The sequence below is a fragment of the Streptomyces sp. DT190 genome (assembly GCF_049846985.1).
Classification (GTDB): Bacteria; Actinomycetota; Actinomycetes; order Streptomycetales; family Streptomycetaceae; genus Streptomyces.
In genome coordinates this window covers 1-196,015 of record NZ_JBNCNM010000011.1, presented here as the reverse complement: position 1 = coordinate 196,015, position 196,015 = coordinate 1, and the positions used below count along the sequence as shown (strand labels likewise).

Genomic DNA, 196,015 nt, shown 5'->3' with positions numbered 1-196,015 from the left:
TCCGCGGGGGGGCTGGGCCCCCGGGGGGCCCCCCCGCCCGGGGTGGGTTGGTGGGCACGGGGGCGTGTGGGGCCCGGGGGGGGGGCGGGGGGGCCCACCCCCCCCCCCGCCCGCCGTCGTACCGGCCCGGCCCCGGAGGGCCGGGCTCCGGTCTCATGCCGCCGAAGGCTGCCACGCCTCCTGGAACCGGCGGCGGGCCCGGAAGAGACGGGAGCGGACGGTGCCCACGGGCAGCGCGAGCACCTCGGCCATCTCCTCCTCGTTGAGCCCGTAGGCACGCAGGGTGAGGACCTGCCGGTGCGCCTGGGACAGACGCTCCAGCACGTCGCTGATGTGCACCGCGTCCAGGGGGTTGGTCTCCTCCTGCGAGTCCACCTCGGAGCAGCAGCTCTCCGAGCCGTAGCGCTTGGCGGTGCGCACGGCCTCGCGAACCGTCACCGAGCGCACCCAACCGTAGAACGCCGCCGGTTCGCGCAGGGAACCCAGGCCGCGGTAGACGGCGAGCAGTGCCTCCTGCGTGGCGTCGGCCCCGTCGTCGTGGGTGATGGACCTGCAGATGCGCGCCACGTACGGCGTGATGGCGGTCAGCAGATGGTTCATCGCGTGCTCGTCGCCCGCCTGGGCTCGGGGGAGCAGCGTCAGGGGAGAGGGGAGTTCGCTGACGGTCGTCATGACGGACTGAGGTTCCTTACACAGCCGGGCGGGCGGGGGGTGGGGGCGGACGGGCCGTGCTCAGCCGGTGGCGGCCCGGGCGGTCTCCGGTTCCGCCGCGTCCGCGAAGCGCAGCAGCCCGGCCCGCACGTCGTCGCGGAACTCCCGCATGAAGGACGGGCTGTAACAGGCGGTGTGGTGCGGGAACTCGATGGAGAGCCGGCCCTCGAAGGAGACGACGCACGCCATCACCGGGCTGCGTCCCGCCTGCGGGAAGTAGTGCTCGCGGGCCGGCACCAGCCGCACGTCGACCGCACGCAGCCCCTCCGGCAGCCGCGGGCCGGGGACCACGCCCATGTTGGTGGCGATCACCGTGGCCAGTTGCAGCAGGGGGTTGCGGGGGATCTCCGGCGTGATGCGCATCTCGTGGAAGTGGTCGCCGCGGGAGAGGAAGTCGCCCAGGCGGGCGTGCACGGCCCGGGCCAGCTCCAGCGGCTCCGAGGCCACGGACACGTCCAGGGTCTGCAGGTGCGTGGTGACCGCCGGGACCAGGGCGGACACGGGCACCGGCGGGGACAGCCGGGAGCGCAGGTCGACGGGGGAGAGACAGCCCAGGGTGCGCGCCCCTTCGTCCCCGGCCAGCCGCCGCCGGGCCGTGATCAGCAGCGTCGCGGCGATCAGGGCGTGCACGGAGACGCCCGAGGCGCGCGCCGTCCGGCGCAGTCGTGAGGTGAGCTCCGGTTCCAGGGTCAGCCTGCGCACCTCGATGTGCCCGTCCGGGCCGGTCGCGCCGTCGACGGCGGCGTCGTACGGGACGAGTTCCACCGGGTGCCGGCGTATCGCGTCCAGACGGCCGTCGAGGTACTTAGCCGTGTCGGCGTCGTCGGCCGGGGGCAGCAGCCGGCTCACCGGCTCGGGCCACTGCGGCAGGCCGTCCTCGGCGGCGCCGGCCGTGGACTCGCCGGCCGTGGACTCGCCGTCGACCAGGGCCCGGTAGCGGTCCCACAGTGCGTTGTGCAGGGCGATGCTGCTGTGGCCGTCGGTGATGGTGTGGTCCACCACCAGCACGAACAGGTGGCTCTGCCCGTCCGGAGCGCTGACCAGGACGGCACGGCTCAGCGGGCCCCCGACCGGCAGCGGCCTGTTCAGCTCCGCCGCGTAGGCCCCGTCGGGGTCGCCGGTACGGGTGAGCAGCCGGGGCCGCTCATCCGCACCGAGGACGCGCAGCACATGGCCCGCGCCGTCCTGCTCGATGCGGGAGCGCAGCGGCGGGTTCGCCTCCGTCGTGGCATCGAACGCGGCCGTCAGTGCCGCGACGTCCACGGGTCCGCGCAGGGTGCAGGACAGCACGGCCCTGCTTCTCTGGCCCACGTACAGTGTCTCGACCGGGCACAGCACACGGTGCATGCCGTCAGCCTTCTTTCCGTCGTTCGTTCCGGACGTCCACGGCCCCGGGACATCTCGGCCACCGCGGCGGTCCGCGGGGAGGTCGGGGCCTTTCGAGAGTGCACGGGCGACCGCGGCCGAATCCAGCCGAGAGCGCGGCACGCGGGAAAGTCGCGTGTTTTCCCTAGAAGTTGACGCGCGGCACACACTCCCCGGCCTCCTGAAATTCAGGGAAACCCTTGAATCTAAGCCCGCGAGCCCGGTTCACCTTGACTCCGCAGATCCCGGTGGACCACCGTGCTGTGCCGTGAAACCGGGGCAGGTGAGGTGATCCCCCTGCCCTCGGCGTGCGGCCTCCTTCCCCGCCCTGCGGGCTGGCCCGGCGCGTAGCCACCGGCCGCACGGGGACGGCCGCACCCGTCCGATCCGGCCGGGCCTTCGCCGTCCGGGACATTACGGCTTGCCACGTGAGGGTTGTGCTATGTCACTCCAGGAGGACGCACGTCGACCGCTGTCCGGGGCCCAGGAGGGCCTCTGGTACGCGGGACGGCTCGCACCGGACAGCGCCGCGTACAACACCGCGGAGGCCGTGGAGATCCACGGGCCCCTCGACATCGCCCTGTTCGAGACCGCGCTGCGGCGCACCGTCGCCGAGGCCGACACCTTCGCCCTGCGTTTCACCGACACCGACGACGGCCCCCGCTGCCACCCGGCGCCGGACGCGGACGACTGGCCCCTGCACCGGGTGGACGTCGGCGGCGCCCCCGACCCCGAGGCCGCCGCCTGGGCCCACGTCCGCGCCGAACTCGCCACCTCCGTGGACCTGGAGAAGGGCCCGCTGTTCGCGCACACCCTGCTGACCCTCGCCCCCGACCGGCACCTGTGGCTGCTGAGGGCCCATCACCTGCTGCTCGACGGCTACAGCTACAAGCTCCTCGGACGCCGCCTCGCCGAGACGTACAACGCCCTGGCCGAGGGACGGGAACCGGAGCCCTGCGGCTTCGCGCCCGTGAGCCGCCTCCAGGAGGAGGAGACGGCCTACCGCGCCTCCGAGCGGTACGCCCGCGACCGCGACCACTGGGCGCGGCGCCTGGCCGGTCTGCCGGAGCCCGCCCGGCTCACCTCCCGCACCGCGGCGCCCACCGCGCCCTTCCTGCGCCGCACCGCCGAGCTGACGCCCGCCGAGACCGACGCCCTCGACGCCGCCGCGGCCCGCCTCGGAGTCCGGCGCACCGACCTGCTGACCGCGGCCACCGCCGCCTACCTGCACCGCATGACCGGCGCCGGCGACCTGGTGCTGGGCCTGGCCACCATGAGCCGTCTCGGCGGTGCCGCCCTGCGCACCCCCGGCACCGCCTCCGACGTCCTGCCGCTGCGGGTGGCCGCCGACCCCGGCACCCCCGTCGCGGACCTGGCCGGGGCCGTCGCCGGTGAACTGGAGGCCCTGCGCCGCCACCAGCGCTACCGGGGCGAGTTCCTCCGGCGCGACCTGGGCCTGCTGGGCACCGGGCGCCGGCTGTACGGGCCGGTGCTCAACATCGTGCCGTTCGACGAGTCCCCCGTCTTCGGCGGGCACCCCACCACCTGGCACCACCTGTCCGGCGGGGCCGTCGACGACCTCCAGATCTCCGTGCGCCCCGGCGCCCGGCCGGGCGGACTGTGGCTCGCCTTCGACGCCAACCCCGCCCTGTACGAGGACGACGAACTCACCCTGCACCGCGACCGGTTCCTCGCCCTGCTGCGCCGCCTGACCGAGGCGGAGCCGACGACGCCGCTGGGCGATCTGGACCTCCTGCTGCCGGGCGAACACCCCCGCGACACGCCCGTGCGCACCTTCCCGGCCGAGCGGACCCTCACGGAACTGTTCGAGGAGCGGGCGGCGGCCGGGCCCGACCGGACCGCCGTCGGCTGCGGGGACGAACGGCTCACGTACGCCGAGCTCAACGCCGAGGCCAACCGGCTCGCCCGGCTGCTGACGACACACGGCGCGGGCCCCGGCCGGGTGGTGGCGCTCGCCCTGGAGCGGGGCATACGGCTGCTGCCCGCCCTGCTGGCCGTGCTCAAGACCGGCGCCGCCTACCTGCCCCTGGACCCGGGCCAGCCGGCCGAGCGGCTGCGGCTGGTCGTCGAGGACGCCGCCCCCGTCGTCCTCGTCACCGAGCGCGCCCACGCCCACCTCGCCCAGGACGCCGTCCCCGCCGTGCTGCTGGACGATCCGCAGGTGGCCGCGGACCTCGCCGGGCGCTCGGACGCCGACGTGACCGACGCCGAACGGCACGGCCCCGTCAGCCCGTCCGACACCGCGTACATCATCCACACCTCCGGCTCCACCGGCCGCCCCAAGGGCGTGCCCGTGCCGCACGCCAACGTCGTACGCCTCTTCGCCGCCGCGGCCGAGCACTTCGACTTCGGCGCCGACGACGTGTGGACGCTGTTCCACTCCTACGCCTTCGACTTCTCCGTGTGGGAGATCTGGGGCGCCCTGCTGCACGGCGGCCGGATCGTCGTCGTGCCGTACGCCGTCAGCCGCTCGCCGCGCGACTTCCTGCGCCTGCTGCACCACGAGGGCGTGACCGTCCTCAACCAGACACCCTCCGCGTTCGAGCAGCTCGTCGACGCCGACCTCGAACACGGCGGTGACACCGGCGCGTTGCGCTACGTCGTGTTCGGCGGGGAGGCCCTGCGCCCGGCCCGGCTGCGGCCCTGGGCCGACCGGCACGGCCTGGACCACCCGGCGCTGGTGAACATGTACGGCATCACCGAGACCACCGTGCACGTCACCCACCACCGCCTCACCCGGGCCGATCTGGACGACCCGCGCCGCGGCAGCGTCGTCGGCACCCCGCTCGCCGACCTCCGCGTCCACCTGCTGGACGCCGGAGGACGCCCGGTGCCGCCCGGCGCGACGGGGGAGATGTACGTCTCCGGCGCCGGCGTCGCCCCCGGATACCTGAACCGGCCCGAGCAGACCGCCGAACGCTTCGCCGACGACCCCTGGGGTCCGCCCGGCACCCGCATGTACCGCTCGGGTGACCTGGCCCGGCGCCGCCCCGACGGCACCCTGGACTACCTCGGCCGCGCCGACGCCCAGATACAGCTGCGCGGCTTCCGCGTCGAGCCCGGCGAGATCGAGGCCGTCCTCGCCGCCCACCCGGGCGTCGCCCGCGCCGCCGTCGTGCCCCGCCGCGCCGCGAACGGCGCCCTGCACCTCGTCGCCTACACCGTTCCCTCCGGCGACGCCCCGGCGGGCCCGGCCGACCTGCGCGCCCATGCCGCCGCGCACCTGCCCGAGCACATGGTCCCGGCCGCCTGCGTCCCCGTGGACGCCCTGCCGCTGACCGCCAACGGCAAGCTCGACGTGCAGGCCCTGCCCGACCCCGACTTCACCGCCGCCGCGTCCGGCACCCGCCCCACCACACCGCAACAGGCCCTGGTGTGCGCCCTGTTCGAGGACGTGCTGAAACTGCCGCGGGACACGGTGGGCGTGGACGCCGGCTTCTTCGACCTGGGCGGCGACTCCCTGCTCGCCACCCGGCTGCTGGCCCGCCTGCGGCACGAGACCGGCGCCGAGGTCCCCATCACCGCCCTGTTCGAGACGCCGACCCCGGCCGCCCTCGCGGAGCGGCTCGCCGTGCAGGCGGACGGCGCCCTGCCCCGGCCGGCCCTCGGGGCGGCCGAGCGCCCGCAGCGGGTTCCGCTGTCCTTCGCGCAGGAACGCATGTGGTTCCTGAACCGGCTCGACGAGGGCGCGGCCACCTACAACATCCCGCTCCTCGTCCCGGCCGGGACCGGCCTCGACACCGAGGCGCTCCGCGCCGCCCTCGGCGACCTGGCCGACCGCCACGAGAGCCTGCGGACGGTGATCGCCGAGCACGACGGGGTGCCGTACCAGCGGATCCTGGCGCCGGGGGAGCTGCGGCCGGTGCTGCGGCACGTCGAGTGCCCCGCCGCGGAGACCGCCGCGCATGTCACCACCGCGCTGCGGCACCGCTTCGACCTGACCGCCGAAAGCCCCCTCGCGGCCTGGCTGCTGGGCACCGGCACCGAGCGGGTCCTGCTGTTCGTCCTGCACCACAGCGCCGCCGACGGCTGGTCGCTCGGCCCCTTCGCCGCCGACCTGAGCGCCGCCTACGCCGCCCGCCGGGCCGGACGGGCACCCGACTGGACCCCGCTCGCGACGCAGTACGCCGACTACGCGCTGTGGCAGCGCGCCCTGCTGGCCCCCGGCCCGGACGGGCCGGGCCGGCTGGAGCGGCTCACCGCCCACTGGCGCACCGCGCTGGACGGCCTGCCCGAGGAGTGCACCCTGCCCGGCGACCGGCCGCGTCCCCGCGCGCCGCGCGGCGGTGGCGCGCACGTCGAGGCCACCGTCGACGCCGCCTTGCACCGCGACCTGCTGCGCCTGGCCGACCGCGAGGGCGCCAGCCTGTTCATGGTGCTGCACGCCGCCGTCAGCGCCCTGCTCACCCGCTGCGGCGCAGGCGAGGACATCGTCCTCGGCACCCCCGTCGCGGGCCGCACCGAACCCGGCCTCGACCCCCTGATCGGCCTGATCACCAACACGCTGGTGCTGCGCGCCGACACCTCGGGCGACCCCGCCTTCCGTGACCTCCTCGGCCGGCTGCGCACCGCCGACCTGGCCGCCCTCGACCACCAGGACCTGCCCTTCGACCGGCTGGTGGAGGACCTCAACCCGCCCCGCACGCCCGGTAGGCACCCCCTGTTCCAGGTGATGCTGGCCCTGCAGAACAACGCGCCCGCCGTCCTCGAACTCGACGGCGACCGCACCCCGTTGCGGCCCACTGCCACGGGCACCGCCAAGTTCGACCTCTTCGTGGACGTCCTGGAGAACCACGACCCCGAGGGCGTCCCCGACGGTCTGACCCTGCACGTCGAGTACGCCACCGACCTCTACGACGCGGGCACCGCCGAGGCGTTCGCCCGCGCGCTGCACGACGTCCTGCGCACCGTCGGCGCGAATCCCGCCGCCCGCCTCGGGGACCTGCCCGCGCTCCCGGAGCGCACCCCCGCCCCGGCCGCCACCGACCCGGCGGACCTGGCCGACGCGGCCCTGTCCGTGCCGGGCATCCGCGACGCCCACGCCCTGCCCGGCAGCGGTGACGCCCCGACGCGCCTGTACGTGGTGCCCGGGCGGCCGGACGCCGCCGAACGCGTCGAGGACCTCCTGGACCGCACGGGCCACGGCACCGTCCGCGTCACCGCGGTCAACGCACTGCCCCGAGCCGAGGACGGCACCGTCGACGCAACGGCGCTGCGCGCCCTGCCCGCCGTCGACCGTGCGGCCGCCGGACGGTGGCGGGAGCGGCTGGCCCAGGTGGCCGGCGTCACCACGGCCGAGGTGACCCTCGAGAACGCTCCCGAGGAGCTGGAGCGCCGCCACACCGGCCTGCCCGAGCGCACCACGGCGGCGGCCCCCGCCGCCCGCGCCGGATCGGCCTCCGCCGTCCCGGCCGTCAGCGAGGGCCCCGCCCTCACCGAACCGTCCGTGCCGAGCTGGGCCGAGGCGCTGCGCCGCGCCGCGGCACGGGACCGCGGTGACATCGTCCACGTCCACGCCGACGGCAGCGAACACCGGCGCACCTACGCCTCCCTGATCCCCGAGGCCTCCCGCGTCCTGGCCGGGCTGCGCCGGTCCGGCCTGCGCCCCGGCGACCAGGTCATCCTCCAGTGCGACGCCACCGAGGACTTCCTGGCCGTGCTGTGGGGCTGCGTCCTCGGCGGCTTCGTCGCCGTCCCGCTGACCGTGCCCGCCTCCTACGACACGCCCTCGGCGGCGCTGACCAAGCTGGAGGGCATCTGGCGGATGCTCGGCCGGCCCTGGATCGTGTGCTCCGCGGGCCGCGAGGCCGGGCTGCGCGCGGTCGCCGCCCGGCAGGACTGGCCCGGGCCGCGCATAACCACCGCCGACGCGCTGCGCGAGGCGCCCGAGGACCACGACTGGCACCCCGCCGGGCCCGACGACCTGATGCTGATGCTGATGACGTCCGGCAGCACCGGCCTGCCCAAGGCGGTGCGGCTCACCCACCGCAACGTGCTGACCCGCTCGGCGGCCACCGAGCAGATGAACGGGCTCGGCTCGGACGACGTCTCCCTGAACTGGATCCCGCTCGACCACGTCACCGGCGTGGTGATGTTCCACCTGCGCGACGTGTACCTGGGCTGCCGCCAGATCCACGCCCCCACCCCCTGGATCCTGCAGGACCCGCTGCGCTGGATGGACCTCGCCGACCGGCACCGGGTGACCGTCACCTGGGCGCCCAACTTCGCCTTCGGGCTCCTCGCCGAGCAGTCCCACCGCTTCACCGGCCGGGCCTGGGACCTGTCGCCGATGCGGCTGGTGATGAACGCCGGCGAGGTCGTCGTCGCCTCGGCCGCCCGCCGGTTCCTGCACACCCTCAAGCCCTTCGGCCTGCCCCAGGACGTGATGCACCCCGGCTGGGGCATGTCGGAGACCTGCTCCGTGGTCACCGACGCCGTCCTGCGCTGCGAACCCGTCCCGGACGAGGGGACGTTCGTGAGCTGCGGCCTGCCCTACCCGGGCTTCGCCATGCGGATCGTCGACGAGCAGGGCACGGTCCTCACCGAGGGCGAGGCGGGCCGCTTCCAGGTGCGCGGCACCTCGGTGACCGGCGGCTACCACGACAACCCGGCAGCCAACGCCGAGGCGTTCACCGACGACGGCTGGTTCGACACCGGCGACCTGGCGTTCCTGCGCGACGGCGAGCTGTACATCACCGGCCGCGCCAAGGACGTCATCATCGTCAACGGCGTCAACCACTACAGCCACGAGATCGAGGCCTGCGTCGAGGAACTGCCGTACGCGGAGCGGAGTTTCACCGCCGCCGTCGCCGTGCGCACCGACCCCTCCTCACCCACCGACGAACTCGCCCTGTTCCTGCACCTCACCCCGGAAGCCGCCGCCGACCCGGCCGCCGCCCTGCGCGAGATCGCCGGCAAGGTCACCCGGGAGATCGGCGTCAGCCCGGCCTTCCTCGTCCCCGTGGCGCAGGACGCCGTCCCCAAGACCGAGATCGGCAAGATCCAGCGCACCAAGCTGCGCAAGAGCTTCGAGGCGGGCGACTTCGACGACGAGGTGCGCCGCACCCAGATGCTGCTGGGCACCGCGGCCACCGTCCCCGACTGGTTCCTGCGACCGGTGTGGCAGCGGGCCGCACGCCCCGAGGCCCGCGCCGCCACGCCCGGCCGGCACACCCTCGTGCTGGCGGGCGGCGACCCCGGCACCGGCACCCTCGCGCAGCGGCTCGCCGACGCGCTGCGCTCCGCCGGAGGCCTGTGCACGGTGGTCGGCGAGGGAACCGCGTACACCCGGATCGACGCCGCGCACCACCGCGTACGGCCTACCGAGGAGTCCGACCACGCCGAGCTGCTGAGCCGGCTGGAGGAGGACCAGCGGCCCGTCGACGCCGTCCTGCACCTCGCTGGACTGCGCGGCACGGGCGGCGCACCGGCGGCGCCGGACGACACCACGGGCGCGGAGCAACTGCTCGCGTTCGCCCGGGCCCTGGCCGCCCGGCCCGGTCCGCGGCGCCCCGTCGACCTCGTGTACGTCACGGCGGGCGCCCAGGCCGTGCTCCCGGGCGAACACCCCGCCCCGGCCCACGCCATGGCGGGAGCCCTCCTGAAGTCGCTGGCCGAGGAGCTGGGCGGATTGCGCGGCACCCACCTCGACCTCCCCCCGGACGGCGGCACGGACCCGCTGGCCCTGCTGACGGCCGAGGCGACGGTCACCGCGGACGGCGTGGAGGTGGCCTACCGCGACGGACACCGGTACGTACGCCGCCTCGAAGCCCTGCCCGAGACCGCGTCCCGCGCCGGGCAGCCGGCACAGGACGGCTTCACGCTGCTCACCGGAGGACTCGGCGGCGTCGGCGCCGAGCTCGCCGCCCACCTGCTGCGCACCCCCGGCACCCGGCTGCTCGTCGTCGGACGCACACCGCAGGACGAGGCCGCCGCCCTGCCGCGGCTGCGCGAACGGGGCGAGGTCCGCTACGCCCGCGCCGACGTCACCGACGAAGCCGGGATGCGGGCCGCGGTCGAGGCCGCCACCGAGGCGTGGGGCGTGCCCCTGACGTCGGTGCTGCACCTGGCCGGGACGCTCGTGGAACGGCCCGTGGGCGAACTGGACGCCACCACCTGGCGCCGGGCGCTGGCGGCGAAGGCGCGCGGCGCGTGGACGCTGCACCGGCTCACCGCCGACCACCCGGTCGCCTCCTTCGTCACCTTCTCCTCGGTGAACGGCTTCTTCGGCGGCGCCATGAACGCCGCCTACGCCGCCGCCAACGCCTACCTGGACGCCCTCGCCGTGTACCGCCGCAGCCTCGGCCTGCCCGCGCAGTCGCTGGCCTGGAGCATGTGGCGCGAGCGCGGCATGAGCCGCGGCTACGGCCTCACCGCGCTCACCGAGGCCCGGGGCTACCGGCTGCTCGACACCCCGGCCGCACTGCGCTCGTTCGACCTGGCCCGCACCCTGGACGAGCCGCACCTGCTGATCGGCGCCGACCGCACCGCGCCCTGGGTCCGCAGCCACGTCACGGCCCCCGTGCGCCAGACCCGGCGCCTGGCCGCGCGCGTCGGCCTGGAGGACGGCACCGACCTGGGCGCCCTGTACCGGGTCGCGGCCGACAGTGCCCGCGCGGCCGGCCTGTCCGACGCCTGGACGCTGCGCTCGGCGGGCACGAGCACCCGCCCGGACGGGACGGAGGCGGAAGAGGACCGGCGGCGGCTGGAGAGCCGGCTCGCCGAGGTGTGGCGCGGCGTCCTGGACCGCGACCGGGTCGGCCGGGACGACAACTTCTTCGACCTGGGCGGCAACTCGCTGCTCCTGGTCACCGCGCAGACCGCCGTCAACCGGGCCTTCGGCACCGAGCTGTCGGTCGTCGACCTGTTCGCGCACCCCACCGTCCGGGACCTGGCCCGCCACCTCGCGCAGCGCGGCGCCACCACCCCCGCGGCGGCCACCGCGCCCTCGCCCGGCCAGGCACCGGCCGAACCGCCCCGCAGCGGCCTGGACCGTGCCAAGGAGCAGGCACAGCGCCAGCGCGCCGCCCGCGCCCGCCGTACCGCACGGCACGGAAAGGACCGGGGCCGTGCGTGACGGGACGGACACCACACGGCACACCACCGAACCGGGAGAGGACGAGGCACACGCCGTGCACGACACCACCGCACCCCACGACGAGGAGTTCGCCGAGTTCCCGGCCGTCGCCGTCATCGGCATGGCCGGCCGCTTCCCCGGCGCCGACGACCTCGACGCCTTCTGGGAGAACCTCGCGGCCGGCCGGGAGTCCGTCCGGCCCGTCGCCGACGAGGAGTTCCTCGCGGCGGGCGGCGACCCGCGCGACCTGGACGACCCGGCCCTGATCCGGATGGCGTCGGTCGTCGAGGGCATCGACCGCTTCGACTCCGGCTTCTTCGGCTACAGCCCCGCCGAGGCCGCCGTCGTCGACCCGCAGCAGCGGCTGCTGCTCGAAGTGGCCTACCACGCCCTGGAGGACGCCGGCTGCCTCGGCGGCGACCGGGCGGGCGAGGCGTTCGGCGTCTACGCGGGGGCGGGCGACAGCCGGTACTACCCGGCCCACGTCCACCCCCGCTACGCCGGGCAGCCCGGCTCGGTGGAACTCGTCCACGCGGCCACCGCCAACTCTTTGGGCACCCTCGCCACCCGCGTCTCCTACGAACTCGGCCTCACCGGCCCGAGCGTGTCCCTGCAGACGGCCTGCTCCACCGCCCTGGTCGCCGTGCACACCGCCTGCCAGGACCTGCTGGACCACCGCTGCGACACCGCGCTCGCCGCCGCCGTCTCCCTCAACCCCTCCGCCGTGCTCGGCTACCGGCACGTGCCCGACGGCCCGTTCTCGCCCGACGGCCACTGCCGTGCCTTCGCCGCCGACGCCGCCGGCACCTCCTCCGGCGACGGCGTGGGCGCCGTCGTGCTCAAACGGCTGGAGGACGCCCTCGCCGACGGCGACCGCATCCGCGCCGTCATCCGCGGCAGCGCCGTCAACAACGACGGCCGCCGCAAGGTCGGCTTCAGCGCGCCCAGCGCCGCCGGACAGACCGAGGTGATCCTCGCCGCCCAGGCCCAGGCGGAGGTCGACGCCGGCACGATCGGCCTGATCGAGGCGCACGGCACCGCCACCAAGCTCGGCGACCCGATCGAGGTGTCCGCCCTGACGGAGGCGTTCCGGCACAGCACCCCGCGGACCGGGTTCTGCGCGCTCGGCTCGGTCAAGACCAACATCGGCCACCTGGGTGCCGCCGCCGGCATCGCCGGGCTCATCAAGGCCGTCCTGGCCCTGGAACACCGGCAGATCCCGCCGAGCCTGCACTTCGACCGGCCCAACCCGCTGATCGACTTCGACAGCAGCCCCTTCCGCGTGCCCACCGCCCTGGAGGAGTGGCCCGAGGGGGAGCACCCGCGCCGGGCCGCCGTCAGCGCCTTCGGCATCGGCGGCACCAACGCCCACGTCATCCTGGAGGAGGCACCGCCCACCGCGCCCGCCGCACCGCGCCCGCCCGAGGACGAGCGCCGCCTGGTGCTGCCGCTGTCCGCCCGGACCGCCGGAGCCCTGCGCGGCCAGGCCGAGGCACTCGCCCGGCACCTCGAACGCCGGCCCGGCCTGCGCCTGGACGACGTGGCCCACTCCCTGCGCACCGACCGGCCCGCACTGCGCCACCGGCTCACCGTCACGGCCGCCTCCCGCGAGGAGGCCCTCGACGCGCTGCGCTCCGCGGCCCCCGCCACCCCGCCGGTCTCCGACGACCCGGCCCGCGTGGCGTTCCTGCTGCCCGGCGGCGGCACCCAGTACCCCGGCATGGGCGCGGAGCTGTACCGCGACCACCCCGGCTACCGCGACACCGTCGACGAGTGCGCCCGCATCCTGCGTCCCGTCCTCGGCACCGACCTGCGCACCGCCCTCTTCGAGGAGCGCCACCCCGACGACACCTCCGCGTTCCTCGGGCTCGTCGTCACCGAGTACGCCCTGGCCCGCACCCTCATGGAGTCCGGCGTCCGCCCCGACGCGCTGATCGGCCACTCGCTCGGCGAGTACACGGCCGCCTGCCTGGCCGGCGTCATCGACCTCGAGGACATGCTGCCCCTGGTCACCGAACGCATCCGGCTCATCAGCTCCGCCGGCGGCGCCACGGTCGGCGTCGCCGCCCCGGCCGAGGACGTCCGGCCGCTGCTCGGCGACGACCTGTCCCTGGCCGCCGTCAACGGCCCCGGCGCCTGCACGGTCGCCGGACACCTCGACGCCGTCACCCGCTTCGAGGCCGAACTCGCCCGCCGCGGCGTGCCGTTCCGGCGCCTGCGCATCCCCGTCGCCGCCCACTCGCACGTCCTCGACCCGGTCCTGCCGGCCTACGAGAGCCATCTGCGCCAGGTCACCCTGCGCCCGCCGCGCATCCCCTACGTCACCAACGTCACCGGCACCTGGATCACCGACGCCCAGGCCACCTCCGTGCGGCACTGGCTCGACCACACCCGCGAGACCGTACGGTTCGCCGACGGCATCACCGCCCTGTGGGACCGGCTGCACCCCGTCCTCGTGGAGATCGGGCCCGGCGACACCCTGACCAAGCTGGCCACCGGCCGGCTCACCGACGCCACGCCGGTGACGGTGACGACCATGCGGCACGCCAAGGCCGAGGCGTCCGACGGCTTCGTCCTCGCCGAGGCCCTGGGACGGCTGTGGAGCGCGGGCGTGGACCACGCCCTGCCCCCGGTGCCGGGAGCGCCGCGCCGGGTGCCGCTGCCTCCCTACGCCTTCGACCGCCGGCGCCACTGGATCGACGCGCCCGGCGCGCGGACGGACCCCGCCGCGCCCGACGACACCCCGGCCACGGCGGGCCCCGGCGCCGGCCTCGCCCCCCGGCCCCGGCTGACCACCGAGCACGTACCGCCCGGCACCGACCGCGAGCGGGAGGTCACCCGGCTCTGGGAGGAGACCCTCGGCATCGGCGGCATCGGCCTGCACGACAACTTCTTCGACCTCGGCGGCGACTCGATGCGGGCCGTGCTGCTGGTGGGCCGGCTGCGCCAGGCCGGTGTCCTCGACGTGCCGGCGGCGACCCTGCTGGCCGCCCCGACCGTGGCCGGGGTTCTCACGGCCGCCGACGAAGCGGAGGGGGGCACCCGGGGGGAGGCCACGACCGCTCTGGGCCCGCTGCTCCCGCTGCGCGCCGAGGGCAGCGCCACACCCCTGTTCTGCGTCCACCCCGGCGCGGGCGTGTCGTGGCGGTACACGGGCCTGCTGCCCCACCTCGGCGGCGACCAGCCCGTCCACGGCATCCAGGCGGCCGGCCTGGACGGCACCACCCCGCCCGCGCCGGACGCCGCCGCCATGGTCGCCCACTACCTCGACCTGGTGCGCCGGGTGCAGCCCCACGGCCCGTACCGCCTGCTCGGCTGGTCCTACGGCGGATTCGTCGCCCACGCCATGGCCTGTGCGCTCCAGCGCGACGGCGAGCAGGTCGAACTCCTCGCCATGCTCGACGCGCCCCAGCCGCACGGCACGGACCACGACCCGGCCGCGGCCGAACGGCAGGTGGCGGCCCTGCTGTCCCGGGTGGCCGGACTCCCCGTCGACCCCGGCACGGCACCCCCGGACGTGGACACCGTCCTGGACCGGATCGACGCCCAGGCCGCGGACGGGGCGGCCGGGTCCCCCGTCACCCGCGCCGAGGCCGCCGCCATCGCCACCGTCATGCGCAACAACCTGCGCATCGCCCCGCAGTTCGCCCCCGGCGTCTTCCACGGTGACGTGCTGTTCTTCAGCGCCGCCCAGGAGGAACCCGCCGGTTCCCCGGCCGACCTGGCGGTGCTGCCCGGCAAGGCCGACAGCTGGCGCCCCTACGTCGACGGCACGCTGCACGACCACCAGGTGCCCTGCGGGCACTACGAGATGACCGAGCCCGAGCCGATCGCCCGCATCGGCGAGGCGGTCGCCAAGGCCCTGCGCGGACTCGACGCCTGAGCCGCCGTCCCCTTCCCCTCCAGCACCCCCGAGCACGCGTTGAGGAGAGCCAGCGTGAGAGCGACCCAGGACCTGTACGAACTCGGCGACGCGCCCGAGATGGGCACCGCCCCGAAGAAGATGTACGCCTCGCTGATCCGCCAGGAGCGTTACGGACAGCCCGTCGACGCCTTCCGGACCGAGGTGGTCGACGTCCCGCCCGTCGGGCGCGGGCAGGTCCTGGTGAAGGTGATGGCCGCCGGGATCAACTACAACAACGTCTGGGCGGCGCTGGGTTCACCGCTCGACGTGATCGCCGCACGGCAGAAGGCGGGCGCCACCGAGGACTTCCACATCGGCGGCTCGGACCTGTCCGGGATCGTCTGGGCGGTCGGCGAGGACGTGCGCGGGGTGAAGCTCGGCGACGAGGTCGTCGTCCTCGCCAACCGCTGGGACGAGAAGGCCGAGGACATCCGCCTCGGCGGCGACCCCACCTGGTCCGCCAGCCAGCGGGTGTGGGGCTACGAGGAGAACTACGGCTCCTTCGCCCAGTTCGCGGTCGTCGACGACTACATGCTCCACCCCAAGCCCGCCCGGCTCTCCTGGGCGGAGGCCGCCTGCTACATGGCGACCGCCGCCACCGCCTACCGCCAGCTCTTCGGCTGGCCCCCGCACACGGTGCGCCCCGGCGACCCGGTGCTGATCTGGGGCGGCGCCGGCGGCCTCGGCTGCATCGCCATCCAGCTCGTCCGGCACGTCGGCGGCATCCCCGTCGCGGTCGTCTCCAGCGAGGAGCGCGGCGAGTTCTGCCTCAAGCTGGGCGCCGAGGGCTTCATCGACCGGCGGCGATTCGACCACTGGGGACGGCTGCCGGACACCTCCGACGAGGCTGCGATGGGCCGCTGGCTCTCGGGTGCCCGCGCCTTCGGGAGGGCCTTCTGGGAGGTGCTGGGGGAGCGGCGCAGCCCGCGCATCGTGCTGGAGCACTCCGGCGCCGACACCATCCCCACGTCGCTGTACCTGTGCGACAACGGCGGGATGGTCGTGCTGTGCGGCGGCACCACCGGCTACAACGGCGACGTCGACCTGCGCTTCCTGTGGATGCGGCAGAAGCGCCTGCAGGGTTCGCACGTCGCCACTGCTCGCGAGGCACGTGAAGTGACCCGCCTGATCGACCAGGGAATCATCGACCCCTGCCTGTCACGCACCTTCGATTTCGATGAAATCGGGCTCGCCCACCAGCTCATCCACGACAACCGGCACCCGGCCGGGAACATGGCCGCCCGCGTGGGCGATCTGGGGTGATTCATCCCCGCTGGGAGGGGTACCTGCGGCGGGGTACGACGTACCCGCACCTCCCGGAGGTACCCCCCATGGGCAAGCTGGGCGACATGATGAACAAGGCCAAGCAGATGGCCAAGGGCCACCCCGACCAGGCGGACAAGGGCGTCTCGGGCGCCGAGCGCATGGTCGACGAGCGGACGGGCGGCAAGTACGACGCCAAGACGGACAAGGCGTCCGACGCGGTGCGGCGTTCCTACCGGGACGACGGCCCGTCGCAGCGCTAGCGCCGACGTGCACGGCTTCCCGCCCCCGGCCTGCCGGGGGCGGGAAACGCCTGTGCAGAGGGTGTTCAGTCGCCGCCTGCGCAGCCGTGGTCGCCGGCCCGGCCGACGACGTGGCTGAACACGCCGGCGGCGCCGACGCGCTCCAGCCGTACCCGCACGGTGCGGGCGAGGCCGGCGCGCGCACCCACCCGCAGGTCGTCCCCGCAGGGTGACGCCCGCAGCTCCCGCAGACTCCGTGCCGGTCCGTCCCGGTGCTCGCCCTCCGCCGCGGCGAGGGCCTTCCACGCCGCCTCCTTGGCGGAGAACAACTCCGTCACCGACCAGGCCGCACCTCCACCGCACGCGTCCCCGTCGCCGCCGAGCAGCGCCTCCTCGTCCGCGTGCAGCACCAGTCGGGCGGCACCGCGGGGCAGGGGCCGCAGCTCCAGGTCGCAGCCGAGCGGCAGGTCCCGGCCGGGGCCGCGCGCCACCGCGACGGCGATCCCCTCGCTGTGCGTGATCGACGCGGCCCGGCCCGGCGGGAACACCGGCAGACGCCCCGCCCGGGGGATCTCCCCGCAGTCCAGACCGACCGCGCGCAGGGCCCGACGGGCGGCGCGCCGGCCGGCCAGGAACTCCAGCCGGCGCCGCGACGGCATCGAGGCCGCGGCGGCCGCCTCGGCGGGCCCCGCCGGTTCCGCACCCGGCTCGGAGACGACCGCGACGCCCAGCCCGAACCCGGCGGCGGCGAGCACCGGACGCAGCGCCGCCAGGTCGCGGACCACGGCCGCCAGGAGCTCGTCACCCGCGTGCACCCGTGATGCGGGCCCGCTGCCGCCGGCGTGGCGTCGCCGGGCCGAGGCCCCGTCCGTTCCGGTCGTCCGCACCGGCTCTCCCCTGTGTTGTCCGCGCGAGCTCTCCGCCGACGCGGAGTGACCCGGCCACGGCGGCCCGCAGCCGCCCGGAGGTGTCCGCCCCGGAGCGCTCCGGGCCGGCCACGGCGTCTGAAGTCGTGGCCGGCCCGGACCGGGTGGAGGCGGCGGGGCATCGCCGTCCGCCGCCGTGGACGCTCACTGCCGCAGCAGCTTCTTGACGATCTTCCCGGCGGGGTTGCGCGGCACCTGCTCGATGAACTCCACCCGCCGCGGCCGCTTGTACGGCGCGAGCAGCCCCGCGACATGCGCGAGCAGCTCGGCGGTGCCGGGCTGCGCACCCGCCTCCAGGGCGACGTAGGCCAGCGGCACCTCGCCGTAGTCCTCGTCGGGCATCCCGACGACCGCCGCGTCCCGGACCGCCGGGTGGGTCATCAGGGCGCGCTCGATCTCCGAGGGGTAGACGTTCTGGCCCGCGCGGATGATCACGTCCTTGGTGCGGTCCACCAGGCTGATGCGGCCCTCGTCGTCCATGAAGCCGAGGTCGCCCGTCCTGATCCAGCCGTCGAGGGTGATCTCACGGGTGGCCTCCGGGTCGTTCCAGTAGCCCTGCATGACGCCCGGCCCGCGCACCACGATCTCGCCGATCTCGCCGGGCGGGAGCTCCCGGCCGCTTCCGTCCACCGCGCGGGCGGACATGCCCGGCACGACCCGCCCGCACGGGATGCGGGCGGCGACGTCTCCCGGTGCGGGGTGCTCGTCGGGTCCGAGCGTGACGAACGGGCCGCCCACCTCGGTCATGCCGTACACCTGCCGGAAGCCGCAGCCGAGCCGTTCGACCGCCTCGGCGTAGACGTCCAGCGGCATGGGCGCGGCCCCGTAGAGGATCTCCCGCAGGGACGACAGGTCGGTGTGCCGGGACGCCTTGGCCTGCAGCATGAAACGCAGCATCTGCGGCACCAGCCACATGTGCGTGGCGCCGTGCCGCTCCACGGCCGACAGCGCCCGCTGCGGGGTGAAGCCGGGCATCAGCACGACCGTCGCGCCGGCCGCCAGGTAGGTGAGGGACACGACCATGCTGCCGTGGTACAGCGGGCAGCAGTTGACCATGACGATGCCGTCGGTGGGACGGGCCATCACCAGCCAGCCGAGGGCGATGGCCCGGAACGACGCGCTGTCGACGGTGACGCCCTTGGCCTGGCCGGTGGTCGCCGAGGTGTGCAGCACGGCGATCGGGTCGGTGTCGGCGACGTCCGGCAGGTCCCGCTCCGCGGCCAGGGTGCCCAGCGCCGCGAACGCGGGCTTGTCGAAGGCCACCCGGACGCGCACCGAGGACGGCAGGTCGGCGTGCCGGTCCAGCAGCTCCGCCTCACCGAGGACGGCCACCGCGCCCACGCGCTCGACGATCCCGGCGACCTCGGGCTCGGCCAGGCTGTGGTTCAGCGGCACGAACAGCGCGCCGAGCCGGGCCAGCGCGAAGTAGCTCTCCAGGACCTCGATCCGGTCCTTGGAGAGCACGGCGACCCGGTCACCCCGCTCGATGCCCAGCTCCGCCAGACCGTGAGCGAGTTCGATCGTGCGGTCGTGCAACTCCGCCCAGGTGACGCTGCGTTCCTCGTCCACCAGTGCGGTCCGGCCGGGCCGGCACTGGCGGTTGCGCTCCAGCAGCTGCGTCAGCCACATCACGCACCGCCGCTCGCGCCGGCGCCCGCGCGCTCGGCCACGAAACGCTCGTAGTCGCCGATGGTGCGCAGCTCCTCCATGTCCTCGGCGGTGATCTCGACGCCGAGCCGCTGCTCGACCAGGAGGACGAGGCGCACCAGGTCCCCGGAGTCGATGCCGCTGGCGGCCAGGTCGGCGTCGTCGCCGATCCGGTCGGCGTACTCGGTCGTGCCGGTGAGTTCGACCAGCAACTCCCTGATGGTGCTCATGCTTTCCCCTTTCGCCTCGGCGTGCCGGCCGCCGCGCGGTGTACGACTGTCACCCCCTCAAGAGGCGGCTGCGCCCGCTCCCACTCCCCGGGCCGACCCGTGAGCTTTGTCACGCGCCCGAACCTCGCACCCCGTGGATAGCCGGGCCGCACGCCCGGCCTCTTACCGCAACGAAGCAACCCGCTCCGCCCGGTCCGCCCGGGCGGTCCCGAGCGAAGGAGTGATGCGCGTGCCCAGGCAGCCGGTACGGGTCCGGGCCCCGGGACGGTGCCCGCAGCACGGCACCGCCACGTCGGTCGCCGGACGCCCGGGCGGTGCCCGGTGACCGCGCCGACCACCGCCACCGACGAGGACGAACTGCTCGCGCACTTCGACGCGCTCATCGCCGGCGGCGAGACGATCGAACCGCGCGACTGGATGCCCGACGGCTACCGCCGCATGCTGGTCCGCCAGATCGCCCAGCACGCCCACTCCGAGATCATCGGCATGCAGCCGGAGGGCGCCTGGCTGACCCGCGCCCCGTCCCTGCACCGCAAGACGGTCCTGCTCGCCAAGGTCCAGGACGAGGCCGGGCACGGCCTGTACCTGTACTCCGCCGCCGAGACGCTCGGCGTGGACCGCGCCGACCTGCTGGACGCCCTGCACCAGGGCCGGCAGCGCGCCTCGGCCACCTTCAACCACCCCGCGCTGACCTGGGCGGACACCGGAGCCATCGCCTGGCTGACGGACGGCGCCGCCGTCATCAACCAGGCACCCCTGTGCCGCACCTCCTACGGGCCCTACGCCCGGGCGATGCGCCGCGTCTGCCAGGAGGAGGCCTTCCACGTGCGGCAGGGCTACGACCTGATGCGCGCCCTGTGCGAAGGGACGCCGGAGCAGAAGGAGATGGCGCAGGACGCGGTGAACCGCTGGTGGCTGCCGGCGGTGGCGCTGATGTTCGGGCCGCCCGACACCGAGGCGGGCGGCGCCGACGCCCGGACCGCCGCGCTGGGAGCCGCCGTCTCCCGCCGCGCGATGGCCTGGGGCATCAAGCGCCACACCAACGACGAGCTGCGCCAGCGCTTCGTGGACACCTGCGTCCCGCAGGCCGAGCGGCTCGGCCTGACGCTGCCCGACCCGGCGATCCGCTGGAACGAGGAGCGCGGCCACTACGACTTCACGCCCGTCGACTGGGAGACCTACCGCGACGCCCTGGGCGACGACACCCACTGGGCGCGGCAGCGCATCGCGCACCGGCTGGCCGCGCACGAGGACGGCGCCTGGGTCAGGGAGGCCGCCGCCGCGTACGCGGCGCGCACGGACCGGACCGGGGGAGCGGCCGCATGAGCGGGACACAGGAGGGCGCACCGGCGTCCTGGGAGGTGTTCCTGCGGGCCCGCAGGGGCCTGGCCCACCAGCACGTGGGATCGGTGCGCGCCGCCGGACCGGACGCGGCACTGGCCGCCGCCCGCGACCTGTACACGCGCCGCGGCGAGCCCCTGTCGCTGTGGGTGGTCCGCTCCGACGCCGTGCACACGGCCTCCCCGGACGAACGCGACCCGTACTTCGCGGGCGCCCGCCACAAGCCGTACCGCTACCCCGAGCACTACGCGCCGCTGACCGAGAAAGGCCCCGAAGGTGAGCACCACGAGTGACGTCGCGGCGGTGCGCCCCGGCCCCCTGCCGGGCGAGCCGCCGTCGGCCGCCGACCCCGACCTGGCCCGGTACCTGTTGCGCCTGGGCGACGACGCGCTCGTGCTCGGGCAGCGGCTGTGCCAGTGGATCACCCGCGCGCCGACCATCGACGAGGACCTGGCCCTGTCCAACATCGCCCTCGACCTGATCGGCCACGCCCGCGCCCTGCTCACCCGCGCCGGCCTGCTCGACGGAACCGGCCGCACCGAGGACGACCTCGCCTACACGCGCTCGGAACGCGAGTTCACCAACGCCCTGCTGACCGAACTCCCCAACGGGGACTTCGCGGCGACCGTGGCCCGGCAACTGGCCTACACCCACTACGCCGTCCTCCACTACGAGACGCTCGCGCACTGCGCCGACCCCGAACTCGCCGCGTTCGGCGCCCGGGCCGCCAAGGAGGTGGCCTTCCACCGGCTGCACGCGGACCGCTGGACGGTGACGCTGGGCCGCGGCACGGCCGAGAGCGCCCGCCGGATGCAGCACGCCCTGGACCGGGTGTGGCCCTACACCGGCGAGCTCTTCGAGGAGGACGACGTGCTGCGCCGCCTGGCCGCGTCCGGCACCGTGCCCTCACCGGCCGCCCTGCACCCGGCCTGGCTCGACCGGGTCACCGGCGTCGTCACCGAGGCGGGACTGACCGTGCCCGGCCCCGCCTGGTCGGCCACGGGAGGCCGCTCGGGCCTGCACACCGAGGAGTTCGGCCCGCTCATCGCCGAACTGCAGTCGGTGCGGCGGCAGTTCCCCGGGGGCACCTGGTGAGCGGGGCCGCCCCTGCCACGGCCCGCGGCTCCGCCGAGGAGGTGCGCGAGCGGGTGGCCGCGCTGCCGGACCCGGAGCTGCCGGTGATCGGCCTCGGCGACCTCGGCGTGGTGGGCTCCGTCGCCCCGGGCCCCGACGGCGTGCTGGAGGTGGAGATCACCCCCACCTATCTGGGCTGCCCCGCGCTGCCCGAGATCACCGCCGCGATCCGGGACGTCCTGACCGCCTGCGGCCACCCCGACGGCCGTGTCCGGCAGGTCCTCACACCTCCCTGGACGACGGACCGCATCACGCCCGAAGGGCGGCGCGCACTCGCCGCCCACGGCATCGCCCCACCCGTGACCCCGGCCCCCGACAGCCCGGTCCCCGTCGAACTGGGCGCCGTGCCCTGCCCGCACTGCGGCTCACGGGCCACCCGCCCGCACAGCGACTTCGGGCCGTCCCGCTGCCAGTCGGTGCTGTGGTGCACGGCGTGCCGCGAGCCCTTCCCCCATCTGACCGCGCTGTGAGGCACACCGTGAACACCGCTGAGCCCGCCCTCCTCGACGAGGCGCCGGCCGGTCCGCCCCGCCGTACCGGCCGGCACGCGCTCGACGTCACCGAGGTCCGTCACCTGACCGCCGACACGGTGGCCGTCACCCTGCACGTGCCCGCCGCGCTGCGCGAGGTCTTCGCCCACCGCCCCGGCCAGCACGTCGTCGTCCGGCACCACCGCGACGACGGCACCGAACTGCGCCGCAGCTACTCGGTCTGCCCGCCACCGCACGCCCCCGCGGCGCTCCGCCTGGTGATCAGACGGAACGGCCCCGGCGGCTTCGGCGAACACGCCACCACGCGGCTCGCGCCGGGCGCCCGCCTGGAACTCTCCCCACCCACCGGCGCCTTCGCCCTGCCGGAGGTGCCGGGCGCCCACCACGTCCTCCTCGCGGGCGGCACCGGCATCACCCCGCTGGCCCCCATGGCCGCTCACGCGCTGCGCCGGGACCCGGCCTGCCGCGTCAGTCTCGTCCACTCGGTCCGCACCTCGGCCGACGCCGTGCTGGCCGATGAACTGGCCGAGCTGAAGGACGAGTTCGTCGACCGCTTCACCGTCCTGTACGTGCTGACCCGGGAGGACCGGGGCAGCGGCGGCGGCCCGCTCGCGGGGCGGCTGGACGCGTCCGGGGTGGACCGGCTGCTGGCGGCCGTGGACGCCCGTCCGGGGCCGGACACCACGTTCGCCCTGTGCGGCCCGCCCGGCCTGGTCGCCACCGTCCGGAGCGTCCTGGCCGCCCGGGGAACCGACCCGTCGCTCGTCCGCTGGGAGTTGTTCACCACCGACGGCACGCAGCCGGTGCCGCCGGAGCCGGCCGGACGGGCGGCGGGGGCGGGGGAGTACCGCGTCACCGCCCTGCTCGACGGGCGCCGCCGCGCCGCCACCGTCCTGCCGCACGACCCGGTCCTGCTCGACGCGCTCCTGCGCAGCCACCCCGACGTGCCGTACGCCTGCCGGGAGGGCGTGTGCGGCAGTTGCCGCGCCAAGGTCCTGTCCGGACAGGTGACGGCGGACCGCGAGCACGCCCTGGACGAACGGGACCGCGCCGCCGGCTACACCCTGGTCTGCCGCGCCCGGCCCCGCACCCCCGAGATCACCCTCGACTTCGACGCCTGACCCGCACGCCACGCCACCCCTGAGCGAAAGGAACCACGATGACCGCCACCGCCCGCCACGCCGGGAAGACCGCCCTGGTCACCGGAGGCAGCCGCGGCATCGGCAGAGCCATCAGCCGGCGTCTCGCCCGTGAGGGCGCCCTCGTGGCGGTCCACTACGGCCACGACCTGACGGCCGCCGAACGGACCGTCAAGGAGATCGAGGCCGACGGCGGCCGCGCCTTTCCCGTGCACGCCGAACTCGGCGTCCCCGGCGACGCCGACACCCTGTGGTCCGCCTTCGACGAGGCCCTCGCGCAGCACGACGCCCCGGCGGGCCTGGACATCCTCGTCAACAACGCGGGCATCACCGTCCCCCGCACGATCGCCCAGGTCACCGAGGCCGACTACGACCGCGTCTTCGCGATCAACACCAAGGCGCCGTTCTTCATCATCCAGCGCGGCCTGGACCGGCTGCGGGACGGCGGGAGGATCGTCAACATCTCCTCCGTCGCGACGCGCGTCGCCTTCCCCGCGATCGTCTCGTACACCATGACCAAGGCCGCCCTCGACTACCTGACCCTCTCCCTGGCCCAGGAGCTCGGCCCCCGGGGCATCACCGTCAACGCCGTGGCCCCCGGTTACACCGAGACGGAGATCAACCCCACCCTCGCCGTCCCGGAGATCCGCCGCCGCTACTCCGAGGCCTCCACCTTCGGCCGGCTCGGCGACCCCGTCGACATCGCCGACGTCGTCTCCTTCGTCGCGAGCGACGACGCCCGCTGGGTGACCGGCCAGTGGATCGACGCCTCCGGCGGCGCCCACCTCGGTGTGTGACCCGTCCGCACCCCTAGGAGATGCGATGAACGACCGCACGTCCGCCCTCGACGAGCCGGTGGCGGACGACGCCCTGACCCGGCCCTTCGCGGGCGCCAGCCCCTATGACACGTACGTGCACGCGTCCGTCCTCAACTCGCTGCAGCAGCCGCTCACCGAGGCCCCGGACGAGATGGGTTTCCTCGTCACCACCCAGGTGATGGAACTGTGGTTCACCCTGATCGTGCACGAGTGGCGCACCGCCCGGGTGGCCTTCGCCAAGGACGACCTGCCGGCGGCGATGGACGCGCTGACGCGCAGCCGCCGCGCGCTGACCGCGCTCGGCGGCGCCTGGGCGCCGATCGCCGCGCTGACGCCCGCCCAGTTCAACGGCTTCCGGGCCGCGTTCGGCCAGGCCTCGGGCTTCCAGTCCGCGATGTACCGGCACATGGAGTTCCTCCTCGGCGACAAGTCCGCCGGGCTGCTGCGCGCCCACCGGGGCGATGCGGCCGTCCACGAGGCGCTCGCCGAGACCTACCGCGAACCGTCCCTGTACGACGAGGTGCTGGCCTACCTCCACCGCCAGGGCCTGCCGGTCCCGCGCCACGTGCGCGAGCGGGACGTGACCAGCCCCTACACCGCCGACCCCGGTGTGGTGGAGACCTGGCGGCACGTCTACGGCGGACCTCAGCACCACCCCCACCTGGCGCTCGGCGAACTGCTCACCGACATCGCCGAACTCGTCACCCGCTGGCGGTTCGACCACGTCCTGGTGGTCCGCCGCGCCATGGGCGCCAAACCGGGCAGCGCCGGCTCCGCCGGGCTCGCCTGGCTGGAGCAGCGGGCGGCCCGGCCGGTCTTCCCCGAGCTGTGGGAGGTGCGCGGTGACGTCTAGGACGATCTCGGCCTTCGCGGCCGAGGAGGAGCAGCGGGTCCTGAGCCTGAAGCCGGTCCTGGCACCGGTGCACGGCCGCTACGGCGACCACCCCCACCAGTCCTACGACGCCTGGCCGTCCGAGGACGCCGACGCCCCGCTGGTGATCCTGCTGCACGGCGGCTACTGGCGCTACGACCGGATGCACCTCACCCCGTTCGCGGCCTACCTCGCCGAGCAGGGCTTCAGCGTCCTGCTCCCCGGCTTCCGCCGGTCCGGCGGCGCGGGCGGCTACCCCGAGACCTTCGACGACGTCGCCCGCATCGTGGACACCCTGCCCGAAGGGCGCCCGTACGTCCTCGCGGGGCACTGCTCCGGCGGCCACCTGGCCCTGTGGTGCGCCGCCCGGGGGCTGCTGCCGCCCGGCTCGCGCTGGCACACGCGCACCCTGCCGACGAGCGTGCTCGCCCTCGCGCCGATCACCGACCTCACCGCCACCCGCCGCGACGACCTCAGCAACGGCGCCGCGCTGCAACTGCTCGGCGGCGAGGAGCACTTCGCCCGGCGGCTGCCCGAGGTCGACCCCCTCACGCTGCTGCGCGACGCCGGCACCACCGGAGTCCCCACCGTGCTGCTGCACGGGGCCGCCGACGAGGAGGTCCCGCTCACCCAGTTCGGCGACTACGCGGCCGTGCACCGGGACCTCAGGACGGTCGTCCTGCCCGGCACCGGCCACTACACCCTGATCGAACCGGGAGCACCCGGCGCCCGCGCGGTCGCCGACACCCTCAGGGACATGGCGGCCGCCTTCTTCCCCGGGGACTCCGCACGCGCGGACGAGGAGGCCGCACACCGATGACCACCGCTCTCTCCGCGCCGGCGGACCTGCGCGAGCGGGCCGCACGGCTCGACGCCGAGGACCCCCTGGCCCCCTTGCGGGCACGCTTCCTGCTCCCGCCGGGCGTCGTGTACCTCGACGGCAACTCCCTGGGCCCGCTGCCCGCCGCCGTGCCGGAGGTCCTCGACGACGTCGTACGGCGCCAGTGGGCCGACGGCCTCATCGGCTCCTGGAACGCGTCCGGCTGGTGGGAGGCGCCCCTGCGGGTCGGGGACGCCGTCGGCGCGCTCATCGGGGCCGCGCCCGGGCAGACGATCGCGGGCGACTCCACCAGCGTGCAGCTGTTCACCGCGCTCGACGCCGCCGCCGCGCTCCGCCCCGACCGTCCGCTGCTGGTCACCGACCCCGGGCACTTCCCCACCGACCGCTACCTCGCCGCCGCCGTCGCCCGCCGCCGGGACCTGGAGGTACGGCACGTGCCGCCGGCGGACCTCCCGCACTTCCTGGCCACCCACGGCCGCCGGGTCGCCGTCGTCAGCTACTCGCCGGTCGACTTCCGCACCGGCGAGCTGTACGACATGGGGGCGCTGACCCGGGCCGCCCACGACGCCGGGGCCCTGGCGCTGTGGGACCTCTGTCACGCCGCCGGGGCGCTGCCCCTCGACGTCGACGCCCTGGGCGTGGATTTCGCCGTCGGCTGCGGCTACAAGTTCCTCTCCGGCGGCCCCGGCGCCCCCGCCTTCCTCTATGTGGCACAGCGCCACCACGCCGGGCTGGAGACGCCGTTGCCGGGCTGGACCGGCCACGCCGACCCGTTCGCCCTGGCCCGGGAGTACACGCCCGCCCCCGGCATCGCCCGGGCCCGCATCGGCACCCCGCCGATCCTGTCCCTGCTCGCCCTGGAAGCGGCCCTCACCGCCTTCGACGGTGTCGACCTGAACCAGGTCCGCGCCAAGAGCCTGTCCCTGACGGGCTTCCTCCTGCGCTGCGCGGACGAACTCCTGGCCCCTCTGGGCTTCACCTCCGTCACCCCGTCCGACCCCGCCCGCCGGGGCAGCCAGGTCACCCTCCGCCACCCGCACGCCCGAGGACTGGCCGTCGCCCTCGCCGAGCACGGCGTCATCGCCGACATGCGCGCGCCGGACCTGCTGCGCTTCGGCGTCAACGCCCTCTTCACCGGTTACCAGGACCTGCTCACCGCCGCGCTGCGCCTGCGTGACCTCACCCGGGACGCCGCCTACGACCCGGCGCCGCCCACCGCCGGGCCGGTGACCTGAACCGGACCGGAACAGGGCCCCGCCCTCGCGGCCGTGCCGGACACGGCTGCGAGGGCGGAGGCCTTCCTCAGCCGCGCCCGCTGCCCGCGTCCGTGAGGATCGCGGACGCGACCACGTCGAACAGCCGGTCGGCGCGCGGCGCGAGCGAGGGCTGATCACCGAGCCAGGCGAGCATGGCGACCAGCGCGAACAGATCGGCGCCGTCGAGGTCACCGCGTGCCGCACCCGCGGCCTGGGCCCGGGTGAGGAGCCGCGCGCCGGCCGCGCGCAGGGTGACGCACGAGGCGTGCAGGGCGGACTCGGTGTCCTCGATGGCGGCCGCCATCAGCACGGTCACCCCGTGGTACTCGGTGGTCCACACGACACAGTCGCGCAGCCACGTCACGAGGGCCCGTGCCGGCGAGCCGGACGTCTCCAGCTCGGCGGCCCGGGCCGTCAGTTCCTCGAAACCCGTGCGCAGCAGCGCGTCCAGCAGGGCCTCGCGCGTCGGGAAGTGCCGCAGCAGCGTGGCGAGTCCGACGTCGGCCCTGCGGGCGATGTCGCGCAGGGACACGTCGACGCCCTGCTCGGTGATGGCAGTGCCCGCTACCGCGAGCAGGTGGTCGCGGTTCTTCCTGGCGTCCGCCCGCATCTGCCCCCCTCTTGCTAACCGGATCAGTGGTCCATATATTCGGATCAGCGGTCCGTTTATGTGGATCGCCGATCCGGATAAGCGTATCCCCCAGTGGGGGCAGGAGAAGACGATGCCGACACACACGATGCGGGCGGTCCGGCTCCATGAGTACGGCGGCCCCGAGGTCCTGCGGTGCGAAGAGGTGCCGGTCCCGGAGCCGGGGCCGGGCGAGGTGCTCGTACGGGTGCACGCCGCCGGGTTCAACCCCCCTGACCGGTACCTGCGCGACGGGCTGACCACCCTGCCCGGGGAGACGGAGTCGAGGGTCCGCCTGCCGGTGATCCCCGGCACGGACGTCTCCGGCGTCGTCGCGGCCGTCGCCCCGGACGTGGACGGCCTGGAGGTGGGGGACGAGGTCTTCGGGCTGCTGCGGTTCCCGGGTTTCGACGGCAGCGCCTACGCCGAGTACGTGGCCGCGCCCGCGTCGGACCTCGCCCGCAAGCCGGCCGGCGTCGACCACGTGCACGCCGCCGGGGCGCCCATGGCCGGGCTGACGGCGTGGCAGTTCCTGATCGAGGTCGGGCACGACCACCCGTCGCCCTTCCAGGAGGCCCGGCACCGTCCGGCTGCGCTGGACGCCGGCTCGACGGTGCTGGTGAACGGCGCCGCCGGGGGAGTGGGGCACTTCGCTGTGCAGCTGGCGAAGTGGAAGGGCGCCCGGGTCATCGGGGTGGCCTCCGGAACCCATGAGACGTTCCTGAAGGAGCTGGGCGTCGACCGGTTCATCGACTACACCCGCAACCGTCCCGAGGAACTCGTGCACGGCGTCGACGTCGTGCTCGACACGGTCGGCGGCCCCGCCGCCCAGGCACTGCTGCCCATGCTCGCACGGGGCGGCTCACTCTTCCCGGTGCTCCCCGGGAAGTTCGACCCGGCGGAGACGGCCCGGCTGGGCGTCACGGTGTCGAGCGCCCAGGTCCGCTCGAACGGCGCGCAGCTCGCCGAACTGGGCCGCCTGCTCGACGCGGGTACGGTCCGCGTCGGGATCGACAGCACCTTCCCGCTCGCCGACGCCCGCGCGGCGCACGAACGGGCCGCCCGAGGGCACGTCCAGGGCAAGATCGTCCTCACCGTCGTATGAGGCCAGGCCAGGCCCGAGCCTCGCTGCGCCGACCGCACCGCACGTCCTCTGACCCGCACCTGCCACCGCCGGCCCGGTGCCGCACCGGGCCCGGCCGGAGGGCGAACGCCCACCCGGTGGTGCCCGCTCACTCCCCTGGCACGGGGCGCGCGCGAAGGGCCCGCTCCCATGAGACCTTGGCGACAGCCTTGCCCGGCAGACCTGACCAGGGATTCGTCCGGCGTAGCCGGGTACCCGGCGCCGGATCTCGGAGCACCTTACCGACGTGGCAGCACCGGCCGTGGCCGGTCCGAAACAGAGGAACGATAGCGATGAGCCAGCCCAACCCCATCAAGCGGGCGGCGGACAAGGTCACCGAAGCCATCCAGGGCGTCGGCGGGGGACCGGAGGAGGGCATCCCCGGCAAGCCGGCGCCGGAGTCGCCGAGCGTCGCGGAACCGACGGAGCCGCGCGAGCCCCTGCCCCCGAAGCCGGACCAGAGCGGGCCCGACACGATGTCGCCCACCGGGCAGGCGACCGGCGCGGCCCAGGCACGCAACGCCCAGTCGGGCGCCTATCTGACGGACGCGCAGGGCACCCGGCTGTACGACACCGACCACTCGCTCAAGGCGGGCCCGCGCGGCCCCGTGTTGCTGCAGGACCACCACCTGCGCGAGAAGGTCATGCACTTCGACCACGAGCGCATCCCGGAGCGGGTCGTGCACGCCCGCGGGGCGGCGGCGCACGGCGTCTTCAAGAGCTACGGCACCGCTGCCGCCGTGACGAAGGCGGCGTTCCTGGCGCCGGGCGCGGAGACGCCCGTGTTCGTGCGCTTCTCGACGGTGCTGGGGTCCCGCGGCTCCGCCGACACCGTGCGCGACACCCGGGGGTTCGCGACCAAGTTCTACACCGAAGAGGGCGTCTTCGACCTGGTCGGCAACAACATCCCGGTCTTCTTCATCCAGGACGCGATCAAGTTCCCGGACGTCATCCACGCCGGAAAGCCGCACCCGGACCGGGAGATCCCGCAGGCGCAGAGCGCGCACGACACCTTCTGGGACTTCGTCACCCTGCACACCGAGGCCACCCACCACACCCTGTGGAACATGTCCGACCGGGGCATCCCGCGCTCGTACCGGATGATGGAGGGCTTCGGCGTCCACACCTTCCGCCTGGTGGCCGCCGACGGCTCCACCACGCTGGTGAAGTTCCACTGGAAGCCGAAGCTGGGCGTGCACTCCCTGGTGTGGGAGGAGGCGCAGCTCGCGGGCGGTGTCGACCCCGACTTCCACCGCCGCGACCTCGCCGACGCCATCGAGGCCGGCGCCTACCCGGAGTGGGAGCTGGGCATCCAGACCTTCCCGGACACCCCCGACCAGACCTTCGAGGGCATCGACCTGCTCGACGCGACCAACCTGGTCCCCGAGGAGCTCGCCCCGGTACAGCCGATCGGGCTGCTGACCCTCAACCGCAACCCCTCCAACTACTTCGCCGAGACCGAGCAGGTCGCCTTCCACGTCGGCCACCTCGTCCCCGGCATCGACATCACGGACGATCCGCTGCTCGCGGGGCGGCTGTTCTCCTACCTGGACACCCAGATCACCCGGCTGGCCGGCCCGAACTTCGCGCAGATTCCCATCAACCGGCCGCACGCGCCGGTCAACGACATGCTGCGGGACGGCTTCCACCAGGACGCGGTGCACCGGGGCGTCGCGCCGTACCGGCCCAACTCGCTCGACGGCGGCTGCCCGTTCCTCGCGGGCGCCGACAACGGGGCGTACATCGAGACGCCGGTACGGGTGCCGGAGGCGACGAAGGTCCGGGAGGCTCCCGAGTCGTTCTCCGACCACTTCAGCCAGCCGCGCCGGTTCTGGCTGAGCATGAGCGCGGTGGAGCGGGAGCACATCATCGGCGCCTACACCTTCGAGCTCGGCAAGTGCTACGAACAGGCCGTCAAGGAGCGGGCGCTGCAGGTCCTGGCCAACATCGACGCCGAGCTGTGCGCGCGCGTCGCCGAGGGTCTCGGACTGCCCGCGCCCCAGCCGACCGTTCCGCCGGCCGATGTCGAACCGAGCCCCGCGCTGTCCCAGGTCGGGCAGTCCTGGCCCACCGACGGCCGCCTCGTCGGCATCGTCACCGGCCCGGACGGCGACCTGGAGGGTGTGCGCGCGGTGCGCGAGGCGGTGCTCGGGGCGGGCATGGTGCCGCTGGTCATCGGCCCCACGGGCGGCAAGCTGGGCGCGGGCGACGACGCCGTGACGGTGCAGCGGACCTTCGTGACCGCGCGGTCCATCGAGTTCGACGCGCTGCTGGTGGCCGGAGTGCCCGCGGCGGGCGGCGACGCGCAGGGTTCCCGCGACGCCAAGGCTCAGCCCGCCGTCACGCCGGGGTCCGTCGACCCGAGGGTCGGTCTGCTGCTGACGGAGGCGTTCCGCCACGGCAAGGCGATCGGGGCCTGGGCGGGCGGTGACGCGGCGCTGCAGGCGGTCGGGATCACCGCCGACGCGCCCGGCGTCGTGATCGGGGAGAACGGCACCTCCGTACTGGAGCAGACGCAGGAGCTGATGGCGGCGCACCGCGTCTGGGAGCGGTTCGCCACCACCGTGTGAGGCCGCGCGGCACTCCGGCCGTCCCGCCCGCGACCCCGCCTCATGGCCCGTGCGCCCCGCCCGTCCCGGCTGGACGGGCGGGGCGCACGGCACCGGGCCGACGGAGGTCAGCCGGTCGGGAAGTCGTCCGGGGTGCGGATCTGGTCCCTGATCCACGCCCCGGCCGGCTTCAGCTGCGCCGTACCGGTCCAGGGGCCGCCCGCGTAGCAGGTGCCCGGCTTGAACACGGCGCCGGAACGCTCGTCGTCGGAGAAGTTCCAGTTGACCCAGCTGATCTTCTTCGCCGCCATCAGATCGAGGTAGCGCTTGGTCATGGTGAAGTCGTTCGCGCCTTCACCGGCGGAGTTCTGCGAGCCGAACTCGGTGACGAACACGGGCAGTCGGTCGGCGGCGCGCGACAGGGTCTCCAGGTACTCCTCGCGGTGCGAGGCGGCGTAGAAGTGGAACGTGTACATGATGTTGCCGGCGTTGACGGGGTCGGCGGTGATCTCGTTCTCGTCACTGCCGTCGGAGACGCCGAGCGAGGACCAGGCGCGGGTGCCGACGAGGACGGGGGTCTCGGGATCCTGCTGCCGGATGACCGGGATCAGCTGGTCGGCGTAGGACTTGATCCGCGGCCAGCTCACGCCGTTGGGCTCGTTGGCGATCTCGTAGAGCAGGTTGGTCTTGCTCCCGTGGCGCTGGGCGATCTCGGTGAAGAACGTCCGGGCCCGGGCAAGGTTGTGGTGGGGGTCGCCCGGAGTGAGCTGGTGCCAGTCCACGATCACGTACAGGCCGCGGGCCGTGGCCTGCTCGATCAGACCGTGGACCAGGTCGGTGAAGCGCCGCGGGTCGCTCTCGTAGCCGCCTTCCTGGACGTACGTGGACACGCGCAGCACATCGGCCCGCCAGTCCCTGGCCAGAGCGTCGAGCGAGCCGCTGGTGAGGCACTGGCTGTACCACTGGGTGCCGTGGCTGCTCATGCCGCGCAGCTGGACGGGCTTGCCGTACCGGTTGCACAGCTTCGTTCCGCAGACCCGCAGCTGCCCGTTGACGCCGGCGGGGGTGTCCGCGGCCGGGCCGCCGGCGGTGTCCACGGAGACGTGGTCGACGTTCGGCCCGCCGTTGGAGGTGGTCGCGGTGGCCCTGATGGTGTTCGCCCCGGCCTTGAGGTTCACGTCGAGCGTGGTGGTGGTCCAGAAGGTCCACGCGCCGGTGCCCCGGAACGCTCTGCCGCCGGACACCACGGTGCCGTTCACCGCGATGTCCATGGGGCGGTCGGTGGCGGTGCCGTTGGCGAAGCGCAGGGTGAGGGCGGCGGGGCCGGCCTGCGCGGCGTCGACGGTCCACTGCACGTAACTGCCCTGCACGTTGTCGTAGTCGACGAAGCCCGTGCCGGTGAAGCCGGCGTGGTCGGACTCCGCCGCACCGCGCGAGATGGTGGCGGATTCCGCTTCGTGCACGGTCGCGGCGCGGGGCGCGGCGGCCGGGCCACCGGTCGGGGCGGCGGCCGCCGCGGGCAGGGCGGTGACCAGGGCCAGGGCCAGGGCCAGTGAGGCGGCGCCGGCTGCGCCGGAGCCGCGCGGCTTGGGAGGGGACGAGCGTAGCCAACTCATGGTCAGGACTCACTCCATCGGGGAGGGGGGCGGGAGCCGCGGCCGTCGCACGGGAGACGGCCGCGTTCCACCAGATGAAAGGAAACATTCCTAACGATTAAGAAGTAGCGTACGTCCCGCACCCCGGGCAAGAGGCCGGACTGTGTGTCATGTGCACGCACTGAGGGAGATCTGCCGGCGGCCCCGGACAGGCTCCGTCCGCCCCCGGGCACGCCCGAGCGGGCCCCGTCGGTCGTGCGTGACGGAGCCCGCTCGGTCGTGCTGTTGCGTGGTCAGGCGGTGTGCAGGGTCAGCCCGTAGCGGTTGAGGATCTCGTTCACGGGCTGGTGCCAGGTCTGGCCGCCGGTGCTGCAGTTGCCCCAGCCGCCGGAGGTGACGCCCTGGGCCTGGTCGCCGCTGATGAAGGAGCCTCCGGAGTCACCGGGTTCGGCGCAGACGCTCGTCTTGGTCATCTGCTGGACGGCGCCCTGGCTGTAGTTCACCGTCTCGTTCTTCGCCAGGACCGTGCCGCAGTGCCAGTGGGTGGTGGAGCCGGAGCGGCAGACGGAGGCCCCGACGGGGGCTTCGGCGGAGCCGCGCACGAGCTGGTCCGGAACGGTTCCCCAGCCGAGCACCACCGGCACGGTCCACCAGCCGCTGCCCACGTTCACCCAGGCGTAGTCGTTGCCGGGGAACGACGAGCCCTGGAAGTTGCCGACGTAGGAGCGGTCCCAGCCGTACACGGCCGAGCCCGCCGAGCCGCAGTGGCCGGCGGTGACGAAGCCGCCGTGCACGGAGAAGCCTATGGAGCAGCGGACGTTGCCGGTGTAGTACGGGTCGCCGCCCACGGTGCCGGCCGCGAACGTGCGCGGCGCGGCGGCGGTCTGGCGCACCGTCACGGGGCCGGCTTCGCGGGCGCGGGCCAGGAAGGCCCGGACATCGTTGTCGTCCCGCTGTGCGGCGACGACGTTCACGACGACGGTGTTGGCCTTGGGGTCCACGTGCCAACTGCCGATCCCGGCGGGCGCGGACAGGGCGTCGAGACGCTTCTTCGCCGCGTCGAGCCGGGCCGCGTTGTGGCGTACGAGGCGTACGTCCGCCCCGGTCGCGCGCACGGCGTCGGCCTGCGCGGCACGGGTGACGGCGACGGTGAGCCGGCCTCGGTCGGCGTCGAACCAGGAGCCGGCGTAGGCCGCACCGGCGGCGTCGCGGGCCTTGCGTTCGACGGCCGTCGCGGTCTTCTCGGCGGCCAGGCGGGTCTCCGCCTGCTCGCGGGTGAGGCCCAGGTCGCGCTGCATGGCGGCCAACAGGGCGGGGGAGGCCGGTGCCTCGGTCGAGGGGGAGGAGGCGTCCGCCGCTGAGGCAGGCAGGGCGCTCGCGGTCGCCCAGGTGCCGAGCATGAGGAGGGCGGACAGCCCGGTGCGCAGGATCGTGGTGCGTCTCAAGGGAATGACCCTTCGTTGTTCCAGCAGGGTGGGGGTGGAACAGCAGTGCTTGAGAGCGCTCTCGTGGTGCGGCCAGATCCTAGCCCGTGATCATGAAGGGGTCTATACCAACTTCGGCCGCGTTTTCCGGCCCGCGGTCACAGCTCCGTGGCCTCCCACTCCCAGGGGTTGGCGTGGATCTCCTGCAGCAGTCCGCCGAAGACGAAGCCGTCCAGCAGTGCCTCACCGGCGTCGGCGGGAAGCCGCTTGCCGTTGATCACCGCGGTGGGTGTACCCGGGCCCTCGGGCTCCGCCGCCCCTCCGGCCCGCTCGTACGCCTGCTGCGAAGCGGCGACGAAGGCGCGGTACTTCATGCCCTTCACGGCCGCCTCGAACTCCGGGCTGCGCAGCCCTTCCACCTGCTCCGCCAGCTCCAGCAGGTACGCGTCGGTGTAGCCGTCGACGCTCTCCTCGGGCTGGTTGAAGTAGAGCACCTCGTGGTACTCCACGAACTTGCCCTGCTCCAGCGCCGCGCGCAGGGCGTTGACCGCCTTCTTCGAACCGCTGCCGCCCACCCGGTCGTCGAGGAACGACGCCAGGGTGTACTGCGCCGTCGCGTGACGGGAGAGCATCGCCTTGCGCAGCTCGATGCCACCGCCGGAGGTCTCGAACTGCTCGCAGTAGGGGCAGCGCGGATCCACGTACAGGTGCACCTTCACCTTCGTGCCGGGATCGCCGACGGTGATGGTGGTGCCGTCCGCCTCGAGCCGCTCCGGCAGGTCCTCGGCCGCGGCGAACGCGGGCCGCTGCGCCGCCGGTGCCTCCGTACGCCCGCAGCCCGCCAGCGTCAGCACCGCGGCGGCGCACCACACCGCCCAAAGCCCGCCACGCACCACGCGTCGTCCCCCTCCTCGTACAGAGCGGGACGACTTTAGATCATGCGTGCGAGGCCCTTCGATCAGGGGGGCGTCCGGCAAAGGGGCTGCTCCCGCTGTCGCCAACCTGACCGCCGTGATGGTGGGCAGCGAGGAAACCAGGCTGGTCGTGGTGCGCGGCAACAGCGCCTCGGGCAAGTCGTCGATCGCGGCCGGCCTGCGCGAGCGGTTCGGGCGCGGACTGGCCGTGGTCGGTCAGGACAACCTCCGCCGCGTGGTGCTCCGCGAGCGGGACCGCCCCGGCGCGGCGAACATCGGCCTGATCGACCTGACCGCCCGCTACGCCCTCGACGCGGGGTTCCACGTCGTGGTCGAAGGCATCCTCCACGCCGACCGCTACGGCGACATGCTCGCGGGGCTGCGCGCCGATCACCGGGGTCCCACGTACGGCTACTACCTGGACGTGCCGTTCGACGAGACCGTCGCCCGGCACGCCACCAAGCCCATCGCCGCCGAGGTCGGCGAGGAGCAGTTGCGCGACTGGTACCGGCCGCGCGATCTCCTGCCCGGCGGCGTCGAGACGGTCATCGACGCCGGCAGCGCCCTGGCGGAGAGCGTGGAGAGGATCATGCGGGACACCGGACTGGCCCACCTGCCCGCGGTGGACCGCTGACCGGCGTCAGGACTGCGGGGAGAGGCGGAAGTTCTGGGCGGCGGAGCCGTCGCAGGGGCGCTGCACGAGTTGCGCGCCGTTGACCGAACCGCCGGTCGTGCTCAGGCACTTGCCGCTGTGGCGGGCGGCGAAGCGGTAACCGCCGCTGGCTTCCCGTACGGGCAGCCACTGCTGGTTGCCGCCCCCGCCGTAGGCCCACAGCTGCAGCGGGGCGTCGTCGGCGGTGGAGACACCGGTGACGTCGACGACCTGCTGGGGATTGCCGCGGTTCGCGATGCGCGTGTACCCGCCGTCGGTGGGCCGGAACTGGAACTGCTGGGCGAGCGTCCCGTTGCAGGTGTACTGCTGGATCGCCGTGCCGTTGGCCGTGGCCGCTCCCCGCGCGTCGACACAGGATCCGGCCGCACCGCTGGTCAGCGAGTACCACGTGGTGCCGGGGATCGGGTCGGTGGGTGCCGGGCCGTCCGGGGCGCCACCGAGCCACTTCAGCCCGTCGATGAGGAAGCGGTTCTGCGCGGCGCCGGCGAACGTGGAGGACAGCCTGGCGCCGGTCTCGTAGTTCATGGCGTTGTGGCCGAAGTTCGCGTACAGCATCCGGTACTGGGTGTTGGTCCACAGGATGGGGTAGTAGCCGCTGTACCAGGACTGGTTCGGGTCGGTGCCCAGCGGGAAGCTGCTCGGGTCGACGGACGCCAGTACCTTGATGGCGGAGTTGGTGCGCAGGTCGTTGGACCAGCTGTACCACTCGCTGACCGCCGAGGTGAACGTCGCGGGGAGCCCGGCGGTGGAGGGATGTGTGCGGTCCTCCGTCCGCAGGACCGCCGTGGTCGGCCCCCATGTGTTGGAGCGGAAGGCGCCGCTGCCCAGGAAGGTGTTGTAGTACCAGGGCCAGGCTCCGGCGTTCGTGGTGAACGCCGAGACGTGGAAGCCCATCCAGCCGCCACCGGCGCGCATGTACTGTTCGAAGCCCGCCCGTTGGGCAGCCGTCTGTGGCGCGTCGTCGAGGAACAGGACGACCTGGTAGTCGTTCACCCCGCCGTTGGCCAGCAGGTTCCAGTCGGTGGTGGCCCGGTAGGTGAAGCCGTTCTCCGCGGCGGCCCGGGGGAACCACTCGTTGGCTTCCTCGACGAAGTCGATGTGGGCGGCGTCCCACGTGCCGTTGTAGAAGGCGATGACCTTGAACGGAGTGGCGGCCCGGGGTGCGGCGGACGCGGTGGGGGCCGGGGCGGTGAGGGCCAGGACGAGGCCGAGCAGCGGCAGGATCCTCGCTGCGAGGCGTCTCACGAGTCGGGGCATGACTGCTCCTGCCGCCGCTGACGCGGCCAGAGACGGAGTCCCGTCGGCAGTCGGCGCACGGAGGCGTCCGTCGGCTGAGGAGGGGACGGCGGTGGGGGCAACAGGGTTACTTCACGGGATGATTTAAGATCTGACATGGCTCAGTCAAGGGCTTGGTTCAGTCTCATCAGGCCCCGTGGGGCGCCAGTTGAGCGGTGAAGGTCACAGGAGCATATCGGGCATTCAGGGCTTCGATCTTCACGGAAGGTGCACAAGTTGGCTAGGTTGACCACTGGCTGCACGACTTCCATCGATGGACCGGTGGTCTTGTGCACTCTCGGACGGAAGGAGCGCCCTCCCCCATGGCGCCGGTACGAACCTCACCCCCCGGAGCGACGGCCTTCCGGGACAAGGCCGACTCCGCTGCCCTCAGGACCCTCACGGCCGGGGCCCGCCTCTCCCGCTCCGCTGGTGCCCGCCGTGGCGACTGAGCACGAGGGGCCGAGCCCCGACGAGGTCCGCCGGTACGTCGACAGCCTCTACGACCGGGCCGAGAGCGACACCGGCACCTTCAACGCCACCCGCGCCGCCGCCATCCCGCGCCAGCGGGGCACGGACCCGCGCGGTCCGTCCCAGCAGGACACGGAACCCGCGATCACGGCCCTCGCCCGGCAGTGGTTCGACCTCGCCCGCGCCAAGCTCGGCCCGACCGTGCCGGTGGCGCAGCCCGACCGGCGGGTGCCGCCCCGTCCCGAGCGCACCCCCCGGGCGGCGCGTCCCGCCCGCGTGGTGGAACCCCCCGTGGCACCCCTTGCCCTGGAGGCGCCCAAGGCGAGCGGCGGCGTCGCGCGGGAACTGACCGGCGGGACCGCGCAGGAGCCGGCCACCGGTTCCCTGCCCCGGTTCCCCGGGCAGCGCGTCGCGCCGGGTGCGGCGGGGGAGTCCCGGCCGGACGCGGGGGAGTGGCCCACCGGTACGCAGTCCGTCCCCGGCGGCGACACGGCGGCGTGGCCGCCGTACGAGCCCGCACCGGCGTTCGCCCCGGATGCCGGCGCGCCGTCCGGCGCGCAGTCCCTCATGGCGCTGACCGCCGCCCCGGACCCGGCCGCGGGTACCGGCCGGTCGGACCTGCCGTCCGGCGGTACCGAGACCTACGGGAACACCCCGGTGACCGGCGCGACCGCCCCGTACGACACGGCTCTGCCGGTCCAGCCCACCGCTGCCCCCTTCACGGGTTCACCGGCCGACGTACTCACCGCGCCCTATGACGCCGTGGTGCCGGACCGCACGGGAACCGCCCTTGCGGCTCCCGCCCCTGCGTTCGTGATGCCCGCCCAGCCGGCCTTCGCGCCGGGCCCCGTCGAACCGGCCTTCGCGCCGGGCCCCGTCGAACCGGCCTTCGCGCCGGGCCCCGTCGAACCGGCCTTTGCGCCGGGCCCCGTTGAGCAGGCCTTCGTGCCCGCCTCCGTCGAGCAGGTCTACGCGCCCGCCCCGGTCGATCCGGCCTATGCGCCTTCCTCCGTCGAGCCGGCGTTCTCACCCACCCCGGTCGAACCGGCGTTCTCACCCACCCCGGTTGAGCCGGCGTTCTCGCCCACCCCGGTTGAGCCGGCGTTCTCGCCCACCCCGGTTGAGCCGGCGTTCTCGCCCACCCCGGTCGAACCGGGCTATGCGCCCACCCCGGTCGAGCCGGCCTTCGCGCCCGCCCCCGTCGAGCCGGCCTTCGCGCCCGCCCTCGCCGCTGCGGCCGCGACCGGTGGATCCCGGCCGTCGCCGGACGCCGGTCACCGCACCCAGGCCGAGCGGGTGCTCGCCTTCGCCCGGGCGCAGATCGGCCGCCCCTGCGTGTGGGGCGCGGTCGGGCCGGGTTCGTACGACGCCCCCGGACTCACCCAGGCCGCGTGGAAGGCCGCGGGCGTGACGCTGCCCCGGACCAGCCGGGCCCAGTGGGAAGCGGGGGTGCAGGTGCCGCTGGCCGACGTTCAGGTGGGAGACCTCGTCTTCTTCCACGACGACCTCGGCCACGTCGGCATCTGGAGCGGTGACGGCATGATGATCCACGCCCCGGGCCCCGGCGCACTCATCCGCGAGGAGTCGGTGTTCTTCGCCGGCCAGTCGGCGATCCAGGGCGCGGTCCGCCCGGCCTGACGCCGCCCGGCCGACCGCTCGCCACGGCGAGACGACCGCTCGCCACGGCGAGACGACCGCTCGCCACGGCGAGAAGTGAGATGGGGGATTCCGTCATGTCCCCACGGGGTCCGGGCACTTGAGGGCCCATGACACTGCCCGGACCCTTGAAGAACGCCCTGATCGTCGTCCTCACCTACGCCTGCGCCGTGCTGGTCCTGCGTTTCCGAAGAGACGGCATGGACTGGGGCCCGGCGCTGCTGATCGGGCTGGTCGTCACGCCGCTGTTCCTGCTGCTGTCGTGGGGCCGGGAGCGGCTCAACGGCAAGGCGGCACGGGCGGGGGAGCGGCTGCGGGCCCGCCGGCGGGGCGGTGCGGCCGGGTGACGCCGGGCCGCCGCCCCACCGTGCCACCGGTGGGGCGCGAGCCCGCGGTGCGTTCCGCCGCCGGAGGACGCGGCGTCAGCGGGTCGGTCGACGCTTTGAGGCCGTGACCAGTTCCGTGACGGTCGCGAGCTTGGTACGTGGTCTGCCGTCGCGGCCGCCGCGCAGACGCTCGGTCCGGTCGATGGACGCCATGCCCCGGGCGTCCACGAGATGCGGCGCGCGACGCCGTGCCAGACGCGCGAAAGCCTTCGCCGAGGGAGTGGGCGGGGGAAGAACGCCGTCGACGGCGTCGGCGAGCAGGCTCGTGACGGTTTCCGCTGCACACGCCCGGTTGGCGCCGATGCCTCCCGACGAACCCCGCTTGATCCACCCCACGACGTAGACACCCGGCAGCCCGGCCACCCGTCCCTTGTCGTGCGGAACGGTCCCGGTCGCCTCGTCGAACGGCAGCCCCGGCACCGGCGTGCCCCGGTAGCCGATGGCCCGCACCACCGTCGTGGCGGACAGCAGCGGGTCCTCGCCGCCCGCACCGGTGACGCGCACGGCCCGCACGGCGCCGTTCGCGCCGCCGACGATCTCCGTCGGAGCGGAGTGGAAGCGCAGCACGATCCGGCGGCCCGCGGCGGGCGGTTGCGACCAGTCGGCCTTCTCGCGCCGCACGTCCCGCAGCACCGCGGCGAGCTCATGCGGTCCGGCCGCGTCGATGGCGGCGCCGATGCGCGGATCATGGTCGTCGACCACCAGGTCCACGCCGTCCAGGTGGGTCAGGGCGAGCAGTTCGGGCCGGGTGCAGGCGGCGTTCTCCGGGCCGCGGCGGCCCAGGAGCACCACCTCGCGCACGGCGGAGCCGCGCAGGGCGCGCAGCGCGTGGTCGGCGATGTCGGTGCCGGCGAGCCGCTCCGGGTCCGACACCAGGATGCGGGCCACGTCCAGGGCGACGTTGCCGTTGCCGACGACGACGACACGCTCCGCGGACAGGTCGACCGCGTCGGGGGCGACGTCGGGATGGGCGTTGTACCAGGCGACGAACGTCGTGGCGGAGACGCTGCCCGCCAACTCCTCGCCGGGGACGCCGAGGCGGCGGTCGGCGGAGGCTCCCACGGCGTACACCACGGCGTCGTGGTGGGCGGCGATCTCCTGCGCCGACACGTGCTCTCCGACCTCCAGCCCCAGCAGCATCCGCACCCGGGGGTGGGTGTGGAAGCGGGAGAAGGTGTCGCCGATCTTCTTGGTCGTGGGATGGTCGGGCGCCACGCCGTACCGCACGAGCCCGCCCGTCACCGGCAGCCGGTCGATGAGGCTGATCTCGGCGTTGGTGTGCAGCAGCAGGTCCTGCGCGGTGTACATGCCGGCCGGTCCCGTGCCGACGACGGCGACGCGCAGGGGGCGGAAGTCGGCCGGCAGGGCACGGTCGAACGTGGGCCGGTCCCAGGCGTGGAAGTTCGGGCTGTCCGGGGCCGGTTCGGGAACCGGACTGCCGGCGAAGTAGGCGGCGTTGATCTCGGCGTACGCCTTCTGCGGGCCGGTCAGCCGGTCCACGGGGACGATGGCGTCCACCGGGCACGCGTCCGCGCAGGCGCCGCAGTCGATGCACGCCCTGGGGTCGACGTGGAGCATCTCGGTGCTGCCGAAGGCCCGCTCCTGCGGGGTGGGGTGGATGCAGTTGACCGGGCAGACGGCCACACAGGTGGCGTCGGCGCAGCAGGTCTGGGTGATGGCGTAGGTCATGGGGTCCGCTCTGCTCGGCAGCGCTGCCGGTGGGTCGGTCAGATCAGGTGGGCACGCTGGTAGAACGCCAGGGCCGGTTTGGTCAGCAGCCCGGCCGAGGCCAGGAACTCCATCAGGCCGGCGCAGCTGGAGCGCAGCATCGCCTTGTGGTGCTCGTTGGCGCGCGCCTCGGCCAGCGCCCGCTTCTCGTCCAGTCCGGCGTTGGCGTACACGGATTTGTTCACCATGCTCGTCACGATGACGTAGGCCGACACGGCGATCACGAACGCGTGGATGTGCCGGCGGACCGGTCCCGCCTTCGCCAGGTGCCGTCGCGTCTCCTCGCGGGCGAACTTCATGTGGCGGGACTCCTCGACCACATGGATGTTGTTGATGGTCCTGACGAACGGCACGACCCGCTCGTCCCGCATCCAGTCGCGCTGCATGACGTCGAGGACCTCCTCGGCGACGAGGATCGCCGCGTAGGCGGCCTCGCCGAACGCCAGGGTCTTGAAGGCCCGGCCCAGTTCGACCGCCACGCGGCGCGGCCGGTAGGCCGGCGCCTGCAGCTTCTTGGCGCCGCGGGCGAACATGATCGAGTGGCGGCACTCGTCCGCGATCTCGGTGAGCGCCCACTGGACCGACTCGTCGGTCGGGTCCTTGGCGTAGACGTCCCGCAGGATCAGCTGCTGGAGGATCATCTCGAACCAGATGCCGGTGCTGGCCACGGAGGCGGCTTCCTGCCGGGTCAGCTCCTTGCGCTGCGCCTCGGTGAGCTCGTTCCAGTACGAGGTCCCGTACAGGGTGCTCCATTCCGGGCTGGCGCCGTGGAAGTCCTTGTCCAGCGGCGTCTCCCAGTCCACCTCCGTCAGGGGGTCGTAGGAGAGTGTCGCGGCGGAATCGAGCAGTCGGCCGGCGACTTCACCGGCCTGCGTGTCGCGCTCGTCTCGCGGCCGGGCCGTGCTGCTTGCCATGCTCCCAACTCCTCAGGGTCGAGTGACGGACCGTCTCCGTCCGTGGCGCATGCGATCGCGGGGGGTGCGGCGGCATCCCGGAGCCCCTGGGGCTCCTGCCCTTGTTAACGGAATGTATAACAAGAGGGCGGGCTGAGCCTACCCCCGAGTAAGTAAGAGTTCGCGGGAGGTTCGGTGGGGGCGGCGTTGTCAGTGGTGGGTGCCATGCTGGCCTGCATGGACTGGGCGGAGATCATGCGGGGCCGGGTGTACGGCGCCGATCACGACGACGCCGGGCCCCGGCCGGACCGCGTCTATGCAGAGCTGGTCGGAGGCCCGCTGGACGGGCTGTTGCTGGACATCACGGACCGCCCCGAGCGGGACTTGCGGGCCGGGGTGGAACTGCCCACGGAGATAGGGGCCCACGGCCCGGGCGGCCGTGCGCGGTACGCGCTCCGGGCGGGGGGCGAGCGCCACCTGGACTGGCGGGGCGACCTTCCCTGACCGGGCGCGGCGGGCGGGGCCTCTCAAGGCTTCCGGCTGTCCGTGGGCGCCCGGGCCGTCCGGCTCGTGACCGGCCCCGGGCCGACGGTGAGCCGTCGGCGGTCGGCCGGGCGGCCTCGGCACGGCCGAGCTGTGCCTGAGCCCGTCCCCGCGGAGCGGCCGGAGGGCGGGCCGCCGCGAGGGGTCGGGGTTCCTGCCGCCGTCGGCCTCCCATACTGCGCTGCGACCTGATGTCGTGGGCGCCCTGTCGGGCCCGGGGCGCTCCCTGCCGGTCGTGGCGCCTCCTGCCCGGTCGGGGCGCCCCCTGCCGGGCCGTGGTGTGCCCTACCGGGACGTGGAGGACAGGATCGCGTCGAGCCCGAAGGCGAAGCGGTCCTCGAAGGAGTCCTGCCCCAGATGGGTCAGCGACCGGTGCAGCGCCGGGTGCGCGTCGGAGGTGACGGCACGGGCGAGGCGTTCGTCGCCCCGGTCGGGAGCCGCCTGTTCCTCCTGGGTCAGGCCCAGGGTGAAGTAGCTGACCGTCCACGCCGTCCAGGCCGCGCCCCGCTCGTCGGCTCCCCCGCGGAGGAGGGCGTCGACCAGGTGGTCGGCGAAGCGCAGGGTGTGGGGTTCGGCGGCGTAGGTGCCGGTCACCAGGGCGGCGCCGTCGCGGTGGGCGAGCAGTGCCCGCCGGTAGCGGCCGGCCAGTTCCCGTACGCGCGCGGCGGGTTCGCCGGGCAGGTCGTCGTACCGGATGCCGGCGAGGACGGCGTCGGCCATCAGTTCCAGCATGCGTGCCTTGGTCTTCACGTGCCACAGGACGGTGTTCATGCGGACCCCGAGGTGGTCGGCCACCGCCCGGGTCGACAGTCCGTCCAGTCCTCGTTCTTCCAGTACCCGCAGTGCTGCGTCGATCACGGCCGCTCGGGTGAGCTGCGCTGCGGACTCGTCCCTGACTTGCCTCTTGGTCACTGACCTAGTTTACTGCGGATCCCGTCTTGGTCGGTGACCAAGACCCTGAGGAGAGGGGAATCCCGTGGAGTACCAGGTTGTCGTCGCGGGCGGAGGCCCGGTCGGCCTGTGGCTGGCCGGCGAACTGCGCCGCGCCGGCGTCACCGTCGCCGTCATCGAGAGCCGCACGGAACGCGACGCGCGGTCCCGTGCCCTGACCGTGCACCCGCGCACCATCGAGACGTTCGCCTCCCGCGGCGCGCACGAGCCCTTCGTCCGCGAGGGCATACCCCTGCCCGGAGGCCACTTCGGCATACTGGAGTCCCGGCTGGACTTCCGCCGCCTGCCCAGCCCGTTCCCCCACACCCTCGCCCTGCCCCAGGAACGCACCGAGGCACTGCTGGAGCAGCAGGCCCTGGACCTCGGCGCGGTCATCCTGCGCGGACGGCGGGTCACCGGCTTCACCGAGGGCGAGGGCGCCGACCACGTCGCGGTGCACCTCACCGGCCCGCACGGCCCGCGCACCCTGAGGGCGGCCTACCTGGTCGGATGCGACGGCACCCGCAGCACGGTGCGCACCGCGGCCGGCATCGACCATCCCGGCACCCCCTCCACGGTGCTCGGCTGGCTCGCCGACGTCCACCTCGACGAGCCCCCCGCCCCCGGCTACAGCCGCTTCGGCCCGGAGGGCACGCTCATGGCGGTGCCGCTGCCCGGCGGTGTCCACCGCCTGGTCGGCATCACCCCGCGCGACCTCACCACCACCTGGCCCGGCGACCTCACCTGGGAGGAACTGCGTGAGAACGTCGTCGGCGTGGCCGGCACCGACTTCGGCATGCGCGATCCGCTCTGGCTCTCCCGCTACGGCAACGCCACCCGCCTGGCCGCGCGGTACCGCAAGAGCCGCGTCCTCCTCGCCGGTGACGCCGCCCACCAGCACTTCCCCGCCGGTGGCGTCGGCATGAACGTCGGCATCCAGGACGCCGCCAACCTGGGCTGGAAGCTCGCCGCCACCCTCAACGGCTGGGCTCCCGACGGTCTGCTGGACACCTACCACGCCGAACGCCACCCGGTCGGCGCCGACCTCGTCGAGACCAGCCGTGCCCAGGTGGCCCTGATGACCGCCTTCACCCCCGAGGGCCTGAGCCTGCGCGCTCTGCTCGCCCGGCTGATCACCACGCTGCCCGACCTCAACGACCGGCTCGCCGCCCAGGTCAGCTCACTGGCCGTCGCCTACCCGCCCACCGTCCCCCACGCGCACCCGCTCGTCGGGACCCGCGCCCCGGACCTCGACCTGGGCGGCGCGAATCTGTTCGCCCTGCTGCGTGCGGACAGCCACCTCCTGCTGGACCTCACACCCGGCGCGCGTCTCGACCGGTTCGCCCGGCCCGGACTGCGCGTGCACACCGGCACCCCCGGCCCGCCGCCCGCGGAGTGGACCGGCATACGCGCCGCCCTGGTCCGCCCCGACGGTCACGTCGCGTGGGCCGACACCCACGGCGACGACACCGCCCTCGCCGAGCGCCTCACCGCCGCGCTGGCCGGCACGCACCGGTAGGCCGGTCGGCACGGGAGGCGGCCGAGGCGGCCCCCGCCCCTCCGCGCACGGAAGAGCCGGTCTACGCCGCGCTGCCGTGGTCCGTGTCGTCCGCGTCCCACGGTCGCGTCGGGCCCTCGTCGTCCAGCGCCCTGCGCCCCGGCTCGGTCTCGTCCAGCTCCCAGTGATACCGGCACTCCTCGCAGCGGGGACCGTCCTTCCGCACGTCGAGCACCTCACCGTTCGGGCAGTCCGTGCCGTCCCCGCGACCGGCACACGCTTCCTCACCATCCCCCATGCGTTCGACCGTGAGCCGACCCGGGCCCGCCCGGGAGGGCGCCGAGGGGGCGCACAGGCGCTCAACCCCCGTACCGCGCCCCAGCACTCGACACCTGCACGCCTCGTGCTCTCCGGTGCCGCAACCCGCGGTGGCACGCTGTGGCCGCTCCTTATCACACGGGTCCCCGCCCGCATCGGCCGATCCGCCCGGTGCGCCGGGGGCGTCGTGTGGCGATGATGGGGAGGTGGGCCAGAGAAGTGGACAAGCGGGGGAGGCGCCGGGCGCACCGGCGCGCGGAACGGCGGGCGTCGCGGACGCTCCGGAGGGGACCGAGGGGGAGCCGGGCGGTTCCCTGCCGGTGGGGACCGGCAGGGGAGCAAGCTCCGGCCGCGCGCGACGGTCCGTGGCGGGCGCCACGCTGCTGGGCCGGCAGGCCGAGACCGCCCAGGTCCTCGACCTCGTGGACGGGGAACGCGGCGGTCAGCGGTCCCTGCTCCTGCTCGGCGACGCCGGCACGGGCAAGTCGAGGCTGCTGGCGGCCGCCGCCGAGCACGCCCGGGAGGGCGGCACGCTCGTCCTGGCGTCCCAGGGCATCGAGGCCGAGTCGCGCCATTCCTTCGCGTCCCTGCACCAGTTGCTGCTCCCCGTCCTCCCCGAGGCCGCCGCGCTGCCCGGCCATCTGCGCACGGCGCTGGAGACCGCGTTCGGCATCGCCGTCGACGAGGGGCCGCCCGACTCCATGCTGCTGCGCACGGCCGTCCTGACGCTGCTGGGCGCCGTCTCGGGCCGCCAGCGCGTCCTGGTGACCTGCGACGACGTCCAGCACATGGACCGGGACTCCCTCGACGTGCTCGGCTTCGTGATGCGCCGCATCACGGCACAGGACGTGCCGGTCCTGCTGACCGCACGCGGGCACACGGCCCCCGCCGGACTCCCGGCCGACCTGCCCGCCGTCCTGCTGGGACCTCTGACCGAACAGGCCGCCGCCGAGCTGCTGGACGCGCAGCCGCAGGCGCCCACCGGCCGGACCCGGATCGAACTGCTGCGGCAGGCCGGTGGGAATCCGCTGGCCATCATCGAACTGTGCCGCGCCGCCGGGACCGGCGGCGCGGGTGTCCTGCCCGGCGGCGGCCTGCCGCGCACCGAACGCATCCAGGAGCTGTACGCCGCCCGCCTGCGCGCCCTGCCGGAGACGACCCAGCGGCTGATCCTGTACGCCGCGGCGTCCCAGGGCGAGGACCTCGCCACCGTCATGACCGCCGCGGGTGCGCGGTCCGATCTGTCGGCGTGGGCCCCGGCCGAGGAGATCGGCCTCGTGGCCGTCATGGACGGGCAGGTCCACTTCCGGCATCCACTGGCCCGTACCGGCGCCTACCACGCGGCGCCCGCCCATGTGCGGCAGCGTGCGCACCGGGACCTGGCGGCCGCCCTCACCGCCGACCCGGCCCGCCGCGCCTGGCACCTGGCGGCAGCCTGCGTCGGCCAGGACGAATCCGTGGCGGAGGCCCTGGAGGACACCGCCGAGCTCGCCGAGCGGCGCGGCGGCTTCTACGCGGCGGGCCAGGCGCTGCAACGCGCCGCCGAGTGCAGCCCGGCCACGGCCGACCGGGCACGCCGGTACACCAAGGCCCTGCGGGCGGCCCAGAACGTCGGCGACCCGCTGTGGGTGTCCGAACTGTACGAGCAGGTCACCGCGCTCACCGAGGACCGGGATCTGCTGGGCATGGCGGCCTGCGGGGCAGGTATGGGCCTGTCCCTGTGCGGGCGGCAGCGGCAGGCGTTCCGGGTGGTGATGAGCGCGCTGGAGCCGGCCCCGCCCGGCAACGGCATGACCGTGATCGCCCTCACCAGCATCCTCGCCGCCATCGGCTACCAGTCGGGCCTGGCCGAGGTCAGGGACCCGGTGACGGCCGTGCTGGAGGGGGCGCGGACCGGCGGCCGGGAGACGCCCTACGCGGAACTGGCGACGAGCGACAGCTCCGACGCCGTACGGGCCGCTTCCCTGGCCGGCGCCGACCCCGCCCGGGCCGCCGAGCTGCTGCGGCGCATCCGGCCGGAGACGGCGGTGCGGGAACCGGCGGCCCACGTCGCCGAGATGACGCGGCTGCTGGGCCTGGGCGGACTCGCCTGGTACGCCGACGAGTCCGACCTGAGCATCGAGGCACACCGCCAGGGATACGCCATGCTCAGCGCCTTCGGCGCCATGGGCTCGGCCGCGCCCTCCCTCGCGGCGACGGGCGCGGCCCTGATCGACACCGGCCGCTGGACGGAGGCCGACGAGCACCTGGACCGGTCCGCCGCACTGGCTGCCGTGCACAAGTGGGCCCATCTGCAGAGCGACGTCGAAGCCCTGCGGGCGACCCTGCGCGCGCTGCGCGGCGAGAGCGCCGCCGGTCCGGCCGACTCCGCCTGGACGGCGGTCGGCCTGGAGGAGAACCGCGCCACCCACGCCCGCCTCCTGCGCGCCGCGGGTACGGCCGCCGCCGCGGCCGGCGACTTCGACGGTGCCTTCCGGCACTTCCGGTCCCTGTTCGCCGAGGACGGCACCCCTGTGCACTACTTCCTGTCCCCCCGGTCGATCGCGGATCTCGCCGCGGCCGCCCAGCGGACGGGCCGGGAGCGGGAGGCCGCGCCCGTCGTGGAGGCCACGCGCACCGCGGTGGGGCCGCAGCCGACGACGCGGATGACGCTGCTGCTGCACCACGCCGCCGCGTTGACCGGTGCCCCCAAGGACGCCGAGCACCACTTCCGGCTGGCCACCGTGAACCCGGTGGGCGACCAGTGGCCGCTGGCGCGGGCGCAGGCCAGGCTGCACTACGCGCAGTGGCTGCGCAGACGACGGCGCCCCCTGGACGCCCGTCCGCTCCTGGTCACGGCGCTGGAGTCGCTCACCCGGCTCGGCGCGACGGGCCTGGCCGACGAGGCCCGGGTGGAACTGCGGGCCAGCGGCATGGCCACCGGCACCGCCCCCGCCGAGGCCGACCCGCTGGCCGGACTGACCGCGCAGCAGCGGGAGATCGTCCGGCTCGCCGCGAAAGGGCTGCGCAACCGCGAGATCGCCGAGCAGCTGCTGCTGTCTCCCCGCACGGTCAGCTCCCACCTCTACAACGTGTATCCGAAGCTGGGCGTCAGCAGCCGCAACCAGCTCCGAGCCCTCCTCGAGGACCTGTGAGACCGCCGCGAGGAGCAGTAGGGTGGCCGCACTTCCGCGGCGTGGCCCCCCACCTCGCGGCCTCGCACGACGAGGCGCCGCACGCCGTGAGCCACCCGTGTGCGGCCGTGGAGCCACCACCCGTGACCGTGCAGGGAGCCGCGTGAACCCCGAACCCCCCGCCGACGACGGCGGGTGCGAGCCCCCGGCCGTCGTCCTCGACCCCCTCGTCCAGCGACTCGTCGACGCCTCGGCCGCACCCCCGTACCTGCACCAGATCGGCCCCGCCGACGGGCGCCAGGCACTACTGGAGATGCAGGGCCACGCCCTCGACGACTTCGCCGTGGACGCCGAGTTCAGCGTGGCACCCGTCGGCCCCTCCGGGCTCGTCGGCTTCTGGCTGTTCCGGCCCGCGCGGCCCCCCGGGCCCCTGCCCGTGGTCGTCTACCTCCACGGCGGCCGCTGGATGCTCGGCGACGCCCGGACCCACGCGCGGATGATCAGCGAGCTGGCGGCCCTCAGCGGCGCCGCCTTCGTGGTGCCCGAGTACACCCGCACGCCGGAGGCCCGCTACCCGGTCGCGCTGGAGGAGTCCTACGCCGTGCTGACCTGGCTGGCCGGGCAGGCGGCCGAACTGGACCTGGACGAGCGCAGGATCGCGGTGGCCGGCGACTGCGCCGGGGCGACCATCGCCACGAGCCTCACCATGCTGGCCAAACAGCGCGGCGGCCCCCGCATCCGCGCGCAGCTGCTCTACTACCCGCTGACCGACCCGGAGTGCGACACCGGGTCGGCGGACCGGTTCGCGCACGGCTACCTGCTGACGCGGGCGGCCGTCGAGTGGTACTGGCGGCAGTACGCCGACGACGAGCGGGAGCTGGCCGAGCCCACGGCAGCGCCGCTGCGGGCCACCCCCGAGGATCTCGCCGGGCTGCCTCCCGCGCTCATCGTGTCGGCGGAGGCGGACGTCGTACGGGACGAGGGCGAGCAGTACGCGCGACGGCTGCGCCAGGCGGGTGTGCCGGTGACCGCCGTGCGCTACCTGGGCACGGTGCACGACTTCGTCTCCCTGAACCCGCTGCGCGACAGCCCGCCCACGCGGGCCGCGATCAGGCAGGGCGGCCACTTCCTCGCGGACGCCCTGGCCGGCGGCCCCGGGAAACGACCGTCAACATACTGATGCCCGCGCGCGCGGAGCTTGCCAGTCTGAAGGCGTTCCGCTGTCGTCCGTGCCGCCGTGGAGAAGCCCCTATGACCAGCTCGACCCTGTCGTCGTCCGGGTGCGTCACGCTCGTTCCGGCCGTGCCGGACGAGGGGGAGGGCGGGGACGACGGATTCCTCTACCTCGGCGTGATCGACAGCCCTTCGGCGGCGATCACCCCGGACGGGATCAAGGTCGTCCTGCAGCCGCAGGACCTCGTCCTGTGCGATCCGGCCCGGCGCGACGTCCCGCGGTTCGACGACGACTGCCGGATGACGGTCTTCCGCATAGCCCGCCGCCCTCTCGGAGTGTCCGCGTCGGACCTGGACCGTGTCGTCGGGGCGATCGTGCCGGGCCGCGGGCACCCGGGCGCGCTGGTGTCGGACTGCCTCTCGGTGCTCGCCACCGAGGCCGGCTCCCCGAGGCCGGTGATCGGTGACCGGCTCGCCCGCGGCGCCGTGGACCTCGTGGCCGTCCTCGTCATGGAACTCCTGGAGGCGGAATCGGCACGGGAGGTGCCCCACGCGGAAGGAGCCGGCCGCGAGATGCTGTCCCGGATCCGGGCCCACATCGACCGGCGGCTGAGGGAGCCGGACCTGTCGCCCGGCTCGATCGCACGCGCCCACCACATCTCGGTGCGCTACCTGCACAAGCTCTTCCAGAGCGACGGCACCACCGTCGGCCAGTGGGTACGGCAGCGCAGACTCGACTCGTGCAGACGGGAGTTGAGCCGGGCCCGGAGCCGCGGTGTCACCGTGGCCGCCGTCGCCAACCGCTGGGGCTTCAGCAGCCCGGCCCACTTCAGCCGCACGTTCCGGGAGGCGTACGGCATGACCCCCAGCCAGTGGCAGGCACTGGCGGCCTCGGGCGCCGGCGCGCCGGCCGCCGGCTGACCGCCGTCCTCAGGTGGCGCCGGCCTGCTGGATGCTGTCGCCCCGGTTGTTGAGCGCGAGGGACGTGCCGATGCGGCGGAAGTCGTTGATCACCCCGAAGAGGCTCTTGTTCGTCGGCAGGAGGTTGCGCAGCACGGGCTCGTCCTCCAGCCGGGCGCGCAGCAGGTCCTTGTAGGCGTTGAAGACCCTGGCGGTGTTGCCGGGTTCCTTGGCCGCGTTCATCCGGTAGTCGTTGGTGATCGCGATGGACGCCAGGTCCATGAGGTAGCAGTCGAACAGGTCGGTGACGTCCGAGGCCTTCGCGCCCTCTTCCCCCGCCTGCGCCTGCCGGGCGAGCATCCGGGCCGTCTCCACGACGATCTCGCGGTAGATGCGGTGCCGCGTGCTGCTGGGGAAGGCCGCCATGATGTGGTCGGCCTGCCCGGCGCCCCGCGTGCTCATGGTCCGCGGGACGGCCAGATCTCCCAGTCCCGGCACCGGCAGCGGGATGTCCTGGAACATGGACTCCTCGTCGGGGATCCCCGTGTCGCGGGAGGCGAGGGGGTGCAGGCCGATCTCGTGGGCGAGCATGCCCATGATGTAGCCGGTGTCGTACTTCTCGAAGTAGTAGCTGGCGAGGTTGATGTCGACGCCGTCGGTGCCGCGGTCGATGACGTCCGCCGGGGTCTCGGTGGTGCGCACGTGCAGGGTGATCCGGACCGTCCGGTTGCCGACGTAGTCCCGGATCGTCGGGTGGTCCCCGAGCAGTTCGATGATCCGGACCGCCTTGTCGCGGTATCTCACGTCCGTGTGCTTGAGGTTGGTGAACTCGAAGTTGCCCGACTTGAACGGGACGGGGACCGGTGCCGGCGAAGGAGCGGCGGGGGCGTTGTGCCCGTCGCCCGTCTCCGACGGCATCCGGGCGGGCACCTCGGCGGTGTCGGTGACGTCCGGTCGCGGGGCGGGGAGCGAGACCGGGTCGATCCAGACGGATGCGCGGGGGGCGGGAGTGGTGGCCAGGCGTGCCGCGTCCCAGCTCGGCTCGGACGGGCGGCTCGGCGCGGGGTCGAGGTCGCCGATGAGGGCGTCCAGGAGACGCAGGTGCCGGTCGCGGAGGCCCGCGGTGGGCAGTGAGGTGTCCTCGGGGTCTTCGTCGAGGGCGCCGAGGAGGCTGCCGGGGATGTGGGGGCGGTGCGGGGCGTCGGCGTCGCGGTACTCGTCGCGCAGGCCGAGCTGGTGGGTGAGTTCGTGGGTCAGTTGGGCGGGGGTGGCGTCGGTCCACCAGGTGTTCTGGTCCATGGGCCGGTCCCGGCCGGTGAGGTCCACGGTCAGGTGCGGCGGCGCGGCGTCCGGGTCGGAGGGGTCGACGTGCTCGACGGTCACGTGCAGCCGGTCCCCGTTGGGCAGCCGGTAGGCGGGGTCGTTGAGGAGTTCGTCCACGCCCGCGCGCAGCCGGTCGAACACGGGGGACTGCTCGTCGTGCGGGCCGCGCAGGGCGACGCGGACGGTGAGGTCGGTGACGGGCTCGCCGTCATGGGTGAAGCGCCGGGCGTCGAAGCCCGAACGCACCACGAACCGGGGGCGGTCGTCACGCCGACCGGCCGGCCGTCCGGCGGTCGGCTGCGGCTGTCCGGAGCTGTCCTGGTCCGGCTGCTGGGGGAGCCGCGGGCGGGCCTCGATCGGGCCGAGGGGCCGCTGGATGCTGTCGCCGCGGTTGTTGGCCGCGATGCTGGTGGCGAGCTGGGCGAAGTCCCGGATGACGCCGAACCGGCCCTTGTCGGAGGGCAGCAGGGGGCGGACGGGGCTGTCCTCGGCGAGGCGTTCGGCGAACTGCGCCTTGTAGGCGTTGTAGACCTTGGCGGTGTTGCCGGGTTCCTTGGCCGCGTTCACCCGGTAGTCGCTGGTGATCGCGATGGAGGCCAGGTCCATCAGATAGGTGTCGATCAGGTCGGTGACGTCCTTCGGCTTGGCTCCCTCCACACCGGCTCGCGCGGCCTGTGCCAGCAGTTCGGCCATCTGCAGCACGATGTCGCGGTAGACGCGGTGCCGGATGGTGGGCGGGTGCGCCGCCATGACGTGGTCGGTTTGGCCCGCCCGGTCGGTGTCCATGGTGCGCGGCGGGTCGAGGTCGGTCAGGCCCGGCACCAGCAGGGGCCTGCCCTGGTACGCCTCTTCCTGTTCGGCGATCTCCGGATTGCGGGAGGCGAGGGGGTGCAGGCCGATCTCGTGGGCGAGCATGCCCATGATGTAGCCGATGTCGTACTTCTCGAAGTAGTAGCTGGCGAGGTTGATCTGCACGCCGTCGGGGCCCAGGTCGCGCACGTCCGCCGGTGTCTCGGTGGTGCGCACGTGCAGGGTGATCCGGACCGTCCGGTTGCCGACGTAGTCCCGGATCGTCGGGTGGTCCCCGAGCAGTTCGATGATGCGGACCGCCTTGTCGCGGTACCTCTCGTTCGTGTGCTTGAGGTTGGTGAACTCGAAGTTCCCCGAACGGAAGGGCGTCAGCGTCGGCTCCGGAGCGGCGGGCGCCGGATCCGCGCTGCCGGGCATGTGGGCGGGCACCTCGGTGCCCATCGTGCCGTCGGAGCCGTCGCCGGCTCCGGGCAGGGAGACGGGGTCCACCCAGACGGAGCTGCGCGGGACCGGCGTGGTGCCGGTGCGTGTCTCCTCCCAGGTCCGATCGGTGTCCTCGTCACCGGGTCGAGGCCGCGGTGGCACCTCCCCGATCAGAGCCGCCAGCAGGGCCAGGTGCCGGCCGCGCAGACCGGACGCGGCGAGTGAGGTGTCCTCGGGGTCTTCGTCGAGGGCGCCGAGGAGGCTGCCGGGGATGTGGGGGCGGTGCGGGGCGTCGGCGTCGCGGTACTCGTCGCGCAGGCCGAGCTGGTGGGTGAGTTCGTGGGTCAGTTGGGCGGGGGTGGCGTCGGTCCACCAGGTGTTCTGGTCCATGGGCCGGTCCCGGCCGGTGAGGTCCACGGTCAGGTGCGGCGGCGCGGCGTCCGGGTCGGAGGGGTCGACGTGTTCGACGGTCACGTGCAGCCGGTCTCCACCGGGGAGCAGGTGACCGGGAGCGTTGAGGAGCTCGTCCACGCCCGCGCGCAGCCGGTCGAACACGGGGGACTGCACGTCGTGCGGGCCGCGCAGGGCGACGCGGACGGTGAGGTCGGTGACGGGCTCGCCGTCGTAGGTGAAGCGCCGGGCGTCGAAGCCCGAGCGGACGACGAACCGGGGACGGTGGTCGCGTGGCCCCCGCGGCCGTGGCGCACCGGAGGCGGGGTGTGACGGCGCCGGGTCGCCGTCGGTGCCGGAGAGCCGCGGCCGGGACTCGTCCGCCGGCCGGCCGCTCGCCCCCGGTGCGGGGGCCTGGATGCTGTCGCCCTGGTTGTTGAAGGCGAAGCTGGCGCCGAGACCGACGAAGTTGTTGGTGACGTTGTACCAGCTCTTGTCCGGCGGCAGCAGCGGGCGTACCGGGCTGTCGGCGGACAGCCGCGCGGCGAACTGCTCCTTGTAGGCGTTGTAGACCTTCGCCGTGTAACGGGGCTCCCAGGCCGCGTCCCTGCGCCGGTCGTTGGTGACGGCGATCGTGGCCAGGTCCATGAGGTAGGTGTCGATGAGGTCCGTGACGTCCCTGGCCTTGGCACCTTCCTCGCCCGTGCGCGCTTCTTCCGCCAGGACGGCGGCCATCTCCAGGATGATGTCGCGGTAGATGCCGTGGCGCAGGGTGTGGGGGAAGGCGGCCATGATGTGGTCTTCCTGGCCGGCGCCCTCGGTGTTCATGAAGCGGGGGGTCTTGAGGGTTTCCAGGCCGGGGACCAGCAGGGGCATGCCGCGGTACAACTCTTCTTCCTCGGGGATCTTGCTGTTGCGGGAGGCGAGGGGGTGCAGGCCGATCTCATGGGCGAGCATGCCCATGATGTAGCCGGTGTCGTACTTCTCGAAGTAGTAGCTGGCGAGGTTGATGTCGACGCCGTCGGCGCCGCGGTCGATGACGTCCGCCGGGGTCTCGGTGGTGCGCACGTGCAGGGTGATCCGGACGGGACGGTCGTCGACGTACGCGCGGATCGTGTCGTGCTTGCGGAGCAGCTCGATGATGCGGATCGCCTTGTCGCGGTACCTCTCGTTCGTGTGCTTGAGGTTGGTGAACTGGAAGTTCCCCGACTTGAAGGGGACGAGGAGGACCTGTTCCGGCGCCGCGGGCGAGGATTCCGGGTCCTGCGGCATGCGGGGCGGGACGCCGCCGGCCGGTGTGCCGTCGGTGCCTGCCTGGGGAAGCCGGGGACGTGCCTCGCCGGTGGTCGGGGCCGTCGGAGTCGCGGCGGCGGGCTGCTGGATGCTGTCGCCCCGGTTGTTGGTGCCGACGCTGGTGGCGAGTTGGGCGAAGTCGCCCAGCACACCGAACCGGCCCTTGTCGGCGGGCAGCAGGGAACGGACGGGGCTGTCCTCGGCCAGCCGCTCGGCGAACTGCGCCTTGTAGGCGTTGTAGACCCGGGCCGTGTAGCCGGGGTCGAGGATCGCCTTGGCCCGGTGGTCGTTCGTCACCGCGATGGAGGCCAGGTCCATCAGGTAGGTGTCGATCAGATCGGTGACGTCCCGGGTCTTGGCCCCGGGCACGCCCACCCGGGCGCGCCGCTCCAGGACGGCGGCCATCTCCAGGACGATGTCGCGGTAGATGCCGTGGCGCAGGGTGTGGGGGAAGGCGGCCATGATGTGGTCTCCCTGGCCGGCGCCCTCGGTGTTCATGAAGCGGGGGGTCTTGAGGGTTTCCAGGCCGGGGACCAGCAGGGGCATGCCCCGGTACAGCTCCTCCTCCTCGGGGATCCTGGTGTTGCGGGAGGCGAGGGGGTGCAGGCCGATCTCGTGGGCGAGCATGCCCATGATGTAGCCGGTGTCGTACTTCTCGAAGTAGTAGCTGGCGAGGTTGATGTCGACGCCGTCGGTGCCGCGGTCGATGACGTCCGCCGGGGTCTCGGTGGTGCGCAGGTGCAGGGTGATCCGGACGGTGCGGTCGCCGATGTAGTTCTTGATGGTGGCGTGTTCGTCGAGCAGTTCGATGATGCGGACGGCCTTGTCGAGGTAGGCGTCCGTCTGGTTGAGGTTGGTGAACTCGAAGCTGCCCAGCTTGAAGGGACGCGGAGCCGTGGACGCCGTGTCCGTGTCCTGCGGCATGTGGGCCGGGACGCCGCCGCTCGTGGTGCCGTCGGCGGTCCGGGGCAGCGACACCGGGTCGACCCACACGGACTCGCGGGGCTCGCGAGCGGCGGCGCTCCGGGCCGCCGCCCAGCTCGGGTCGGACGACTCGCCCTGCGGCGCGGGCGTCCGGTCCACCTCGCCGATGAGGGCTCCGAGCAGGGCCAGGTGCCGGTCGCGCAGTCCGGCGGGAGCGAGCGAGGAGTCCTCGGGCGCCTCGTCGAGACCGCCGAGCAGGCTGCCGAGGACGTGGGGGCGGTGCGGGGCGTCGGCGTCGCGGTACTCGTCGCGCAGGCCGAGCTGGTGGGTGAGCTCGTGCACCAGTTGGACCGGCGCGGCGTCGGCCCACCAGGTCACCTGGTCCATCGCCCGGTCCCGGCCGGCCAGGTCCACGGTCAGGTGCGGCGGTTCGGCGTCCGGGTCGGTGGGGTCGACGTGTTCGACCGTGACGTGCAGCCGGTCGCCGTTGGGCAGCCGATAGGCCGGGTCGTTGAGGAACTCCCGCACGCCGCCCTGGAGTTGCCCGAAGACGTGGGCGGCTTGCTCGTCCGTACCACGCAGCGCGACGCGCACGGTGAGGTCGGTGACCGGCTCACCGGCGTAGGTGAAGCGCCGGGCGTCGAAGCCCGATCGGACGACGAACCGGGGACGGTGGTCGCGAGATCCCCGTGACGGCGCAGCGGAGGGCGACGGGAGCGGTGCCGTGCCGCTGTCGTTCCCGGGCAGCCGTGGGCGTGCCTCGCCCGTCCCGGGGGGCCGCTGGATGCTGTCACCGCGGTTGTTGGTCGCGATGCTCGTCGCGAGCTGGGTGAAGTTCCGTGCGACACCGAACAGGGTCTTGTTCGACGGCAGGAGACTGCGCAGCGCCGTGTTGTCGCCCAACTGGGCGCGCAGCTCCTCCTTGTAGGCGTTGTAGACCCGTGCCGTGTAGTTCGGCTCCTTGACCGCGTTGAGCCGGTAGTCGCTGGTGACCGCGATCGAGGCGAGGTCCATCAGATACGTGTCGAACAGGTCGGTCACGTCCTGGGACTTGGCGCCGGGCACGCCCACCCGGGCGCGCTGCGCGAGCACCTGGGCCATCTCGATGACGATGTCGCGGTAGAGGCGGTGCCGGATGGTGGCCGGATAGGCGGCCATGACGTGGTCGGCCTGCCCCGCCCGGTCGGTGCTCATGGTGCGCGGCGGATCGAGGTCGGTCAGGCCCGGCACGGTCAGGGGCATGCCCTGGTAGGCCTCTTCCTGCTCCGCGATCTCCGGGTTGCGGGAGGCGAGGGGGTGCAGGCCGATCTCGTGGGCGAGCATGCCCATGATGTAGCCGGTGTCGTACTTCTCGAAGTAGTAGCTGGCGAGGTTGATGTCGACGCCGTCGGTGCCGCGGTCGATGACGTCCGCCGGTGTCTCGGTGGTGCGCAGGTGCAGGGTGATCCGGACGGTGCGGTCGCCGATGTAGTTCTTGATGGTGGTGTGTTCGTCGAGCAGTTCGATGATGCGGACGGCCTTGTCGAGGTAGGCGTCCGTCTGGTTGAGGTTGGTGAACTCGAAGCTGCCCAGCTTGAAGGGACGCAGGGCCGGCTCCGAGGAGGTGGACGGCATGTCCGTACCGGTGCCGGACAGCGTGCTCAGCTCGTACGCCTCCTCTCCGTCCTGTTCCAGCAGGGGCGCGAGGCCGGTCGTCCCGAGGCCGGTCGTCTCCGTGGGAGGTGCCTCCCGTACCCGGACCGGCTCGGGCGCCGGGGTGCGGGACAGCAGCGGGACGACGTCACGGCCACGGCGTCGCAGCCGCAGGTGAGGGCTGTCCGCGGAGGGGCCGGCGTAGGTGTGGGCGGTGCCGTTCTCCTCGATCAGGGTGACGGTCGTGCCGGTCGCGGCGGCGGCCCACTCGGCCACCGCGCGGTCGGCCTCGGGACCCCACGGGGCCATGGACAGATGGCGGCGCAGATGTCCTTCGAGGGCCTCGGTACTCGGCGCGGGCGCGCCCGGGCGGAGCCGCAGTGGCGGCGGTGCGAACAGCGCGTCGCGCTCGGCCGCTGGGCCGGGAGGGCCGTTCAGCCGCATCAGCTGGGAGGGCGTCGCCCCGGCACGGGTACGCAGGCGTGCCGCCTCGCGGGAGGGCAGGCCGGGCCGGGCGGCCGCCTCACGCAGGGCCGTGGACAGAGCGCCGAAGAAGCCGTTGCCGCGGCCGGTGGGCGTGCCCTGGGTGTAGGTGGCGCCGTCGGGTGCGGTGAGCACCCCGTCCCGGTCGAGGCGGTAGCGCGGGCCGGAGGGCGCCGCGGGCGGCGACCAGGGCGGCGTGGCGTGACTGCGGTGGGGCAGGGGCTTGCCGGGCGTGCCGCGGGTGGGGTCCGCGGCCGTCGTGCCCGTGCCCGCGGCGTCCGTGGACACGATGGAGCCGGCGGGAGCGGGCAGCGCGGTGGCGACCGGGGGCGGGGTGCCGGGCGGGAGCGCGGCGTGGAAGAAGCCCCCGGCGGCGAAGAGGACCGGGTCGGTGGCCGGCCGCACACCGGCCGGGTCGGCACCGTGCGGAAGGAACAGCTGACTGCGGCCCTCGCCGGTGACCACGGTGAGCGGCGTGCCCAGGACCCGGGCGGCCAGGGCGGGCAGCAGATCGGCGCCGCCGTGGTCACCCGCGCGACGCTCCGGCGGGGCCTGCTCGTCGTCCGGGTCCGCTGCCGCGTCCGGGCGGGGCTCGCTCGCGAACGGACGGGACAGGGCGGTGACTGCCAGGGCCACCCGCTGGCCGGGAGTGGGCCAGAAGGTCTGCGGGAGGCGCCCGAAGGCGTCGAACTCGGCCTGCTGGGCCGCTGCGAACTCGACCCCGGCGGCGTCGAGTTCGTCCTGGGTGAAGGTGTCGGCCGCGTCCAGGGCGAGTGCGTCGAGCAGGTCCTCGTTGCCGTCCTCGCCCAGTTCCCAGGCGAGACGGTCGCGTGCGGCGCCGACGGCCTCCGCGGTGACCTCGGGGTCACCGGGGGCGGCGGCGAACCGGTCCGCGAGGTCGGTGCCCAGCAGATGGGGCAGCCGGCCCCGGTCCTGGGCGACGGCGAGCAGCGCGTGGAAGAACGAGGCGCCGTCGTGCGGCACGTCGTGCACCTCGCGCACCGTGGCGCCGTCCGGCGAGGTGAGGGTGCGGGGACCGGAACCGGCGGCGTCGGTGATGGCGTACGGCTCGGGGGCCTCGGAGCGCCACGCCGGCTCGGTGTACTCCTGCGGCTTCTCCGGCGCCGGGACCGCGGACGGGTCGCGGTGGTGGGCGGTGAGGCGGGTGGCGGCCAGGTGCAGACGGTGGTGCTCCGCGGCGGCGGCGTCGGTGCGCTGCTCCCAGAGGCGGACCTCCGCGCGGGCCGCCTGCCAGGCGTCGACGGCCGGTGACCGCTGTGCGGAGTCCGGGGCGAGGGGCTCGGAGGTGTCGTCGCCGAGGGCGGCCTGCTCCTGCGCAGTCAGGTCGAGCCAGGTGTCGCGGGCCCGGGCGCGGGCGTCGTAGTAGCGCTGCTCGGCCGTGGCCAGGTCCGCGGTCGCCTTCGCCAGGTCGTCCCAGGCCGAGCCGACCGCGTCGGGGAAGGAGGTGTCGTCGAGGAGGCCGTAGTCACGGGCGATGTCCTCGCGCAGCCAGACCAGGGCCGTCGTCCGGGCCTCCGCGGCACGCGGTCCGCGCTTGGCCTTGCCCAGGGCGTGCAGCGGGCGGCTGTCGGTGATCTGGTGGTGCGCCTCGGTGACCGACAGCCAGCTCACCGGCAGCGCGAAGAGCATGCTGCGGTCGGTGACGACCTTCACGTGGGTGCCCAGCGTGGTGTCCACCGAGCCCTTGAGGGCCGTCGTGTCGTTGGCCCCGCCGATCGGGACCGTGACGCCGGGGTTGAGCACGCCCGCGTTACTGGTGCCCGCCAGCGGAGCGGTGCCCACCGCGCCCTCGACGTTGTCGGTGATGCCGGACTCCAGCGCGTCGGAGGTCTTGCGGCGCTGCATGGCCTCCATACGGGGCTTGTTCTCCACGGCGAGCAGCCGGGCGCCGCTGCGGTGCATCTTCGCGTACAGACGGGAGTCGGCGGTGTGGGACTGGCCGAAGAGGCGGGCGGAGGACTGGGTGGGCAGCGGCGAGCCGTTCGGGCCCAGCGCCTCGCGGAAGCCGGCGGTCAGACCGCCCTGCGAGGTGGCCTCCGCCTGGGCCTGGGCGGGGGCCGTGCCGAGCCCGGTGAGCGGGGTGAGACGAGCCATGCGCACCCGTTCGGCGAGGCTCGTGCCGGTGTGCCGGCGCCCCAGGTCGCCGTCGCCGAAACCGTCCGCGCGGGCGGTGGCGAGGGTGAGCGCGTCCTGCACGTTGGCCGCGCCGAGGATGTCCACGGCGAGCATCCCGGAGCCGATGCGGTCGTCGAAGGGAAGGACGTCGGAGTCGGTCGCGCCCGGGGCGGTGGTGCCCGGGGCGGTGGCCTGCCGACGGGTGCTGTCCGTGCCGTCGGTGTCGCTGGTGCCGTCGGTGTCGCCGGTGGAGGTGCGCCAGGCCGCGATGCCCTCGGGTCGGGCCTGCTCGGCGGTGAGCAGCCTGACCGCGCGCTCCGGTTCGGGCACGTCCTGCTCGGTGAGCGCGCTGTCCGCACCGTCCCCGTCGGGGGTGAGCAGCGAGGCCGGCAGCATCTCGTTCAGGGTGCCGACCGAGGCGCCGACCCGGGGGGCGAGGGGCGTGCCGGTCACGTCGGTCATGGAGACGGTCAGCACATAGCTGGTGACGATCTCGGCGTGTGCCTGCGTGGTGGCGATGTTCGGCATCGCGGTGCTGCCGGTCGTCTCCGTCCGGGTGCTCGACCGCTGCTTGGCCGCGGTGCCCTGGAGCGAGGGGTTGGCGGTGAGGACGCCGCCGCTGTCCGCGGCGCGCTGGGTGACACTGAGCGTCACGTCGGCGCCGCGGTCCTGGGAGTCGGCGACGGCGTCGTCGCGGGCGATGGTCCGGTAGTCCTCCAGCTCGAAGCCGGTGCGCAGCTTCTCCACGGTGGTGGTGACCGGCGTCAGCTTGAAGTGGAGCTGTCCGGGACTGCCGCCGACCGGCAGGTGGTGCGGGCTCGACCAGGTGCGGTAACGCACCGGCAGGGTCATCCCGTCGGTGGTCAGTTCGTGCACGTGGGCGCGGAGGAAGTCAGGTGAGAGCCGCTGCAGGACCTGCTCGCGGTCGTGCGAGGGCACACCGATCTTCTCCAGCTGCCCCATGAGCTGACTGGCGGCTCGGCTCGCGTCGAGCTGGCCGCTGGGGTGGCTGGGGAAGCGCCGGCCGCGCACGAAGCCGGGCACCCGGTAGCCGCCGCCGAGGTTGTGCGGAGTGGTGGTGCCCAGCCCGTCCGGGGCGAGCCCGGCCTCGATGGCGTCCTGCATCGGCAGGTGGAACATCACCGCGTCGCGGATGCGCTGGAGCGCGGCGGCGGCCCGGCGGGGGGCCAGGCGGCGGCCGAGGTGCTCCGAGAGGCGCCCGGCCGCGGAGCTGATCCGGGCTCCGGCACGGGTGCCCACCATGCCCATCGCGGCCGTCCACCGGTCTCGCACCGCGATGGTCTCGGCGGCGTCGGCGACCACCAGGTACATGCGCCCGGCGAAGGTGAGGGTGGTGTTGCGGCCCCGCGTGAGGGTCTGCGCGACGCTGCGGCCCCGGCCCCAGGCGTACTGCAGGGCGGTCGCGTAGGTGCCGACCACCGCGGGCTGGCCGGGGGCCTGTTGCAGTGGCATGTCGGCACCCTGGACGCCGAGGGTGGCGTGCGCGACGGTGCTCGCGCTGCCGAGGACGCGGTGCTCGTTGCCGAGGGTGGCTTCCAGGCTGGCCGGCCTCGGGTCGCTTTTGACGCGCAGGTTGTGCAGTTCGCCGCGGATCGCGGCCTTGAGGTAGTGCGCCTGGAGCGGTCCGGCCCCGGTCAGTCCCGCGATGCGCGAGCCGAACGGGCCCAGGTACTGCCCCAGTTGGCCGGCCACGCTGAGGTTCGCCATGGCCCGGCGCAGCGCGGTACGGGCCGGTGCGCCGGGCGCGCCGACGTGCCAGGACGAGCCGGTGGCCCGGTCGGCGGTGTCCTGCGCGAGCTGCTGACGCCGCAGGCCGCCCTCGGTGCTGAGCACCACGTGCGGGGCCCTCAGCAGCCGCTGGATGAGCCGCCGGTCGGCCGGGTCCACCCGGTGCAACGGACGGGTGCCGTCGAGGAGTTGCTCGGCCTCGGTGGAGGACAGCCGCTGCGAGGTGGTCGCGGGGGCCGGGGCAGGCCCGCCGGCCGGCGGGTCGGCGGGGGCGTGGCGTTCGGAGCCGTGCGCGGCGGGCACGGCCAGCTCCACCCGGCCCATGGTCTCGGTGCCCCGAGTGAACAGGGGCCGCTCCTCGACCTTGCTGACGAAGACACCGGCACCGAGCACGCCGACCGAGGCGAGCCGGGCCCAGCCCCGCGGGCGGCGGTGCCCCTCGAACGTGGCGCCCAGCTCCACCCGGTAGCTGTACAGGTCGGCGCCGTTCTGGAACGTGAGGTGGTCGTGCGTGACCGCGACCGTGTTCCTGGTCGCCTTCTGGTCGGTCTTGGCGTAGCGGGCGCCGACGGTGATGTTGCCGGTCTGGCGCGGCAGCCCGGCCTCGGGCACCTTGTCGTGGTCCCGCGGCGAGATGCCCAGCTCGACGCCGCCGGACAGCGTGGTGGACGCCTGCTGCCCCTGGCCGGAGATCTCGGTGCCGATCACGGCGTTGCGCAGGGAGCGCTCGCTCATGGTGGTCTCGAACCGCCGGTCGCTCAGACGCGCCCTGAGGATCAGGGTGTGGTGGCCGCGGTGCACCTTGCCGTCCTCGGTGAGGGTGACCGGGACGCCGGTGGTGGTCAGGTCGTCCAGGCTCTGCGCCAGGCTCGGCCGGTTGAGCGCCTCGCGCACCTGACGGTCGTTGTGCAGCGCGGTCCGCATCCGCCCGTCGCCGTACCAGAACCTGGCCAGCCGCGGGTGGCGCAGCATCAGCGGCGGGACGAACAGCGACGGGTACGAGCGGTGCAGCGTGTCCAGCACGGCGTCGGCGAAGACACGCATCGGGTCCTGCGGCACCGGCTGCCCGGCCGGGTCCTGAGCGGGTGCCGGGGCCGGCGCGGGCGCAGGCGGGGCTGCCGGGGTCGGGGGCGGCGCGGGCGAGGGTGCCGGTGCCGGTGCGTGGGCCGGGGGCGGAACCTGCGGGCGGTCCTGCCCCTGAGGCCGAGGCCGGTCCTGGTCGTCGCGCACGGGGTCGTGGTGCGGGCGCTCGGGCCGGAAGGCCTCGGCCCGGACCTGACCGCCGAGGTGGACCGGGTCCTCGCGGGTGAGGTACCACGGCACGGGCGGCTCGGCGTCCGGGTTCGGCCCGGCCTGGCCGGGCGTACGGCTGTCCCAGCCCGCGAGGCGACGGGCGTCCTGGGTGGACATCCAGTCCAGGCTGACCACCCGGACCGGACGCGCCGCCGACGCCGGCTCACCGGGCTTCCGCACCATCAGGGTGCGCTCCACCCGGTAGAGCGCCACGGGGTGGTTGCGGACGCGGCCGGTGGTCTTGCGCGCCGCGTCCGCACCGAGGTAGTGGCCGCGCCCGCTGGTGAGGTCCGCGCGGACCAGCGGACCGCCCTGGACGCGTACGTCCGTCTCCGGGCCGACGAAGGTGTGATTCGGCCCGGCGGTGACCTGGATGCCGAAGCGGGTGTCACGGACGTGTCCGCGTTCGTTCTGGTACGTGGTCTGGGTGAGGTCGCGCAGCTCGGCCTTGACCGACTCGGTGACCAGGGTGGCCTGGGTCGGCACCGACCGCTCCACGATCAGGTGCCCCAGCGGGTGCCGGCTGCCGCCCCGGGTCAGCTCGGGCCCGGTGACAGGGTTGGTCATCCGTCCGAACAGCGCGAGCAGCCGCGTCGGGCGGACGTACGACACCATGGTGCGGTGGGCCGAACTGCCGGGCCGCGCGCCGGAGACGGCGAGGGCCAGGTCCTCCGGCGGGTCGGTCAGGTGCAGGCCGGTGACGTCGGTGACCCGCGGCTCGGCACCGTCCGGGAAGGTGAGCGTCCGGGGGGCGCGCCGGGGCCCCTTGAAGGGCACGGTGAGGTCGTCCGGCAGCCGCCAGCTGAGCCCGTCGCGCAGCGCGAAGTCCGCGGTGTGCACCTGGGTGCGCCGCCAGGCCGGTTGCGCAGCGGGCGCGTCGGACCGTGTGGTGGACCGGGGAGTCCCGCCGCCAGCGGGAGCCGAGGAGGGCTTCGGCCCCTCCGTGACGCGGTCCACCCGCACCCGGTAGTACACGTCGTCCAGGTGCAGGTGCGAGCCCTCGTGGGCACGCCACTCGGACTGGCTGTACGCCTGCGTGCCCTGGGTGTAGTCGGTCCTGCGGGTCCAGCCGAGGGAGACACCGATCTTCAGCAGCCAGTTGAGCGGGGGGCCCATGCTCAGCGCACCGGCGATCCGGCGCCCGAATCCGACGCTGCGCCCCCCGCCCGTACCGGCCTGGCCGCGCCGCATGGTGTCGACGCGTACGGTGCCGCCGTCGACGTCGGAGAAGCGCTCCCAGCGGTGGTACGGGACGGCTTCAACCGTCATCTCCAGACCGACGCCGGACTTCTCCCGTCCCACGAAGCGCGCACCGCGCGGGGCGGTGAAGGCACTGGGCTGATCGGTCAGCAGGCGCAGCACCTCCGCCTCGTCGAACCGGGAGCGCAGGTGCTTGGGCAGCTTGTCGAAGATCTCGCGGGCGACCAGCTCGGGGGAGCGCAGCGTGGTGACGCCGGGGCCGTTGAAGAGCCCGGTCGGGACGTTCCGCGCGGCGCCGTCCGTGCTGTTGCCCGGGGTGCCGTCACCGGGGTCGGCGTCGGGGCTGATCAGGACCGTGGGCAGGCGGCTGCCGTCCTCGAACGTCACCGTGCGCGGCGCCGGATCCGGCGGCGGTGCGTCCTGGCCGGTCAGCAGACGGGCCGGACGGTGCCGTTCCAACTGGGTCTCCAGCGGCACGGGTTCGCCCCGGTCGCCGGTGTCGGACTCCGGGTCGGCGGCCCGGGACTCCGGGGCGGTGCTCGGTCCCTGTGTGACGGGGCCGGGCCCGGGGGGATCCTGCGCGGGAGGGTCGGGGGAGACGGGGTCCTGCGCGGTGGCCGGGTCCGGTACGGGAGTGAGCGGGGCCGGGTCCGGTGCGGGGGTGAGCGAGGTCGGGGCCGGTACGGGGGCGGGCGGGGCCGGGTCCGGGACCAGGGCGTCGTAGTGGTCGGTGCCGTTGTAGGCCAGGTGCAGGGTGCCGCCGCTGCCCCCCGGGTGCAGCGAGGTGACGAGTGAACGGCCCGGCGAGGCCGTGTCGGGCCGTACGAGCCGCAGGTCCAGGTCCAGGGTGTGGGCCAGCGCCTCCGGGAGCAGGTCGGCGAAGGGGGACGCCCACAGCCCGGGACGCTCGGCGGCCGCCGCGAGCAGGGCGCCGGAACCGAGCCGCCGCGCCTGCGCCGGGGTGGGTGCCACGTCGGCCAGCTGAGGGTAGTCGCTGTCGCGCAGGAGCTGCCGCCACCGGGCGGGATCGCCGTCGGTGACCACCGCCTGCGCGATCCGGTTCCACTCCTCGGTGATCCGGCGGCTCTCGTCGCCGTCGCGCGCTCCCGCGAGGGCGCGCACGCGCAGGTCGTCCACCACGGCGAACACCGGGTCGGGGATCGCCGTGACCGCGGCGGTGCCCAGCTCGGTACCCGCGATCCGGTCGCGCAGCAGTCCGCGCAGACCCGCGACGTTCCGGGCCGCCCAGGCGGGCGGGACCGGCCGGCCGCGGGCGCTGTCGAGCAGCGCGCGGAAGAGGCAGTTGCCACCGCCGGGGGTGTCCAGGCGCGTGAAGGCGAGTCCGTCCGCGTGCACCGTGTCCGAGGAGCCGGGTGCGGCGGCGGCCTTGCTGAGCAGGGTGAGATCCTCGGCGGGGCTCTCCGGCCGGCTCGGCGCGGGGACCAGATCGGGCCTGCGGCGGGCGAGTTCCGCGGTGTCCTCGGGGCTGAGGGACAGCTCGGAGAGCGGCAGCGGGGTGTCGGAGAGGGACCAGGTGATCTGCGCGGAGGGCGCGTAGGCCAGTCCGCGCACGTCCTCGGGGGAGACCATGGTGGTCGGCGGGAGCGCGGGGGGTGGCGGCGGCAGCAGGGTGTCGAGCGTGGCGTCGGGACCCGCGGTGGTGCGCAGCCGGGCGGCCTCGCTCAGGAAGCGCGTGTACTGCTCGGGCGTGGGATCGGCAGCCGGATCGGTCGTGCCCCCCGTGGGGTCGGCCCAGTGGGTGACCATCCGGCGCAGCAGGCCAGGGGTCATACGGCCGTCGCCGTAACGGGCCGCGGTGTCCGGGCTGAGCCAGCGCAGGTTGTCGACCAGGGCGAGCCCGGGCAGCAACTCCCGCACCTCCGGACGCTGTTCGGCATCCGGGCCGAAGGTCTCGCGCAGGGTGCGGATATGCTGGAGGGTACGCGCGCGGGTGAAGGCGTCGGCGGGTTCCGGGCCCGCGTGCAGCCCCGCGTCACGGGCCAGATCGTCGAGGTCGGCTCCGACGGGCTCCGGGGTAAACAGCCGCCAGCGGCCCGGCCCGTCCGAACCCTCGGTGAGCACCGCGCGGACTTTGCCGTCGCGGTCCAGGGCCGTGCCGACCTCGGTGGTCGGCGCGTACACCGGCCGCCCGGTGCGGTTCGCCACGTGCTGGGCCACCGGCAGGCCCGCCACCTCCGGCTGCCGTCCGGTCTCGCAGGAGAACAGCACGAGGGGCCGGTCCGGACTCCCGTCCTCGGACCAGGACTTGAGCACCTCGCCGAACTGCACCCCGCTCACCTTCACGGTGGGGTGCGCGGCGTCGTCGGTGCCGAGCGTGACGGTACGGGAGGTGCCGTGCCCGGCGAAGTAATCGGCACCCTCCTGCGTACCGGAGCCGGGCAGCGCGCTCGGCGGGCCCGTGAAGAAGGCACGGGAGACGGCCGACGTGGTGCCGGTGTCCTCGGCGGCCGGGGGAGTGGATACGGTGCGCACGCCCCGGAACGTGTCCTGCCCGAGCAGCGCGCGACGCCCCTCGCTGTGCGCCGTGCCGTCCTCGGCCGGGCTCTGCGAGATGGTCAGTGTCCGGACCGTGCGCCCGGGTTGCGGCGTCGCGGCGGTGCCGGGCATCCAGCGCCGCAGCTGCGCGAGGGGCACGGTGTGGCCGGCGAGGGTGGTGACGACGGGCCCGCCCCCGGGGCGTGCCGCGCCGTCGTCGGCGTCGGCCGTGACGCCCGCAGGCCGCACGATGATCCGTCCCGGTGCCGCAGGCGCCACGGGTGACGTCCGGGCGGCGTCGTCCGGCGTGGTCGGCGCGCTCTGCGTGCCCGGTGTGTTCGGCGTGGGCGAGAGCGGAGGCGGGGGCGGGGTGGCCCCGTCGCCGGGCCCGCGTCCGCCGCCCCGGCCCGGGCCGTCCCCGCGACCGGTGGAGCCTTCGCCGTCGCCCGACTCCAGGTGCAGTTCGGTGGCGGTCTCGGTCCACGGGCGCGACAGGGTTGCGAGCTTGGCCGCGGCGGGCACGGTGACCGTGGTGTCCGGACCCGTCCCGATGCCCTGCGTCGCAGGCGTCACCCCCGACAGCGCCTTGGTGGACGACGCGTCCACGGTCAGGGGCGCCGACTCGGTACGGACCGGCTTCTCACTCGCTGAAGGCGAAGGCGACAGCGAGGGCACGGTCGGGGTCCGGGTGCCGTCGGCGGTCGGGCCGCTCTGGGTGACCGGCCGGGGAGCCGGCCCGGCGGCGGGCGGGCCGAAGGCGTCGGCCAGCGGCAGCAGGACGTCGGACCCGGGGAAGCCGGTACCGGCGGTGCCGTCCGGTGCCGTGGCGGGCGGCAGGCCGGTGAGGGGGCGCACCTCGACGGGGTGGCCCGGCCCTTCCCGGGTCAGCTCGACGGCCGCGCGCACCGGATGCCCCGACTCGTCCACCGAGGCCGGCGGCCCGAGCACCACGGCCCGGTCGGTTCCGGCCCCGTCCAGCAGCTCGGCCGCTTCGGGGGAACCCTGGCCCGGCGGCGGCAGCTCCGAGACGACGATGGTGAGCGGGGGCGCCTCGGACGGGGCGGAGCCGACCGTGGGGACGGGACCGGCCTTCGCCTCGCTCGCGCCGTTGTCCGTCGCGCCGCTGTCCCGCACGCTCGGCGCGTCGTTGCCGCCCTGCCCAGCGGGCAGGTCCGGAGCGACCTCTCCCTGCGCCGCCTCCGGCTGCGGCCCGGCGTGCTCGCCGTCCGCCGCGAACGGCACGCCGTCCGGTGTACGGGTGCCCTGCGACGGTGCGTTGGAGGGCGCTGAAGTCGCTGAGGTCCCTCCGGTGGAGACACTCCCGGGCCTGCCGCCGGACTGGGTACCGGGGGAGGCGGACGCGGCGGAGCCACTGCTGGTGACGGGTCCGGCCGCCGCGCCCTGACCCGGAGCCGTCTCCGCGCGGTCGCCGGTGACGGCGGCGTCGTCAGTGGAGACGGCGTCGTCAGTGGACACGGCGGCGTCCGTGGACACGGCGCCATCAGCGGGGACGCCGGCCGAAGACGAGAAGTTGGCGTCAGACGAGAAGTTGGCGTCAGACGAGACCGCGGCGTCAGACGAGAGCGAGGCATCGGCCGAGAGAGGGGTGCCGGTCGGGACGGGGGCATCACTCGCGACAGGCGTGTCAGTCGGCAGCGAGATGTCGCCGGACAGCGGCGCGTCCACCGTGACCGGCACGCCGAACGAGTCGAGCGCGCGGCGGACGCCGTCGGCGTCGATCTGCGCGGCCGGGCCGCTCCCCGTGGGCACCACCCGCACCTCGGGCAACTGCGACAGATTGCCGTGCAGCGTGTCGCGGACCCCGATCTCGGTGCCGCCGGGCGCCTGGGAGCCCCGCAGACCGGCGAGGTCGCGCAGCGCCTGCTCGCGTATCTCCGGCGGGCCGTTGTGGACCTGCTGCCACAGTGCGTTCTCGGCGGCCGTCACCGGCAACGGGCCGGGGGAGTAGGCCGGGGGGTCCACGGTCGTGTACGGCGGGGGCGGGCTCTGCGTGAGGTCGGTGGACGGCGACGGGCTGCCGGCGAAGTCGCCCGAGCCGGTGGACTGCCCGGTGACGGGCGGAGGTGAGGTGAGGGCGGGGCCGTTGCCGACCGCCCCGTCGCGCGAGGGGCCCCCGGCGCTGCCGGAGTTGCCGCCGTCACCGGAACGCGGCGCGTCGGTGGAGTCGCGGTCGCCGGAACCGGTGCCGGCGCCCGACACGGTGGGCGGCTGGAGGCGCAACTTGTCGATGGCGTGCCGGAGTTCGGCGCCGCTGTTCAGCGCGATGTCCGTGAGGGTCGCTTCGACCTGGCTGCTGATACCCGCGCCGACGAAGGTCGACCAGCTCGTGGACCAGTCGCCGTCGAACGCTCCCTTGATCAGGATCTCCGCGAGGGCCTCGCCGGAGCCGGCGGCGAGGAAGTCGGCGGTTCCCTTGAGACCGTAGTGGCCGGCCAGCGCGCCCGGCCGGTCGGCGTTGTGGCGCAGGAGCTGGTTGTTGCGCCACAGGTTGGTGTTGTTCCGGAAGGAGAGCGGGTCGTTCCGGAAGGTGGTCGGGGTGTCGCGGTGCGGGGTCGGGCCGTTCGGGGAAGGGTCCGGACCGGGGCGCCCGTTCGGGCTGTTGCCGCCGTTCGGGCCCGGGCTCGGCCTGAAGTCGAGATCGGGGTTGTCGCGTATCTTCGGCGGGTTCTTGAAGTCGAGGTCGGGACCGTTCTTGAGGAAGTTGTTGTCGTAGCTCCTGACGATGTTCCTGGCGATGTCGTCGAAGACGCTGGTGAGGAAGCCCGCCGCCGCGCCGAACGCGGCGGACTTGAGAATGTCGTTCCAGTCGAAGCCGTCCGGGCGGCGGCCGTCGGGGGCGAAGTTCATCATCGCCAGCCGCACCGCGAAGGTGGTGAACGCCTCCGCGAACGCCTCCGTCAGGGACGGTGCGAGGTGGAGCCGCTGCAGCAGATGGCTGAGCGTGGTGAGGATCAGGAACCGGCTGCGCAGCTTGGCCATCATGATCTGGCTGGCCGAGGCGCCACCGGTGAAGAAGGACATCGCCAGATAGATGGCGATCTCGATGAGCAGCCGGATGACCTCGGCGATGACCTGCCACTTGGACTCCATGATGTCCATGGAGGTCTTGCGCCGGCCCTCGGCAATCTTGTCGAGCTGCTCGGCGAACTCGCGCAGGTAGTTCTTGCCGCCGTCGTCGATGAGCATGCCCATCGCCTTGGCGTACGACTTGGACAGGTCGTCCGGCATGGACTCGGCGATGTCGTGGATCGACTTCTCGATCAGCGAGGAGAGCCGGTCGAGTTTGCGGCCCAGGCCGGAGTAGGGCTTGCGGCTGTCGTAGGCTAGGTCCTCGTCCGCGTCGATGAGCTTCTCCCCGGTGAGGATGAAGATCATCGCGTTGACCTCGGGCGATGCCTGCAAGCTCATCGGAGGCCGTCCTGGGGGGTGTGCGGGCAGCGCGCGGCCGCCGCTCCCGGGGCGGTGCGGGAGCGGCGGGCGGTGGTGCTCGGGTCAGCGGCGGCCATGCCCGGACGGGCCTCCGTCGCCGTTCAAGCCGTCGGTCTCGATCCGGCTGTTGCGCTGCTCGATGCCCTCGATGTTGCGGTCGCGGGTGTCCTTCATCATCCGGACCTGGCTGAGCGTGGCGTCGGTGATGCCCACCAGGGCGTCGCGGATGGACATCATCGTGTCCTTGGTGGTCTGCCGCTCCTTCTGCTCCTGCGGCTTGGCCTTCTCGGCGAACTCCCCTTCGGTGCCGGGCCAGCGGACCGTGGGCCCCAGCTCGTCGAGGAACTCCTCCGTCATGCTCCTGGCGAGGGAGCCGATCTCCTCCAACTGCCCGGCCAGGGCCTCGATGCGGTGCGGGTCGACGTAGTACCGCTGTCCCATCGTCAGTCCTCCCCGTCCTCGCCGAGCGCGTCCCGCCAGGCGGGGGCCTGCTCGTCGCCGCGTGCCGTGTCCTCGTCGTCGCGCAGCACCTCGGGGCCGAAGATCCGCTCCCAGTCGAGCTCGAAGCCCTTCAGCTCCGGCACGTTGCTGCTGGGCTCCGTGAAGGGGGCCATCGCCTTCATGACGTGCCGGTTCATCTTCACGCGTGCCGCACCGGCCGCCTCCAGGACACTGGCGGCCAGCTCCTGCGGTGACATGTCGCGGTACTTGCCGTCCAGGAACTCGATCCCGGTCAGCTCGCCCTGCGGGCCCACGGTCGCCCTGACCGCACGGTCGGAGGAGAGCACCGCGAACGACGCCTGCCGCAGCTCGCGTTCGGTCCGCGCCACCGCCTCCTGGGCGGCCTGGAGCTCGGCCATCGCCTTCTCCAGGCGCTTCTCCAGCGGTTCCGTCATGCTCGCCCCTCCTCTCTCCGTAGGTCTGTCCGTGCGGCCGGAGACCCGGCCCTCACCCCGGCCCGGCTCTTCCGGACCGGTCAACTGCCCTGCTGATCTTGCCTGGTGGTGACCCCGGCGCGAAAGCCGGGGTCCCGCGGCGTGCCCGACGCGCGCCGCTCACCGCCCGATGACGGCCGGTGCGCCGCCCTCGTCGGTGCCCCACACGTCCGCGTCCTCCTCCAGGTAGTCGGCGGAACTGGTGGGCCTGCGACCCGGTTCCGTCTCCTCCTGGGGGGCCTCCCCACCGGTGGTCGTCACCCGGGAGGCGGGGGCGAGGAACGTGTCGTCGTCCTCCTGGCGGTTCCACGGGCTGCGCCGCCGGCGGTTGCGCCGCTCGCTCTCCTCGGCCGCGTCGACGAGGACGGCACGCACCCGCTCGCCGTTGCCGCGTTCCCCGCCCGCGCCCATGCCGCCCATACCGCCGCCCATGGGCATGCCGGGACTGCCGGGCATGCCGGGGGCGCCCGGTGCGCCGGCCATCGCGGCGGGAGCGAGCGGTGCGGCCGCGCTCTCCGAGAGCGGGGCGACGCCCGAGCCGTCCGCGGAGAGGGACTCGCCCGGGGAGAGACCGCCACCGGGCAGCGCGCTGCTCGCGGTCGCTCCGCCGCCGCCACCCAGTCCCAGTTCGGACAGCGGAACGTCCCGGGAGATCGTGGAGCCGCCCCCGCCGACCCCGTTCAGGTCGCCCAGACCGTCGAGGAGGTCGGAACGGTCGTTGTCCGAAGGCGGGTTCAGGTCGTGCAGGTCGACCGTCTCGGTGCGGCCCTGCGGGTCGGTGACCGTGGCGATGCCCGTGTCCGGGTCGATGACCTGGGTGCTGCCGTCCGGGAAGGTCGTGGTCAGCATGCCGTTGTCCAGGACGGTGGTGGAGCCGTCCGGATTGGTGACCTTCGCCCCGTGGGTGAGGTCGGTGGTCGTGGTGGTGCCGTCCGGGCGGGTGGTGGTGAGCATCCCGTCGTCGGGGTCGAAGACGCTCTCGCTGCCGTCCCGGAACGTGGTGGTGAAGTCGCCGTCGCCGTCGAGCGAGGTGTGCCCACCGGTCGGCGTCTCCAGGCCGGACCGGTCGGTGTTCAGACCGCCGAGGCCGCCGAGGTCCCCGATCGACTCGGTCGTCACGTCGGGGTTGATGTCCCCGAGGTCGCCCAGATCGCCGAACCCGTTCTGGCCGTTGAGGTTCCCCAGGTTCCCGAGGCTCTCGGTGGTGGTCGTGCCGTCCGGACGGGTGGTGGTCGTCTGGCCGGTGGTGGGGTCGACGGTCTGGGTGGTGCCGTCGGGGAAGGTCGTGGTCAGCTTCCCGTCGTCGCCCAGGGTGGTCGTGGAGCCGTCCGGGTTGGTCACGGTGGCGCCGTTGCCCAGGTCCGCGGTGGTGACGGAGCCGTCCGGGAGCGTGGTGGTCAGCACCCCGGTGTCCGGGTCGAAGGAGGTGCGGCCCCCTTCGGGGAAGTCGGTGGTGAGGTCGCCGCCGCTGGTGAGCTGCGTGCTGCCTCCGGTCGGGGTGTCGAGCACCCCGTCGCCGCCGTTGATGCCGTCGAGGCTGCCCAGATCCGTCGTGGTGGTGGTGCCGTCCGGGTGGGTGGTGGTCGCCTGGCCGGTGGTGGGGTCGACGGTCTGGCTGGTGCCGTCGGGGAAGGTCGTCGTCAGCTTGCCGTCGTCGCCCAGGGACGTGACCGAGCCGTCGGGGTTGGTCACCTTGGTGCCGTTGCCCAGATCGGTGGTGGTGACGGAGCCGTCCGGGTGGGTGGTGGTGAGCACCCCGGTGTCCGGGTCGAAGGAGGTGCTGCTGCCGTCCGGGAAACCGGTGGTGAGCTTGCCGTCGCCGAGTTGGGTGGTGCCTCCGGTCGGGGTGCGCAGCGCGGCGCCGGGGCCGTTGTTCAGCCCGCCGAGGTTGCCCAGACTCTGGGTGACCGCGTTGTTGGCCGCGTCGTCGTTCGTCCCGCCGGGACCGTTGCCCAGAGCGCCGAGACTGCCCAGGTTCGTGGTGACCGGGGGGGCCTCACCCGCCGGACCCTGCGTGCCGTCGCCCGTGCCATCGCCCGTGCCGTTCAAGTCGCCTAGGCTCTCGGTGACGGGGATGTTCTGGTTCAGCAGTTCGTCGAGGTTGCCGAGGTTCTGCTCCCGGAGCGCGTTGGGATCGTTGAGACCGCCCAGGCTCTCCTCCATCTCCTTGCGCTGCTCCTCGGCCTCGCGCTTGGCCTCCTCCTGCTCGCGCCGCTGCTCCTCACGCAGCTCGTCGGCGTACTTCTTGTCCTCCTCGCGCTGCTGGTTCTGCTCGTTGCGCAGCTCGTCCTGGTACTTCCTGGCCTCCTCCTGCTCGCGCTGCTGCTCCGCGCGCAGTTCCTCCTGGTACTTCTTGTCCTCCTCGCGTTGCCGGTTCTGCTCGTTGCGCAGCTCCTCCTGGTATTTGCGGTCCTCCTCGCGCTGGCGCTCCTGCTCGGCGCGCAGCTCGTCCTGGTACTTGCGGTTCTCCTCGTTCTGCCGCTTGATCTCCGCCTTCTCCTCGTCCAGCTTCCTCTTCTCGTAGTCGTCCGCGGCCGTGGTGGTCGACTTCGGCTCGGGCAGGTTCTCCGAGAAGTCCTTGCCCAGGTCGAGGAAGTGGTTGTTGAGGCTCGACTGCACCTGGGCGGCGGGCTTGCCCAGGTACTCGTCGACGCCCTGGCTCCAGATCTTGACCGCCTTGTCGCCGACCTTCGCCCAGTTGGCGATGTCGGTGAGGTCGCCGTACTCCGGATGCTCCTGGAGGAAGCCGGCCTTGGGGGAGTGGTAGGTGGAGCTGCTGTAGCGCGAGTACGTGACCTTGATGTCGGTCATGGCGACGTTGTTGGTGTCCACCCACTGGGCGAGGTCGTCCAGGACGTAGCGCAGCACCTGGTGGGGGTCGTAGTAGGGCGACTTGGCCCAGTCCAGCCACGCCTTGAGCAGGGTGTCGGCGGCGTCCTCCAGGTACTTGCGGCCCAGGGACAGGGCGCGGGAGTACACCGTGTTGCCGGTGCCGGTCTCGCCGCCGGAGCCGGCGGTGGAGTTGAAGGTCTCGACGTAGTTGTCGTAGTTCTCGCGGATCTTCTTCAGCAGGCTGCGGAAGACCTCGGCGGCCTCGCCCTTCCAGCTCGCGTCGTCCCGGCCGAAGCGGTCCTCCCAGTCCTTCAGCACCACCGCGTGGTCCTTGAAGAACTTGGCCGCGTAGTCGAAGGACTCGCCGGTGGTGTCGAAGGAGTTGAGGTCGACCACATCGCCGCCGCCCACGCCCAGGTTGCTGAAGCGGGCGTCCTGGGTGGAGCCGCCGAGCAGGGCGAGGAGCGCCGCCCGCGGCCCGTTCATGTACCGGGCGAGCGGGATCGTGCTCATCTTGTCCTTGTTGTAGTCCGTGAACTCGTTGCCCTCACGGACCTGGGCGTCGTGCACGTTGTCGGAACCGGGGCTGGCGAAGATGATCTCGTCACCGGCCTTCACCCGGCCCTCGAAGACGATCCGGGCCTGCTTGATCTGGGTCTTCTTGCCCCGGTCGAAGAACCAGATGTCGTAGTCCTCGCCGGTGTTCGTCAGGAAGCCGGAGTCCTTGACGAGCAGGCTGAGACTGCGGTCCTTGATGTCCATCCGGAACAGCTTGCCGCCGTGGTCGGAGCGCAGGGTGTCGAAGATCGTGCTGCGGTCGGGGACCGGGTAGCCGGTGATGTGGGTGACCAGGGTGGCCCAGGTGTCGGACGAGGGGTCGCTGGCGTTGTCGAACTTGTCGATGTTCGCAACGGAGTTGGGGTCGTACCGATCGGCCACCGGGCGCCCTTTCTGGTCGGTGCCTGTCATCCGTGCCGGTGCACGGCGTCCTCATGCCGGTGCGCATGCGGGCGTGCCGTACCCGGACCGGACCGGCACGCACGGCGCGCTGTCAGTCGTCGTCGCTGGTCCCGCCGGAGCTGCCGGTGGTGAGGGAGTCGACCTCCTCGAAGGTCATCAGCAGCGTCTGCGCGTCGATCGCGCCGAGGTTCTTGTCCTTGGTCTTGTTGGCCTCGTCGATGGTGTCGCTGAGGGCCTCCTTGAGCTCCTTGAAGAGCTCCATCTGGTCACCGAGCAGCTTGTCGATCGACTCGGCCGCCGCGCGGATGTCCTCGATCAGCTTCGGCCCCGAGACCAGCGGTTCGGTGACCATCTTGCCGATGCGCAGCAGCTGCTGCTTCTGGTCCAGGTTGCCCGGGGTGGTGTGCCCGTCGATGAGCTGGCCCAGCGGGCGGATGTGGGACCCGTCGCCTTCCTCGCGGTGCTTCTTCGCGGCGGTGTACACCGGCTGCACCTCGTTGTCCCGGAAGTTCTCCATCTGCTTGAGGTCAAAATGCTTGACGTCGGCCTTCTCACCGGCCATGGGACGTCCTCCTGCGGCTTGGTACCGGACGGGTGGTGAGCGGCACCGGTACGGCCGGCCGCCGCCCGGGGCGCGGACGGCCGTACCGATGGAGGGCCGGCCCGGTGCTGACGGGCGGCGGCACCGGTGCTGCTAACGGGCCCGGACGTTGCCCCAGTTGTCGGCGCTGCGGCGCTCGTCGCGGGAGTGGTTGTCGTGGATGCTCTGGATCAGCTCACCGCTGTCGCCGAGCAGCATGGCCATGTTCTTGGTGGCCTGGTCCCACTCCGCCTGGACCTGGATGTACATCTGCTGGTCGGAACCCTCCCAGGAGCTGACGAGCGGCTTCAGCTCGTCCTCCAGGTTGTTGAGGGTGTTGATGATCTGCTGGGTCTGGTCCCTCAGGTCCTCGATGGCCCGCTGAACCACGGGGTACTGCACGTCGATGATGCCGTCGGCCATGACGTCTCCTCTCGGGTGGCCGGGCGCCACGGCCCGGGAAGCTCACGGGGTCCGGCCTCGTCCGGGAGGGCCGACGCCGGTGGGGAAGTCAACGCAGTGCTTCGAAGACGCCCTGGGTGGTCTTGCTGTTGAGGACCTCGGTCAGGTCCTGGTTCTCCTGCGCCAGACGGTTGGCGGAGGTCACGTTCTCCTGGAGCGCGTCGATCATCTTGCTGATCTGGACGACGACCTTCTGCGCCTCGGCGTTCCAGCTGCGGAACAGCTTCAGCAGGGCCTGGCCCTCGTCGCCGCCGACGCCCGAACGCGAGGCCAGCTCGGCCACGTTGTTCTGGATCTTCTCGACCTGGGTCCGGGCCGACTCCAGGGACGAGACGCCCCCCAAGCCCTTGGCGTAATCCGCTTTCCTCGCGGCACTGTCCGCCATGTCGCGCTCCCTTCGTTCGAGCCAGTCTGATCGCCATGTGGCTCGCTGAGGCTAAAGAGAACCCCGGGTTCCGCGCAACGCGAGCGGGGTCGATTTTGAGCTTCGGTTCACTTCCCCAAGCACCTTACATACCAGTCGAGTTGCGGGGAGGTTTCACGGGGATGAAGGGAACTTCCGCGCCGGTCGACAAGCAACCGGTCGTCATTACGCCGGGGTGGCGTGATGCGGGCAAGAAACGGGCATGCGGGGTCGCAAACGGTCATCGCGGCGGCTCTTTCCCGAAATGTCCGCGCGGCCGGCGGTGAATCCATGGAACGGCTCACCGTTATTCTCTGAGCTTTTCTTGAGGTTTCTTCTCGGGCTCGGGCATTCCTGCGCCGGCTATCGGCGGGCGGGGGTCCGGCCGCGGGCGATTTCCCCCGGCCCGACCTCGCGCCGGACCGCGCCGACTACGCGCCACCGCGGCTCAGTTCGGCTGGAATTCGCCCCCGCAGTCGACCCCTTCCTCCGCGTTCGGTGCGTACGCGTTCCTCGTTCGGCTCACTCGGCCGCGCCGACTGTGCCGGCCTTGTCCGGCTCGCCGTCCGCCGCGCGCCCGCCCGACTGCCGCTCGGTGCCGCACGCGGGGGCCGTCACCCTGGTCCGCGCGGCGCCCGAGGCCGCCGCCGGGTCCAGGTCCGCGCCCGTCGGGAAGGCGGCGAGCAGCGGAGCCGGCACCGAGTCGATGTCCCCGGTCCCGTACCCGAGCGCCGAGAGGGAGTCCTTGGAGGGCAGCCGGTACTTCACACCGTTGTCCGCCACCAGGTAGGTGGTGCCGGCGTGAGCGGCGCCGCTGGCGTTCAGCGCCCGGACCAGTGCCCCGTGCCCGGGCCGCACGACCGCCGCGTCCGGCGGCGCGCAGGCGGGCTCCAGCGGCTGGTCGGTGCCCTCCGGCACCGCCACGGGGCCCAGCCGGGACAACGGGACCAGCACCGAGCTGATCCGGACCCCGCCGTCGTCGCCGTCGACCTTCGCGCACAGCGCGGTACCCCGCGGCGCGGACTGCGGCGCGGGCGGCGCGTCCGGCAACTCGGCGGAGCCGGCCGGGGCCGCGTCCTTCGCGCGGTGCTCGCGCAGGGTGTCCGCGCCGACCGTGCGCACCTCGGGCGACTTCCCCTGGTAGGCGTCCTCCTGGGTGGCCGGATCACCCAGCACCAGGGCGGCGCCGAGCCGGGTCAGCGGCACCAGGCCGTCCCGCTGGAGCAGGTGGTACGTGCTTCCGCCGCCGGGCACGCTCACCTTGAACAGCTGGCCGACCCGGCTCGCCTCGCCGCCCAGCGCGGGACCCTCCTCGCCACGCCCCGGCACCTCGGGCGGGCTCAGGGCGGGACCGGGGGCCAGCGCGTCCAGGAACGCCGCGGAGACCGGCATCGGCCGTTCCGAGCCGTAGCCGAGGGCGTTGCGGGCGTCGGAGGCCCGGTCCAGCGGCAGCCTGCTGCCCCGCCACACCAGGTACTCGGTGCGGTCCGGGCCGCGCACCAGCACCGCTCCGTCGGCCGCCACCCCGCGGGATTCCACGGGCGCCCCGGCGACGACGGTGGTGGCGCCCGGCTTGTTCACCCCGGTGTCCGTCGCGGCCGCGGAGGTGCTGGGCAGCGCCCCCTCCGGGCCGGTGACGCACATGTGCCACGCCCCGTCGTCGAGTTGACCGGCCTCGGGCACGGTGTCCGGGGCGCCGGGGATGCCGACCGGGGCGCCCACCGGGGTGTCCCGCAGCGAAGCCGTGCCCACGTCGCTCGTCGCCAGGTCGGAGCCGCCGATCAGCCGCGCCGAGGCGTAGTTGCGCACCGGGTGCAGCACGCCGTCGGTGCCCGTCCACAGGTAGCGGGCACCGGTGTCGCGGTTGATCACCAGGTGCTCGCCGTCGCGCCAGCCGTCGTTGCCGCCGGGGCGCAGCAGGCCGTAGACGGTGGCTCCCGCGCCGATCAGGACGGTGAACAGCACACCGAAGACCACGCCGCGGGTGGTGCGCCCCAGCGGGCTCTCCGGGGCGTCCGGGTCGGCCGTCAGCAGGCCCGAGCTGAGCCTGCCCATCATGAAAGCGTGGGCCTGCACCTGGTCGCGTTTGGACTGCACAGCCTCTCCTCAACTCGTACTCGATGAAACGGCGTTCGCAGATCTCAGCCGAACAGGCCGCGCAGCCACCCGAACAGGCCCGCCACCCACAGGCTCAGCGGCAGCAACGCCACCGCGAGGCCGGTGTGCGCCAGCTCCGCCGCCCGGCCCCAGTACGGCAGCATCCGGCGGCCGGGCACCACCCAGGCGGCCACCACCAGGGCCGCGGCGGCGGCCAGCAGGACCGCGGAGACCACCGTGCGTCCGTCATGGCCGCTGTCGACCGCCCAGGCGCGGGCCAGCAGCAGCAGACCCCACACCCCGGGCACCGCGAGGGCCAGCCGCTGGGCGATGTGCACCAGGCCGCGGCCGTGCAGGAGCAGCAGCAGGCTCAGCGCGAGGGCGGTCAGCACCTCGGGCAGGTTCGGGTGCTCGGCGAGGACGACCAGCGCGGCCGCGGAGACCACCCCGGTGGCGGCGAACAGGGCGGTGACCCACCGCCCGGCCAGCTCGGTCCGCTCGGCGACCTCGCTGCCCGCGTAGGGCTCGATGCCCTCCTGGAGCTGCCCGGCGGACGACGGCAGCGCGGGCATCCGCATCCCGGCCAGCTTGAAGGCGAAGGGCGCCACCGCTCCGGCGCCGAGCGCGACCACCGTCGCGACCAGCGCCACCGTCGCCGGCACGTCCAGGCCGCTGTAGCCGATCAGGGCCCCCGACACCGCGGTGGCCACCGCGACCACGGCGGTGGCCACGAGCGCCGGGGCGCCGACCGCGGTGGCGGCCAGCGCGAGCACGGCCCCGCCCGCCCCCGCGGCACCCGCCGCGAGCAGCCGCGCCCCGACGACCCGCGCGGCGTCCGGGCCGGTCAGGTCGCCGCCGGGCAGCACCCAGCCGGCCAGCGCCAGGCAGGGGGCGACGAGCAGGCCGAGCGCACTGGCCGAGAGCCGGTCGCCGACCGCGCGGCTGGCCGTGCCCGCGCCCGCCAGCAGCAGCAGTCCGGTCACCCCCGCGTAGGCGGGCCGCACCGACGGGCTCACCCCGGGCCAGAACACCAGCAGCAGGGCGGTCACCACGGTGGCGACCGCGGTCGCCACCAGCAGGCCGCGCGCCGCGCCCGGGTGCCAGTCGTGCAGCCGCCGGCCGGTGGTGTCGGCTATCCCGTCCACGAGGTCGTCGAGGCGGGCCTCGGGCAGCGCCTCGGTGTGGGGGCGCAGATACAGCACGTCGCCGTCGGTGAGCCCGGAACGGGCGAGCGTGGTCTCCTCGTCGAGCGGGGCGTCACCGAGGCGCTGGAGCACCCAGCCGGCGTGGTCGAGACCGGCCTCCTCGGCCTCCTCGCCGACATAGCGCAGGAGCGTGGGCAGCAGGTCGGCGACCGGCACGTCGGCGGGCACCGCCAGATCGACGGAGACGCTCGGCGCGCGTACGGTCAGGCGGCACAGTTCGGCCACCGCGCTGTCGGTCATCAGCTGAACTCTCGTCTTCCGTGGGGGGCTTGGCAGGGAGACGTCCCCCGGGAAAGGGGAACGGGTGCAGAGTACGTAAGGTATATGCGGCCGAGAACACAGGGTCGGTGCCCGGGAATTGGGTCCGGACGTCCGGTAACCGCCCCTCCCGCGTGGACAGGTCGCGTTCGGTGAATGCAGACTACTGCCGACGCCCGCCGGATTGTGCTGCGGACCGGACCTGCGTCCGGTACGGAGCCGAGCGGCGCGGAGTTGCCCGCCCCACTCCCCGCCCGGAACACGCACCCCGATTTCGCCGTTGCCCGGGAACCGCACGCATGAGCACGGTGCGACACTTTCCCGCTACCGCGCGTAGCGGTATTCGGTGCGGGCCGGAAAGCCCAGCGAACCCGGAGGTTCTGTCCCTTGAGCGTGGTGCTGTTTCGCCGGCCTGCCCGCAGGCGCGGACCGGAGATGCCCGAAGGGCAATTGACCCTCCAGGAACCGCCGGTGCTGTCCGAGACGGTTCCGGACACCTCGGCGATATGGACTTATTTGCCGATGGCGCTGATGTCGGTGTCGATGATGCTGATGTTCCTGCGCCCCGGCGGCGGCAACGGCGTCTTCATCTACCTGGCGATGGGTGTGATGGCGCTCTCCGCGGGCGCCATGCTGCTGGGCCAGCTGATGCGCCGCTCCAGCGAGCGCAAGCAGCGCCTGCGCGGTGAACGCCGCGACTACCTCCGCTACCTGGCACAGATCCGCAAGCGGGTCCGGGCCACCATCGTGGAGCAGCAGCGGGCGCTCGCCTGGCGCCACCCGGAACCCGCCTCGCTGCGCTCACTGGCCCGCACCTCGCGACTGTGGGAACGCCGCCCCGCCGACGAGGACTTCGGCGAGGTGCGGCTCGCGGTCGGTGAGCAGCAGCTCGCGCTCACCCTGCAGCCCGTCTCCACCCGCCCCGTGGAGGACCTCGAACCGCTCTGCGCACATGCCCTGCGCCGCTTCATCCGCGCCTACTCCACCATCCCGGAGCAGCCCCTGGGCCTCTACCTGCGCTCCTCGGCCCGGATCCTGCTGCGCCCCGAGGAGGACTCCGGGACGTTGGCCGAGCCGGGCACGACGGCCCGAGCGGCCGCCGCCCGGGCCGGCCGCGCACCGGCCGGGGACGGAGGCGACGACGCCGTACGCTCCCTGGTGCGGGCCGCGCTCGGCCAGCTCGCGGTCTTCCACGCCCCCGAGGAACTGTGGCTCGCGGTCTGCGTGAGCGACGAACGCCGGCCCGACTGGGAGTGGGTCAAGTGGCTGCCGCACGCCCTGCACCCGCACGAGGAGGACGGCGCCGGCCAGGTCCGCCGCATCACCGCCGACCTCACCGAGCTGGACGACCTGCTCGGCGCCGAGTTCGCCGAACGGCCCGGCTTCGACCCGGACGCCCGCCCCGGCCGCGACGAGCCCTACACCGTCGTCGTCCTGGACGGCGTCACCGTCCCCGAGGGACACCGCTGGGAGGGGCACGGCTACCGCAACGCGGTCGTCCTCGACGTCTCCGGTGCCCTGCGCTGGCGGCCCGGCCGCAACACGCTGCGCATGACCGTCGGACCCGACCGGGTGAGCCTGGTGCGCACCGACCGCAGCCGCAAGGAGCGCTCCGTGCCGCTCGGCCGCCCCGACCGGCTCGGCCCGCTCGGCGCGGAGTCGCTGGCCCGGCTGCTCACCGCCCGCCGCATCAGCCTCGGCACCGACATCGCGCAGCCCCTGGACACCGACGTCGAACTGACCACCCTGCTCGGCATCACCGACCTGCACCGGCACGACCCGCAGACCCTCTTCGCCCGGCACACCGGCTCCGCCCGGCTCCGGGTGCCCGTCGCGGTCGGCGTCGACGGCCGCCCGGTGGAGCTCGACATCAAGGAGTCCGCGCAGGGCGGCATGGGCCCGCACGGCATGCTCATCGGCGCCACCGGCTCCGGCAAGAGCGAGCTGCTGCGCACCCTCGTCCTCGGCCTGGCCCTGACCAACTCCTCCGAGACGCTCAACTTCGTCCTGGTCGACTTCAAGGGCGGCGCCACCTTCCTCGGCCTGGAGGAACTCCCGCACACCTCCGCCGTCATCACCAACCTCGCCGACGAAGTCGCCCTCGTCGAACGCATGCAGGACGCCCTGCACGGTGAACTCATGCGCCGCCAGGAACTGCTGCGCGCCGCCGGCAACTACACCTCCGCCCTGGAGTACGAACGTGCCCGCGCCGCCGGTGCCGACCTGACCCCGCTGCCCAGCCTGTTCGTCGTCGTCGACGAGTTCAGCGAACTGCTGTCGGCACACCGTGAGTTCATGGACCTGTTCGTCATGATCGGCCGCCTCGGCCGCTCCCTCGGGGTGCACCTGCTGCTCGCCTCGCAGCGCCTGGACGAAGGCCGTATGCACCAGCTGGAGAGCCACCTGTCGTACCGCATCGGCCTGCGGACCTTCTCCGCCATGGAGAGCCGCGGCGTGCTCGGCGTCCCGGACGCCTACCAGCTTCCCGCCCAGCCCGGCAGCGGCTACCTGAAGTCCGGTGTCGAGGCTCTGACGCGGTTCCGCGCGGCCTACTCCTCCGGCACCTACCGCCGTCGCACCGGCGCGGTGGTGCAGGCCCGGGTGGCCAGCCAGGTCGTGCCCTGGACCAGCGGCTGGGTCGTGCCCCGCACCCTGGAGGCGGCGCCCGAACCCGAGCCGGAGACCAAGGAGACCGGCGACGAGGAGACCCTCCTCGACGTGGCCCTGGACCGGCTGCGCGACTCCGGCCCCGCCGCCCACCAGGTGTGGCTGCCGCCGCTGGACGAGCCCTCCCCGCTGGACGCCCTGCTGCCCGGCATCACCCCCCACCCCGAGCGCGGCCTCACCGCCACCGGCTGGCCCGGCACCGGCAAGCTGCGCGTCCCCGTCGGCCTGGTCGACAAGCCCTTCGAGCAGCGCCGCGACCCGCTGATCGTGGACCTGTCCGGGGCCGGCGGCCATGTCGCCATCGCCGGCGGCTCGCAGAGCGGCAAGTCCACCCTCGCCCGCACCCTGATCAGCGCCCTCGCCCTCACCCACACCCCCGCCGAGATCCAGTTCTTCTGCCTCGACTTCGGCGGCGGCGGCCTCTCCCAGCTCGCCGGTCTGCCGCACGTCGGCGGCGTCGCGGCGCGGCTCAACCCGGAGCGGGTGCACCGGGCCGTCGCCGAGGTGATGACGCTGCTCGCCCGCCGCGAGCAGTTCTTCGTCGACCACACCCTGGACTCGATGCAGTCCTACCGGCGCCGCCGGGCCGCCGGGGAGTTCCCCGACGAGCCCTTCGGCGACGTCTTCATGGTGGTCGACGGCTGGTCCACGGTCCGCCAGGACTACGACGACCTGATCCCGAAGTTCAACGAACTCGCCGCCCGCGGCCTCAACTACGGCATCCACCTGCTCATCACCACCACCCGCTGGGTGGAGCTGTCCGCCCAGGTCCGCGACCAGGCCGCCACCCGCCTGGAGCTGCGGATGGGTGACCCGATGGACTCCGAGGTCGACACCCGCAAGGCCCGCTCGGTGCCGCGCAGCGGCGGCCGCGGCATCACCGCCGACACCAAGATGCACTTCCTGGCCGGCCTGCCCCGCCTCGACGGCAGCGGCTCCCTCGACGACCTCGGCGACGGTGTCGCCCACCTCGTCGCCGAGATCTCGCGGCACTGGTCCGGCGCGTCCGCCCCGCAGATCCGGATGCTGCCCCACCGGCTGCCGCTGGCGGAACTGCCCGCGCCCGAGGCCACCGAGGGCGGCGGCATGCGCCTGCCGCTCGGCATCGACCAGGACGCCCTGGAGCCGGTCTGGCACGACTTCAGCCGCACCCCGCACCTGATCGTGGTCGGTGACACCGAGAGCGGCAAGACCAACCTGCTGCGCCGCGTCGCCGAGGGCATCACCACCCGCTACGCCCCCAACGAGGCGAAGATCATCGTGGTGGACTACCGGCGCACCCTGGTGGACACCGTCCCCGAGGAGTACCGCATCGGGCACGTGATCTCCCTGGACAACCTCAAGGAGACCGTCGAGGGCGCCGCCCGCGCCATGAAGACCCGCATCCCCGGCGCTGACATCGCCCCCGCGCGGATGCGCCAGTGCGACTGGTGGACCGGCCCGCGCCTGTTCATCCTCGTCGACGACTACGACATGGTCTCCGGCAACTCCTTCCAGAGCCCCTTCGAGCCGCTCTTCGAACACCTCACCCTGGGCTTCGAGATGGGCCTGCACCTGGTCGTCGCCCGCAGTGCCATGGGAGCCGGCCGCGGTCTGAGCGACGGCCTGCTGCGCCGTCTGGACGAGGCCAACAACCCCGCCGTCCTGCTGTCCTGCCCGCCCACCGAGGGCCGGCTGTTCGGCAACGCCAAGCCGCGCAACCTCCCCCCGGGCCGTGCCCTGCACATCGCCCGCCGCCGCGAGCGGCTGATGCAGACGGCACTGGTGGAGGGGACCGCGGCACAGCAGGCCTGAGACGGCCCGGACAGCGGGAGCACCACGGCCCGGACATCGGGAGAACACACGAAGAGCGGGGGCCACCACAGGTGGCCCCCGCTCGGGGTTCAGCGCCCGACTGGGCGGCTCACCGGCCGCCCGCCCCGCGCGGACCCGCCGCAGCGCGCCAGCCGCGCGCCCGGGCCCTGGGAAGGGCGAACACCGCCCACAGGACGGACAGCACGGCGGCGCCGCCCAGGAGGACGAAGAGCGCGGCGCGGTCGGAGGCGCGATCGGCGGCGGAGGTGTCGCGCAGGGTCACGGGGCCCGTGCCGCGGTCGCCGGGTGCGGACCCGGGGGAGTCGCCGAGGACGGCCGTGACGGCGGCGTAGGGATCCAGTTGGGGGAGGTCGGCGGGGTAGGCGGTGGCGGTCAGACGGCGGGTGACGGCGGCGGGGGAGGCGTCGGGGTGCGTGGCGCGCACGACCGCCGCGGTGCCGGCGGCGTAGGCGGTGGCCACCGAGGCACCGCCGCCGAGGTAGTGGCCGTCGCCGCGCGGACCGCCCGAGACCACGCCGGCACCGGGTGCGGCCAGGTCGATGCCGCCGGTGCGCAGCGCGCCGTCGGGGCGGGCCCCGTCGGGCAGCATGTCGGCGACCGACAGGACCCCGGGTTCACCTGCGGGCCAGTAGGTGCGGGCCGGGATGTCGTCGCCCGCGCCCCGGGACGGCGGGTCCGGCGTGGCGGCCGCGAGCACCACCGCGCCCGCGCGGCGGGCGTCGGCCACCGCGCGGGTCAGCTCGGCGTCGCGGCGGGGCAGGGCGACCGCGACGGCGATCACCCCGGCGTCCGCCCGGGTGGCGTCGCGCACGGCGGCCGCGACCAGGTCCGCGTCCGCCTGACCGCGTTCGTCGGTACCGCGCAGGGCGAGGATCCTCGCACCCGGGGCGACGCCGGCGAGGCCCGGTGTGTCCCCGCCGGTTCCGGCGATCAGCCCGGCCAGGAAGGTGCCGTGCCCCACGCAGTCGGCGCCGGCCGCGCCCTGGGCGGTGACCCGGCCGTCGAGCCCGGCGGCGCCGGCCACCACCCCGGTGTCGATCAGGGCGACCGTCACGCCCGCGCCGGTGCCGTGCTTGTGCAGCCGGTCCAGATCCAGCCGCTGCCGCGACCAGTCCTGCTTCTCGGCCCGCTCGCCGGAGGCGGGGGTGCAGGCCGCCTGACCGGCGTCCGGGTCGAGCCGGGAGGGCATGCCGGGCAGTTGCTGGCCCTTGCCGTCGGCCGCGGGCAGCAGGGACGGCGGCACGGCGTGCGCCGGGCCGGCCAGGGGCAGCAGCAGGGCGGCGGTGAGGCCGGCTCCGGACAGCAGGCGGGCGGTCCCGCGGACGGACGGCTTCATCGGGGTGCCGCCTTCGAAGCCGCGGCCGTGACGTCCTCGGGCAGGAGGATGCGCAGGTCGTCCAGGGTGGGCGCGGCCAGCGAGCTGAGCCGTCCGGCCTGCCGGGTGACCATCGACTCGACCACCTGGCGGGCCAGACGGGCGTTGCCGAAGGAGCGGTCCCGGGGCAGCGCGTCGAAGTACTCCTTGAGCAGCGGCCCGGTGCCCGGACCGCACTCGTAGCCCATGCTCGCGGCCTGGGTGCGCACGATGGTGACCAGTTCCTCGGAGGAGTAGTCGGCGAAGGCGATCCGGCGCGGGAAGCGCGAGGACAGACCGGGGTTGGAGGCGAGGAAGCGTTCCATCTCGTCGGTGTAGCCGGCGACGATGACGACCACCTCGTCGCGGTGGTCCTCCATCAGCTTCAGCAGGGTGTCCACCGCCTCCTGCCCGAAGTCGGCGCCGCCCTCGCGCGGCGTGAGCGTGTAGGCCTCGTCGATGAACAGCACGCCGCCCCGGGCCCGTTCGAAGACCTCGCGGGTCAGCTGCGCGGTGTGGCCGATGTAGCGGCCCACCAGGTCGGCGCGGGCCGCCTCGACCAGCTGGCCCCGTTCGAGGATGCCGAGCTGGGACAGGATCTCCCCGTAGAGCCGGGCGACGGTGGTCTTGCCGGTGCCGGGCGGGCCGGTGAACACCAGATGGTGGCTGAGCGAGGGCACCGGCAGTCCGGCGGCCGCGCGGTGGCGGGCCGTGGTGATGAGGTTGACCAGGTCCGCGACGTCCCGCTTGACCTCGGCCAGGCCCACCATGTCGCCGAGCCGCGTCAGCGGGTCGTCCTCGGCCGTGGTGGTCCCGGTGGTCTGCGCGGCGGCGGTGGCGGAGACGTCCTCCGGCAGCAGCAGCCGCAGGTCGTGCTCGCCGACCTGCGGCAGGGAGGCCAGCCGGACCGCCTGACGGTCCACCATCTCCTCGAACACCCCGCGCGCGGCACGGCCGTTGCCGAAGCCCGCGTCCCGGGGCATCGTCTCGAAGTGCGCGGCCAGCGCCTCCGCCGTGCCCTCACCCAGCTCGTACTGGTGCTGGGCGCACATGTTCTCCATGATCGCGACCAGTTCGGGCACCGAGTAGTTCTCGAACTCCACCGTGCGCGAGAACCGCGAGGCCAGACCCGGGTTGGAGCTCAGGAAGGACTCCATCTCGCGGGAGTAGCCGGCGGCGACCACCACCACGTCGTCGCGGTGGTCCTCCATCAGCTTGAGCAGGGTGTCCACGGCCTCACGGCCGAAGTCGGCGCCGCCGTTGCCGCTGTCGGAGGTCAGCGTGTACGCCTCGTCGATGAACAGCACGCCCCCGAGAGCCCGTTGGAAGGTCTCGGTGGTCTTGATGGCGGTCCCGCCGACGACCTGGGCGACCAGGTCCGCGCGGGAGACCTCCACCAGGTGCCCGCTGCGCAGCGACCCCAGCTCGGCCAGGATCGAACCGTACAGCCGCGCCACGGTGGTCTTGCCGGTGCCGGGCGGCCCGGCGAAGACGAGATGGCGGCTCATCGGCGGGGCCGCCATGCCGAGTTGCTCACGCCGCTGGGCGAGCTGCGTCAGGTTGACCAGGGTGCGCACCTGCTGCTTGACGTTCTCCAGGCCGATCAGCGCGTTGAGGGCGCCCAGCGGGCCGTCGGCACGGTCGGCCGGGGGAGCGTCCGCCGCACCGGAACCGGCCGGGTCGGTGTTCTCCGCGCTGCCGCTGCCCCAGGCGTCCCGCTTGCCGTTGCCGGTGCTGGTCAGGCCCTCCACGGCGAGCCGTTCCCCGGGGGCGGTCTGCACCAGGCCGCCGCCCTCGTTCTCCCGGGCCAGGCAGTTGACCAGCGAGACGGGCGCGGTGGACTCCACCCGGAACCCGTCCTGGGCGCCGCCGGTGACCTCGCACCCGCTGAGCGAGGCCAGCGCGCCCTCGCGCAGCAGGAAACCGTGTCCCTGGGGGGCGTGCACCGCCGTGCGGTTGGCGGTCAGCTCACCGCCGGCGGCGACCACCACCCCTTCCTCGCCACAGATCTCGATGCGGAAGTCGCGGACGGTGACGTTCCCGCCGTCCTCGACGACCAGGCCGCTGGTGGCGGTGTCGGACACCCCGCCACCGGCCAGGTAGAGGGTGCTGCCGGAGGCGACCCGCACGCCGGCGCCCTTCGGCCGGACGACCTCGCAGTCCTCGGCGCGCCCGCGGGCGTCCTTGGTGGCCGCCAGGCCGTCCCCGGAGGGCTCCACGAGCCGGGCCCGGCGCAGCAGCGGGTTGGCGCCGCCGCGCACCAGGACCGCCGGCGCGCCGCCGATCACTTCGAGGCGGTCCAGTTCCGGCGCCGAGTCCTCCTCCAGGAGCAGCCCGGTCTGGTCGCAGTCGCGGACCGTGAAGCCGGTGAGCGCCGGGGAGGAGGCCCCGGCGACTCTCAGGGCCGCGCCCTGCGCGCCGTCCACCCAGCAGTCCTCGAAGGTGCCCCGGGCCCGGTCGGTGACCAGCACGGCGTGGCCGCGGGTGCGGGAGACGCGGCAGCGGCGCAGCACCGGGTCGGTGCCGGCGGCCAGCGTGATCCCGTTCCCGGAGGCCCCCGTGACGCGCACGTCCTCCAGCGTCGTACGGCCCGCGCTGCTCAGGTGCACCCCGGTGCTGGTGTCGTGCACCACGGTGCGGATCACCGACAGGGAGCTGTTCTGCTCCAGGGCGAGGGACGGCTTGTCGGTGGAGGACAGGTCGCAGTCCTCGACGGTGCCGCGGGACTCGCCGTTGGCCAGCAGGCCGTTGCCGCGGGCGTCGCGCACGGTGCAGCCCCGGATGCGTGCCTCGCCCTGTTCGGCGAGGACCACCCCGCTGGTGCCCAGGTGCTCGAAGGTGCAGGACTCCAGGGTGGTGGGCGTGGTCGAGGTGACGACGACTCCCGCCCCCTGCGCGTTGCTCACCCGGCAGTCCCGCAGCGCGAGCGAGCCGGTGCCCCCGGCCAGCATCGCGGTCCAGGCGGCGCCGACGACCTCGCAGCCGTCCAGCGCGGCCTGCCCGCGCCGCACGTCCACGGCCGGCTGCTCGGCGTCGCCGCCGCGCAGGGTCAGTTCGGAGAGCATCACGGCGTCGGCGCGCAGCGCGAGCACGGTGCCCGAGCGCGGCCTGATCTCCACGGTGCCCCGCCCCTCGGCGGCGGTGAGGGTGACCCGGGTGTGGATCACCAGATTCTCCGCGTACGTCCCCGGCCGGACGCTGATGAGCGCGCCGGTGCGGGCAGCCGAGAGTGCCTCACCGATCGTCCGGTAGCGGTCCCGGTCTCCCGGACCGACCGTCAGTACCTGGCGCGACACGCACCAACCTCCTTGCTACGGCGTCGTCTTCAGCATGCGCCCCGCTCGACCGGGGGCGTGTGTCGGCGAGCCTACGGTGCCCTCATGTCTCGCCCCGGGGCGGGCGGGTGCCGGGAGGGGTGCTCCCGGCCCGGAGGCGTCCGGTCAGACGCTCCACTTCTGGTTGTCGGTGCCGGCGCAGGTCCACAGTTGCAGCCCGGCCCCGTTGCCCCGGTTGTTGTCCTTGATGTCGACGCACTTGCCGACCACGGTGTTGACCAGGTCGTGGCTGCCGTTCAGCGTGAACTTCTGGGCGGCGTTGCCGCTGCACCAGGCGATCTGGATCGGAGTGCCGTCGTTGTAGTTCGCGCCCGCCACGTCCAGGCACTTGCCTCCGATGCGCACGGTGCCGTCCGAGGCGAACTGCCACTTCTGCGCGGGGCTGTTGTTGCAGTCCCACACCCACAGCTGCTTGCCGTCGCTGAAGTCGCCGTCCGGGACGTCGACGCAGCGGCCCGACAGATGACTGCGGAAGGACACCGGGGCGCTGAGTGTCACCCCCGAACCGGCGTTGGCGGGCCGGTCGTTGCCGCTGTCCGGCTTGCCGCCACCGCTCGCCGCGTCCTGCCGGTCGGGCGCGGACGACTTCGGCTTGTCCTCGGTGCGGGTGTCCTTCTTCGGCGCGTCCTCGCCCTTGTCCCGGTCCGCGGCCGGCCCGGGAGTGTTCCGTACGGGCTTCTCGGGCTTGCCGGAGGCCTTGTCCGTCCTGGCGGAGGGGCTGCCGTCGGGTGAGGCCACCACGAACTCGCCCGGCGCCTCCTGGCCGTCCTCACCGAGCACGGTTCCGGCGCCGACCGACTTCTTGCGGTCGTCGCCGTCGTCGTTCCCGCCCAGCACCAGGAACGGCACCGACACCAGTAGCGCGCCCGCGACGGCCGCTCCGGCCAGGACGGCCTTGCCGGGCCGCCCGACCGGAGCAGCCTGCTGCCGGGGCCGGTCGATCGCCGTCTCGGTCATGGTCCGGACGAGGGCGGGCAACCTGCTCTTGGCCGCCGCGGCGGCACCGGGGTCGGCCTCGCCCTCGGACCGCGCGGAGGCGGCAGCCCCGGTCGCGGCACCGTCACCGGCCTCGCGGTCGGAACGGGCAGCGGTGGCCGCCCCGGCCCCGGGGTCGCTCGCGGCGGGCTCGGAGGGCTCGGCGGTCTCGGCGGGCGCGGCCTGCGCGGCCTCCTGGGCCGCGGCTGCCGCCTTGCCGGCCTCGGCCGTCGCCTCACCGGAACCGGAACGAGAACCGGAGGTGGCCGCGGTCTCCGTCCGCGCCTCCGGTCCGCTCCTCGTCCCGGTGGGTCCGCCGTCGGACCCGGGGGAGAGGGCGGCGGCGGGCGTCGCCTCGCCCTCGGGGCCGGACTCCGTGCGCGCTCCCGGGGAAGTGGAGGGCTGCTGGGCGGATCGCGTCACGGGGTTCTCCCTGTGGTGTGGGGCCAGGGTTGTTCGAGTAAGCCGCCGCTCCCGGCCGCGGCAGGGTCCGCGGCCTCGGCAGCGGCAGGGTCCGCTGCCCCGGGGCCGAGGAGACCGGCTGCCGGGACGAGCAGTGGAGCCGCCGCTGCTGCGTTGACCATCAGCAGGGTGTCGGAACCGTCCAGCGAACGGACCAACTCCCGCACGGGAATGGTGTCGTGATGGAGTGCCGGGGACATGAACTCATGGGCCGGTGAGGTGAACAACAGCACCACGGGCGCCCCGTCGCGCCCGGGGGCGGTGAGTGGACCACCGTCCGGCCCGCGCACCACGGTGACCTCGGCCTCGGCGAGCGCCGCCAGTGCCTCGTCCGTCGAGCCGTAACCGGTGGCGGCGCGCTGGGCCGCGGCGTCCACGGGATCGGTGGGCTCGGGCCAGCCGAGCATCCGGGCCGAAGGTCGGTAGACCGGGTTGGCACGGAACTCCGTGACCTCACCGCTGTCGTCGGACTGCCATTCACCCAGCACGGCCCACTCGGGCGGTGTCCGTTCGCCCTCCCACTCGGGGTCCACCACGCCGATCCAGTGACCCGGCGCCTGCCGGGCGGCCGCCCGTACGGCGTCGGGTATCTCGGGGACGTCGGCGGCCTCGGCCGTACCGGGGGCGGAGGGCTCGGGAGCGGAGGCCGGGCCGGAGGACTCGGGGGGCACGGGCAGGGCGTCCTGCCCGGCCTCTTGCCGTTCTCGGGGCCGCATCTCCACCTGAACTCTTCGGTGCCTTCGCCTGCTTGGGGGGTGCCGAACGGCATGTCCACACGCCGACACTGATCAGTCGGGGGCCAACAGGATGCCACACGAACCCGGTCCGTGGGCGCCCGGGCCGGCTCCGTTCGGCCCGCTGGCGTGCCCGTTTGCCGCCCGGGTGGAGAACGTTCCGGGAGCAGCGAGGCGTCGGCGGACAAAGCGACGGCGGAGGTGGGGACGGCGGCGAGACCGTCGTCCTCGAGACGGGCTAAGTTGGCCCAGTCGTCGAACTCGTGGACGTACAGTGCCTCCGGCCGGACGTCCGGGCCCGGGTCGTACGGCGGACCGGGCGAGACGGGAAGGCGACCGATCGGCTGCCGGGCACCGCTCGGGCCCGGTCCTGCGGACCATGACGACCCGGACGGGCCGCAGGCTCACCTTGGCGCACCACCCGCCGAACGCCCGCCGGACGCCGTGGCGTTCGTCCGGCCGGGCCGCCGCGCGGGTCCCCTGCACACCACCGAGAGCTCCGCCACCGAGGAGGAGTAACCGCATGTCCCCCCAGCACCACACCCCTGGCGCGAAAGCGGAGAGGGCCGCCGACCCCGGTGCGGAGGAGGCCGGGGCCTCACCCGACCCCTCCGCACCCACCGCGCGGGAACCCGGCCCGGCCACCGCTCCCGAGCCGGGTGCCGTACCGGCGGGGAAGCCCACGACCCCCGCGGCCACGTCGCCGGAGACCTCCGCCGAGCCGGACGAGACCGAAGAGCCGGAGCCGTTCGCTGCCCCCAAGTCACCGGCCACGCCGGAGACAGCGACCGATCCCGAGGCAGCCACGGATCCCGAGGCAGCGACGGATCCCGAGGCAGCCACGGCACCCGGGACGTCCACGGCTCCAGGGACATCCGCGTCGCCTGAGGCATCCGCGGGCCCGGAGGCGGCCGCGGCGCCCCAGTCGGCCGCCGCGCGCCCGGCCGTGGCGGCTGCCGTCGCCGCGACCCCTCCGAATGTCAGGTCCGACACCGGCGTCGGCACCGGTCTGCCCCGCAAGCCGGTCCTGGCGGGAGCCGCACTCGTCGGCGCCGTTCTCGTCGCCGTACCGCTGCTGCTGGCAGGCGGTGGCCGTGACGACGACCGCAACCCCTCGGACACGGTGGCCGCGAAGGACTCCGACACCGTCCTGACCCACGAATCGGCCCCCGCCGCGCTGGACGACTACGTGGCCGAGAAGCCCAGCGCGTCCCCGAGCAGGAAGAAGCCGCCGAAGAGCGAGGCGCCGGTGGTCGCCGCGCCCCAGCCGGTGCAGGCCGCGCCGAAGCCGAGCAGCTCACCCAGCAAGACGGCCAAGCCGAAGCCGAAGCCGAAACCCAAGCCTAAGCCGAAGGCGACCCCGAAGCCGAACTGGAGCACCGAGACCGTCTCGGCGACCAGCGTCCTCGAGGTCAACCAGGCGTGGACCACCAACCGCATCCGCATGGTCATGCAGACCGACGGCAACCTCGTCGTCTACAACGAGAAGGGCAAGCCCATCTGGGCGTCCATGACCTTCGGTGAGAACCACCGGGCGATCTTCCAGGGCGACGGGAACCTCGTCATCCACAACGGCGCCGACCGGCCCATCTGGGCGTCCAAGAGCCACGGTCACGCCGGTGCGCAACTGGTCCTGCGGGCGGACGCCAAGGTGGTCATCGTGTACAACGGCGCGGTCATCTGGTCGACCTGACACCAGGCTGCTGCCCGGCCGGCCTCCCGTGGCCGGCCGCTGCCGCCGTGCCCCGGGCCGGTCTCCCGTGCCCCGGGCCGATGTCGCCGAGCCCCGGACCGGCCTCGTGCGACGGGCCCGCCGGCTCGTCGCGCGCTCCGGCAACCCCCGCGCACCCGCCTTGCCGCCTCGCCGGGGCGCCGGGGAACCGGGGCGCCGAGGGCGACTTCAGGCGATGGACGCGGAAATGACGGCGGAGACCGCGAGGTTGCAGGACGCAGTCACCCAGACCGCGGGATGAGGCTCCGCCTCGACCAGCGTCGCTCCCAGCCGTCCCGGCGTGATCAGGTCCACCACCAGGAACGCCACGGCCATCATCACCAGCCCGAGCAGCCCGAACGCCGCGGTCGAGACCAGTCCCTTGCCGAAGTCCTCGTACGTCGTCCAGATGGACGTGAAGACGACGGCTCCGATGCCGAGCAGCGCGGAGCTGAGCACGACCGCCGCGTTGCGGTTGCGCTCCTCCCAGATCTGCCGGCCGAGCTTTCCTGGCGTCAGCACGTCGACCAGGACGATGCCGAGGACCAGGAGGATCAGTCCCAGGCCGCCGTAGGCGGTCGCCCGCCCGAGTCCGTTGACGATGTCGCTCATGGGGTTGCCGGCTCCGATGTGTGAGGGATCGTGAATGATCGCGGTCAAGGAGAGGCAAAAGGTAGCGCACGCGTTCGGGCCGCTGACCGGCGCCCGGGCCTTCGCGAGCCCGCCGCCGGACCTCGGTCCACCCAGTCCCGATCTTCTTCGAGTGTCCTGGTCGGATAATCGGCGGCCGACGGGGTAGAACGGTGGGCGGGTGCTTCCGGCTTCGGGAGCCCCTCCCACAGAGCAGCCGGGACCTCTCGGCAATATCGAAGGACAAGCAGCATGGCCAGCGGCACCGTTAAGTGGTTCAACGCCGAAAAGGGTTTCGGGTTCATCGCGCAGGACGGCGGTGGCCCCGACGTCTTCGCCCACTACTCCAACATCGCCGGCAACGGCTACCGGGAACTGGTCGAGGGCGAAGCGGTCACCTTCGACGTGACCCAGGGCCAGAAGGGCCCCCAGGCCGAGAACATCGTGCGCGGCTGACCGAGGCCATGCGCACCGCCCGGCGCCTGGCCGTAGTGCGGGCAGCCGGACGGTAACGGCAACGAGAACGAGGGGCCCGGCCCGCCGGGCCCCTCTTCACGTCACCCCCGGCTGTAGTAGGCGATCTTGTCGTCGAGGACCGTCATGGCCCGGCGCAGCGCCGCCACCCGCTGTTCCAGTTCCCCGCGTCGCTCGCGCAGGAAGGCGACCCGGTCCTGCGGGGAGTGCTCCGCACGCAGGATGGCGACGAAACCCCGCAGATCCGCGATGCCCAGCCCGGCGTCCCGGAAGCACGTGACCAGGCCGATCCAGAAGATGTCGTCCTCGGTGTACGCCCGGCGCCCGCCGGCCGTGCGCCGGATCGGGCCGATCAGCCCTTCGCGTTCGTAGTAGCGCAGCGTGTCGATGGAGACGCCCGTGCGGTCGGCGGCCGCCGCGGGGGTGATGCCGGTCATGCCTACTCCTTCGTTACCGCCGATGGCCGACGCCGACGGCGCATCGTCCCCTGCCGCACTGCGACCCCTACCGCGCATCGGCCCCTACCGCACTGCGACCTCCGCAGCGCTGCTCCGCCCCTACCGGGCTGCGGTGAAGCGCGCGAGATGCTCGTCGGCGAGCCGCACACCGCGCGCGGCGAGTGCCTCCTCGACCTGCTCCACCCGGCTCGCACCGACGATGGGGTCGATGCCCTGCCGCATCAGCCATGCGAGGACGACCTGGTTCGGTGTGGCCGAGAGCTCGCCGGCGACCTCCTTCAGGACCGCGAGCACCCGGGTGGTCCCGGGGTGATCATAGGTTTCCGGCAGCGGCTTGTCCGCACGTACATACGAACCCCACAGCAGCGAGCTGTACGTCCACACCGAGAGCCCTTCCGACCGCGCGAGGTCCAGGTCCTCGGCCGCGAGCATCCGGTGACCGGACTCCGCCAGCGGGGTGAGCGGACGCGGCAGGAGCAGCGAGTGCCGCAACTGCAGGGCGGTCCACGGCTCCACGCCCTGCTCCCGCGCGAGCGACCGGGCACGCTCGACGCGCCAGGAGGCATGGTTGGCCGCTCCGGTCCGCAGGGCCACTCCCTTGGCGACCAGCTCACCGAAGGCGCCGACGGTCTCCTCCAACGGCACGGAGCGGTCCTCGGCGTGGGCCCAGAGCAGGTCCACGTGATCGACGCCGAGCCGCTCCAGACTCTCCTCCACGCCGGCCCGGACGGCGGGGGCGGACAACCCCTCGGCGCTGTCCGGCCAGGCGTGCGGCACCAGCGGGTTGTGCCGGACCTTGGTGGCGATCCGCACCGCCTCGCGCGCGCCCGGGCGGGCCCGCAGCCAGGCGCCGATGACGCGCTCGCTGGCGCCGCCGACACCGCCGGGGTCGGTCCAGAAGGAGTAGCAGTTGGCGGTGTCGAGCCAGACACCGCCACCGGCGACGAAGGAGTCGAGGATCGCGAAGGCACGGTCGGTCTCGACGCGCGTGCCGAAGTCCATCGTGCCGAGCACGACGTGGGAGTCGGTGGTGTTCATGCCCTCCATGCTCGGATCTGGAGCGCGCTCCAGATCAAGCGCCGCGGAGCACTTCTTCCCGGGACACGGTGCACGGAGCCGGGCCGCTCGGCACCGCCGGGCCGCCCGGCGTTGTGCAAGCGGCGGATGTCTGGGTACTTGCGTTCGGCGGACCCGTCGACGGCGGGCGCCCGAGCGGTGCGAGTGTGCGGAGTGGGGAGATCGTGGTGGGACTGCACGAGGTGCGAGGCGCTGCCTTGCGGGGATGCGCCCGGATTCTGGCGGGCCGCTACCGCGTGGACGCCCTGATCGGTTCGGGTGGCGCGGCCGACGTGTACCGCGGACTCGACCTGCGGATGCGGCGTCCGGTGGCGGTGAAGGTCTTCCGCTCCGGTACCGGCTTCGACACCGAGGAGGCCTTCCGCAGCGAGGCGGTCATCCTGGCCCGGCTGCAGCATCCCGGCCTGGTGACCGCCTTCGACGCCGGGCACCACGACGGCGACGCCTTCCTGGTGATGCAGCTGATCGACGGGCCCACCCTCAAGTCCCGCATCGCCGAGGGCCCCCTGACGTGCGAGGCCGCGGCCGCACTCGGCGCGGCCCTGGCCGATGCCCTGGCGCACGCCCACGAGGCGGGGATCGTCCACCGGGACGTCAAACCGTCCAACATCATCCTGGACTCCGCCGGCCGGCCCCACCTGACCGACTTCGGTATCTCCCGGCTGCTGGACGCCACCACCCGCTCCGCCACCGGCAGTCTCACCGGCACGGCGGCCTATCTCTCCCCGGAACAGGTGCTGGGCCGGCCCGTCGGCCTGCCCGCCGACGTCTACGCGCTCGGCCTGGTCCTCCTCGAGAGCCTCACGGGCCGACTCGAGTACGACGGCGGCCCCCTGGAGTCCGCCATCGCACGCCTGCACCGCCCGCCCGCCCTGCCGGACTTCCTGCCCGACGGCCTCGCCGCCCTTCTGCGGGACATGACCAGCCTGGAAGAGCAGGACCGCCCCACGGCATCCGACTGCGCCGAGACCCTGACCCGCCTCGCCGGACCGCGCACGGCGCTGCCCACCGCCTCCGCCACGCGTGTCGCTCTCAGCGCGGTACCTCACACCCCCGCGCAGCACGCCGACACCACACACCGGCGCTCCTCGCCCCCGAAGGCACCGTGGCCGACGGGCCCCTCGACCGGCCTGCCCGACAGGACGCACCGGCCGGCCTCTCCCCGCGGCCGTATGCGAACCCGGGGAGCCGCAGCCGCGCTGGCCGCCTTCGCCGCCGCAGGGATCCTGCTCACCGAGAGCTTCGCGGACCGCGACGCGTCCGGGGAATCGACCCCGGAAGCGGCCCCCTCCGTGCCCGACCGGCCCGGCCCGTCCACACCCTCGGACGTGCCCACCCGCGCCGAAGGCGCGCCCTCGGCCTCGGCGACCTCGCCCTCGCGCGGCCCTTCCTCCGTCGCCACCCACCGTCCGAGCGACTCCGTCCCCGCCCACGATGTCCGCCGGCCCGCGGACACGTCAGGGCACGCCGCTCAATCCGCTCAGCGCGGTACCTCGGAGCGCGCGGCGGCCGACGCGGCGGGGAAAGGCGCTGCGAAGGCCCCCGGCCGACCGCCCGGTCAAGCGCGCAAGGACCAGGCGACGGGCAAGAAGGCGGCACGGGCCAGGTAAGGAGCGGCACGGGCCAGGTAAGCAACGCCAAGCGCCGAAAGGACGGGCGGAGCCGCCGCCCGCCGCCACGTCCCGCGGGCTCAATCGGTGTTGACCTGTCCGGAGGCCGGGGAGTCGCCGCACGCGGAGGCGGTGACGGCGGGCGTGCGGATCAGGTCGAGCAGGCCTTGCAGGTCGGACAGCCGGTCGGGGCCGAGCGCGCCGAAGGCATGCTGCAGGGCTTGGCGGCCCGCCTGTTCGGCGGCCGCGAGCGCCGCCTGCCCCTTCTCCGTCAGGGTGACGGCCTTGCGGCGCCGGTCGGCAGGGTCGATCGCCCGGGTGAGCAGGCCGAGGCGTTCGAGAGCTTCGACGCTCTGAGTGACCGAGCGAGGCGCCTGACCGAGCGCCTCCGCCAGTTCCGCCTGGTGCATGGCGCCGTCGCGTGCCAGCAAACGGAGCAGCTTGGTGCGGGACAGGGACAGCCCGGCGGCGGTCATGTGCTGGTCCACCGCGCTTCTCGTCCGATAGGCGACGCTCAGGAAGCGGAGTCCCACCTCGGCCGGGTCGGTGCTGCTCGATGCCGTGTCGCTCTCGTTCATGACGTCGAGTATCGTCGCACACAAAGACCATGAGGTACCTCACGAATGGAGTGGCGATGAACCGGCCTACTGCGGTGGTCACTGGTGCGACATCAGGGCTGGGCAGGATCACCGCCCTGGAACTGGCACGCCGCGGCTACCGGCTGGGTGTCGTGGCACGCTCCGAGGCGAGGGCGGCGGCGCTGCTGCGGGACCTGAAGGAGGTGGCGGGGGACGCTCAAGTCGACGTCTTCCTGGCCGACCTCGCCCTGATGGCACAGGCCCGCCGGGTGGGCAGGGAGATCACCGCGAAGCTCGGGCGGCTGGACGTGCTGGTCAACAACGCGGGGCTGCACGCCTTCTCCCAGCGCGTCACGCCCGAGGGGCTGGCCGAGATGACCGCGGTGAACCACCTCGGCCCGTTCGCCCTGACCCAGGAGCTGACGGGCGCGCTCCTGGCGACGGGCAGCGCGCGGATCGTGAACGTCGCCTCCGAGGCGTCCCGGCAGGCCGGCAGCATCACCCCGGCGACGGACCTGCGGGACACCGCCCCCTACACGCGCCGCGAGTCCATGGCCCTGTACGGACGGACCAAGCTGATGACCATCATGTGGACCCGGGAACTCGCGCGGCGCCTGGATCCCGCACGCGTCACGGTCAACTGCTGCGATCCCGGGTTCAACGCCACCGGACTGGGGCGGGACCTGCCCGGCTCCGCCGTACTGCGGCGCGTGCTGGAGCTGCTCGGGATCGGTGATCCACGCCGGGGCGCCGGAATCATCGTGCGCCTGGCGACCGACCCGGCGTTCGCCTCCATCACCGGGGGCTACTTCTCGGTGCGTGACGCCGAGCCACTGCCCTGCCCCGAGACGTGCCGCGACGAGTGGATCCAGCGAGAGCTGTGGACACAGTCCGAGTCCCTGCTCGCGGAGTTGACGCAACGGCCCTGACGCCGAGGCCGCCGGGCGCGGACGACCCCGACCACAAGGGCCGGGCCTCCCTCCGGAACTGCCGGCTTGGTCGGGGCGGACGGGCGGGGCGATGAAGACGGCGGTGGCGGGCGAGTCAGGACCCCTTGGAGACTCCGCGGGGCAGCTCGACCGGACGCGCGGGCGTCGCGCCGACGCCCTTCGCCGCACCCACCCCACCCCCCTCAGGACGACTCACGCACCACCAGCTCCGTCGGCAGCGTCACCTGCTGCCGCGGCGCGCCGTTCTGCGTGATGTCCGTGAGGATGCGCGCCATGGTCCGCCCCAGTTCCTCCACCGGCTGACGCACCGTCGTCAGGGGCGGGTTGGTGTGGCGGGCGAGGATGGAGTCCTCGAAACCGACCACGGCGACATCACCGGGCACCTGGCGCCGCCACCGGCGCAATTCGGCCAGGGCGCCCACCGCCATGAGGTCGGAGGCGGCGAAGACCGCGTCCAGGTCCGGGGCGCGTTCAAGAAGCAAACGCATGGCGCGGGCGCCGCCCTCCTCGGTGAAGTCGCCCGTCTCGACCATGAGTTCAGGTGCCGGGACGCCCGCTTCCGCGTGCGCTGCGCGCCACCCGGCGAGCCGGCTGCGGCCGACGTCCATGTCCAGCGGGCCGGTGATCGTGGCCACCCGCCGCCGTCCGCGCTCCAGCAGATGTCGGACCGCGGCGGCCGCTCCGCCGGCGTTGTCGGAGTTGACGTAGCTCAGCCGCTCGCCCGCGTCGCGGCGGCCGGCCAGCACGGTGGGCAGCCCCATCTCCTCCAGCATGCCCGGCAGGCGGTCCTCGGCGTGCACGGAGACCAGCAGCACACCGTCCACGCGGCGGGTCGCCACCGACTCGGTCAGCTGGTCCCGTTCGGCCTGGTCACGGACGAGCATCAGCTGCAGCTGCGTGCGGCTCCCCGTGAACGCGCCGCTGACACCGCGGATGAGCGCGGCGAAGAACGGCTCCGAACCGAGCCGGCTCTCCGACTCGGGGATCACCAGGGCGACGGCGTCGGTGCGGTTGGTCACCAGGCCGCGCGCGACCGAGTTGGGGACGTAGTTGAGTTCCTTGATCGCCGCGAGGACCCGGGCACGCGCGTCGGCACTGACCAGTTCCGAACCGTTGACGACGCGGGAGACCGTGGTGCGGCCGACGCCGGCGCGGGCGGCGACCGTTTTGATCGTGGGACGGCGGTTGCCGCTCATGTGCTCCCCCCTCGGCGCCGCGGAGGCTGTCCCTGCCGCGGAGGTGACCTGCGGCAATTCTTGCAGATCCGGCCGTCGGCCCAGCACTCCGGGAGCTGTCGGCCCAGCGCTCCGGGAGCCGTCGCCCAGCACTCCGGGAGCCGGTGCCGGCCGGGCGGGGCCATGGTGCCCCGAAGACGAGTTGCGTTCAAGTCATTGACAGATGCGTCCGCTCCCACGAGTCTTCGATGCGCCGGTGGGAACGTGCCCACCCAAGAGTGGGCACGTTCCCACCCTCTTAAAGCCATACAAATGTCATCGCTGTAGTCATCGCAGTAGTCAGCGCAGAACTCGTCACTCCGATGTGTCAGCGCCGTCGCTAGGAGGAGATCCATGAGCAGTCTCGGTTCGTTGCGCGGAAAGGCGGTGGCGACGGCCGCGACCGTCGGCGCACTGGCGCTCGTCGTCGGCTGCGGCGGCAGCGACGGCTCCGCCACCGGCGGCGGGAAAAAGGACGGCAAGGTCACCATCACCATGGGCCTGTACGGGGTGATGGGCATCAAGGAGACGGGGCTCCTGGAGCAGTACGAGAAGGAGAACCCCGAGGTCGACATCAAGGCCGAGATCGCCGGTGACGAGCAGACCTACTACACCGCGCTGCAGACCCGGCTCGCCGCTGGCAAGGGCCTGAAGGACATCCAGGGCATCGAGATCGGGCGGGCCAAGGAGATCACCGACACCCAGGCGGACAAGTTCGCCGACTTCGGCGACGTGTCCGGCACCGACCACTTCCTGCCGTGGAAGCAGTCGCAGATCAGCACCGGCGACGGCAAGGTGCTCGGCCTGGGCACCGACATCGGCCCGATGGCCGTCTGCTACCGCAAGGACTACTTCGAGAAGGCCGGCCTGCCCACCGACCGCGAGGAGGTCGCCAAGCTCTGGGAGGGCGACTGGAACAAGTACGTCGAGGTGGGCCGCACCTTCAAGAAGGACTTCAAGGGTGACGGCGTCGCCTACATGGACGCGGCCAGCGGCCTGTTCAACGCCATGATCTACGGCCACCCGGAGCAGTTCTACGACGAGAAGGGCGAGCTGATCTACGCCGACAACCCCGTCGTCGAGGACGCCTGGAGCCTCGCCGCCGACGCGGCGGAGGACGGGCTGACGGCCAAGCTCCGCCAGTTCCAGCCCGGTTGGGACCCCGGCCTGGCCAACGGCACGTTCGCCACGGCGGTGTGCCCGGCGTGGATGCTGAGCCACATCAGCGAGAAGGCCGGCCCGGCCAACAAGGGCAAGTGGGACGTGGCCAAGGCCCCCAAGGGTGCCAACTGGGGCGGGTCCTTCCTCGGCGTGGTCGAGCAGAGCCCGGTCAAGGAGGAGGCCAAGAAGCTCGTCGCCTGGCTGACCGCTCCGGAGCAGCAGGCCCACATCTTCAAGGAGATCGGCAACATCCCCTCCTCCCGTGAGGCGCTGAACAGCGCCGAGGTGAAGGGCGCCAAGTCGGAGTACTTCGCCGGTGCGCCGATCGGCCAGATCTTCGGTGCGGCCGCCCAGGAGATACCGGACAAGCAGGTCCTCGGCCGCAAGGACGGCACGATCAAGGACACCTTCTCCCAGGGACTGACCCTGATCGAGCAGCAGGGCACCGCCCGTGACAAGGCGTGGGAGACCACCGCGGAGCGCATCGAGAAGGCGGTCGGCTGACCCCTGGCCCCCGCGGCCGTCCGTGCCCGCCGGCTCCGCGCCGGTGGGCACGGACGGCCGGCTCACCCGTCCGCTCTCAGGAAGGAAATCCGGTGGCCACCTCCACCACCAAGGCCGTGACCGGGGCGGAGCCCCCGGTGCCGTCCCCGGACGACGGCACCGCCCGGCGGCGCGGTGCGCTGCTGCACCGGCTCGACATCAAGGGCGCCCCGTACGTGTTCGTCGCGCCGTTCTTCGTGGTCTTCGCCGCGTTCAGCTTCTACCCCCTCGTCTACACGTCGTGGATCTCCCTGCACGACGTGGAACTGGCCACGCTCGACGTCATGGAGTGGGTGGCGTTCGACAACTACGTCGAGCTGTGGGGCGACTCCCGCTTCTGGAACGCGCTGCAGAACACGATCACGATCGGTGTCATCTCCACGGTCCCGCAGCTGCTGATGGCCCTGGGGCTGGCGCACCTGCTCAACTACCGCATGCGCGCCTCGCTGTTCTTCCGCGTCGCCTCGCTCGTGCCGTACGCCACCTCCGTCGCCGCGGCCGCCCTCGTCTTCACGATGATCTTCGAGCGGGACTTCGGGATGATCAACTGGGCGCTCGGTGTGGTCGGCATCGACCCCGTGGACTGGGAGGCCGACAAGTGGCCCGCCCAGGTCGCCATCTCCACCATCGTCATCTGGCGCTGGACCGGCTACAACGCGCTGCTCTACCTGGCGGCCATGCAGGCCATCCCCGCCGACCGCTACGAGGCGGCCTCCCTCGACGGCGCCTCCCGGTGGCAGCAGTTCACCCACGTCACCGTCCCCGGCATCCGCTCCACCATCGTCTTCACGATCGTGCTGTCCACCATCGGCGCCACCCAGCTGTTCGGTGAGCCGCTGATCTTCGGCCAGGGCCCCAACGGGGTGAGCGGCGGCGCGGACAACCAGTACCAGACGCTGGGACTGCTGCTGTACGAGGAGGGCTGGAAGAACTACCAGATGGGCCGCTCGGCGACCGTGGCCTGGGCGATGTTCCTGCTGCTCGTTCTCGTCTTCCTCGTGCAGCGCCTCGTCAAGCGCGCACGCTCCCGTACGGCCTGACCTGGAGTCACCATGACCACCAACAGCCTCCCGGTCCGGACGGACACCCCGGCCCGGACCCCCGCGGGGAAGCCGGCCGCCCCCGCCGGCCGCCGGCTGCTGCGCCAGCGCGCCGGCCGCCAGCACCACGCCGGCCCCCTCTCCTACGTCCTGCTCGGCATCATGGCGGTGCTGTCGATCTTCCCGCTGTACTGGACGATGGTGGCCGCCTCCACCGACAACACCCGGGTCAGCCAGACCCCGCCGCCCTTCCTGCCCGGCCCGAACCTGTTCAGCAACCTCGCCCGGGCCTGGGACGAGGCCGCGATGGGCAAGGCCATGATCAACAGCCTGATCGTGGCCGGGGTGATCGCCCTGTCCACGGTGATGTTCGCGACGCTCGCCGGGTTCGCCTTCGCCAAGCTGCGGTTCAAGGGCCGCAACGCCCTGCTCATGCTGGTCATCGGCACCATGCTGGTGCCGCCGCAACTCGGCGTCGTACCGCTGTTCATGATGATGGCCGAGCTGGGCTGGTCGCAGCAGCTGCCCGCCGTCATCTTCCCGACGCTGGTGAGCGCGGTGGGCGTCTTCTTCATGCGGCAGTACCTGTCGGAGGCGCTGCCGGACGAACTGGTCGAGGCCGGACGCGTGGACGGGGCCCACTCGCTGCGGATCTTCTGGAGCATCGTGCTGCCCGTCGCCCGGCCCGCGATGGCCGTCCTGTTCATGATCACGTTCGTGCACGCCTGGAACGACTTCTTCTGGCCCTTCGTGGTCCTCGACATGACCAACCCGACGGTTCCGGTCGCCCTCACCCAGCTCAGCGCGGGGTATGTCCGCGACCAGTCGCTGATCATGGCCGGCGCCCTGCTCGGCACGCTGCCGCTGCTGGCGATGTTCATCGTCTTCGGCCGTCAGATCGTCAGCGGCATCATGGCGGGCGCCGTCAAGGGCTGAGCCGCCGTGCCCGGACCATCCGCACACCGACCCCCGTCAGGCCTCCGCCTGTGAACTCCAGCTCCCCGAAAGGACTTACGTGGTCACCGCACAGCAGACCGCATCCGCCCCGGACGCCGCCCGCACCTTCCCCAAGGGTTTCCTCTGGGGTTCCGCGACGGCCGCCTACCAGATCGAGGGCGCCGCGGCGGAGGACGGTCGCACGCCGTCCATCTGGGACACCTACGCCCGCACCCCCGGCCGGGTCCGCAACGGCGACACCGGTGACATCGCCACCGACCACTACCACCGCCGCAGCGAGGACGTCGCCCTCATGGCCGAACTCGGCCTGGGCGCCTACCGTTTCTCCCTCGCCTGGCCGCGCGTCCAGCCCACCGGCCGCGGCCCCGCCGTGCAGAAGGGCCTGGACTTCTACCGGCGCCTGGTCGACGAGCTCCTGGAGAAGGGCATCCAGCCCGTCGCCACCCTCTACCACTGGGACCTGCCGCAGGAGCTGGAGGACGCCGGCGGCTGGCCGGAGCGTGCCACGGCCGAGCGGTTCGCCGAGTACGCGGCCCTCGCGGCGGACGCCCTCGGCGACCGGGTGAAGACCTGGACCACGCTCAACGAGCCCTGGTGCAGCGCCTTCCTCGGCTACGGCTCCGGCGTGCACGCCCCCGGCCGCACCGACCCGGTCGCCGCCCTGCGTGCCGCCCACCACCTCAACCTGGGGCACGGTCTGGCCGTCCGGGCGCTGCGCGAGCGGCTCCGCGCCGACGCGCAGGTCTCCGTCACCCTCAACATCCACCACGTACGCCCGCTCACCGCGACGGACGGCGACGCCGACGCGGTCCGCCGGATCGACGCCCTGGCCAACCGCGTCTTCACCGGCCCGATGCTCAACGGCGCCTACCCGGAGGACCTGTTCAAGGACACCGCCGAGCTGACCGACTGGTCCTTCGTCCAGGACGGTGACCTGCAACTCATCCACCAGCCGCTGGACTTCCTCGGCGTCAACTACTACAGCCCCACCCTGGTTTCTGAGGCGGACGGCAGCGGCACCCACACCTCCGACGGACACGGCAACAGCGCCCACAGCCCGTGGCCGGGAGCCGACCGGGTCGCCTTCCACCAGCCGCCCGGTGACACCACCGCGATGGGCTGGGCCATCGACCCCGGCGGCCTGTACGAACTGCTGCGCCGGCTCGCCTCCGACTTCCCGCGGCTGCCGCTGGTGATCACCGAGAACGGCGCCGCCTTCGACGACTACGCCGACCCCTCCGGCCAGGTCAACGACCCGGCCCGGATCGCCTACGTACGCGGCCACCTGGCCGCCGTCCACCAGGCGATCCTGGACGGCGCGGACGTACGCGGCTACTTCCTGTGGTCCCTGCTGGACAACTTCGAGTGGGCCCACGGCTACAGCAAGCGCTTCGGCGCCGTGTACGTCGACTACCCGACCGGCACGCGCATCCCCAAGGCCAGCGCCCGCTGGTACTCCCGGGTCGCCCGTACCGGTGTCCTCCCCGAGGCCTGACCGGGCCGGTGCGGCACACGCGGCTTCCGGCGTAGTGCCGCACCGACGATCCGCCCCCGTCCGGGCCTACCGGGCGGGGGCCGGTGCGTTGCGGTGCCGCACGAAGACCGCGGTGGGGATCGCGATGACCAGCAGGGTGCCGCCGCCGATGAGCAGCCCGAGGTGGACGGCGTCGGTGAAGGCCCGCGCGGCGGACGCGGTGACGGTGTGGGCCAGCGCGGCCGGCATCTCCACGCCGCTGTCGCCGTGCAGGGCACCGGCGCTGATACGGGCGGCGTCCGGGCCCGGCACGCCGGCGGACACCAGCCGGTCCTCCAGGTAGTGGGGGAAGCGGGTGGTGACGACGGTGCCGAGGACGCTGGGGCCGAGGACGGACCCGATCTGGCGGAACATGTTGACCGTCGCGCTGGCCATGCCCGCCTGCAGCCGCGGCACGCTGTTGACGGCGGCGGCGGTCGACGGCGCCGTGAGCATCGCCGATCCGACACCCGCGACGAGCAGCCCCGGCCACAGCGCGCCGTAGCCGGTGAAGGGGCCGGCGGCCAGCAGCGCGAGCGCCCCGGCGCCCATGACCACGAGGCCCGCGGTCAGCATGAGGGCGAAGCCGACTTTCTGGACGAGACGTCCGGCGAGCGCGCTGACCACGATGTAGGTGGCGAACATGGCCAGCAGCCGCACGCCGGTGGCCAGCGCGGACAGGTGCTGCACCCGTTCCATGTAGAGGACGGCGAGCAGGGAGATGCCGACGAAGCCGAACATGGACGCCGCCGCGACACCCATCACCGCGGTGTACGAGGGGTTGCGGAACAGCCGCAGGTCCAGCATCGGGTCGTGGTGGCGGGCCTCGACGACGAGGAACAGGGCCAGGGAGACGGCGAAGACGACGTACATGGAGATGATGCGCCCGGAGCCGTAGCCGGCCGAGCCGCCCTCGATGATCGCGTAGGTCGCGGAGGCGATCGTGACGGTCCCGAGCAGGACGCCGGCGAGGTCGGGACGTCTGGTCGGGTGCTTGGACTCGCTCACCAGGAACGGCGTCAGGACCACGGCGAGCGCGCCGATGACGACGTCGATCAGGTACACCGAGTGCCACGAGAAGTGGCCGATGAGCAGCCCGGCGCCGAGCGGCCCGACGGCCAGGCCGAGGCCGGAGCAACTGGCCCAGACGCCGATCGCCTTCGTCCGCTGGTGCGGGTCGGCGAACGAGTGGCTGACGATCGACAGGCTGGCGGGGAGCACGGCCGCGCCACCGAGGCCCATGACCGCCTGGGCGGTGATCAGCAGCCCCGTGCCGTCGGCGGTGAAGGCGAGCGCGCTGCCCGCGGTGAAGACCACCGCGCCGCCGAGGAAGACCGCGCGGCGCCCGACCAGGTCGGCGAGGGTGCCGGCGGACATCACCAGGGTGGCGACGACGAGGGAGTAGGCGCTGGTCACCCAGACCAGCGCGCTGGCCGAGGGACGCAGGTCCTGCTGGATGGCCCCGAGCGCGCCGATGGTGGACGAGACGTTGACGAACGCCAACATCACGCCGAGACACACCGTGAGCACACCCCGCCAGGGATGGGCGGGCAGCACGGTGTGCCCGGCTGCTGCCGAGGCCGGGGGAGTGATGGCGGCCGGGGCGAGCGCACCCGAGCCGCCCGCCACGGAAGGCTGACTTGTGTTTGGCATAGCCAGGAACGTAACACCCTGACTGCGCAAAATGCTAGCCAGGTTAGAATGGCGGCATGGAACGCGTTGACCTGCAGGGCGAAGACACGGTGTTCACGCGCACGGGCGAGTTCGCCGACCGGGACGCCTTCACGGCGGCCGGCTGGTGCGCCATGGAGCGGTCGCTGGAGGTGGTCGGTACGCGCTCGGCGATGATGCTGGTGCGGGAGGCGTTCTACGGCGGGCGCCGCTTCGACGACCTGGTCCGGCGTACCGGTCTCGCGGAGACGGTGGCCTCCAAGCGGCTGCGGCAGCTGGTCGCCGACGGCCTGATGGAGCGCCGGCCCTACCGGGTGCCGGGGTCGCGCACCCGCCACGAGTACGTCCTGACCGACCGGGGCCGGGCCCTGTTCCCGCTGTTCGTCGCGTTGATGCGGTGGGGACAGGCGGTGGACGGCGAGAAGGGTGGTGTCGAGCTCGTGCACGCGGGCTGCGACGCCCCGCTCGTACCGGCCGTACGGTGCGAGGCCGGACACGACGTCCCCATCGAGGAGACGGAGGCACGGCTGGCGTCCCGTTAGGGGCGGCGGAGCCGCGCGGTGATCGCTTCGTCGCGGGCGACTCGCAGGTGGCGGGCCCGGCCGGTCGACCGGAGCGTCGTGACGCCGCCCCGGGCGTCGTCGGCAGGGCCGCCGAGCGTGCCTCGACATCAAGATCACGGCGGCCGGACGCCCGGAAGTCGTCAGCGCACGGATGCGGCGCGGATCGCCTCACGCCGACTGCCGGGTGGCCGGGTCGGCGCGCCACGCGGCTCCCGCGCCGCGCCACCGGTCCGCTCAGTGACTGCCGGTGAGTTCCCCGGTGAGCTTGCCGCGCAGGTCAGCGCTGGCGTCGTTGCGGCCGGTGATCTCGACGATCTTGGGCCGCCGCCGACCGGATCGGCCGGCTGCGCGTGCAGCTCGCCCGCGCCGAGGGGTTCGCCGCTACCCTGGACAGCCGCCTGAACCGGGCCGACCCCCCGGCCCGCCCCTGAAGCGCATCCAGTCGTACCGCAGCCTCCCCGCCACGATCCTCGGCAGCAGCTTCGCAGCTCGCCCGGCAGCGACTCCGGCCCCCGGCCAGGGCGTCTCCTCAGCCACTCCGAAGCCACCGCGCGACCACTCCCGGCCGTCCTGGGCCCGTGTGGGCATCGCGCCATCCACTCGGCCCGCACTTTCTGAGACAGTGTCATCACTATGGGCAGTCAACATCGCAGCGGGACGGCTCCGGCGGACGCTCCCGAGCCGGTCCTCGACTCCGTACCGGGTCCCGTTCCCGAGCCGCTGACCGTCGGGATCGAGGAGGAGCTCCTCCTGATCGACCCGGCCACCCGAACCCCCGGCCCGCACGGCCCCCGGCTGGTCGAGGAAGCCGCCGGCGCACTCGGTGACCGGATCGGCACCGAGCTGACCCGCTACCAGGTCGAACTGCGCACCGACCCGCACACCTGCCTGAAGGAGGCCGACGACCAGATCCGCTCGATGCGGGCGACAGCGGCCCGTGCCGCCGCCCGGCTCGGTCTGCGCATCGCCTCCACCGGCACTCCGGTCCACGGCCAGGCCGCCCCCGTCCCCCTGACGCCCGGCGCGCGCTACGCACAGAGCGCGGCCCACTTCCGCGCCCTGGACGACGAGCAGATCGTGTGCGCCTGCCACGTCCACGTCGGCCTTCCCGACCCCGGTGACGCCGTCTACGTCAGCAATCACCTGCGGCCCTGGCTGCCGACGCTGATCGCGCTGACGGCGAACTCCCCGTTCTGGGCGGGCCGGGACACCGGGTACGCTAGCTGGCGCACCACCACCTGGGGACGCTGGCCCGTGGCCGGACCACCCCCCTATTTCGAATCCCCCGCCCACTTCGACGACCTCGTCCACCGCCTGCTCGAAGCGGAGGCACTCATCGACCGCGGCGGGCTGTACTGGGACGTGCGCCCCTCCCACCACCTGCCCACCATCGAGATCCGTGTCGCCGACGCCGCCCTGACCCCCGACGACACCCTCCTGCTCACCGCCGTGGTCCGCGCGCTGACCGCCACCGCCCTCGCCGCCGTCCGGGACGGCAGAGCGGCTCCGCGCCCGGCACCGGAGCTCCTGCGCGCCGCGTGCTGGCGAGCGGCCCGCGACGGACTGTCCGGCAGCGGCATCGATCCGCTCACCGGTGACCTGGTGACCCACACCGTCCTGGTCGAACGGCTGCTGGACACCATCGCCCCGGCGCTCCGCCGGCACGACGACCTGGACCTGGTGCGCGAGCAGTGGCGGCGGCTGCGCACCGAGGGCAACGGCGCCGACCGCCAGCGTGCCGCCCACCGGCGGCGCTCCAGCGCGCACGACGTCGTCGACTACATCGTCTCGGCCACCTGCCGGTCCTAGGGAGAATCCCCGCCACCGGTGCGGGAGGACGCGGGGAGAAATCCGTGAAATACCCGGAAACCGCAGTGTTCCGGACACGGGCCCCCTCCCTTTAGCATGGGACGCGCAACCTCTGCCGGGCCTGCGGCAGTGCCCTGCCGCAGCCACTGTGCCGGCCCGGCCGGCACATGCGGAGGTGTGCCATGCCCGATGACCGCTGGACCCGTCACCGCCCTCTCGACGCCGAGACGGCCGAGACGGCCGAGACCCTGGCCACCGCTCGCGGATGGCTGCGGGAGGCCGCCTGCGTCGGCGAGGACCCCGAACTCTTCTTCCCGCTGGTGGAGCGGGAGTCCGACGACCAGGTCGCCCGGGCCCGCGCGGTGTGCCGTCGCTGCCGGGTCCTGCTCGACTGCCGTTCCTGGGCCGTCGAACAGGGCGAGGACGCGGGTATCTGGGGCGCGACCACCGCGCGGCAGCGCCGCGCCATCAGCCGCGAGACGCACGGCGGCATCGGCGAGCGGTCAGTGCCGTGAGCCCGGTCCGCACGTGGGGAGCCCCCGGACCGGGCACCGGCACGGACGGCATCCGTACGGCCGTTCCGGACGGGCGAGCGGGGGCCTGCGGTGGTTGTCTGACCCCGAGGACGCGTTCTTCCCGCCGGCAGGAGAAAGGTACGGCCGTGGCTTCTGAGCCCTCCCTCCAGTACACCGTTCCGGGCATGTCCGCCGAGGACAGCTCCGCCATCATCGAGCTGCTCCAGCGGCGGCTGCACTCGCTGAACGATCTGCACCTGACGCTGAAGCACATCCACTGGAACGTCGTGGGGCCGCACTTCATCGCGGTGCACGAGATGCTCGACCCGCAGGTCGAACAGGTCAGGTCCATGACCGACGACCTCGCCGAGCGCATCTCCACGCTCGGCGGCGTCCCCCAGGGCACGCCCGGGGCCCTGGTCGCCGACCGCACCTGGGACGACTACTCCATCGGCAGGGCGGAGGCCATCGAGCACCTGGGCGCTCTCGACGTGGTGTACACGCGGCTCATCGAGGACCACCGTGAGGCCATGGAGGCGACCGAGACCTCCGACCCGGTCACCCAGGACATCCTCATCGAGCAACTGCGCGGACTGGAACTGTTCCAGTGGTTCGTCCGCGCCCACCTGGAGAGCAGCGGCGGGCATCTGAGCACCGCCGACGCCAAGACGGAACACGCGGCCGCCGACCAGGCCGCCGAACAGGCCCGCAACCAGCCCTGACCGCCAGGGCCGGTCGAACGAACCGCTCGCCCGCAGCCGTCGACGGTCCGTCACCCGAGGCCTGCAGCGCCGGCTGCACGCTTGTGGCAACCCAGCGCGGGCTGTCGACGCCGGAGGTCTCCAGCGCGGCGGTGACGGCGAAGCGGACGGTGCGGGTGCCGTCGTCGGCGAAATCGACCCGGGCGGTGCCCGTGAGCTGCAGCGTCGTGCCGGTGGCCCAGTCGGGGAAGAGCAGGCCCGCCCGGGGGTCCGCGACGAGGTTTCCCAGGGTGAGCAACATGGCGTTGCCCGCGTAGTCCGGCCAGGACACCTCGTGGGGCGAGTCGACCCGGACGAACCCGGGGTCGCCGCCGCGGTGGCTGACGTCGGCGCCACTACCGTGATCCGCGCACTCCCGCCTTCGCCGAGTGGTGCGACCACCTCGCCCGCACCCCGTGCCGGCCCGACGACCCGCGGCCGCTCGGCTACTTTTCCTCGTCGACGTGCCCTGCTGGGACCGGCATCCCACGGGTGCGGGCTTGCCTCCCGAAGAGCTTGCGGGCTTTCCTCCCGAAGAGCTGCCGGAGATCGCCGACGCCTACTGCCGCGTCGCCACGGAGGCGATCCGGCGGCACGACCCGCACCGCCTCGTCCTGGGCGACCGCTACGGCACCCGCACCGGCGTGCCCGACGCGGTGCTCGACGCCATGGCCCCCCACGTCGACGTGCTGTCGGTGCAGACCTTCCCCGGCCCCGACCCGGCCCGCCTGGAGGCCGCCCTGCACCTGATCGACCGGTGGCAGGCGCGGACGGCCCGCCCCGTCCTGATCGCCGACACCGGCAACTGGTGTCCCACGGTCATGAGTCCCCGGTTGCTGTCCCGGCTGGGGGCCGGCGGCACCGGGGCCGGCTGACGAGGGTGTGCGCGGTCGCCGAGCGGCCGGGTCCGCGACACACCGCGGACGCCCCTCCCGCATGCGCCTCGGAACGGCGGTGGATCTGGTTGGGTTCGGTGCGAGCTGCCGTGCTCGTGTCGTTCTGATCGGATACCGACCTCAGCCGGGAGGGGGCCGTCGATGCCCGCGCCGTTGGTGAACCGTGTCGAGGCCGTGCCTCTGCACCGGGTGCTCGGGCTGCTGGCGCGACGCGGCCCTCTGGGCCTGGTGGAAGAGGTCGGCCGGAGGGCGCAGGGTGCGGTGGTCCGGCTGGAACTCGGGCCGTTCCGGCCCCTGCTGGTCACACACCCCGAGCATCTGCGGCACGTCCTGCGGGACGGCGCGGGCACCTACGCCCGCGGGGCGGCGATGTGGGACGCGCTCGGCAGGCTGACCGGCCGGGGCATCGCCGGCGAGGGGCCGGGGTGGCTGGCCAGCCGGGAGATCCTGAGCAAGGGCATGTCGGGCGGACTCCTGCGACAGTCGGCGGAGGGCATCGCCGCCTCGATCGACGGGGCGGTGGAGGAACTCGCCGCGCGGGCGCGGGGCCGGCCGGTGGACGCGGTGACGCACATGACCCGGCTGGTGCACCGGGTCATCAACCCCGTCTTCTTCGGCTCCAGGATCAGCGACGAACAGTGCGACCGGCTGGGCGCGGAGGTGACCACCGCGCTGGGCTCACTGCTGTGGCGCATGGCGATGCCGTTCGTGCCGCTCGGGGTGCCGATGCCGGGGGACCGGGCGTTCCTGCGCGCCACCCGTGCCGTCAACGAGACGCTGCTGCCCGTCATCGACCGGGCCCGCCGCGAGGGCACCGACGGCACGGACCTGATGAGCGGCCTGCTGCGCGGGACCGGACCGGACGGTGCGCCGCTGAGTGACGAACACGTCAGCCAGGACATCGTCGCCCTGTTCGTGGCCGGTTCGGAGTCCAGCGCGCTCACCCTGACCTGGGCCTGGACGGTACTGGCGCGGCACCCGGAGATCGCGGCCCGGGTGCGCGAGGAGGCCGATCGCGTGCTGGCGGGCGGGCCGCCCGGGCCCGAGCACGTGCGGGAACTGGTCTACACCCGGCAGGTGATGGCCGAGGTGATGCGCCTGTACGCGATGGCCTGGGCCGTGCCCCGGGTCGCCACGGCGGACGACGTGGTCGGGGGAGTGCCGGTACCGGCCGGCACCACGCTCGTCGTCTCCCCGTACCTCACCCACCGCCTCGCCGCGTTCTGGCCCGACCCGCTGCGGTTCGACCCCCACCGGTTCGACAAGCAGGCCGTACGCGCGCGGCACCCGATGGCGTACCTGCCCTTCGGCGACGGCGGGCACCAGTGCGTGGGCCAGGCGTTCTTCGCCATGGAGTCGGTGCTCGTCCTCGCCACCGTACTGAGCCGCTACGACGTGCGGATCACCGGCGATCCCCGCCCGCGCCTGGCCGTGGCCCTGCCACCCGACGGCGGCGTCGGCCTCGTCCTGACCCCGCGCCGCACGCGGGAACCTCACGGCACACGACCCCGCCCCGCTGGGCGGAGCACGGCGTGAGCCGGCGTGGCGGTGCTCACCAGCCCCACGGCCGACCAGGCCGGTGTCAGGAGATGCGGCCCGCCCGGCCTGCCGCGATGGTGGAAAGGTCGAGACCCGCCCCCAGGACATGACGGGAACGTGGACGTGGACAAGTCGCAGCTCACCGAGATGACCGTGCGCCGTGCCGCCGACGGCCCCGACGGCACGCCCCTGTCGGCCGACGACATCGGCAAGGTCCTCGACCTGCTGTTCGGCACCGTGGAGCGAGCGGGAACCATCGCCGAGGCACTCAAGGCCGGCGAGACGGTCACCCTCGGCAGCTTCGGGGGGTTCCAGGCCGCTGACGGTGTCGCCTCGTTCCGGGCGGGCACGGCCCTCACCGAGTTCCTGCGCGACCAGACCCGATGAGCGGTACGTGGATCACCCGGCGTCCCTCGCGGAGACCGGGGGCGCCATGGGGCACCTGACCCTCCACGCGGCCGGTCCGGCGGCCCCGGAGACGGTCTGGCAGCGCTACGCCTGCCTGGACGAGTGGGCCTCCTGGTCCCCGCAGATCAGGAGCGTCCAGGCCGCCGAACGCCGGCTGCGTGCCGGGCTGCGCGGCACGGTCACCTCGCTCGGGGGTGTCCGCGCCGCGTTCGTCGTCGACGCGGTCGACCCCGGCCGCCGCACCTGGGCCTGGCGCGTCCGGCTGGGCCCGGTCTCACTCCGGCTGCTCCACGAGCTGCGCGCCCGCGAGGACGGCAGCGCCACGAGGCTCACGATGCACGGCCCGAGACTCGCCCTCCTGGCCTACGCCCCTCTCGCGCGCCTGGCCCTCCGCCGCCTCGTCCGGCCCTGAGACGCCGTTCCCCTGAGACGCCCTCACCACCCGCACCGGCCCCGGCGATTGGGAGCGCTCCCTTCCGATTCCTTTGGTACAGACCTTGACCTGTGGCTCCGGGCGCAGTTCCATCACGTCTTGAACTAAGACCTGAGTGCACCGCGGGCAGCTCCCGACCGAAGGAGTGACAGGCGTGAGATTCGCGAAGACGTCCACACGGGCCGGCTCAAGGCCCGTCCGCAAGGCGGCAGTTCTGCTCAGCGCGCTGGCGCTCGCGGCCGGCGCCCTCCAACTGGGCGCGGCCGGGCCGGCGGAGTCGGCGCCGGCCACCGCGCAGGTGTGGGTCACCACCGCCGACGGGACCCGCAAGCTGTCCTCCGGCGGAACCGTGGCCTTCGACGCCTCTCCGCAGGCCATCGACCTCCGCATCGACGCCACCCGTCGCGAGCAGCGCTTCACCGGAGCGGGCGCGTCGGTCACCGAAGCCTCCGCGCACCTGATCCAGCAGCTGCCGACGACACAGCGCACCGCGCTGATGACGTCCCTGTTCTCCACACAGGGCGACGGCATCGGCCTGAACTACCTGCGCCAGCCGCTGGGCAGCACCGACTTCAACGCCGGACCCTTCTACACCTACGAGGACACACGAGGGCAGTTCAGCATCGCCCGCGACCAGCAGGAGATCATCCCGGTCCTGCGCCAGGCCCTCGCCGTCAACCCCGCGATCCGGTTCATGGGCAGCCCCTGGTCCCCACCGGCCTGGATGAAGACCGGCGGCTCCCTCAACGGCGGCAGCCTGCTCCCCGAGCGCTACCAGGACTACGCCGACTACCTGGTCCGCGCCATCCGGGCGTACGCGCAGCAGGGCATCACCCTCACCGACCTGACCGTGCAGAACGAGCCGGAGTTCGCGACCAGCTACCCCTCGACGTCCATGACGGCCACGCAACAGGCCGACTTCATCCGCGTACTGGACCGCACCCTCACAGCGGCGGGACTGCCCACCAACCTGCTCGCCTACGACCACAACTGGGACCATCCGCAGTACCCGTTGACCGTGTTCACCGGCACCTCGGGCATCGGCAGGGTCATCGGCGCCGCGTTCCACTGCTACGGCGGCGATCCCGCCAACCAGGCCCAGATCCGCCAGGCCGGCAAGCGGGTCTTCTTCACCGAGTGCTCGGGCACGGACTCCACGAATCCGGCCCAGACGTTCTCCGACACCCTGCGCTGGCACGCCGAGAACCTCGTCGTCGCCAACCTGCGCAACGGCGGCGAGACCGTGCTCAACTGGAACCTCGCCCTCGACCAGAACGGCGGACCGCACCAGGGCCACTGCGCGAACCGCTGCAACGGCATCGTCGAGATCAACGGCGGCACGGTCACCCGCTCCGCGGAGTACTACGTCCTCGGGCACCTCGCGAAGTTCGTCGAGCCCGGCGCCGTCCGCATCGGCTCCACCAGCCAGGGCGCTGGCGGAGTGCAGAACGTGGCCTTCGAGAACCCCGACGGTTCCCGAGCCGCGTACGTGGTCAACACCGCCTCCGCCGCCCGGACGTTCTCCCTCACCGACGGCGGACGCTCCCTCTCCTACACCCTCCCCGCCGGGTCCGTCGCCACGTTCGTCTGGGAGGACGGCGGCACCACCCCGCCGACCGGGAGCATCGACCCCTCCCGCTGGTACCAGGTCGTCAACACCAACAGCGGCAAGTGCCTGGACGCCACCGGAGGCGCCACCGCCAACGGCACGGCCGTGCAGCAGTGGGCCTGCGCGGCCGGGAACACCAACCAGCTCTGGCAGTTCCAGCCCACCACGGGCGACCACGTACGGGCGGTCAGCCGCAACGCCGGCACCGTCGCCTGGGACGTCACCGGAGGCACCGGCGCCACCCAGGACGGCGCCACCCTCCAGCTGTGGGCCTACGGCGGTGCCGACAACCAGCAGTGGCGGCCCGTCCACCGCGGCGACGGCATCTGGGAGTTCACCGCACGGCACAGCGGCAAGTGCCTCGACGTCACCGGCCTCTCCACGGCCGACGGAGCCCGCCTGCAGCAGTGGACCTGCACCCACGGCCCCGCCCAGACCTTCCGGCTCGTACCCGCGTGAACCGGGGCCACCGGCCCTGCGAGGAACACTCGCCGTCCGGGCGGTGACGAGCGGGCGGGTCACCTCGTCAGGTGACCGACCACCGAGCGCATCGCCCGCCGCATGGCGGGACGCGTCTCCTCCGGGGCGTCGAGGGTCTCGAACCCGTGATGCCCCCGGGGGACGTCGACCACTTCGAGCCGGGCCGCGCTGTCGTGCGCCGCGGACACGAACGCGCCGACGGTCGCGGCGATCTCGGGAGTCTCCCGCCCGGCGCGGAGCAGGACGACGGGCAGGTTCCCCGCCCGGGTGACCGCCCGGGCGGGGTGGAAGCGGCTGCCGGACATCCCCCAGGCGGGCAGAGGAGCCAGGACCGGGTAGGCGGCGGCCAGGCAGCGCAGCCAGGCGGGGGGCTCCGCCAGCCAGTCGGTGGCGAGCAGGCCCCCGCCGGAGAAGAACCACAGGGCGATCCGGTCGCCGTCCACGCGGGGATCGGCCCGCAGCCGCTCCACACCGGCGGCGACGTCCGCGGCGGCGCGCTCGTAGTCCGCCACGTCGTGCAGGCGGTGTTCGAGGGTGGCGCCCACGACGCCCTCGGCGGCGGCCAGGCGGGCGTAGCCCACCAGGGTCGGCCAGTCGCGCGGGCGCGGCCGCGCGCCCGCGGGTACCGGCCCGCCGTGCACGAAGACCACGGCGGGCCGGGGGCCCTCACCGCCGGGGACGTACAGATCGACCTCGCCTCGGCGGTCGCGCGGCGGCTCGGGCACGTCGAACGGGAACGGGCGCAGGTGCGCGGGTACCGGCGCGCCGTCGCCGGGCGCCCGCAGACGGTGTCCCGCACCGGCCGCGGCCCGCAGCAGGACACCCGCCAGCTCGGCGGGGCAGGACAGCATCGGCCAGTGCCCGGTGGGGAGTTCGAAGAAGCGGACCTGAGGTTCGGTCAGGGCGGCGAGCGCGGGATCGCCGAAGTCGACGAGCCGCTGCACCGAGTCGATGCCGGCGCCGTTGCGGGTGCACAGCACGCCGGTGACGGGCACCGCGGCCACCGCACCGCTCAGCCGCAGCGGCTGGAGCAGCGTGCCCAGCGGCTGCGGCGCCGCCAGGGCGGTCAGCCGCCGCAACGCCGCCTCGCCGACGCCGACGGTACTGCCCCAACGCTGCCACTCGCCGATCGCCGGCGGGGCCAGCACCCCCTCCCGCCCTCCTGCCCCGACACGTTCGGCCAGCTGCGCGCGCAGCGCCTGGTCCGGCACGGCGGCCAGCGCCGGGACACCGTTGCGCGGCATCCCGCAGTCCAGGTACACGACGCGAGCGACGCGCTCCGCCCGCCGGTCGGCTGCGCCGAGCACCGGGTGGATGCCGTAGTCGTGCCCGACGAGCACGATCTCCCGTCCGGACGTCCCGTCCACCGCGTCGATCGCCGCCAGCACGTCCTCGATGTGCGTCTCCAGATCGACCGGCGCCGACGCGGCGGGCCGGGCCGCGTCCACTCCGGTCAGCGGCACCGCGTGTGCCTCGCCGCCCGCGGCGACCAGCTCCGCCGCCGTCTCCTCCCACACCTGGGCGCCGGTGAACACACCTGCCACCAGGATGAACACATGCACGACAAACCCCTCCCCGTCCTCGGCACACGGCGCCGCGCGGGTCGCGAACGCCGGGGGCGCGGCCCGGGCCTGTCGCCCGGACCACGTGCCGGTACCGTAGGAACTCCCCTTGAGGGAGGTTCAACTGTCCACGCCACATGAGCCGTTCTGGAGCATCGGGGAACTCGCCGAGCGCGCCGGTGCCACGGTGAAGACCGTCCGGTTCTACTCCGACCGGGGCCTGCTGCCCGAAGCCGCCCGCAGCAGTGGCGGACACCGCCGCTACGGCCCACAGGCGCTTCAGCGACTGCGGCTGATCCGCTCCCTGCGCGGTCTCGACCTGTCCCTGCCCGACATCCGCAGGGTCCTGGAGGACGAGGACGCGACGGGCGACGTCCTGGAGAGCGCCGTGGACAGCCGACTGCGCGAGCTCGGCGACGAGCTGCGGACCTTGCGCTGGCGGGAAGCGGCACTGGAACTGGTACGGGACTGCCCACCGGACCGGCGCGCCGGCCGGCTCAGGTTGCTCGGCGCGCTGAGCACCCCTCCGAGCACCGCGCCCCTGGCCGGTTTCTGGCGCACCTGGCTGCCGCCGCGGATGCCGCCCCGGGCGACCGCGGCGTTCCTGGAGGTCGCCGTCCCGCAGCCGCCCGAGGCACCGCACCCCGCGCAGGTCCTCGCCTTCGCCCGGCTGCACGCGATGACGACGGCCCCCTGCCCGGGCGGTCGCCGGCCCCAGCCGGACGTGCACCGCGTGGCCGGGGCCCGGGGCGCGGCCCTGCTGTACGCCGGGCTCGCCGAGGCCTTCGACCTCGCGGCCGCACATCTGCGCCGGGCACGGGACCCCCGTCCGGGCGAGGCCCTGGACGCCTACGTCGCCGCGTACGCCGGCGCCTACCGCAGCCGCGACACCCGCGACTTCCGCCGGCTGCTCGCCGACCGGCTCGCGGCCGATCCGCGCCTGGACCGGTACTGGCGTCTCGTGGCCGTCGTCCGGAGCGAGCCGGGCGGCCCCGCGCAGCCCACCCCGGGCGCCGCGGACGACTGGCTGCGCGCGGCACTGCGGCAGGACAACGCCGCAGCGGCGTAGCCCGGGTCACCCGAGTCCTTCCGCGCGGCATCCGCCGGCGGTCCAAGACAAGGAGGTACAGCCGGTCCCGCCCGGACGCGTCCGGATCACGCGGCGGCGAGAAGCTTCTGCGACAGCTCCCACAGCCGTCGCGGGCCCACCGGGTCGGCGGCGCGGCGAGCGACGCCGCGCCCGACCCGGTGACTTCCTCCAGCTCACCGGCGCGCTCTGGCGCGCCGCGTCCAGCCCCGAGGACCGGGCGCCCCGTATGCTCGCGCTCATCCTGGACGGACTCCGCACGCAGCGGTAGACGAACCCTCCGCCCGGGTCGGCGCCCGGCGCGTGCCGTTCGGCCGCGCCGAGGACGGCGTCGTCGGGCCGACCCCGGGGCGTGGTGATCGGAAGGGGCCCGAAGTCCGCCCTTACCTGGGCAGATAGGGTTAGGGCCGCGACGAGGGGTAACACGCGTGCATATTTGTGTGTGTGGACGGCCCGAGGGGTGGCCGTGCGAGGGGCGGGATCGCGTGGAGCAATCGAACGTGGCCGAGCAGCGTCCGGGGCCGGCGGCAGCCGGCGGTGACGTGTTCGCCGCCGACCGCGAAGTGGGCGGCGACCTCGCCCGGGTGGACTGGGCGTCCACGCCGCTCGGCCCGCCGGGGGAGTGGCCGCAGAGCCTGCAGACAGCCGTCAGCATCCTGCTGTCCTCCCGCTTCCCCATGTGGATGGCCTGGGGCGAGCAGCTCACCTTCTTCTGCAACGCCGCCTACCGGCGCGACACACTGGGCCGCAAGTACCCGTGGGCGCTGGGACGGCCCGCCAACGAGGTCTGGGCGGAGATCTGGGACGACATCGGCCCCCGCATCGAGACGGTGCTGCGGACCGGAGAGGCCACCTGGGACGAGGGCCTGCTGCTCTTCCTGGAGCGTTCCGGCTACAGCGAGGAGACCTATCACACCTTCTCCTACAGCCCGCTGCGCGACGACTCCGGAGCCGTGGTGGGCATGCTGTGCGTCGTCAGCGAGGACACCGACCGGGTGATCGGCGAGCGGCGGATGGCCACGCTGCGGGACCTGGGCTCGGACCCGAGCGTGATCCGCACCGAGCAGGAGGTGCTGGCGTTCACCGGCCGCCAGCTGGACCGCAACCACAAGGACCTGCCCTTCACCCTGACCTACCTCTTCGACGAGGGCACCGCCCGGCTGTCCGCGGCCACCGGCATCCCCCCGGGCCACCCGGCGGCGCCCGCCGCACTCCCGGTCGACGACCCGGACGGGGTGTGGCCCGCCGCGGCGCCGGCCCGGGGCGAGACGGTCCTGGTGCCGCTGACCGGCGGCGCCTTCGCCGAGCTGCCCGCCGGTGCCTGGCCGAGACCGCCCCGGCAGGCGCTCGTCGTCCCGCTCGTGCAACAGGGCAGCGCCCCCTACGGATTCTGTGTCGCGGCGCTGAACCGCTACCGCGAGCTCGACGAGGGCTACCGCGGGTTCATCGAGCTGACAGCCGGCTACATCGCCTCCGGCATCGGCAGCGCCCGGAGCTACCAGGCCCAGCAGCGGCGGGCCGAGGAACTCGCGGAGCTGGACCGGGCCAAGACGACCTTCTTCTCCAACATCAGCCACGAGTTCCGGACCCCGCTGACGCTGATCATGGGCCCCGTCGAGGAACTCCGCGCGCGGTTCGCCGACGCCGAGGACGACATCCGGCAGGAACTGGACGTCGTGCACCGCAACGGACTGCGGCTGGGCAAGCTGGTCAACACGCTGCTGGACTTCTCCCGCATCGAGGCCGGCCGCATGCAGGCCCGCCACGAGCCGGTCGACCTCGCTGTGGTGACCGCCGAACTGGCCAGCGTCTTCCGCTCGGCCGTGGAGAAGGCCGGACTGGCCTTCGAGGTGGACTGCCCGCCCCTGGACGAGCCGGTGTACGTCGACCGCGGCATGTGGGAGAAGGTGGTGCTCAACCTGCTGAGCAACGCCCTGAAGTTCACCTTCGACGGCGAGGTCCGCGTACGCGTGCGCCGGTCGGACACCCACGCCGTCCTCACCGTCTCCGACACCGGGATCGGCGTGCCCGAGGCGGAGATGCCCCGCCTCTTCGAGCGCTTCCACCGCATCGAGAACGCCCGCTCCCGCTCGAACGAGGGCAGCGGCATCGGACTCGCCCTGGTGCGGGAACTGGTCGGCCTGCACGGCGGTTCGATCGACGCGCGCAGCGGCGAGGACGAGGGCACCACCTTCACCATCCGGATCCCGTTCGGGACGGCCCACCTGCCGCCCGGCTCCGTGGTGCCCGAGTCGAGCAGGACCACCGTCTCCGCGACCGCCGACCCCTACGTCCAGGAAGCACTGCGCTGGCTGCCGGAATCGAGCGGCGGCGCCCCGGACGGCGGCATGGCCGTGCCCGGCGACGTGCGCCCGGCCCTGGAACCGGGGCAGCAACCCGCGGTCAGCGGCCGCGTGCTGGTGGCCGACGACAACGCCGACATGCGCGAGTACCTCTCCCGCACCCTCGCCGGAGCCGGCTACGAGGTGACCGCCGTCGCCGACGGCGTCGAAGCCCTGCACGCCGTCCGCCGGGACGTGCCCGACCTCGTCGTCAGCGACGTCATGATGCCCCGGCTCGACGGGCTGGGCGTCGTCGCGAGACTGCGCGCGGACACGCGCACGGCCGCCGTGCCCGTCGTGCTGCTGTCGGCCCGGGCCGGACAGGAGTCGTCGATCGAGGGCCTGCAGGCCGGCGCCGACGACTACCTGGTCAAGCCCTTCGCCGCCGCCGAACTGCTCGCCCGCGTCCGGGCCAACATCGAACTGGCCCGGCTGCGCAGCCACCACCTGCGGTGGCGCACCGCCCTCGTCGACTCGCTCCAGGAGGCCTTCTTCGTCTGCGACGAGTCCGGAGCCGTCGTGGAGATCAACGCCGCCTTCACCGGCATCCTCGGCCACGGCCCCGAGAATCTGCCGTACCGGCCGGTCCACCCCTGGTGGCCCGACGCCGCCGCCGATCCCGAGGCGCACCGCCAGGTCCGCACGGCCTTCACCGACCTGCTCGAACGCGAGCAGGGCTCGACCACCGTGCCCGTCACCCACCGGGACGGGCACCGCCTGTGGGTCGTCGTCACCTGGAACAAGGCCCAGGACCCGGACACCGGGCGCCGCGTCACGGTCGGCACGTTCCGCGACGTCACGGCCGAGCACTACGCCGTCCAGCGCACGACGGCACTGGCCGCGCTGAACACCGCGCTGTCCCAGGCCACCAGCCTGCCCGAGGCCCTGACCAGCGCGCTGGGCGAACTGAAGGACCTGTGGCGAGCGCGGTGCGTGCTGGCCGTCGTCTTCGGGCCCGGCGGCGTGCCCGCCCTCACGGCCACGGACCCGTCCGCGACCTGGGACGGCCTCTCCCCGGACTGCCGCGACGTCCTCGGCGAGCTGCGCCGGCGCCCGCCGCTCACCCCGGTCGCCGACGACACCGGTGCGGGCGTGCTGCTGGAACACCCCGACGGACCGCTGGCCCTCTGGATCGACCTGGGCGAACACCGCCCGTTCACCGCCGAGGACCAGTTGCTGCTCTCGCTGCTGGCCGGGCGCCTCGCCCAAGGCCTGGTGCGCGCGCACCAGATCGACCAGCAACGCGAGACCGCCATCGCGCTGCAGCGCGCCATCCTGGGCCCGGCACGGCTCCCGGACGGCTTCGCCGTACGGTACGAGCCCGCCACGCCGCCGCTGGAGGTGGGAGGCGACTGGTACGACACCGTCACCCTGCCGGACGGGCGGATCGGCATCGTCGTGGGCGACTGCGTCGGACGAGGCCTGGAGGCGGCCAGCGTCATGGGGCAACTGCGCAGCGCCTGCCGGGCGTTGATGCTGCAGGAGCCCAGCCCCGCCCGGACACTGATGGCACTCGACCAGTTCGCCGCGAGCGTCCCCGGCGCGCTGTGCACGACCGTGTTCTGCGGTGTCTTCGACCCGGACACCGGAGAGCTGACCTACTCGACGGCCGGACACCCGCCGGGGATCGTCGCCCATGCCGACGGCTCCGTGCAGCTGCTGGAGGAGGGACGCTCCCTGCCCCTGGCCGTCCGCCCGGGCAGCCGGCGCCCGGAGGCACGGTGCACGCTGGCCGCACGGGCCACGCTGCTGCTCTACACCGACGGCCTGGTGGAACGTCGCCGGCGCCCGCTCAGCGCGGGCATCGAGGAGGCCGGCGCAGCCGTCCAGGAGGGCCGTGAGCTGCCCGTCGACGATCTCGCCACCGAGGTGATGACCCGGCTCGCACCCCCCGGCGGCTACGACGACGACGTGGCGCTGCTGCTCTACCGCCACCCGGCACCCCTCGACGTGACCTTCCCGGCCGAGGCGTCCCAGCTCGCGCCGGTCCGCAACGCGCTGCGCGCCTGGCTCGCCCGGTGCGACCTGACCCGGATCGAGGTGCAGAACGTCCTCGTCGCCGCGGGCGAGGCCTGCGCCAACGCGATCGAGCACGGACACCGGCACGCACCGGGGGAGGCGGTGCGGCTGAGCGCCGAGGCCTTCGCGGACCGGCTGCGCCTGAGGGTCGCCGACTCCGGCCGCTGGAAGGACCCCACACCCGAGCCCCACGCCAACCGCGGCCGGGGCGTGGCCCTGATGCGGGCCACCATGGAGCAGGTGACCATCACCCCCGGCCCGGCCGGCACCACCGTCGACCTGCAGATGAGGATCGCCCGATGACCACTCCGCTCACCCTCCGCACCGGTCGGCGTGCGGACGGCACCCCGCAGCTCTCGGTCAGCGGCGAGATCGACATGAGCAACGCCTCGGCCCTCGCCGAGGCCCTCGGCACCGGCACCGGCCGTCTCGTCGTGGACCTGACCGCGGTGGAGTACCTGGACAGCGCCGGTCTGAGCGTGCTCTTCGCCCACGCCGAACGGCTGGAGCTGATCGTCACGCCCCTGCTGGAGCCGGTCCTCGCCGTTTCCGGTCTCGCCGAACTGGCCACCGTCCACGGCCCCGGCGCCGACGGCGCGACGGAGCCCTGACCGGTGCCCGGCACCGCAGTCCCCGAAGTGTCCCAGCCCCGCCAGGAGTGATGACCGACGTGTCAGACGCGCTCGACATGACCGTCCACCACATCAGCGACCGCATCGCGGTCGTCGCCGTAGCCGGAGACGTGGACCTGCACACGGCGGTCTCGCTGCGCGCGTACGTCTCGGTGCTGCTGGACCAGGGCGCGCGGCATCTGGTGCTGGACCTCGCCGGAGTGGACTACGTCGACTCCAGCGGCCTCAGCACCTTCATCACGCTCCTGCACACCGCCCAGCGGGACGGCGGTGCCCTCCACCTCGCCGACGTACCCGACCGGCTGGTGCGCATGCTGACCATGACCGGCATCGACGAGTTGCTGCCGGTGCACCCGACGGTCGCCGACGCGGTGGCCGCCGGTGAGGCCGGCTCCGAGCCCTCGCCCGGCTGACGGGCTCCGGCCGACCCGGAAGGAAGGTGACCTGGGGCGCGCCCGTGCGCACGGCGAGGTCAGCGGTGCCGGCTGTGGCGCGTGGCACCGCGTGGATCAACCACCCTGCCCGGTGAACAGGTCGGTCAGATGACGGGCCGTGTTGTCGGGCGAGTCGATCCACGGCATCACGTCGGGGGCGGTCTCGGTGCCGCGGCCGAACATGGCCTGCTCGTACGCGGCCAGCGCCGTCTCGACGTCCCCCGGGTGGGCGGCGAGGGCCTGGCCGAGTTCGGCGCCGTCGAGCATGGCGAGGTTGGCGCCCTCACCGTTGGGCGCGGCGAGGTGGGCGGCGTCGCCGAGCAGGGTCACACCCGGCGTACGGTCCCACCGGTGCCCGGCCGGCAGGGCGTGGAGGGGGCGCAGGACCGGCGGGACGTCGCTGCCGGTGATCAGCGCGGTGAGCTCGGGCGCCCAGCCGTCGAACTCCTGTGCGATCCGCGCGGTGGCCGCGGCGGTGTCGGTGAAGTCGATCGCGGCGAACCAGTCCTGCGGCTCGGCCAGCCCTGTGTAGGCGTGCAGGGTGCCGTTCTTCTCCCGGTGGGCGAAGAGCTCCCGGCCGGGGGAGGGAACGATCAGCATGCCGCCGCCGACCAGGTCGGCGGTGGCCGGGTGCCGTTCGTCGGCGTCGAACAGGTAGGTCTCGACCACCGACTTGCCGATGTAGCGGGGCCTGGCGGGGGACAGCAGCGGCCGGACGCGTGACCAGGCGCCGTCCGCGCCGACCAGCAGGCCGGTGACGAGAGTGGAGCCGTCGGCGAACGTCACCTCGTGACGCCCCTCGCCCAGGGCGCGGGCGCCGGTGACCTTGTGCCCCCACCGCACGGTGCCGGCCGGGAGCGAGTCGAGCAGGAGCTGCCGCAGGTCGCCGCGCTGCACCTCGGGGCGACCGCCAGTGCCGTCGTCGGGCTGGTCGAACAGGACGGTCCCGTCCGGTTCCACGATCCGCAGGGCCTGGCGGCCGTGCAGGACGACGGCGTGGAACTCGTCCATCAGCTCGGCCGCCTTGAGGGCGAGCTGCCCGTTGTAGTCGTGGATGTCGAGCAGTCCGCCCTGGGCGCGTGCCGTGGGGGAGGTCTCCGCCTCGTGGACGGTGACCGGGATGTCGTGGAGGTGCAGGACGCGGGCGAGGGTGAGTCCGCCGAGTCCGGCGCCGATGATCGTGACGGGGCTGTGCATGAGGCTCCTCCGGGACCGGGCCGCCGGGGGTTCCGGTCGGCGCTTCGCCCAAGGTGTCAACCTGGGCCTACGGCTCACCGACAGAGCACGGACAGCACCGACAGAACGCCGACACGAGGATGGCCCGGTGGAGCCCACTGGTCGTGCCGGAACCCGGCGGGGCGGTGCCGGCCTCGCGGGCCCCGCCGGATCGTGCCGCCGGTCAGGCCCGCGCGGCCTGGGTCCGGGTCCGCGCGGGGGTGGGTTCGAGGCGGACGACGAGGCCCTTCGACGTCGGCTGGTTGCTGATGTCCGCGACGCTGTCCAGCGGCACCAGCACGTTGGTCTCCGGATAGTAGGCGGCCGCCGAGCCCTTGGCGGCCGGATAGGACACCACCTCGAAGTCCTCGGCCCGGCGCTCGGTGCCGTCCGCCGACACGCTCACCAGGTCGACGTGATCACCCTGGGCGAGACCCAGTTCCGTCAGGTCGGCCGGGTTGACGAGCACCACGTGACGGCTGCCGTGGATGCCGCGGTAGCGGTCGTCGTTGGTGTACGGCACGGTGTTCCACTGGTCGTGCGAGCGCAGCGTCTGCAGCAGCAGATGCCCCTCGGGTGCCCGGGGGACCACGCGCTCGTTGCAGGTGAACAGGGCCTTGCCGACCTTGTTGTTGAACACGCCCTCGTTGACCGGGTTGGGCAGCTGGAAGCCACCGGGGCGGGTCACGCGGGCGTTGAAGTCGTGGAAGCCCGGCACGACCCGGGAGATGCGGTCGCGGATGGTGCCGTAGTCGCCCTCGAACGTGTCCCAGGGGATGTCCGGCTTGCCGTCCAGGGTGCGGCGGGCGAGCCGGCACAGGATGGCGACTTCGCTGAGCAGCAGCGGGGAGGCCGGTTCGAGGCGCCCCCGGGAGGTGTGCACCTCGCTCATCGAGTTCTCGACGGTGACGAACTGCTCGCCGTCCGCCTGGACGTCACGCTCGGTGCGCCCGAGGGTCGGCAGGATCAGCGCGGTGTCGCCGCAGACGGTGTGCGAGCGGTTGAGCTTGGTGGAGATGTGGGCGGTCAGCCGGCAGGAACGCATCGCCTCCTCGGTGACCTCGCTGTCGGGGGCGGCCCGGACGAAGTTCCCGGCCAGGGCCAGGAAGACCTCGGCGCGGCCCTCGCGCATCGCCCTGATCGAGTTGACCGAGTCCAGGCCGTGCGCGCGCGGCGGGTCGAAGCCGAACTCCCGCTGCAAAGCGTCGAGGAAGGTGTCCGGCATCCGCTCCCAGATGCCCATGGTGCGGTCGCCCTGGACGTTGCTGTGGCCGCGCACCGGGCAGGCACCGGTGCCGGCGCGCCCCAGGTTGCCGCGCAGCATCAGGAAGTTGACGATCTCCCGGACGGTGGGCACGCCGTGCTTGTGCTGGGTGATGCCCATGGCCCAGCAGACGATGACGCGGTCGCTCTTGAGGACCTCGTCGCGGACCTTCTCGATCTCCTCGCGGGTCAGTCCGGTCGCGGCGCGCACATCGTCCCAGTCGACGGCGCGGGCGTGCTCGGCGAACTCCTCGAACCCGGTGGTGTGGGCGTTGATGAAGTCGTGGTCCAGGACGGTGCCGGGCCGGGCGTCCTCGGCCTCCAGCAGCAGGCGGTTGAGGGCCTGGAACAGGGCCAGGTCGCCGCCGGGCTTGATGTGCAGGAAGCGGTCGGCGATCTGGGTGCCGCGTCCGACGATCCCGCGCGGCGTCTGCGGGTTCTTGAAGCGCCGCAGTCCCGCCTCCGGCAGCGGGTTGACCGCCACGATCCGGCCGCCGTTGCGCTTGGCCTCCTCCAGGGCGGTCAGCTGGCGCGGGTGGTTGCTGCCCGGGTTCTGCCCGACCAGGAAGATCAGGTCGGCGTGGTGGAGGTCGTCGAGGCTGACGGTGCCCTTGCCGGTGCCGAGGGTCTCGCTCAGCGCGAAGCCGCTCGACTCGTGGCACATGTTGCTGCAGTCGGGCAGGTTGTTGGTGCCGAAGGCGCGGGCGAAGAGCTGCAGGACGAAGGCGGCCTCGTTGCTGGCGCGGCCGGAGGTGTAGAAGACGGCCTCGTCTGGGGAGGACAGGCTTCTCAGTTCCTGCGCGAGGACGCCCAGGGCGTCGTTCCAGCCGATCGGCTCGTAGTGGTCGGAGCCGGGCCGTTTGATCATCGGCTCGGTGAGTCGGCCCTGCTGGTTGAGCCACATGTCGGAGCGGGCGGCGAGGTCCGAGACGCTGTGCTCACGGAAGAAGTCGGCGGTGACGCGGCGCGTGGTGGCCTCGTCGTTGATGTGCTTGGCGCCGTTCTCGCAGTACTCGTTGCGATGGCGTCGGCCCGGGGCCGGGTCCGCCCAGGCGCAGCCCGGGCAGTCGATCCCGCCCACCTGGTTCATGGTCAGCAGGTCCACTCCGGTCCTGCCCGGGGAGGTCTGCTCCAGGGAGTACTCCAGCGCGTGCACGACAGCGGGGACCCCGGCCGCCCACTTCTTCGGCGGTGTCACGGAGAGGGTGGTCTCCGGCTCCTCGCCGGGCGGGTTCTGCATCGCTTCGCCTTTCTCTTGCCGTGTCCGGTACGCGGGTCAGCCGACGGGCCACTGGGCCACGCGGCTCCTGGGCGGTTCCGGGTGGTCGTGCTGCACGCGGCCGTTGCGGATGGTGCCGCGCCAGGCCCCGCCCTCCTGCCCCAGCCCTTCGATGAACCGCTTGAAGTTCACGAGCTCGCCGCGCACCAGCCGCGCGGCGACTCGCGCGGCCCGCGACGAACCGGTGAGGAGCCTTGCGGCCCCCTGCGGCTCCAGGAGCATCCGGACGGTGATCGCGGTGCCGCCGGACCCCGTCGGCCGGAACTCGACCTCACCCTGGTGGGACGGGTTCTGCTCCAGACCGCGCCAGGCCAGGTAGGCGTCGGGGTCCTGCTCCACGATCTCGACCGCGAAGCGGCGGCGCAGGGGCCCGTAACCGAGGGTCCAGGCGGTCACGGTCGGCCTGACCTGCTCGACGCCGTGCACCACGGACGAGAAACGAGGGAAGGTCTTGAACTGCGTCCACTGGTTGTACGCCGTCCGCACCGGCACCGCGACCTCGACCGTCTCCTCGACGTGCCGCTTCCGCAGCGGCCGGCGCCGCGTGACACCGTCGCCACCGGCGCGCACTCCCGAGGCATCCGGTGTGGCCTGCCGGGCGTCGTCTTCGTCCACCATCGCGGTCTCTCCTCCGGTGCGGCAGCCGGGGCCGGGGCACCCGACCGCCCCTGCTGAATCAGGGCCTCTCTTCCGGTTCCCCCATCGAGTCCTTTCGAGTCGCCCCGGCGGGTCTGCGGCTGGGGCGGCCGGTCATCGGCGTGCATACGGACGGTGCGGCGCGGAAAGCCACCGCACGTCCGCCGACGATCACGCCGCCGAGACCGGCCAGGCCACCCGGCACGCCGTCCGTCATGAGGTCGGGGATGTGGTGGTCGGGGTCGGGCGGGAGGGTGCCGCCCAGCGGCCGAGCGGTGGGTCCCGGCTGATGGTCACGCCGGCCGGCGTCGTCTGCGGCGGTGCTGTCACCTCCAGCTTCGTCCCCTGCGCGTGGACCCGCCACTCACTCTGACCCGGCGGTGGTGCGACGATCGGGCCGAGGCCCCGAGGGGTGCCGGCGCCTTCGCGGCCACCCGGCCGGCACTTCTCCGCCTCGGCGAGGGCGCCGGGGGAGTTCCCCCGCGGTGACGGCGCATCTCGGCTGATCCGCGTAAGGGGGCCTACGACCGGGGCCGGGCGCCGGGGCCCAGCCGGGCGGTCACCTGTGCGGGTGTGAGGGTCGAGTGTCCTTCGGAGCACTCGACGACGACACGGACCGGAGCGTCGCAGTCGGTGTGGCGCACGTCCAGCACCGGGCCCTCGGAGCCGAGGGCGTACGTCTCGCCCCACTGGCTCAGCGCCATGAGGACGGGCCACAGGTCCCAGCCCTTGCGGGTCAGGCGGTATTCGTTGCGGGAGCGGCTGCCCGGCTCCCGGTACGGGACGGTCTTCAGGATGCCGGCTGCGATCAGCTTGCGGAGCCGGTCGCTGAGGACGGCCTCGGACAGGCCGATGTGGCGGTGGAAGTCGTCGAACCGGCGGACCCCGTTGACGGCGTCCCGCAGGATCAGCAGCGTCCACTTCTCGCCGACCACGTCGAGCGTGCGCTGGACGGGGCAGTTCTCCGTGCTCGCCTCAAGCCACTCCATCCCGCCATCGTAGGAGCTTGGCTTCGTCATTGACAGTCAGCTGAGCGTGAAGCTAGCTTCACATGAAGAAGCCAGAGGGAAGGTGCCGGGCCGTGGGACGAACGCGTACGTATCAGTGGGACGACCCCGCGATCCTGGCGGAAGCCGCCGGACGCATGGCGGGCATCGACTTCCTGCGCGAGTTGCAGGGCGGACACCTGCCGCGCCCGCCCGTCAACCACACCATCGACTTCACCCTGGACGAGGTGGAGCCCGGCAGGGCGGTCTTCTCCATGACTCCCGGCGAGGAGCACTACAACCCCATCGGCAGCGTGCACGGCGGCATCTTCGCCACCCTGCTCGACTCGGCGGCGGGCTGCGCCGTCCAGAGCACCCTCCCGCAGGGCATGGCGTACACCTCCCTCGACCTGGCGGTGAAGTTCCTCCGGAGGATCACGGTCGAGACGGGCACGGTGCGCGCCGTCGGCAGGCTGGTGAACAAGGGCCGCCAGACGGCCCTGGCCGAGGCGCAGCTGCTCGACACGAAGGACCGTCTGCTCGCCCACGCCACCAGCAGCTGCCTGCTCTTCCCGGTGCCTCCGCCCCGGGGGTGAGCCCCGGGTGCCGCGCCAGGGCGGCGAAGCCGACGTGACCACCGGCGTCGCGCCCGGACGGGGAAGCCGACATGACCACGGGTGCCGGTGAGGACATGTCGCCGCCGAGCCGCCCTCGTCAGCGCTTCAGGCTGTCCGCCAGGCTCACGGCGTCCTCGGTCTTGGGGTGGGTGCTGCCGAGTTGGCCGCGCAGGATGTCCGCGCCCCGGTCCGCGGGTTCCCATGCGGCCGGGTCGTTCAGCGCATGAAGGACCCGGGCCTTGAACAGCAGGGCGTAACCGATGTACAGGTGGTCCGGCGCGTAGTGGGCCTCGCGGATCCGCAGGGCCCGCTCGATGTGCGGCAGGGCTGTCGCCGCGTCGCCGAGGTCGAAGTGGACCGTCGCCAGGGCGATCAGGTCGAAACTCACGAAGGGGTCGTCCGGCCCGTGCGCGGCCTCGTCGATCCGCAACGCCCGCTCGGCCAGGGGCAGCGCGGCCTGATGCTCGTCGAGAAGGCACAGGGTCCGGGCGAGGGTCGCCAGGTCCGTGGCGATGGCCGGGCTGTCGGCGGGCAGGCAGGACTCGTGCAGGCGCAGTGCTCGCTCCGCCAGGGGGCGTGCCGTCTCCGGCGCACCGAGGTCCCGGTGGATCTGCGCCAGTGTGATCAGGTCGAAGCCGACCTCCGCGTCCCGGTCGTCCAGTGCCTCGTCGAGTGCGAGGGCGCGCTCGCACAGGGGGAGCGCCAGCGTCCGGTCGCCGATCGCGAGGAGGAACTCGGAGGCCAGCCGCAGCAGGAGGGCCGCCTCCGGCGCGTACCGGGCCGCCGGGTCGTCCTTGGTGACGGCCAGCACATGGGGGAGCAGCGTGTGCCAGCGGGGCCGGGCGTTCGCGTCGCCGTGCACGTCGTGCGGCACGGCCTCCAGCAGCGCACGACACAGCCGGGCCCGGGCCGTCGTGAGCGACTCGGGCGTCATCGAGGCTCGGACGGCCGCCTGCACCAGCCGGTGCAGCACCAGCGCGGAGTCCTCGCGCCGCGCCAGGCCGAGGCCGGCCAGCGAGCCGACCGTCGTGTCCCACGCGAGTGGGTCACCGGCCGCCGCGATCACGGGAGTGGGGCCGCCGGTGAAGAGGGTCAGCGGGATGGGCTCCGGGGCGAGCAGGGCGCACAGCTGCAACAGCTCGACCGCTTGCGGTTGTTGCTCCCGCAGTCGGCGCACACTCAGTTGCCACAGGGTGGCGACGACCACCGCGGGCCGGTCGGCCAGCTCACCTCGCGCGATCATGTCCTCCAGGCGTGTCGTCAGCAGCGCCAGGTACTCGTCGGGAGCCGTCTGGTGGAAGGTCATGTAGCCCGCGGCCTGCTCCAACGCCAGCGGCAGATCGCCCAGTTGCTCCGCGATCCGGTCTGCCGTCCCGGCGCTCGTGCCGGGTACCCGCTGCCTGAGCAGGCCGACGGACTCCTGTCGCGAGAACACCTGCAGATCCATGACATCGGCCGTGCCCGACCACGAGCTCGTGCGGGTCGTGACGAGGACGTGGCCGTTCTTCGCCAGGTCGCCCGAAGGCAGCGCGTGCAGCAGCGCCCCCGGCTTCTCGGCATTGTCGAAGATGATCAGCCACGGCCTGCGGTCCCGCAGCGAGGCGTACACCCCATGGACGACCTGCCCCGAACCGGCGTCCGCCAGACCCAACTCCCGGGCCAGCGAGGTGAACTGCGGTGTCAGGAGGTCGGGATCCTCCGCGTCGACGAACGCGACGAACCGGTACTTCGACAGATAGCGGTACGCGTACTCGACCGCGAGCTGCGTCTTGCCCACACCGCCCAGCCCGTGCACGGCCACCGTGGTGACGTCGCCCGCCGAACCGAGCTGCCGCCGCAGTTCCCCCAGTGCGGAGTCACGGCCGGTGAAGTGGGTGTTGCGGGGCGGCAGACGGTACGTCGTCGGTGCGGCGGGACGGGGCGTACGGTCGCTGCGGGACTCGGGCCGCAGCCCCAGCCACGCGAGGGGGAGCAGCAACAGAAGCACCACCCACGGGTGGAGACGCACGAAGTCCAGCGGGCCCGGCCACCGGCTCTGCCCCGAGGCGGCGTTGAAGGCGAGACTGCCGACGAACAGCACCAGCAGACCAGCCACCGTCCCGACCAGCCTGCGCCACATGGGCTTCCTCCCCGGTCGCAACGACGACGGCCGACGTGATCCTAACCGGGGACCGCCTCATCGATGCGCGCGAGTCGGTCCCCTTTCCCTCTCGGTGCAGGCCGGTCTGTCGGCGGATGAGCGTGCGGGGTGCGGATCCAGGGGGATCAGCGCGTCACGCGTCCGCCAGCAGGGGGTCGTAGGGAGTGGTGCGCCGGCGGCCGGACATGAAGGACAGGAACTGGTTGACGAACGTGCTGCGGCTGTACGTGTCGTCGGAGCTGTCGGTGTCGCGGTGGAAGGCGGTGCGGAACAGGGCTCGGTGCTCGTCGGCGTCGATGCGCTCGTTGCCGTCCGTGTCGGTGACGTCGAAGAGGACTTCGGCGACCCTGATGAGCGCGGGACCGGCCAGACGGCCGGTCGCGACGGCGTACTCGCGGGCGCTGATACGGCCGTCGCCGTCGGTGTCGAGGGCCGTCTGGAGTTCACGCCACCAGTCGGCGAAGGCGTTGTAGAGCCGGGTCTCCTCGGGTTCGTCCAGGTCGAGGCGGCCGGAGAGTTCGCGTGCCATCGCGGCGAGGTCGGGCCAGTCCAGGTAGCCGTCGCCCGTCTGGTCGAGGACCTCGGCGAAGAACTCCTCCGCGCTGCGCTGTGCAGTGGCGGCCGTGGTAGCCGTGGTGGGTTCCTGTTCCGGAGGCAGGGGGGTGATCAGGCGGAAGAGGGCGCCCGCCTGCTGCATCCGCTCCCGCAGGGCGGTGAGGCTCCGTGCGCGGGGGTCGTCGCTGTGCGGGGAGAGCGTCAGCAACTCGGTGACGTTCTCGGCCTGGATCCAGCCGCCGGGCAGGAAGCGGGCCAGACCGGCGGCGAGGTAGGCGCCCTGCATCAAAGTCTGGGCTCCGACGATCTCGGGCAGTCCGGCCCGCCGGCGGAACGGTTCCGGCAAGGAGGCCACGGTGATCGCCCCGATGACCGGGCCGGTCAGGGCGCGGCCGGTGGCCCACAGCGCGGGGAATCCGTGGAGCGCGGGCGGAGCGGGGAGGTGGTCGAAGAGCTTGTAGAGGATGATCCGCATCGCCTCCGTGTTCTCCAGTTCCTCTGCGACCATCCGGTCGAAGTAGGGCCAGAACTCGGCCAGGGTGTGCGGCAGATGACCGGCTTCGTCTCCCATCGCGGCCAGGAACGCCTGGAATTCTCCGTACAGCCGCTCCATGGCTCGCTGTTCGAGGGGCTGCCCGCTGAGCCGGCACATCGTGACGGCGCTGTCGAACAGGGTCGCCACGACCCACGCGCGGACACCGGGGTCCATCGCGTCGTAGGGCCTGTCGTGCGCGTCGGTGCCGTTCAGCCGGGCGTGCATGCGGTTGAGCCGGGCGGCCTCCCGGTGCCGCACGTGCTCGTCGGCACCGAACATGCGCTGCATGCTGACGAAGGTGTTCCGCAGCCTCCGCCAGGGGTGGGCGACGAACGTGGAGTTGTCCAGCAGAGCCGCGCCGATCTGCGGGTGTGCCGCTTCCAGGACGGTCGCCCGGACCATGGCGGGTGCCCAGCGCGGGTCGTTGAACAGCGCGTGGAACTCGGAGCCGGGACCGAACAACGGCTCCTCACAGGTTTCGGCGTCGGCGGCAGCGGCGCCGGGGTCGTCCGTGGAGGTCACGATCGGGGCTTTCCCTTCTCATTCGTCGGCACGGCGCCGAAGCGGCGCTCGCGTTGCCGATACGTGTGCAGACAGGCGAGGAAGTCAGGTGCGCGGAAGTCGGGCCACAGCACCGGCGGGAACATCCACTCGGCGTAGGCGACCTGCCAGAGCATGAAGTTGGAGATGCGCTGTTCACCGGAGGTGCGGATGACCAGGTCCACGTCCGGGGTGTCGGGGATGGGGAGGTGAGCGGCGAAGGTCTCCTCCGTCAAGGTCTCGGCCGGCACGCCACTGCGGAGCAACGAGCGTGCGGCTTCGACGATGTCCCTGCGCCCTCCGTGGTCGAACGCGACCGTCAGCGTCATGCCGCGGTTCCGGGAGGTCAGCGTCGTCAGGTCCGCGATGTCCTGGCCCAGCCCTGGCGGGATCCGGGGATCCGTCGCGCCGAGGAAGCGGCAGCGGATGCCCCGGGCGTGCAGCAGCGGGGCGTGTTTGCGCACGACCCGGCGCACCAGGTGCATGAGGAACTCGACCTCACTGTCAGGGCGGCGCCAGTTCTCGGTGGAGAACGCGAACAGGCTCAGCCAACCCACCCCGGACGCGCGCGCTGCCTCGATGACGTCGATCACCGTCGTCTCCGCCGCGCGGTGACCCGCCGTGCGCGGCAGCGACCGCTGCGCCGCCCACCGGCCGTTGCCGTCCATGACGCACGCGACGTGGCGCGGCACCTCGCGCAACGTCACCCGGCCGGCCCCGTGCGAGGGACCTGGCAGCGAAGGGGGCCCGATGCCCGTGGACTGCTGAACTGTCACACCCGCCCCTCAGCGTGCCCGACGGCATGCCACCGCCATACGATCTTCAGCAGCACACTGACAGCGTCGACCCGCGCACAAGGTGCACACCTCGCAACTTCACTCTTGGTACTGGTGTCCGGGGCAGCGGTAGGGGAGCGGAGCGGGGCATCGCGCGGGACTCCCGCCTTTCTGTCCCGCCGCCGGGCAGGAGCAGGGCGAACTGTCCCCGCGGCGTTCAAGGACGCAGACACCCCCGTCGCCGACACCACCGGGGCCGCCGACGCCCCCGGTCGCACCACCCCGCGCACGGCGCATAGGCGAAACTGATCCGAGCCGCTGCTCACCAGCCCGCGATTCCGCTCCGGAAGAGGACATGACCAGCACCGCGCCCACGGGCTCGACGTCCCCCATATCCGACCCTGCCCGGGCCCAGCGCCACACGCTGCGCGTCCTGGTCGCCTCCCAGATCCTCAGCGGCGCGGGACTCGCCGCGGGCGTCACCGTCGGTGCCCTCCTCGCCCAGGACATGCTCGGTTCCACCAGCCTCGCCGGGCTGCCCAGTGCCCTGTTCACCGCCGGATCCGCGCTCGCCGCCGTCGCCGTCGGCCGCATCTCCCAAGCACACGGACGCCGCCCCGGCCTCGCTGCCGGCTACCTCGCCGGCGCCATCGGCTCCGCCGGTGTCATCGTCGCCGCCGTCCTGGACAACCCCGTCCTGCTGTTCATCGCCCTGTTCGTCTACGGCGCGGGCACGGCGACCAACCTCCAGGCCCGTTACGCCGGAGCCGACCTCGCCGCGCCCGGCCATCGGGCCCGCGCCGTCTCGACCGTCCTGGTCGCCACGACCCTCGGCGGTGTCGCCGGACCCAACCTCGCCGCCCCCACCGGCGCCTTCGCCGAGCACCTCGGCATCCCCGAACTGGCCGGACCCTTCATCCTCTCCGGCGCCGCGTACGCACTGGCCGCGCTCGTCCTCACCCTCCGGCTGCGGCCCGACCCACTGCTGCTGGCCCGTGCCGTCGCCCAGGCCGAGGAAGCCGAGATCACGACCGGCCAGACCGCGGCCGGCACCGGCGCTACCACCGGCACCAGCGCTACCACCGATGTTGGCGCTGCCACCGATACGAGCGCTGCCACCGATGCCGGCGCTGCCACAGATATCACCGCTGCCGCCGACCCCGGCGACACCGCCGACCCCGGCGAAGGCCGCGGCGGAGTGGTCCTCGGCGCCCTGGTCATGGTCCTCACGCAGCTCGTCATGGTCGCGGTCATGACGATGACGCCGGTGCACATGCACGACCACGGCCACGGGACCGCAGCCTCCGGGCTCGTCATCGCCCTCCACATCGGTGCCATGTACCTGCCCTCGCCGCTCACCGGCTGGCTCGTCGACCGCCACGGCAGCATGAAGATCGCCGCCGCCTCCGGCGTCACCCTGCTGGCCGCGGGCATCCTGGCCGGTGTCGCGCCCGGCGACTCCGTCGCCCTGCTCGCCCTCGCCCTCGCCCTGCTGGGGCTCGGCTGGAACTTCGGCCTCGTCGCCGGCACCGCGATCATCACCGACACCGTGCCGCTCGCCACCCGGGCGAAGACGCAGGGGCTGGTCGACGTCTCGATCGCCCTCGCCGGCGCCACCGGCGGTATGGCCTCCGGCCTGATGGTCGCCGCCACCAGCTATCCCGCCCTCGCCCTGACCGGCGGCATCCTCTCCCTCGCCCTCCTGCCCGCCGTCGCCGTCACGGCCTACCGGCGCTGAAACGGCCGGGCCTCGCGGGCCGGCCCGCCCCTCCCCGGGCCCGCACCACGACGGCGTGCTCCGCAAGGTCCGTCCGCCCGGTACGAGAGTGCCGGCCGCAGTCGATCGCCTCGCTGCCCGGACCGTGCCGTACGCGTCTTGTTATGACCGCCGTCATGATGGATGCTGCCCTTCGACGTTCGCCGCAGCCGAGCAGGACGAGCCGGGAGGACCAGGACATGAACGAAAACGTCGCACGGGCGATGTGGGAGAGGTTCGAGCCGGTCCACCAACTGGTCTACTTCACCCCCGAGGTGCGCGAGATCGCGGACGGGCTCGGACTGCGCGGCTACTGGACGAGCTACTTCGCCCTGCGCGCCGCACCTCTCGGCCCGGTCCCCGCATCCGTCGTCACCAGCTCCTTCTACGTCTTCCACCCGGACCGGGCGGCCGGCGCGCTGCCGGGCGCGTGGGCTCTCGCATCCCCGGAGCGGGTGATCGAGGCTCGCGAGCAGGCCATGGACGCCGCGATGACACGCTTCTTCGGCCCGGAGACCATCGCCTCCACCGAGCTGGCCGAGGCTGCCGACCTCGCCTGGGAGGCCGCCCAGGCCGCGGACACGGCGGGCCGGGTGCTCGGCGCCGCCAACCAGGTCCTGCCCCGCCCGGCCCAGCCCCACGTCAGGCTCTGGCAGGCTGTGACGACCTTGCGCGAACACCGCGGCGACGGCCATGTCGCCGTACTCGTGGGCCGCCGCCTGGGGCCGGTCGAGGCCCTGGTGCTCAAGAGCGCCACAGGGGAGACGGACGCCGAGTTCCAGCAGCGCATCAGACGGTGGGACGTCGAGCAATGGCGTTCGGCGCGGGCGGAGTTGCGTGAGCGCGGCTGGGTCGACGAGGAGGGGAGCCTCACCCCGGCCGGTGCGGCCGCCCACGAGGAGATGGAGGCGGACACGGACGCGGCGGCGGGGGCGCCGTGGCGGGCACTGGGCGCAGAGGCCACCACCCGCCTCGCCCATCTGCTCGAACCACTCGCACGACGAGTCCTCGACTCGGGAGTCATCCCGACGGGCAACCCGGTCGGGCTCACCGAAGGCACGTGGACGTCGACGAGTTGACCTCCTCGCCCGGTGCTCCCCCGAGGGTGGCCGTCAACCCGGGGTGGGGGCAATGGACTTCGACAACCGCCTGGTCAGCGGCCCGCGGCGCGAAGAGGCCGACCGTACGCAGCGGATATCGTCCAGGCATGACACATGAGTTCGATCTTGTCGCGTCGCTCGGCAGGGGCATCGAGGACCGCGCCGGCGCGTGGACCTTCGTCCAGGGTTTCGCGGCCCACTGGCTCGGGGCCGCCCTGGGGCGCGACGACGGCTGGACGGAAGCCGATCTCGAAGCCGCGGAGGAGAGGCTGGGGCTCCGGCTGCCGACGGCGTTGCGCGAGGCGTACCTGCTGTTCGGCCGCCGGGGAGATCTCACCAGCAATCACGATGTGCTGCTCGCCCCCGCGGAGTTGTATGTCGACGATGCCGAGGAGGCCCTGGTCTTCCGTCACGAGAACCAGGGAGCCGCTTCCTGGGGCATCCCGCTCGGCAGCCTCCAGGACGACGATCCCGCCGTGCTCGTCCGGCTCGACCTCGCCGACAAGAGCGCGGAGCGGTGGGACGGCTGGTTGCAGCGCGTGTCCCTGTGCTTCGTCGAGGTCGTCCTGTCGGAGTCCCTGCACGCCGACGAAGAACTCTGCGACTTCCTCGACCCGGATGACGACAGCCTCGAACTGCTGGAGGCGCACTCCGTCCGACTCCCCTTCCCGGCCTGCCCCGTCGGTGAGGAGACGCGATGGTTCCTCGGCCGGGACGTCCTCCTGCGCGACGACGACGGCACGGCGGTCCTGGCGCGCGGCCGTACGGCAGCCGACCTCGACCGCGTGCGCGAGCTGATCCCCGGCGACTGGCTCGGCGACTGCCGCTGACAGCCTCCGCGGTGCCTGCCGGGCGGGGGCGGTCCGCATCCGGCTCATCCCCGCCACCCAACAGCGATCGACCTTAATGCAAGTCAAAAGAAAAGCCATGCAGGAACCTTGACCACGTGTCACCCGACGGGCATCGTCGGGAGAGCGCTCTCCCCCCTTCCCCTGTTCTCAAGGAGCCTCCCCATGCCCGCTGTCGGCATACCCCCGGCTGCGCCGGTGCGCCCCAGACCGGGTCGTCGCGGACTCGTCGGCGTCCTGGTCACCGCCCTCGCCGCCGCCCTGCTGGCCGTCGTCCCCGCCGGGCAGGCCCAGGCCGCGCCCGTACTGCTGTCCCAGGGCAAGCCGGTCACCGCCTCCAGCCAGGAGCACTACGGCACCCCGGCGACCGCGGCCGTCGACGGCGACAACGGAACCCGCTGGTCGAGCGCGGCCTCCGACCCGCAGTGGATCCGCGTCGACCTCGGCGCCACCGCCTCGCTCAGCCAGGTCGAACTGCGCTGGGAGACCGCCTACGCCAAGTCCTACCGGATCGAGACGTCCCAGAACGGCACGGACTGGTCGACGGCGTACTCCACCACGACCGGCGCCGGCGGCACGGAAACCGTGAACCTCTCCGGCACCGCCCGCTACGTGCGCATGCTCGGCACCGTCCGCGCCACCGGATACGGCTACTCCCTCTGGGAGTTCAAGGTGTACGGCACTCCCGGCGACGACCCCGGCCCGCAGATACCGGGCGGCGGCGACCTCGGCCCGAACGTGCATGTCTTCGACCCGTCCACGCCCGGCATCCAGGCCAAGCTGGACCAGGTCTTCAAGGAGCAGGAATCCGCCCAGTTCGGCTCCGGCCGGCACGCCTTCCTCTTCAAGCCGGGCACCTACAACGGCCTCAACGCCCAGATCGGCTTCTACACCCAGATCGCCGGCCTCGGCCTGAGCCCCGACGACACGACGATCAACGGTGACATCACCGTCGACGCCGGCTGGTTCAACGGCAACGCCACCCAGAACTTCTGGCGCGGCGCGGAGAACCTCGCCGTGAAGCCCGTCAACGGCACCAACCGGTGGGCGGTCTCGCAGGCCGCGTCCTTCCGCCGGATGCACGTCAAGGGCGGCCTCAACCTCGCGCCCAACGGCTACGGGTGGGCCAGCGGCGGCTACATCGCCGACAGCAGGATCGACGGGCAGATCGGCAACTACTCGCAGCAGCAGTGGTACACCCGTGACAGCTCCATCGGCGGCTGGTCCAACAGCGTCTGGAACCAGGTCTTCTCCGGTGTCGAGGGCGCTCCCGGCACCAGCTTCCCCGAGCCCCGCTACACCACGCTCGACACGACGCCGATCTCCCGCGAGAAGCCCTTCCTCTACCTCGACGGCAACGAGTACAAGGTCTTCGCGCCCGCCAAGCGGACCAACGCGCGCGGCACCACCTGGGGCAACGGCACCCCGCAGGGCGAGTCGATCCCGCTGAGCAGGTTCTACGTCGTCAAGCCCGGCGCCACCGCCGCCACCATCAACGCGGCCGTCGACCAGGGTCTGCACCTGCTGTTCACCCCCGGCGTCTACCACGTCGACCGGACGATCGACATCGACCGGGCGAACACCATCGTGCTCGGCCTCGGCCTCGCCACGATCATTCCGGACAACGGGGTGACCGCCATGAAGGTCGCCGACGTCGACGGCGTACGCCTCGCCGGCTTCCTCATCGACGCCGGTCCCGTCAACTCCCCCACCCTGCTGGAGATCGGCCCGCAGGGCGCGTCCACCGACCACGCGGCCAACCCGACCACCGTGCAGGACGTATACATCCGCATCGGCGGCGCGGGCGCCGGCAAGGCGACCACCAGCATGGTGGTCAACAGCCACGACACGATCATCGACCACACCTGGGTGTGGCGGGCCGACCACGGCGAGGGCGTCGGCTGGGAGACCAACCGGGCCGACTACGGCGTCCGCGTCAACGGCGACGACGTCCTGGCGACCGGCCTGTTCGTCGAGCACTTCAACAAGTACGACGTCGAGTGGTACGGCGAACGCGGCCGGACGATCTTCTACCAGAACGAGAAGGCCTACGACGCGCCGAACCAGGCCGCCATCCAGAACGGCACGACGAAGGGGTACGCCGCCTACCGGGTCGACGACTCGGTCGACACCCACGAGGCCTGGGGCCTGGGCAGCTACTGCAACTACAACGTCGACCCGAACATCCGCCAGGACCACGGCTTCAAGACCCCCGTCAAGCCAGGGGTGAAGTTCCACAGCCTCCTGGTGGTCTCCCTCGGCGGCATGGGTCACTACAACCACGTCATCAACGACACCGGCGCCTCCACGGTCCCGGCCGGTACCTCGACCGTGCCGTCCACCGTCGTGTCCTTCCCCTGACCGGGCCGCCCGCCGGCCACAACTCCCCTCCGGGCCGGGTGACATCCCCGCGCCCCGGCCCGGAGGGGCCCCTCACGCGGTGCTCCCGCACCCCCAGCGCCGTCGGCACTCCCCACACCGTCAGGAGCAGAAGTGTCCCTCTTGCCTCCGCCCCGCAGGCCCGCGGCCCGACGCACCGTCCCCCTGCTCGCCCTCGGCGCACTCATGGCGTCCCCACTCGCCCTCGCCGCGCCGCCCGCCCACGCGGCGGAGACCCTGCTCTCCCAGGGCCGGCCCGCCACCGCCTCCTCCCAGGAGGGCGACGCCTACGCCCCCGCGGCCGCCGTCGACGGCAATCTCACCGGCACCCGCTGGGCCAGCCAGTGGAGCGACCCGCAGTGGTTCCAGGTCGACCTGGGACAGCGGGCCGACCTGAGCCGCACCGTCCTGACCTGGGAGGGCGCCTACGGCAGGAGTTATGAGATCCAGGCATCCGACAACGGCACGGACTGGCGCACCCTGAAGAGCGTGACCGGCGGCGACGGCGGCACGGACGAGATCGCCGTCTCCGGCTCCGGCCGCTACGTGCGCATGCTGGGCACGGAGCGTTCCGGCGGCTACGGCTACTCCCTGTGGGAGTTCCAGGTGTACGGGACCACGGACGGCACCCCGCCCGGCGGGGGAGGGGCGGTCGAGGTGGCCGGCTCGCAAGGGAACTGGCACCTGACCGTCGGCGGCCAGCCGTACACCGTCAAGGGTCTCACCTGGGGTCCCGCGATCGCCGACGCCCCGAAGTACCTGCCGGACGTGAAGTCCATGGGCGTCAACACCATCCGCACCTGGGGCACCGACGGCGGCACCAAGCCGCTGCTCGACTCCGCCGCCGCGCACGGCATCCGCGTCGTCAACGGCTTCTGGCTGCAGCCCGGCGGCGGTCCCGGCTCCGGCGGCTGCGTCGACTACATCACCGACACGACGTACAAGAACGCCATGCTCACCGAGTTCGCCAAGTGGGTGGAGACGTACCGGAGTCACCCGGCGACGCTCATGTGGAACGTCGGCAACGAGTCGGTCCTCGGCCTGCAGAACTGCTACAGCGGCGCGGCCCTGGAGGCGCAGCGCAACGCCTACACCGGCTTCGTCAACGACGTCGCCAGGAAGATCCACAGCATCGACCCCGACCACCCGGTCACCTCGACCGACGCCTGGACCGGGGCGTGGCCCTACTACAAGCGCAACGCGCCCGACCTCGACCTGTACTCGATGAACTCCTACGGCGACATCTGCGGCGTCCGCGAGGACTGGGAGCAGGGCGGCTACACCAAGCCGTACCTCATCACCGAGGGCGGACCGGCCGGGGAGTGGGAGGTGCCCGACGACGCCAACGGCGTCCCCGACGAGCCGACCGACGTGCAGAAGGCCGAGGGCTACACCAGGGCCTGGGACTGCGTCACCGGCCACCGGGGCGTCGCCCTCGGCGCCACGCTCTTCCACTACGGCGTCGAACACGACTTCGGCGGCGTCTGGTTCAACCTCGTCCCCGACGGACTGAAGCGACTGTCCTACTACGCGGTCAAGAGGGCCTACACCGGAACAGCCGGCGGCGACAACACCCCGCCCGTCATCAGCGACATGACCGTCAGCCCCGCCTCCTCCGCGCCGGCCGGGGGCGAGTTCACCGTCCGCGCGGGCGTCCGTGACCCCGACGGCGACCCGATCACGTACAAGGTCTTCCTCAGCGGCAACTACGCGAGCGGCGACAAGCGCCTGGTCGAGGCGGAGTGGCGGTCCACCGGCAACGGGACCTTCGCCGTGACGGCCCCCGGGAAGCTCGGCGTGTGGAAGGTGTACCTGCGCGCCGAGGACGGCCGCGGCAACGCCGGCATCGAGACGAAGTCGGTCAAGGTCGTCGCACCGCCGGTCGCCGGCACGAACGTGGCGCTGAACAAGCCCACCACCGCCTCCTCCTTCCAGCCCTCGTACGGCGACTGCCCGTGCGAGCCCGCCAAGGCGACGGACGGCAGGAACGACACACGGTGGGCCAGCGACTGGAGCGACCCGCAGTGGATCCAGGTCGACCTCGGCGCCGCCACCCCCGTCCGCAAGCTCCAGCTCGTGTGGGACCCCGCCTACGCCAAGGCCTACGAGGTCCAGGTCTCGGACAACGGAACCGCCTGGCGCACGCTCCACACGACGACCACCGGCAACGGAGACGTCGACACCATCGACGTCGCGACGACCGCCCGGCACGTACGACTGCACCTGACAGCGCGTGGCACCGGCTGGGGCTACTCGCTGCACGAGTTCGGCGTCTACAGCTGACCACGGCGCGGGGCGCCCGGCGTCGCCCCGCCCACCACCTGCACGTGTCACCCCGTGTCACCTCAGCGGGCAAGGAGGCCCCATGAGATCGCGTTCGAAGCTCCCCGCGCTGTTACTCGGCAGCGCACTCCTCGCGAGTGTGCTCGGCGTCGGCACGGTCGCCACGGCGGCCGGCCCCGACGGCACCCCGGCCGCCTCGGCCGCCCGGCACGCCGGGCACACGACGGCGGTGTCGACCCGGGCGTCCGCCGACGACCCCGACGGCGACGGTTACATCCCGGCCCTACCCCCCGTCACCGGCGTGACCCCGTCCGAGGCCACCCCGCCGCCGCGCTACCACAAGGAGTTCCAGGCCAACTGCGCCGTCACGCACACCGCGCCGGACGACCCGATCGTGTACCCGGGTCAGCCCGGCAGGTCCCACGACCACACCTTCATGGGCAACACGTCGACGCACGCCGGCAGCACGACCGCGAGCCTCTACGGAGGGAACACCACCTGCCTGGCGCCGGCCGACGCCTCCGCGTACTGGATGCCCTCCCTGTACAAGGGCGACAGGAAGATCCTCCCCGTCGGTCCGCAGGTCATCTACTACAAGGCCGGCGTCACCGACTACACGAGCGTGCGGCCCTTCCCCAAGGGGCTGCGGTTCGTCGTCGGCGACCCGATGCAGAGCGCCCAGGAGTTCCGCGGCCACAAGGGCTTCGTCGAGGGCTGGGAATGCGGGGACAGCTTCTTCAACGTCGACTTTCCGGCCACCTGCCCAAGCCGCCCCGACGTACAGCTCAACATCCGTTTCCAGGCGCCCAGTTGCTGGGACGGCAAGTACCTGGACACCCCCGACCACAAGAGCCACATGTCCTACCCGGTCGTCAGACCCGGCACGAACGACAACATGTGCCCGGCCTCCCACCCGGTCGCCCTGCCGATGATCGAGTTCAAGATGGCCTTCCCGGTCAACGGCGACATGAGCCAGGTCCGCCTGGCCAGTGGCCGCGGGTACTCCTTCCACTACGACTTCTTCAACGCCTGGGAGGAACGGACCCTCAAGGCACTGGTCGACCACTGCATCGTGGGCGGCCTCCAGTGCGACACGCGCGGCTACGACCAGAACCACCCGGAACGCGGCGCGGTCCTGAACGCGGACCACCGGCTGCCCTGACCCGGCTCCGGTGACAAGGGCCCGGCCACCCGCGCGACAGGGGTGCCGCCGGGCCCTTCCCACCGGGTCAGGCGGACGCGCGTACGACCAACTCGGGCGCGAAGACCAGGGTGCGGGGTTCGGTGCAAATGCCTTGGACCTGTTCGTCCAGCATCCTGGCCATGGCCGCCGCCATGTCCTCCACCGGCTGGCGCACGGTGGTCAGCGGCGGCCGGCAGGTCACGGCGACGGACGAGTCGTCGAATCCGACGACGGCGACGTCGTCGGGGATGCGCCGGCCCCGTTCCCGCAGGACCTGGCAGGCGCCCTGGGCCATCAGGTCGTTGGCCGCGAACACGCCGTCCACCGTGGGATGGTCCTGCAGCAGCGCGGTCATGGCCGCAGCGCCGCTGTCCAGGGTGAAGGTGCCCTCGGCCGTCGGAGCGCTCGCGTGCCCGGCGCGGGCCAGGGCGTCGCGGAACCCGGCGAGGCGTGCTCGGCCGGCTCCGAGCTCCCGCGGGGCGCCGAGCGCCGCTGTGCGACGGCAGCCGCGCGCCAGCAGATGCTCGGCGGCCAGGCGTCCCCCCGCGTAGTGGTCCAGGTCGACGCAGCTGACCGGTGTCTCCCGGGCGGGACGCGCGAACAACACCGTGGGGACGCGGGCGGACAGGAGCATGCCCGGCAGAGGGTCGTCCGGGTGCACGGAGACCACCAGGGCGCCGTCCGCACTGCCCTGCCCCACGTAGTCGACCACCTGACTCCTGGCAGCCTCGGACTCGGCGAACAGCAGCACCGGTTGCATCGTGCGTGCCCGCAGATAGCCCATGACGCCGTCGACGACGCGGCCGAAGAACGGGTCGGTGAACACGCGGCCGGCGAAGGCGTCGCCCGCGCCGGAGATGATGAGGGCCACGGTTCCGGTGCGACGGGTCACCAGCGCCCTCGCCGCGCGGTTCGGCGTGTACCCCGTCCGCTCGATCGCGCTGCGCACCAGGTCCTGGATGGCGGGATCGACGTTGCGCACGCCGTTCACGACCCGCGACACGGTGGCCCGGGAGACCCCCGCCTCCCGGGCGACGTCCTCCAGCGTCGGGGCCTGCCTGTTCATGAGGGGAACTCCAACTCCGGGCACGTGGAGGGGCACAGGACGTCAGGCCCGGACCCGCTCCTGGTGAGAGCGGCCCGGGCCCGACGGTGTGGCTGCGGTGGTGCGTTCAGAACGCGGAGATCACACCCGGGTGAGGCGCACGGCGACCGTCTCGCCGACCGTGACGGGCTGGTCGTAGTCGGGATCCGTCGCCGTGGCGCGGCCCTCGACCTCGACGTCGCCCTTCTGGAAGGGGACCGAACCGGTGGGTACGGCCGTCCCGGTCCAGGCGACCGGGGCGCCCGGCGTGCAGGACACCGAAGTGGAGAAGGAACCGCGGATGAGGTCCCGCTTCTTCACCTGCGTGACGTCACCCTCCACCGTCACCCGCACCGGCTTGTTGCAGCTGACCGTGCCGTGCAGGGTGGCCTTGCCGTTGAGCGAACTCGCCGTGCCGTCCAGGGCGATGCCGAGTCCGAGGCCGAGTTCGGCGGGCGGAGCCGGGTTCTCGATGTGGACCTCGCCGCGCGCGGCCGAGGTGCCGCCCTCGCAGTGCTGCTCGAAGGTGGCGTCGAGCTTCCGCACGTAGCCCTGGGGGCCGAACTCCACCGCGGAGACGGTGAAGGTGCCGGTGAGCCGGTTGCAGCCGCGGCCGTTGCCGCTGAGCGACAGGCCCGGCTCGGTTGCCTCGTTGAAGGGGTAGCGGGTGGCTCCCGTGTAGGTACCGGGCGCCAGGGCCTCGCCGGACGGCGCCGCGAGGTTCAGGGTCCACCAGTCGCCGTTCGCTCCGTCCACGGAGACGGTGACCACGCTGTTGTCGGTGTTGCCGGAGACGTTCAGACGGTCCTGGGACGCCGTCGCGTAGGCGTAGGCCTGACCGCCGCTGATGTAGTCGTCCGCGTCCCCGCTGAAGCTGAAGGAGCCGTCGGTGACCGGCAGGGCGTGCGCTTCGGCGCCGGAGAGCAGGCCGGTGGTGCCGGTGGCCATGGCGAGTGCCAGCGCGAGGGTGGCGGTGGCCCGGGCCAGGACGCGTCTGGGCAGGTTGAGCTGCAAGGATGTTCCCCCCATGAAGAGTTGGGACAAGCCCCGTACGCCGACGGGACGCTTCCGCTGCGTGAGCGCACGCATGTTCGCGTCTGCCGCCGGCGAGGCGAGTCTGCCAACCTGAGGGACAGGCGACAACTGAGTTTCTGCTGTGGTGAGTTGAGGTTTCGGCCAACTTCTGGTGTGCGCGCCGCGCAGCCGGCTCGGCCCGCCGTCCGCGACCGGGCGAGCGGGGGCGTGTGCCACCGAGCCGCCCGGCCTGCTCGGCGCCTCGCGGTCAGCGCAGTCGGCGTACCCGCAGCACCAGGTCGTCGGTGTGGTGGGCGCCGGCGCCGCCGTCGGGGACCACGCGCGGCCGCTGCTCGTCCACCTCCACCTCCCAGTCGTCGTCGAGGAGATCGGCGACCATCGCCGGCCAGACGTAGTCGGCCGGGTCGAAGCCGCTCTCGTGGTCCTGCCGGGTGTCCATTCCCGCGTGGTGCACGAGCAGCAGCACGCCGCCGGGCGCGACGGCCGCGAGCAGCGCCCGCTCGGCCGCGGCGTCCGGGGTGCGCAGCAGGGCCGGGTACTGCGCGGACACCAGGTCGAAGGAGGCCGGGGGAAGCGCCGCCTCGGTGAGGGCCGCGTGGACCCAGTGCACGGTGACGCCGGCGTCCCGTGCGTGCCCGGCGGCCCGCTCCAGCGCCACGCCCGAGACGTCGAGCGCGGTCACGTCCCAGCCCCCGCGCGCGAGCCAGATGGCGTCCGCGCCCTCCCCGCAGCCGACGTCGAGCACTCGCCCGGGCGTGAGCCCGGCGGCCTCGGCCACGAGCGCGCCGTTGGGCCGGCCGCTCCACAACTGTTGTCGATCGGAGTAGCGGGTGTCCCACTCCGCCCGCACCTCGGGGTCCCCGACGTATGCGTCGGGAGGCGAGGGGACGCCGGATTCTGCCGTTCCTGCTGCGATGTCGTCGGTCACGGTCCCACGGTCGCCCAAGGCCTCCGGGCATCGCCACTTCTGTTGCCGGGACGGCAAACGGGCGTGAAACGGCGGGCCCGAACTCCCTCGGACAAGGCCCGACGCGTAACCGATGGGTTACGCTTCCGGTGTGGACGAACTCAGCGAAGTGGCCGAGGCCGTCGCCGATCCCGTGCGCCGGGACATCCTGCTCATGCTGCGTGACGCCCCGCTGACGGCGGGGGAGATCGCGGCCCGGTTCCCCATCAGCCGGCCCGCCGTGAGTCGCCACCTGCGGGTGCTCCGCGAGGCCGGTCTGGTCCGGGACGAGCAGGTGGGACGCCATCGCCGGTACTCGCTCGTGCGCGACCGGCTGGACCACCTCACCGCGTGGCTCGCTCTGTTCGAGACCCGGCAGCATGGCTGGACGCAGCGGCTCGCGGCGCTGGAGACCGAGGTCCACCGGACGCGCAGGGACCGGAAACGGGCCGAGCGCGACCACGCATCGCCCTCCGCGCCACCTGCCAGAGAGGACACGGCATGACCCCCGACCCCACGGGACGACTCGTACCGACGCCGTCCGGACACGACCTCGTCCTCACCCGCACCTACCCGGCCCCCGCCGACGACGTCTGGGCGAGCCTCACCGAGCCGGAGCGCACCGCCCGGTGGTTCGGCCCCTGGCGCGGCGAGGCCGGGGCGGGCCGCACCATCGAGGTGCAGATGGCGTTCGAGGAATCGGCCCCCTGGTGCCCGATGCGGATCGAAGCCTGTGAGCCGCCCCGCCGGCTCGCGGTCTCGATGGAGGACGTCTCTCGCCTGAGGCACTCCCGTCCCCGGTCCGGTCGGTCCCGGCGCATGATCGGATCGGTTCGCGACGATCGGGTGCGGCCGGGGTGCCCGCTGTCAGGGTGGAGCCGAAAGGGAGGCCTCGTGATCTCGGCACTCAACAGACTCATCGATCTCGTCGAGGAGCACCTCGCGGAGGAGCTCGACGTCAGCGGCTTGGCGGGCGAGCTCGGCACGACCGAATACCACCTGCGCCGGATGTTCTCGTCGCTGGCCGGCATGCCGCTGTCGGAGTACGTACGCCGGCGGCGCATGACGGTGGCTGCCGCCGATGTCGTCCAGGGTGGGAGCGATCTGCTGAGCATCGCCGTCCGGTACGGCTACGGCTCCAGTGAGGCGTTCGGACGTGCGTTCCGAGCGGTGCACGGCGCCGGGCCCGGTGACGTGCGCCGCGACGGAGGCCCCCTGCGTACACAACCGCAGCTCAGGTTCCGCCTGACCGTCGAAGGGAGTACCCCCATGGACACCCGCCTCGTCGACCGGCCCGCATTCCGGCTGGTCGGACACGCCGCCCGGGTCCCACTCATCCACCGCGGCGTCAATCCGCACATCCAGGAGCACGTCCAGTCACTGCCGCCCGAGGCACATCAGCGGCTGAAGGCTCTCGGCGACACCGAGCCGGGAGGCCTGCTCCAGGTCTCCCACGACGTCGATCCCGACGGCAGGGAGGGCACCGAGCTGACCTACCTGCACGGAGTCGCCGTCACGTGGGACACGCCGGTCCCGGACGACCTCGACGCCATCGAGGTGGATGCCGGGAGGTGGGCGGTCTTCCGTACCAGCGGGCCGTTTCCGCAGACCCTGCAGACGACCTGGGCGGCGACCGCGACCGAGTGGTTCCCCTCCAATCCGTGGCGGCTGCGATCCGGCCCCTCGCTCGTGGCGATCCTCGATCGTGCGGACGACTTCAGCACCGCGACCAGCGAGCTGTGGCTGCCTGTCGAGCCGGCCTGAGCGACGGGTGACCGTCCGGCCCTTCCGAGGGCGCTGACGGCCTCTCTCCGCCCGCTCAGTTCATGAGTGTGAACAATATGCACATGGGTGTACTTGTTGGTCGTGGCATGCCAATCTCGTGACAACTGCTCGTCAAGCGTCACGAGTTGGGGGTCGCACTCATGTCCGGCATCAGCAGACGCGCACTGCTCGGCAGTGCCGCAGCCGTGGCCACCGGCGCCGGCGCGGGAAGCGGTACGGCGTTCGCCGCTTCCCGCGAGTCCGGGCAAGTGCCGGAACTGTGGCGCGAGTTCACGCGCGATCCGTTCCGGCATCCCCAGGTGCCGTTCGTCGGACGGGCGGGGTTCCGCTGCGGAGCGGCGCGGCTGCCCGACCGGCCGGTCCGCGCCGACGTACGTGATTTCGGCGCCGTCGCGGACGGCCGCACGGACTGCGCTCCGGCGATCAACCGCGCCATCGCCGCCGTCGGCAAGGCCGGCGGCGGCACGGTCCTCGTCCCGCCCGGCCTCTTCCGCATCGACGGCCTGATCCTCCTCGGGCATTCCCATGTCGTCCTGCGCGGCGCCGGAAGCGACCGGACGACGCTGTACGCCACCAGGAACCTGACCGGCCTGATCGGCCCGTACGGCTCCCGTTACGGCGGCGACAAGTCGTCCTGGTCGTGGGCGGGCGGGCTCATCTGGCTGGCGCCCGAGGCCCGTTGGACCGCTCTCACCGAAGCGATCAGGGCCAGGGCGTGGCCGTTCGAGGGCTGGACCGGGAACCGGCGCGACGAATGGCGCACGCTCACCGCCGTGGCAGCCGCCCGCAGAGGCGATCGGACCGTGACGGTGACCGACCCGGCCGGACTGCGGCCCGGCGCCCTGGTCCTGCTCCGTCTCGCCGACGATGCCGGGCACGGCCTGCTCAGGCACATGGCGGGTGACGGACCCGGCCCCGATGCCTACACCTGGAGCGACAAGAGCAAGCTGCTCTCCTACGTCCCCTACGAGTGGCCCGTCCGCGTCACCCGGGTCAGCGGCCGGCAGGTGACCCTGGAACGTCCCCTCCCGCTGGACACGCGCCCCGAATGGGATCCGCGGTTCACCACCCACGTACCGGAGCTGACCGGCGCGGGCGTCGAAGGTCTGACCCTGGAGGCGGTGGAGACCCCGCAGCAGCCTCACCTCCTCGACCTGGGACACAACGGTGTCGTGCTCCAGTGCGCCTACGACTGCTGGGTGGACGACGTGACGGTCCGGCACACCGACAACGGCTTCGGCCTCGTCGCCGCGTCCGCGTGCACCCTGCGCCGCACCCGGGTCGCGGGCCGCGGCACCCACCACCCGTACTTCTGCCGCGAGGGATCGCACGACAACCTCATCGAGGACTTCACCATCGAGGAGCGCACGACTCCCGCCCCCGCGGGCACCCAGCTGCACGGCATCAACGTCGAGGGCCTCTCCTCCCACAACGTCTGGTCGCGCGGGGTCATGCGGATGGGAACCTTCGACAGCCACCGCGGCATGCCCTTCGCCAACGTCCGCACGGACATCACCGTGCACAACGACGGCCGCCACGGCGGCGACGCCACCGCCGGGCCCCTCTTCGGCGCCCGCTTCACCCACTGGAACATCCGTGTCACCAACGGACGCGCCGGCCTGATGAAGATCGACGGCCTGGCCCCGTTCTCCGCGACCGTGGGCATCAACGAGGTGCGCGAGTTCGACCAGATCGACACCCCCGACTTCGAGGGTGACCTGCACAGCCGTCTCGAGCTCTACGGCACGACCGACGCGGTGCGCCCGCGCAACCTGTACGAGGCGCAGCGCGCCCATGGGGACGGAACCGGCCGGTGAGTCAGGTCGTCGCGGGCTCCTCGGCCAGGAACTTCTCCACGAACTCCCGTGCCCTGCGGTCGAAATCGGCGTACTGCGCTGCCCGTTCGGCGCCCGCGACCGCCTCGCCGACCGTGAGGTTGCCCTCGGCGTCGACGCGCTGCGGACGCTCCTCGGCGTCGGTGAGCAGGCCCACGGCGGAGTGGGAGAAGCCGCAGTAGTAGGCGATGCCGTCGCTCAGATTGGTCTCGAGGAGGGTCTGCATGCCCTCCACGACCGGGTCGTCGGAGGTGGCGCCGGCCAGGCCCAGCCACAGGATGCGCTTGCCGGCGAGGCGGGGCCTGCTGCGGCCGTAGGCGAAGCCGTAGTTCCACACGCGGTCGATCCAGCCCTTGAGGAGGGCGGGCACGTGCTGCCAGTACACCGGGAAGACGGCGACGACGGCATCGGCGTCGAGGACGCGCTGCATATGGGCGTGCGCCTCGTCCGAGTACCGCTTGTCCCGGTCGCCCCAGTCCGGCTGGTCCGCCTCGTTCATCCGCGGATCGAACCCCTCGGCGTGCAGGTCGAGCAGGTCGACGCGGTAGCCGGCGGCTTCGAGCCGGGCGGCGGCACGGCGGGCCGTGTGCGCGGTGAGGGAATCGGTGCGGTGGTGGGCGACGACGACGAGGGCTGTCCTGGCATGGCCGACCTGCTGCGTCACGATGTCTCCTGGCTGGTCTCGGTCAGTGCGACGAGTCCAGTACAGCCCTGCCGCCGTAGATCATCCATGGGAGAAACGCTCCAGAACATAGGAGAGCGTCTACGGTGTCTGCTGTGGATCCCCTGAGTTCGCTGCTGAGCGGTATCCGGGCCGAGGGCTCGGTCGTCACCCATGCGGTGCTGACGAAGCCCTGGACCATCCGTTTCGCCGACGCCGCCCCGCTCATCATGATCAGCGTGCTGCGCGGGGGCGGCACGCTGCTGCTGCCCGACGGCACCGCACGCGTCGTCGGCGCGGGCGACACGGCGATCGTGCGCGGCCCCGAACCGTTCCACCTCGCGGACCACCCCGCCACCGTGCACGGCCCGCACGAGGCCTACGAGATCGCCTGCTTCACCGCGGACACCGCATGCACCGAGCAGGAACTCGGCGGTATCCACTGGGGCACCGACTCGCAGGAGGCGACCGCGCTGATCGTGGGCGCCTACCGCGCCTCGGGCCACCGCCACGAACGACTCCTGCGTGCCCTGCCGCCCGTCCTCGTGGTCGAGGAGGACGCCGACGTCTGCGCCTGGCTGGAGACGGCAGCCGCCGACGCCGCCCGGCAGTCGGCCGGTTCACAGGCGCTGATGGACCGGCTCCTCGACTGGGCGCTGGTGTGCACGCTGCGCAGCTGGTTCGACAAGGCGGGCGCCGACGCGCCCAGTTGGTACCGGGGCCTCGCCGACCCGGTCCTCGCCCCCGCTCTGCAGGCCTTCCACGACCAGCCCGCCCGAGCGTGGACGGTGGCCTCCCTGGCCGCCCGTTCCGGCGTCTCCCGGGCGCTGTTCGCCAAGCGCTTCACCCAGCTGATGGGCCGTCCGCCCCTCGCCTACCTCACGGAATGCCGCTTGGACGAGGCCGCGGCGCTCCTCACCGACACCGACCTCGGCATCGCCCAGATCGCCAGGTCCGTCGGCTACGCCGACGCTTTCGGCTTCAGCGCCGCGTTCAAACGCCACAAGGGCCTGAGCCCGAGCAGGTTCCGCGCTTCGGCGGGTTCGGCCGGGTCCGGGACCTCGCGCGTCGAGGCGGCCGGTGGCACGGGCGGAGCTGTTCCGTGAGCCAGGCACGGCGGACCCGCCGGCCGGACCCGGCGAACCCGCCGTTTCGGGCCGGTGAGGTGCCCGGAAGGACGGGATCACGAGCGCGAGCAGGCGACACCAGGTGTCCGGGACAGTGTCGCCGGCGAAGGTGACGCGACCACCATGATCCACCGCTCGCGGACCGTCGTCACCACCGCTGCCCGGGCCCGACGACCGTGAGCCCCACCTGCTCGGCGAGCCAGTGCGCGTACGGCTCCCGCACCTCGCGGCCGTCCACGTTCACGCTGCGGACGTGGACCAGGACGGTGTGGTCGTCGGCGGGCTCGTCGAGCTCGCGGGTGGGCGAGTTGAGGAGGAGCGTCACCTCGGCGTGCTTGGACTCGCCGGCGAAGCCCACCTCGGGCGCGTCCGGCCAGCACAGCGCCTCCCAGGTGATCCAGCCCCTGTTCGGGCCGACGGCCGCAGTGAAGGCGTCCTCGATGCCGCCGACCGGGAGGTCGTCCAGTTCGCACCCCACCGGCAGCCGTCCTTCGAACGCGGCGGGGTCGAGCGGCAGGTCCCGCCCTCGGACGCCGACGACCAGCGCGGGCTGAACTTCGAACGGCACCCCGTCGAACGCCCCGTCGTCCTCCCGGCTCCTGAACCACGCCTCGGGCAGCTCCTTCGCCACCCGCCGCACCTCGGCGACGGAGGGGAGCTCGGTGTACACGCAGACGTCGGAGTGCTCCGACCGGCCGAACTCCATGAGGCGGCGCGCAGTGCGCAGGGCGAGCGCGGGATCGGGAGTGCGGAAGACCGGGAATGCGATGTCGTTCGACATGCGCTGACTGTGTCATGGCGCGTCGTCGAAGGTCACCGTCATTACGGCCCACTCGGTCCTTCGCGCGGTCAGGAGGGCCATCGCACGCGGCGAGGTCCCGTCGGCAGCCGGGACCACCCGGCGCGGGCACGGCGGTGTCAGTGTGCCTGAGTTGTCTGTTCCAGTGGCGGCGGGGGAGTGGGGGCACCCGCGGGCGGCGCGATCCTGGCGTATCGACTCGGGGCGGTGCCCTCCGCGGTGGCGGTCGGCGTGCTGCGCCGGCTCTGTGGTGGGACGGCGGCCGCGGCGGTGCCGCCCGGGACCCAGCCGGCGTCGACGACACGGACCTGCATGAGCCACGCACCGCCCAGGAGCAGCACGCCGAGAGCGAGCATGCCGATGAGTCCGGCGGCGCCGTCGAGTTCGGCGACGTGGCCGAGCAAGGTACCGAACCATCCGAAGTCGGCGTCGCCGAACGTGGTGTTGGCGTCGCCGAAACTGCCCAGGACGCGCAGCAGCAGGGCGGGCAGGAAGGTGATCAGGACGCCGTTGAGGAAGGAACCCGCGATGGCGCCGCGGCGGCCGCCGGTGGCGTTGCCGTAGACGCCGGCCGCTCCGCCGGTGAAGAAGTGGGGGACGAGCCCGGGCAGGACGAGGGCCAGGCCGAACGCGGGGTTGAGGATCCAGATGAGGGCGGCCAGCGCGGTGAGGCCGCCGAGAAAGCTGAAGATGAACCCGACGAGTACGGCGTTCTGGGCGTAGGGGAAGACGATGGGGGCGTCGAGTGCCGGCTTGGCGCCGGGGACGACGCGCTGGGCGATGCCCTGGAAGGCCGGGACGAGCTCGCCGAGGATGGTGCGGACACCGAAGAGGATGACGGCCACGGCGATGCCGAACTGCAGGCCCTGCATGAGGGACTGCATGAGGTAGTCGCCGAGTCCTGAGGCGGCGGTGCCGAAGGCCTTGAAGGCGGTGGCGCGACCGGCCTTGGCGAGGAAGAGCAGGCTCATCACCAGGTAGATGAGAACCATCGACAGAGCGGTGGCCACCATCGAGTCGCGCAGGAAACGCAGCCCTTCGGGCAGGCGCATGTCCTCGGTGCTGCGGCTCGGCTTGCCGATCCTGTTGACGAACTGGCCGGTGGCGCCCGCGGTGATGTAGCCGGCGGTGCCGAAGTGGCCGATGGCCACGCTGTCGTCACCGGTCACCTTCTTCGTCCAGGGGTGGGCGAGCGCGGGCAGGGAGACCAGAAGGATGCCCAGCAGTACGCCTCCGCCGAGGACGACGGCGAGGGAGGACTGTCCGGCGGTGGCCATGACGATGGTGAGCAGGGTCGCCATGAACAGCATGTGGTGGCCGGTGAGGAAGACGTAGCGCAGCGGCGTGAAGCGGGCCAGCAGCAGGCTGACGAGGAAGCCGGTGATCATCAGCCAGGCGACGCGGGCTCCGTACTCGTTCTGGGCTATGCCCGCGATGGCCTCGTTGGTGGGGATGACGCCGTGCGCGCCGGTGCTGCCCTGGATCATCTTGCCCAGGGGGTCGAGGGCGGCGGTGACCAGTCCCGCTCCGGCGCCGACGAGGAGGAGCCCGAGGGTGGCCTTGATGGCCCCGCCGGCGATCTGCCCGGCGCTCTTCTTGAGGGCGATCAGGCCGACGGCGGTGATGAGGCCGATGAGGTAGGCGGGTTGGCTGAGGATCTCGTTGACGAGGAACGTGGCGAGGGCGATGAGCCAGTCCATGGAAGGGCGTCCTTTCCCGGTCAGACGCTGTAGGTGTCGCGCAGCACGGTGTCGACCTCGGCGGTGCTGGTGAAGTCCTTGACGATCTTCACGGGCACCCCGACGTCGCCGAGCGTGCGGGCGATCTCGCGGGAGGTGAGGATGGCGACCGCCTCGGAGGCCTTGCCCTTGGCGGAGATGGTGTCGGTGGCTTCCACACTGACGTGCCGGGACCAGCCCCAGCGGTCGAGCACCTGCTCCAGGGTGTTCTTCAGGAACAGGCTCGTGCCGACGCCGTTGCCGCACACGGTGAGGATCTTGTGGTGGGACGCCGTCTCGACGGCCGGTGCGGCTCGGTCCGCCGGCGCCGCGTCGCCGTCCAGCAGGGCGAGAACCTCCGATGCGCTGCGGGCCCGTTCCAGGGCGGTGGCCGTGGCGGGGTCGGACAGGGAGCGGGCGAGGGCTGCCATGGCCTCGGAGTGGGCCGATGAGTCGGTGGCCGCCAGTGCCACGACCAGGGAGACGGGGTCGTTGGTGTCATGGCCGAAGCGGACGGGCTCGTGCAGACGTATCCATGACATGCCGGTCCTGAGCACGGCGGGGGACGGCCGGGCGTGCGCGAAGGCCAGCCCGGGAGCGATGACGATGTACGGGCCGTTCTCCTCCACGTTGACGATCATCTGCCTGGTGTAGTCGGCGGTGCTCACGCCGTCGTCGACCAGGGCCTGCCCCGCGGCGCGGATCGCCGCGCGCCAGTCGGGGGAGTGGACGCCGAGTCGCACGGCGGTGGGGGACAGCAGTGTGGTGAGCGTCGTCATGATCACAGTCGTTCCCCGGCCGAAGCGGAGGCAGTACTGCTGCCGCGAAACCCGATCGGTTCTGGACGCGACCCGGTCATCGAGGGCGCGTTCGGCGTCGTCGCGCTGCAACGCGCGCGCCAGGGCTTCGGGGCCGCCGGAGAGACTCCGACGACGACGTGTCACAGGCGAATGATGACCAGCACCGTGTCGTCGATGGTGTCGGCGGGTGGCAGGAGGTCGGCCAGGAGGGCGTCGGCCAGGGCCTCGGGGCCGGCCCGGCCGTGCCGGACGAGGGAGTCGGCGAGGCGGGACAGGCCGACGTCGATGTCCTCGTCGCGGCGTTCGATCAGGCCGTCCGAGTAGAGGACCAGAGTGGCGCCCTCGTCGAAGGCGACACGGGCCTCGGGCCGCGGAACGTGTTCGGGTCGCGCGCCGAGAGGCGGGTCGGTCGCCCGGTCGAGGAACGCCACCGTGCCGTCGGGGTGGAGCAGGGCGGGGGGCGGGTGTCCCGCGCTGCTGTAGGTGAGGGTGCGGGTGTCCCAGTCGACGTAGATCTTCACCACCGTCGTGGATTCCGCCCCCGCGACATGACGGGAGTACAGCCCGAGGGCTTCCAGCGCCCGGGCCGGACCGTCGGCGACGCGGGCGGCCGCGCTCAGTGCGCTGCGCAACTGCCCCATGACACCGGCGGCTTCCAGACCGTGGCCCACGACATCGCCGACAGCGACCGCGATGCGGTCGCCGGGCAGGTCGACCAGGTCGTACCAGTCGCCGCACACGTTCAGGGTGCCGACGGCGGGCCGGTAGCGGACGGCTGCCCTGTGGTGCCCGACCGGCATGGGGGCGGGCAGCATCGCCGCTTGCAGGGACAGGGCGACCTCGCGTTCCCGGGCGTGGGCCAGACGCAGGCGCTCGTTGGCCTCCTTCAGTTCGCGGGAGCGGGTGTACAGCTCGGCCTCCAGGACGCGGGCCCGGGTGCTGTCGCTGTCCGCCTCGCCACGGGCGCGGATGAGCTCGGTGACCTCCTCCACCCGGTGCACGATCAGCGCCACCCGCCCGTCCGGGCCCAGCACGGGTGCGTTGACCGGGCTCCAGAAGTGCTCCACCCAGTGCCCGGGCCGCTCGCGGTCCTCGATGTCGTAGCGCAGCAGCGCCATGGTGTCGCGCTCACCGGTCGCCACCACGCGCAGCATCGACTCCCGGGTCTCGCGCATCCCGGCCGCGGCCGGCTCGGCGGGGTTCTCGGGGAAGACATCGAAGATGTAGCGGCCCAGCAGTTGCTCGCGCGTGCGCCCGGCCAGCCGGAGGAAGTCCTCGGTGGCGTCGGCGTACACCAGCTCGGGGGTGAGGAGCGCCACCATGCCGGGCAGGGCGTGGAAGACCGCCGCGTAGTCGATCCGTGGTTCCCTCATGCGCTGCCCGCCTAGGCGCCGACGTCACTGTGCCGCTCCACCATAGGAGTGGACGCGCCACGTCGTCGGGCACTGCTCCCCTCGGGCTCGGCACGTCACCTGGGCGGCCCCGCCGTGAGGGTGACGTCGACAGAAGCCGGTCACCGGCGTGCCGCCGAGGACGTTGTCCGGCGCCGCGCTCCTTCGAGACCTCGCCCGGGCCGGTCTGGGCCCGGGCGGCCCCGCGTCACACGCTCACAGGAGGGGCAGGCTGTCACCGCCGAGGAGCTGCCATCCGGACGCGGGGAGTCCGAACTGCGAGGTGGTGAACATCTTGCTGCCGGTCCCGGAGGGGCGGGTGGTACCGCCGGGCAGGACCCAGGCGGCGCCGGCGTAGTTGTTCTCCCCGTGCGCGGTGACGACGAGTTCGGGACGCCCGTCGCGGTTCACGTCGCCCGCCGAGACGGTGGTGGCGAAGTGGTCGCCCCTCTCACTGCCACCGGGGACGCCCGTGGTGTCCTGGCTGTAGGAATACGCGCCGGAGCCCAAGGCGCCGGTGCGCTTGCCGGGGATGACCGTCACCGTGCCGGCACCTGCGACGGTGCCGGTCTTCTCGCCGGGCGTGCCCACCGCGATGTCGCCGACACCGTCGCGGTCGAAGTCCGCGACCGCGACGGATGCACCGAAGTCGTCGCCCTTCTCTGCGGACCCCGGGACGCCGCTGGTGTCCTGGGAGACGACGACGGGCCTGGCGTTGGTCGGCACGCCCGCAGAACTCCCGTACCAGATCAGGATGCGCCCGCCGAGCTCTCCGTCGACTCCGCGCTGTTCCGGCTCGTCGGGGTCTCCGGCGACGATGTCGCCGTATCCGTCGCCGTTGACGTCGCCGACGGTGGCCACCAGGGCGTCGCCGTGGGTCAGGGGGACACTCCACTGCGGTTCGCTCTCGGCGTTGACGTGGATCCGGCCGCCGGTGTACCCGCCCGCACGTCCCGTCACCGCCACCGTGTCGGCGCGGCCGTCGCGGTCGAGGCCGCCCGCTGCGACCGAACCGAACCACTCGCCCAGCCCCAGTCCCGCGGAGGCGGGCCCGCCCGACCGGGTGAAGGGACCTCGGAAGGTCTGGGTGTAGTTCCAGCCACCGACCGTCACCAGACTGGTGGACGAGGACCCCTTGCCGGCGGCCGCCACGTCCCGGCCGACGCGGTCGAAGTCCTCGGGAGCGGAGGGAGTCGGCAGGGCCCGCCCGGACACCAGGCCGGAGCGTCCGCCCCACAGGACCGTGACCATGCCCTTGTTCATGCCCTGCGGGAGGTCCTCGTAGGGCGCGCCGACGACCAGGTCGGCGTACCCGTCCCGGTCGAGGTCGGCGGCGGCGGTGGACGCACCGAAGTGGTCGCCCTGCTCGGCGCTGCCGGGCACGCCGGGGGAGTTCTGGGTGATCAGGGCGCGGGACTTCGCGGAGAGCCCGGACGCGGAGCCGTACAGGACGATCACGGCGCCCGCGTCCTCACGTCCGGCGACGTCGGCGGCGGGCACCCGCAGCACGGCGTCGCGGTAGCCGTCGCCGTTGAAGTCCGCGGGGACGGTGTCCCCGGCAGCGTGTGCGCTCGGGACGTGCACGGTGCCGAGCAGCCCGGCGAGCAGAACGGTGGCGATGGCCAGCGATCTGCTGCCGTGGCCGTCTTTCCTGGTCATGTGAGTCTCCCCCACGTCAGAGATACGGCTCGGCGTCCTGCGGTTGTCGGCGGTGCCGCCGACGAGAGCGGCGCGGAAGCCGACTCGGTGGGCGAACGACTCCGCGCCGGACGCACGGATACCGTGACGGTGCCGACGGCCGGCCGGCCATGCGACACGGCGGCCGCGCCGGCGTCTGAATCCCCCTCGACGACCTGTGGTCGCACAAGTGAGCGGATGTTATCAGCGAGTTGACGGCGTGCTCCAACCGCTGCCGTCCTGTGCCGCGCCGGCCACCGCCGGGGCGCCGCTCCGGGCCCCCGGACCTCCTCCCCTGCGCGGGGCAGTTCGGTGCCCCGAAGCGTCCTGCTCGTGAGAAGCAGCCCGGGGAGTCAAGATCCGTGCGGGCCTCGTGCAGCTGCCCGTTCCACAGCCGCAGCATCCCCGTGCGAGGAGACCGTCCAGCTGCCGCGGGGTGTCCCGTCGCCCGGTGTCCGGCAGGTGGGCGAGGGAACGCATGCCCTGTGCGTTGTCGCCGGAGATGCCCGCAGGACGGTGCGGAACGTGGGATACCGGGCGCGGCTGCCTGCCGGACCTCCCGCAGCGGGGCCGCACCGGCTGAGCGCCCTCAGCGTGGCAGCCCCGCTCGAAGCCGGCGAAGGCTTCCGTCAAAGTGCTGACAGGCGGCCGGGGACCGTGCAGGAGCCCATGAGCCGGCCGAGCCCTCCGCTCGCGACGACGACCTGCGGACGGGGCGGACTCCTGTCAGACGGGAGGCCAGTTCCGCAACGCCGCGTCGGCGACCTGCTGGAGTTCGGAACGGCCGGCGCCGCCGGCGGCCTGGACGGCGATGCCGTTCGCCACGGTCATGAGGTAGCGGGCGAGCAGTTCCGGGTCCGCGTCCGACGGCAGATCACCCTCGTCGACGGCCTGCTGGAACCGCCGGCGGAGGCGGGTACGGCCGTCCTCACGCCAGGCGATCAGGGCGTCCTGGGCGACCCGTCCGGAGTCGCCTGCGGCAAGCGAGCCCTGCACACCCAGGCACCCGGCGGGGCAATCGGGACGGGTGGTCGTGTCGACCGAGCCGGCGAGGAACGCCGTGGCCACCTCCCGGGCGCTCGGCTTCTCCATGGCGCGGTCCGCGTAGGAGGCGGGGCCTTCGGTGTAGCGCTCCAAAGCCTTGCGGAACAGTGCCTCCTTGTTGCCGAAGGCCGCGTACATGCTCTTGCGGGTGATGCCCATGGCGCTGGTCAGGTCGGTGAGGCTGGCGCCTTCGTAGCCCCGCTCCCAGAAGACGAGCATCGCCCGCTCCAGGGCCTCGTCGGCGTCGAAGCCTCGCGGTCGGCCGATCGGCGCTTTCCGGGTGTTCTCCACGGAACCATCCTACCTCCTCGATACCGATCGGTGCAGAAGTGCTACGGTCTACTTCTGCACCGACCGGTATCTAAATGTGAGGAGCTCACGTCATGGGACAGCTGCAGGACAAGACCGCCGTCGTCACCGGCGGCAGCACGGGGATCGGCCTGGCCACCGCCGCGCGGCTGGTGTCCGAGGGGGCCCACGTGTTCATCACGGGCCGTCGCAAGGACGCGCTCGACAGGGCCGTCGAGTCGATCGGTTCCGCGGTCACCGCGGTGCCGGGCGACGTGGCGGAGCCGGCCGATCTGGACCGCCTGTACGAAGCCGTCCGTGAACGGGGCCGTGGTCTCGACGTGTTGTTCGCCAACGCGGGCACGGCCGCACTCGCACCGCTGGCGGAGGCCACCCAGGAAGAGTTCGACCAGACGTTCGGCGTCAACGTCCGGGGCACATGGCTCACCGTGCAGAAGGCGTTGCCGCTGCTCAACGACGGCGCATCGGTGATCTTCACCGACTCCATCCGCGCCGACGACGGCCGGGAGAACTTCGGCCTGTACGCGGCGTCGAAGGCCGCGATCCGGTCCCTCGCGCGCACCTGGGCCAACGAGCTGAAGGGCAGGGGCATCCGCGTCAACACGGTCGCGCCGGGCGCGATCGACACCCCCGGAGTCGACATCGCCATCGGCGACAAGAACGCGGCGGCGGTCAAGGCGGAACTCGCCGCGGGAGTGCCGATCGGCCGCTGGGGCCGCCCGGAGGAGGTCGCCGCAGCCGTGGCCTTCCTCGCCTCCCCGGACAGCAGCTTCGTGCTGGGCACCACCCTGCATGTCAACGGCGGTGAGAACCAGTTCTGACTCGGCGGGGGCGTCCCGGCCTTTCGGCGGCACGTACCCTTTGCCGGGGACGGCGCGGCGGAGGCGTGCGCCGCGGGCTACATCCCTGGGGAGCTGATGCCCTGAGCGCCGGCCCGGGTCTGCACCTGGGCCGGGCTCGGCATCGAGGAACGCCGGGCGTCGAACGGTCGTGGCGGTGAAAAGGCTCGCCGCGATCCTGCCCGATCGTCAGCTCTCCGCCGGCTCTGCCCTGGGGACGTACTGGAGGTGTGGGAGCAACTCGCCTTCCCGGACTGGCATCTACATGCTGCCGGGCGGGATGGGCGTGGCCTGGTGGTAGTACATCTGCCACGTTGCGGCCGCTCCCTGCTTGCGCCAGAGCGAACTGCGCCGTGCCCGGTTTCCATCGAACGTGGTCTCGTACGTGAGGTGCACCAGCCCGGGGGCCAGCAAGACCCCGGTGAACTCCGAGGGTTCATAGCGCGGACCGCTCTCCACCGCACCGTCCAGCTCGGGCAGTGCGGCGAGCATCTCGTCATACGTCCACCGCCGCCCCGAAGCGCCGACCTCCACGAAGTCCGGGTCCAGTAGCTGGCGGGCCAGCGAGCGTGACATACGCACGCTGGGGTCCATAAGGCGTATCTCGGCCTCGATCGCTGCGCGCACGTCGTCCGTCTCTCGGCTCATGAGGGCATCCTCGCCCCGGTGGCCAAGCCCATCGCAACCGGGTTACCACGTCGAGCATGGCTCGGCTGCAAGGGTGGCTGGGTCGCCTCCTGATGAGGCGATCTTCCGCGCCGGTCAGCACACCCGCCCGCACTCTCCGCCGCTCGCGCGTCACTCTTCTGACGGCACTCGTCGCCACCGTGGGACGCGCCGCGTGCGGTACCGAGAGGGCCGACGCTGAGAGGGACCCGTTCCTGCCGGGCTGGCGGAGGCAGTCCGGAGCTCCGGTCCGGTCCTGAGCTCCGGACCCTGCCCCCTGCCGATGAGTTTCCGATGGTCGCGCAGTCCACCCCTCGACACGAAGGGAGCGCACCATGCGCAAGATCATCGTTTGCACGTTCCTGTCGCTGGACGGCGTCATGCAGGCACCGGGCGGTCCGGACGAGGACCCCGAGAGCGGCTTCGAACACGGTGGCTGGCAGAAGCCGGTCTCCGACGACGAGGTCGGGGCGGCCATCGCCGGCTGGTACGAGCCCGCGGACGCGATGCTGCTCGGCCGCAAGACGTACGACATCTTCGCGGCGTACTGGCCGACCGCCGATCCGGGCAACCCGTTCACCGAGCGCATGAACGGCATGCGCAAGTACGTGGCGTCCCGGACCCTGACCTCTCTGGAATGGGAGAACTCCACGCTGCTGCAGGGCGACGTCGCCGACGCCGTGCGCGAGCTGAAGGCGTCCGACGGCGGCGACATCAACGTCGTCGGCAGCGGCGACCTCGCCCAGACGCTCATGCGGCACGACCTGGTCGACGAGTACCGGCTGACCATCCATCCGGTGATCATCGGCACCGGCAAGCGACTCTTCGCCGACGGAGCGGTCCCCACCGCTCTGGAGCCGGTCAGCGTCTCGACGACGAAGAGCGGCACGATCGTCGGCGTCTACCGCCCGACCGGCAAACCCGGCTACGACAGCTACTAGTCGGCGGGCGAATGCCGCGCCACTGATCGCTGCGCGCCGGAATCTCACTGGGCGGTCTCGTCATCGGCCAGTACCGTGCGGCGTGGACGCGAGGGGGATGAGCCGTGCGCCCGGTGCTGTTGGGCGACCACCTGGGAAGAGGAAGCCAACGCCTTCATCGGGCCGATCCCGGGCCTGCCCGACCTGCCTGGTGAGGGAACACCACGACGGTCCCGCCCTGCTGCACCGGGTCGATCCCCGGCGCGGCCTCGCCACGGCCGACTTCGCCGCGCTGACGGCCTGGGCGGCCGGTCTCGGCTGACCCACCGCTGCCGGACAAGCACCGGCGACAACGGGACGGCGACAACGGGACGGCGAGAACGGCGGCGAGAACGGCGGCGAGAACGGCGGCGAGAACGGCGGTGAGAAAAAGGGAAGGCGCGCGGCAACCGTTCGTTGGCAGGATGTCCGGGCTCCGCACCCCACGGGAAAGGACCCCACGACCATGGCTCGTGCCGTCACTCTGATCCGTTCCGACGCCCTGTCCGACGTCGCCGAGTACGCCTACGCGGCCACGGCGCCCGCCGACTCCCGCCTGATCTTCCTCGCCGGGGCGTGCCCCCTGAACGACGACGGCTCGACGGCGGCGATCGGCGACTACGCCGGTCAGGCGTCGAAGGCCGTCGAGAACATGCGGACCGCTCTCGAGGCGGCCGGCGCGTCTGTCCAGGACGTCATCAGCACAAGGGTTCTTGTCGCATCGTCCCGGCGGGAGGATCTGGTCGCCGCCTGGGCGGTGGTCCGGGACTCGTTCGCCGACCACGACGTCCCCAGCACCCTGATGGGCGTCACGGTCCTGGGATACACGGACCAGCTCGTCGAGATCGAGGCCGTCGCCGCCGTGGTCGACCGCTGAGGCCGAGTCGGCGCAAGGCGGCGGCCGAGGCCGGAGACGGCCGCGGGGCGTCCGGCGGCCCTAGGAGAACGTGCGCTCGCCCGACCCCATGTCCTGGGTACCGATGACCGCCAGCAGTTCCAGCTGGGCGGCGTCTTCCGTGCCCGGCGGGGCACTGAACCACAGCAGCCGCTGGCGTCCGTCCTCGCTGAACAGGGTGTGGCAGTCGAGCGAGATGACTCCCAGCACGGGATGGGCGATGCGCTTGTGGTCGGTCCGCCGCAGGGCGACCTCGTGCGCGTCCCACAGCGCGGCGAACTCCTCGCTGCGCCGCCGCAGGCCGGCCACCATCCCGGCGACCTCCCGGTCCCGGCCGCGCCGGGCGGCGACCGCCCGCAGGTCGGCGACGAAGGCCCGGGAGTGCTGCGGGTGGTCCTCGGCGGGATACAGCGCGCGGGAGGCGGGGTCGGTGAACCACCGGTGGACGAAGCTCGCCTCCGGGCCGCGCCGCTCGGGCGCACGCCCGACCAGCGCGGCAGCGAGTTCGTTCTGGACGAGGGTCTCGTGCAGGTCGGTGATGATCTGCGCGGGCGTCGTGCTGAGCCGGTCGAGCAGGCCCAGGAGGGCCGGCTGGGCGTGGGCGTTCGGGCCGTGGGCCGCCGAGGGTACGGGGCGGTCGGCGAGGTGGAACAGATGGTCGCGTTCGTCCCCGCCCAGACGCAGGGCCCGGGCGAGCGCGGCCAGCACCTGCGCCGAGGGCTGGACGCCGGCTCCGCGTTCGAGCTCGGTGTAGTAGTCCGCCGACAGACCGGCCAGCTGGGCCACCTCCTCGCGTCGCAGGCCGGGGACCCGGCGGCGCGGTCCGGTGGGCAGTCCCACGTCGGCGGGCCGCACGCGATCGCGCCGGGACCGCAGGAACGCGGCGAGCTCGGGAAGGTTCACGCGGACATCATCGCGCGCACCGCGAACGCCGAGCCAGGGGATGCCGACCCCAGGGTGCGCACAGCCCTGGCTGTCTCGCCCGCACCGGACGACTGTGGTGTGCACGGCGGCGGACCCGGCCGACGGCTCCGAGCCGGGGGCCGCCCCCACCCGTCGCACCCGTTCCCCTCGCACCACCACCGATCTGTTCATCACCGGCAAGGACGAGGAGACGGTGGCCCGGCTCGCCGCGCAGCGCTCGTCGGAACGGCTCGGCACCTCCGCCGACATCGCCGAGACCGTCGCGTGCCTGGTGTACCCGGGCCGGTCGCTGGGTCAACGGCCAGGTCGTCCGGGCCGACGGCGGCGTCGTCTGACCGCCCGCCGGCCTTCCCGCGTCATCCCACCCCGAGAGAGAGCACTCATGCCGTTCGCGAACTTCAAGGTCCCCGCAGACACCCTCACCGAGGAGCAGAAGGAGCAGATCATCACCCGCGCCACCGAGCTGTACGTCGACATCTACGGCGAACGCGCCCGCGCGACCACCCTCGTCCTGGTGGAGGAGGTCACCGACGGAGGCTGGGGAATCGGCGGCGAGGTACTGACCCTGGCGAAGCTCCGGCAGACGCCGGAGAACTGAGGGACCCCGAACCCACGTGCCGGGCGACTGGCAGAGGGCGTCCGCCTCAGGTGCCGCCCGTTCGAGGACGCGGCTGCCTGTGGGCCTGCGGATGTGTGTAGGCCCGCGCTACCCGGGACGCGGGCGTCAAGCGAAGATCGCGTGGACCTGGTCAACCGCTTCGGGCCCGTAGCCGACCACACCCACGGGAACCGCGCCGTCGATCGCCTCGATGATGCGCCCGGCCCACACCGGTCCGAACCCACCGCAGAGTTCGATGAGTTGCACCCCTTCGGCCACCATCCGTCGCGCGACCTCGACGCCTTCCTCGGGCTTCGCCACCCCGACGAAGACGGTCCGGCACGCGCCCGAGTCCACGACGTTCACCTCGCCACCGGACGCGCTGCCGTCCGCCGTGTAGATGAAGGCCCAGTGCCTGAGCGCCATGCGAATCATCCTCCCCTTGGTCATGACTGACAGCACCAGCCAAGCAGGTGGAGACCGGGCGACGGACCGGACCGGATTGTTCCGGTGAGTGATCTGTGCCGCACCGTGCGCGACGTCTGCTCGCCCCGTGCGGGGCACGTGGAGCCGCGAGGCGGGTGACGCGTTCGTGAGGGCCCTGTCAGGCGGCCCCGGCCCGCCACCGTTGCTCGGCGCGCCCGTCCGCGGACTCCAGGGACAACCCGTCCCCGGCTCCGCCTTCGGGGGTGACGGCCGTCTCGGACTCGCTCGGGGTGCACAGCCGGGCGTAGGCGAGGACGTGTGGATGGTGACGGGCCCGGAGTTCCTGAAGGGCCGGGTACGCGGTGGCCGTGTCCGCGCGCAGCAGCTCGGTGAGCCGTCCGTCGGACGCTCCCGCAGGCGCTGCGGCGTGGGCCTCGGCACCGGGGCGCGCCCCATCACGATCTCTGCCGCCGTCGGCCCGAGCCATCCCGCCGCCTCCTCCTCGCACCCTTGCGACCCGCACGAAGAGCTGACCTACCGGCGGGTACGACGGCTCATAGTGATGGAAGTGGGGCCGCGGGGAAGGGGTTTCTGTGGGTAACCACGAGTCGCCGACGAGAAGCATCTCGATCACGGAATGAGCGGCAGCGGGACGAAGAGCGCACTGACCATCACCGTGATGCGGCCGACGGTGATGGCGCGGGCAGCGACCGTATTCACTGCAGACCTTCCCCTCCAGGCCGTCGTACGTGCGTTTGATACGGCGAATAGGGGTCATCCGCATGCCAAGCCTGTCTCCCCGTAGGGCAGCACGGACAGGATCATCCGGAACACGACGCGGGCAACGAGAGGTGAACGCGATGACCGTCGCGACACAGCAGGGTGGCGGGGGCGGTTCCAGCGGCCTCTACGACGTTCTTGAACTCATCCTCGATCGCGGGCTGGTGATCGACGCCTTCGTGCGGGTCTCCCTGGTCGGCATCGAGATCCTCAAGATCGACATACGGATCGTGGTGGCCAGCGTGGACACCTACCTGCGCTTCGCCGAGGCGTGCAACCGTCTCGATCTGGAGGCGGGACCGCGTAAGCCGGCCGGACTCACCGAGCTCGCGGGGAAGGTCACCGAGTCCGGGGCCCGCGGCAAGACGAAAGGGGTCCTGTCCGGCGCCGCTGAAACCATCGCCGACGCCTTCCAGCAGACCCGGAACGAAGGCCGGGAACGTGAGGCGGGACGCGGACGCTCGTAGGGCAGGCGGGGCTGCCCGCGCGGACTCCGACGCGGTGATCGCAGCAGCCACGGTTGGGACCCCGGCATCGTGCCCGTGGAGCCGGCCCGGGCTCGGACCTGGGTGGATCGGCTATGTCAGCCCGAAGCCGTACTGTGCATACCCGCGTCGCGCCCGTGCGCCGAAGGCGGCCTGTGCCTCCTGCGCAGGAAAGCCCCCGAAACCCGCTCGGGCGGCGCCCGCGCGTCGAGCGTGGGCGCCGCCCGGAGCGACGGAGGAGGCGAGGAAAGCGGAAGAACTTGCTGCAGGAAAGGGATTGAGAAGGAAGTCCCTCCATGGCCTCGCCGACGCCAACGCTAGCACTCAGTCCGGTATCAGGTCGCGCAGATTTTCGAGGGTGACGACCCGGGAGCCCGCGGCGAGCCCTTCAGGGCGTTCCAGCCCGATGTACGTGACCGGCTCGCTCGGGGCAGTCGTCTTGTCGTCCCACAGCTCCACGGCCGTGGCGGCGTCGGACATCAGGCCGACCAGGTAGCGCACCGTCAGGTACTCGCGCTCCACGAGGGCACGCACCACCTTGGACACCGACATCTGGTTCTCCTCCACCTGGTTGGCCGACGACAGGCCTCGCAGGTACAGGTGCAGCCACTTCGCGCGCCACCGGCCGTCGTCCTCGCGCCGGAACACCAGCGGCAGTGCCACCCGGCCCACCCCGCGCAGCTCCGACTTCATCCGCACCGTGCGCGGCTCGAAGGGCCGGCCCTTCTGCTCACCGTCGCGCAGCATGAAACCGAAGAACGACTCCTCGGTCTCGTCGAAGCCCTCGCCGGCGTAGATGTTGACCTGCGGGACGATGAAGGTGCTGCGCACCCGGTCCAGGGACAGGTTGATGAACTCCGAGGCCCCGTCGGGCGCCTCGGTGACATCACCCGAGTGCTTGCCTCCGACAGCCTTCAGGGAGGTGTAGGAGAGCCAGGAGTCGGTGCTGTAGTCGCGGTGGAGAAGCAGGGCCGAGAGATCGTAGTCGGTCCGCTTCCCGGCCTGCTTCCAGTACACGAAGAAGCGCAGCTGCTCGCCGTCGACCGCCGAGGTCGAACCGCGCGGCAGGACCCCGAGACCGGCCGCGGTCGCCCTGCCGCTGAGCGGGAGCGCCACGTCGAGGACCTCGGGGTCGAGCAGCAGCCGGCCCGGTGCCGGGAGTCTGCGGCGCATCTCGGCGTCGAGGGCGGTGACCAGGCGGTCGCGGTCGGCGGCGGGCACCGGCGGCCGGGCGTCGGGAGTGACCCAGCCGCGGCCTCGGCGGTTGACGAAGATCCGGGGCTGGGCGCTCGCCCGCTCCCGGTTCTGGAAGTGTTCGCGGACGGACAGCACGACTCGTCCGGAGACCTCGGGAGCCACTTCCACCGCGGCGGCCAGCACCGCGTCGCGCTCCTCCTGGTCGGCGGCGAGGCGCAGCAGACGGTCCAGCGCGCGGAACAGCTTCCCCGGAGCCGACTTCAGCAACGCCACGGCACCGAGGACGTCGGCCGCGTCGAGCAGCTGCTCGACGCGGCTGTCGAACGACCGTGCCTCTTTCTCGCCCCGCGCCACGGCGAACACATCGGCCGCGTACGGCCACTGCGGATACTCGTGCGGGTGCAGTCGCTCTCCGAGTCGCTTGAACGGCTCGCGGTAGGTGTGTACGTCGGCCAGCTTGCCGGGGTTCGCCGCGACCACGGCGTCCAGGCCCCCGAGCAGCTGCCGGCGCACCGGCCGGCGGAAACCGCGGAACCGGGTCGGTTCTTGCAGCGTCACGTCGCCGCCCGCGAGAGCGCAGGCCAACCGCAGCACATCGACGACGGTGTCCAGCATGGGGTCCGCGCCCACCGCGAGACGTGCCTCGTTGACGATCGCGCGGTTCTCCCTGACCGGGATCGACTCCGGCTGGGGCCCGAGGGCGCACCGTTCGGCGAGGATCCTGAGATCGCCCAGGTGGTCGTCGCCCAGTGGCGTCGTACTGCCCGCCAAGGCCAGGTACAGGTCCGTCAGTTCGTCGTCCAGGTCGCGTCCGAGGTGGAGGACGGTCACCCGATCGCCGGCCGCGGCGATCAGCTCGTCCTGCGCCGCGAGCATCTCCTCGTAGGTGTGCTGGTAGCGGCCGTACGTGGGCAGGCTGAGCAGGTCCAGCACTCCGTGCGCCAGCTGCGTCAGCACGTTCCCGCGCGACGCGTCGTCCGCGAGCGCCTTGGTCACGCACCGCATCCAGAACTCTTCGGTGTCCGGCACGTTCGCCGGGAAGTCGATGAAGTACGAGTTGTGCCGGACGTGGTCGCCGACCATCTCGCTCACCGTGCGCAGCGTCCGCTTGGCGGTGTGCACGACGGCGGCCTCCGACAGCCCGGACAGCCGTTCCAGCGCCTCCGCCGAGAGCTTGAAGCCGACGGAGGCCAGCGTCGCGTCGAACTGCCGCGCGGCGGTGGCGCCTTCTCCGGCGGAGCCCTTGGGGGAGGGGATGCGGTGGGTGTGTCGGATGACCAGTGCTTCGAGACCGTGCGCCATTCGGGGATGATCGCAGATCTGTGCGAATCCACGCACGGCATTTCCTCGCCGCGCGCCGCACCGTCTGTCCCGTTGCGCGGCTGGTCGGCCGGCTGGCCGGCGGGTCGGCGTCAGGCGAACGGCTCGTAGCAGTCGTAGTTGCGCTGGGCGACGATTCTGCCGTCCCGGAATTCGAGGAAGGCCGCGATGTGCGCGCGCATGACGTGCCCGGCGGGCAGGCGACCGAAACCGGTGGCCAGCGTGCCGGACCACTTGACCTCCAGTGCGACCTGGTCGCCGGACGCCACCGCGTTGACCACTTCGTAGTGCTGGGCGGTGAGCAACGTGCGCGCTTGTGAGGAAGCGGCGAGGGTCTCCGCGAGATCGCGGTCGGCGCCCGCGGGAAACAGAGCGTTGGGCAACTGGGAGTGGGTCATGTCCGGGTGCAGGAACTCCCTGAGTTCCTCCGGCGCTGCCAGGCGGGCCACGGCCTCGTGGTAGCGGAGTGCGAGGCGGACGTGGGGATGTTCGTCGAGCTTCACCATGTGCACAACCATAGTTGCACAACCAAGGTTGTCAAATGGATCCTGGGGCCATGCGCGAACCAGTTGATCCCGTCGGCCTCGACCTGGGCAGTCTCGCCTTGTTCGTCGGCTTCGCGGCCAGCAGTGCGGTCCAGGCCGACCTCGCCTCGATGGGCTTCGGTGACCTGCGGATGTCCCACGGATACGTGTTCCAGCACCTGATCGACGCGCAGCCGACCGTGAGCGACCTCGCGGCGAAGCTCGACATGACCCAGCAGGGGGCCTCCAAGGTCGTGGCGGAACTGGAACGACTCGGCTACGTCGAACGCCGGCCGAGCCCTCGTGACGCCCGCGTCCGCCACGTCACCCTGACCTCCAAGGGCGGGGAAGCCGTCACGGCCGCTCGACGGGCGCGGGAGCGCCTCGAAGCGCGCCTGAGGGAGCGCTGCGATCCGGCGGCGTTCGATGTGGCGCGGACGGTACTCGTCGATCTCCTGGACGAACTGGGTGGCACGGAGGCGGTGCACCGGCGCGACGTCAGGCCGCCGCGCTGATCGGCCGGATGCCGGAGCGACCGGGCGGGGCGGTCGCCGCTGGGCGGCGAACGTGGATGCAGGGCGCCGGTCGGGCGCTCACGGCCGGAACCGCGTGCGCTAGACCCGGCTCGGGCCACGTCGGCGCCGCCTCACTGAAGCCGGTGCTGCGGGTGCCCCGAAGGTGAGCCCGTCCTCTTCATGGACGGCGAGCTCTCGGACGGCCGTCATCTGACAGGAGAAGTGGCTGGTTCCAGGTGGTCTCCTGTGGGTCAGGCTGGGACGATGCGGGGATGTCGAGCGAATCGGGGGAGCCGTCAGCCGCGGAGTTGGCAGAGGGCATGCGCTCCGCGCTCATACGGGCTCAGTGGGATCCGGAAGGCGATCCGGCGGTAGCCGTTGGTGTGCTGGCCGCCTTGGTCGAGGGCGTATGTGGTCCGGTCGCTACGGTCGCCGCCGGAAGGCTCGTATTCGACTCGGAGGCGATGGGGAAGGCGTACCTGTTCTGCGCTTCCGTGAACAAATCCATTGACCGTAATCACCGGGCACGGGCGCCTGATCACCGAGGCCTGCCCGCCGCCGAGCATCTCGCTCTCTTGCGGCCCTTGTTGTCCGGATTCCATCGGCAGCAGCAGGAAGTGCTACGGCTTCTGGACCAGGAGTTTCCACCCTGCAACTGATCAGCGCGAGCGCGCGGAGCGGGGAGTCTCGTCGCAAGAGCACCAAGGGCTGCCGCGCGCCAGTCGTCACTGTGCGCGCCCGGCCCGGCCCCGCCTCCTGGTGGACGGTTCGCCGGAGGATTAACCGCAGTTGGGCGGGGGCCTGTTGCGGCCTTCGCGCTCTACGCTCCTGTTATGACCACTTGGTACGTCCTCGTGGAAGAGGACACACGGGAGACCAAGAACGCCGAGGGCTCGGAACTGCGGCTTTATCGCTGGAAGTTGGTGGCCACCCGGGGCGGCGGTCCGACAGCTGAGGAGGCAGCTGCGGAAGCGGAGCGGCTCGCTCTGCAGCATGTGCCGGCCGTGATCGCCAGGCACGCCAAGCCTGGAGATGAGCCTGCCAGGGAGGCTTATCGCACTCCTGATGGTGCATGGGTGGTGTCCGTCAGGCAGCGGGGCCGGGAAGCCCACATGAGAGTGAGTGTCGCCGAACTCGTCCACAAACAGAGCGAGTCCGAGGCTCCGAAGGAGCCTTCTGCGAGCTGGAGGGAGAAGCTGCGCGACATCTTCTGACGCCCAGCCGACAACGGGTGCCGGGTGCTCGCTTCCCGGCGCCGGCTGCGTCGCCTTGCGCCTTCGCTGCCGACGCCGGTCGGCCACTCTGGCGGCAGACAGGCCGAACCCGTACGGTCGCCGTCGTGTCAGGCGTGGCGGCCAGCCTCCCCGTGGCTACTCGGCGGGCTCGGCGATCAGCGCCGTGGCCACAGTACGGAAGCCGAGCCGGGCATAGAGCCGGGCGACGTCGTCGTCGCCCGCGGACAAGAAGATGGTCCGGATGCCCCGTGACCGTGCGTCGGCCACCAGTGCTGCGGTGACCGCACGTCCAAGACCCCGACGGCGTGCGGACGGCAGGGTCCCCACCCCGACGATCTCGGTGACCGCTCCGACCGGCTGGTGCTGACCGGCGCACAGCGCCGTGCCGTCCTCCACCGCGGCGGCGACGCACGTCAGACCGGCCAGGATGCGTGCCGCCATGCGTTCCACCGATCCGTCACCGGCGCGGTCACGCACCGCCTCACCCAGTTCCGCCAAACCAGCCGCACCGACACCGGTGCCGGGCTCGGCGAAGGCCAGATGAGGCACGGCCAGCGCGCTCGGCAGCAAGGGGTCGTCCGGCCCGATGGTGCGGATCGGCACGCCGTCGGCGACTTCCGGCGCTGCGGGAGTCGGGGCGTCCGGGTCGAGCACCATCAGGGGGTGCTCGTGCACCGCAAGCCCTGCCTGCTCGGCCGCGGCTCGTAGCGCGGGCGTGGTCTCGGCGACCCACTCGAAGCTCTCCGGGATGCCCAGTTCCCGCTGCCGGGCGCGAACTCGGTTCACATCGGCGGCACTCACCGCTTCGGAGCATCCCAGGGTCGGACGGGCGTAGAAGGGCCAGCCCCGCCCCTCTCGTACGAACACGCTCAGCGGTCCGAAGGCTTCGACTCGGGCGTCGGAGCGGGGAACCGCGTCGTAGTACTGCTCAAGCCGGTCCAGCAGCTCACGGCGCTCCATCAGTTCCGCAGACGTCACGCCGAGCATCCAAACAGAAGCCCGGGAGCCGCTGCCACCGGATTTGGCAGGGCGCCGCGATCGTCGCTGTGCCGTTGGGCGGCAGCATCCTGAGGCGCGTCGTGGTGGGGGCGGAACGAGCCGTCCCGCCATCGCCTTCCCGGCGGTCCCCGACGTCGGGCCTGACACCGGGACGTCGCCCGAGTCGGCGCCATTGGGATTCCAGGCACTGGTGGGGTGTCAGGTCGGTCACCGACGTGACGGTCACCGGGAGGCATTGGCCGCGATCCTGTCCGAGTGGACGAAGGCCAGGGTCTGGGCCAAGCTCCACCGCCGGGTCCTCGACACAATCGGATCCTGCGACCCGTGGCGACCTCGGGTTGCACAGGGCAGCAGTTGCCCGTGGCGTCGTTCGTGCCGTCAGGCATCTCAGGCGCCAACCTCCATTCAGGGCACTGGCCATGGCCAGACCTCGGCCCTTCCGGTCATAGCGGCCACGCACGAGATCTTGAGGCCGCGAGTAGCTCGTGGCAGGCTCGTGCCGCATGATTGATGAATTCGCGAAGGACAACCTGCACGGGAGACTGCGGCGGGACCGCGAAGCGCTGCTCTGGAAGCTCGACGGCTTGTCCGAATACGACGCCCGCCGACCGTTGACAGTGACCGGGAGCAATCTCCTCGGTCTGGTCAAACACGTGGCCAGTGTCGAGGCCAGGTACTTCGGCGAGGTCTTCGACCGCCCTTCCCCGGAAGCGCTGCCCCGGTGGCAGGACCACGACGGCAGTGATCTGTGGGCGGCTGAGGACGAGACCCGCGATCAGATCATCGAGTTCTACCGGCGCACGTGGGAACACTCGGACGCGACGATCAACGAGCTTTCCCTCGATGCTCCCGGCCTCGTGCCCTGGTGGCCGGCTCCTCATGCCAATACGAACCTGTTCGCCGTCATGGTCCACGTCCTCGGCGAGACCAACCGGCATGCGGGGCACGCCGACATCCTGCGCGAAACCATCGACGGCCGAACCGGGATGCGCCCCGAACATGAGATGCAGATCGATGAGGAAGCCCGCGCCGCCTCCTACGCGAAGATCGAGCAGGCCGCCAGGTCGGCCGCATCGGCCAGAACATAGAAGGCTGTGCCTCGTGACTTGAGGCTCGAGCGGCATGATGGCGGCCGTGCGGGCTCATCTGTCGAACCGTCTGATTTCCGATGAGGTCCGGGAGCTGACACCGTCGGTTCAGCGTGTGGGGCGAGGCAGTGGTGTGGCGCAGACTGCACCTCGGTGCCACGGTGGCGACGACGGCGAGCACCCGCACCGAGGAGCTGGTCAGGAGCCTCGGCGCCGACATCGTCGTCGACTACACCAAGGAGGACGGTCGACGAGGATCTGCCAGGCCGCCAGAGCCACCAGCGGCACCGCGGCCGCCTCGTGGAGGGTCAGGGACCGCGGCTTCGGCGAGACGTCGGCCTGGTCGATCGCGATGAACTCGGCGAAGCCTCCGATCCGCAGGTCGCGGGGACGTGCGTAGACCTCGTCGCCGACGGCCAGGTCGCGCACGGCGGACCCGACCTGCGTCACGACGCCGGCGACGTCGTGGCCGAGCACGAAGGGCAGCTTGTACTTCTGGAGTCGTTTGAACTCCCCGTGGGCGACGGCGTCGCCGAGCGAGCACGGCCGCCGGCCGTCGCCCCGTCACGGCCCCGGCGTCGGCTCTACGTCCTGGACCGGGACCTGCGGCTCTACGCCGCCTGCGCCCCCCTTGGACCGCCACTCACCCGTGACGAGGCGTCAAAGCCCGATGTGAGGGCCATAATTCAATGAGTGGGGAGTCGCGCAGTGGAGGGGAGGCACGGGTGAGTTTCGTGAGCAGAGACCTGACGAAGGTCGAGGTGAGGCTTCGGTGGGATCCGAGTTCGCTGGGCGAGGCGCCTCGTCACCTCGACATCATCGCCGGGACCTATGCCGAGGCTGACCCCTGGGGGCGGCCTGTGTACCTCACCCACTACGACAGCCGGTCACCGGACGGCACCATCACGATGAACCGCCACAGCCAGACCGGTCAGGGGTTCGGCTACGTCGAGGTGATGGTCCTGGAGCTCGATCGGCTGGCGGCGGACTACAAACGCGTCGTCGTCGGGGTGGCGATCCACCAGAAGGAGGTCCCGCGCACCTTCGCCGACATGTCCAACGTCGGCGTCATGGTGGTCGAGGGCTATCGGGAACTGCTCACGGACGACTTCACAACCGTCGCCGACTCCACCGCGGCAACGGTGGCGGAGTTCGTCCGCGGTGAGACCGGAGCCTGGGCGATGCGCGCGATGATCCGCGGATTCGACAGCGATCCGGCGACCTTCGCCACCGAAATGGGCGGCACGCGAGAGTAACTGCGGATCCCATGGACGGGGGAGCAGGATCACGGGGACGCAGACCCCCGCCTCGCCAGGTCCACCGCCGTGCGGACGCCGGTGGCGTACTCCGACGGGCGCTCCCAGGCCGCGAAGTGACCGCCGGCGGGCTCCTCCGTCCAGGAGCGGACGTCGAAGAAGCGTGCCGCGAACTCGCGGGGCGCGTTGACGAGGTCCTTCGGGAAGATCGTGAAAGCCGTGGGGACGTCGATGCGCCCGGCCGGCTTCGACGCGCTCTCGGCGTAGGGGGTGAAGGAGGTGCCGATGGCACCACTGACCCAGTAGGCGGTGATCCATGTGAGCAACTCGTCCCGGGTGAACACCCTTTCCACATCTCCGCCGCAGTCGGTCCACGACCGCAGCTTCTCCAGGATCCAGGCGGCCAGGCCGGCGGGCGAGTCACCGAGTGCCACCGACAACGTGTGCGGTTTGGTGGCCTGTTCGTGCATGTAGCCGCCCTCCGTGGCCTGCCAGTGATGACCGTGCCGGATGTACGCCCGCTCCGCGTCGGACAGGTCCGTCGGCGGGTCCACCAGGAAGCGGTACTGCGAGACGTCCGTCAGGTGCAGGGCGGCGACGCGGTCGGGGTGAGCGGCGGCCAGTGCCTCGGCGACGTCGCAGCCCACATCGCCGGCGGACACGACGTAGCGCTCGTAGCCGAGCTCGGCCACCGCGTTCGCGACCGCTTCGGCCATGTCCCCGGACGACATGCCGCGGCGGGCGACCGGTGCGGCGAACGGGAAGCCGGGCAGGGCCGGGACGACCACGTGGAGGTCGGACAGCAGGGGCCAGACCCTCTCGAACCGCAGGACGGAGTCGGGCCACCCGTGCAGGAGCACCACCGCCACCGCGTCGGTGCGCGCCGCCCGCAGATGGATCGCCCGCACCGGTGCGTCGCCCCGGCCGGCGAGGACCCAGGGCAGGGCGCGCAGCCGGGCTTCGTGCTCGCGCCAGTCGTAGGAGTGGGCCCAGTAGGAGATGAGGTCCGCGAGGTAGTCGACGTCGACACCGCGCGACCAACCGAACCCGGTGGGGACGTCCACCCGGCGGTATCCGCGCAGACGCACGCGCAGGTCGTCGAGCACCGACTGCTCCACGGCGGGGGCGGCGGCCTGTTCCGTGCTGGTCATGGTCGGTCGTCCTCTCGTTCGTCTCAAGCGTGGCCCAAGTCCACATCCCGGTGATGCTCGGAACGCACTCTGAGTGCCGCCGATCCTCACCCTGTGCCCCCATCCGGCTGGCACCAGTGGCCCGCTGCGATGGTCTTCACCGAGGGCCCTGGCCGGTACGTCGACCCGGGCGCTATCCCGGGCGAGGGCCCTTCGCTTCCGGGAACCTGGGCTTCACCCAGGGCGCGGACCTGAACCGCTGGCCGTGTTTCAGGTAACGGGTGGTTCTTGGGCGGATAGGTCTTCAGCCAGTTCCCTGCAGCGCAGGCGGGCCGGGGAGAAGTCGTAGGGCATCTTGCCGGCGGCTTCGAGCACGCTCATGGAGTCAGTCAGCCTCCTGCTGCCGGAGCTGAGGTCGGGCCTCGTCCTCGCCGTCATCGGCGGTGGCAGGGGGCAAAGTGTCCCAGGCGTCGAAGAGGGCATCGTCGTCCAGGGCGATCCCGGCGTCTGCCATCTTGCGAATCCACAGCAGTCGGATCATGTCCTGGTACCCGTAGCGGCGGCGGTCGTCGCCGCCCCGCTCAGGCTCGGGGAGCAGGCCGATCTCGTGGTAGTGGCGGATCGCCTGCGGCGTGGTGCCGGCGAAGGCCGCCGCCTCACCGACCTTGACCTGGCGAGCGGCGGCCCGGTCCGCGGTCGCCGAAGATCTTGGCCAGCGTGCGCGTCCGGAACAGCACCACCTGGGTGATCACCTGCAACCCGATCCAGGACGCGGCGTACAGGACTCCGTCCAGGGCGGGCACGGTGTCGACGGGCAGGCTGTACGCCATCACCACGCGCAGCAGGGCGTCGCACAGCAGACCCACGCCCCACAGGACCGTCAGCCCGCGCCACACCCGCCGGAAGGCCGCGTCCGTCTCCCACAGCCTCTCCAGCACCGCCGTCCGCCCGGGCAGCAGCGTGCGCAGGGCCTGGTAGGTGAACGGCCGGGCGGTGCACAGCGTCACCAGCAGCCAGACGCCGGCGAGCGCCGTGAACAAGCCGTTGCGCGCCAGCGCGATACGCGGGTCGGACGTCATCAGTGACGCGACGGCGCTCACCAGGAGCAGGGTCGTGGTGAAGACGCCGATGGCGTCCAGCTTCCGTTGGCCGATCGCGGAGTAGAGCGTGTGCAGGGCCGGCGCGGAGCCGCTCAGCAGCAGGGCGGTGATCTCGCTCGTACCGGCGGCGCGCAGCACGTAGTAGAGCCCGACCGGCAGCACGATGTCGCACAGGATGGTGAGGGCGAATTCCCAGCGGGGGGAGGGTGTCTCCGGTGTCTCCGGTGTCTCCGGCGTTTCCGGTGTCTCGGCGGACGGGCCGGGAGGGCCGTCGGTGGGGGAGGCCGTGGGGCCGGGGCGGGGTGTGGGGGAGGTCATGAACGGTGCTCCTGTGGTCGAGCCGGCGGCCGGACGGCTCGGGGGAGGGGTGGGGGGACGCTAGGTCGGCCGGGTACAGCGATCGAAGATGTCCGCCAACTCCCGTGCCACGTCCTGGAGTTGCGTGCGCTGACCGCACAGGTGGTGGCGGAGTACGCTGTCGGTGGCGCCGCGTACGGCCAGAGCCATGGTGCGGCAGTCGAACGTGCCGAACTCGCCCGCCTCACGGCCCTGCTGGAGAAGTGTCACGAGGCACTCCACCGACGTGACGGTGTGCTCGATGTCGTCCAGACCGCTGATCCGCCCGTCCCGGACCATGCGGACGATCTCCATGAGCGCCCGTGCCTGGAGGGGGTGGCGGGCGACGAAGTCGAAGCTGGAGGTGATGTATGCGGTCAATCTCCCCCGGTGGGTCGTCTCCTCGGCGATCCGTGCGGCCGTCAATTCCCGCGCCTGCCCGATGACCGTGTGGGCGACCTCGGCGAACAGTTCCGGCTTTCCGGAGAAATGATAGGAGATCATCCCCGTGCTGCTGAGTTTCGCCTGCTGCGAGATCCTGGTGAACGACGCCTTCGCGTAGCCGCTTTCCGCGAGGGCTTCGATAGCCGCCTGGACTATCTGCGCTCGCCGTGCCTTCTGTGTGAATGTGCGAGTTTTCGCCTGAGCTACGTTGGCCATCATGATGTCAAATTAGCATGATCAGGTTTGGGTTTATCCCCATGAATTTCCGGCCTGCTTGGTCGCGCGTTCAATCGACCGAAAAGCGTCGCGCCGTGGCGCGCACGGCGTCCACCAGCTCCATCGCCGCGATCGCCTCCGCACGGACCTCGCTCTCCGCGACCCGGGCCCCGCCCTCGCGCACCTGCCGGGCGAACGCCTCCAGCAGCGACTGCAGTTGGTCCGCCGCGGGCAGCCGCAGATGCTCCTCGCGGTCCTGCTCCTCCACCACCACCAGTGGCTGATGAGCGGGCGGCGGGGTGAACGCCCGCGTCACGGTGACCCGGGCCCGGTCACCCCACACGGTGTACGTCGACGCGTAGGCGTGCTCGAACCCGAAGGCCAGCACGGCCAGCACACCGGACGGTGACACCAGCAGTGCCTGGCCGGACAGGTCGAGCCCGTCCTCGGCACGCACCCGCAGGGTGGCCCCCGCCACCTCCAGGCCGGGCCCCAGCAGCAGCGAGGCCGCCCGCAGGGGGTACACCCCGACGTCGAGCAGCGCGCCGCCGCCCAGCCGGGCGTCGTGGCGGATGTCGTCCTCGGGGAGCGGGGGGATGCAGAACGCGGCGTGGAAGGAGGCCGGCCGGCCGAGCCGTCCCGTCTCCATCAGGTCGCGGACGTAGGCGTGTTGCGGATGGTGCGGGAACATGAAGTTCTCCCGCAGCACCAGATCCCGCTCCGCGGCCAGCGCGCACAGCGCCCGCGCCTCGGCCGCGTCCACTCCGATCGGCTTCTCCACCAGAACGTGCTTGCCCGCCTTGAGCGCCTGCTCGGCGAAGCGGTGGTGCAGCCCGGTCGGCGTCGAGATGTACACCGCGTCGACGTCGGGCCTGTCCAGCAGGGCGTCGACGTCCGTCTCGGCCGCGCACCCGAAGCGCTCCGCGAACCGCCGGGTCTTGGCCTCCGAGCGGCCGGCCACGGCCGTCAGCCGCAGCCCGGGCGTGCGGACCACTGTGGGCAGCACCCGGCGCCACGCGATCGACGACGTCCCCAGCGCGCCCAGCCGGACCGTGCGCTCCCCGGCCCCCGTCACAGTGACCTCCAGGCGGCGATCAGCGTGCGGGCCTGGACGTTGAGGTGGTGGTCGTAGCGCAGCAGCTCGTCCACCTGGCGCAGCGACACCCAGCGGAACTCGTCGGACACCAACGGCAGATCGTCGTCGATCTCGATGACGACGTAGTGGTTCTGGGCGTGCAGGAAGCGTCCGCCCTCCTCCGAGAGCTTCACGTCGTAGACGGCGCCGGCCCGACGGGCGAGCACCTCGTCCAGGTACGCCGGCTGGAGGCCGGCCGGCAGGTGCGCGTAGTTCTCCGGCGTGCACTGCAGGGTCGGGCCCAGTTCCACCACCGACACGAAGCCGGGTTCGGCGCGGGCCCGCAGCAACACGTGCGGAACGCCGCGCCACCGCCGCACGAACAGGGCGGTCAGACCCGTTCCGTGCGGCTTCAGCAGCGGCTGCGACCAGGCCCGCACCTCCCGGCGGGCCGAGGCGACGTCCACCGCCACGATGCTGAAGTGCTGGCCGCGCTCATGGGACACCTCGGTGTCGCCCATGTTCCAGCCGCCGGTCTTCGACAGTCCGATCGCGGTGACCCGGACCTCGTGCTCGGCCCGGCGGCGGGTGATCCAGCTGCGGATGTCGGCGTCCGAGTGCACCGCCTCCACCGCCCGCGCCTGCGCCTGCCAGTCCGGCATGCAGGACAGCACGGTGCGCGCGTCCATGTTCACGAGGTTCTCCTCGCGCAGGAGCGCGTTGACCTGACCCAGTGTCAGCCAGGCGAAGTCCTCGCCCGCCTCGACGTCCGGACCCACCGTGATGATCATGTTCCGGTTTCGTTTCCGCAGGAACCAGGAGCCCTGCTCCGACTGCAGCACGTCGGCCACCACCGAACCCAGCTCGGGACGGCGGAAGCGATCGAGATACGGAACCTCCGAACCGCCGTGCACCCGCATGTAGTTGCTCTTCGTCGCCTGGACGGTCGGCGACAGCTGCACCCCGTTCACGTTCCCGGGCTCGGACTTGGCCTGCATCAGCAGATGCGGTATCCCGTCGAAGTCACGCAGCGCGATGCCCAGGATGCCGATCTCCGGCTGGTTGATGATCGGCTGCTCCCAGGCGGGCACCGGACCGAAATCCGAGGACACCCGCAGCCCGTGCACCGAGAAGAAGCGCCCGCTGCGGTGCCGCAGGTCACCGGTGAGGTCGTCGAAGGACCAGCCGTCGAGTTCCGCGAACGGAATCCGCTCCACCCGCTGCGCCTGCGCCCGGCGACGGTCCTCCAGCCACGCCGCCAGGTCGGCACGGGACAGCACGCCGCCGTCGACGGCCGCCGCGGACGCGGCCAGGCTCGCCGCGGTCGGCATCCGCATGGAGCGCGACGGCATCGGCGCGGTCGTTGGTGTCATGGATACGACCTTCTCTCATTCAAGGAGCCCGGCCATACGGACGGTGCACCGGCTGGAGCGCCGTTGTTCGCACGTCCGCACAGAAAGAACGGCACCCGCATCGAAAGGAGCGGCAGTCGAATGCCGCCGCCTCCAGCGTGCCCGCCGCAATTCGAGCATTCGCCTAGTCATTCCGTCTTGCGACCCGCTCCCCGGACTCGCTATGGGGCGGCACCGGCCGAGGGCCGAGACGGGCGGTGGCGGGATGCGCGGCGGCCGTGACAGCCGGGCTCCCGCGCCCGTCCCGGGACCGACCGGCGGCCCGGCCGGGGCCGGGTTCCGCACAGCACCGCGCACGCCTAGGAATTCCCCTAGAGCGTTTTGCGCCGCCGCCGAACACTCCCCGAGCGCGTGCGAACGTGAGGGCTGCTCCCGTCCTCACGCCCTCGGTATCTGGAGTGCCATCGATGAACGAGCCGGTGCCCACCGACCTCCGGAACGTCGTGCCGGGCCACGAACCCGTGGCCGTCGTCGGTCTCGCGTGCCGGCTTCCCGGAGCCGACGGACCGGCCGCCTACTGGGACCTTCTCACCGCGGGCCGCAGCGCCGTCGTCGACACCCCGGACGACCGCCGCGAGGGCACACCGGACGACGGCTGGCCCACTCCGAACGGCGGCACCGCCCCCCACCGCGGCGGATACCTCACCGCGCCCGCCGACTTCGACGCCGTGTTCTTCGGCATCTCGCCCCGCGAGGCCGACGCCATGGACCCGCAGGCCCGGCTCGCCCTCGAACTGGGCTGGGAGGCACTGGAGCACGCCGGTATCCCCGCCGCTTCCGCACCCCGCGCCACCGCCGTCCACCTCGGCGCGGACGTCTGCGACTACGCCGACGTCGTACGGCGGTCGGGCACCGAACCCGGGCACCACACCCTCACCGGGCTCAACCGCGCCCTCATCGCCAACCGGCTGTCCTACGCACTCGGCGTCAGCGGCCCCAGCATGACGGTGGACAGCGCCCAGTCCTCCTCCCTGGTCGCCGTCCAGCTCGCCTGCGACAGCCTCCGCCTCGGCGACTGCGAACTCGCCCTGGCCGGCGGCGTGCACCTCAACCTCAGCCCGGAAGGCTCCCTGGCCGCCGCCCAGTTCGGGGCACTCAGCCCGGACGGCGCGTGCCACACCTTCGACGCCCGCGCCAACGGCTACGTACGCGGCGAGGGCGGCGGCGTCGTCGTCCTCAAACTCCTCGACCGGGCCCTCGCCGACGGCGACCACGTGTACGCCGTCATCCGCGGCGGCGCACTCAACAACGACGGGACCGGCACCAGCCTCACCACCCCCGACGCCGCCGCCCAGCAGACGGTCCTGCGCACCGCCTACGAACGCGCCGGCGTCGACCCCGCCGACGTCGGCTACGTGGAACTCCACGGCACCGGCACCCGCGTCGGCGACCCCGTGGAGGCACACGCCCTCGGACAGGTCCTCGGCAACGCCACCGGCCGCCGGAGCCCCCTCGCCGTCGGATCGGTGAAGACCAACATCGGCCACCTGGAGGGCGCGGCCGGCATCGCCGGGCTCATCAAGACCGTGCTGTGCCTCTCCCACGGCCACCTCGTGCCCAGCCTCAACCACGAGCGGCCGAACCCGGCCATCGACCTCGACCGGCTCGGCCTGCGCGTCCAGCGGGAACTCGCCCCCTGGACCCCCGACGCCCCCGGGGTCCCGCTCCGGGCCGGCGTCTCCTCCTTCGGCATGGGCGGAACCAACGCCCACCTCGTCCTCGAAGCCGCCCCCACCCCCACACCCGAGGCACCTCGCCCTCCTCGCGGCGCCCCCGCCACCGTCCCCTGGCTGGTGTCCGCCCACACCCCCGAGGCCCTGCGCGCCCAGGCCGAACGCCTCGACGGCCACGTCCGCGCCCACCGGCCCGACCCGGTCGACACCGCCTGGTCCCTGCTCACCACCCGCACCCACCTGGAACACCGGGCCGTCGCCGTCGGCACCGACACCACGAGCCTGCTGGACGCACTCGCCACGGCCGTACCCGCCGGACCGGTCGACGGCGACATCGACCGGCCGGTGTTCGTCTTCCCGGGCCAGGGCAGCCAGTGGCACGGCATGGCCGCCGAACTCCTCACCACCGCACCGGTCTTCGCCGACCGCCTCGCCGCGTGCGGACGCGCCCTCGCCCCGCACGTCGACTGGGACCTCGAAGCCGTACTGCGCGGCGACCCCACCGCCCCGCCCCTGGACCGCTCCGACGTCGTCCAGCCCGTCCTGTGGGCCGTGATGGTGTCCCTGGCCGCCCTGTGGCAGGCGCACGGCCTGCGGCCCGCCGCCGTCGTCGGACACTCCCAGGGCGAGATCGCCGCCGCCTGCGTGGCCGGCGCCCTGAGTCTCGAGGACGCGGCGCTGGTCGTCGCCCTCCGCAGCAAGATCCTCGTCCCCCTGGAAGGCCGCAGCGGCATGGTGTCGCTCGCCCTGTCCCCGGACGCCGCCCGCGACTTCACCGCCCGCTGGGGCGACCGCGTCACCGTCGCCGCCCTCAACGGCCCCTCCTCCACCGTCGTCTCCGCCGACGCCGACACCGTCGCCGACCTCCTCGCCACCGCCGACCGGGAGAACGTACGGGCCCGCCGCGTCGGAATCGACTACGCCTCCCACTCGGCGCACGTCGAACCCGTCCGCGACGACATGCTGCGCCTGCTCGCCCCCATCACCCCGCGCCCGCCCCGGGTGCCCTTCCTGTCCACCGTCACCGGCGACTGGCTGCAAGGCCCGGCCACCGACGCCGCCTACTGGTACGACAACCTGCGCCGACCGGTCCTGCTCGAACCCGCCGTCCGCGCCCTGACCGCCGCCGGACACGGAGCCTTCGTCGAGGTCAGCCCGCACCCCGTCCTCACCGGCCCGGTCCAGCACACCGTGGAGGCGACCGCGGGCCGGAACCACGCGGTCGTCACCGGCACCCTGCGGCGCGACGACGGCGGCCCCATGCGCTTCCAGACCTCCCTGGGCGCCCTGTGGGCCCGGGGCGCCGACGTCGACTGGACACCGGTCTTCTCCGGCCTCGCACCCCGCCGGACCGAACTCCCCACCTACGCCTTCCAGCGGCGCCGCCACTGGATCTCCGGTGCGGACACCCCGGCCGCCCCCGACACCGACACCGCCCCGGCCCGTCACTCCACCGCCCCGGACCGGCGTGCGGCCACGTCGGACGCCACGCACCACGCCCCCGCCGGCCCCTCGGGCGCCGACCCCCTGCGCCTCGTCCAGGAGAGCACCGCCGTCGTACTGGGCCACCCGGACCCCGCGGCCGTCGACCCCCGACGCTCCTTCAAGGACCTCGGCATCGACTCCGTCACCGCCGTGGAGCTGCGGGACCGGCTCAACGCCCTCACCGGAGGCGACCTGCCCGCGACCGCGGTCTACGAGTACCCGACCCCCGCCCGCCTCGCCGACCGCCTGCGCGCCGTCGGCGACGAGCCCGCGACCACGCCACTCACCCCCGCCGGCCCCACCGGAGCCGACGACCCCATCGCGATCGTCTCCATGGGCTGCCACCTCCCCGGCGGCGTACGCAGCCCCGAGGACCTGTGGCGCCTCGTCACCGACGAGGCGGACGCCCTCACCGCCTTCCCCACCGACCGCGGCTGGGACCTCACCACCCTCTTCCACCCCGACCCGGACCGCACCGGCACCACCTACGTCCGCGAGGGCGGATTCCTGCACGACGCCGCCGAGTTCGACGCCGGGTTCTTCGGTATCTCGCCGCGCGAGGCGACGGCGATGGACCCCCAGCAGCGGCTGCTGCTGGAGACCACCTGGGAGACCCTGGAACGCGCCGGCATCGACCCCCGCACCCTGCACGCCACCCCCACCGGCGTGTTCGTCGGCGCCACCGCCCCCGAGTACGGGCCCCGACTCCACGAAGCCACCGAAGCCGTCGAGGGACACGTCCTCACCGGCACCACCGCCAGCGTGGCCTCGGGTCGCATCGCCTACGCGCTGGGGCTGGAGGGTCCGGCGGTGACCGTCGACACCGCTTGCTCGTCCTCGCTGGTCGCCCTGCACCTGGCCGTGCGCGCCCTGCGCAACGGCGACTGCTCCCTCGCCATCGCCGCCGGCGCCACCGTGATGTCCGGCCCCGGCATGTTCGTCGAGTTCAGCCGCCAGCGCGGCCTGGCCCCCGACGGCCGCTGCAAGCCGTTCGCCGCCGGAGCCGACGGCACCAACTGGGCCGAGGGCGTGGGCGTACTGCTCTTGGAGCGGCTGTCGGACGCGCGGGCGCGGGGGCATCGGGTGCTGGCTGTGGTGCGGGGTTCGGCCATCAATCAGGACGGCGCGTCGAACGGGCTGACGGCTCCGAACGGTCTTGCGCAGGAGCGGGTGATCCGTGCTGCGCTGGCGGACGCGGGGGTGTCGGCGGCGGACGTGGACGTGGTCGAGGCGCACGGCACGGGCACCAAGCTGGGTGACCCGATCGAGGCACAGGCCATCCTCGCCACCTACGGCCGAGACCGGGACGCCGGCCGTCCGCTCTGGCTGGGCTCGGTGAAGTCCAACATCGGTCACACCCAGGCCGCCGCCGGGATCGCCGGGGTCATCAAGATGGTCGAGGCGATGCGCGCGGGCGTCGCCCCCAAGTCCCTGCACGCCGAGGAGGCGACTCCGTACGTCGACTGGTCGTCGGGTTCGGTGGAGTTGCTGGGGCGGGCTCGGGAGTGGGAGGGCAGTGACGGGCGTCCTCGGCGGGCGGGGGTGTCGTCGTTCGGGATCAGTGGGACGAACGCGCACGTGATCCTGGAGGAGGTTGAGACGGCGGACGTGGTTGAGGCGGCGGAGCCGTCTGTGGGCGGGGGCGAGGCGGTCATTCCGTTGCTGGTGTCGGCTCGTTCCGAGGAGTCGCTGGCCGGGCAGATCGAGCGGTTGAACGCCTTCGTGGGGTCGGCTTCGGTGCGTCCGGTGGATGTGGCGTGGTCGTTGGTGACGTCGCGGTCGGTGTTCGAGCATCGGGCGGTGCTGGTGGCGGGTGAGCCGGTGGCGTCGGGTGTGGTGTCGGCGTCGGCTGGTTCGCCGGTGTTCGTGTTCCCGGGTCAGGGGGCGCAGTGGGTGGGGATGGCGGTCGAGCTTCTCGATTCGTCGCCGGTGTTCGCGGCGCGGTTCGCGGAGTGTGCTGAGGCGCTGTCGCCTTTTGTGGACTGGTCGTTGGTTGATGTGGTGCGGGGTGAGGGGGATGCTCCGGGGTTGGACCGGGTGGATGTGGTGCAGCCGGTGTTGTGGGCGGTGATGGTGTCGCTGGCGGCGGTGTGGGAGTCGTTCGGGGTGCGGCCGGCTGCTGTGGTGGGTCACTCGCAGGGTGAGATCGCTGCGGCGGTGGTGTCGGGCGCGCTGAGTGTCGAGGACGGTGCGCGGGTGGTGGCGTTGCGGTCGAAGGCGATCGTGGCGCTGGCCGGGCGCGGTGGGATGGTGTCGGTGGCGCTGTCCCATGAGGACACCGACGCTCTGATCGGCCGGTGGGAGGGCCGGATCTCGGTCGCGGCGGTCAACGGGCCCACCTCCACAGTGGTGTCTGGCGATGCGAGTGCGCTGGACGAACTGGTCGTGCATGCCGAGGAGTCGGGTGTGCGGGTGCGTCGTGTCGAGGTGGACTATGCCTCGCATTCGGCGCATGTGGAGGCCATCGAGGGCGAGTTGGCCGAAGTCCTGGCTACCGTCGCGGCGGGGGAGCCGTCGGTGCCGTTCCTGTCGACGGTGACGGGGGAGTGGGTCACCGATGGTGAGACGGACGGCGGGTACTGGTATCGCAACCTGCGGCAGACGGTGTTGCTGCAGCCCGCGATCGCCGCGCTGGTCGCCGACGGGCATGGTGCGTTTCTGGAGATGAGTCCGCATCCGGTGCTGACCGTGCCGGTGGCGGAGACCGTGGAGGCGGCCGGTGCGGACGCCGTGGTGGTCGGTTCCCTGCGGCGGGGCGAGGGCGGCTTGGACCGTCTGTACGTGTCGTTGGGTGAGGCGTGGGCGCGTGGTGTCGCGGTGGACTGGACGGCCGCCTTCGAGGGGCTGTCCCCGCGCCGTGTCGACCTGCCCACCTACGCCTTCCAGCGCCGCCGTTACTGGCTGGAAGCGCCGAAGGCCGGGGAGAAGGCCGCCGATCCCGTCGAGGAGCAGTTCTGGCGGACGGTGGAGGAAGGCGATCTGTCGGAGCTGGCGGAAACCCTCGGTGTCTCCGACCAGGACGGGCTGCACGCCGTCGTCCCGGCACTGGCCGCCTGGCGCAAGGCGCGCCGGGAACGAGCCGCGGTGGACGGCTGGCGTCACCGGGTCGAGTGGCGAGCCCTTCCGGCTGCGGCCGCCCCGGTCGCCGTCGAAGGCACCTGGCTGCTCGTCGTCCCCACAGCCGCCGAGGGCGGCACCGTGGCCACCGCGGTGCGGGCCGCACTCGAGGACCGAGGTGTCCGCACCCTGACCCTCGCCGTCGCGTCCGGGGACATGAACCGGGCGGACCTTCAGGCGCTGCTCGGCCGGACCGTTGGTGTCGAGGCGGTCACCGGTGTCCTCTCCCTGCTGTCCCTCGACACACGGCCGCACCCGGAGCACCCTGCCGTTCCGCTGGGACTGGCCGGCACCCTCGCCCTCGTCCAGGCACTCGGTGACGCGGGGATCGAGACGCCCCTGTGGTGTGTGACCCAGGGGGCCGTGGGAACGGGCCCGCACGACGCGCCGACGTCCCCCGTCCAGGCCGGCGTCTGGGGCCTGGGCCGGGCAGCCGCTCTGGAGCATCCCAGGCGGTGGGGCGGTCTCGTCGACGTCCCCGCGACTCCCGCCCCCGGCACCCTCGCCCTGCTGCCCGACGTCATCGCCGCGGGTGCCGAGGAGGACCAGGTCGCCCTGCGAGACGGCAAGGCGTACGGCCGCCGGCTCGTCCACGCCCCCACGGGCGGCAGGACGGCCCCGCGTGTCTGGACGCCGCGCGGCACCGTCCTCGTCACCGGAGGCACCGGCGCGCTGGGCGCCCACGTCACCCGCTGGCTGGCCGACAACGGCGCCGACCACGTCGTCCTCACCGGACGGACGGGCGACGGCCCGCACGTCGAGGAACTCCGCACCGAACTGCGGTCGCGCGGCACCCGGATCACGGTCGCCGCCTGCGACACGGCCGACCGCGAGGCGGTGGCCGGCCTGGTCGATCGCCTCGCCGCGGACGGCACCCCCGTACGCTCCGTCGTCCACGCGGCCGGCGTGAGCGTGCTCGGGCCGATCACGGAGGCCGGCGTGGACGACCTCGCGGCCACCCTCTCCGGAAAGGTGCTGGGCGCGGAACACCTCGACGCGGTCCTCGACACCGAGCGACTGGACGCCGTGGTCTACTTCTCGTCCATCTCCGGCACCTGGGGCGTCGCCGACCACGCCGCGTACGGCGCCGCCAACGCCATCCTCGACGCCCGTGCCCAGCGCCGCCGAGCCGACGGGGCCCATGTCCTCTCCGTCGCCTGGGGACCCTGGGCGGGCGGTGGCATGATCGCCGAGTCGGTGCAGGACGACCTCCGGCGCAGGGGCGTCCCCGTGATCGAGCCCGCCTCCGCGATCGCCGGACTCCAGCAGGCCCTGGACCACGACGACACCTGTGTCGCCGTCGCCGACGTGAACTGGAGGCGCTTCGCCGAGGTCTTCACCTCCGTGCGCGACAGCGCACTCCTGCGGGAGCTGCCCGACGCCGTGGCGGCCCCCTTGGACGAAGGCGGCGAGGGGACCGACGCCCGTGGCTCCACCGGCGCGCTGGGCGACATCGCGGCACTGGAGCCCGCCCGCCGGCCGGCCGCACTGCGCGCCCTGGTCAGCGCCCACGTGGCCGCCGTACTCGGACACACCCCCGCCGAAGCCGGCGCACTTGGCGACGAGACCGCCTTCAAGGACTTGGGCTTCGACTCCCTGACCGCCGTCTCCCTGCGCGACCGGCTCAACCGCGCCACCGGGCTGACCTTGCCCACCACGGTCGTCTTCGACCACCCCAGCATCACGGCCCTGGCCGCCTACGTCGACGAGCGCGCGTTCGGCCGGACGGAGCGGGAGCCGCAGCGGGCGACGGCTGCCGACGCGGGCGGCACGGACGAGGTCCGCGCGGACGACCCCATCGCGATCGTGTCCATGGGGTGCCGTTTCCCCGGCGGTGTGCGCAGTCCCGAGGACCTGTGGCGACTGGTCGCCGACGAGGTGGACGCCATCACGCCGCTGCCGGCCGACCGCGGCTGGGATCTGGACGCCCTGTACGACGCCGACCCCGACCACCTGGGCACCAGCTACGTCCGGGAGAGCGGATTCCTCGACGGGGCGGCCGAGTTCGACGCCGGCTTCTTCGGTATCTCGCCGCGTGAGGCGACGGCGATGGACCCGCAGCAGCGGCTGCTGCTGGAGACCACCTGGGAGACCCTGGAACGCGCCGGCATCGATCCCAAGGCGCTGCGCGGCAGTTCCACGGGTGTCTACATCGGCCTCACCGACCAGGAGTACGCCACCCGGCTGCGCGCCGCGTCCGGCGACAACGAGGGTTACCTCGCCACGGGAGCCGCAGCCAGCGTGGCCTCGGGTCGCATCGCCTACGCGCTGGGGCTGGAGGGTCCGGCGGTGACCGTCGACACCGCTTGCTCGTCCTCGCTGGTCGCGCTGCACCTGGCCGTGCGCGCCCTGCGCAACGGCGACTGCTCCCTCGCCGTCGCCGGGGCCGCCACGGTGATGGCGGGCCCGGGTGCGTTCGTCGCCTTCAGCCGTCAGCGGGCGCTCGCCCCCGACGGCCGCTGCAAGCCGTTCGCCGCCGACGCGGACGGGTTCGCCCTCTCCGAGGGGGTGGGCGTGTTGCTGCTGGAGCGGTTGTCGGATGCGCGGGCGCGGGGGCATCGGGTGCTGGCTGTGGTGCGGGGTTCGGCCATCAATCAGGACGGTGCGTCGAACGGGCTGACGGCTCCGAACGGTCCTGCGCAGGAGCGGGTGATCCGTGCTGCGTTGGCGGACGCGGGGGTGTCGGCGGCGGACGTGGACGTGGTCGAGGCGCACGGCACCGGTACCAAGTTGGGTGACCCGATCGAGGCGCAGGCCCTCCTCGCCACCTATGGCCGAGACCGGGACGCCGACCGTCCGCTCTGGCTGGGCTCGGTGAAGTCCAACATCGGTCACCCCCAGGCCGCTTCGGGCATGGCCGGCGTCATCAAGATGGTCGAGGCGATGAGGGTCCGAGCACTGCCCAAGTCGCTCAGGGCCGAACGGCCCAGCACGATCGTGGACTGGTCGTCGGGTTCGGTGGAGTTGCTGGGGCGGGCTCGGGAGTGGGAGGCGCCGGATGGGCGTCCTCGGCGGGCGGGGGTGTCGTCGTTCGGGATCAGTGGGACGAACGCGCACGTGATTTTGGAGGAGGTTGAGACGGCGCCCGTCGCGGAGGCCGGGGAGCCGTCTGTGGGCGGGGGCGAGGTCGTCGTTCCGTTGCTGGTGTCGGCTCGTTCCGAGGAGTCGCTGGCCGGGCAGATTGAGCGGTTGAACGCCTTCGTGGGGTCGGCTTCGGTGCGTCCGGTGGATGTGGCGTGGTCGTTGGTGACGTCGCGGTCGGTGTTCGAGCATCGGGCGGTGCTGGTGGCGGGTGAGCCGGTGGCGTCGGGTGTGGTGTCGGCGTCGGCTGGTTCGCCGGTGTTCGTGTTCCCGGGTCAGGGGGCGCAGTGGGTGGGGATGGCGGTTGAGCTTCTCGAGTCGTCGCCGGTGTTCGCGGCGCGGTTCGTGGAGTGTGCTGAGGCGCTGTCGCCTTTTGTGGACTGGTCGTTGGTTGATGTGGTGCGGGGTGAGGGGGGTGTGCCGGGGCTGGACCGGGTGGATGTGGTGCAGCCGGTGTTGTGGGCGGTGATGGTGTCGCTGGCTGCGGTGTGGGAGTCGTTCGGGGTGCGGCCGGCTGCTGTGGTGGGTCATTCGCAGGGCGAGATCGCTGCGGCGGTGGTGTCGGGCGCGTTGAGCGTCGAGGACGGTGCGCGGGTGGTGGCGTTGCGGTCGAAGGCGATCGTGGCGCTGGCCGGGCGCGGCGGGATGGTGTCGGTGGCGCTGTCCCATGAGGACACCGACGCTCTGATCGGCCGGTGGGAGGGCCGGATCTCCGTCGCGGCGGTCAACGGGCCCACCTCGACGGTCGTCTCCGGTGATGCGGACGCGCTGGACGAGTTGGTCATGCGTGCGGAGCATGAGGGCATTCGGGTGCGTCGTATTGAGGTGGACTACGCCTCGCACTCGGCGCATGTCGAGGCCATCAAGGGCGAGTTGGCCGAAGTCCTGGCCCCGGTGGTGGCCGGGGAGCCGTCGGTGCCGTTCCAGTCGACGGTGACGGGGGAGTGGATCACCGGTGGTGAGACGGATGCCGGGTACTGGTACCGCAACCTGCGCCAGACGGTGCGGTTGGAGCCGGCCGTCCGTCGGCTCGCCCAGTCCGGGCACGGTGCGTTCCTGGAGATGAGTCCGCATCCGGTGCTGACCGTTCCGGTGGCGGAGACGGTGGAGGCGGCGGGTGCCGATGCCGTGGTCGTCGGTTCCCTGAGGCGGGGCGAGGGCGGCCTGGACCGCTTGTATGTGTCCCTGGGCGAGGCGTGGGCGCGTGGTGTCGCGGTGGACTGGACGGCCGCCTTCGAGGGGTTGTCCCCGCGCCGCGTCGACCTGCCCACCTACGCCTTCCAGCGCCGCCGTTACTGGCTGGAGGCGCCGAAGGCCGAGCAGCGGAACTCCTCCGATCCGATGCAGGAGCGGTTCTGGCGCACGGTGGAGGAAGGCGACCTGGAGGAGCTGGCCACCACGCTCGGGGTGTCCGACCGGGACGGGCTGCGAGCCGTCGTCCCGGCGCTGGCGGCCTGGCGCAAGGCGGGCAAGGAGCGGGAGACGGTGGACGGCTGGCGGTACCGGGTGGTCTGGCGACCCCACGAGCTGCCCGCCACCGCGCCCCTGCCCGCCACCGCGCCCCTGCGCGGCACCTGGCTCCTCGCCGTCCCCGAGACGTGGACCGACGGCGAGCTGATGCCGCGGACACGGGATGTACTGGAAGAGGCGGGCGCTGACGTCGTGTGCCTCACCGTGCCCGAGAACGCGGATCGGGCGGTGGTCGCCGACCGGCTGGCCGCCGTCACCTCCCCTGCGGAACCGCCCGCGGGAGTGCTGTCACTCCTCGCGCTGGACGACACCTCCGACAAGCGGAGCAACGGCGTCTCACGGGGCCTTCTGGCCTCCATGGCCCTGAGCCAGGCACTCGCGGACGCCGGACTCGCCACCGCCCTGTGGACGGTGACGCGGGGAGCGGTCGCCGTGGACGCGGCCCCGGAGGCGCCGAACGCCGGCCAGGCCGCCGTATGGGGCCTGCTGAGGGTGGCCGCGCTCGACGATCCCGAGCGGTCCGGTGGCCTCGTCGACCTCCCCGCCGGAGACGGGGCGCACGCGCTGCTGTCCCGCCTGCCCGCCCTGCTGGCCGGGCCCGGCGCAGGCGACGGCGCAACAGGGGGCAGGGAGACGGAGTTCGCTGTCCGCGCCGGTGGTGTCCGCGTCCGGCGCATGATCCGCTCGCCCCGGCGCCCGGAGCCGACGGCCGCCGGTTCCGTCTGGAAGCCCCGTGGAACCGTCCTCATCACCGGAGGCACCGGTGCGCTCGGCGCCCACGTGGCCCGTGACCTCGCCCGCGACGGCGCCGGTCACCTGCTGCTCACCAGCAGGCGCGGCCCCGACGCCCCCGGCGCGGCCGAACTGGAGCGGGAGCTGACCGCCCTCGGCTGCCGGGTCACCATCGCCGCCTGCGACGTCGCCGACCGCACCGCGCTCGCCGCGCTCCTGGCCGGCGTACCGGACGACCTGCCGCTCACCGCGGTCGTCCACACTGCCGGGGCCGTCGACCTGGCCAGGCCCCTCACCGGGATCGACGCGGACGAGGCCGTCGACCTCATGCACGCCAAGGTCGTCGGCGCCCAGAACCTGCACGACCTGCTGAGCGACCGGCCGCTGGACGCCTTCGTACTGTTCTCCTCCGGCGCCGGGGTCTGGGGCAACGGCGGACAGGCACCGTACGCCGCCGCCAACGCCCACCTCGACGCACTCGCCCAGCGACGCCGGGCCGCGGGACTGCCCGCCACCTCGATCGCCTGGGGCGCCTGGGCGGGCGGCGGCATGGTCGACGCCGAGGTCGCCGAGCAGCTCCTGCGCCGTGGCGTGCCCGCCATGGAGCCGAGGCCCGCCGTGCGCGCGCTGCGCGAGGCGGTCGCGGACGGTGAGACGACCCTGGTCGTCGCCGACATCCGGTGGGACCGTTTCGTACCGGCGTACTGCGTGCACGGTCACCGGCCGCTCATCGACGAGGTGCCCGAGGTCCGGGACCTGCTGGCGGAACGCCGGGAAGAGGAGGCCGCCCCGGAGACCGACACCGCCGCGGCCCACGGACTGCGCGGGGAACTCGCCGCTCTGCCACCCGCCAAGCGGCACCGACGCCTGGTCGACCTGGTCCGGACCCACGTCTCCACGGTTCTGGGCTCCGGCGACGGCGTCAGGGCGGGCAAGGCGTTCCGCGACATGGGCTTCGACTCGTTGACGGCGGTCGAACTGCGCAACCGACTCGGCGCGGCGCTCGGCACCCGCCTGCCCGCGACGATCGTGTTCGACCACCCGACGCCGAAGGCGCTGGCCGACCACCTCGAAGCCGAGCTCTTCCCGGACACCACTCCCGGCGACGCCCTCGACCCCCGGCTGCGGGAGATCGAAGCGGCCTACCGGGCCGCGGCCGACCCGGCCGACAGGCAGGAGCTCGCGAACGCGTTGCGCGGCCTGCTGGACAGCTGGACGGCACCCACCGACGAGCCGGCGCAGACGGCCGTCGACGAGGAACTGGTCGGCGCCTCCGACCAGGACATGTTCGACCTGATCGACAGGGAACTCGGGATCTCCTGAGCGGTCCCCCGACACGATCTCCCGATTCTCGAAGGGCTGACTGCCATGGGCAACACGGACACCACCGAGGACAAGCTCCGCGAGTACCTCAAGCGCGTCACCACCGACCTGCGCCAGACACGGCGCCGGCTCACCGACCTGGAGACGCGGGCGCACGAACCGATCGCCATCGTGGCGACCGCCTGCCGTATGCCCGGCGGCGTGCGCACCCCCGAGGACCTGTGGCAGGTCGTCGCCGACGGCGTCGACACCGTCTCGGACCTGCCGACCGACCGTGGCTGGGACCTGGACGCGCTCTACGACCCGGACCCCGACCGGGTCGGCACGAGCTACGTCCGCCAGGGCGCCTTCCTGCACGACGCCGCCGAGTTCGACGCCGGCTTCTTCGAGATCTCGCCGCGTGAGGCGACGGCGATGGACCCGCAGCAGCGCCTGCTGCTGGAGACCACCTGGGAAGCGTTCGAGCGGGCCGGCATCGATCCGACCACCCTGCGCGGCAGCGACACGGGCGTCTTCATCGGCGCCAGCAACCAGGCGTACGCCAACGACGGCACGGGCGCCCCCGAAGGCGTCGAAGGGCATCTGCTGACCGGCGGATCCGCCGCGGTCCTGTCCGGCCGTATCGCCTACAGCCTCGGCTTCGAGGGCCCCGCCGTCAGCCTCGACACCATGTGCTCCTCGTCGCTGGTCGCGCTGCACCTCGCGGTCCGCGCCCTGCGCTCCGGCGAATGCTCCATGGCCGTCGCCGGCGGTGCCACCGTCATGGCCACCATGCGCAACTTCATCGAGTTCAGCCGTCAGCGCGGACTCGCGCCCGACGGCCGCTGCAAGCCGTTCGCCGCCGGAGCCGACGGCACCGGCTGGGGCGAGGGCGTCGGCGTGCTCCTGCTGGAGCGGCTGTCGGACGCACAGGAGCGCGGCCACCAGGTCCTCGCGGTGGTGCGGGGCTCCGCCATCAACCAGGACGGCGCGTCCAACGGTCTCACCGCGCCGAACGGTCCCTCGCAGCAGCGGGTCATCCGCGCGGCCCTCGCGGACGCCGGGGTGTCGGCGGCGGACGTGGACGTGGTCGAGACGCACGGTACCGGCACCAAGCTCGGCGACCCGATCGAGGCACAGGCGCTCCTTGCCACCTACGGCAGGGAACACGACGCCGACCGTCCCCTCTGGATCGGCTCCCTGAAGTCCAACATCGGTCACACCCAGGCCGCCTCGGGCATCGCCGGTGTCATCAAGATGGTCGAGGCCCTGCGGCACGACATCGTCCCCAAGTCCCTGCACGCGGACGAGCTCACCCCCCACGTCGACTGGTCCTCCGGCACGCTGCGCCTGCTCACCGAAGCCGTCGCATGGCCCGAGCACGACCGGCCGCGCCGCGTCGGCGTCTCCTCCTTCGGCGGCAGCGGCACCAACGCACACGTCGTCATCGAACAGGCGCCCCCGGTCGAGGAGTCGGAAGCCTCCGGCGCCGAGCGGCCCGACACCGAGCGGCCCGGGACCGTCGTACCGTGGCTGCTGTCCGCGCGCTCCGAGACCGCGCTGCGGGAGCAGGCCCAGCGGCTCGCCGAGCGCGTGCAGTCCGCGGACCTCCGCAGCGCGGACGTCGCCCACACCCTGGCCACCGGCCGTGCCGCCCTGGAGGAGCGCGCGGTGGTCGTCGGCGCCGACCGCGACGCCCTTCTGGACGCCCTGCGCGCTGTGGCCCGCGGCGAACAGCCCGCCAACACCGCACGCGGCGTCACCACGAGCCCCGGCGAGACCGTCGACCCGGTGTTCGTGTTCCCGGGACAGGGGGCGCAGTGGGTGGGGATGGCGGTGGAGCTGCTCGACTCCTCCCCGGTGTTCGCGGCGCGGTTCGCGGAGTGCGCTGAGGCGCTGTCGCCTTTTGTGGACTGGTCGTTGGTTGATGTGGTGCGGGGTGAGGGGGATGCGCCGGGGCTGGACCGGGTGGATGTGGTGCAGCCGGTGTTGTGGGCGGTGATGGTGTCGCTGGCGGCGGTGTGGGAGTCGTTCGGG

Annotated in this window: 130 protein-coding genes and 8 pseudogenes; 72 read left to right on the top strand and 66 right to left on the bottom strand. The window is 72.9% G+C overall.

Features of this window, described 5'->3' with window-relative positions:
* Positions 1-153 precede the first annotated feature (153 nt).
* Together ACPXCS_RS20865 and ACPXCS_RS20860 are read right to left on the bottom strand one after the other, a co-directional pair.
* Positions 154-672 carry an RNA polymerase sigma factor gene (locus ACPXCS_RS20865; protein WP_425948033.1) on the bottom strand — a complete coding sequence of 173 codons (519 nt, stop codon included), beginning with the start codon at positions 670-672 and terminating at the stop codon, positions 154-156.
* A gap of 60 nt (positions 673-732) precedes the next feature.
* Complete coding sequence (locus tag ACPXCS_RS20860; protein WP_425948035.1) at positions 733-2,058, bottom strand: phthiocerol/phthiodiolone dimycocerosyl transferase family protein; 1,326 nt, start codon at positions 2,056-2,058, stop codon at positions 733-735.
* Between the two features lie 460 nt (positions 2,059-2,518).
* Between ACPXCS_RS20860 and ACPXCS_RS20855 the strand changes: the two genes are divergently transcribed.
* From ACPXCS_RS20855 to ACPXCS_RS20840, 4 genes are all read left to right on the top strand, one after another.
* Positions 2,519-11,173, top strand: a complete 8,655-nt coding sequence (locus ACPXCS_RS20855; RefSeq protein WP_425948037.1) for an amino acid adenylation domain-containing protein — start codon at positions 2,519-2,521, stop codon at positions 11,171-11,173.
* A complete protein-coding gene (locus ACPXCS_RS20850) occupies positions 11,166-15,056 on the top strand; it encodes a type I polyketide synthase (protein WP_425948039.1) in 3,891 nt (1,296 codons plus the stop codon). Before ACPXCS_RS20855 ends, ACPXCS_RS20850 begins: the two co-directional genes overlap by 8 nt.
* Positions 15,057-15,110: 54 nt before the next feature.
* Complete coding sequence (gene ccrA / locus ACPXCS_RS20845; RefSeq protein WP_425948041.1) at positions 15,111-16,340, top strand: crotonyl-CoA carboxylase/reductase; 1,230 nt, start codon at positions 15,111-15,113, stop codon at positions 16,338-16,340.
* 68 nt (positions 16,341-16,408) lie between these two features.
* Complete coding sequence (locus ACPXCS_RS20840) at positions 16,409-16,603, top strand: antitoxin (RefSeq protein ID WP_425948043.1); 195 nt, start codon at positions 16,409-16,411, stop codon at positions 16,601-16,603.
* A 65-nt stretch (positions 16,604-16,668) separates the two neighbouring features.
* Here ACPXCS_RS20840 and ACPXCS_RS20835 read toward each other — a convergent pair whose 3' ends face one another.
* The 3 genes from ACPXCS_RS20835 to ACPXCS_RS20825 all read right to left on the bottom strand — a co-directional run bounded on the left by ACPXCS_RS20835 (position 16,669) and on the right by ACPXCS_RS20825 (position 19,385).
* On the bottom strand, positions 16,669-17,469 hold the full coding sequence (locus ACPXCS_RS20835; protein ID WP_425948045.1) for an enterobactin synthetase: 801 nt from the start codon (positions 17,467-17,469) through the stop codon (positions 16,669-16,671).
* Between the two features lie 183 nt (positions 17,470-17,652).
* Complete coding sequence (locus tag ACPXCS_RS20830) at positions 17,653-19,137, bottom strand: class I adenylate-forming enzyme family protein (protein WP_425948047.1); 1,485 nt, start codon at positions 19,135-19,137, stop codon at positions 17,653-17,655.
* On the bottom strand, positions 19,137-19,385 hold the full coding sequence (locus ACPXCS_RS20825; RefSeq protein ID WP_425948049.1) for an acyl carrier protein: 249 nt from the start codon (positions 19,383-19,385) through the stop codon (positions 19,137-19,139). The genes ACPXCS_RS20830 and ACPXCS_RS20825 overlap by 1 nt, the downstream gene beginning before the upstream one ends.
* Positions 19,386-19,706: 321 nt before the next feature.
* Between ACPXCS_RS20825 and paaA the strand changes: the two genes are divergently transcribed.
* From paaA to ACPXCS_RS20780, 9 genes are read left to right on the top strand one after another with little or no spacing between them, the layout of a single operon-like run.
* Positions 19,707-20,711, top strand: coding sequence for a 1,2-phenylacetyl-CoA epoxidase subunit PaaA (gene paaA / locus ACPXCS_RS20820; RefSeq protein WP_425948051.1), 1,005 nt, complete (start codon positions 19,707-19,709; stop codon positions 20,709-20,711).
* A complete protein-coding gene (gene paaB, locus ACPXCS_RS20815; RefSeq protein ID WP_425948053.1) occupies positions 20,708-21,019 on the top strand; it encodes a 1,2-phenylacetyl-CoA epoxidase subunit PaaB in 312 nt (103 codons plus the stop codon). Before paaA ends, paaB begins: the two co-directional genes overlap by 4 nt.
* A 10-nt stretch (positions 21,020-21,029) precedes the next feature.
* Positions 21,030-21,821, top strand: a complete 792-nt coding sequence (gene paaC, locus ACPXCS_RS20810) for a 1,2-phenylacetyl-CoA epoxidase subunit PaaC (protein WP_425948241.1) — start codon at positions 21,030-21,032, stop codon at positions 21,819-21,821.
* On the top strand, positions 21,818-22,330 hold the full coding sequence (gene paaD / locus ACPXCS_RS20805; protein ID WP_425948054.1) for a 1,2-phenylacetyl-CoA epoxidase subunit PaaD: 513 nt from the start codon (positions 21,818-21,820) through the stop codon (positions 22,328-22,330). Before paaC ends, paaD begins: the two co-directional genes overlap by 4 nt.
* A gap of 8 nt (positions 22,331-22,338) precedes the next feature.
* On the top strand, positions 22,339-23,472 hold the full coding sequence (locus ACPXCS_RS20800; RefSeq protein WP_425948056.1) for a 2Fe-2S iron-sulfur cluster-binding protein: 1,134 nt from the start codon (positions 22,339-22,341) through the stop codon (positions 23,470-23,472).
* A gap of 38 nt (positions 23,473-23,510) precedes the next feature.
* Positions 23,511-24,287, top strand: a complete 777-nt coding sequence (locus tag ACPXCS_RS20795) for an SDR family oxidoreductase (protein ID WP_425948058.1) — start codon at positions 23,511-23,513, stop codon at positions 24,285-24,287.
* A 25-nt stretch (positions 24,288-24,312) separates the two neighbouring features.
* Positions 24,313-25,161, top strand: a complete 849-nt coding sequence (locus tag ACPXCS_RS20790) for a tryptophan 2,3-dioxygenase (RefSeq protein WP_425948060.1) — start codon at positions 24,313-24,315, stop codon at positions 25,159-25,161.
* Positions 25,151-25,999: an alpha/beta hydrolase family protein gene (locus ACPXCS_RS20785; protein ID WP_425948061.1), complete on the top strand. Its 849-nt coding sequence runs from the start codon at positions 25,151-25,153 to the stop codon at positions 25,997-25,999. The genes ACPXCS_RS20790 and ACPXCS_RS20785 overlap by 11 nt, the downstream gene beginning before the upstream one ends.
* The gene (locus ACPXCS_RS20780) at positions 25,996-27,255 is read left to right on the top strand and encodes a kynureninase (RefSeq protein ID WP_425948063.1); all 1,260 of its coding nucleotides are present in this window, start codon (positions 25,996-25,998) and stop codon (positions 27,253-27,255) included. The genes ACPXCS_RS20785 and ACPXCS_RS20780 overlap by 4 nt, the downstream gene beginning before the upstream one ends.
* A 67-nt stretch (positions 27,256-27,322) precedes the next feature.
* Here the strand turns inward: ACPXCS_RS20780 and ACPXCS_RS20775 are convergent, their stop codons facing one another.
* A complete protein-coding gene (locus tag ACPXCS_RS20775) occupies positions 27,323-27,886 on the bottom strand; it encodes a TetR/AcrR family transcriptional regulator (protein ID WP_425948065.1) in 564 nt (187 codons plus the stop codon).
* Between the two features lie 112 nt (positions 27,887-27,998).
* Between ACPXCS_RS20775 and ACPXCS_RS20770 the strand changes: the two genes are divergently transcribed.
* Together ACPXCS_RS20770 and ACPXCS_RS20765 are read left to right on the top strand one after the other, a co-directional pair.
* Entirely contained in the window at positions 27,999-29,009 is a 1,011-nt protein-coding gene (locus tag ACPXCS_RS20770; RefSeq protein ID WP_425948066.1) for an NADP-dependent oxidoreductase, read from the top strand.
* A gap of 311 nt (positions 29,010-29,320) precedes the next feature.
* The gene (locus ACPXCS_RS20765; RefSeq protein ID WP_425948068.1) at positions 29,321-31,597 is read left to right on the top strand and encodes a catalase; all 2,277 of its coding nucleotides are present in this window, start codon (positions 29,321-29,323) and stop codon (positions 31,595-31,597) included.
* A gap of 107 nt (positions 31,598-31,704) precedes the next feature.
* On the opposite strand, the gene ACPXCS_RS20760 is transcribed toward ACPXCS_RS20765, so the two are convergent.
* The 3 genes from ACPXCS_RS20760 to ACPXCS_RS20750 all read right to left on the bottom strand — a co-directional run bounded on the left by ACPXCS_RS20760 (position 31,705) and on the right by ACPXCS_RS20750 (position 35,488).
* Complete coding sequence (locus ACPXCS_RS20760; RefSeq protein WP_425948070.1) at positions 31,705-33,192, bottom strand: cellulase family glycosylhydrolase; 1,488 nt, start codon at positions 33,190-33,192, stop codon at positions 31,705-31,707.
* A gap of 272 nt (positions 33,193-33,464) precedes the next feature.
* A complete protein-coding gene (locus ACPXCS_RS20755; RefSeq protein WP_425948071.1) occupies positions 33,465-34,616 on the bottom strand; it encodes a S1 family peptidase in 1,152 nt (383 codons plus the stop codon).
* A 137-nt stretch (positions 34,617-34,753) separates the two neighbouring features.
* A complete protein-coding gene (locus tag ACPXCS_RS20750) occupies positions 34,754-35,488 on the bottom strand; it encodes a DsbA family protein (protein ID WP_425948073.1) in 735 nt (244 codons plus the stop codon).
* A 121-nt stretch (positions 35,489-35,609) separates the two neighbouring features.
* On the opposite strand from ACPXCS_RS20750, the gene ACPXCS_RS20745 reads away from it, so the two are divergent.
* Positions 35,610-36,143, top strand: a complete 534-nt coding sequence (locus tag ACPXCS_RS20745) for a kinase (RefSeq protein WP_425948242.1) — start codon at positions 35,610-35,612, stop codon at positions 36,141-36,143.
* Between the two features lie 6 nt (positions 36,144-36,149).
* Here the strand turns inward: ACPXCS_RS20745 and ACPXCS_RS20740 are convergent, their stop codons facing one another.
* Positions 36,150-37,439: a ThuA domain-containing protein gene (locus ACPXCS_RS20740; protein ID WP_425948075.1), complete on the bottom strand. Its 1,290-nt coding sequence runs from the start codon at positions 37,437-37,439 to the stop codon at positions 36,150-36,152.
* Between the two features lie 459 nt (positions 37,440-37,898).
* Here ACPXCS_RS20740 and ACPXCS_RS20735 point away from each other — a divergent pair, with 459 nt between their 5' ends.
* Both ACPXCS_RS20735 and ACPXCS_RS20730 read left to right on the top strand, forming a co-directional pair.
* On the top strand, positions 37,899-39,566 hold the full coding sequence (locus ACPXCS_RS20735; RefSeq protein ID WP_425948077.1) for an NlpC/P60 family protein: 1,668 nt from the start codon (positions 37,899-37,901) through the stop codon (positions 39,564-39,566).
* Between the two features lie 128 nt (positions 39,567-39,694).
* The gene (locus ACPXCS_RS20730; RefSeq protein ID WP_425948079.1) at positions 39,695-39,931 is read left to right on the top strand and encodes a hypothetical protein; all 237 of its coding nucleotides are present in this window, start codon (positions 39,695-39,697) and stop codon (positions 39,929-39,931) included.
* 75 nt (positions 39,932-40,006) lie between these two features.
* Here ACPXCS_RS20730 and ACPXCS_RS20725 read toward each other — a convergent pair whose 3' ends face one another.
* Together ACPXCS_RS20725 and ACPXCS_RS20720 are read right to left on the bottom strand one after the other, a co-directional pair.
* Positions 40,007-41,659 carry an FAD-dependent oxidoreductase gene (locus ACPXCS_RS20725; protein ID WP_425948081.1) on the bottom strand — a complete coding sequence of 551 codons (1,653 nt, stop codon included), beginning with the start codon at positions 41,657-41,659 and terminating at the stop codon, positions 40,007-40,009.
* Positions 41,660-41,697: 38 nt separating this feature from the next.
* Entirely contained in the window at positions 41,698-42,612 is a 915-nt protein-coding gene (locus tag ACPXCS_RS20720) for an AurF N-oxygenase family protein (RefSeq protein ID WP_425948083.1), read from the bottom strand.
* Positions 42,613-42,828: 216 nt separating this feature from the next.
* Between ACPXCS_RS20720 and ACPXCS_RS20715 the strand changes: the two genes are divergently transcribed.
* Positions 42,829-43,095 carry a hypothetical protein gene (locus ACPXCS_RS20715; RefSeq protein WP_425948085.1) on the top strand — a complete coding sequence of 89 codons (267 nt, stop codon included), beginning with the start codon at positions 42,829-42,831 and terminating at the stop codon, positions 43,093-43,095.
* Positions 43,096-43,419: 324 nt separating this feature from the next.
* Here the strand turns inward: ACPXCS_RS20715 and ACPXCS_RS20710 are convergent, their stop codons facing one another.
* Entirely contained in the window at positions 43,420-44,046 is a 627-nt protein-coding gene (locus tag ACPXCS_RS20710) for a TetR/AcrR family transcriptional regulator C-terminal domain-containing protein (protein ID WP_425948087.1), read from the bottom strand.
* A 64-nt stretch (positions 44,047-44,110) separates the two neighbouring features.
* On the opposite strand from ACPXCS_RS20710, the gene ACPXCS_RS20705 reads away from it, so the two are divergent.
* The gene (locus ACPXCS_RS20705) at positions 44,111-45,583 is read left to right on the top strand and encodes an FAD-dependent monooxygenase (protein ID WP_425948088.1); all 1,473 of its coding nucleotides are present in this window, start codon (positions 44,111-44,113) and stop codon (positions 45,581-45,583) included.
* Between the two features lie 61 nt (positions 45,584-45,644).
* On the opposite strand, the gene ACPXCS_RS20700 is transcribed toward ACPXCS_RS20705, so the two are convergent.
* Positions 45,645-45,860, bottom strand: a complete 216-nt coding sequence (locus ACPXCS_RS20700) for a hypothetical protein (protein WP_425948090.1) — start codon at positions 45,858-45,860, stop codon at positions 45,645-45,647.
* Between the two features lie 385 nt (positions 45,861-46,245).
* On the opposite strand from ACPXCS_RS20700, the gene ACPXCS_RS20695 reads away from it, so the two are divergent.
* The 3 genes from ACPXCS_RS20695 to ACPXCS_RS20685 all read left to right on the top strand — a co-directional run bounded on the left by ACPXCS_RS20695 (position 46,246) and on the right by ACPXCS_RS20685 (position 51,087).
* Positions 46,246-49,014 (top strand): AAA family ATPase, encoded by a 2,769-nt coding sequence (locus tag ACPXCS_RS20695; RefSeq protein ID WP_425948092.1) that lies wholly within the window; start codon positions 46,246-46,248, stop codon positions 49,012-49,014.
* Positions 49,015-49,156: 142 nt separating this feature from the next.
* Entirely contained in the window at positions 49,157-50,173 is a 1,017-nt protein-coding gene (locus ACPXCS_RS20690; protein ID WP_425948094.1) for an alpha/beta hydrolase, read from the top strand.
* Positions 50,173-51,087, top strand: a complete 915-nt coding sequence (locus ACPXCS_RS20685; protein WP_425948095.1) for a helix-turn-helix domain-containing protein — start codon at positions 50,173-50,175, stop codon at positions 51,085-51,087. Before ACPXCS_RS20690 ends, ACPXCS_RS20685 begins: the two co-directional genes overlap by 1 nt.
* Before the next feature lie 9 nt (positions 51,088-51,096).
* Here ACPXCS_RS20685 and ACPXCS_RS20680 read toward each other — a convergent pair whose 3' ends face one another.
* From ACPXCS_RS20680 to eccD, 9 genes are all read right to left on the bottom strand, one after another.
* Entirely contained in the window at positions 51,097-70,647 is a 19,551-nt protein-coding gene (locus ACPXCS_RS20680) for a hypothetical protein (protein ID WP_425948097.1), read from the bottom strand.
* A gap of 84 nt (positions 70,648-70,731) precedes the next feature.
* Complete coding sequence (locus ACPXCS_RS20675; RefSeq protein ID WP_425948098.1) at positions 70,732-71,109, bottom strand: hypothetical protein; 378 nt, start codon at positions 71,107-71,109, stop codon at positions 70,732-70,734.
* 2 nt (positions 71,110-71,111) lie between these two features.
* On the bottom strand, positions 71,112-71,564 hold the full coding sequence (locus ACPXCS_RS20670) for a YbaB/EbfC family nucleoid-associated protein (RefSeq protein ID WP_425948100.1): 453 nt from the start codon (positions 71,562-71,564) through the stop codon (positions 71,112-71,114).
* A gap of 159 nt (positions 71,565-71,723) precedes the next feature.
* On the bottom strand, positions 71,724-75,374 hold the full coding sequence (locus ACPXCS_RS20665) for an AAWKG family protein (protein WP_425948102.1): 3,651 nt from the start codon (positions 75,372-75,374) through the stop codon (positions 71,724-71,726).
* Between the two features lie 112 nt (positions 75,375-75,486).
* Positions 75,487-75,957, bottom strand: a complete 471-nt coding sequence (locus ACPXCS_RS20660; protein ID WP_425948104.1) for a type VII secretion system-associated protein — start codon at positions 75,955-75,957, stop codon at positions 75,487-75,489.
* Between the two features lie 132 nt (positions 75,958-76,089).
* A complete protein-coding gene (locus ACPXCS_RS20655; RefSeq protein WP_425948105.1) occupies positions 76,090-76,398 on the bottom strand; it encodes a WXG100 family type VII secretion target in 309 nt (102 codons plus the stop codon).
* Between the two features lie 88 nt (positions 76,399-76,486).
* Positions 76,487-76,822 carry a hypothetical protein gene (locus ACPXCS_RS20650; RefSeq protein WP_425948106.1) on the bottom strand — a complete coding sequence of 112 codons (336 nt, stop codon included), beginning with the start codon at positions 76,820-76,822 and terminating at the stop codon, positions 76,487-76,489.
* A gap of 540 nt (positions 76,823-77,362) precedes the next feature.
* The gene (eccB, locus tag ACPXCS_RS20645) at positions 77,363-78,937 is read right to left on the bottom strand and encodes a type VII secretion protein EccB (protein WP_425948108.1); all 1,575 of its coding nucleotides are present in this window, start codon (positions 78,935-78,937) and stop codon (positions 77,363-77,365) included.
* 44 nt (positions 78,938-78,981) lie between these two features.
* Positions 78,982-80,382 carry a type VII secretion integral membrane protein EccD gene (eccD, locus tag ACPXCS_RS20640; protein ID WP_425948110.1) on the bottom strand — a complete coding sequence of 467 codons (1,401 nt, stop codon included), beginning with the start codon at positions 80,380-80,382 and terminating at the stop codon, positions 78,982-78,984.
* A gap of 453 nt (positions 80,383-80,835) precedes the next feature.
* On the opposite strand from eccD, the gene eccCa reads away from it, so the two are divergent.
* A complete protein-coding gene (eccCa, locus tag ACPXCS_RS20635) occupies positions 80,836-84,861 on the top strand; it encodes a type VII secretion protein EccCa (RefSeq protein WP_425948111.1) in 4,026 nt (1,341 codons plus the stop codon).
* Positions 84,862-84,970: 109 nt separating this feature from the next.
* On the opposite strand, the gene ACPXCS_RS20630 is transcribed toward eccCa, so the two are convergent.
* The 4 genes from ACPXCS_RS20630 to ACPXCS_RS20615 form a co-directional block, all read right to left on the bottom strand.
* Positions 84,971-86,218 carry a S8 family serine peptidase gene (locus ACPXCS_RS20630; RefSeq protein ID WP_425948113.1) on the bottom strand — a complete coding sequence of 416 codons (1,248 nt, stop codon included), beginning with the start codon at positions 86,216-86,218 and terminating at the stop codon, positions 84,971-84,973.
* A complete protein-coding gene (locus tag ACPXCS_RS20625) occupies positions 86,215-89,532 on the bottom strand; it encodes a right-handed parallel beta-helix repeat-containing protein (RefSeq protein ID WP_425948115.1) in 3,318 nt (1,105 codons plus the stop codon). The genes ACPXCS_RS20630 and ACPXCS_RS20625 overlap by 4 nt, the downstream gene beginning before the upstream one ends.
* 144 nt (positions 89,533-89,676) lie before the next feature.
* Positions 89,677-90,969 (bottom strand): RICIN domain-containing protein, encoded by a 1,293-nt coding sequence (locus ACPXCS_RS20620; RefSeq protein ID WP_425948117.1) that lies wholly within the window; start codon positions 90,967-90,969, stop codon positions 89,677-89,679.
* Complete coding sequence (locus ACPXCS_RS20615) at positions 90,966-91,724, bottom strand: type VII secretion system-associated protein (protein ID WP_425948244.1); 759 nt, start codon at positions 91,722-91,724, stop codon at positions 90,966-90,968. Before ACPXCS_RS20615 ends, ACPXCS_RS20620 begins: the two co-directional genes overlap by 4 nt.
* A 541-nt stretch (positions 91,725-92,265) precedes the next feature.
* Between ACPXCS_RS20615 and ACPXCS_RS20610 the strand changes: the two genes are divergently transcribed.
* Positions 92,266-93,435 carry a mannose-binding protein gene (locus ACPXCS_RS20610; RefSeq protein ID WP_425948118.1) on the top strand — a complete coding sequence of 390 codons (1,170 nt, stop codon included), beginning with the start codon at positions 92,266-92,268 and terminating at the stop codon, positions 93,433-93,435.
* Positions 93,436-93,642: 207 nt separating this feature from the next.
* Here the strand turns inward: ACPXCS_RS20610 and ACPXCS_RS20605 are convergent, their stop codons facing one another.
* Complete coding sequence (locus tag ACPXCS_RS20605) at positions 93,643-94,065, bottom strand: DUF350 domain-containing protein (RefSeq protein ID WP_425948120.1); 423 nt, start codon at positions 94,063-94,065, stop codon at positions 93,643-93,645.
* Between the two features lie 270 nt (positions 94,066-94,335).
* On the opposite strand from ACPXCS_RS20605, the gene ACPXCS_RS20600 reads away from it, so the two are divergent.
* A complete protein-coding gene (locus ACPXCS_RS20600; protein ID WP_351352239.1) occupies positions 94,336-94,539 on the top strand; it encodes a cold-shock protein in 204 nt (67 codons plus the stop codon).
* A gap of 101 nt (positions 94,540-94,640) precedes the next feature.
* Here ACPXCS_RS20600 and ACPXCS_RS20595 read toward each other — a convergent pair whose 3' ends face one another.
* Positions 94,641-94,994 carry a MerR family transcriptional regulator gene (locus tag ACPXCS_RS20595; protein WP_425948121.1) on the bottom strand — a complete coding sequence of 118 codons (354 nt, stop codon included), beginning with the start codon at positions 94,992-94,994 and terminating at the stop codon, positions 94,641-94,643.
* A gap of 120 nt (positions 94,995-95,114) precedes the next feature.
* Positions 95,115-96,053 carry an aldo/keto reductase gene (locus ACPXCS_RS20590; protein ID WP_425948122.1) on the bottom strand — a complete coding sequence of 313 codons (939 nt, stop codon included), beginning with the start codon at positions 96,051-96,053 and terminating at the stop codon, positions 95,115-95,117.
* Between the two features lie 206 nt (positions 96,054-96,259).
* On the opposite strand from ACPXCS_RS20590, the gene ACPXCS_RS20585 reads away from it, so the two are divergent.
* Positions 96,260-97,702 (top strand): protein kinase domain-containing protein, encoded by a 1,443-nt coding sequence (locus tag ACPXCS_RS20585; protein ID WP_425948124.1) that lies wholly within the window; start codon positions 96,260-96,262, stop codon positions 97,700-97,702.
* A gap of 80 nt (positions 97,703-97,782) precedes the next feature.
* On the opposite strand, the gene ACPXCS_RS20580 is transcribed toward ACPXCS_RS20585, so the two are convergent.
* Complete coding sequence (locus ACPXCS_RS20580; protein WP_425948126.1) at positions 97,783-98,280, bottom strand: MarR family winged helix-turn-helix transcriptional regulator; 498 nt, start codon at positions 98,278-98,280, stop codon at positions 97,783-97,785.
* Positions 98,281-98,336: 56 nt separating this feature from the next.
* Between ACPXCS_RS20580 and ACPXCS_RS20575 the strand changes: the two genes are divergently transcribed.
* The gene (locus tag ACPXCS_RS20575) at positions 98,337-99,209 is read left to right on the top strand and encodes an SDR family NAD(P)-dependent oxidoreductase (protein ID WP_425948127.1); all 873 of its coding nucleotides are present in this window, start codon (positions 98,337-98,339) and stop codon (positions 99,207-99,209) included.
* 203 nt (positions 99,210-99,412) lie between these two features.
* On the opposite strand, the gene ACPXCS_RS20570 is transcribed toward ACPXCS_RS20575, so the two are convergent.
* Positions 99,413-100,426, bottom strand: a complete 1,014-nt coding sequence (locus ACPXCS_RS20570) for a LacI family DNA-binding transcriptional regulator (RefSeq protein ID WP_425948128.1) — start codon at positions 100,424-100,426, stop codon at positions 99,413-99,415.
* 372 nt (positions 100,427-100,798) lie between these two features.
* Between ACPXCS_RS20570 and ACPXCS_RS20565 the strand changes: the two genes are divergently transcribed.
* From ACPXCS_RS20565 to ACPXCS_RS20550, 4 genes are all read left to right on the top strand, one after another.
* Entirely contained in the window at positions 100,799-102,109 is a 1,311-nt protein-coding gene (locus tag ACPXCS_RS20565; protein WP_425948130.1) for an ABC transporter substrate-binding protein, read from the top strand.
* Between the two features lie 92 nt (positions 102,110-102,201).
* Complete coding sequence (locus ACPXCS_RS20560) at positions 102,202-103,188, top strand: carbohydrate ABC transporter permease (RefSeq protein ID WP_425948131.1); 987 nt, start codon at positions 102,202-102,204, stop codon at positions 103,186-103,188.
* A gap of 12 nt (positions 103,189-103,200) precedes the next feature.
* Positions 103,201-104,124 carry a carbohydrate ABC transporter permease gene (locus ACPXCS_RS20555; protein WP_425948133.1) on the top strand — a complete coding sequence of 308 codons (924 nt, stop codon included), beginning with the start codon at positions 103,201-103,203 and terminating at the stop codon, positions 104,122-104,124.
* A 79-nt stretch (positions 104,125-104,203) separates the two neighbouring features.
* Positions 104,204-105,640, top strand: a complete 1,437-nt coding sequence (locus ACPXCS_RS20550; RefSeq protein ID WP_425948134.1) for a GH1 family beta-glucosidase — start codon at positions 104,204-104,206, stop codon at positions 105,638-105,640.
* Between the two features lie 66 nt (positions 105,641-105,706).
* Here ACPXCS_RS20550 and ACPXCS_RS20545 read toward each other — a convergent pair whose 3' ends face one another.
* Positions 105,707-107,311 (bottom strand): MFS transporter, encoded by a 1,605-nt coding sequence (locus tag ACPXCS_RS20545; RefSeq protein ID WP_425948135.1) that lies wholly within the window; start codon positions 107,309-107,311, stop codon positions 105,707-105,709.
* 56 nt (positions 107,312-107,367) lie between these two features.
* Between ACPXCS_RS20545 and ACPXCS_RS20540 the strand changes: the two genes are divergently transcribed.
* The 4 genes from ACPXCS_RS20540 (at position 107,368) to ACPXCS_RS20525 (ending at position 110,938) form a co-directional block, all read left to right on the top strand.
* Entirely contained in the window at positions 107,368-107,871 is a 504-nt protein-coding gene (locus ACPXCS_RS20540) for a winged helix-turn-helix transcriptional regulator (protein ID WP_425948137.1), read from the top strand.
* 654 nt (positions 107,872-108,525) lie between these two features.
* Positions 108,526-109,701, top strand: coding sequence for a carboxylate-amine ligase (locus tag ACPXCS_RS20535; protein WP_425948139.1), 1,176 nt, complete (start codon positions 108,526-108,528; stop codon positions 109,699-109,701).
* Positions 109,702-109,883: 182 nt separating this feature from the next.
* On the top strand, positions 109,884-110,216 hold the full coding sequence (locus ACPXCS_RS20530; RefSeq protein WP_425948140.1) for a WhiB family transcriptional regulator: 333 nt from the start codon (positions 109,884-109,886) through the stop codon (positions 110,214-110,216).
* A gap of 185 nt (positions 110,217-110,401) precedes the next feature.
* Complete coding sequence (locus ACPXCS_RS20525) at positions 110,402-110,938, top strand: Dps family protein (protein ID WP_425948246.1); 537 nt, start codon at positions 110,402-110,404, stop codon at positions 110,936-110,938.
* 232 nt (positions 110,939-111,170) lie between these two features.
* Here the strand turns inward: ACPXCS_RS20525 and ACPXCS_RS20520 are convergent.
* A pseudogene (locus ACPXCS_RS20520) lies at positions 111,171-111,446 on the bottom strand (hypothetical protein); the annotation flags it as partial.
* A 10-nt stretch (positions 111,447-111,456) separates the two neighbouring features.
* On the opposite strand from ACPXCS_RS20520, the gene ACPXCS_RS20515 reads away from it, so the two are divergent.
* The 5 genes from ACPXCS_RS20515 to ACPXCS_RS20495 all read left to right on the top strand — a co-directional run bounded on the left by ACPXCS_RS20515 (position 111,457) and on the right by ACPXCS_RS20495 (position 116,300).
* Complete coding sequence (locus ACPXCS_RS20515; protein WP_425948142.1) at positions 111,457-111,831, top strand: hypothetical protein; 375 nt, start codon at positions 111,457-111,459, stop codon at positions 111,829-111,831.
* A gap of 162 nt (positions 111,832-111,993) precedes the next feature.
* A complete protein-coding gene (locus ACPXCS_RS20510) occupies positions 111,994-113,388 on the top strand; it encodes a cytochrome P450 (RefSeq protein WP_425948144.1) in 1,395 nt (464 codons plus the stop codon).
* A 120-nt stretch (positions 113,389-113,508) separates the two neighbouring features.
* Positions 113,509-113,778 carry an HU family DNA-binding protein gene (locus ACPXCS_RS20505; RefSeq protein WP_425948146.1) on the top strand — a complete coding sequence of 90 codons (270 nt, stop codon included), beginning with the start codon at positions 113,509-113,511 and terminating at the stop codon, positions 113,776-113,778.
* A gap of 7 nt (positions 113,779-113,785) precedes the next feature.
* On the top strand, positions 113,786-114,211 hold the full coding sequence (locus ACPXCS_RS20500) for an SRPBCC family protein (RefSeq protein WP_425948148.1): 426 nt from the start codon (positions 113,786-113,788) through the stop codon (positions 114,209-114,211).
* 175 nt (positions 114,212-114,386) lie between these two features.
* Entirely contained in the window at positions 114,387-116,300 is a 1,914-nt protein-coding gene (locus tag ACPXCS_RS20495; RefSeq protein WP_425948149.1) for an RICIN domain-containing protein, read from the top strand.
* A gap of 59 nt (positions 116,301-116,359) precedes the next feature.
* Here ACPXCS_RS20495 and ACPXCS_RS20490 read toward each other — a convergent pair whose 3' ends face one another.
* Positions 116,360-117,883, bottom strand: coding sequence for an alpha/beta hydrolase (locus ACPXCS_RS20490; RefSeq protein ID WP_425948151.1), 1,524 nt, complete (start codon positions 117,881-117,883; stop codon positions 116,360-116,362).
* 124 nt (positions 117,884-118,007) lie between these two features.
* Between ACPXCS_RS20490 and ACPXCS_RS20485 the strand changes: the two genes are divergently transcribed.
* The 4 genes from ACPXCS_RS20485 (at position 118,008) to ACPXCS_RS20470 (ending at position 124,376) form a co-directional block, all read left to right on the top strand.
* The gene (locus ACPXCS_RS20485; protein ID WP_425948248.1) at positions 118,008-118,952 is read left to right on the top strand and encodes a MerR family transcriptional regulator; all 945 of its coding nucleotides are present in this window, start codon (positions 118,008-118,010) and stop codon (positions 118,950-118,952) included.
* 695 nt (positions 118,953-119,647) lie between these two features.
* Positions 119,648-123,634, top strand: coding sequence for a SpoIIE family protein phosphatase (locus ACPXCS_RS20480; RefSeq protein WP_425948249.1), 3,987 nt, complete (start codon positions 119,648-119,650; stop codon positions 123,632-123,634).
* Positions 123,631-123,942 carry an STAS domain-containing protein gene (locus tag ACPXCS_RS20475; RefSeq protein WP_425948153.1) on the top strand — a complete coding sequence of 104 codons (312 nt, stop codon included), beginning with the start codon at positions 123,631-123,633 and terminating at the stop codon, positions 123,940-123,942. The genes ACPXCS_RS20480 and ACPXCS_RS20475 overlap by 4 nt, the downstream gene beginning before the upstream one ends.
* A 50-nt stretch (positions 123,943-123,992) precedes the next feature.
* Entirely contained in the window at positions 123,993-124,376 is a 384-nt protein-coding gene (locus ACPXCS_RS20470) for an STAS domain-containing protein (RefSeq protein WP_425948154.1), read from the top strand.
* A gap of 96 nt (positions 124,377-124,472) precedes the next feature.
* Here ACPXCS_RS20470 and ACPXCS_RS20465 read toward each other — a convergent pair whose 3' ends face one another.
* The 4 genes from ACPXCS_RS20465 to ACPXCS_RS20450 all read right to left on the bottom strand — a co-directional run bounded on the left by ACPXCS_RS20465 (position 124,473) and on the right by ACPXCS_RS20450 (position 129,779).
* Positions 124,473-125,594 (bottom strand): FAD-dependent oxidoreductase, encoded by a 1,122-nt coding sequence (locus ACPXCS_RS20465; protein ID WP_425948155.1) that lies wholly within the window; start codon positions 125,592-125,594, stop codon positions 124,473-124,475.
* A gap of 202 nt (positions 125,595-125,796) precedes the next feature.
* Positions 125,797-128,115: an FdhF/YdeP family oxidoreductase gene (locus ACPXCS_RS20460; RefSeq protein ID WP_425948157.1), complete on the bottom strand. Its 2,319-nt coding sequence runs from the start codon at positions 128,113-128,115 to the stop codon at positions 125,797-125,799.
* Positions 128,116-128,151: 36 nt separating this feature from the next.
* The gene (locus ACPXCS_RS20455) at positions 128,152-128,772 is read right to left on the bottom strand and encodes an SRPBCC family protein (RefSeq protein ID WP_425948159.1); all 621 of its coding nucleotides are present in this window, start codon (positions 128,770-128,772) and stop codon (positions 128,152-128,154) included.
* A gap of 539 nt (positions 128,773-129,311) precedes the next feature.
* Complete coding sequence (locus ACPXCS_RS20450; RefSeq protein WP_425948161.1) at positions 129,312-129,779, bottom strand: winged helix-turn-helix transcriptional regulator; 468 nt, start codon at positions 129,777-129,779, stop codon at positions 129,312-129,314.
* Between the two features lie 92 nt (positions 129,780-129,871).
* On the opposite strand from ACPXCS_RS20450, the gene ACPXCS_RS20445 reads away from it, so the two are divergent.
* Positions 129,872-130,372 carry a PaaI family thioesterase gene (locus ACPXCS_RS20445; RefSeq protein WP_425948163.1) on the top strand — a complete coding sequence of 167 codons (501 nt, stop codon included), beginning with the start codon at positions 129,872-129,874 and terminating at the stop codon, positions 130,370-130,372.
* Between the two features lie 118 nt (positions 130,373-130,490).
* Here the strand turns inward: ACPXCS_RS20445 and fxsT are convergent, their stop codons facing one another.
* The 3 genes from fxsT to uppS form a co-directional block, all read right to left on the bottom strand.
* A complete protein-coding gene (gene fxsT / locus ACPXCS_RS20440; RefSeq protein ID WP_425948165.1) occupies positions 130,491-132,512 on the bottom strand; it encodes an FxSxx-COOH system tetratricopeptide repeat protein in 2,022 nt (673 codons plus the stop codon).
* A 154-nt stretch (positions 132,513-132,666) separates the two neighbouring features.
* Positions 132,667-134,148 (bottom strand): oxygenase MpaB family protein, encoded by a 1,482-nt coding sequence (locus tag ACPXCS_RS20435; RefSeq protein ID WP_425948251.1) that lies wholly within the window; start codon positions 134,146-134,148, stop codon positions 132,667-132,669.
* A complete protein-coding gene (gene uppS / locus ACPXCS_RS20430; protein ID WP_425948253.1) occupies positions 134,142-134,864 on the bottom strand; it encodes a polyprenyl diphosphate synthase in 723 nt (240 codons plus the stop codon). Before uppS ends, ACPXCS_RS20435 begins: the two co-directional genes overlap by 7 nt.
* Positions 134,865-135,294: 430 nt before the next feature.
* Between uppS and ACPXCS_RS20425 the strand changes: the two genes are divergently transcribed.
* From ACPXCS_RS20425 to ACPXCS_RS20400, 6 genes are all read left to right on the top strand, one after another.
* Positions 135,295-136,677, top strand: coding sequence for an MFS transporter (locus ACPXCS_RS20425; protein ID WP_425948166.1), 1,383 nt, complete (start codon positions 135,295-135,297; stop codon positions 136,675-136,677).
* 218 nt (positions 136,678-136,895) lie between these two features.
* Positions 136,896-137,774 (top strand): SCO6745 family protein, encoded by an 879-nt coding sequence (locus ACPXCS_RS20420; RefSeq protein WP_425948167.1) that lies wholly within the window; start codon positions 136,896-136,898, stop codon positions 137,772-137,774.
* A gap of 128 nt (positions 137,775-137,902) precedes the next feature.
* Positions 137,903-138,625, top strand: coding sequence for an SMI1/KNR4 family protein (locus tag ACPXCS_RS20415; protein WP_425948169.1), 723 nt, complete (start codon positions 137,903-137,905; stop codon positions 138,623-138,625).
* Between the two features lie 183 nt (positions 138,626-138,808).
* Positions 138,809-141,004 carry a discoidin domain-containing protein gene (locus ACPXCS_RS20410; protein WP_425948170.1) on the top strand — a complete coding sequence of 732 codons (2,196 nt, stop codon included), beginning with the start codon at positions 138,809-138,811 and terminating at the stop codon, positions 141,002-141,004.
* A gap of 204 nt (positions 141,005-141,208) precedes the next feature.
* Entirely contained in the window at positions 141,209-143,305 is a 2,097-nt protein-coding gene (locus tag ACPXCS_RS20405) for a discoidin domain-containing protein (protein WP_425948255.1), read from the top strand.
* 82 nt (positions 143,306-143,387) lie between these two features.
* Positions 143,388-144,467 (top strand): DUF1996 domain-containing protein, encoded by a 1,080-nt coding sequence (locus tag ACPXCS_RS20400; RefSeq protein ID WP_425948172.1) that lies wholly within the window; start codon positions 143,388-143,390, stop codon positions 144,465-144,467.
* A 67-nt stretch (positions 144,468-144,534) separates the two neighbouring features.
* Here ACPXCS_RS20400 and ACPXCS_RS20395 read toward each other — a convergent pair whose 3' ends face one another.
* The 3 genes from ACPXCS_RS20395 to ACPXCS_RS20385 all read right to left on the bottom strand — a co-directional run bounded on the left by ACPXCS_RS20395 (position 144,535) and on the right by ACPXCS_RS20385 (position 147,535).
* Positions 144,535-145,554 (bottom strand): LacI family DNA-binding transcriptional regulator, encoded by a 1,020-nt coding sequence (locus tag ACPXCS_RS20395; protein ID WP_425948174.1) that lies wholly within the window; start codon positions 145,552-145,554, stop codon positions 144,535-144,537.
* Positions 145,555-145,674: 120 nt separating this feature from the next.
* Positions 145,675-146,586: a hypothetical protein gene (locus ACPXCS_RS20390; RefSeq protein ID WP_425948175.1), complete on the bottom strand. Its 912-nt coding sequence runs from the start codon at positions 146,584-146,586 to the stop codon at positions 145,675-145,677.
* A 268-nt stretch (positions 146,587-146,854) separates the two neighbouring features.
* A complete protein-coding gene (locus tag ACPXCS_RS20385; protein WP_425948176.1) occupies positions 146,855-147,535 on the bottom strand; it encodes a class I SAM-dependent methyltransferase in 681 nt (226 codons plus the stop codon).
* 130 nt (positions 147,536-147,665) lie between these two features.
* Between ACPXCS_RS20385 and ACPXCS_RS20380 the strand changes: the two genes are divergently transcribed.
* From ACPXCS_RS20380 to ACPXCS_RS20365, 4 genes and pseudogenes are all read left to right on the top strand, one after another.
* Positions 147,666-148,058 (top strand): metalloregulator ArsR/SmtB family transcription factor, encoded by a 393-nt coding sequence (locus tag ACPXCS_RS20380; protein ID WP_425948178.1) that lies wholly within the window; start codon positions 147,666-147,668, stop codon positions 148,056-148,058.
* A pseudogene (locus ACPXCS_RS20375) lies at positions 148,055-148,309 on the top strand (SRPBCC domain-containing protein); the annotation flags it as partial. The gene ACPXCS_RS20380 and the pseudogene ACPXCS_RS20375, both read left to right, overlap by 4 nt.
* Before the next feature lie 138 nt (positions 148,310-148,447).
* A complete protein-coding gene (locus ACPXCS_RS20370) occupies positions 148,448-149,317 on the top strand; it encodes an AraC family transcriptional regulator (RefSeq protein WP_425948256.1) in 870 nt (289 codons plus the stop codon).
* Positions 149,318-149,478: 161 nt separating this feature from the next.
* Positions 149,479-151,155, top strand: coding sequence for a glycosyl hydrolase family 28-related protein (locus ACPXCS_RS20365; protein ID WP_425948180.1), 1,677 nt, complete (start codon positions 149,479-149,481; stop codon positions 151,153-151,155).
* Between the two features lies 1 nt (position 151,156).
* Here the strand turns inward: ACPXCS_RS20365 and ACPXCS_RS20360 are convergent, their stop codons facing one another.
* Positions 151,157-151,837 carry an NAD(P)H oxidoreductase gene (locus ACPXCS_RS20360; RefSeq protein WP_425948182.1) on the bottom strand — a complete coding sequence of 227 codons (681 nt, stop codon included), beginning with the start codon at positions 151,835-151,837 and terminating at the stop codon, positions 151,157-151,159.
* Positions 151,838-151,950: 113 nt separating this feature from the next.
* Between ACPXCS_RS20360 and ACPXCS_RS20355 the strand changes: the two genes are divergently transcribed.
* On the top strand, positions 151,951-152,940 hold the full coding sequence (locus ACPXCS_RS20355) for an AraC family transcriptional regulator (protein WP_425948184.1): 990 nt from the start codon (positions 151,951-151,953) through the stop codon (positions 152,938-152,940).
* Positions 152,941-153,109: 169 nt separating this feature from the next.
* On the opposite strand, the gene ACPXCS_RS20350 is transcribed toward ACPXCS_RS20355, so the two are convergent.
* From ACPXCS_RS20350 to ACPXCS_RS20325, 6 genes are all read right to left on the bottom strand, one after another.
* Positions 153,110-153,742 carry a hypothetical protein gene (locus ACPXCS_RS20350; RefSeq protein ID WP_425948185.1) on the bottom strand — a complete coding sequence of 211 codons (633 nt, stop codon included), beginning with the start codon at positions 153,740-153,742 and terminating at the stop codon, positions 153,110-153,112.
* 137 nt (positions 153,743-153,879) lie between these two features.
* Positions 153,880-155,460, bottom strand: coding sequence for a PTS ascorbate transporter subunit IIC (locus ACPXCS_RS20345; RefSeq protein WP_425948186.1), 1,581 nt, complete (start codon positions 155,458-155,460; stop codon positions 153,880-153,882).
* 20 nt (positions 155,461-155,480) lie between these two features.
* The gene (locus ACPXCS_RS20340; protein WP_425948187.1) at positions 155,481-156,257 is read right to left on the bottom strand and encodes a PTS sugar transporter subunit IIA; all 777 of its coding nucleotides are present in this window, start codon (positions 156,255-156,257) and stop codon (positions 155,481-155,483) included.
* Positions 156,258-156,418: 161 nt separating this feature from the next.
* A complete protein-coding gene (locus ACPXCS_RS20335; RefSeq protein WP_425948189.1) occupies positions 156,419-157,651 on the bottom strand; it encodes a PP2C family protein-serine/threonine phosphatase in 1,233 nt (410 codons plus the stop codon).
* Between the two features lie 234 nt (positions 157,652-157,885).
* Positions 157,886-159,328 (bottom strand): FG-GAP repeat protein, encoded by a 1,443-nt coding sequence (locus ACPXCS_RS20330; RefSeq protein ID WP_425948190.1) that lies wholly within the window; start codon positions 159,326-159,328, stop codon positions 157,886-157,888.
* 744 nt (positions 159,329-160,072) lie between these two features.
* Complete coding sequence (locus tag ACPXCS_RS20325) at positions 160,073-160,681, bottom strand: TetR/AcrR family transcriptional regulator (protein ID WP_425948191.1); 609 nt, start codon at positions 160,679-160,681, stop codon at positions 160,073-160,075.
* A gap of 92 nt (positions 160,682-160,773) precedes the next feature.
* On the opposite strand from ACPXCS_RS20325, the gene ACPXCS_RS20320 reads away from it, so the two are divergent.
* Positions 160,774-161,520 (top strand): SDR family NAD(P)-dependent oxidoreductase, encoded by a 747-nt coding sequence (locus tag ACPXCS_RS20320; protein ID WP_425948193.1) that lies wholly within the window; start codon positions 160,774-160,776, stop codon positions 161,518-161,520.
* A gap of 279 nt (positions 161,521-161,799) precedes the next feature.
* Here ACPXCS_RS20320 and ACPXCS_RS20315 read toward each other — a convergent pair whose 3' ends face one another.
* On the bottom strand, positions 161,800-162,186 hold the full coding sequence (locus tag ACPXCS_RS20315) for a DUF4440 domain-containing protein (RefSeq protein ID WP_425948195.1): 387 nt from the start codon (positions 162,184-162,186) through the stop codon (positions 161,800-161,802).
* A gap of 353 nt (positions 162,187-162,539) precedes the next feature.
* Between ACPXCS_RS20315 and ACPXCS_RS20310 the strand changes: the two genes are divergently transcribed.
* From ACPXCS_RS20310 to ACPXCS_RS20300, 3 genes and pseudogenes are all read left to right on the top strand, one after another.
* Positions 162,540-163,145 (top strand): dihydrofolate reductase family protein, encoded by a 606-nt coding sequence (locus ACPXCS_RS20310; protein ID WP_425948197.1) that lies wholly within the window; start codon positions 162,540-162,542, stop codon positions 163,143-163,145.
* A 120-nt stretch (positions 163,146-163,265) separates the two neighbouring features.
* A pseudogene (locus tag ACPXCS_RS20305) lies at positions 163,266-163,446 on the top strand (hypothetical protein); the annotation flags it as partial.
* A gap of 183 nt (positions 163,447-163,629) precedes the next feature.
* Complete coding sequence (locus tag ACPXCS_RS20300; RefSeq protein WP_425948199.1) at positions 163,630-164,040, top strand: RidA family protein; 411 nt, start codon at positions 163,630-163,632, stop codon at positions 164,038-164,040.
* A 60-nt stretch (positions 164,041-164,100) separates the two neighbouring features.
* Here ACPXCS_RS20300 and ACPXCS_RS20295 read toward each other — a convergent pair whose 3' ends face one another.
* Complete coding sequence (locus ACPXCS_RS20295; RefSeq protein WP_425948200.1) at positions 164,101-164,961, bottom strand: helix-turn-helix transcriptional regulator; 861 nt, start codon at positions 164,959-164,961, stop codon at positions 164,101-164,103.
* Between the two features lie 172 nt (positions 164,962-165,133).
* Between ACPXCS_RS20295 and ACPXCS_RS20290 the strand changes: the two are divergent.
* A pseudogene (locus ACPXCS_RS20290) lies at positions 165,134-165,317 on the top strand (SDR family oxidoreductase); the annotation flags it as partial.
* 47 nt (positions 165,318-165,364) lie between these two features.
* Positions 165,365-165,580: a tautomerase family protein gene (locus ACPXCS_RS20285; protein WP_425948202.1), complete on the top strand. Its 216-nt coding sequence runs from the start codon at positions 165,365-165,367 to the stop codon at positions 165,578-165,580.
* A 126-nt stretch (positions 165,581-165,706) separates the two neighbouring features.
* Here ACPXCS_RS20285 and ACPXCS_RS20280 read toward each other — a convergent pair whose 3' ends face one another.
* Entirely contained in the window at positions 165,707-166,006 is a 300-nt protein-coding gene (locus ACPXCS_RS20280) for a DUF6506 family protein (RefSeq protein WP_425948204.1), read from the bottom strand.
* A gap of 277 nt (positions 166,007-166,283) precedes the next feature.
* Positions 166,284-166,493 (bottom strand): annotated as a pseudogene (locus ACPXCS_RS20275) (ricin-type beta-trefoil lectin domain protein); the annotation flags it as partial.
* Between the two features lie 373 nt (positions 166,494-166,866).
* On the opposite strand from ACPXCS_RS20275, the gene ACPXCS_RS20270 reads away from it, so the two are divergent.
* The gene (locus tag ACPXCS_RS20270; RefSeq protein WP_425948206.1) at positions 166,867-167,253 is read left to right on the top strand and encodes a gas vesicle structural protein GvpA; all 387 of its coding nucleotides are present in this window, start codon (positions 166,867-166,869) and stop codon (positions 167,251-167,253) included.
* A 342-nt stretch (positions 167,254-167,595) separates the two neighbouring features.
* Here the strand turns inward: ACPXCS_RS20270 and ACPXCS_RS20265 are convergent, their stop codons facing one another.
* Together ACPXCS_RS20265 and ACPXCS_RS20260 are read right to left on the bottom strand one after the other, a co-directional pair.
* The gene (locus ACPXCS_RS20265) at positions 167,596-169,770 is read right to left on the bottom strand and encodes a TerD family protein (protein ID WP_425948208.1); all 2,175 of its coding nucleotides are present in this window, start codon (positions 169,768-169,770) and stop codon (positions 167,596-167,598) included.
* 110 nt (positions 169,771-169,880) lie between these two features.
* Positions 169,881-170,294 carry a nuclear transport factor 2 family protein gene (locus tag ACPXCS_RS20260; protein ID WP_425948210.1) on the bottom strand — a complete coding sequence of 138 codons (414 nt, stop codon included), beginning with the start codon at positions 170,292-170,294 and terminating at the stop codon, positions 169,881-169,883.
* A gap of 50 nt (positions 170,295-170,344) precedes the next feature.
* Between ACPXCS_RS20260 and ACPXCS_RS20255 the strand changes: the two genes are divergently transcribed.
* The 3 genes from ACPXCS_RS20255 to ACPXCS_RS20245 all read left to right on the top strand — a co-directional run bounded on the left by ACPXCS_RS20255 (position 170,345) and on the right by ACPXCS_RS20245 (position 172,041).
* Positions 170,345-170,827: a MarR family winged helix-turn-helix transcriptional regulator gene (locus ACPXCS_RS20255; protein WP_425948212.1), complete on the top strand. Its 483-nt coding sequence runs from the start codon at positions 170,345-170,347 to the stop codon at positions 170,825-170,827.
* Between the two features lie 272 nt (positions 170,828-171,099).
* Positions 171,100-171,486 (top strand): hypothetical protein, encoded by a 387-nt coding sequence (locus ACPXCS_RS20250; protein ID WP_425948214.1) that lies wholly within the window; start codon positions 171,100-171,102, stop codon positions 171,484-171,486.
* Between the two features lie 174 nt (positions 171,487-171,660).
* Complete coding sequence (locus ACPXCS_RS20245) at positions 171,661-172,041, top strand: hypothetical protein (protein WP_425948216.1); 381 nt, start codon at positions 171,661-171,663, stop codon at positions 172,039-172,041.
* 156 nt (positions 172,042-172,197) lie between these two features.
* On the opposite strand, the gene ACPXCS_RS20240 is transcribed toward ACPXCS_RS20245, so the two are convergent.
* A complete protein-coding gene (locus ACPXCS_RS20240; protein ID WP_425948217.1) occupies positions 172,198-173,049 on the bottom strand; it encodes a GNAT family N-acetyltransferase in 852 nt (283 codons plus the stop codon).
* 217 nt (positions 173,050-173,266) lie between these two features.
* On the opposite strand from ACPXCS_RS20240, the pseudogene ACPXCS_RS20235 reads away from it, so the two are divergent.
* A pseudogene (locus ACPXCS_RS20235) lies at positions 173,267-173,377 on the top strand (IS5/IS1182 family transposase); the annotation flags it as partial.
* A 187-nt stretch (positions 173,378-173,564) separates the two neighbouring features.
* Entirely contained in the window at positions 173,565-174,149 is a 585-nt protein-coding gene (locus ACPXCS_RS20230) for a DinB family protein (RefSeq protein ID WP_425948219.1), read from the top strand.
* A 243-nt stretch (positions 174,150-174,392) separates the two neighbouring features.
* Here the strand turns inward: ACPXCS_RS20230 and ACPXCS_RS20225 are convergent.
* Positions 174,393-174,674: pseudogene (locus ACPXCS_RS20225) on the bottom strand (alcohol dehydrogenase catalytic domain-containing protein); the annotation flags it as partial.
* Between the two features lie 164 nt (positions 174,675-174,838).
* Between ACPXCS_RS20225 and ACPXCS_RS20220 the strand changes: the two are divergent.
* A complete protein-coding gene (locus ACPXCS_RS20220) occupies positions 174,839-175,405 on the top strand; it encodes a TerD family protein (RefSeq protein WP_425948221.1) in 567 nt (188 codons plus the stop codon).
* Positions 175,406-175,434: 29 nt separating this feature from the next.
* On the opposite strand, the gene ACPXCS_RS20215 is transcribed toward ACPXCS_RS20220, so the two are convergent.
* The 6 genes and pseudogenes from ACPXCS_RS20215 to ACPXCS_RS20190 all read right to left on the bottom strand — a co-directional run bounded on the left by ACPXCS_RS20215 (position 175,435) and on the right by ACPXCS_RS20190 (position 181,079).
* On the bottom strand, positions 175,435-176,556 hold the full coding sequence (locus tag ACPXCS_RS20215; protein ID WP_425948223.1) for an epoxide hydrolase family protein: 1,122 nt from the start codon (positions 176,554-176,556) through the stop codon (positions 175,435-175,437).
* A 403-nt stretch (positions 176,557-176,959) separates the two neighbouring features.
* Positions 176,960-177,211: pseudogene (locus tag ACPXCS_RS20210) on the bottom strand (MerR family transcriptional regulator); the annotation flags it as partial.
* Complete coding sequence (locus tag ACPXCS_RS20205) at positions 177,192-177,953, bottom strand: VC0807 family protein (RefSeq protein WP_425948225.1); 762 nt, start codon at positions 177,951-177,953, stop codon at positions 177,192-177,194. The gene ACPXCS_RS20205 and the pseudogene ACPXCS_RS20210, both read right to left, overlap by 20 nt.
* Before the next feature lie 60 nt (positions 177,954-178,013).
* Positions 178,014-178,634 carry a TetR/AcrR family transcriptional regulator gene (locus tag ACPXCS_RS20200; RefSeq protein WP_425948226.1) on the bottom strand — a complete coding sequence of 207 codons (621 nt, stop codon included), beginning with the start codon at positions 178,632-178,634 and terminating at the stop codon, positions 178,014-178,016.
* A 67-nt stretch (positions 178,635-178,701) separates the two neighbouring features.
* Positions 178,702-179,706 carry a Gfo/Idh/MocA family protein gene (locus ACPXCS_RS20195; RefSeq protein ID WP_425948228.1) on the bottom strand — a complete coding sequence of 335 codons (1,005 nt, stop codon included), beginning with the start codon at positions 179,704-179,706 and terminating at the stop codon, positions 178,702-178,704.
* Positions 179,703-181,079: an NDP-hexose 2,3-dehydratase family protein gene (locus ACPXCS_RS20190; protein WP_425948229.1), complete on the bottom strand. Its 1,377-nt coding sequence runs from the start codon at positions 181,077-181,079 to the stop codon at positions 179,703-179,705. The genes ACPXCS_RS20195 and ACPXCS_RS20190 overlap by 4 nt, the downstream gene beginning before the upstream one ends.
* A 446-nt stretch (positions 181,080-181,525) precedes the next feature.
* On the opposite strand from ACPXCS_RS20190, the gene ACPXCS_RS20185 reads away from it, so the two are divergent.
* Together ACPXCS_RS20185 and ACPXCS_RS20180 are read left to right on the top strand one after the other, a co-directional pair.
* A complete protein-coding gene (locus ACPXCS_RS20185) occupies positions 181,526-193,999 on the top strand; it encodes a type I polyketide synthase (protein ID WP_425971000.1) in 12,474 nt (4,157 codons plus the stop codon).
* A 45-nt stretch (positions 194,000-194,044) separates the two neighbouring features.
* Positions 194,045-196,015 (top strand): type I polyketide synthase (locus ACPXCS_RS20180; protein ID WP_425952338.1); only part of this gene is annotated, 1,971 nt, incomplete at its 3' end.

Coding starts and splice junctions, on each gene's coding strand:
- ACPXCS_RS20825 (WP_425948049.1), bottom strand. CDS start 19,385: ATGAGCACCATCAGGGAGTTGCTGGTCGAACTCACCGGCACGACCGAG.
- ACPXCS_RS20415 (WP_425948169.1), top strand. CDS start 137,903: ATGACACATGAGTTCGATCTTGTCGCGTCGCTCGGCAGGGGCATCGAG.
- ACPXCS_RS20230 (WP_425948219.1), top strand. CDS start 173,565: ATGATTGATGAATTCGCGAAGGACAACCTGCACGGGAGACTGCGGCGG.
- ACPXCS_RS20545 (WP_425948135.1), bottom strand. CDS start 107,311: ATGCCAAACACAAGTCAGCCTTCCGTGGCGGGCGGCTCGGGTGCGCTC.
- ACPXCS_RS20530 (WP_425948140.1), top strand. CDS start 109,884: ATGCCCGATGACCGCTGGACCCGTCACCGCCCTCTCGACGCCGAGACG.
- ACPXCS_RS20460 (WP_425948157.1), bottom strand. CDS start 128,115: ATGCAGAACCCGCCCGGCGAGGAGCCGGAGACCACCCTCTCCGTGACA.
- ACPXCS_RS20865 (WP_425948033.1), bottom strand. CDS start 672: ATGACGACCGTCAGCGAACTCCCCTCTCCCCTGACGCTGCTCCCCCGA.
- eccCa (WP_425948111.1), top strand. CDS start 80,836: ATGCCCGAAGGGCAATTGACCCTCCAGGAACCGCCGGTGCTGTCCGAG.
- ACPXCS_RS20200 (WP_425948226.1), bottom strand. CDS start 178,634: ATGATGGCCAACGTAGCTCAGGCGAAAACTCGCACATTCACACAGAAG.
- ACPXCS_RS20685 (WP_425948095.1), top strand. CDS start 50,173: ATGCCCGCGCGCGCGGAGCTTGCCAGTCTGAAGGCGTTCCGCTGTCGT.
- ACPXCS_RS20860 (WP_425948035.1), bottom strand. CDS start 2,058: ATGCACCGTGTGCTGTGCCCGGTCGAGACACTGTACGTGGGCCAGAGA.
- ACPXCS_RS20745 (WP_425948242.1), top strand. CDS start 35,610: ATGGTGGGCAGCGAGGAAACCAGGCTGGTCGTGGTGCGCGGCAACAGC.
- ACPXCS_RS20410 (WP_425948170.1), top strand. CDS start 138,809: ATGCCCGCTGTCGGCATACCCCCGGCTGCGCCGGTGCGCCCCAGACCG.
- ACPXCS_RS20650 (WP_425948106.1), bottom strand. CDS start 76,822: ATGGCGGACAGTGCCGCGAGGAAAGCGGATTACGCCAAGGGCTTGGGG.
- ACPXCS_RS20575 (WP_425948127.1), top strand. CDS start 98,337: ATGAACCGGCCTACTGCGGTGGTCACTGGTGCGACATCAGGGCTGGGC.
- ACPXCS_RS20285 (WP_425948202.1), top strand. CDS start 165,365: ATGCCGTTCGCGAACTTCAAGGTCCCCGCAGACACCCTCACCGAGGAG.
- ACPXCS_RS20655 (WP_425948105.1), bottom strand. CDS start 76,398: ATGGCCGACGGCATCATCGACGTGCAGTACCCCGTGGTTCAGCGGGCC.
- ACPXCS_RS20840 (WP_425948043.1), top strand. CDS start 16,409: ATGGGCAAGCTGGGCGACATGATGAACAAGGCCAAGCAGATGGCCAAG.
- ACPXCS_RS20770 (WP_425948066.1), top strand. CDS start 27,999: ATGCCGACACACACGATGCGGGCGGTCCGGCTCCATGAGTACGGCGGC.
- ACPXCS_RS20310 (WP_425948197.1), top strand. CDS start 162,540: ATGCGCAAGATCATCGTTTGCACGTTCCTGTCGCTGGACGGCGTCATG.
- ACPXCS_RS20265 (WP_425948208.1), bottom strand. CDS start 169,770: ATGGCGCACGGTCTCGAAGCACTGGTCATCCGACACACCCACCGCATC.
- ACPXCS_RS20790 (WP_425948060.1), top strand. CDS start 24,313: ATGAACGACCGCACGTCCGCCCTCGACGAGCCGGTGGCGGACGACGCC.
- ACPXCS_RS20255 (WP_425948212.1), top strand. CDS start 170,345: ATGCGCGAACCAGTTGATCCCGTCGGCCTCGACCTGGGCAGTCTCGCC.
- ACPXCS_RS20365 (WP_425948180.1), top strand. CDS start 149,479: ATGTCCGGCATCAGCAGACGCGCACTGCTCGGCAGTGCCGCAGCCGTG.
- ACPXCS_RS20795 (WP_425948058.1), top strand. CDS start 23,511: ATGACCGCCACCGCCCGCCACGCCGGGAAGACCGCCCTGGTCACCGGA.
- ACPXCS_RS20280 (WP_425948204.1), bottom strand. CDS start 166,006: ATGGCGCTCAGGCACTGGGCCTTCATCTACACGGCGGACGGCAGCGCG.
- ACPXCS_RS20220 (WP_425948221.1), top strand. CDS start 174,839: ATGAGTGGGGAGTCGCGCAGTGGAGGGGAGGCACGGGTGAGTTTCGTG.
- ACPXCS_RS20330 (WP_425948190.1), bottom strand. CDS start 159,328: ATGACCAGGAAAGACGGCCACGGCAGCAGATCGCTGGCCATCGCCACC.
- ACPXCS_RS20450 (WP_425948161.1), bottom strand. CDS start 129,779: ATGGAGTGGCTTGAGGCGAGCACGGAGAACTGCCCCGTCCAGCGCACG.
- ACPXCS_RS20185 (WP_425971000.1), top strand. CDS start 181,526: ATGAACGAGCCGGTGCCCACCGACCTCCGGAACGTCGTGCCGGGCCAC.
- ACPXCS_RS20715 (WP_425948085.1), top strand. CDS start 42,829: ATGGACTGGGCGGAGATCATGCGGGGCCGGGTGTACGGCGCCGATCAC.
- ACPXCS_RS20675 (WP_425948098.1), bottom strand. CDS start 71,109: ATGGGACAGCGGTACTACGTCGACCCGCACCGCATCGAGGCCCTGGCC.
- ACPXCS_RS20335 (WP_425948189.1), bottom strand. CDS start 157,651: ATGAGGGAACCACGGATCGACTACGCGGCGGTCTTCCACGCCCTGCCC.
- ACPXCS_RS20615 (WP_425948244.1), bottom strand. CDS start 91,724: ATGCGGCCCCGAGAACGGCAAGAGGCCGGGCAGGACGCCCTGCCCGTG.
- ACPXCS_RS20300 (WP_425948199.1), top strand. CDS start 163,630: ATGGCTCGTGCCGTCACTCTGATCCGTTCCGACGCCCTGTCCGACGTC.
- ACPXCS_RS20395 (WP_425948174.1), bottom strand. CDS start 145,554: ATGAACAGGCAGGCCCCGACGCTGGAGGACGTCGCCCGGGAGGCGGGG.
- ACPXCS_RS20260 (WP_425948210.1), bottom strand. CDS start 170,294: ATGGTGAAGCTCGACGAACATCCCCACGTCCGCCTCGCACTCCGCTAC.
- ACPXCS_RS20700 (WP_425948090.1), bottom strand. CDS start 45,860: ATGGGGGATGGTGAGGAAGCGTGTGCCGGTCGCGGGGACGGCACGGAC.
- ACPXCS_RS20480 (WP_425948249.1), top strand. CDS start 119,648: ATGTGGATGGCCTGGGGCGAGCAGCTCACCTTCTTCTGCAACGCCGCC.
- ACPXCS_RS20315 (WP_425948195.1), bottom strand. CDS start 162,186: ATGAGCCGAGAGACGGACGACGTGCGCGCAGCGATCGAGGCCGAGATA.
- ACPXCS_RS20590 (WP_425948122.1), bottom strand. CDS start 96,053: ATGAACACCACCGACTCCCACGTCGTGCTCGGCACGATGGACTTCGGC.
- ACPXCS_RS20765 (WP_425948068.1), top strand. CDS start 29,321: ATGAGCCAGCCCAACCCCATCAAGCGGGCGGCGGACAAGGTCACCGAA.
- ACPXCS_RS20720 (WP_425948083.1), bottom strand. CDS start 42,612: ATGGCAAGCAGCACGGCCCGGCCGCGAGACGAGCGCGACACGCAGGCC.
- ACPXCS_RS20425 (WP_425948166.1), top strand. CDS start 135,295: ATGACCAGCACCGCGCCCACGGGCTCGACGTCCCCCATATCCGACCCT.
- ACPXCS_RS20320 (WP_425948193.1), top strand. CDS start 160,774: ATGGGACAGCTGCAGGACAAGACCGCCGTCGTCACCGGCGGCAGCACG.
- ACPXCS_RS20830 (WP_425948047.1), bottom strand. CDS start 19,137: ATGTGGCTGACGCAGCTGCTGGAGCGCAACCGCCAGTGCCGGCCCGGC.
- ACPXCS_RS20345 (WP_425948186.1), bottom strand. CDS start 155,460: ATGGACTGGCTCATCGCCCTCGCCACGTTCCTCGTCAACGAGATCCTC.
- ACPXCS_RS20730 (WP_425948079.1), top strand. CDS start 39,695: ATGACACTGCCCGGACCCTTGAAGAACGCCCTGATCGTCGTCCTCACC.
- ACPXCS_RS20580 (WP_425948126.1), bottom strand. CDS start 98,280: ATGAACGAGAGCGACACGGCATCGAGCAGCACCGACCCGGCCGAGGTG.
- ACPXCS_RS20215 (WP_425948223.1), bottom strand. CDS start 176,556: ATGACCAGCACGGAACAGGCCGCCGCCCCCGCCGTGGAGCAGTCGGTG.
- ACPXCS_RS20780 (WP_425948063.1), top strand. CDS start 25,996: ATGACCACCGCTCTCTCCGCGCCGGCGGACCTGCGCGAGCGGGCCGCA.
- ACPXCS_RS20680 (WP_425948097.1), bottom strand. CDS start 70,647: ATGAGCTTGCAGGCATCGCCCGAGGTCAACGCGATGATCTTCATCCTC.
- ACPXCS_RS20855 (WP_425948037.1), top strand. CDS start 2,519: ATGTCACTCCAGGAGGACGCACGTCGACCGCTGTCCGGGGCCCAGGAG.
- paaB (WP_425948053.1), top strand. CDS start 20,708: ATGAGCGGGACACAGGAGGGCGCACCGGCGTCCTGGGAGGTGTTCCTG.
- ACPXCS_RS20525 (WP_425948246.1), top strand. CDS start 110,402: ATGTCCGCCGAGGACAGCTCCGCCATCATCGAGCTGCTCCAGCGGCGG.
- ACPXCS_RS20510 (WP_425948144.1), top strand. CDS start 111,994: ATGCCCGCGCCGTTGGTGAACCGTGTCGAGGCCGTGCCTCTGCACCGG.
- ACPXCS_RS20760 (WP_425948070.1), bottom strand. CDS start 33,192: ATGAGTTGGCTACGCTCGTCCCCTCCCAAGCCGCGCGGCTCCGGCGCA.
- ACPXCS_RS20670 (WP_425948100.1), bottom strand. CDS start 71,564: ATGACGGAACCGCTGGAGAAGCGCCTGGAGAAGGCGATGGCCGAGCTC.
- ACPXCS_RS20605 (WP_425948120.1), bottom strand. CDS start 94,065: ATGAGCGACATCGTCAACGGACTCGGGCGGGCGACCGCCTACGGCGGC.
- ACPXCS_RS20350 (WP_425948185.1), bottom strand. CDS start 153,742: ATGTCGAACGACATCGCATTCCCGGTCTTCCGCACTCCCGATCCCGCG.
- ACPXCS_RS20250 (WP_425948214.1), top strand. CDS start 171,100: ATGTCGAGCGAATCGGGGGAGCCGTCAGCCGCGGAGTTGGCAGAGGGC.
- ACPXCS_RS20570 (WP_425948128.1), bottom strand. CDS start 100,426: ATGAGCGGCAACCGCCGTCCCACGATCAAAACGGTCGCCGCCCGCGCC.
- ACPXCS_RS20600 (WP_351352239.1), top strand. CDS start 94,336: ATGGCCAGCGGCACCGTTAAGTGGTTCAACGCCGAAAAGGGTTTCGGG.
- ACPXCS_RS20455 (WP_425948159.1), bottom strand. CDS start 128,772: ATGGTGGACGAAGACGACGCCCGGCAGGCCACACCGGATGCCTCGGGA.
- eccD (WP_425948110.1), bottom strand. CDS start 80,382: ATGACCGACAGCGCGGTGGCCGAACTGTGCCGCCTGACCGTACGCGCG.
- ACPXCS_RS20775 (WP_425948065.1), bottom strand. CDS start 27,886: ATGCGGGCGGACGCCAGGAAGAACCGCGACCACCTGCTCGCGGTAGCG.
- ACPXCS_RS20540 (WP_425948137.1), top strand. CDS start 107,368: ATGGAACGCGTTGACCTGCAGGGCGAAGACACGGTGTTCACGCGCACG.
- ACPXCS_RS20740 (WP_425948075.1), bottom strand. CDS start 37,439: ATGCCCCGACTCGTGAGACGCCTCGCAGCGAGGATCCTGCCGCTGCTC.
- ACPXCS_RS20190 (WP_425948229.1), bottom strand. CDS start 181,079: ATGACACCAACGACCGCGCCGATGCCGTCGCGCTCCATGCGGATGCCG.
- ACPXCS_RS20340 (WP_425948187.1), bottom strand. CDS start 156,257: ATGACGACGCTCACCACACTGCTGTCCCCCACCGCCGTGCGACTCGGC.
- ACPXCS_RS20205 (WP_425948225.1), bottom strand. CDS start 177,953: ATGACCTCCCCCACACCCCGCCCCGGCCCCACGGCCTCCCCCACCGAC.
- ACPXCS_RS20535 (WP_425948139.1), top strand. CDS start 108,526: ATGGGCAGTCAACATCGCAGCGGGACGGCTCCGGCGGACGCTCCCGAG.
- ACPXCS_RS20270 (WP_425948206.1), top strand. CDS start 166,867: ATGACCGTCGCGACACAGCAGGGTGGCGGGGGCGGTTCCAGCGGCCTC.
- ACPXCS_RS20240 (WP_425948217.1), bottom strand. CDS start 173,049: ATGCTCGGCGTGACGTCTGCGGAACTGATGGAGCGCCGTGAGCTGCTG.
- ACPXCS_RS20630 (WP_425948113.1), bottom strand. CDS start 86,218: ATGAAGCCGTCCGTCCGCGGGACCGCCCGCCTGCTGTCCGGAGCCGGC.
- ACPXCS_RS20610 (WP_425948118.1), top strand. CDS start 92,266: ATGTCCCCCCAGCACCACACCCCTGGCGCGAAAGCGGAGAGGGCCGCC.
- ACPXCS_RS20470 (WP_425948154.1), top strand. CDS start 123,993: ATGACCGACGTGTCAGACGCGCTCGACATGACCGTCCACCACATCAGC.
- ACPXCS_RS20595 (WP_425948121.1), bottom strand. CDS start 94,994: ATGACCGGCATCACCCCCGCGGCGGCCGCCGACCGCACGGGCGTCTCC.
- ACPXCS_RS20555 (WP_425948133.1), top strand. CDS start 103,201: ATGACCACCAACAGCCTCCCGGTCCGGACGGACACCCCGGCCCGGACC.
- ACPXCS_RS20245 (WP_425948216.1), top strand. CDS start 171,661: ATGACCACTTGGTACGTCCTCGTGGAAGAGGACACACGGGAGACCAAG.
- ACPXCS_RS20725 (WP_425948081.1), bottom strand. CDS start 41,659: ATGACCTACGCCATCACCCAGACCTGCTGCGCCGACGCCACCTGTGTG.
- ACPXCS_RS20660 (WP_425948104.1), bottom strand. CDS start 75,957: ATGGCCGGTGAGAAGGCCGACGTCAAGCATTTTGACCTCAAGCAGATG.
- ACPXCS_RS20400 (WP_425948172.1), top strand. CDS start 143,388: ATGAGATCGCGTTCGAAGCTCCCCGCGCTGTTACTCGGCAGCGCACTC.
- ACPXCS_RS20420 (WP_425948167.1), top strand. CDS start 136,896: ATGAACGAAAACGTCGCACGGGCGATGTGGGAGAGGTTCGAGCCGGTC.
- ACPXCS_RS20465 (WP_425948155.1), bottom strand. CDS start 125,594: ATGCACAGCCCCGTCACGATCATCGGCGCCGGACTCGGCGGACTCACC.
- fxsT (WP_425948165.1), bottom strand. CDS start 132,512: ATGTGGCGCAGGCTGGTCGGGACGGTGGCTGGTCTGCTGGTGCTGTTC.
- ACPXCS_RS20565 (WP_425948130.1), top strand. CDS start 100,799: ATGAGCAGTCTCGGTTCGTTGCGCGGAAAGGCGGTGGCGACGGCCGCG.
- ACPXCS_RS20475 (WP_425948153.1), top strand. CDS start 123,631: ATGACCACTCCGCTCACCCTCCGCACCGGTCGGCGTGCGGACGGCACC.
- ACPXCS_RS20405 (WP_425948255.1), top strand. CDS start 141,209: ATGGCGTCCCCACTCGCCCTCGCCGCGCCGCCCGCCCACGCGGCGGAG.